General features: G+C 50.2%; 195 protein-coding genes and 1 tRNA gene (2 of these 196 cut by a window edge). 122 read left to right on the forward strand and 74 right to left on the reverse strand.

Annotated elements, in window-relative coordinates; genetic code table 11:
* The 9 genes from pilB to N3Z11_RS02450 form a co-directional block, all read right to left on the reverse strand.
* Positions 1-1,634, reverse strand: the 5' portion of a protein-coding gene (pilB, locus tag N3Z11_RS02405; protein ID WP_260655544.1) for a type IV-A pilus assembly ATPase PilB. The gene continues 55 nt to the left of window position 1, outside the view; the window shows 1,634 of its 1,689 coding nt (coding positions 1-1,634); its start codon is at positions 1,632-1,634; its stop codon lies beyond the left edge, outside the window.
* A gap of 134 nt (positions 1,635-1,768) precedes the next feature.
* Complete coding sequence (locus N3Z11_RS02410; RefSeq protein ID WP_260655545.1) at positions 1,769-2,449, reverse strand: hypothetical protein; 681 nt, start codon at positions 2,447-2,449, stop codon at positions 1,769-1,771.
* A gap of 124 nt (positions 2,450-2,573) precedes the next feature.
* Entirely contained in the window at positions 2,574-3,596 is a 1,023-nt protein-coding gene (locus N3Z11_RS02415) for a DUF354 domain-containing protein (RefSeq protein WP_260655546.1), read from the reverse strand.
* A complete protein-coding gene (locus tag N3Z11_RS02420; protein ID WP_260655547.1) occupies positions 3,593-4,159 on the reverse strand; it encodes a methyltransferase domain-containing protein in 567 nt (188 codons plus the stop codon). The genes N3Z11_RS02415 and N3Z11_RS02420 overlap by 4 nt, the downstream gene beginning before the upstream one ends.
* Positions 4,160-5,041 (reverse strand): glycosyltransferase family 2 protein, encoded by an 882-nt coding sequence (locus N3Z11_RS02425; RefSeq protein ID WP_260655548.1) that lies wholly within the window; start codon positions 5,039-5,041, stop codon positions 4,160-4,162.
* Complete coding sequence (locus N3Z11_RS02430; protein WP_260655549.1) at positions 5,038-6,948, reverse strand: hypothetical protein; 1,911 nt, start codon at positions 6,946-6,948, stop codon at positions 5,038-5,040. Before N3Z11_RS02430 ends, N3Z11_RS02425 begins: the two co-directional genes overlap by 4 nt.
* Positions 6,949-7,047: 99 nt before the next feature.
* Positions 7,048-7,446 carry a pilin gene (locus tag N3Z11_RS02435; protein WP_313771325.1) on the reverse strand — a complete coding sequence of 133 codons (399 nt, stop codon included), beginning with the start codon at positions 7,444-7,446 and terminating at the stop codon, positions 7,048-7,050.
* A gap of 476 nt (positions 7,447-7,922) precedes the next feature.
* Positions 7,923-8,810: a carboxylating nicotinate-nucleotide diphosphorylase gene (gene nadC / locus N3Z11_RS02445; RefSeq protein WP_260655550.1), complete on the reverse strand. Its 888-nt coding sequence runs from the start codon at positions 8,808-8,810 to the stop codon at positions 7,923-7,925.
* 3 nt (positions 8,811-8,813) lie between these two features.
* Entirely contained in the window at positions 8,814-9,347 is a 534-nt protein-coding gene (locus N3Z11_RS02450; protein ID WP_260655551.1) for a TIGR02281 family clan AA aspartic protease, read from the reverse strand.
* Between the two features lie 54 nt (positions 9,348-9,401).
* Here N3Z11_RS02450 and ampD point away from each other — a divergent pair, with 54 nt between their 5' ends.
* The 12 genes from ampD to N3Z11_RS02510 all read left to right on the forward strand — a co-directional run bounded on the left by ampD (position 9,402) and on the right by N3Z11_RS02510 (position 27,872).
* Positions 9,402-10,022 carry a 1,6-anhydro-N-acetylmuramyl-L-alanine amidase AmpD gene (gene ampD, locus N3Z11_RS02455; protein WP_313771326.1) on the forward strand — a complete coding sequence of 207 codons (621 nt, stop codon included), beginning with the start codon at positions 9,402-9,404 and terminating at the stop codon, positions 10,020-10,022.
* Positions 10,019-11,089 carry a regulatory signaling modulator protein AmpE gene (ampE, locus tag N3Z11_RS02460; RefSeq protein WP_260655552.1) on the forward strand — a complete coding sequence of 357 codons (1,071 nt, stop codon included), beginning with the start codon at positions 10,019-10,021 and terminating at the stop codon, positions 11,087-11,089. Before ampD ends, ampE begins: the two co-directional genes overlap by 4 nt.
* Before the next feature lie 354 nt (positions 11,090-11,443).
* The gene (gene pdhR / locus N3Z11_RS02465; RefSeq protein WP_260655553.1) at positions 11,444-12,202 is read left to right on the forward strand and encodes a pyruvate dehydrogenase complex transcriptional repressor PdhR; all 759 of its coding nucleotides are present in this window, start codon (positions 11,444-11,446) and stop codon (positions 12,200-12,202) included.
* 68 nt (positions 12,203-12,270) lie between these two features.
* Positions 12,271-14,937: a pyruvate dehydrogenase (acetyl-transferring), homodimeric type gene (aceE, locus tag N3Z11_RS02470; protein WP_260655554.1), complete on the forward strand. Its 2,667-nt coding sequence runs from the start codon at positions 12,271-12,273 to the stop codon at positions 14,935-14,937.
* An 11-nt stretch (positions 14,938-14,948) separates the two neighbouring features.
* A complete protein-coding gene (aceF, locus tag N3Z11_RS02475; protein ID WP_260655555.1) occupies positions 14,949-16,568 on the forward strand; it encodes a pyruvate dehydrogenase complex dihydrolipoyllysine-residue acetyltransferase in 1,620 nt (539 codons plus the stop codon).
* Positions 16,569-16,722: 154 nt separating this feature from the next.
* Positions 16,723-18,135 carry a dihydrolipoyl dehydrogenase gene (lpdA, locus tag N3Z11_RS02480; RefSeq protein ID WP_260655556.1) on the forward strand — a complete coding sequence of 471 codons (1,413 nt, stop codon included), beginning with the start codon at positions 16,723-16,725 and terminating at the stop codon, positions 18,133-18,135.
* A 220-nt stretch (positions 18,136-18,355) separates the two neighbouring features.
* Entirely contained in the window at positions 18,356-20,437 is a 2,082-nt protein-coding gene (locus N3Z11_RS02485; RefSeq protein WP_260655557.1) for a M13 family metallopeptidase, read from the forward strand.
* A 280-nt stretch (positions 20,438-20,717) separates the two neighbouring features.
* A complete protein-coding gene (acnB, locus tag N3Z11_RS02490; protein WP_260655835.1) occupies positions 20,718-23,315 on the forward strand; it encodes a bifunctional aconitate hydratase 2/2-methylisocitrate dehydratase in 2,598 nt (865 codons plus the stop codon).
* An 82-nt stretch (positions 23,316-23,397) separates the two neighbouring features.
* The gene (locus tag N3Z11_RS02495; protein ID WP_260655558.1) at positions 23,398-23,769 is read left to right on the forward strand and encodes a YacL family protein; all 372 of its coding nucleotides are present in this window, start codon (positions 23,398-23,400) and stop codon (positions 23,767-23,769) included.
* 205 nt (positions 23,770-23,974) lie between these two features.
* Entirely contained in the window at positions 23,975-24,313 is a 339-nt protein-coding gene (locus N3Z11_RS02500; RefSeq protein WP_260655559.1) for a P-II family nitrogen regulator, read from the forward strand.
* 9 nt (positions 24,314-24,322) lie between these two features.
* A complete protein-coding gene (locus N3Z11_RS02505) occupies positions 24,323-25,594 on the forward strand; it encodes an ammonium transporter (protein WP_260655560.1) in 1,272 nt (423 codons plus the stop codon).
* Positions 25,595-26,945: 1,351 nt separating this feature from the next.
* Positions 26,946-27,872, forward strand: coding sequence for a Dyp-type peroxidase (locus N3Z11_RS02510; protein ID WP_260655561.1), 927 nt, complete (start codon positions 26,946-26,948; stop codon positions 27,870-27,872).
* 33 nt (positions 27,873-27,905) lie between these two features.
* Here the strand turns inward: N3Z11_RS02510 and argR are convergent, their stop codons facing one another.
* A complete protein-coding gene (gene argR / locus N3Z11_RS02515) occupies positions 27,906-28,364 on the reverse strand; it encodes a transcriptional regulator ArgR (protein ID WP_260655562.1) in 459 nt (152 codons plus the stop codon).
* A gap of 248 nt (positions 28,365-28,612) precedes the next feature.
* Here argR and mdh point away from each other — a divergent pair, with 248 nt between their 5' ends.
* On the forward strand, positions 28,613-29,551 hold the full coding sequence (gene mdh, locus N3Z11_RS02520; RefSeq protein ID WP_260655563.1) for a malate dehydrogenase: 939 nt from the start codon (positions 28,613-28,615) through the stop codon (positions 29,549-29,551).
* Between the two features lie 99 nt (positions 29,552-29,650).
* On the opposite strand, the gene ispB is transcribed toward mdh, so the two are convergent.
* Entirely contained in the window at positions 29,651-30,622 is a 972-nt protein-coding gene (gene ispB / locus N3Z11_RS02525; RefSeq protein WP_260655564.1) for an octaprenyl diphosphate synthase, read from the reverse strand.
* 205 nt (positions 30,623-30,827) lie between these two features.
* Between ispB and rplU the strand changes: the two genes are divergently transcribed.
* The 5 genes from rplU to N3Z11_RS02550 all read left to right on the forward strand — a co-directional run bounded on the left by rplU (position 30,828) and on the right by N3Z11_RS02550 (position 33,783).
* A complete protein-coding gene (gene rplU / locus N3Z11_RS02530; protein WP_260655565.1) occupies positions 30,828-31,136 on the forward strand; it encodes a 50S ribosomal protein L21 in 309 nt (102 codons plus the stop codon).
* Positions 31,137-31,154: 18 nt separating this feature from the next.
* Positions 31,155-31,412, forward strand: a complete 258-nt coding sequence (gene rpmA / locus N3Z11_RS02535; protein ID WP_008609266.1) for a 50S ribosomal protein L27 — start codon at positions 31,155-31,157, stop codon at positions 31,410-31,412.
* A 256-nt stretch (positions 31,413-31,668) separates the two neighbouring features.
* The gene (gene cgtA / locus N3Z11_RS02540) at positions 31,669-32,826 is read left to right on the forward strand and encodes an Obg family GTPase CgtA (RefSeq protein WP_260655566.1); all 1,158 of its coding nucleotides are present in this window, start codon (positions 31,669-31,671) and stop codon (positions 32,824-32,826) included.
* Positions 32,827-32,835: 9 nt separating this feature from the next.
* Positions 32,836-33,327: a type 3 dihydrofolate reductase gene (folA, locus tag N3Z11_RS02545; RefSeq protein ID WP_260655567.1), complete on the forward strand. Its 492-nt coding sequence runs from the start codon at positions 32,836-32,838 to the stop codon at positions 33,325-33,327.
* 78 nt (positions 33,328-33,405) lie between these two features.
* On the forward strand, positions 33,406-33,783 hold the full coding sequence (locus N3Z11_RS02550) for a DUF3718 domain-containing protein (RefSeq protein WP_260655568.1): 378 nt from the start codon (positions 33,406-33,408) through the stop codon (positions 33,781-33,783).
* A gap of 238 nt (positions 33,784-34,021) precedes the next feature.
* Here N3Z11_RS02550 and N3Z11_RS02555 read toward each other — a convergent pair whose 3' ends face one another.
* The 7 genes from N3Z11_RS02555 to lptD form a co-directional block, all read right to left on the reverse strand.
* Entirely contained in the window at positions 34,022-36,034 is a 2,013-nt protein-coding gene (locus N3Z11_RS02555) for a methyl-accepting chemotaxis protein (protein WP_260655569.1), read from the reverse strand.
* Between the two features lie 88 nt (positions 36,035-36,122).
* Positions 36,123-36,935 carry a symmetrical bis(5'-nucleosyl)-tetraphosphatase gene (locus tag N3Z11_RS02560; RefSeq protein WP_260655570.1) on the reverse strand — a complete coding sequence of 271 codons (813 nt, stop codon included), beginning with the start codon at positions 36,933-36,935 and terminating at the stop codon, positions 36,123-36,125.
* 2 nt (positions 36,936-36,937) lie between these two features.
* A complete protein-coding gene (apaG, locus tag N3Z11_RS02565) occupies positions 36,938-37,315 on the reverse strand; it encodes a Co2+/Mg2+ efflux protein ApaG (protein ID WP_260655571.1) in 378 nt (125 codons plus the stop codon).
* Complete coding sequence (gene rsmA / locus N3Z11_RS02570; protein WP_260655572.1) at positions 37,308-38,126, reverse strand: 16S rRNA (adenine(1518)-N(6)/adenine(1519)-N(6))-dimethyltransferase RsmA; 819 nt, start codon at positions 38,124-38,126, stop codon at positions 37,308-37,310. The genes apaG and rsmA overlap by 8 nt, the downstream gene beginning before the upstream one ends.
* Positions 38,119-39,114 (reverse strand): 4-hydroxythreonine-4-phosphate dehydrogenase PdxA, encoded by a 996-nt coding sequence (gene pdxA, locus N3Z11_RS02575; protein ID WP_260655573.1) that lies wholly within the window; start codon positions 39,112-39,114, stop codon positions 38,119-38,121. Before pdxA ends, rsmA begins: the two co-directional genes overlap by 8 nt.
* The gene (surA, locus tag N3Z11_RS02580; RefSeq protein ID WP_260655574.1) at positions 39,111-40,403 is read right to left on the reverse strand and encodes a peptidylprolyl isomerase SurA; all 1,293 of its coding nucleotides are present in this window, start codon (positions 40,401-40,403) and stop codon (positions 39,111-39,113) included. The genes pdxA and surA overlap by 4 nt, the downstream gene beginning before the upstream one ends.
* 11 nt (positions 40,404-40,414) lie before the next feature.
* The gene (gene lptD, locus N3Z11_RS02585; protein WP_260655575.1) at positions 40,415-42,706 is read right to left on the reverse strand and encodes an LPS assembly protein LptD; all 2,292 of its coding nucleotides are present in this window, start codon (positions 42,704-42,706) and stop codon (positions 40,415-40,417) included.
* A 131-nt stretch (positions 42,707-42,837) separates the two neighbouring features.
* Here lptD and N3Z11_RS02590 point away from each other — a divergent pair, with 131 nt between their 5' ends.
* Genes N3Z11_RS02590 through djlA form a run of 3 tightly spaced genes read left to right on the forward strand, consistent with a single transcriptional unit; the run spans position 42,838 to position 45,325 of the window.
* Positions 42,838-43,851 carry an aminoglycoside phosphotransferase family protein gene (locus N3Z11_RS02590; RefSeq protein WP_260655576.1) on the forward strand — a complete coding sequence of 338 codons (1,014 nt, stop codon included), beginning with the start codon at positions 42,838-42,840 and terminating at the stop codon, positions 43,849-43,851.
* A complete protein-coding gene (murU, locus tag N3Z11_RS02595) occupies positions 43,839-44,528 on the forward strand; it encodes an N-acetylmuramate alpha-1-phosphate uridylyltransferase MurU (protein ID WP_260655577.1) in 690 nt (229 codons plus the stop codon). Before N3Z11_RS02590 ends, murU begins: the two co-directional genes overlap by 13 nt.
* Positions 44,528-45,325 carry a co-chaperone DjlA gene (djlA, locus tag N3Z11_RS02600; protein ID WP_260655578.1) on the forward strand — a complete coding sequence of 266 codons (798 nt, stop codon included), beginning with the start codon at positions 44,528-44,530 and terminating at the stop codon, positions 45,323-45,325. The genes murU and djlA overlap by 1 nt, the downstream gene beginning before the upstream one ends.
* A gap of 94 nt (positions 45,326-45,419) precedes the next feature.
* Here the strand turns inward: djlA and N3Z11_RS02605 are convergent, their stop codons facing one another.
* Positions 45,420-45,776: a DMT family protein gene (locus N3Z11_RS02605; RefSeq protein ID WP_260655579.1), complete on the reverse strand. Its 357-nt coding sequence runs from the start codon at positions 45,774-45,776 to the stop codon at positions 45,420-45,422.
* A gap of 233 nt (positions 45,777-46,009) precedes the next feature.
* Here N3Z11_RS02605 and N3Z11_RS02610 point away from each other — a divergent pair, with 233 nt between their 5' ends.
* Complete coding sequence (locus tag N3Z11_RS02610; protein ID WP_260655580.1) at positions 46,010-47,569, forward strand: methyl-accepting chemotaxis protein; 1,560 nt, start codon at positions 46,010-46,012, stop codon at positions 47,567-47,569.
* A gap of 65 nt (positions 47,570-47,634) precedes the next feature.
* Here the strand turns inward: N3Z11_RS02610 and N3Z11_RS02615 are convergent, their stop codons facing one another.
* The 4 genes from N3Z11_RS02615 to rapA form a co-directional block, all read right to left on the reverse strand.
* The gene (locus tag N3Z11_RS02615; protein WP_260655581.1) at positions 47,635-48,414 is read right to left on the reverse strand and encodes an alpha/beta hydrolase family protein; all 780 of its coding nucleotides are present in this window, start codon (positions 48,412-48,414) and stop codon (positions 47,635-47,637) included.
* A 217-nt stretch (positions 48,415-48,631) separates the two neighbouring features.
* Positions 48,632-49,693: an OmpA family protein gene (locus tag N3Z11_RS02620; protein WP_260655582.1), complete on the reverse strand. Its 1,062-nt coding sequence runs from the start codon at positions 49,691-49,693 to the stop codon at positions 48,632-48,634.
* 174 nt (positions 49,694-49,867) lie between these two features.
* Positions 49,868-50,521 (reverse strand): pseudouridine synthase, encoded by a 654-nt coding sequence (locus N3Z11_RS02625; protein WP_260655583.1) that lies wholly within the window; start codon positions 50,519-50,521, stop codon positions 49,868-49,870.
* 31 nt (positions 50,522-50,552) lie between these two features.
* Positions 50,553-53,465 carry an RNA polymerase-associated protein RapA gene (gene rapA / locus N3Z11_RS02630; protein ID WP_409566847.1) on the reverse strand — a complete coding sequence of 971 codons (2,913 nt, stop codon included), beginning with the start codon at positions 53,463-53,465 and terminating at the stop codon, positions 50,553-50,555.
* A gap of 188 nt (positions 53,466-53,653) precedes the next feature.
* On the opposite strand from rapA, the gene N3Z11_RS02635 reads away from it, so the two are divergent.
* The 3 genes from N3Z11_RS02635 to N3Z11_RS02645 all read left to right on the forward strand — a co-directional run bounded on the left by N3Z11_RS02635 (position 53,654) and on the right by N3Z11_RS02645 (position 58,711).
* Entirely contained in the window at positions 53,654-55,045 is a 1,392-nt protein-coding gene (locus N3Z11_RS02635; RefSeq protein ID WP_260655584.1) for a PhoH family protein, read from the forward strand.
* A gap of 68 nt (positions 55,046-55,113) precedes the next feature.
* Positions 55,114-57,657 (forward strand): hypothetical protein, encoded by a 2,544-nt coding sequence (locus tag N3Z11_RS02640; protein ID WP_260655585.1) that lies wholly within the window; start codon positions 55,114-55,116, stop codon positions 57,655-57,657.
* Positions 57,641-58,711, forward strand: a complete 1,071-nt coding sequence (locus N3Z11_RS02645) for a hypothetical protein (protein WP_260655586.1) — start codon at positions 57,641-57,643, stop codon at positions 58,709-58,711. The genes N3Z11_RS02640 and N3Z11_RS02645 overlap by 17 nt, the downstream gene beginning before the upstream one ends.
* On the opposite strand, the gene N3Z11_RS02650 is transcribed toward N3Z11_RS02645, so the two are convergent.
* Positions 58,696-59,619 (reverse strand): hypothetical protein, encoded by a 924-nt coding sequence (locus N3Z11_RS02650; protein ID WP_260655587.1) that lies wholly within the window; start codon positions 59,617-59,619, stop codon positions 58,696-58,698. The genes N3Z11_RS02645 and N3Z11_RS02650 overlap by 16 nt on opposite strands.
* On the reverse strand, positions 59,516-60,304 hold the full coding sequence (locus N3Z11_RS02655) for a choice-of-anchor H family protein (protein WP_260655588.1): 789 nt from the start codon (positions 60,302-60,304) through the stop codon (positions 59,516-59,518). Before N3Z11_RS02655 ends, N3Z11_RS02650 begins: the two co-directional genes overlap by 104 nt.
* 116 nt (positions 60,305-60,420) lie before the next feature.
* Between N3Z11_RS02655 and N3Z11_RS02660 the strand changes: the two genes are divergently transcribed.
* Positions 60,421-61,254 (forward strand): RluA family pseudouridine synthase, encoded by an 834-nt coding sequence (locus N3Z11_RS02660; RefSeq protein WP_260655589.1) that lies wholly within the window; start codon positions 60,421-60,423, stop codon positions 61,252-61,254.
* A gap of 28 nt (positions 61,255-61,282) precedes the next feature.
* Here N3Z11_RS02660 and N3Z11_RS02665 read toward each other — a convergent pair whose 3' ends face one another.
* Both N3Z11_RS02665 and N3Z11_RS02670 read right to left on the reverse strand, forming a co-directional pair.
* On the reverse strand, positions 61,283-63,289 hold the full coding sequence (locus N3Z11_RS02665) for a tetratricopeptide repeat protein (protein WP_260655590.1): 2,007 nt from the start codon (positions 63,287-63,289) through the stop codon (positions 61,283-61,285).
* A 153-nt stretch (positions 63,290-63,442) separates the two neighbouring features.
* A complete protein-coding gene (locus N3Z11_RS02670) occupies positions 63,443-64,417 on the reverse strand; it encodes a D-2-hydroxyacid dehydrogenase (RefSeq protein WP_260655591.1) in 975 nt (324 codons plus the stop codon).
* A gap of 112 nt (positions 64,418-64,529) precedes the next feature.
* On the opposite strand from N3Z11_RS02670, the gene N3Z11_RS02675 reads away from it, so the two are divergent.
* On the forward strand, positions 64,530-65,279 hold the full coding sequence (locus N3Z11_RS02675) for a transporter substrate-binding domain-containing protein (RefSeq protein ID WP_260655592.1): 750 nt from the start codon (positions 64,530-64,532) through the stop codon (positions 65,277-65,279).
* Here N3Z11_RS02675 and N3Z11_RS02680 read toward each other — a convergent pair.
* The 5 genes from N3Z11_RS02680 to N3Z11_RS02700 form a co-directional block, all read right to left on the reverse strand.
* Complete coding sequence (locus N3Z11_RS02680) at positions 65,276-65,713, reverse strand: group I truncated hemoglobin (protein ID WP_260655593.1); 438 nt, start codon at positions 65,711-65,713, stop codon at positions 65,276-65,278. The two genes, N3Z11_RS02675 and N3Z11_RS02680, sit on opposite strands and share 4 nt — an antisense overlap.
* A 25-nt stretch (positions 65,714-65,738) precedes the next feature.
* Positions 65,739-66,563, reverse strand: a complete 825-nt coding sequence (locus N3Z11_RS02685) for a DUF3034 family protein (RefSeq protein WP_260655594.1) — start codon at positions 66,561-66,563, stop codon at positions 65,739-65,741.
* Positions 66,560-68,881, reverse strand: coding sequence for a putative bifunctional diguanylate cyclase/phosphodiesterase (locus tag N3Z11_RS02690; protein WP_260655595.1), 2,322 nt, complete (start codon positions 68,879-68,881; stop codon positions 66,560-66,562). The genes N3Z11_RS02685 and N3Z11_RS02690 overlap by 4 nt, the downstream gene beginning before the upstream one ends.
* Positions 68,882-69,211: 330 nt before the next feature.
* Entirely contained in the window at positions 69,212-69,799 is a 588-nt protein-coding gene (locus N3Z11_RS02695) for a cohesin domain-containing protein (RefSeq protein WP_260655596.1), read from the reverse strand.
* Between the two features lie 31 nt (positions 69,800-69,830).
* Positions 69,831-72,356, reverse strand: a complete 2,526-nt coding sequence (locus N3Z11_RS02700; RefSeq protein ID WP_260655597.1) for an ExeM/NucH family extracellular endonuclease — start codon at positions 72,354-72,356, stop codon at positions 69,831-69,833.
* Between the two features lie 350 nt (positions 72,357-72,706).
* Between N3Z11_RS02700 and N3Z11_RS02705 the strand changes: the two genes are divergently transcribed.
* Genes N3Z11_RS02705 through N3Z11_RS02715 form a run of 3 tightly spaced genes read left to right on the forward strand, consistent with a single transcriptional unit; the run spans position 72,707 to position 77,271 of the window.
* A complete protein-coding gene (locus N3Z11_RS02705; protein ID WP_260655598.1) occupies positions 72,707-74,974 on the forward strand; it encodes a patatin-like phospholipase family protein in 2,268 nt (755 codons plus the stop codon).
* A gap of 18 nt (positions 74,975-74,992) precedes the next feature.
* Complete coding sequence (gene glpK / locus N3Z11_RS02710; protein ID WP_260655599.1) at positions 74,993-76,474, forward strand: glycerol kinase GlpK; 1,482 nt, start codon at positions 74,993-74,995, stop codon at positions 76,472-76,474.
* On the forward strand, positions 76,468-77,271 hold the full coding sequence (locus N3Z11_RS02715) for a hypothetical protein (RefSeq protein WP_260655600.1): 804 nt from the start codon (positions 76,468-76,470) through the stop codon (positions 77,269-77,271). Before glpK ends, N3Z11_RS02715 begins: the two co-directional genes overlap by 7 nt.
* Before the next feature lie 110 nt (positions 77,272-77,381).
* On the opposite strand, the gene N3Z11_RS02720 is transcribed toward N3Z11_RS02715, so the two are convergent.
* The 5 genes from N3Z11_RS02720 to N3Z11_RS02740 form a co-directional block, all read right to left on the reverse strand.
* The gene (locus N3Z11_RS02720) at positions 77,382-78,170 is read right to left on the reverse strand and encodes a tellurite resistance TerB family protein (protein ID WP_260655601.1); all 789 of its coding nucleotides are present in this window, start codon (positions 78,168-78,170) and stop codon (positions 77,382-77,384) included.
* 217 nt (positions 78,171-78,387) lie between these two features.
* On the reverse strand, positions 78,388-79,005 hold the full coding sequence (locus tag N3Z11_RS02725; RefSeq protein WP_260655602.1) for a 2OG-Fe(II) oxygenase: 618 nt from the start codon (positions 79,003-79,005) through the stop codon (positions 78,388-78,390).
* Positions 79,006-79,174: 169 nt separating this feature from the next.
* Positions 79,175-79,786 carry a TetR/AcrR family transcriptional regulator gene (locus tag N3Z11_RS02730; protein ID WP_260655603.1) on the reverse strand — a complete coding sequence of 204 codons (612 nt, stop codon included), beginning with the start codon at positions 79,784-79,786 and terminating at the stop codon, positions 79,175-79,177.
* Between the two features lie 54 nt (positions 79,787-79,840).
* Entirely contained in the window at positions 79,841-83,002 is a 3,162-nt protein-coding gene (locus N3Z11_RS02735) for an efflux RND transporter permease subunit (RefSeq protein ID WP_260655604.1), read from the reverse strand.
* Positions 82,999-84,204: an efflux RND transporter periplasmic adaptor subunit gene (locus N3Z11_RS02740; protein ID WP_260655605.1), complete on the reverse strand. Its 1,206-nt coding sequence runs from the start codon at positions 84,202-84,204 to the stop codon at positions 82,999-83,001. Before N3Z11_RS02740 ends, N3Z11_RS02735 begins: the two co-directional genes overlap by 4 nt.
* 303 nt (positions 84,205-84,507) lie before the next feature.
* Between N3Z11_RS02740 and N3Z11_RS02745 the strand changes: the two genes are divergently transcribed.
* Positions 84,508-85,497 (forward strand): hypothetical protein, encoded by a 990-nt coding sequence (locus N3Z11_RS02745; protein ID WP_260655606.1) that lies wholly within the window; start codon positions 84,508-84,510, stop codon positions 85,495-85,497.
* A 284-nt stretch (positions 85,498-85,781) separates the two neighbouring features.
* Here the strand turns inward: N3Z11_RS02745 and N3Z11_RS02750 are convergent.
* From N3Z11_RS02750 to rpsU, 5 genes are all read right to left on the reverse strand, one after another.
* A tRNA-Ile gene (locus N3Z11_RS02750) sits at positions 85,782-85,858 on the reverse strand.
* A 296-nt stretch (positions 85,859-86,154) separates the two neighbouring features.
* On the reverse strand, positions 86,155-88,002 hold the full coding sequence (rpoD, locus tag N3Z11_RS02755; RefSeq protein WP_260655607.1) for an RNA polymerase sigma factor RpoD: 1,848 nt from the start codon (positions 88,000-88,002) through the stop codon (positions 86,155-86,157).
* A gap of 103 nt (positions 88,003-88,105) precedes the next feature.
* Complete coding sequence (gene dnaG, locus N3Z11_RS02760) at positions 88,106-89,833, reverse strand: DNA primase (RefSeq protein ID WP_260655608.1); 1,728 nt, start codon at positions 89,831-89,833, stop codon at positions 88,106-88,108.
* 98 nt (positions 89,834-89,931) lie between these two features.
* A complete protein-coding gene (locus N3Z11_RS02765; protein ID WP_260655609.1) occupies positions 89,932-90,375 on the reverse strand; it encodes a GatB/YqeY domain-containing protein in 444 nt (147 codons plus the stop codon).
* 15 nt (positions 90,376-90,390) lie between these two features.
* The gene (rpsU, locus tag N3Z11_RS02770; RefSeq protein WP_031567241.1) at positions 90,391-90,606 is read right to left on the reverse strand and encodes a 30S ribosomal protein S21; all 216 of its coding nucleotides are present in this window, start codon (positions 90,604-90,606) and stop codon (positions 90,391-90,393) included.
* A 184-nt stretch (positions 90,607-90,790) separates the two neighbouring features.
* Between rpsU and tsaD the strand changes: the two genes are divergently transcribed.
* The 9 genes from tsaD to speD all read left to right on the forward strand — a co-directional run bounded on the left by tsaD (position 90,791) and on the right by speD (position 99,789).
* Positions 90,791-91,804 (forward strand): tRNA (adenosine(37)-N6)-threonylcarbamoyltransferase complex transferase subunit TsaD, encoded by a 1,014-nt coding sequence (tsaD, locus tag N3Z11_RS02775; RefSeq protein ID WP_260655610.1) that lies wholly within the window; start codon positions 90,791-90,793, stop codon positions 91,802-91,804.
* Positions 91,805-91,831: 27 nt separating this feature from the next.
* Entirely contained in the window at positions 91,832-92,419 is a 588-nt protein-coding gene (locus N3Z11_RS02780) for an anthranilate synthase component II (RefSeq protein WP_260655611.1), read from the forward strand.
* Between the two features lie 74 nt (positions 92,420-92,493).
* On the forward strand, positions 92,494-93,612 hold the full coding sequence (locus tag N3Z11_RS02785) for an HDOD domain-containing protein (protein WP_260655612.1): 1,119 nt from the start codon (positions 92,494-92,496) through the stop codon (positions 93,610-93,612).
* 310 nt (positions 93,613-93,922) lie between these two features.
* Positions 93,923-95,140, forward strand: a complete 1,218-nt coding sequence (locus tag N3Z11_RS02790) for an aspartate aminotransferase family protein (protein WP_260655613.1) — start codon at positions 93,923-93,925, stop codon at positions 95,138-95,140.
* Positions 95,141-95,335: 195 nt separating this feature from the next.
* Positions 95,336-96,352: an arginine N-succinyltransferase gene (astA, locus tag N3Z11_RS02795; RefSeq protein ID WP_260655614.1), complete on the forward strand. Its 1,017-nt coding sequence runs from the start codon at positions 95,336-95,338 to the stop codon at positions 96,350-96,352.
* Positions 96,353-96,379: 27 nt separating this feature from the next.
* The gene (gene astD, locus N3Z11_RS02800) at positions 96,380-97,843 is read left to right on the forward strand and encodes a succinylglutamate-semialdehyde dehydrogenase (RefSeq protein WP_260655615.1); all 1,464 of its coding nucleotides are present in this window, start codon (positions 96,380-96,382) and stop codon (positions 97,841-97,843) included.
* A gap of 191 nt (positions 97,844-98,034) precedes the next feature.
* A complete protein-coding gene (locus N3Z11_RS02805; RefSeq protein WP_260655616.1) occupies positions 98,035-98,385 on the forward strand; it encodes a DUF3802 family protein in 351 nt (116 codons plus the stop codon).
* A gap of 82 nt (positions 98,386-98,467) precedes the next feature.
* A complete protein-coding gene (locus N3Z11_RS02810) occupies positions 98,468-98,911 on the forward strand; it encodes an OsmC family protein (protein ID WP_260655617.1) in 444 nt (147 codons plus the stop codon).
* Positions 98,912-98,970: 59 nt separating this feature from the next.
* Positions 98,971-99,789, forward strand: a complete 819-nt coding sequence (gene speD, locus N3Z11_RS02815) for an adenosylmethionine decarboxylase (RefSeq protein WP_260655618.1) — start codon at positions 98,971-98,973, stop codon at positions 99,787-99,789.
* Between the two features lie 74 nt (positions 99,790-99,863).
* Here the strand turns inward: speD and N3Z11_RS02820 are convergent, their stop codons facing one another.
* Positions 99,864-100,757, reverse strand: a complete 894-nt coding sequence (locus N3Z11_RS02820; protein WP_260655619.1) for a phosphoribulokinase — start codon at positions 100,755-100,757, stop codon at positions 99,864-99,866.
* 115 nt (positions 100,758-100,872) lie between these two features.
* Here N3Z11_RS02820 and N3Z11_RS02825 point away from each other — a divergent pair, with 115 nt between their 5' ends.
* Together N3Z11_RS02825 and N3Z11_RS02830 are read left to right on the forward strand one after the other, a co-directional pair.
* Entirely contained in the window at positions 100,873-101,769 is an 897-nt protein-coding gene (locus tag N3Z11_RS02825) for a TolB family protein (RefSeq protein WP_260655620.1), read from the forward strand.
* Positions 101,766-102,161, forward strand: a complete 396-nt coding sequence (locus N3Z11_RS02830) for an MAPEG family protein (protein WP_260655621.1) — start codon at positions 101,766-101,768, stop codon at positions 102,159-102,161. The genes N3Z11_RS02825 and N3Z11_RS02830 overlap by 4 nt, the downstream gene beginning before the upstream one ends.
* Before the next feature lie 81 nt (positions 102,162-102,242).
* Here the strand turns inward: N3Z11_RS02830 and N3Z11_RS02835 are convergent, their stop codons facing one another.
* The 3 genes from N3Z11_RS02835 to N3Z11_RS02845 form a co-directional block, all read right to left on the reverse strand.
* Positions 102,243-104,018 (reverse strand): ExeM/NucH family extracellular endonuclease, encoded by a 1,776-nt coding sequence (locus N3Z11_RS02835; protein ID WP_260655622.1) that lies wholly within the window; start codon positions 104,016-104,018, stop codon positions 102,243-102,245.
* Positions 104,019-104,176: 158 nt separating this feature from the next.
* Positions 104,177-105,466 carry a phosphoribosylamine--glycine ligase gene (gene purD / locus N3Z11_RS02840; protein WP_260655623.1) on the reverse strand — a complete coding sequence of 430 codons (1,290 nt, stop codon included), beginning with the start codon at positions 105,464-105,466 and terminating at the stop codon, positions 104,177-104,179.
* A 35-nt stretch (positions 105,467-105,501) separates the two neighbouring features.
* A complete protein-coding gene (locus tag N3Z11_RS02845) occupies positions 105,502-106,332 on the reverse strand; it encodes a class I SAM-dependent methyltransferase (RefSeq protein WP_260655624.1) in 831 nt (276 codons plus the stop codon).
* A gap of 216 nt (positions 106,333-106,548) precedes the next feature.
* Between N3Z11_RS02845 and trmJ the strand changes: the two genes are divergently transcribed.
* From trmJ to N3Z11_RS02955, 22 genes are all read left to right on the forward strand, one after another.
* Positions 106,549-107,286, forward strand: a complete 738-nt coding sequence (gene trmJ, locus N3Z11_RS02850; RefSeq protein WP_260655625.1) for a tRNA (cytosine(32)/uridine(32)-2'-O)-methyltransferase TrmJ — start codon at positions 106,549-106,551, stop codon at positions 107,284-107,286.
* Between the two features lie 23 nt (positions 107,287-107,309).
* The gene (cysE, locus tag N3Z11_RS02855) at positions 107,310-108,119 is read left to right on the forward strand and encodes a serine O-acetyltransferase (RefSeq protein WP_260655626.1); all 810 of its coding nucleotides are present in this window, start codon (positions 107,310-107,312) and stop codon (positions 108,117-108,119) included.
* Between the two features lie 130 nt (positions 108,120-108,249).
* Positions 108,250-108,732 (forward strand): Fe-S cluster assembly transcriptional regulator IscR, encoded by a 483-nt coding sequence (gene iscR / locus N3Z11_RS02860; RefSeq protein WP_260655627.1) that lies wholly within the window; start codon positions 108,250-108,252, stop codon positions 108,730-108,732.
* 18 nt (positions 108,733-108,750) lie between these two features.
* Positions 108,751-109,965 (forward strand): IscS subfamily cysteine desulfurase, encoded by a 1,215-nt coding sequence (locus N3Z11_RS02865; RefSeq protein WP_260655628.1) that lies wholly within the window; start codon positions 108,751-108,753, stop codon positions 109,963-109,965.
* Between the two features lie 70 nt (positions 109,966-110,035).
* On the forward strand, positions 110,036-110,419 hold the full coding sequence (iscU, locus tag N3Z11_RS02870; RefSeq protein ID WP_260655629.1) for a Fe-S cluster assembly scaffold IscU: 384 nt from the start codon (positions 110,036-110,038) through the stop codon (positions 110,417-110,419).
* Positions 110,420-110,425: 6 nt separating this feature from the next.
* Entirely contained in the window at positions 110,426-110,749 is a 324-nt protein-coding gene (gene iscA / locus N3Z11_RS02875; protein ID WP_260655630.1) for an iron-sulfur cluster assembly protein IscA, read from the forward strand.
* Between the two features lie 12 nt (positions 110,750-110,761).
* Positions 110,762-111,286, forward strand: coding sequence for a co-chaperone HscB (gene hscB / locus N3Z11_RS02880; protein WP_260655631.1), 525 nt, complete (start codon positions 110,762-110,764; stop codon positions 111,284-111,286).
* Between the two features lie 8 nt (positions 111,287-111,294).
* Positions 111,295-113,151 (forward strand): Fe-S protein assembly chaperone HscA, encoded by a 1,857-nt coding sequence (gene hscA / locus N3Z11_RS02885; RefSeq protein ID WP_260655632.1) that lies wholly within the window; start codon positions 111,295-111,297, stop codon positions 113,149-113,151.
* A gap of 1 nt (position 113,152) precedes the next feature.
* Positions 113,153-113,491: an ISC system 2Fe-2S type ferredoxin gene (fdx, locus tag N3Z11_RS02890; protein WP_260655633.1), complete on the forward strand. Its 339-nt coding sequence runs from the start codon at positions 113,153-113,155 to the stop codon at positions 113,489-113,491.
* 245 nt (positions 113,492-113,736) lie between these two features.
* Positions 113,737-114,858 (forward strand): porin, encoded by a 1,122-nt coding sequence (locus tag N3Z11_RS02895; protein WP_260655634.1) that lies wholly within the window; start codon positions 113,737-113,739, stop codon positions 114,856-114,858.
* Between the two features lie 46 nt (positions 114,859-114,904).
* Complete coding sequence (locus N3Z11_RS02900; RefSeq protein ID WP_260655635.1) at positions 114,905-115,975, forward strand: OprO/OprP family phosphate-selective porin; 1,071 nt, start codon at positions 114,905-114,907, stop codon at positions 115,973-115,975.
* A 15-nt stretch (positions 115,976-115,990) separates the two neighbouring features.
* Positions 115,991-116,404 carry a phosphate ABC transporter substrate-binding protein gene (locus tag N3Z11_RS02905; protein ID WP_260655636.1) on the forward strand — a complete coding sequence of 138 codons (414 nt, stop codon included), beginning with the start codon at positions 115,991-115,993 and terminating at the stop codon, positions 116,402-116,404.
* Positions 116,405-116,576: 172 nt separating this feature from the next.
* Positions 116,577-117,008 carry a nucleoside-diphosphate kinase gene (gene ndk / locus N3Z11_RS02910; RefSeq protein WP_260655637.1) on the forward strand — a complete coding sequence of 144 codons (432 nt, stop codon included), beginning with the start codon at positions 116,577-116,579 and terminating at the stop codon, positions 117,006-117,008.
* Between the two features lie 184 nt (positions 117,009-117,192).
* Positions 117,193-118,317: a bifunctional tRNA (adenosine(37)-C2)-methyltransferase TrmG/ribosomal RNA large subunit methyltransferase RlmN gene (locus N3Z11_RS02915; RefSeq protein WP_260655638.1), complete on the forward strand. Its 1,125-nt coding sequence runs from the start codon at positions 117,193-117,195 to the stop codon at positions 118,315-118,317.
* A 25-nt stretch (positions 118,318-118,342) separates the two neighbouring features.
* Positions 118,343-120,127 (forward strand): type IV pilus biogenesis/stability protein PilW, encoded by a 1,785-nt coding sequence (gene pilW / locus N3Z11_RS02920; protein WP_260655639.1) that lies wholly within the window; start codon positions 118,343-118,345, stop codon positions 120,125-120,127.
* The gene (locus N3Z11_RS02925; protein ID WP_260655640.1) at positions 120,124-121,248 is read left to right on the forward strand and encodes a RodZ domain-containing protein; all 1,125 of its coding nucleotides are present in this window, start codon (positions 120,124-120,126) and stop codon (positions 121,246-121,248) included. Before pilW ends, N3Z11_RS02925 begins: the two co-directional genes overlap by 4 nt.
* 1 nt (position 121,249) lies before the next feature.
* Positions 121,250-122,362 (forward strand): flavodoxin-dependent (E)-4-hydroxy-3-methylbut-2-enyl-diphosphate synthase, encoded by a 1,113-nt coding sequence (ispG, locus tag N3Z11_RS02930; RefSeq protein ID WP_260655641.1) that lies wholly within the window; start codon positions 121,250-121,252, stop codon positions 122,360-122,362.
* A gap of 68 nt (positions 122,363-122,430) precedes the next feature.
* The gene (gene hisS, locus N3Z11_RS02935) at positions 122,431-123,711 is read left to right on the forward strand and encodes a histidine--tRNA ligase (RefSeq protein ID WP_260655642.1); all 1,281 of its coding nucleotides are present in this window, start codon (positions 122,431-122,433) and stop codon (positions 123,709-123,711) included.
* 3 nt (positions 123,712-123,714) lie between these two features.
* Positions 123,715-124,353, forward strand: a complete 639-nt coding sequence (locus N3Z11_RS02940) for a YfgM family protein (protein ID WP_260655643.1) — start codon at positions 123,715-123,717, stop codon at positions 124,351-124,353.
* Between the two features lie 9 nt (positions 124,354-124,362).
* Complete coding sequence (gene bamB / locus N3Z11_RS02945) at positions 124,363-125,559, forward strand: outer membrane protein assembly factor BamB (RefSeq protein WP_260655644.1); 1,197 nt, start codon at positions 124,363-124,365, stop codon at positions 125,557-125,559.
* A 183-nt stretch (positions 125,560-125,742) separates the two neighbouring features.
* Entirely contained in the window at positions 125,743-127,221 is a 1,479-nt protein-coding gene (der, locus tag N3Z11_RS02950; protein WP_260655645.1) for a ribosome biogenesis GTPase Der, read from the forward strand.
* 135 nt (positions 127,222-127,356) lie between these two features.
* Complete coding sequence (locus tag N3Z11_RS02955; RefSeq protein WP_260655646.1) at positions 127,357-127,866, forward strand: hypothetical protein; 510 nt, start codon at positions 127,357-127,359, stop codon at positions 127,864-127,866.
* A 55-nt stretch (positions 127,867-127,921) separates the two neighbouring features.
* Here the strand turns inward: N3Z11_RS02955 and xseA are convergent, their stop codons facing one another.
* Entirely contained in the window at positions 127,922-129,268 is a 1,347-nt protein-coding gene (gene xseA, locus N3Z11_RS02960; RefSeq protein ID WP_260655647.1) for an exodeoxyribonuclease VII large subunit, read from the reverse strand.
* Positions 129,269-129,413: 145 nt separating this feature from the next.
* Here xseA and guaB point away from each other — a divergent pair, with 145 nt between their 5' ends.
* Together guaB and guaA are read left to right on the forward strand one after the other, a co-directional pair.
* Positions 129,414-130,883: an IMP dehydrogenase gene (gene guaB, locus N3Z11_RS02965; RefSeq protein ID WP_260655648.1), complete on the forward strand. Its 1,470-nt coding sequence runs from the start codon at positions 129,414-129,416 to the stop codon at positions 130,881-130,883.
* Between the two features lie 211 nt (positions 130,884-131,094).
* On the forward strand, positions 131,095-132,672 hold the full coding sequence (gene guaA / locus N3Z11_RS02970) for a glutamine-hydrolyzing GMP synthase (protein ID WP_260655649.1): 1,578 nt from the start codon (positions 131,095-131,097) through the stop codon (positions 132,670-132,672).
* A 105-nt stretch (positions 132,673-132,777) separates the two neighbouring features.
* Here the strand turns inward: guaA and N3Z11_RS02975 are convergent, their stop codons facing one another.
* On the reverse strand, positions 132,778-132,996 hold the full coding sequence (locus N3Z11_RS02975; protein ID WP_260655650.1) for a hypothetical protein: 219 nt from the start codon (positions 132,994-132,996) through the stop codon (positions 132,778-132,780).
* A 185-nt stretch (positions 132,997-133,181) separates the two neighbouring features.
* On the opposite strand from N3Z11_RS02975, the gene tadA reads away from it, so the two are divergent.
* Positions 133,182-133,742 carry a tRNA adenosine(34) deaminase TadA gene (gene tadA / locus N3Z11_RS02980; RefSeq protein WP_260655651.1) on the forward strand — a complete coding sequence of 187 codons (561 nt, stop codon included), beginning with the start codon at positions 133,182-133,184 and terminating at the stop codon, positions 133,740-133,742.
* Here tadA and N3Z11_RS02985 read toward each other — a convergent pair.
* Together N3Z11_RS02985 and mltF are read right to left on the reverse strand one after the other, a co-directional pair.
* The gene (locus N3Z11_RS02985; protein WP_260655652.1) at positions 133,735-133,902 is read right to left on the reverse strand and encodes a hypothetical protein; all 168 of its coding nucleotides are present in this window, start codon (positions 133,900-133,902) and stop codon (positions 133,735-133,737) included. The genes tadA and N3Z11_RS02985 overlap by 8 nt on opposite strands.
* 104 nt (positions 133,903-134,006) lie before the next feature.
* Positions 134,007-135,497, reverse strand: coding sequence for a membrane-bound lytic murein transglycosylase MltF (mltF, locus tag N3Z11_RS02990; RefSeq protein ID WP_260655653.1), 1,491 nt, complete (start codon positions 135,495-135,497; stop codon positions 134,007-134,009).
* 152 nt (positions 135,498-135,649) lie between these two features.
* Between mltF and purL the strand changes: the two genes are divergently transcribed.
* Entirely contained in the window at positions 135,650-139,552 is a 3,903-nt protein-coding gene (purL, locus tag N3Z11_RS02995; protein WP_260655654.1) for a phosphoribosylformylglycinamidine synthase, read from the forward strand.
* Positions 139,553-139,710: 158 nt separating this feature from the next.
* On the opposite strand, the gene N3Z11_RS03000 is transcribed toward purL, so the two are convergent.
* Entirely contained in the window at positions 139,711-140,412 is a 702-nt protein-coding gene (locus N3Z11_RS03000; protein WP_260655655.1) for an OmpW family protein, read from the reverse strand.
* 345 nt (positions 140,413-140,757) lie between these two features.
* On the opposite strand from N3Z11_RS03000, the gene N3Z11_RS03005 reads away from it, so the two are divergent.
* Positions 140,758-142,017 carry a sugar MFS transporter gene (locus tag N3Z11_RS03005; RefSeq protein ID WP_260655656.1) on the forward strand — a complete coding sequence of 420 codons (1,260 nt, stop codon included), beginning with the start codon at positions 140,758-140,760 and terminating at the stop codon, positions 142,015-142,017.
* A gap of 83 nt (positions 142,018-142,100) precedes the next feature.
* Here the strand turns inward: N3Z11_RS03005 and N3Z11_RS03010 are convergent, their stop codons facing one another.
* On the reverse strand, positions 142,101-143,846 hold the full coding sequence (locus N3Z11_RS03010; protein WP_260655657.1) for a lysophospholipid acyltransferase family protein: 1,746 nt from the start codon (positions 143,844-143,846) through the stop codon (positions 142,101-142,103).
* Positions 143,847-144,045: 199 nt separating this feature from the next.
* On the opposite strand from N3Z11_RS03010, the gene N3Z11_RS03015 reads away from it, so the two are divergent.
* From N3Z11_RS03015 to N3Z11_RS03025, 3 genes are read left to right on the forward strand one after another with little or no spacing between them, the layout of a single operon-like run.
* The gene (locus N3Z11_RS03015; protein ID WP_260655658.1) at positions 144,046-144,966 is read left to right on the forward strand and encodes a 2-hydroxyacid dehydrogenase; all 921 of its coding nucleotides are present in this window, start codon (positions 144,046-144,048) and stop codon (positions 144,964-144,966) included.
* Positions 144,966-145,730: an enoyl-CoA hydratase-related protein gene (locus tag N3Z11_RS03020; protein ID WP_260655659.1), complete on the forward strand. Its 765-nt coding sequence runs from the start codon at positions 144,966-144,968 to the stop codon at positions 145,728-145,730. The genes N3Z11_RS03015 and N3Z11_RS03020 overlap by 1 nt, the downstream gene beginning before the upstream one ends.
* A gap of 5 nt (positions 145,731-145,735) precedes the next feature.
* On the forward strand, positions 145,736-146,311 hold the full coding sequence (locus N3Z11_RS03025) for a GNAT family N-acetyltransferase (RefSeq protein ID WP_260655660.1): 576 nt from the start codon (positions 145,736-145,738) through the stop codon (positions 146,309-146,311).
* Between the two features lie 346 nt (positions 146,312-146,657).
* On the opposite strand, the gene smrA is transcribed toward N3Z11_RS03025, so the two are convergent.
* On the reverse strand, positions 146,658-147,236 hold the full coding sequence (smrA, locus tag N3Z11_RS03030; RefSeq protein WP_260655661.1) for a DNA endonuclease SmrA: 579 nt from the start codon (positions 147,234-147,236) through the stop codon (positions 146,658-146,660).
* A 190-nt stretch (positions 147,237-147,426) separates the two neighbouring features.
* Between smrA and N3Z11_RS03035 the strand changes: the two genes are divergently transcribed.
* The gene (locus tag N3Z11_RS03035; protein ID WP_260655662.1) at positions 147,427-147,816 is read left to right on the forward strand and encodes a hypothetical protein; all 390 of its coding nucleotides are present in this window, start codon (positions 147,427-147,429) and stop codon (positions 147,814-147,816) included.
* Between the two features lie 55 nt (positions 147,817-147,871).
* Here N3Z11_RS03035 and N3Z11_RS03040 read toward each other — a convergent pair whose 3' ends face one another.
* Complete coding sequence (locus N3Z11_RS03040) at positions 147,872-149,203, reverse strand: M20/M25/M40 family metallo-hydrolase (protein WP_260655663.1); 1,332 nt, start codon at positions 149,201-149,203, stop codon at positions 147,872-147,874.
* Between the two features lie 408 nt (positions 149,204-149,611).
* On the opposite strand from N3Z11_RS03040, the gene N3Z11_RS03045 reads away from it, so the two are divergent.
* Positions 149,612-149,917 carry a metalloregulator ArsR/SmtB family transcription factor gene (locus N3Z11_RS03045; RefSeq protein WP_260655664.1) on the forward strand — a complete coding sequence of 102 codons (306 nt, stop codon included), beginning with the start codon at positions 149,612-149,614 and terminating at the stop codon, positions 149,915-149,917.
* A 177-nt stretch (positions 149,918-150,094) separates the two neighbouring features.
* Here the strand turns inward: N3Z11_RS03045 and rpsT are convergent, their stop codons facing one another.
* Entirely contained in the window at positions 150,095-150,367 is a 273-nt protein-coding gene (gene rpsT, locus N3Z11_RS03050) for a 30S ribosomal protein S20 (RefSeq protein WP_068067404.1), read from the reverse strand.
* Between the two features lie 173 nt (positions 150,368-150,540).
* Here rpsT and murJ point away from each other — a divergent pair, with 173 nt between their 5' ends.
* The 19 genes from murJ to N3Z11_RS03145 all read left to right on the forward strand — a co-directional run bounded on the left by murJ (position 150,541) and on the right by N3Z11_RS03145 (position 169,998).
* Positions 150,541-152,118, forward strand: coding sequence for a murein biosynthesis integral membrane protein MurJ (gene murJ / locus N3Z11_RS03055; RefSeq protein ID WP_260655665.1), 1,578 nt, complete (start codon positions 150,541-150,543; stop codon positions 152,116-152,118).
* Between the two features lie 50 nt (positions 152,119-152,168).
* Positions 152,169-153,098: a bifunctional riboflavin kinase/FAD synthetase gene (ribF, locus tag N3Z11_RS03060; protein WP_260655666.1), complete on the forward strand. Its 930-nt coding sequence runs from the start codon at positions 152,169-152,171 to the stop codon at positions 153,096-153,098.
* Between the two features lie 54 nt (positions 153,099-153,152).
* Entirely contained in the window at positions 153,153-155,981 is a 2,829-nt protein-coding gene (ileS, locus tag N3Z11_RS03065) for an isoleucine--tRNA ligase (RefSeq protein ID WP_260655667.1), read from the forward strand.
* Positions 155,981-156,475 carry a signal peptidase II gene (gene lspA / locus N3Z11_RS03070; protein WP_260655668.1) on the forward strand — a complete coding sequence of 165 codons (495 nt, stop codon included), beginning with the start codon at positions 155,981-155,983 and terminating at the stop codon, positions 156,473-156,475. Before ileS ends, lspA begins: the two co-directional genes overlap by 1 nt.
* Positions 156,476-156,488: 13 nt before the next feature.
* Positions 156,489-156,920, forward strand: coding sequence for an FKBP-type peptidyl-prolyl cis-trans isomerase (gene fkpB / locus N3Z11_RS03075; protein ID WP_260655669.1), 432 nt, complete (start codon positions 156,489-156,491; stop codon positions 156,918-156,920).
* 2 nt (positions 156,921-156,922) lie between these two features.
* The gene (gene ispH, locus N3Z11_RS03080) at positions 156,923-157,852 is read left to right on the forward strand and encodes a 4-hydroxy-3-methylbut-2-enyl diphosphate reductase (protein WP_260655670.1); all 930 of its coding nucleotides are present in this window, start codon (positions 156,923-156,925) and stop codon (positions 157,850-157,852) included.
* 10 nt (positions 157,853-157,862) lie between these two features.
* Complete coding sequence (locus N3Z11_RS03085) at positions 157,863-158,930, forward strand: sensor histidine kinase (protein ID WP_260655671.1); 1,068 nt, start codon at positions 157,863-157,865, stop codon at positions 158,928-158,930.
* Positions 158,927-159,637: a LytR/AlgR family response regulator transcription factor gene (locus N3Z11_RS03090; protein ID WP_260655672.1), complete on the forward strand. Its 711-nt coding sequence runs from the start codon at positions 158,927-158,929 to the stop codon at positions 159,635-159,637. The genes N3Z11_RS03085 and N3Z11_RS03090 overlap by 4 nt, the downstream gene beginning before the upstream one ends.
* A 204-nt stretch (positions 159,638-159,841) precedes the next feature.
* The gene (locus tag N3Z11_RS03095) at positions 159,842-160,414 is read left to right on the forward strand and encodes a GspH/FimT family pseudopilin (protein WP_260655673.1); all 573 of its coding nucleotides are present in this window, start codon (positions 159,842-159,844) and stop codon (positions 160,412-160,414) included.
* Between the two features lie 29 nt (positions 160,415-160,443).
* Complete coding sequence (pilV, locus tag N3Z11_RS03100; protein WP_260655674.1) at positions 160,444-160,926, forward strand: type IV pilus modification protein PilV; 483 nt, start codon at positions 160,444-160,446, stop codon at positions 160,924-160,926.
* 2 nt (positions 160,927-160,928) lie between these two features.
* The gene (locus tag N3Z11_RS03105) at positions 160,929-161,894 is read left to right on the forward strand and encodes a PilW family protein (RefSeq protein ID WP_260655675.1); all 966 of its coding nucleotides are present in this window, start codon (positions 160,929-160,931) and stop codon (positions 161,892-161,894) included.
* Position 161,895: 1 nt separating this feature from the next.
* Positions 161,896-162,396, forward strand: coding sequence for a PilX N-terminal domain-containing pilus assembly protein (locus N3Z11_RS03110; protein WP_260655676.1), 501 nt, complete (start codon positions 161,896-161,898; stop codon positions 162,394-162,396).
* 25 nt (positions 162,397-162,421) lie between these two features.
* Positions 162,422-165,700, forward strand: a complete 3,279-nt coding sequence (locus N3Z11_RS03115; RefSeq protein WP_260655677.1) for a pilus assembly protein — start codon at positions 162,422-162,424, stop codon at positions 165,698-165,700.
* Positions 165,701-165,714: 14 nt separating this feature from the next.
* Positions 165,715-166,137 (forward strand): type IV pilin protein, encoded by a 423-nt coding sequence (locus tag N3Z11_RS03120; protein WP_260655678.1) that lies wholly within the window; start codon positions 165,715-165,717, stop codon positions 166,135-166,137.
* Between the two features lie 77 nt (positions 166,138-166,214).
* Positions 166,215-166,694 carry a prepilin-type N-terminal cleavage/methylation domain-containing protein gene (locus tag N3Z11_RS03125; protein WP_260655679.1) on the forward strand — a complete coding sequence of 160 codons (480 nt, stop codon included), beginning with the start codon at positions 166,215-166,217 and terminating at the stop codon, positions 166,692-166,694.
* Between the two features lies 1 nt (position 166,695).
* Positions 166,696-167,634: a PilW family protein gene (locus tag N3Z11_RS03130; protein WP_260655680.1), complete on the forward strand. Its 939-nt coding sequence runs from the start codon at positions 166,696-166,698 to the stop codon at positions 167,632-167,634.
* A 17-nt stretch (positions 167,635-167,651) separates the two neighbouring features.
* Complete coding sequence (locus N3Z11_RS03135) at positions 167,652-168,023, forward strand: hypothetical protein (protein ID WP_260655681.1); 372 nt, start codon at positions 167,652-167,654, stop codon at positions 168,021-168,023.
* Between the two features lie 125 nt (positions 168,024-168,148).
* Positions 168,149-169,585, forward strand: a complete 1,437-nt coding sequence (locus tag N3Z11_RS03140; protein WP_260655682.1) for a hypothetical protein — start codon at positions 168,149-168,151, stop codon at positions 169,583-169,585.
* Complete coding sequence (locus tag N3Z11_RS03145) at positions 169,585-169,998, forward strand: type IV pilin protein (RefSeq protein ID WP_260655683.1); 414 nt, start codon at positions 169,585-169,587, stop codon at positions 169,996-169,998. The genes N3Z11_RS03140 and N3Z11_RS03145 overlap by 1 nt, the downstream gene beginning before the upstream one ends.
* A gap of 102 nt (positions 169,999-170,100) precedes the next feature.
* Here N3Z11_RS03145 and N3Z11_RS03150 read toward each other — a convergent pair whose 3' ends face one another.
* A complete protein-coding gene (locus N3Z11_RS03150; protein ID WP_260655684.1) occupies positions 170,101-170,646 on the reverse strand; it encodes a GspH/FimT family protein in 546 nt (181 codons plus the stop codon).
* A gap of 179 nt (positions 170,647-170,825) precedes the next feature.
* On the opposite strand from N3Z11_RS03150, the gene N3Z11_RS03155 reads away from it, so the two are divergent.
* Genes N3Z11_RS03155 through N3Z11_RS03175 form a run of 5 tightly spaced genes read left to right on the forward strand, consistent with a single transcriptional unit; the run spans position 170,826 to position 176,565 of the window.
* Positions 170,826-172,454, forward strand: a complete 1,629-nt coding sequence (locus N3Z11_RS03155; RefSeq protein ID WP_260655685.1) for an NAD+ synthase — start codon at positions 170,826-170,828, stop codon at positions 172,452-172,454.
* Between the two features lie 9 nt (positions 172,455-172,463).
* Complete coding sequence (gene glnB, locus N3Z11_RS03160) at positions 172,464-172,802, forward strand: nitrogen regulatory protein P-II (RefSeq protein ID WP_031567605.1); 339 nt, start codon at positions 172,464-172,466, stop codon at positions 172,800-172,802.
* A 4-nt stretch (positions 172,803-172,806) separates the two neighbouring features.
* Positions 172,807-174,105 (forward strand): PqiA/YebS family transporter subunit, encoded by a 1,299-nt coding sequence (locus N3Z11_RS03165; RefSeq protein ID WP_260655686.1) that lies wholly within the window; start codon positions 172,807-172,809, stop codon positions 174,103-174,105.
* Positions 174,098-175,951 carry an intermembrane transport protein PqiB gene (gene pqiB / locus N3Z11_RS03170; protein ID WP_260655687.1) on the forward strand — a complete coding sequence of 618 codons (1,854 nt, stop codon included), beginning with the start codon at positions 174,098-174,100 and terminating at the stop codon, positions 175,949-175,951. Before N3Z11_RS03165 ends, pqiB begins: the two co-directional genes overlap by 8 nt.
* On the forward strand, positions 175,948-176,565 hold the full coding sequence (locus tag N3Z11_RS03175; RefSeq protein ID WP_260655688.1) for a membrane integrity-associated transporter subunit PqiC: 618 nt from the start codon (positions 175,948-175,950) through the stop codon (positions 176,563-176,565). Before pqiB ends, N3Z11_RS03175 begins: the two co-directional genes overlap by 4 nt.
* Before the next feature lie 97 nt (positions 176,566-176,662).
* On the opposite strand, the gene N3Z11_RS03180 is transcribed toward N3Z11_RS03175, so the two are convergent.
* Together N3Z11_RS03180 and N3Z11_RS03185 are read right to left on the reverse strand one after the other, a co-directional pair.
* Entirely contained in the window at positions 176,663-177,766 is a 1,104-nt protein-coding gene (locus N3Z11_RS03180) for an anhydro-N-acetylmuramic acid kinase (RefSeq protein ID WP_260655689.1), read from the reverse strand.
* Between the two features lie 15 nt (positions 177,767-177,781).
* Positions 177,782-179,029, reverse strand: coding sequence for a peptidoglycan DD-metalloendopeptidase family protein (locus N3Z11_RS03185; RefSeq protein ID WP_260655690.1), 1,248 nt, complete (start codon positions 179,027-179,029; stop codon positions 177,782-177,784).
* 218 nt (positions 179,030-179,247) lie between these two features.
* On the opposite strand from N3Z11_RS03185, the gene tyrS reads away from it, so the two are divergent.
* The 3 genes from tyrS to N3Z11_RS03200 all read left to right on the forward strand — a co-directional run bounded on the left by tyrS (position 179,248) and on the right by N3Z11_RS03200 (position 181,759).
* Entirely contained in the window at positions 179,248-180,450 is a 1,203-nt protein-coding gene (gene tyrS, locus N3Z11_RS03190) for a tyrosine--tRNA ligase (protein WP_260655691.1), read from the forward strand.
* A 179-nt stretch (positions 180,451-180,629) separates the two neighbouring features.
* Entirely contained in the window at positions 180,630-181,484 is an 855-nt protein-coding gene (locus N3Z11_RS03195) for an SPFH domain-containing protein (RefSeq protein ID WP_260655692.1), read from the forward strand.
* A 62-nt stretch (positions 181,485-181,546) separates the two neighbouring features.
* On the forward strand, positions 181,547-181,759 hold the full coding sequence (locus tag N3Z11_RS03200) for an Arc family DNA-binding protein (RefSeq protein ID WP_260655693.1): 213 nt from the start codon (positions 181,547-181,549) through the stop codon (positions 181,757-181,759).
* A 90-nt stretch (positions 181,760-181,849) separates the two neighbouring features.
* Here N3Z11_RS03200 and N3Z11_RS03205 read toward each other — a convergent pair whose 3' ends face one another.
* The 3 genes from N3Z11_RS03205 to pepA form a co-directional block, all read right to left on the reverse strand.
* On the reverse strand, positions 181,850-184,729 hold the full coding sequence (locus N3Z11_RS03205; protein WP_260655694.1) for a valine--tRNA ligase: 2,880 nt from the start codon (positions 184,727-184,729) through the stop codon (positions 181,850-181,852).
* A 13-nt stretch (positions 184,730-184,742) separates the two neighbouring features.
* Positions 184,743-185,222 (reverse strand): DNA polymerase III subunit chi, encoded by a 480-nt coding sequence (locus tag N3Z11_RS03210; protein ID WP_260655695.1) that lies wholly within the window; start codon positions 185,220-185,222, stop codon positions 184,743-184,745.
* Positions 185,223-185,332: 110 nt separating this feature from the next.
* Complete coding sequence (gene pepA / locus N3Z11_RS03215; protein WP_260655696.1) at positions 185,333-186,841, reverse strand: leucyl aminopeptidase; 1,509 nt, start codon at positions 186,839-186,841, stop codon at positions 185,333-185,335.
* A 186-nt stretch (positions 186,842-187,027) separates the two neighbouring features.
* Between pepA and lptF the strand changes: the two genes are divergently transcribed.
* Both lptF and lptG read left to right on the forward strand, forming a co-directional pair.
* Positions 187,028-188,140 (forward strand): LPS export ABC transporter permease LptF, encoded by a 1,113-nt coding sequence (gene lptF / locus N3Z11_RS03220; protein WP_260655697.1) that lies wholly within the window; start codon positions 187,028-187,030, stop codon positions 188,138-188,140.
* Positions 188,133-189,194, forward strand: a complete 1,062-nt coding sequence (lptG, locus tag N3Z11_RS03225; RefSeq protein ID WP_260655698.1) for an LPS export ABC transporter permease LptG — start codon at positions 188,133-188,135, stop codon at positions 189,192-189,194. The genes lptF and lptG overlap by 8 nt, the downstream gene beginning before the upstream one ends.
* A gap of 38 nt (positions 189,195-189,232) precedes the next feature.
* On the opposite strand, the gene N3Z11_RS03230 is transcribed toward lptG, so the two are convergent.
* Positions 189,233-190,006 (reverse strand): substrate-binding periplasmic protein, encoded by a 774-nt coding sequence (locus N3Z11_RS03230; protein WP_260655699.1) that lies wholly within the window; start codon positions 190,004-190,006, stop codon positions 189,233-189,235.
* 261 nt (positions 190,007-190,267) lie between these two features.
* Between N3Z11_RS03230 and N3Z11_RS03235 the strand changes: the two genes are divergently transcribed.
* Complete coding sequence (locus N3Z11_RS03235; RefSeq protein WP_260655700.1) at positions 190,268-190,597, forward strand: DUF4870 domain-containing protein; 330 nt, start codon at positions 190,268-190,270, stop codon at positions 190,595-190,597.
* Positions 190,598-190,741: 144 nt separating this feature from the next.
* On the opposite strand, the gene N3Z11_RS03240 is transcribed toward N3Z11_RS03235, so the two are convergent.
* Positions 190,742-192,217, reverse strand: coding sequence for a SulP family inorganic anion transporter (locus N3Z11_RS03240; protein ID WP_260655701.1), 1,476 nt, complete (start codon positions 192,215-192,217; stop codon positions 190,742-190,744).
* 234 nt (positions 192,218-192,451) lie between these two features.
* Here N3Z11_RS03240 and N3Z11_RS03245 point away from each other — a divergent pair, with 234 nt between their 5' ends.
* From N3Z11_RS03245 to N3Z11_RS03260, 4 genes are all read left to right on the forward strand, one after another.
* A complete protein-coding gene (locus N3Z11_RS03245) occupies positions 192,452-193,933 on the forward strand; it encodes a TrkH family potassium uptake protein (RefSeq protein WP_260655702.1) in 1,482 nt (493 codons plus the stop codon).
* 1 nt (position 193,934) lies between these two features.
* Positions 193,935-195,254, forward strand: a complete 1,320-nt coding sequence (locus N3Z11_RS03250) for a DUF4118 domain-containing protein (RefSeq protein WP_260655703.1) — start codon at positions 193,935-193,937, stop codon at positions 195,252-195,254.
* The gene (locus N3Z11_RS03255; protein WP_260655704.1) at positions 195,251-195,928 is read left to right on the forward strand and encodes a response regulator; all 678 of its coding nucleotides are present in this window, start codon (positions 195,251-195,253) and stop codon (positions 195,926-195,928) included. Before N3Z11_RS03250 ends, N3Z11_RS03255 begins: the two co-directional genes overlap by 4 nt.
* Before the next feature lie 198 nt (positions 195,929-196,126).
* Entirely contained in the window at positions 196,127-197,476 is a 1,350-nt protein-coding gene (locus tag N3Z11_RS03260; RefSeq protein WP_260655705.1) for a DUF2252 domain-containing protein, read from the forward strand.
* A gap of 25 nt (positions 197,477-197,501) precedes the next feature.
* Here the strand turns inward: N3Z11_RS03260 and N3Z11_RS03265 are convergent, their stop codons facing one another.
* Positions 197,502-198,323: a substrate-binding periplasmic protein gene (locus tag N3Z11_RS03265; RefSeq protein ID WP_260655706.1), complete on the reverse strand. Its 822-nt coding sequence runs from the start codon at positions 198,321-198,323 to the stop codon at positions 197,502-197,504.
* A gap of 153 nt (positions 198,324-198,476) precedes the next feature.
* Complete coding sequence (locus tag N3Z11_RS03270; RefSeq protein WP_260655707.1) at positions 198,477-198,896, reverse strand: hypothetical protein; 420 nt, start codon at positions 198,894-198,896, stop codon at positions 198,477-198,479.
* A 322-nt stretch (positions 198,897-199,218) separates the two neighbouring features.
* On the opposite strand from N3Z11_RS03270, the gene N3Z11_RS03275 reads away from it, so the two are divergent.
* The 3 genes from N3Z11_RS03275 to N3Z11_RS03285 all read left to right on the forward strand — a co-directional run bounded on the left by N3Z11_RS03275 (position 199,219) and on the right by N3Z11_RS03285 (position 204,402).
* The gene (locus N3Z11_RS03275) at positions 199,219-200,313 is read left to right on the forward strand and encodes an HlyD family secretion protein (protein ID WP_260655708.1); all 1,095 of its coding nucleotides are present in this window, start codon (positions 199,219-199,221) and stop codon (positions 200,311-200,313) included.
* An 89-nt stretch (positions 200,314-200,402) separates the two neighbouring features.
* Positions 200,403-203,186 carry a ribosome-associated ATPase/putative transporter RbbA gene (gene rbbA, locus N3Z11_RS03280; protein ID WP_260655837.1) on the forward strand — a complete coding sequence of 928 codons (2,784 nt, stop codon included), beginning with the start codon at positions 200,403-200,405 and terminating at the stop codon, positions 203,184-203,186.
* A gap of 1 nt (position 203,187) precedes the next feature.
* On the forward strand, positions 203,188-204,402 hold the full coding sequence (locus N3Z11_RS03285; protein WP_260655709.1) for an ABC transporter permease: 1,215 nt from the start codon (positions 203,188-203,190) through the stop codon (positions 204,400-204,402).
* Positions 204,403-204,427: 25 nt separating this feature from the next.
* On the opposite strand, the gene N3Z11_RS03290 is transcribed toward N3Z11_RS03285, so the two are convergent.
* A complete protein-coding gene (locus N3Z11_RS03290; RefSeq protein WP_260655710.1) occupies positions 204,428-206,350 on the reverse strand; it encodes a diguanylate cyclase in 1,923 nt (640 codons plus the stop codon).
* A gap of 79 nt (positions 206,351-206,429) precedes the next feature.
* Positions 206,430-207,371, reverse strand: coding sequence for a LysR family transcriptional regulator (locus N3Z11_RS03295; protein WP_260655711.1), 942 nt, complete (start codon positions 207,369-207,371; stop codon positions 206,430-206,432).
* A gap of 157 nt (positions 207,372-207,528) precedes the next feature.
* Here N3Z11_RS03295 and N3Z11_RS03300 point away from each other — a divergent pair, with 157 nt between their 5' ends.
* From N3Z11_RS03300 to N3Z11_RS03325, 6 genes are all read left to right on the forward strand, one after another.
* The gene (locus N3Z11_RS03300; RefSeq protein WP_260655712.1) at positions 207,529-208,284 is read left to right on the forward strand and encodes a type 1 glutamine amidotransferase domain-containing protein; all 756 of its coding nucleotides are present in this window, start codon (positions 207,529-207,531) and stop codon (positions 208,282-208,284) included.
* Positions 208,285-208,355: 71 nt separating this feature from the next.
* Positions 208,356-209,216, forward strand: a complete 861-nt coding sequence (gene yghU, locus N3Z11_RS03305; protein WP_260655713.1) for a glutathione-dependent disulfide-bond oxidoreductase — start codon at positions 208,356-208,358, stop codon at positions 209,214-209,216.
* Between the two features lie 292 nt (positions 209,217-209,508).
* Positions 209,509-210,186 (forward strand): phosphoribosylanthranilate isomerase, encoded by a 678-nt coding sequence (locus N3Z11_RS03310; protein WP_260655714.1) that lies wholly within the window; start codon positions 209,509-209,511, stop codon positions 210,184-210,186.
* 53 nt (positions 210,187-210,239) lie between these two features.
* The gene (upp, locus tag N3Z11_RS03315) at positions 210,240-210,938 is read left to right on the forward strand and encodes a uracil phosphoribosyltransferase (protein WP_260655715.1); all 699 of its coding nucleotides are present in this window, start codon (positions 210,240-210,242) and stop codon (positions 210,936-210,938) included.
* Positions 210,935-211,849, forward strand: a complete 915-nt coding sequence (locus tag N3Z11_RS03320) for an EamA family transporter (protein WP_260655716.1) — start codon at positions 210,935-210,937, stop codon at positions 211,847-211,849. Before upp ends, N3Z11_RS03320 begins: the two co-directional genes overlap by 4 nt.
* The gene (locus N3Z11_RS03325; protein WP_260655717.1) at positions 211,849-212,952 is read left to right on the forward strand and encodes an alkene reductase; all 1,104 of its coding nucleotides are present in this window, start codon (positions 211,849-211,851) and stop codon (positions 212,950-212,952) included. Before N3Z11_RS03320 ends, N3Z11_RS03325 begins: the two co-directional genes overlap by 1 nt.
* A gap of 59 nt (positions 212,953-213,011) precedes the next feature.
* Here N3Z11_RS03325 and N3Z11_RS03330 read toward each other — a convergent pair whose 3' ends face one another.
* A complete protein-coding gene (locus N3Z11_RS03330; RefSeq protein ID WP_260655718.1) occupies positions 213,012-213,503 on the reverse strand; it encodes a MarR family winged helix-turn-helix transcriptional regulator in 492 nt (163 codons plus the stop codon).
* Positions 213,504-213,811: 308 nt separating this feature from the next.
* On the opposite strand from N3Z11_RS03330, the gene N3Z11_RS03335 reads away from it, so the two are divergent.
* The 4 genes from N3Z11_RS03335 to N3Z11_RS03350 all read left to right on the forward strand — a co-directional run bounded on the left by N3Z11_RS03335 (position 213,812) and on the right by N3Z11_RS03350 (position 223,061).
* Positions 213,812-217,696 (forward strand): amino acid adenylation domain-containing protein, encoded by a 3,885-nt coding sequence (locus tag N3Z11_RS03335; protein WP_260655719.1) that lies wholly within the window; start codon positions 213,812-213,814, stop codon positions 217,694-217,696.
* Positions 217,697-217,793: 97 nt separating this feature from the next.
* Entirely contained in the window at positions 217,794-218,777 is a 984-nt protein-coding gene (locus N3Z11_RS03340) for a pseudouridine-5'-phosphate glycosidase (RefSeq protein ID WP_260655720.1), read from the forward strand.
* Positions 218,778-218,868: 91 nt separating this feature from the next.
* Positions 218,869-219,963, forward strand: coding sequence for an efflux RND transporter periplasmic adaptor subunit (locus N3Z11_RS03345; RefSeq protein ID WP_260655721.1), 1,095 nt, complete (start codon positions 218,869-218,871; stop codon positions 219,961-219,963).
* Positions 219,964-219,965: 2 nt separating this feature from the next.
* Positions 219,966-223,061, forward strand: a complete 3,096-nt coding sequence (locus N3Z11_RS03350) for an efflux RND transporter permease subunit (protein ID WP_260655722.1) — start codon at positions 219,966-219,968, stop codon at positions 223,059-223,061.
* Between the two features lie 51 nt (positions 223,062-223,112).
* On the opposite strand, the gene N3Z11_RS03355 is transcribed toward N3Z11_RS03350, so the two are convergent.
* The 6 genes from N3Z11_RS03355 to N3Z11_RS03380 form a co-directional block, all read right to left on the reverse strand.
* Positions 223,113-224,675 (reverse strand): sodium:solute symporter family transporter, encoded by a 1,563-nt coding sequence (locus N3Z11_RS03355; protein WP_260655723.1) that lies wholly within the window; start codon positions 224,673-224,675, stop codon positions 223,113-223,115.
* Positions 224,672-225,730, reverse strand: coding sequence for an aldose epimerase family protein (locus N3Z11_RS03360; RefSeq protein ID WP_260655724.1), 1,059 nt, complete (start codon positions 225,728-225,730; stop codon positions 224,672-224,674). The genes N3Z11_RS03355 and N3Z11_RS03360 overlap by 4 nt, the downstream gene beginning before the upstream one ends.
* On the reverse strand, positions 225,727-226,884 hold the full coding sequence (gene galK / locus N3Z11_RS03365; protein WP_260655725.1) for a galactokinase: 1,158 nt from the start codon (positions 226,882-226,884) through the stop codon (positions 225,727-225,729). Before galK ends, N3Z11_RS03360 begins: the two co-directional genes overlap by 4 nt.
* Positions 226,877-228,106, reverse strand: coding sequence for a UDP-glucose--hexose-1-phosphate uridylyltransferase (locus tag N3Z11_RS03370; protein WP_260655726.1), 1,230 nt, complete (start codon positions 228,104-228,106; stop codon positions 226,877-226,879). Before N3Z11_RS03370 ends, galK begins: the two co-directional genes overlap by 8 nt.
* Positions 228,099-229,154, reverse strand: a complete 1,056-nt coding sequence (galE, locus tag N3Z11_RS03375; protein ID WP_260655727.1) for a UDP-glucose 4-epimerase GalE — start codon at positions 229,152-229,154, stop codon at positions 228,099-228,101. Before galE ends, N3Z11_RS03370 begins: the two co-directional genes overlap by 8 nt.
* A 146-nt stretch (positions 229,155-229,300) precedes the next feature.
* Positions 229,301-229,564 carry a hypothetical protein gene (locus tag N3Z11_RS03380; RefSeq protein WP_260655728.1) on the reverse strand — a complete coding sequence of 88 codons (264 nt, stop codon included), beginning with the start codon at positions 229,562-229,564 and terminating at the stop codon, positions 229,301-229,303.
* Here N3Z11_RS03380 and N3Z11_RS03385 point away from each other — a divergent pair.
* Positions 229,563-230,686, forward strand: the start of a protein-coding gene (locus N3Z11_RS03385) for a TonB-dependent receptor (protein WP_260655729.1). It continues 1,708 nt past the right edge of the window; only the first 1,124 of its 2,832 coding nucleotides appear in the window; it begins with the start codon at positions 229,563-229,565; the stop codon falls past the right edge of the window. The two genes, N3Z11_RS03380 and N3Z11_RS03385, sit on opposite strands and share 2 nt — an antisense overlap.

The raw sequence follows: 230,686 nt of genomic DNA on the forward strand, positions 1-230,686 counted from the left end.
TTGAGTAAACCGGATTGGCGTAAATTATTAATGCCTTCGAGCTGGGCTTGTTTGGCAATTTCCAGTGAATTACCACCATGCATAATTTTTTCAGCAATCGCAGGCGAAATCGGCATTACTTCATAAATACCGACCCGGCCTTTATAACCGCCGGTGCAATATTCACAGCCGACAGGTTTGCATAATTTAATACCCGGTAATTGCTCTTTGGTAAAACCCTGACGCAATAACTCTTCTTCTGGCAAGACTTCCGGGGCCTTACAGTGGCTGCATAACCGCCGCGCCAGACGCTGTGCAATAATCAGGCTGACGGAACTCGCCACGTTATAAGCCGGAACGCCCATATTCAATAAACGGGTTAAGGTTTCAGGGGCTGAGTTGGTGTGCAAAGTGCTCATTACCAAGTGGCCGGTTTGGGCCGCTTTAATGGCAATTTCGGCGGTTTCCAGATCCCGGATTTCACCCACCATGATCACATCAGGGTCTTGCCGTAAAAAAGATTTCAGCGCCATCGGGAAGGTTAACCCTGCTTTGGGGTTTACCTGCACCTGGTTAATGCCGGGTAAGTTAATTTCCACCGGATCTTCAGCAGTGGAAATATTGGTTTCTTCGGTATTGAGAATATTCAGGCCGGTATAAAGCGATACCGTTTTACCGCTTCCTGTCGGGCCTGTGACCAGAATCATGCCCTGCGGTTGTTCAAGAGCGTTCAGATAGAGTTTTTTCTGGTTTTCTTCGTAACCCAGAATATCAATACCCAGCATGGCGCTGTCTGAATCCAGAATCCGCATAACGATTTTTTCGCCCCACAGCGTGGGCAGGCTGCTGACCCGAAAATCGATCGACTTTTTCTGCGACAGTTTCAGTTTAATCCGACCGTCCTGCGGTACCCGTTTTTCTGCAATATCCAGACGCGACATAACTTTTAACCGGGCAGATAAGCGGCTGGACAGCGCCACCGGCGGTGAGGCGACTTCATGCAAAATGCCGTCTATGCGAAAACGGATGCGATAACTTTTTTCATAAGGTTCAAAGTGCAAATCTGACGCCCCTTTGCGAATGGCGTCATGCAGCATCTTGTTAATAAAGGTAATAATCGGCCCGTCTTCAGCTTCATTGGTGCTGTCGTCTTCATCAGCATCGGCCAGGCCAAGTTCGCTTAAGTCCCAATCCGTATTGGAAAAACTGTCACTGGCTTTTTGGTCAAATACCCGGTCAATCAGTTTGTGCAGCTTGTCAAACTCAACCACCACCACTTCAACACGAAGGCCGGTACTGAATTCAAAATCCTCTACCGGTTGCATATCGGTTGGGTCGACTACAGCCAGAAATAAACTGCGGCCCCGTTTAAAAATGGGCAGCACATGGTGTTTGCGGATCAGTTTTTCATTACGTTCCTGCTCGGGCACATAGTCCAGATCGTAATAATCCAAATCCAGCACACTGTGCATGGTAAAACCACCGGCTGCTGTGGCCAGCGCTGCCGGGCTAATCAGTTTTTCACCAATCAGAAAGTCGGCTGCGGTTTGATACTGATGGTTTTTTTCGGCAGCAAGTTTGGTGCAATGGCCCGCATCAATCAGGCCTGATTGGCCCAAACGGCGAAGAAGAATTGATTGCAGGTTAAAAGCCATAACGACAATACATCCATCTGTCAGATAATAATGAGAAAATTAGCATTTTGATTATGACAGCGGGGAGGAAGAATTCAACAGTTATGATCGAACAAGCTGTGTTTAACAAATGATTTGAGATTGTCGCCGCAAGGTTATTGATCTTTCACCTGGGCGGGCTTATTCAGCAATACTGAACCAATGCCAAAAGTTGTGGCATGCAATAAAGACAATAAGCGGAAGAAAGCGACAAACTGCAAAAAGCCGCTGTCCTGATACCAAATACTGGCGATAGCAGCCATACCTTCCAGTACGCCAATATTGCCAGGTGTAATTTTAATTAACGATGACGAAATAATCAGCGCTGCAAATACCAGACTTTGTTCCGTACTCACTTCAAACAAAGACATAGGTAAAATGCATGTCACACTCAGATACAACAGACTTAATATCAGATCGTATATCACAACACCTAAGCGGACATGATGACCAATACTGCGTCTGGTGATGAAAATAACGGCATTGATCAGCAGTATCAGCAGCAATGCAGTCCATAACATCGATTGAAAGTTCATGGAAGCATAATGGTTGACGACAAGCAGCAGTAACAGGCTGATGGCAAGTGATGCATTCTGAAATGCCATACCCAGACTTTTGATAAAGCCAAGACCGTATCGTGTTTTCAGATACCAGATAAGCCATATTCCGCCACCTTTAAAAGGCAACACATAACTAAACAGATTCATTCTTGCCGGAATGCTGATAATTTCCGCCAGAGACAAGTGAATATTTTCTGTGAGTTTGAGTAATGAATAAAACCGCAGTCCGGTGATCACAGACAGCAGGCAATACAGGCCAAATCCGGGTAATAAGTCTGTCCATGAAAAGGCATTGCTATCATGGAATTTAGCAACAAATATAATCCCCACTATGGCAAAAAGGATGTTAACTCCATATTTTTTAAGGAAGTTTAACAATGTTGTTGTCTCTTAATAAGCTGAAAAATTCTTCAGTAAAATCGGGGAAAATAGTGTTGATCTGTTGTCGTTTTTCTGCACGACACTGCTCAGTTTCAGAAGTAGCCAGTGATTCGAAAAGCGCCTGTGCAAATTCATCCAGCTGTGTCGGTTTGAATGCCTGTATGAATCCCAGTTGTCTTAAGTGTCTGATATAGGACAGTTTGTTCTCAAAACTGCTGACCTGGATAACAGGCGTGGCAAGGCAGGCGGCTTCTGCTGCCATCGTCTGCGAATCTGTAATAAGTAAGCTGGCAAAAGCCAATAAATGGTGCATATCTGCCACTGCAATTTTTTGTGTGCCCACTTCATTGGAGTGCAAAATGGTCAGATTGCTGGCATGTGCATCAAGCAGGTTTAAATGTTCTGTTGTCAGACCGGACTGACCCAGGTCGTGGTGCGCGTCAAGTTTTACTTTCCGCACAATCAGATATTGATAAGGTTTCAGCTGATACTTGTGAAGTATCTCCTTGTCTGGCGTGAACACTGCTGTCGATAAATAGGCCATTTCATGCAGCGAATTATGGAGTAGTCGTTTTTTCGCAAAATATTTAAACTGAAGCAGTTTGGGATTCACAATAAAACTGGATAACGGATAGGCGAGTAGCACATGAAGTGGGATGACCGCGTCGTCATCCTCCTGCACGTTAATAGACACCACATGACCAAATAAAGACAAATACGAAATTGACACCGAAGTGCCTATTGCCACATCAAACTGCTTTTTTTGGTGCAGACGAAGTATTTTCCAGGTTCGTAACAACCACTCCATGAATAAAGCAATCAGTCCTTTTTGTGGTTTGGAAAGGCATTGATGGCGGATGCCATAACTGTCCAGCAATGCCAGCACATGAGGTTTATCCCTGGATACCACAGTGACCTGGTGACCGTTTTGTTGTAGTACGCTGATCATCCGGCGAAATAAATGCACATGCGCTGCATGGCCGAGATCAAAAAGAATATTCATAATGGCTTTTCCGCCACTGCAATAGTTTGATAACACCAGGGTCTGGGAAACGGAATGAGCCCAAATACCGGGCACGGGAAACCGCCGCTATGCAGTTTACAATTCACAAAACCGCTGATTTCCAGCATGCGAATTAACCAACGTTGCGGGAACAGCATAACGTGGTCGGACGTATAAAAGAATCTCCGGCTCAAAGTGAGCGTCAGCAAACGTTCAATAGGCGAATTTGGATTTGGGGTCGACAGTACTAACATTCCGCCGGGACGTAACACATCAAAACACTCTTGCAAAAACATCATGGGGTTTAATAAATGCTCCAGCAACTCACCCGCGACAACTGAATCGAATTGTATGGCCGGGTTTTCCTGACAAAATTCTGCCAGAGTTCCGGTAAATAATTGTTGATAATTCGACGGATGCGATGCAGGCGCCGGATCTATACCAATCAAAGATTCAGCATGCAGATAGGGGTTTGGGCTCTGGGCAAAACCAATATCAGCTATCAGGGGGCCTCTGCTCAGCTGAGCCATTTTTTTTAGACGGTAATCTTCCTTTGCCTGCATTTAGTTGTGCTCTTTTTCAGTCTCAACATAGAGCAGCTGGGTAATTTGCTCTGACACCAGTCCAACCATAAACACAATCAGTGCAGTGGTAAACATCAGGGCACTCATATTGGTAAAGCGTCCCACCGTCAGATAAGTGTACGCGTAATAACTCAAACCAACAGCAAAGACCGAAGCTGAAATCGGCAAAAACAATTTCAGCGGCGAATAGAGGGTGCCGATTTTAAAAATAATTAATAAAAATCTGATGCCGTCCTGCAATGGTCTGATATGACTTTTTCCTTGTCTTGTTGCTGCGTTAATCGGAACGTAAGCCACCGAATAACCTGCCCGGAAAAATGCCATGGTTGATGTGGTCGGGTAAGAAAAACCATTGGGTAACAGGCTTAAAATTTTCAGGAATAATGAGCGTCTGACTAACCTGAAACCAGACGTCAAATCTTCGACTTTTTGCCCGGTCACGTAACTGGCAAGTTTGTTATAAAACTTATTTGCCATACCTCTGCCTACACTTGCCTGTGAACCTTTTTGTCTGGCGCCAACAACCATGTCATAACCTTCTGCCATCTTGTCCAGCAGCAGTTGGATATCTTTTGACTTGTGCTGACCGTCGCCATCCATAAAAACAATAAAATCGCCACTGGCATGGCGGGCACCGGTTTTTATCGCAGCGCCGTTGCCCTTGCTGTAAGGGTGGTTAATCACAGTGGCTCCGGCTTCAGCAGCAATGGTTGCAGTCTGATCGGTAGAACCATCATCGACCACAATGATTTGTGCTTGCGCAAAACTGCTCCGCAAATCATGGACCAGCTGCCCTATCGCAAGTTGTTCGTTTTTAGCCGGAATGACAATAGACAAATTTTCTGCTTGGTATGACGTCATGGTTGGCCCAGTTTTTTTTGTTCCAGACGCAGTGTCAGGTCTTCGCATTTTTGCTGTTTCTGTATTCTGAGAAACACATTAAAAGTTTTGTTCAAACACAGCTGTTGCAAAAATGCTTCTGCCTTGCTGCTGTCGTGCTCGTCCAATAAATTATTAAAAATGACTTCCCCCAACTGCAGGCTGGGCCTGGTAGCAAAAGCTTGCTGCAGGTACTGTAAACTGGCGGCTTTATCATTCAGGCTGTCATAAAGATCGTGCAGGTTCAGCAGCAGGGCAAAATGTTTGCCCGGGTTAATATCAAGGGTCTGATGCTGCAATAACAGCTTGTTCAGTGCAACAAGCTCAGGAAGACCAAGCAATGAGCAATTTTTGTTTTGAATTTGTGTTTTAAAACTGGCCAAAACAGCAGGAGCACTGCCAATAATATGCTGACGCTCTGCCAGTTGTTGAACTCTGCTGATATTCTCACGCATTGAACCTTCATCAGCGACAGCACAGGCGACAAGGGCATATTGCAGCCGTGAGCCAATACATTGATCACAAGCTTTAACCTGAGCCTGTAATGCAAAATAAGCCTGCATGGTGTTGCCTTGCTCCAGATTCAGCAATGCGTAATGCTCTGTCACCCGCTCGGAACCAAATTGCTTTTCAAACCATAATTCAGCGGCATGCAAAGGTTTTCCCCACAACTGAACTACAAATGCCGTAATGCCAACCAGCAGCAGTAAATAAGCAGCTGAACCCAGCATCACCAGTTGATGATACTGCTGGCTAAGCAATCTTAAGTACCAACCAATGGCAAAGCACGGGCCTAAAATGGCAACGTAATTGCGGTGTTCAAAATACAGCTCAAGGCCAATCACTGTTGATTCAAGCAAGTGGGCGGCAAAAAACCACAATATTGCAAAACTCAGCACCGGCTGTCGACGACGCCATTTTATGGCAACAGCCAATAAAGCCAGCACGCCAAAAATTGCGAAGCTGGCAAACCAGCTTAAGTTGTCAGGTTGAAACACCTGCATATTGTCGTGAAAGGGGTTGTAAGAAAACAGGTCAGGAAAAAATGTCAGCTTCAGGTAGCTGAGCAGTATGTAAGGTTGGGTGAGCAACCTTTCCAGCATCGTAAAATCGCGATACGGATAAACGCCACCGGTAGACATCACCACATAAAGCAGATAACCAGCAACAGCAGTAACACAACTCCATAAATACCACTGTCTGATTTTTTTATCCGGGTCCGTGGTATCGCTGAACAGGGTGCGTTCCAGTACTAATGCCAGTACCGGCAACAGGATGCCATTTTCTTTGCTAAATACGGCCAGCACAGTCATCAGCATTAAACCTGTGACTTGTTGCCACCTTGCCTTGGCTAAATTTTGTGTTGTATTGCGTAAACCCTTCACATACAACAATATTCCGGCGAGCAGGAAAAAGGCAGAAAGGCCGGTCATTCGCTGTATCACAATGAATGAAGACGAAATCTGAATGGGCGAAAATAACCACAGTGCTGTGATAAACAAAGCTGTCCACTGCCACTGTGATATTGATGATTCTGTGCTGTTTTGTTGGTTGTGCAGATGGGACAACAGTGCAACCACAAGCGCATAAACCAGGATGCCGTTTATGGCATGCAAAACAATATTAAACCAGAGGAAATGCCCGGGCGCTAAAGGCCAGGACTGATGCTGTAAAGCAAAAGTCAGCATACTGAGCGGGCGCCCTAAGGGGCCTGAAGTCTCAGACGTAATATAGACAGCGGCGCTGAGCCAATCCTGAATGGCCTGTAATTGTGACAGGGGGCGGTAATCGTCGTAGTACAAAGTACCTGATGTGCCAGCAGAATAAACTACGATGACAAAGGTCAGCAGCAGTAAAAGCAAGCCATATTGTTTTAGTTTTTCAATCAAGTGAACGACCAGAATAAGTTGTAATAAAAACAGTGAAACGTTTGTGGGAATTTAAAAATAAAAAAGGCTGCATTGCAGCCTTTTTTTATCGAACAACTATTACACGCCAGGGCATGTTTTTGGTGCGTATTTCGCATCCGCAGTAGTTGCGCAAGTCCAGGCACCAGAAGTTGGGTTACGTGTCCAGGTAATTGTTTTGCCATTTACCTGAGTTGGAGCGTTCTGCAGTGTACACACGATAGTAGAAGCAGTGGTAGAGATAGTGCAGTTACCAGTAGTTGCAGATAAACCGATATCACCAGGAGCTGCAACAGCGCCGCCGTTGTTGATTAAATTTTCAAAAGCTGTTTTACCTGCAGAAATTTCTGACAGGCCGGCTGTTACTTTTGAGCTTGCCTGGTAGCTTGAGTAAGCAGGCAGTGCTACTGCAGCGAGGATACCGATGATCGCTACTACGATCATTAATTCAATTAAGGTAAAACCTTGGTTACGTTTCATAGTACTTCTCCATTAGTAATTGATTAACCCAGGGGGTTGATTTCTATTCTGGACATTTTTGTGCGTTACGCAAGAAAAAAATGCATATTTGTAAATATTTATTTTTTTCGAACTCAACTCAATGAATTATAACGTTATTTTGTTCTTATTTTTGGAGTGAGCACTGGGGCGGCAAGCAAATTGGTTTGATCTTTGCCTATAAAGCAATATTTGTGCCGCACGATTCTAACTTCATGTTATTTAATGCTATTTATTAAATTTACCCGATTTGGTTACATTGTGCGGGAGCTTAATATCGGGCGCAGTTGGTTACAAATAAAGCAAATAAGTTGTTAACAAGAGTTGAACGCTGAATTTAAACAGCTTTTTTAGGTTTGGGCCGCTGATTTCAGCCTTTGTGTGGATGGGGATGAAAAATTGTGTTGGTGAATAAGCAGGTTGCCGGCCCACACTGCGGCCGGCATCAGAGTAACAGGTTACAGGCTGCGTAATCTCATTGATAAATCAATAGATTGTACGTTTTTGGTCAGGGCGCCGCTGGAAATATAATCAACCCCTGTTGCACCCAGCGCTTTTAACGCTTCGCTGGTAATATTGCCGGACACTTCCAGTTTGGCTTTGCCCTGATTGATGGCCACGGCTTGCTGAATATCGGCGATGTGAAAGTTGTCGAGCATAATAATGTCGGCACCGGCCGCTAACGCTTGTTCCAGCTCGGTTAAATCTTCCACTTCCACTTCTACTGCTTTGCCCGGGAAGTTCTGCCTGGCTGTCTGCACTGCATTGGCAATAGAACCCGCAGCAGCGATATGGTTTTCTTTAATTAAAAACGCATCGTATAAACCAATACGGTGGTTTTTACCGCCACCACAGGTGACAGCATATTTTTGTGCCAGCCGCAGGCCCGGCAAGGTTTTACGGGTGTCGAGTAACCTTGTTTTGCTGTTGTCTAATAACGCCACATATTGAGCTGTGGTGGTCGCGGTGCCACTTAAGGTTTGCAGGAAATTCAGCGCAGTGCGCTCGCCTGTTAATAAAATTCGCGCCGGGCCACTAATTTCACAGAGCAGTGTATTGGCGGTTACCTTGTCACCATCTTTGACAAACCACTGGATCACCACCTGGTCGGACAATTGTTGAAACACTTCTTCTACCCAGTCCACGCCACAGATCACACAATCTTCGCGGGTAATAATAGTGGCAGTGGCCTGTTGTTCTGCCGGAATAAGCGAAGCGGTAATATCCCCTTGTGCCAGCGGTAAATACCCTAAATCCTCGGCCAGCGCATGACTGACACCACGGCGAATTTCCTGCACCAGCCGCTCGTGGTGGCTGATGTCTGCTGTTGCTTGAGTTGATTGCATAAGTCAGTTTCTTTGTTTCAGTTGCAGTTGATTGGCCTGTTGCGCGAATTCTAAATGTTTTAACGCACTCATTCCTAGCAAAATCTCTGTGCCCCCTTTGCTGCTGGTGAGGTTGGGCACTATGCTGGCCGGCAAATCGCGCAGCACAATATCACCCAGTTTCAGGCTATTGATTTGGCTTTGATAAGCTGTGGTGATGCCATTGGCCGTGTTCACCTGATAAGGCTGGCCCTGCGGCATGCCGGTGCGTTTTGCGACTTCGGGGGACACCGCGACCACAGTGGCGCCGGTGTCGAGCAAAAACACCACATCCACACCGTTGAGTTGCAAGGTGCCGACATAATGACCGCTGGCATTGCGGCTTAGGGTCACTTCGGCCTCGCCCGCAGCATTAACCACAGATTGCACTTGCTGATTGGGGTTCAGCTTTTGTGCAATAGCGTCATCAAATAACAGGTAAATAACGGCCAGTAATAACAACCAGGCCATCAGGGCAAAACCTTTGCCGAGTTTGGCTGTGGGATCAGATGCTTGCATTGTATTCTTTTCGCGCTGACAATAGTTCAACAGCATAAACAGCGTGATCAACAATTGCAAAAGCCTTTATCAGCGCATGCCGCAACGCCGGTACACAGCTCAGCCAACCCTGAACCACCGCTGCTGGAGCAGCGCCCCTGCAGCCATTTTGATGACAGACCTGATGAAAATGACATCAGTTTATTGGTGATCCACAATATCAGCCTGCCACCCCGCCAGTTTAATACACCTTATATTGACGACTTTTTTGGCGGCCGGCTGGACTGCTCGGTTCATCCTTATTTTGCTCAGCTTCAAGGTGTGCGGGTGTCGGCTCATTGTGTGATTTATCGGGATGGCCGCATCTGGCAATATGTGCCTTTTGCCAAAAGAGCCTGGCATGCCGGTGTCAGTCAGTTTATGGGGCGGGAAAAATGTAATGATTTTTCTATTGGTATTGAGCTGGAAGGCTGCGACGATGAAGCCTACACCACAGCGCAGTATCAGGCGCTGACCGAACTTTGCTGGTATTTGTTACAACAATACCCCAAGCTGCGACCAAGCCGTATTGTTGGTCACAGTGATATTGCGCCTGGTCGCAAAACCGACCCCGGCCAGGCATTTGACTGGCAAGGTTTTTTTCTGGCACTGGATAAGATGCAGCAACAAAGCTGTGAAAAGGAGAACCTGAAGTGACTTTGCTTAGTATGTTAATAGCGCTGATTGTCGAGCGACTGGCCGTGCGCAGCCCGCAGTGGCAGCTGGTTAGTTATTTACGGCCTTATCTCAGTTATGCCGATAAAGCCCCCTTTTCAGTATTCACTCAACCACAGGCCGGTTTATGGCTATGGTGTTTGTTGCCCGCTGTTCTGGTGACGCTGCTGTTACAACTGGTGGATTTCTGGTTATTCAGTTTGTTGGTGAATACGCTGGTGCTGCTGCTGTGTATGGGCTGCTGGCATTACCGGCAGTTGTACAAAAAATATCTGAATGCTGCAGCAAGAGACGATCAGCAGGCAGCTTTTTTAACTATGCAGCAGCTTGAAACAGAAGCTGGTATCAGTCAGCTGCAGCTGAGTTATGGCCAGCGTCTGGTCTGGCTAAACTTTAAATATTATGCCGCAGTGTTGTTCTGGTTTGCCGTGCTGGGCGCTTTTGGCGCTTTAACTTACGCTATTTTGCGTTTATTAACTGAACCTGCCACTTTTATAAAAGCAGCGGGCCGCGACAAAGCTGCTGAGGATATGACCCAGCCAGAGCAACAAGCAACTGAGCAAGTCGCTGATGCTGATTTTGCCCCCACTGGCAGCATTGAAAGTAAAGCGGCTGAGCAGTATGAAGCTGCAGATACAGCAGCCAATACCGCAGCTGAAACACAAAGCGGTGCAGAGCAGGATCTGCAGCAACTTAAAGCCCGCGCTGAGCAGCTCAGTCAGAGTATTGCCCTGCAACAAAGGTTAACTGCAGTGGCGAGCGATCTGAGTCACTGGGCGGACTGGTTACCTGCCCGGTTGTTTGGTCTGGGTTTTGCACTGGTCGGCCACTTTTCCCGTGCTTCCGCTATTTTGCTGAGCTACCTCGGCGACAGCAACACTCCGGCTGGCCAAGTGCTGACCGACATTGCCAAAGCGGCTGAACCTTTGCCGGAAGAGCTGCTCAATTGCAGCACTGAAAGTTGCTCCTTAGTGCAGCTTGCTAAACGTAATATTCTGTTTTTCCTCGCTTTAGTGGCAATTCTTACCCTAAGCGGTGCCTTATCTTAACGCGTTCAGCCTGCAGCTGTTGCTGTAGGCTGCTCTCTTCACAGCTCGTAACACTCTAGCCAGCCCACAGCAATCAACTCCGTTTTTAAATGGTCTGACCAATTCTGTTTTGCGGTTAACTTTTCGCTTCTTTAGAGTTTTGACTCTAGTTATTTAGCGACGAAACCTTGCATAACTAGTAGGTTGAATTTACTTCAACTACGCTTTCTGTTACCTTATGGCCTGCATATGTAAATTGGTCTTACCAATTTACAATAAACAACAAAAAAGACCACGATAAGCACAGGCAATTCACAAAAAACGCGGCTGATAGTCCGTTTTTGCTTTAAAGCCGCTTTATCGTCAGGGAAATGGATGAACACACTGAAAATCAAACCTGCCAAATTGTCAGACCGTATTGTTGAGCAGCTGGAACATATGCTGCTCGAAGGTACTTTTACGCCCGGGCAAAAGTTGCCGACTGAGCGTGAACTGGCGGAGCAGTTTGATGTGTCGCGTCCAAGCTTGCGTGAAGCTTTGCAAAAAATGGAAGCCAAAGGTCTGGTCAGCCGTAAGCAGGGCGGTGGCACTTATGTCTGTGACAATCTGGTAGGCGGCCTCACCGATCCGTTATTTGAACTGATTGGCCGCCATCCCGAGTCACAGTTTGATTTACTGGAATTTCGCCATGCTTTAGAAGGCATTTGTGCTTATTACGCAGCGCTGCGGGGCACCAGTGCTGATTTTGCCCAAATTAAACAAAGATATGACGAAATTTGTGCCGCACAGCAACAGCAGGATTTAGACGCTGAAGCCAGGGCTGTCGGCAGTTTGTATTTAGCAGTAGCTGCAGCATCGCATAATGTGGTGTTGCTGCATCTGGTACGCGGCTTAACGCCGCTGGTGGAGCAGAATATCAAGCTGAACCTTGAAATTCTGCGGCAAAAAGACGGCATAGTGAGCCAGCTGAATTCACATCGGCAACGGTTAATGGAAGCGGTGATCAATGGTGAGCCGGAGCAAGCCCGGCAAGCCAGCAACAGCCATCTGGCCTTTATTGAAGAGGCTTTGCTGGAAGCCGACCGGGAACGCTCACGCCTTGCACGCTCGTTGCGCCGTTCACAAACGAACTAAACGCAGCGGTTTAACTTTTAATAAAACAGGAGTGGCCGAGGCAACTCCGGAATATAGGAAACATTGATATGTCTGAAGTCAGTAAGGTGGACATCGACGCGCTGGAAACCCAGGAATGGCTGGAAGCGCTTGAATCTGTCGTTCGCACTGAAGGTGTGGAGCGTGCACAGTTTCTGTTAGAACAGGTGCTGGAGCAAGCGCGCCTGGAAGGTGTGGACATGCCAACCGGCATTACCACCAACTATATCAATACGATTCCGCCGCAGCAGGAACCGGCTTATCCGGGTGATGTGAATCTGGAAAAACGCATCCGCTCAGTGATCCGCTGGAACGCTATTATGATAGTGCTGCGCGCCTCGAAAAAAGAGCTGGAACTGGGCGGCCATATGGCGTCTTACCAGTCTTCTGCTGCTTTTTATGAAACCTGTTTTAATCACTTTTTCCGCGCGCCGAATGAAAAAGACGGTGGCGATTTAGTCTATTACCAGGGCCATATTTCTCCTGGTATTTACGCCCGTGCTTTTGTCGAAGGCCGTTTAACTGCCGACCAGCTCGACAACTTCCGTCAGGAAGTGGGCGGTGAAGGTTTATCTTCTTATCCGCATCCAAAGCTGATGCCTGAATTCTGGCAGTTCCCGACTGTTTCTATGGGTTTAGGCCCAATCACCTCTATTTATCAGGCGCGTTTTTTAAAATATTTAAACGGCCGTGGCTTAAAAGACACTTCGCAACAACGGGTGTATGCCTTTTTAGGTGACGGTGAGATGGACGAGCCGGAAAGCCGTGGTTCGCTGTCGTTTGCAGCCCGGGAAAAACTGGACAACCTGTGTTTCCTGGTGAACTGTAATCTGCAGCGCCTTGACGGCCCTGTGATGGGCAACGGCAAGATTATTCAGGAATTAGAAGGTTTGTTCCGTGGTGCCGGCTGGAACGTGATTAAAGTGGTGTGGGGTAGTGGTTGGGACAAACTGCTGGCCAAAGACACCACTGGCAAGCTGTTACAGCTGATGAACGAAACTGTCGACGGCGACTACCAGACTTACAAAGCCAAAGATGGCGCTTATGTACGTCAGCACTTCTTCGGCCGTTACCCGGAAACAGCAGCTTTGGTTGCTGATATGACCGACGAAGAGATTTTTGCATTAAAACGTGGTGGTCATGAACCTTCAAAACTCTATGCAGCTTTTAAAGCAGCGCAGGAAACCAAAGGTCGCCCAACAGTGATCCTGGCCAAAACCATCAAAGGTTATGGTATGGGTGAAGCCGCTGAAGGCAAAAACATTGCTCACCAGGTGAAAAAAATGGATATGACCCATGTGCTGCAAATCCGCAAGCGCCTGAGTCTGGAAGACTACATCAGTGAAGAAGATGTACAGTCGCTGCCTTATATCCAGCTGCCGGAAGGCTCGCCAGAGCACAAATACCTGCACGATCGCCGTGCTGCGTTAAACGGCTACACGCCGGTGCGTTTGCCAAACTTCACTAAACCACTGACATTGCCTGAGTTACCGGCTTTTGAAGGTTTGCTGGAAGAGCAAAAACGCGAAATTTCGACCACTATGGCCTTTGTGCGTGGCTTAAATATTCTGCTGAAAGACGCCCATATCGGTCAGCAAATTGTGCCAATTATTGCCGACGAAGCCCGTACCTTTGGTATGGAAGGTTTGTTCCGTCAGATTGGTATTTATAACCCGCATGGCCAGACCTACACACCGGAAGACCGCGCTATTGTTTCTTATTACAAAGAAGAAACTTCAGGTCAGGTATTGCAGGAAGGTATTAACGAGCTGGGTGCTATGGCGTCCTGGGTTGCTGCTGCTACTTCTTACAGCACCAACGATCTGCCGATGATCCCGTTCTACATCTACTACTCGATGTTTGGTTTCCAGCGGGTGGGTGATATGGCCTGGCTGGCCGGTGACCAGCAAGCCCGTGGTTTCTTGCTCGGCGCAACCGCCGGCCGTACTACCTTAAACGGCGAAGGTTTACAGCACGAAGATGGTCACAGCCATATTCTGGCTGGCACAGTGCCAAACTGTATTTCATACGACCCAACCTATGCCTATGAATTAGCGGTAATTATTCAGGATGGTATCCGTCGTATGTATGGTGTAGATCAGGAAAATATCTACTACTACATCACAGTGATGAACGAAAACTATCATCACCCTGCCATGCCGGTGGGTGCGGAAGAAGGGATTCGCCGTGGTATTTATAAACTGGAAACACTCTCTGGCAATAAGGCCAAAGTTCAGTTGTTAGGCTCTGGCACTATTCTGAACGAAGTGCGCCGTGCTGCCGAAATCCTCAGTGAAGAATATGGCATTGCTTCTGATGTGTTCTCTGTGACTTCCTTTAACGAGTTGGCGCGGGATGGTCAGAACTGTGAACGTCACAACATGCTGCACCCGAATGAAGCGGAAAAAGTGCCGTTTATTGCCCAGGTACTGGGTAAAGCGCCGGTGATTGCTGCAACAGACTACATCAAAAACTACGCCGAACAGGTACGTGCTTTTGTGTCGGCTGTTTCTTACAAAGTGCTGGGTACCGATGGTTTTGGCCGTTCTGACAGCCGCGAAAATCTGCGTCGTCACTTCGAAGTGAATGCCGGTTATATCGTGCTGGCGTCACTGCGTGAACTGGCGAAACAAGGTGAAATTGATAAGCAGCTGGTCAGCGACGCGATTGTGCGTTTTGGCATCGACACCAATAAGCCGAACCCGCTGTTCGCCTAAGAGGATTTGTAATGAGCATTGAAATTTTTGTACCAGATATTGGTGCCGATGAAGTTGAAGTGACCGAAGTGCTGGTGAAAGCCGGCGACACTGTGGCTGTTGACCAATCATTATTAAGTGTTGAAGGCGACAAAGCGGCGATGGAAGTTCCAGCGCCTCAGGCCGGTGTGGTAAAAGAAGTGCGGGTAAAAGCCGGTGATAAAGTAAAAACCGGTTCGCTGATTATGGTTTTTGAAGGTGCTGCCGCGCCAGCGCCTGCACCTGTAGCGCCAGCTCCGGTTGCAGCAGCTGCACCAGCAGCGCCTGTTGCCACAGCGGCACCTGCTGCCACTTTACAGGAAGTAAAAGTACCGGATATCGGCGGCGACGCTGTTGAAGTCACTGAGATTATGGTGAAAGTGGGTGATGTGGTCAAAGCCGATCAGTCGCTGCTGAACGTCGAAGGTGACAAAGCAGCGATGGAAGTGCCAGCCCCATTTGCCGGTACTGTAGCCGAAATTAAAGTGAAAGTGGGTGACAAAGTCTCCACCGGCTCTTTAGTGTTTGTGTTCTCTACTGGCGCTGCTGCGCCGGTAGCTACACCAGCACCAGCGCAAGCTGCTCCTGCCGCTGCGCCGGCTCCGGCACCAGCTGTAGCAGCACCAGCACCATCTGCAGCACCAGCCCCGGCTGCCAGCACAGGTTTTGTTGAAAACCAGGCTTATGCCCACGCATCGCCAGTTGTGCGCCGCTTAGCACGTGAGTTTGGCGTTGATTTATCCAAAGTGACAGGCACGGCGCGTAAAGGCCGGGTGCAGCGTGAAGACGTGCAAAACTATGTGAAAAACATTATTGCGCAAGTGGCTTCAGGCAAAGGCCAGGTGACCGGCAGCGGCAACAGTGTTGGTTTTGATTTAATCCCATGGCCAAAAGTAGATTTCAGTAAATTTGGCGCTGTGGAAGAAAAACCGCTGTCGCGTATTCAGAAGTTATCAGGCAGCAACCTGCATCGTAACTGGGTACGTATTCCGCATGTCACGCAGTTTGACGAAGCTGATATCACCAGTCTGGAAGAATTCCGCAAAGAGCAAAACGCGCTTGCGGAGAAGAAAAAGCTTGGCGTCAAATACACACCGCTGGTGTTTATTATGAAAGCGGCAGCCAAAGCGCTGGAAGAATTCCCAACCTTTAACAGTTCACTCTCTGAAGATGGCGCCAGCTTAATTCTGAAGAAATACGTGCACTTAGGCATTGCGGTTGACACACCAAACGGCCTGGTTGTGCCGGTGGTGCGCGACGTCAACAAAAAAGGCATTATTGAATTGTCGCGTGAGTTGCAGGACATTTCGGCCAAAGCCCGCGAAGGCAAACTGACCGCTGCGGATATGCAGGGTGGTTGTTTTACCATCTCCAGCTTAGGTGGCATAGGCGGTACAGCTTTTACCCCTATCGTTAACGCGCCGGAAGTGGCTATTCTGGGGGTGTCAAAATCTGACATCAAACCAAAATGGAACGGTAAAGAGTTTGAACCAAGGCTGATGGTGCCGTTGTCGGTGTCTTATGATCACCGGGTCATTGACGGTGCGCTGGCGGCGCGTTTTACCGCAACGCTGGCTTCTTATCTGGCCGATATCCGCCAGATCATTATGTAAATACGTGGGTTAGGGCAGATAAAAGAGCCCTAACCTGCAAATCTTGGTTACAGAGCGGCGGCACTGATGTTAAAATTCCGCCACTTTTTTCGCCTGACAGCCGTACCCTACATCTGGCTGTTGGAAAATCGCCCCGATAATCAAAGGTAATACGATGAGCAACGAAATCAAAACACAAGTAGTGGTACTGGGCGCTGGCCCTGGTGGTTATTCTGCAGCCTTCCGCGCCGCTGACTTAGGTCTGGAAGTGACTTTAGTTGAAGCACGCAGCACACTTGGTGGTGTTTGTTTAAACGTCGGTTGTATCCCTTCAAAAGCTTTATTACACGTGGCCAAAGTGATTGACGATGCCCGTGAAATGGCTTCACACGGTGTTACTTTTGGTGCACCACAAATTGATTTAGATAAAATCCGTGCCTGGAAAGACAAAGTGGTTGGTCAGCTGACCAACGGCTTAGCCGGCATGTCAAAAATGCGCAAAGTCAAAGTCGTGACTGGCTACGGCAAGTTCACAGGCCCAAATACCCTGGTTGCCGGTGACACTACTATCACTTTTGAACACGCTATTATCGCTGCTGGTTCTGAGCCTGTTGCACTGCCATTTATTCCAAAAGATGACCCACGGGTGATCGATTCTACCGGCGCGCTGGAGCTGAAAGACATTCCAGGCGAAATGCTGGTATTAGGTGGTGGCATTATCGGTCTGGAAATGGGTACTGTGTACCGTGCGCTGGGCTCAAAAGTATCTGTTGTTGAGTTTGCTGATCAGCTGGTTCCGGCCGCTGATGCTGATCTGGTGAAGGTTTACACCAAATACAACAAAGACAACTTCAACATTATGCTGTCAACCAAAGTGACTGCAGTTGAAGCCAAAGCTGACGGTTTATACGTTACTTTTGAAGGCAAAAACGCACCGGCATCTCCGGTTCGTTACGACAAAATTTTAGTGGCGGTAGGTCGTCGTCCAAACGGCGCGCTGTTAGATGCTGCTAAAGCCGGTGTAAACGTGGATGAGCGTGGTTTTATCAATGTAGATAAACAACTGCGTACCAACGTTGGCCATATTTATGCCATCGGTGACGTCATTGGTCAGCCAATGCTGGCACACAAAGCGGTACATGAAGGTCATGTGGCTGCTGAAGTTATTTCTGGTTTAAAACACTTCTTCGACCCACGTTGCATTCCGTCAGTGGCTTACACAGATCCGGAAATGGCCTGGGTTGGTATCACTGAAAAAGAAGCCAAAGAGAAAGGTATTGCAGTTGATACTGCAACTTTCCCATGGGCTGCTTCTGGCCGTGCTATCGCTTCAGCCCGGACTGAAGGTTTCACTAAACTGATTTTCGACAAAGAAACGCACCGTATTCTGGGTGGCGCTATTGTGGGTATCAACGCCGGTGAAATGCTGGGTGAAATTTGCTTAGCGGTAGAAATGGGTGCTGATGCTGAAGATATCGCTCTGACTATCCACGCTCACCCAACCTTAAATGAATCTATCGGTTTAGCCGCTGAGATTTACGAAGGTTCAATCACTGATCTGCCAAACCCAAAAGCAAAAAAGAAATAATCTTCTGATTTAGCTTTAAAAAACAAAGGCCGCATTGCGGCCTTTGTTGTTTTTGCTGACATCTGAGTGGTGTTGCCGCGCCATGACACTTTTACTGTATGCAGCAAAGTTGTCGCATTCTGTTACAACTTGTGTAAAGACTTCATTGTGTAGTTGCTAATGAAGCTTTAGTATATTTCGCGAGATTGTATTCCCGTCCCTCCAATCAGGAAAAACACCAATGAAAAAAATTACCCTGCTGGCGGCCAGTGTCGCGCTGGCACTTGGTTTAGTGGCTTGTGACAAAGCCCCACAAGCACCTGCAACAACAGCTGCCCCAGAAGTGAAAGCCGCTGAACCGGCAAAAACTTTAGTCTCTGGCGTTGAAACTGAAAACTTTGACCCGGCCGTTAAACACACTGAAAACTTCTTTTACAGCGTAAACGGTACCTGGCTTGCCAAAACTGAAATTCCGGCTGACAAGTCTAACTATGGTGCTTTTACCAAGTTATATGATGATTCTCAGCTGGCGATGCGCACTATTATTGAAGCTGCTGCAGCCAAAACGGATAAAGTACCAGGCTCTGACGAGCAAAAACTGGGCGACTTCTACAACAGCTACATGAACGAAGCGGCCATTGAAGCTTTGGGTGCTAAACCTATCGAAGCCGATTTAGCCAAAATTGCTGCGGTAAAAGACTTAACTGAACTTGCAACCTTAATGGGTGAACTGCAGTTGCTCGGTACTTCGTTGCCATTTGGTTGGTATGTCAACAACGACGCCAAAAACTCAACTCAGTATGCCGTGTATTTAGGACAGTCAGGTCTGGGTTTACCGGATCGTGACTACTACTTCAAAGACGAAGAAAAATTCAAAACCATTCGTGCAGCTTATGTAAGCTATATCAAAGATATGCTGACGCTGGCTGGCGTGGCAGATGCGGAAAAAGCAGCTGAACGTGTGATGGCGCTGGAAACCAAAATTGCGGACAAACACTGGAGCCGCGTGGAAAACCGTGATGCTGACAAAACTTATAACAAGTTTGCCAAAGCAGATTTAGTGAAAACTTTAGGTGACTTCCCATGGGATGCTTACGCTAAAGCGGTGAAACTGGACGGTGCCAGCGAACTGATTGTGTCGCAGCCAAGCTACTTTGAAGCCTTTGGCAAAATTTATAAAGAAACCGACCTGCAAAGCTGGAAAGATTATTTATCTATTCGCTTAGTGTCTGAATATTCGGGCAAATTAAGCAAAAACTTTGTTGACCGTCAGTTCGATTTTTATGGCAAAACTTTATCTGGTACTACAGAACAACAACCGCGCTGGAAAAAAGCCGTCAACGCTTCTGATGAAGTGTTAGGTGAAGTGGTGGGTAAATTGTATGTGGCAGAACACTTTAAACCAGAAGCCAAAGCGCGGATGGAAGTGCTGGTACAGAACCTGATTAAAGCTTACCACCAGAGCATTGATACGCTGGAATGGATGACGCCGGAAACGAAAAAAGCGGCGCATGAAAAGCTGAATAAATTTACGCCAAAAATCGGTTACCCGGATAAATGGAAAGATTATTCCAACCTGAGCATCAAAGCTGACGATTTAGTGGGCAACTACAAAGCAGCGGCACAGTTTGCGTATCAGGAAATGCTGAACAAACTGGGCAAGCCAATTGACCGTTCAGAATGGTTTATGACACCACAAACGGTAAATGCGTATTACAACCCGGTAAACAATGAAATTGTGTTCCCGGCAGCCATTCTGCAACCACCGTTCTTTAATCTGGAAGCCGATGATGCAGTCAACTACGGTGGTATCGGTGCTGTAATCGGTCACGAATTAGGCCATGGTTTTGACGACCAGGGTGCGAAATTTGACGGTGACGGTAACCTGCGCAATTGGTGGACAGACGCTGACAAAACTGAGTTTGAAAAACGTGGTAAACAGTTGGTTGAGCAGTACAATCAATATTCACCACTGGAAGGCATGCATGTAAACGGCGAGCTGACCTTAGGTGAAAACATTGGTGACTTAGGCGGTTTAACAGTGGCGTTAAAAGCTTATAAACTGTCGCTGGAAGGCAAAGATGCCCCTGTCATCGACGGTTTTACCGGCGAACAGCGTTTCTTTATCAGCTGGTCTCAGGTATGGCGTCGTAAAGGCCGTGAAGAATATCTGCGTAACATGCTGCTGACCGATCCACATTCGCCAAGCGAATACCGTGTCATTGGTATCGTTTCCAATATTCCTGAGTTTTATACTGCTTTTGACGTCAAAGAAGGCGACAAAATGTATATCGCACCGGAAAAACGCGTAAAAATCTGGTAATCCGGTTTAGCTGCAGTTTTGTGCTGCAGCAACAATCTGACAAAAGGCCGCATTGCGGCCTTTTTGTTATGGCTAAAAAGCCTGGGGCTGCAGGCTGATTTGTATTTTCAAACACTGTTTAAAACGCTATCATCATTCACCAGACTTATACCCACTATAAGCCCAGCTGCTTATACTTGCATGTCAATTCAGGCGTTTTTTTCTTATAATCCAGCCTGTTTAGATTCGACTGAAAACCGCTGTAATACAGGTTGCAGTGGACCAACCAGAGGACATTACTGTGCTTCAACAATACCGTGAACATGTGGCCGAACGCGCCGCTCAGGGCATTCCTCCACTGCCATTAAATGCAGAGCAAGTGGCATCATTAACCGAATTATTAAAAAATCCACCAAAAGGCGAAGAAGCATTTCTGGTTGATTTATTAGAAAACCGCATTCCACCGGGGGTTGACGAAGCTGCTTATGTGAAAGCCGGCTTTTTAACTGCTATCGCCAAAGGCGAAGCGGTAAGCCCTCTGGTGACGCCTGAGCGTGCCACTGAGCTGTTAGGCACTATGTTTGGCGGTTACAACATTCAGCCAATGATCGATCTGCTGGACAGCCCTAAATTAGGTGCTTTAGCAGCCAAAGGTTTATCGCATACTCTGCTGATGTTTGATTCTTTCCATGACGTCAAAGAAAAAGCTGATGCTGGTAATGCGCACGCCAAAGCTGTAATGCAAAGCTGGGCTGATGCTGAGTGGTTCACCAGCAAGCCTGCTATTCCTGAAAAAATTACTGTGACTGTATTTAAAGTGACAGGCGAGACCAACACCGACGATTTATCACCGGCACCTGATGCCTGGTCACGCCCTGACATTCCTCTGCATGCTTTAGCTATGCTGAAAAACGTACGTGATGGTATTGAGCCTGATGTGCCAGGTTCAAAAGGCCCGGTCAAACAAATCGAAGCTTTAATTGCCAAAGGTTTCCCACTGGCTTATGTCGGTGACGTGGTCGGTACTGGTTCAAGCCGTAAATCAGCAACTAACTCAGTGTTGTGGTTTATGGGTGAAGATATGCCATTTGTGCCAAACAAACGCACCGGTGGTGTCTGTTTAGGCGGTAAAATTGCGCCAATTTTCTTCAACACCATGGAAGACTCAGGTTCACTCCCTATCGAATTAGATGTGTCTAAGATGAACATGGGTGATGTGATTGATATTTTCCCACACCAGGGTGTGGTAAAACGCCATGGCACTGAGGAAGTTATTTCTACTTTTGAACTGCGCTCTAACGTACTGCTGGATGAAGTGCGTGCCGGTGGCCGTATTCCACTGATCATCGGTCGTGGCTTAACAGACAAAGCGCGTGAAGCTATGGGTCTGCCACACTCAACCGTATTCCAACGCCCTGCAGTGACTGAAGTCAGTAATAAAGGCTTCACCTTAGCGCAGAAGCTGGTCGGTAAAGCTTGTGGCGTGAAAGGTATTCGCCCTGGCCAATACTGTGAACCAAAAATGACTACAGTCGGTTCACAAGACACCACAGGTCCTATGACGCGCGATGAGTTAAAAGACTTAGCCTGTTTAGGTTTTTCTGCTGATTTAGTGATGCAGTCGTTCTGTCATACTGCGGCTTATCCAAAACCGGTTGACGTGAACACCCACCACACACTGCCAGACTTTATTATGAACCGCGGTGGGATTTCGCTGCGTCCTGGTGATGGTGTTATTCACAGCTGGTTAAACCGGATGTTGTTACCAGACACCGTAGGTACTGGTGGTGACTCACATACCCGTTTCCCATTGGGTATTTCTTTCCCGGCTGGTTCTGGTTTAGTGGCTTTTGCTGCTGCTACAGGTGTTATGCCACTGGATATGCCAGAGTCTGTGCTGGTGCGCTTTAAAGGTGAAATGCAGCCTGGCATCACGCTGCGTGACTTAGTGCATGCCATTCCTTATTACGCCATCAAGCAAGGCCTGCTGACAGTTGAGAAAAAAGGCAAGGTCAACATTTTCTCTGGCCGCGTGCTGGAAATCGAAGGTTTGGAGCAATTAACTGCTGAGCAAGCCTTTGAATTATCAGACGCTTCTGCTGAGCGTTCAGCTGCTGGTTGTACCATCACTTTATCTGAAGCTTCAGTGCGCGAGTATCTGGAATCGAACATTGTGATGCTCAAGTGGATGATCGCTGAAGGTTACGGTGATGTACGCACCATTGAGCGTCGTATCAATGCCATGGAAGCCTGGCTGGCCAATCCAAAACTGGAACGTGCTGATGCCGATGCTGAATACGCAGCAGTGATCGAAATTGACCTGGCTGACATTAAAGAACCAATTCTGTGTGCGCCAAACGATCCGGATGACGCGCGGTTATTGTCTCAGGTACAGGGCGACAAGATTGATGAAGTGTTCATCGGTTCTTGTATGACCAACATCGGTCACTTCCGCGCCGCCGGTAAACTGTTAGATAAGTTCAAAGGTCAGATCCCAACCCGTCTGTGGATTGCTCCGCCAACCAAGATGGATAAAGACCAGCTGACTGAAGAAGGTTATTACGGTATTTACGGTCGTGTGGGTGCACGTATTGAGATCCCTGGCTGTTCACTATGTATGGGTAACCAGGCCCGTGTTGGCGACAACACCACTGTGGTTTCTACCTCTACCCGTAACTTCCCGAACCGTTTAGGTCAGGGCGCGAACGTGTATTTGGCTTCTGCTGAATTAGCTGCTGTTGCATCTATTATTGGCCGTCTGCCAACAGTGCCTGAGTATCTGGAATATGCCAAACAGATTGAAACGACGGCAGCGGATACTTACCGTTATCTGAACTTCCATCAGATGCCACAATATACCAAAGTGGCTTCAAACGTGATTGTGCAGCAAGCTGTATAAAAGCAGTCAGTTGCATGAAAGAGGCCCGCTTGCGGGCCTCTTTGTTTTTGGCGTTATCAGTGCACAGCATCGGGGTTTTACTGTGGAATTTGACTTTATTTATCTGCCCGACAGCAGGCGCTATCAGCTCAAGCTGCCAATGGAGCAACATGCGCTGCAACGCTTTTTACTGGATGAATTTGAGCGCAATGCAGAGGCGTATCAGCCATTGCTGGAACAATTAAAAAATGTCGCTCCTTACACTGAATATCAGTTTGAAGGCCGCGAATACATTCTCAAAGTAGAGCAGCAGGAAGTGTTGGTGTACCACCATAGTGTGGGGCAGTTTGACGAGCGTGATGCTGAACTGGAAGCCGGGCTCAGCACAGACGATGCCAGCTTAATGGCTGAATGTGGTCTGGAAGATCTCATTCATTTACTTTGTGAATGGCAAAAATTTTTACCGAAAAAGTAGCAAAAAACTTGAGAACAGACTGCACTCCGGCAGGGAAATAACGCACCGACTTGGTGCGTTTTTTTTGTGCACGCATTTGCAATTTAAAATAACTATATGAATTAAAACAAATAAAAAACATGGCACAAGGTTTTCTTATCCTTCTGGCAACTGCAACAAAAGCTGGTCTGGTTTGCGCCCGGCCCAACCAACAAGGATAACTGTTATGAAACTGGTATGTGCCATTATCAAGCCATTTAAGCTTGATGATGTCCGCGAAGCCATCGCGGACATCGGAATTGAAGGCCTGACGGTCACTGAAGTCAAAGGCTTTGGCCGGCAAAAGGGCCACACCGAACTGTATCGCGGCGCTGAGTATCAGGTGGATTTCCTGCCCAAAGTGAAGCTCGAAATTGCCACGCTGGACGAGAATGTGGACCGCTTATTACAAGCCATTCAAACTGCTGCGCATACTGGCCGCATCGGAGATGGCAAAATTTTTGTTTACGATCTGGAGCAAGTGATCCGGATCCGCACTGGTGAAATGGACTCAGAAGCCATCTAGGAGTAACTCATGCAAGAACAAATTTATCATTTACAGTTTGCGATCGACACTTTTTACTTTTTAGTCTGCGGCGCTTTGGTGATGTGGATGGCCGCCGGTTTTGCCATGTTGGAATCAGGTTTGGTGCGGGCAAAAAATACCACTGAAATTCTGACCAAAAACTTCGCGCTTTATGCTATTGCCTGTCTGATGTATCTGGTCTGTGGTTATCAGTTTATGTACGGCGGCGGTTTTTTCTTAACCGGCATTGAAGCCATGGATGTTGACGCTACTTTGGCCGGATTTGCTGAACGCGAAAATGGTTTTACCGGTAAAGCCATTTATTCCAAAGCGTCAGATTTTTTCTTTCAGGTGGTCTTTGTTGCGACAGCTATGTCCATTGTGTCTGGTGCTGTGGCTGAACGGATGAAACTCTGGGCCTTTTTTGCTTTTGCAGTAGTGATGACCGGAGTCATTTACCCGATGGAAGGTTCATGGACTTGGGGCGGCCAGGCTGTGTTTGGTTTATACACTTTAGCCGATTATGGTTTTTCTGATTTTGCCGGTTCAGGCATTGTGCACTTAGCCGGTGCTGCTGCTGCTCTTGCCGGTGTGTTGCTGCTGGGCCCGCGCAAAGGCAAATATGGTAAAGACGGTAAAGCACATGCTTTCCCAGGCTGCAATATGCCGATGGCCACTTTAGGCACCCTTATTCTGTGGATGGGATGGTTCGGTTTTAACGGTGGTTCTATGTTAAAGCTGGCTGATATTGGCAATGCTCATGGTGTTGCCATGGTATTTGTGAATACCAATGCAGCTGCTGTAGGCGGTGCCTTGGCATCGCTACTGATGGCGATATTGTTGTTTCGTAAAGCCGATTTAACCATGGTGTTGAACGGTGCTTTGGCAGGCCTGGTCGCTATCACGGCAGAACCTTCAACACCAACACCACTGCAGGCTACCATTTTTGGCGCTGTGGCTGGGGTGATAGTCGTAGCTGCTATTCTTGGTCTGGATAAACTGAAAATTGACGACCCTGTGGGGGCCATTTCTGTCCACGGTGTGGTTGGTTTATTTGGTTTGTTAATCGTGCCTTTGACCAAAGACTCCGCGTCATTCACTGGCCAGTTGATTGGCGCCGCCACTATCTTTGTTTGGGTCTTTGTCAGCAGTCTGGTGGTTTGGTATGTACTGAAGCTGGTGATGGGTATTCGGGTCAGCGAGCAGGAAGAATATGATGGTGTAGACCGTTCAGAGTGTGGCATCGAAGCTTACCCTGAATTTGTTTCATCATCCAAGTAAGCAGTCTGACAGGTTCGGTGGGGGCCTGTCGGAAGCGGTTTGCAAAGTGAGCAGCTAGCCCTAGATACTCACTTTGCAAACGAACCAGACCCACTAAGTCGTCTATCCTTGTCCTTTGTCTTTATCAGACAGCCCCATAGGTGTTTGCTTATGGGGTTTTTTCATGCACTGGCTTTTGAGCCGTTGTTATTTTGTGCACCATTAATGTAGCAGTACATTTCTTCGCCGCAAAGTGGAAAAACAACAGCTGAAAATATTTCACCCGTCTGCCGTCAACTGTGCTAGATCCTGTCAGAGCACGATGTTAACCAGAAACCAGAAACCAGAAACCACGACACGTGCAGGTAATAGTACTGCACAGTGGTAAATATTCTTTTGAACAGTGCGGTACTAAAATTACAGCCGCCCTAAAAAAGGAAAGCCGCACTATAAAAGTGCGGCTACCATAAGACTTTTACAAATTCCGTTTTGTAACCTTTTCAGGTTCTTCATCCCTGACTCCTTGCGGAGTTCAAACGCGCTGTGAAGGTTTTAACATCCATGCTACGTAAAACACTGCCATCGCAGCGTATTACCTCAGCTCATCCTGAGCGTCCACTATCCTTATTAAAATCATCCTTGATTTTAAAGCCCATCCTGAGCGTCCACTGTCCTTATTAAAATCATCCTGATTTTAAAGCTCGTCCTGAGCGTCCACTGTCCGTATTAAAATCATCCTGATTTTAAAGCTCGTCCTGAGCGTCCACTGTCCCTATTAAAATCATCCTTGATTTTAAAGCTCGTCCTGAGCGTCCATTGTCCTTGATAAAATCATCCTTGATTTTAAAGCTCGTCCTGAGCGTCCATTGTCCTTGTTAAAATCATCCTGATTTTAAAGCTCGTCCTGAGCGTCCATTGTCCTTGTTAAAATCATCCTTGATTTTAAAGCTCGTCCTGAGCTGTCCTACTCCCTGCTGCGGCTATCCTCGTCGCAGAGCTCTTCCTGAACTTCCTGAATCCTTTTACTTCCCTAACCCGGCGCTTGTCCTTGCACAGGCTGATATCCGTCAAATCCAGTGATCACAGTATGATAGAAAACGGCGTTGAGATGAGGCTTGTAGGAAAACAGCACGGGCTGAAATAAGATTGCAACATCAACAATTCTTGATAAAGTGCTTTATTATCAATTGGTTATTTTAGCGTGTTATTTATTTGTTGCAGATTAAATCTGTGATTACTTACTTATATGTGAGATATATCTCACAACAACAGGGTGTAATTGTCAGTGAAATGCCAAAGGATGGTAATTTTTAAGGCGAGCTATTATCCTGTCCGCTTTTCTACAGATAGTTTTTTCGGAGCCACCCCTGACATGGCGCGCGAGCAGTTTGGTATTTGTGCTGAAGCAAACTTACATGGATTTGTGTTTCTTATCAACGCATTGGATGGTCATCACGCGCAGCTTCGGCTGCAACTGGCCAGGTTGCCGGCTTTGGTACAACATTTGTCAGATCAGTTTTCAGAGTCAAATTTATCGGCAGTCATTGCAGTTGGCGCCGGATATTGGGATTCGCTTTATCCTGCCGCAAGACCGCAGAATTTTAACTCTTTCCCGCCGTTGGTCGTTGATGATTTAGAGATGCCAGCCTCACCTTTTGATCTGTTATTACAAATCCGTTCTGATCGTTATGATGTTTTGCATCTGGCCGCGCAACAATGTTTTCAGCTACTGCAACCCTATGTCGAAATTCAGGAACAAATTCATGCCTTCAGATATATGGATGGTCGTGATTTAACCGGATTTATTGACGAACCCAGAGCACCAAAAGGACGCAGAAAACGTGAATTGGCATTAGTTGCTGAAGACACAGATCCAGTTTTTACCGGTGGCAGCTATTTACATTTCCAGCGTTATCGCCTTGATCTCAACCGCTGGCAACAACTGACCCAAAGTCAGCAGGAAATGATTATGGGTTATAAAAAAATGGATGGTAGTTTGCTGCCAAGTGCACAGTTAAGTGCTCAGAGTCATGCGGTCAGCGCTTCATTGCAGCCTGAAACAAATCATCAGCTGCCGCTGTTGTTTCAGAATATGCCTTATGGCCAGTTAAAGGTACAGGGCATGCTTACACTGGGGTTTTCTGCGAATGGCAGCTGCTACCTGCAATGGCTGAAACAACGGATGGGGCAAAGCGGTTTGCAGAATTATGATCTGCTATTGGATTATATCCAGGCTGACTGTGGTGCCGCCTTTTTTGCGCCTTCCGTTAGTTTTATGGAGCAACAAGCCGGTTTATAAACCGGCAGCCAAGTGTTAATAGAGCCAAACCGCTTAAAATAAGGCGGTGACATTAGCCAGCGTCTGATTGATATTTTTTACACAGGTTGGCGCGATAAATATAGTGTCATCCCCGGCAATAGTGCCGAGGACGCCCTCAGCTTTGCCAACTGAATCCAGCAACCTGGCGATCAGTTGTGCAGCGCCAGGGCTGGTGCGGATAATAATCATCACATCGTTATGTTCTATATCAAGCACCAGCTGGCGTAACGGGCTTTTGGTTGTGGGGACACCAAGCTCTGGTGGTAAACAGTACACCATTTCCTGCCTGGCATTGCGGGTTCGCACTGCACCATATCTGCTCAGCATTCTCGACACCTTAGACTGGCTGACATTATCAAAGCCCTCGGCTTTTAGTGCTTCAACAATGTCACTTTGCGAGCCAAAACGCTCTTCTTTTAACAGAGATTTAAAGGCAGAAATCAGTGCTTCTTGTTTAGATTGTTTGGTCATGATGATTCTTTCTTAGCAAATTTACCGGCCAGTTTCAGCAAAGTTACCACAGCTGAACAACGAAGGCAGTAAAATCGATGCAATTGCGCTAAAATGGCTAGACTTTTGGAGAATATCTAACCACAGAAAACCGTGTTCTAATGCATGTTTTAGTTGCACGTTATGCACAGAAGTCATTTGTAATTTGCCCATGATTTCAGTATTGTTGGGCGCGTTTTTTTAACAGAACCGTAAATTGGGAGAATAGCATGAAAGTTGCCGTATTAGGTGCTGCTGGTGGTATCGGTCAGGCCTTATCTTTATTACTGAAGTTAAACCTGCCAGCCGGTACGGATTTAGCGTTATATGACCTGGCTCCGGTCACTCCTGGCGTCGCGGTAGATTTAAGCCATATCCCTACAGCTGTAAAAGTGACAGGCCATGGTAAAGAAGATTTAAACGCTGCATTAGCTGGTGCTGATATCGTGATGATCCCGGCCGGTATGCCACGCAAACCAGGCATGGACCGTTCTGATTTATTCAACATCAACGCAGGTGTGGTAAAAACTCTGGCTGAAGCTATTGTGCAGCAATGTCCAAAAGCGCTGGTTGGTATTATCACCAACCCAGTGAATACCACAGTTGCAATCGCCGCTGAAGTTTTCAAAAAAGCCGGTACTTATGATGCAAAACGTCTGTTTGGTGTAACCACGCTGGACGTGATTCGTGCTGAAACTTTTGTTGGTGAGTTAAAAGGTAAAAACCCGGCAAATGTAATTGTTCCGGTGATTGGTGGTCACAGCGGCACTACTATTCTGCCTCTGCTGTCTCAGGTTGAAGGTGTGAGCTTTACTGATGAAGAGATTTCTTCATTAACTTACCGCATCCAGAACGCAGGTACTGAAGTTGTGGAAGCAAAAGCCGGTGGCGGTTCAGCTACTTTATCAATGGGTCAGGCTGCTGCCCGTTTCTGTGTGTCTTTAGTCAAAGGCCTGCAAGGTGAAGCTGTGACTGAATACGCTTATGTTGAAGGCAACGGCGAGCATGCCCGTTTCTTTGCTCAGCCTATTACTTTAGGTAAAAACGGCGTTGAAGCTTTATTGCCAATTGGTGCTTTAAGCGCGTACGAGCAAAAAGCCATGAACGATATGCTGCCTACATTAAAGGCAGATATCACTTTAGGCGAAGAGTTTGTTAACAAAGCTTAATGCTCTATAGGTATAAAAAAGCCAGCTGACGCTGGCTTTTTTTATGTTTTTGTTTGCAGTTTCTGAAACACTCTGTGTGCTGATAAGCGCGGACAGTTGCTAGTGATTCCGATCTACTGCCATATCAGCCAATGCCAATAACGCGTTTTTATAAGGTGACTCGGCAAGGAAAGCGATCGCATCACGGGCTTTTTGCGCTTCCTGCTCTGCAATATTACGTGTGTATTCAAAAGCTTGGGTTTGTTCCAACGCCGCCATAATTTCATCGAGGCGACTCAGGCCATTGGCTTCAACAATAGCTTCCCGGATTAACGCCTGTTGCTGCGCATTGCCGTATTTTAGTGCGTGGATAAGCGGTAAGGTCGGTTTGCCTTCGGCCAGGTCATCGCCAACGTTTTTACCCAACTCATCGACATTGGCCTGATAATCCAGCACATCGTCAATCAACTGGAAAGCAGTACCCAGATGCATGCCGTAAGCCTGCATTGCTGAGATCACTGTTTCATCCTGCTCAGACAGCACTGCAGCCAGCTGAGTTGCAGCCTCAAACAGCTTGGCAGTTTTGCAGTAGATCACCTGCATATAACTTTCTTCGGTGGTCTCCGGGTCGTTGACATTCATCAACTGTAGGACTTCACCTTCAGCAATAATGTTGGTGGCATCAGCAAGGATTTCCATCACCCGCATTCTGCCAAGCGACACCATCAGCTGGAATGAACGGGTATAAAGGAAGTCGCCGACCAGTACACTGGCTTGGTTGCCAAAAACTGCATTGGCTGTTTCTTTACCACGGCGCAGCATAGACTCATCAACAACATCGTCGTGCAGCAAAGTTGCGGTATGAATAAACTCTATAATAGTGGCCAGGGTGACATGTTGTTGTCCCTGATAGCCCAGAGCGCGGGCAGCCAGCACGGCCAGCAGCGGACGTAACCTTTTGCCGCCACTATTAACGATATAAATGCCGAGTTGATTAATTAAAGCGACATCTGAACTGAGCTGAGAGAAGATGTGCTGGTTGACTGCTGTCATGTCGGCTTGACTTAACAGCTTGATTTCATCGAGCGTCATTCTGAATAACTGCACCAACGGTTAAAGTGCCACGATTCTACACCAAGACCTATATTGGCAAAACTAAAAGTCTCACATTTTGTGAACTGCTGATCTTTTTCAGAATTCCTCTTGCGACGGTAGGGGAAATTGCGTACAATTCGCGCCCTGTGAATATAATTAACACGCCCCTTATCTGGCTGGCGTGATCTGTACGGAGTTAACTATGTACGCGGTTTTCCAAAGTGGTGGCAAACAGCACCGTGTGACTGAAGGCCAAACCCTTCGTCTAGAAAAACTGGACTTAGCAAAGGGTGCAACCGTTGAATTCGCTGCGCTGATGATCGTAAACGGCGAAGACGTCAAAATCGGTACTCCTTTAGTTGAAGGCAGTAAAGTAATTGCGGAAGTGGTCGAACATGACCGTGGCGATAAAGTAAAAATCGTTAAATTCCGTCGTCGTAAGCACTACCGTAAGCAAGCTGGCCACCGTCAGTGGTTTACTGAAGTGAAAATTACTGGCATCAGCGCTTAATTTCAGGAGTAACGACTCATGGCAAGTAAAAAAGGTGTAGGTAGTACACGTAACGGTCGTGATTCAGAAGCGAAACGCTTAGGTGTTAAGCGTTTTGGCGGTGAGTCAGTATTAGCCGGTAACATCATCGTGCGTCAACGTGGTACTAAGTTCCACGCTGGTTCAAACGTTGGTATCGGTAAAGACCACACTTTATTCGCTTTAACTGACGGTAAAGTTAAGTTTGAAGTGAAAGGTGAACACAATCGTAAGTTCGTGAGCATTGTCAGCGAATAATCCGAAAGTTTCCGGAAAAAGCCCCGCCCAGTGCGGGGTTTTTTTTACGTGAAAGCCGACGGGCTGACGTAGCAACAAAATAAGTTATGTGCTTGCTTTGGCAAGTTTTAAAGAAGTTAATTGGCGTTATTTCTGAATGAATAACACCATGGTGTTCCAGTGATGCACTGGTCTGGCGCAGTAATCCAGCTCATTTAGCCGATTCTGCGCATTCGGTTTATACTAAACCGCCAGCAACAACAGCAGGATATTGCAGATGAAATTCGTAGATGAAGCGGTGATCCGCGTCGAAGCCGGTGATGGTGGTAACGGTATTATCAGTTTCCGCCGGGAAAAGTTTATTTCAAAAGGCGGCCCAAACGGCGGTGACGGCGGCGATGGCGGCGACGTTTATTTATTGGCTGACAGTAATCTCAATACCCTGGTTGATTATCAATTTGAGAAAATCCATATTGCGGCCCGTGGCCAAAATGGCATGAGCACCAACTGCACAGGTAAAAGAGGTGAAGATTTGGTGTTACGCGTGCCGGTCGGTACCCGCGCTGTTGATATTGATACCAACGAATCGCTGGGAGACCTGACGCAAAACGGTCAGAAACTGATGGTTGCCAAAGGTGGCTGGCATGGTTTGGGTAACGCCCGTTTTGCCAGCAGCACCAACCGTACACCACGCAAAAAAACCAATGGTACACCGGGTGAAGTACGTAACCTGCGTTTAGAACTGCTGCTCTTAGCTGATGTTGGTATGCTGGGTTTACCGAATGCCGGTAAGTCGACTTTTATCCGAGCTGTTTCATCGGCGAAACCAAAAGTGGCTGATTATCCATTTACCACTCTGGTACCTAACCTTGGTGTTGTGCGCACAGAAAGCAGCAAGTCTTTTGTAATTGCCGATATTCCAGGCTTGATTGAAGGCGCGTCTGAAGGTGCAGGCCTTGGTATTCAGTTCCTGAAGCACCTTGAGCGTTGTGGTTTGTTATTGCATATGGTGGATGTGTTACCGGCCGACGGTTCAGATCCGGCAGAAAATGCTCAGGTGATTATTCAGGAACTGGCAAAATATAGCGACAAACTGGCGCATAAACCTCGTTGGTTGGTGTTTAACAAGATTGATCTGGTGCTGGAAGACGAGTTAGAAGAAATCAAACAACGGGTGATTGACACAATTCAGTGGGATGGCCCTGTGTATACAGTGTCAGCCGCTTCGCGCACCAATACAGACAAAATGTGTCAGGACATTCAGGCTTATCTGGATGCGCTGCCAAAAGAGCAGCCAACAGAGCAGTTGTTGGATCCGGTGCAGTTTAAGTGGGATGACTATCACGAGCAGGTGATGGATTTATCTGACGATCTGGATGACGACGATGATTTTGATGAAGACGATTATGATGTTGAAGTTATTTATCGCCGTTAAGGAAATTGTATGAAAATAGCTCTGGTTGCGGCAATGGCCAATGGCAATGTCATTGGTCTGAACAATCAGATGCCCTGGCATATGCCGGCAGACTTAGCGCACTTTAAAAAAGTGACGCTGGGGAAGCCGGTGATTATGGGACGCAAAACTTATGATTCTATTGGCAGACTGCTGCCAGGCCGGCGCAATATAATTATCAGCAGACAACCAGCCCCTGCAGGATTGAGTGCCGACTGGGTGGATTCTGTTGATGCTGCGTTGGCGCTGGTTGCCGATCAGGCTGAAGTGATGATTATCGGCGGCGCTCAGTTGTATCAGCAAATGTTAGCCAGAGCTGACCGGCTTTATCTGACCCATATTGCGCTCAATACAGCAGGGGATGCCTTTTTCCCTGACTACCAGCAACAACAAAGATGGCAGCAGATCTGGGCGGAAGAACACCCGGCCGATGAACAGAACCCGCATCCGTATCGCTTTGTGTTACTTGAAAAAATTTCCTGAGTGGCGGTGCATTGCACAGCGAATCACATGTTGCTACTATTAGTCGGTTCCTGATCCCAACAGTCTGAGAGGTCGTCTATGAAAGTATTACCAGCGATGTTATGTGGTTCGCTGTTAACGGGTCTGTTCGTGGTTACTCCTGCAGCTTACGCCGATCAACAGCTGGCGGCATCCATGTGTGATTATATTAAAGCAGACGATAAAAACCGCTTTCGTAAATTACTAAGCGATAACCGTTTGCGCTTACGCAACATTTACGATGGGGTGATGTGTGATGGTAACTCAATGATCCGCCACGCAGTCATCAATAAGGCCGCAGGGGCAGGTGAGTTTATTATCAAGCAGCTACCAGCCGCACAAATTAATGCCTCAGGTGATATTGCCTGGGCTGAAGCAAACCATGCAGGGTCCCCTTTAATTGCGGTGTTAAAAGACCGCGCCGGTAGTGGTGAATAAGCCTAATCCGATAAAAAACCGCTGATCCAGCGGTTTTTTTGTGCCGTTTATTCAGCGCTATTTATGTTAATGCTAAGTGTTGTTTAAGACTGAGTACAACCCGGCATTGCCGGATTGAGCTGAGACACTGTAAGGTCCCGATACGGTAAAACCTCAGCAAACTTATACAGAGCCCATATATGTCGGTCACTCAAATAAAAAAGGAGCTCAATGAGCTCCTTTTTTACATTGGGTTAAATCAGACTTTAAACTGGTCTACCGATTGACGCAGCTCTTCCGCCAGTCGTGCCACTTCATGGCTTGAATCTGACGTTTGTTCAGCACCAGACGCGGTCTCTTCTGCGATATTTACAATAGATTCCAGCAGCTTACTGATTTCATGTGAAACCTGGTTCTGTTCACGGGCAGCATGAGAGATTTGCTCACTCATATCATGCGCCATATGCACCGCATGGGTGATTGAATCGAGCGCTTCGGCAGCCACTTCGGTTTGCGCCACGCAGTTTTCAGCCTGACGACGGCCTTTATTCATCGCTTCTACCGCAGCATGCGCACCAGATTGCAGCACCTGAATCATCGCCTGAATTTCCTGAGTCGAGGACTGGGTTTTACTAGCCAAAGAACGCACTTCATCAGCTACCACCGCAAAACCACGACCTTGCTCACCGGCTCGGGCCGCTTCAATAGCCGCGTTTAACGCCAGCAGGTTGGTTTGTTCAGCGATACCACGAATTACATCAAGGATGCTGCCGATAGAGGCGCTGTCCTGGTGCAACTTGTTGATGACTTTAGAAGCCTGTTCAACTTCCTGAGACAGCTGCAAAATGGTTTGTTTATTGGTATTGGAAATACCTTTGACACGTTCGGCTTCGCTGTCAGCATGTTTAATTTCAGCCAGAGCGTCGCTTGAGCTTTGCATTACACCTTGCGAAGTACTGCTCATTTCGGTGGTCGCTGTTGCGGCCTGAGTGACCTGAGACTTCTGCTCACGAATGGCCTGAGTCGACTGCACTGTAATGGCTGAAGTTTGTTCAGAGGCTGCAGCTAACTGAGTAGAGCGGGAAATAATGCCCTGAATTAACTGACGCAGATTGCTGATCACCTGATTACAGTTACGGGCCAGTTCACCAAATTCGTCTGAGGCTGAGTCATCCAGTTTTTTCGTCAGGTCACCTGAAGCCACTACACCTAAAATTTCGTTCACTTTAGCCAGTGGTGTAGTGATGCTGCGTACAGTAACCAGTGCTATACCCACAGCCAGCACAATAGATACCAGCACAACGATAAAAATCAGCACTACAGCGTTGCTGACACCAGATTCAGCAGCCTGCTGGATTTCTCCGGCAGCGCTTCTGGCTTTACTTAATAACTGGTTCAACGCTGAAACTGCATCTGCAGTTTGTTGCTCAGCAGTCGTCAGCATTTTTTGCGCTGAAGCAGTGGCAGCCAGGCGTTGTTGTTTCAGCGCCAGAATACCGTCGGCAGCATTTAACAGGTCATTAATGGCAGTGATTTTCTCAGACAGATCAGCCACCATTTCCACAGATTCACCAGCCTCTTCCTGGATCACTGTCATTTTGGCGGAAATATCGCCGATGCGGTTTTTAATCTCGTTACTTAAGGTTTCACTGGTCGTTGGCGTATTGGTGCGAATTAAATCGACCACAGTAGACACCAGTGAGTTTAAGCTGGTTTCCATCTCAGAGGCTGCAGCATAGGATTTTGGAAAACGGCTGCTGGCATTACGCACATCGGTAAAATCCAGAATCAACGAGGCGGCGTCATCTGAATTGCCTTCCAAATCAGACAGTTTATTGTCCATCTGATCTCTTAACGTCAGGCTTTTGCTCAGAGCGGCAAACAGCTCGCTGCTGGTTGGAATAAATTGCTCGTAAGCGGAATTCACTTGTTTAAAACTGGCGGCCAGTTCCGGCTCTGCTGCAACCACAGATTGCAGTGACTTAGCCGCAGCGTCGTACAGCGCTTTTTCGGCCTGGAATTGGCCTTCCATTGTGGCGACATTTTTTACTTCATCAGCATAATAAGCCTGCAGGCTTACTTTGCTCATTTTCACAAATTCACTCTGTAAAGTTGCGCTGTTTTCGAGGGCTGGAATAGAGATGGTGTTTACCTGGCTGGTCGAATCACTAATATTACTCAGACTGATATAAGACGTGATACCGATGAACAACAACAGCAGTGAAATAACACCAAAGCCACCCACAATACGCAGTGCTACAGTTAACTTCATATGGAACTCCCAACGGGTTTTAAATTAGTCGCGCAAATTTGCGGCGGCCCGGCCTGACGACCAATTTGTCTTTCGGAAAACGACTGTATTATAGTTGTTTTTTATATCCAACTACACTATAACGCCGTTGCGATTCAATACAATAGGCCGTCAAAGAATTACCCCAGACACAACCTGTGTCAAGCGCATGGATCTGCTCCACATCGCATCTTCCCTGCAGTGCAGCCCAGTGACCAAAAAAAATGGTTGGGTGCGGTGTATTGCGCCAAAACTCGAACCAGGGGATTAAATCCGGGTTTGCTGACACTTCACCTTTTTCTTTTAATTCAAGCCTGCCATCAGACAAGCAATAACGCATCCGGGTGCAAGCATTGATGGTAAAACGATGGCGGGCAGCCTCATCGGCGGCATCTTGCCATAAATCGGGCTGGTTGCCATACATCTGACTGAATAACATAGCTGGATTCTGTGTAAGGCTTTGGCTGACTTCTGCTGCTGCACTGAGGGCTGTTGGCAAACTCCAGCCCGGAGCTAAACCAGCATGCACCAGCAGCAGTTGCTCCTGACTATTAAAGTGCATCAGCGGTTGTTGTTGCAGCCAGTCGGCCAGCTGATGTAGATCGGGCGCCTGTTGCAGTTGCTGTAACTGATCAGCGGGACTTATCCTGCCATAACCATGCAACGAGGCTAAAAAATTTAAGTCGTGATTGCCAAGCACTGTGATGGCGTTGTCGGCCAGATCTCTGACAAAACGTAAGGTTTGCAGTGACTGTGGGCCGCGGGCGATTAAATCGCCGCAGAACCATAGCTGATCACGGTCAGAGTTAAAATTGATCGCTAGCAACAGTTGCTGCAATTGTTCAAAGCAGCCCTGCACATCTCCAATCACATATCTTGGCATTGTCAGTTCAGAATATTAGGCACAGCCAGACGGAACACCGGAATAGGGGCGTTAAACATCTCACCGGATTCGGTTTTCATTTCATAGTGGCCCTGCATAGTGCCAACCGGAGTTTCCAGTACGGCACCGCTGGTGTAGCTGTAGCTGCTGCCGGGCGCCAGTATGGGTTGTTCACCCACTACACCGTCGCCGTAAACTTCAGAGTTTTTGCCATTAGCGTCGTTGATAGACCAATAACGGCGTAACAGTTGCACCTGCTCCGGGCTGTTATTGCGGATGGTAATGGTATAAGCAAACACAAAGCGATTTGCCGCTTCATCCGACTGATTTTCAATGTAAAAAGTGTCTACCTGAATAGGAATGGAATAACGCTCAGTCATGTTTTACATCCGGTTGTTGCGATAACCACTTGGCAATACGGATAAACTCACTGACCGGCAATTGTTCCGGTCTTAACGATGGATCTATACCCAAAGCTTCAATCTGCTCTGCACTGGCAAAGTTGCTGAAACAGTTGCGCAATGTTTTACGGCGCTGGTTAAAGGCTTCCAGACAGACGCGGTTCAGCACAGCCACTGGCACACCGTCACGCTCGCTGTCGTTTTTCGGAATAAGCCGCACCACAGCGGAATCTACTTTTGGTGCAGGTTTAAAAGCACCAGGGCCCACTTCAACCACCGGCATGGCGTGGCAGAAAAACTGTGTCATCACACTTAAGCGGCCATAAGTTTTCGAACCATGGCCTGCGGTCATACGCTCTACCACTTCCTTTTGCAGCATAAAGTGCATGTTTTCAATGTGATTGGTAAATTCAAACAAATGAAACAGCAGTGGGGTAGAGATGTTGTAGGGCAAGTTACCAAAAATTTTCAGTTTGCCGCCAGCTGGCACCAGGGTGCTGAAATCAAATTTCATCGCATCACCCTGATGTATGGTCAGTTTGTCGGCAAGCACAGGGTGTTCACGCAGGCGCTGCGCCAAATCACGGTCCAGTTCTACCACTGTTAAATGGCCGGCTTTCTCAGCCACTGGTTCGGTCAGAGCGCCAAGGCCAGGGCCGATTTCAACCAGATGATCACCGGGTTTTGGCGCTATGGCTTTGACAATACGTTCAATGACCACAGGGTCGTGCAGGAAGTTTTGGCCAAATCTTTTACGGGCCGTATGGCCTAAATGTACTTTATCATTCATGAGATAATTTCGATTGAGTCGCTAAAAATATTGCCTGATCAAGGGCATGCAGCATACTGCCAGCATCGGCTTTGCCGCTGCCGGCTAAGTCCAATGCAGTGCCGTGATCGACGGAAGTGCGGATAAGGGGCAAACCCAGGCTGATATTCACCGAGCGGCCAAAACCTTTGTATTTCAGCACAGGTAAGCCCTGGTCGTGATACATGGCCAGCACAGCGTCAGCATTGTCAAGATATTTGGGCTGAAACAGGGTGTCGGCAGGCAAAGGCCCAATGAGATCCATACCTTCGGCGCGAAGCTCGTTTAAGGCCGGGATCATCACATCAATTTCTTCGCGGCCGAGGTGACCATCTTCACCGGCATGCGGATTCAGACCACAGACATAGATCCGGGGTTTGGCAATAGCAAATTTTTGCTGCAGATCCTGCTGCAAAATACGCAGCACCTGTTGGAGCCGCTCGCGGGTAATGGCCTTGGCCACATAAGCCAACGGAATATGGGTGGTGGCCAGCGCCACACGAAGCCCTTCGGTCGCCAGCATCATCACCACATAAGGTGTGTTTGACTGCTGGGCAAAAAATTCGGTATGGCCGCTAAAAGGAATACCGGCTTTATTGATAATGCCTTTGTGTACCGGGCCAGTCACAATAGCGGCAAATTCACCGCTTATTGATTTTTCCCCGACAAACCGCAGTGTATCCACCACATAATGACCGTTATTTTCATTCAGCACGCCGGGAACCACGGGTTGGGGGGCTTGAAAAGCGGCGATGGTGAGAGTACCGGCTTGCTGCGGTTTGGCAGCTTGTTCGCTCTGATAGGGTAACAAGGTGAGCGGCAGCCCAAGCTGGGCTGCCCTTTGGCTTAACACTGCAGGATCGGCGCAGACCACCAGCTCAACCGGCCAGCTCTGTTGCGCCAGTTGAACCACCAGATCCGGCCCTATACCGGCGGGTTCGCCAGGTGTAATGCCGATACGTAATGTCATTCAGCTTCCGCCACAATTTCAATAAAGGCCTGATCACGAAGTTCACGCAGGAAGTTACTGGATTCTTCGTTATAACGGCGGTTAAAGATTAACCGGGTCGCCTGCTCACGTTTTTTCTCTGCTGTTGCGTCCACAGTGCGACGGTCGTGCAACTGGATCACGTGCCAGCCAAATTCAGAGGCAAAAGGTTCACTGATCTCACCTTTTTTCAAGGTAGCCAGTGTGTTACGGAATGAGGTTACATATTTGGCCGGATCAGCCCAGCCCAGTTCGCCACCTTTGAGTTTGGAGCCCGGATCCTCAGAATAGGTTTTGGCAAATTCAGCAAAATCGGCTTTACCGGCTTTAAAATCTTTCACAAAAGTGGTCAGCATATTTTTGGCTTTTTCGTCGCTGAGAATAATCGACGGCTTGATCAGCACATGGCGGGCGTTGACTTCTTCAAACTCCACGACGTTAGTGCCTTTGATATCAAAAATGGTCAGAATATGAAAACCAGCACCTGAGCGCAGCGGTCCAATCAGATCTTTTTTCTTTTTACCGCGCACCTGATCGGCAAATAAGGTTGGCATTTCGTTGATATTCAACCAGCCCATATCACCGCCTTCCAGCGCTGTTTCTGCAGAAGAAGATGCAATGGCCAGTTTTTTGAAGTCGCTGCCGGAGCGCAATAATTCCATCACCTTTTTCGCTTTGTCTTCAGCTTCTTTCATTTGCTCTGCGCTCGGTTCACTTGGCAGTGCAATCAGGATATGGCCGATATTATATTGTTCGTTACTGGCGCCTTGTTGTTCCATCAGTTTCAGCACAGTGTCAACTTCCTGCGGGCTGACATAAATACGGCGTTGTACGTTGGCACGCAGTACTTCACCTGTGGTGATCTCTTCGCGCAGCCGCTCGCGGAACAATTCATAACTGCCTTCTTCCTGCACCACCTGCGCGCGCAGCTGGGTGACCGTCATTTTTTGTTCTCTGGCGATATTTTCAATAGTTTCATCCAGTTGCGGATCTGTGATTTGTAACCCCATCCGCTTGGCCATTTGCATTTGCAGATTGTTCAGAATCAGTCGCTCCAGCGCCTGAGTGCGCAAAGCACGGTCAGAAGGCAGTGTCTGGTTTTGGGCGGCGGCATTCTTTTTCACCCGCGCCACCATATCCTCTACTTCACTTTCCAGCACCACACCGTTGTTGACAATAGCGGCAACTGCATCAACTTTTGTTTCGGCAGCCTGGCTGCTCAGCATGAAGCAGGTTGTTACGGCAACAGCAATCAACTTTTGTAACTTCATAAATTTCCACATTAATTATTAAGTAAATAAGGGCGGCGATATCCGAAGATGCCGCTGGATAACATATCTGACACATCAAATCCGGCTGAATCACCGAATCCTTTTAACACAAAACGTAACGCAATGCCGCTGTCCAGTTTCACCGGATTGTTTGGATTATTCACCAACAACTCCAGATTGGTTTCAATCTGACGGCGGGCAACCAGCCGGATAGCCCAGCAACAGGATTCGTATTGCAGACCAATATTGGCTTCAATCATCCGGTCATTATTGATATCACGGTAATAACTGGCAACTGCCTGCCACTGGTCGGCAATCGGCATAGTGCCGAGTGCACCAAGCTGGGCAATTTCGGTGTTTGAGACATAACGGCTGTATCTATGGTTCAACTGAAAAAGTTTTTTATCATCACTGCGATAATCCAGCGTGACATTACTTTTCACCATCCGTTTATTTTCCGCATCATATTGCACACCACCATTGAGGAACCAGTTCTGTTGCCAGTGCACTAAAGTCTCGGCGGCAAAAATGGATTCAGTGGCTGAAATAGCCTGCGGATCTGTATTGCTGTCAGAGGGATCCAGCAAAGCCGGGGTTTTTGGGTCGGCCAAAAACAAAATCTGACCCATGCTGAACCTGAAGCGTTCGGTTTCGTTGGCGTCGTACACTCTGGTGGTCCAGCCCAGTGTCAGCTGATTGGCGTCGTTGATCCTATCCAGACCTGAATAACGGTTCTGGCGGAATAAACCCGAATAGTCGTCCTGTAATCTGGCAGTGTCGTACAGTTCAATATTGCGTTGATCGCGAAACGGGATATACAAATATTGCAGCTGGGGTTCCAGCGTTTGCACTGAATCCTGACCAAACCAGTTGGTGTCACGCTCAAAATTCAGTTTACCGTTCAGGCTGAGTTTCGGCAGGCTGCGTGCGACCGATTCATCCAGAACTACACCAGGCTCAGTGGTTTTTTGCTGATAATAGGTATGCAGCAAACTGCCTTCAAAGGTCAGTTCCAGTGCTGGTGTGCTGTACGGCAGCCGCACTGTGGGTTCCAGGTGCACCCGATCTGCGCTGCGTTTGTAAAGGTCGTCATTCTCAAAATGGGCATATTGACCGGCCCACAGCAGCTGAACATTCTCAGTAAGCTGCAGCGGCTTGGCTGAACTAAAATCCCACTGGGGTAAAGCACTAAAGGCTTTGTTGTAGTTCCCCAGAATTTCAAAACCCTGCAGCTGGATATCAGAATGCACATAGTCGCCGTAATAACTCAGATTGGCCTGGCGATACAGCTGAGTATCACTCTGGTTATTGATGGCGGAACCCAGCTCTGTCAGGTACGCATCGTCACTGACGTCGGTAAAATCGACACTGGCGCGCCAGCGATCGCTAAAATCAGCCAGATGGCTGACATGAGATAAATAACGGGCACCAAAGTCTGCCGCTTTTTCCTGGTCTTTATCCAGATATTCCAGATACAAAGAACCACGGTGCGCTTCGGTCAGATAACGGAATTCAGAGTTCAGCTGTGTGCCACGCTGGCTCATATAACGGGGCGTGAGCGTGGCGTCGTAGTTGTCGGCCAGGTTCAGATAATAAGGCAGGGCGACATCGAGCCCGAGTTTTTGTGAACTGCCGATATTGGGAAATAACACGCCGGTTTTGCGTTTATTGCTGACCGGATAAGTCATATAAGGCAGATACAATACCGGCACCCCTTTGATTTTCACAAAGGAATTCCAGGCTTCGCCCCAGCCATCATCGGCATTAATTTGAATTTTTTCAGCTTCTAAAGCCCAGCCGTTATCACCATCCGGACAAGTGGTAAAACTGGCCTGATTCAGCTCAACACTTTGATCTGAAGCTGACATTTGCGCCGCATAACCGCGGCCGGCCTGGCCTAAAAAGCGGTATTCAGCATCCTGCAGCGTGACTTTGTTTTCGGCGAGCAAGGCGCTGAACGAGCTGCTGCTCACTTTGAGCATAGAGCTGTAATAACTGATGCCACCGTCGGCGGACATGCTCTGCTCTGGTTTACTAAAACGGGCGCTGGGTGCAGTTAATAAAGTATCGCGGTAAGTGAGCTGTACTGTGTCACTAAATTCCGCTATCTGGTTGCCAATCAGTTCAGCCCGGCCTGAGTCAATGCGCAGCTGATTGTCGTTTTTATTGAGGCTGGCCAGTATGGGCGGCAAGTCGGGTTTGGGGTAGCACTGCAGTACTGGTGTGGTGGCATGCGAAAACCATGGCGCAGCAGCACCACCGATCGCCAGCAGTATCCATTGATTTAATAAAGTTCGTTTCATCCCGCAGTCTCAGAGTAGAAGCCTTGCTGCAGTTGCATTGTTGCAAAAACAGCAGGTTGGCCATGATAAAGCAATTTTATGGTTGTTGCTAATCAGATATAGTGCGCACTTTGACCTGATGGGAGTAAAAAGTGCCGGATCGTATGACTTTTATTTGCAGTTTTTTAGACAGCGTCTGGCCAGATCAGGATTACCAGCTAAGCCCACTGAGTGGTGATGCCAGTTTCCGCCGTTATTTTCGGGTGTTTCATCAGCAGCGGCCTTATGTACTGATGGACGCCCCGCCCACATTGGAAGATGGTGCCCGTTTTGTTGCTGTGCAACAGGCGCTGGCTGCAGCAGGGCTTAGAGTGCCGGCCATTGTGGCAAATGATTTGGCCAACGGTTTGATCTTACTTGAAGATTTAGGCGATCGTTTATTGCTGTCGGCACTTGATGACAACACTTTGTTGCACTGGTATCAACAGGCACTGGCGTTGCTCAGGCCAATCCGGCAGGTCAGAGCCACAGCTCAGGGCGCTTTGCCGCTATTTGACCGTGCTTTTTTACTGCGTGAAATGCAGTTATTTATCGACTGGTTTTGTCTGGTGCATCTGCAGCTCGAACTCAGCTCTGACGAGTTGAAAGTGCTGGAGCGCTGTTTTGCGCTGCTCGCTGATGAAGCCCTGACACAGCCTCAGGCCGGCATGCACCGGGATTTTCATGCCCGCAATCTGATGGTGTTGCCGGATAACCAGCTTGCCGTCATTGATTTTCAGGATATGGTGCAAGGGCCTGTCAGTTATGACGCTGTGTCATTATTAAAAGACTGTTATCTGCGTTGGCCGGACGCCGTGGTTGCCACCCTGCGTGATGAGTTTTTTGCCACTTTACAGGCCAGTGGTGAATTGGGGCCGGACTGGGACAAACAGCGTTTTGCCAGAAGTTTTGACTGGATGGGGCTACAGCGTCATATCAAGGTCTGTGGCATTTTTGCCAGGCTTTATCACAGAGATAATAAGGCTGGTTATCTGCCCGATTTGCCAAGGGTACTGGCTTATGTGACGGATACTGCCGCCTTGTATCCTGAATTTGCAGAGTTTTCTTTGTTGTTACAACAAAAAATTCAACCACGTTTTGATGAGGTGAACAGATGCGTGCCATGATCCTGGCTGCCGGCCGTGGCGAACGGATGCGGCCTCTGACCGATCATTTACCCAAACCTTTGTTGCCGGTTGCGGGTAAACCCCTGATTGTTCACCATATTGAAGCCTTAGCCCAAGCCGGTATCCGCCAGATCGTGATTAATCATGCCTGGTTGGGGGTGCTGATTGAACAGCAGCTTGGTGATGGCAGCCAGTTTGGTGTGCAGCTGCAGTATTCAGCAGAAGGTGAAACAGGCCTCGAAACTGCTGGTGGTATTAAAAAAGCCCTGCCTTTATTGGGTACTGAGCCTTTTTTGGTGGTGAATGGTGATGTGCTGACTGATTTTCCTTTTAGCAGGCTCAACAGGCAGTTGCCGGTGCAGCAAACAGCCCATCTGGTGCTGGTGCCAAACCCGCCGCAGCATCCGCTGGGTGATTTTGCTTTTGATCACAGCACTGCATTGGTGTTGCCACAAGGTGAGTCCCAATGGACATTCAGTGGTATTGGCCTGTACCGGCCGGAGTTTTTTACCCAGGTGCCGGCTGGCAAACAAAAACTGGCGCCGTTTTTACGTCAGGCCATGACACAGGGGCAGGTCGGTGGTGAACTTTATAATGGCTTCTGGGCCGACATAGGCACACCAGAGCGGCTGGCTCAGGCAGAGCAACAGCTGGCTTTGCTGCAGGAGGCGCGCTGATGTGGGGAAAACTGCTGGGTGCCATGTTTGGCATGGCCTTGTTTAAATGGCCGGGTTTGCTGCTTGGGCTATTGATAGGGCATTGGTTTGATCGCAGTCTTCGTTCCTCTTTTGAGGACTCGGGTGGTTTTGCTGCGTTGAAAAAAGATAACAGTGAAGCGCAAGGCGTGTTTATGTACAGCACCTTCGCCGTGATGGGGCATCTGGCCAAAGCTGATGGTGTGGTGACCAGCGCTCATATTGATAAAGCCACCGAGTTTATGCAGCAACTTGGGCTGAACAGCAAACAGCAGCAGGAAGCCCAAAGAGCTTTTCGTGAAGGCAAGGCAGCGGATTTCCCGCTGTTGGCACAGCTGGCCTTGCTCAAACAAAGTTATCGCTGGCGGCCGGATTTATTGCAGCTGTTTTTAGAAATTCAGATCAGCATTGCTTATGTCGACGCGCATTTAAGTGCGGTTGAAGAACGGTTATTGCAACAACTGGCCGATGCTTTGTCGATTTCGGCCAGCAGACTGCAATACTTGCTTGGGCGTTATCAGGCAGAAGCGCGTTTTGCCAAAAGGCCGCGCCAGGCTGCAGCCAAATCCGATACCTTGCAGGACGCTTATCAATTGTTAGGGGTTAAACCCGATTGCAGCGAGAGCGAACTGAAAAAAGCCTATAAAAAACAAATGGCGCAGCATCATCCGGATAAACTGATGTCGCAGGGCCTGCCGGCAGAAATGCTGGAACTGGCTAAACGTAAAACGCAGGATATTCAGGCCGCTTACGAGATGATTAAACAAAACCGCAGTTAATAAAAAATTCAGATTGCAGAGGGGGTCAGCCGCTGTGCTCCCCTGCAATATTGGGTTCGGATCTCAGCTTTGCCCTCTTGTGTTAATGCTGACGTCAACTCTTGTGATAAAACATAAAATACACCGCCCCTAATAAACACAAACCAGCATACACATAATTCCATTTAAACGGCTCTTTCATATACAAAAGCGCAAACGGAATAAAAACCGACAGCGTAATGACTTCCTGCAATATTTTCAGCTGCGCCAGCGACAGCACCTGCGAGCCAATGCGGTTGGCCGGCACCATCAGCATATATTCAAAAAACGCGATACCCCAGGACACCAGCACCGCAATATAAATGGCCGAACCCTTGAGGTGTTTCAGATGGCCGTACCAGGCAAAAGTCATAAAAATATTGCTCAGTAACAGCAAAATAACGGTACTGAACACCGGACTGGACGCAAACATAATCACCTCAAAAAGATAGCGGGATAAGGCGCAGATCCTAACATGGTAACCGGTAAAACGGCAGCTTGGGCGCTGCGGTCAGATGGATGATAACAGTATAAATAATAATCATTTTTCTCCTTGCAATGACAAAACGCTGATCTAGATTTATCGGTACAGAGTACCGTAGTGCTAAAATCGGTACTTTTTTATTGGCTTCACAAATTTATTGGCTTTACAAAGGATTGCCTACCATGCGCCAGAATTTACCTGTCACCTCCAGAGAACGTACCTTTCCAGCCGAACAAAGGTTGATTTCGTCAACCGATGTGCGCGGCATTATTCAGTATTGTAACGATGCTTTTGTTGATATCAGTGGTTTTACCCGCGAAGAGTTGATAGGTGAGCCCCATAATCTGGTGCGCCATCCCGATATGCCGGAAACAGTGTTTTCCGGGATGTGGGACTATTTAAACGCTGGCAAATGCTGGATGGGCGTGGTGAAAAATCGCTGTAAAAATGGTGATTATTATTGGGTGAATGCTTATGTAACCCCTATTTTGCAGCAGGGCAAAGTAGTGGGTTATGAGTCGGTGCGGGTAAAGCCGACAGCGGAACAGGTAAAAAGAGCCGAAGAAGTTTACCGGCAGGTGCAGCAAGGGAAAAAACCGGTGGAGTCCTGGTTGCCTGAGGTCGCCAAAATCCCCGTGGCCGCCGCCGCAGTGCTGCTGGTGACTGTCGCTGCGGCCAGTTGGTTAGGGCAACTTGGTGCAGGCGTGGCAGCGGCAGCCAGCAGTATGGCCTTGTTATGGATGGAAAAGTCAGGCACCAAACGAGCCCGGGACCAGCTAAAAGCGCAACTCAGTAATCCGTTTTTGTGCCCGGTCGCCAGTAAAGTGTATACCGGCAAATCAGACAGCTGGGGCCAGCTGGAACTGGCACTGGTGACTGAAGCGGCGCATCTTCGCACCGTATTAACCCGGCTGGAAGATGCTGCGTTATTAGCGTCAAAAGAGTCGGCGCAAGCCCATGAGTTATCTGAAGCCACTTTGGGCTCAATCAGCTCGCAGCAGCAGGAAACAGATCAGACGGCCACAGCAATGAACCAGATGACCCATACCATTGCTGAAGTGGCGCAAAACGTTCAGCTCACCTCCAATCAGGCGGCCAATGCCAATGAGCTGACTTGTCAGGGCCGGATGGTGGCACAACAAACCAAAGAGGCGATTAATGCCCTGGCGCGTACAGTGCAGGCGATTTCAAATGCAGTAACAGACTTAGCGACTCAAACCTCCAGCATTACTCAGGCTGCTGAAATTATTCAGCAAATTGCCGAACAAACTAATTTATTGGCGCTCAATGCGGCGATAGAAGCAGCCCGGGCCGGCGATCAGGGCCGTGGTTTTGCCGTGGTGGCCGATGAAGTGCGGCATCTGGCACAACGCACTCAGGAATCAACCAAACAAATTCAGGTGATTATTAATAATTTGCAAACTGGCGCTTCGGCGGCAGTTTCGGCCGCCAATGATGGTATTCATGCCACAGAGTTAGGGGTGGCTAAGGTGCAGGAAACCGAGCAGATGTTAAGCGGCATTATGGATGCGGTAAATATTATTGCCAAAATGGGGCATCAGATTGCCGTGGCGGTGGAAGAACAGGCCCATGTGTCTGAAGATATTAACCGTCAGGTCAGTCGTATTGCCGACTTAGCCGGTGACAGCTACCACAACAGTGAGCAGGCAGCAGCGGTCAGCAGCGATCTGGAGCGCAATGCCGAATCTTTGTATCAATTGGTGGAGCGTTTTAAAAAATAATCAATGCCAGCACAGGGGCTACCGGCTCCTGTGCTGGTCGCCTGCCTAACCAATTCTCTGAATAACTAATAACCTAAATAGCTAAGCCAGCCGTTAATTTCATTAAACACCCACTGCTGATTGAGCGCATCGTCCATGGAGCCTGGCAACAGCCGCTGCCGGTACAGCTCTTTAATATGTTTACGCACCAGTTGCTGGCGCAGTTTGCTGCTGGCTAGTACAAAAGCATTGTCCTGTTGCTGCTGAATATCGAGAGTCGGGATTTTATGTTTGGCCAGTGCCAGCGACACAGCATCATTCAGTGCCGGCTCGGCGAGATAAGCGCTCAGCAGCACCAGTGCATCAGGTTTTGGCAGCTCACTGCTCTGATACAGCTGATTCAGTACTGCACCGCTGCTGCCCTGAGCCACAACCACCACACTGCCGGTTTTGTTCTGCACTTTGCTCATCACTGCCTGTAAGCGTAATAACAGTTCATTCTGATAAGTTAATAAATTCTCGGCATCAGTGACTGGCAGCGGGTCGGGCACCATCACACTTAACGTATTCCAGCCGTAATCAACCAGTTGTTGCCGGAGCAGATTGATCATGCGCGGACTGGCGGCATGTTGCGACCAGTCCGGCAGCAACACCACAGTGCCTTTGTTAAAAGCGGTCATGGCCGGTTTATACAAAGTCATAAATTGTTGTTCACCCGCCTGCAGTGGTGAAAATTCAGCGCTGGCCAGTTGACGTTGTAAATCCTGGGTGTGCAGGCTTTCGCTGCTGGCGGCAAGTTCAGCGGCGATAACAGGGGGGCTGCAATAGAAAAGCAAACTCAGCATTGCTGTGATTGGTTTTAGCATCAGGCAAGTCCGGCTTTAGGTGATTGCAGTTAGTATCGGCCAAAGCAGAATAAACTTAAATCAGATTAGGCTTTTGCGGTGATTTGTTGTGGCGGGCTTCAGTGGCAAAATGCTGATATGACAGTGTTCGGCTGTACCAAAGGACAACAGATAACAAAATTTTATCGCAGACAAAAAAAAGCCGCCCAGAGGCGGCTTTTTAAGATTCAAAGAACTATTAACGCTGAACAGCTTCTTTGACTGAAGCAGTTACAGTGGCTTCGATACGACGGTTCACCGCGTGAGCAGCAGCAGTGTTACCGGCAGCACGTGGTTTAGTTACACCGTAACCTACAGCTTTTACGCGTGAAGATTCGATGCCAAACTGGTTAACCAGTACCGCAGCGATAGCGTCAGCACGACGCTGTGACAGCGCCATGTTGTAAGCTGGTTTACCTACGTTAGAAGCGTGACCACCAATTTCAACATCAGTATTTGGGAAACGTTTTAAGAAGTTTGCCAGTTTTTCGATGTCAGCATGGTATTCAGGTTTAACAACAGCAGAGTCGTTATCAAACTGAGCGTTCAGTGCGATGCTGACTGACTGTTCAGTGAAAATTGAACAGCCTACAGTGTCAACTTTGTCAGTGATTGGCGTGTTAGCACACTGATCTTTATCATCAGTTACACCGTCCTGATCCGCATCACCAATGACCGGAGCCGGTGCCGGAGCTGGTTCAGGTGCAGGCGTTGGTTCAGCAGCAGGTGCCGCGCCGAAGTGGTAAGTCGCACCCAGTTTTACACCAGCGTCAGCAAATGACTTGCTGATGCCCTGGTAACGGTTGGCTTCAACAAACAGAGCCAGATCGTCAGTAGCAAACAGGTTAGCACCGATACCGATGTTGGCTGCAGAAGCACTGCGGCCTGTGGTGAAGTTCTTCACACCACCCACAACATAGACTGGCAGGCTGTCAACGTGATACATCAGGTCCACACCAACGCGGTTACCTTCGACATCGTTGTTGCTGAACGCAGAGTCCAGATCCTGACGCACGTATTCAGCACGGATTGCCCATGCTTTGTTGATACGGTAACCCAGGTTCAGGCCGATACCGTTACCATTGTCTACACCTTGCCATTCAGCAGAACGGGTTTTGTCGCTGTCTGGTGCATAATATTCATAAAATAAAGAACCAAAAGCCCGATCTTGTAACTGTTCTGCAGTTGGAGCCGCAGATGCTACAAACGACATCAGGGGAAGAGCTGCCAAAACGGCAATTGCGCTAGTTTTAAGTTTCATCCGTATCTCCTTAAGGGGTGTTTTTTCCAACCGGCTAATTTTATTTGATTTGTCCTGATTAAACAAATTTCGCTCTAGTTTATTTCAGTTGTATGGCAATAGGTTGCGAAAGCGGCGGCAGCATAACAGCTGAAAATGAATCTGAGGTTAATTCTCTGTATGACCTCTGCTGACTTAAAAAGGGCAAGGGCAGTGAAATTCCAGCCAGCGGCCATCCAGCGGATGAAACAACGCCAGATAAGCTGCGTGCAGCTGCAGTCTCGGCGCTGCGGCCAAACCTTGGGGCGACGCATAAAACTTATCGCCAAGAATGGGATGCCCCAGCCACTGCATATGCACTCTGAGCTGATGTGAACGTCCGGTCACCGGGATCAGTTTGACGGTGCTGCTGTGTTCGTCCTGCGCCAGTACGGAAAAATGGGTCAGGGCTTTTTTGCCCCGCGCAAAACACACCATTTGTTTGGGTCTGTTCGGCCAGTCGCAAATCAGCGGTAGTTCTACCGAGCCGCAAGCCACCGGCACTTTGCCTTCCAGACGGGCAATATAGTGTTTTTCGGTTTGCCGCTTCTCAAACTGCAGGTTTAAATGGCGCTGACTGTCGGCGCCAAGCGCCATCACCACAATGCCGGACGTGGCCATATCAAGGCGGTGCACTATGCGCGCTTCTGGAAATACCCTTTGTACCCTAAGCTCCAGACTGTCCTGATGTTCCGGCAAACGCCCCGGTACCGTCAGTAATCCACTGGGTTTATTCAGGATAAGCAGCTGCTCATCCTGATACAAAATATCCAGATAGGGCGACATGGGCGGTTCATAGACCAACAGCATTAACAGGGTTCCCGAAGCAGCGTGAATTGGCTCACTCGTGACTGGCCACTATCACCCGGATAGCGTCAAACTTCAGCCGCGCTTTGCCGATGTAGTCAGCAAGCTCAGTTTGCATCTGCTGCAGATGGGCAATTTCTTCCGGCCGTACCGCCGGATTAATGGCCCGAAGCGCGGTTAAACGGCTGATTTGCGCCTGCAAAGCTTCGGTCATTTTATGCTGGGCATCCTGCTGAATTTGCGCCAGCTGCGCCGTGGCATAAGCTTCGGCTTTGGCAATAAGCGGATGAATAGTGCTTTGTAACGCGCCTACAAGCTTAGCGGCTGTTTGACGGCCAACCGGTTTGAGCTGACGGTTAAAGTTATCAAAAGGCACATTCGGCGCTAAGTTTTTGCCGGTTTTTTCCAGTAACAACCGAATAGGGGTGGGCGGTAAATAACGGCCTAACTGCAGTTCTGCCGGCGCACTGGCTTCAGCCACATAAATAAATTCGACAAAAAAGCTGCCGACCGGCAGTTGTTTGTTAAATAAAATGGCGGCTGAGCTATTGCCCATAGAGTCGTTGGTGACTATGTCCAGCGTGCCTTGCACCATCGGATGATCCCAGCTTAAAAACTGGATATCTTCCTGAGCCAAGGCTGTTTTGCGATCGAAGGTGACAGAAACTCCGTCATCTTCCAGGCCAGGATAATGACCCTGGGTTTGTTCTGATGGCGTTAATACGATGCTGGTGTCACTGCGATCGTCCTGATTAATGCCCAGAATATCCCAGGCTTTAATCATATAAAGTGGCAAGGTGGTTTCATCATCCTGAGCTGCGATAGCGGCGGCAATTTGTTCAGCACGGCCGGCACCTGCCGAGTTAATTTCCAGCAGCTTGTCACGGCCTTGCTCTAATTTTTGTTTCAGTGCCTGGTTTAATTGATGGGTTTTACTGATTAAGGCTGCAACAGCTGTCTGATCTGCTTCTTTTGCCGCCAGTTGGGCTAACAACTCATCTTTCACTTCTTCATACACAGCACGGCCGGTTTGGCTGGTTTGCTCCAGCGCCTGTAAACCCTGATGGTACCAGTCGAGCAAAATCTGCTGCGGGTGATTGGTAAAATACGGCAGATGAATCTGAATGTCATGTTGCTGGCCAATCCGATCCAGACGGCCAATCCGTTGTTCCAGTAAATCCGGGTTCAAAGGTAAATCAAACAACACCAGATGATGGGCAAACTGGAAGTTACGGCCTTCACTGCCAATTTCCGAACAAATTAACGCCTGGGCGCTGTTGTCGTCCTGGGCAAAATAAGCGGCGGCTTTATCGCGTTCAACAATACTCATCCCTTCGTGGAATACCGCAGCGCGAATGCCTTCTTTCACCCGTACCGCCTCTTCCAGCGCAATGGCGGTGTCGGCGTGGGCACAAATCACTAAAAACTTTTTGTATTTATTGGTTTTAATGCGTTCGATTAACAGCTCAACCCTCGGGTCAAACTGCCACCAGCTGGATTTACTGCCTTCAAATTCCTGGAAAATCCGCTCCGGAAACAGCTGAGCGCTGGCTTTTTGCAAATCGCTTTGACTGCCGTTAAATGCCTGCTGCACCTTAATGGCGTTCTGATATTGCTCTGGCAAAGTTAAAGGCAACAAATGCGCCTGACGTTTTGGGAAGCCTTTGATAGCGCTGCGGCTATTACGGAATAAAATACGGCCTGTGCCATGACGGTCCAGCAACTGGCGGATCACCGACTGCTGTGCTGCGGTTTTTTCTTCACTGTTGCCTGCTTGTTGTAATAGCGCCAGCTCTTTGGATATATCAGTTTCGGCAATACGCTGTTGCAGCGCTTTAGCCACGTCAGCTGTTAAGGCGTCATCGGCCAGCACCTGTTTGGCTAAATCAGCAATTTCTTTATATTGCAGCTCTTCTTGGAGGAAGGCCTGATAATCGTAAAAACGATTCGGGTCGAGTAACCGCAAGCGGGCAAAATGGCTTTCATGGCCCAGCTGATCCGGCGTTGCTGTTAATAAAATCACACCTGGCGTGTCTTGCGCCAAAGCTTCAATGCGCTGGTATTCAGTACTTGGATTCTCTTCGCTCCACTGCAAATGGTGCGCTTCGTCCACCACCAATAAATCCCAGTGCGCCTCTGTGGCTGCTTCGTGCCAGCTTTTTTTCCGGCTGAAAAATTCCAGTGAAGTCAGCACCAGCTGCTCAGATTCAAACGGATTGCCGCCGTCGGCTTTGGCTTCGGTGCAGCGTTCTTCATCAAAAATGGCAAATTTCAGGTTAAAACGGCGCAGCATTTCTACCAGCCACTGGTGCATTAAGGACTCAGGCACCACCACCAGCACACGCTGGGCTAAACCGGCAATCAGCTGCTGATGAATAATCAGGCCGGCTTCAATGGTTTTACCCAAACCCACCTCGTCCGATAACAACACGCGTGGCGCGTGGCGTTTGGCTACTTCGTCGGCAATATATAACTGGTGTGGAATAAGGCTGACCCGGCCGCCGCTTAAGCCCCGGAACGGGTTTTGTTGCTGACGGTGAATATGCTGCCAGCTGTGATAACGCAGGGTAAACCATTCAAAGCGGTCAATCTGGCCGGCAAAAAGGCGGTCCTGCGGCTGGTTAAAGCTAATAAAATGATCAAGGAAAGTTTCGCGCAGACTGACGGCTTCACCATTGTCGGTTCTGTGGCCGTGATAAATCAGGGTGTCGTTTTTTTCTTCAATAGTATCAACAACAAGGCTAAAACCTTCGGCACTTTTAATGGTATCACCCGGGTTAAACTGCACTCGGGTCAGGGGCGCTTCAGCTGTTGCATACAACCTGGTTTCGCCGCTGGCCGGGAACAACAAGGTCAGCATCCGGCCTTCAATACCAACTATGGTGCCTAAGCCTAAATCTGATTCTGAATCGCTGATCCAACGTTGCCCAAGTGCAAATTTCATCATGTTTGATACCACTCTAAAAAAGGGGCTGCATGGTACTAAGAAAAGACCCAAACTTCATCTGTCACAACGGATTTTTTTCGTATAGCTGAAAATCTGTCATGCAATTGTCATCCTTGCTCCGGATTCTTGCTCTAAAGTTAAAACAACAGCGAAGTTTTTGTACGCTGGTCCACGCTAAGGAGCTGCATATGGCGCGAAGAAAAAGCAAAGAAAAAAAAATCTACGTTCTTGATACCAATATCCTGCTGCACGAACCCTTTGCCTTCCTGAACTTTGAAGAACACGACGTTGTGATCCCCATGACAGTGTTAGAAGAATTAGACCATATCAAAGACAAACACAAAGACGTCAGCCGTGAAGCGAGGGTGGCCATTCGTGCCTTAGAGGATGTGCTTAAAGATGCCAGCCCCGAACAAATGATGCAGGGCGTGGCTTTGCCGGCACCGCTGGAAAACAAAGAGCACGGCCATTTGTTTATCGTGAACGACCATCATTTGTCTGATCAAATCCCGGGTTTACCAGGTGGAGAAAACGATCATCTGATTATTAATACTGCGTTGTTTTTACAGCGGGAAAAAGCACCGGTTAAAGTGATACTGGTGACCAAAGACATTAATATGCGCCTGAAAGCCAAAGGTGCTGGCCTGAAACTGGTGGAAGATTACCGCACCGACCAGCTGATTGATGACGTGCGGTTTTTATATAAAGGTTATTTTAAGGTACCGGGCGATTTCTGGAGCCAAATCAAAGACTGCCGCAGCGCTAATGAAGGCCGGGAAACCTATCATTATTTACCCAAAGCTGTGTTACCCAGCCCCTACATCAATGAATATCTGGTGGATGAACACGAAACTTTTGCCGGCAGGGTGGTCGGTATTTCCGACACCGAGATTAAAGTGCTGGATTTAGGTTTTGAGCGGCTGATGCATAAAAAAGCCTGGGGTGTACATCCCAAAAATGTCTATCAGGCGATGGCGCTCAATGCCTTACTCGACCCGGAAATGGATTTAGTGATTCTGACCGGACCTGCCGGTTGTGGCAAAACCTTGCTGGCTTTGGCTGCCGCGCTGGAAATGGTGATAGAGCGGGGGTTGTACGACAAAGTTATCGTGACGCGAAATACACCGGAAATTGCTGAATCTATTGGTTTTTTACCTGGGACAGAAGAAGAGAAAATGGCGCCCTGGCTGGCGGCTATTACTGATTCGCTGGAAGTGTTACATAAAACCGATGAACATCCCCATGCCAGCGTGCAATACATTATGGATAAAGCCAATATCCAGTTTAAGTCGGTGAACTTTATGCGTGGACGCAGTATTCAGAACGCCATAGTGCTTTTGGATGAATGTCAGAATCTCACTGCAGCTCAGCTGAAAACCATTATTACCCGTTGTGGTGAGGGCACCAAGCTGATTTGCTCGGGTAATTTGTCGCAAATTGACAGCAACTATCTGACTGCCGTGACCTCAGGCTTAACTTATATTGTGGAGCGCTTTAAAAACTTTGAAGGCAGTACCACCATCAACTTAAACGGTGTGGTGCGCAGCAGGCTGGCTTCTTTTGCTGAGGCCAATTTGTAAACAGGTTGACTTGAGTGACTGATCCGCTAGGCTAGTCACTCTGTTCACATAAAGGAAGTGGAAGCCTGGTGAAATTGTTTTCGTGGTCTGGTTTAGTCCTTGTATTGTCGCTGGTTTTTATCTGGAGCTGCGGTTACTGGTTGTGGCTGCAAAACGGTAACTGGCATCTGCAACAAAAAAAAACTGAGCTGATTGCCCAACTCGATAAAGCCGATGCCCTGCTGCAAGACTGGCAGCAGGGTTATCAGTTGCACCTGTCTTATCTGCAAACAACCTTACTTCCTCCAGCCGAAAACACCCCGATACTGGACCCGCTGCAAGAGCTGGACGACAGGATTCGGCGGATTTTATGGCCCGACCCTTTGTTGGCTTATGTGGTGCTGGACAACGACGGCAAAGTGTTAAGATTCAGCTCCAGTCAGGCCAGGCAGTTATTCAGCCAGACCCGTTTTAGCAGTAAAGAGCAAAGCAGTTTTTTACCACCGCTGGTCTTGCCGAAACTCTGGGTGTTACCGCTTGAGGTACAGCAAAATAATCAGCAGCTGGTATTGTGGTTTGATGCCAGTATTTTACAAGGCCAGTTTCAGCAGCTGATGGCATCAGGTGGTTCGGCCGGTGAGTTACTGCTGCTGGATAATGAGGCACAGCTATATAGCCGCAGCCGTTATCAGAAGTCGTTGTTGCCAAGGCTTGGATTGGACGCACAGGCAGAGCATCAGCAGTTACAGCTGTTTGCCCGCAGGCCGCCGGAGAACCTGTTATTTAGCCGGCAACTTTATCTGGACGCGGGGGCCTGGCCACAAAGTGCTGTGGTGACAGCGCTGAAACAGCGACGCGAAGGTGTGTTACTCAAACCCTATCAGAATTATCTGGGCCGCAAAACGCTGGCGGCCTGGCGCTGGCTCCCCGGCTGGCAGCTCTATCTGGTGTCAGAGCAGGATGCCAATCTGATGCTGCAACCGCTGAAACTGCTAAAACAACAGCTGTTGGCAGCACTGAGTGCGCTGACGGTGTTGTTGTTGCTGATGTTCTGGTATTTAAACCGTTCTCTGAATCAGCGCCAGCAGGCACTGATGGCAAGTCAGGCGGCACAGGATCAATGGCTGTTACATGATTTTGATCCACCAGTGACAGGTGATTTAACCACAGTACAGCTTGACGACGAGCCGACCCCGGACAGAGTCACCACGGCAGAAGCGCAGCTTTGTGAGCAAGTTGCAGCTGATGTTAGCGCAGACGCAGCTGTGCCTTCGCAGCACCAGAGTGCTTCCACGCCAGATCCTCGATTACCGGCCGCCAATGCCCTGTTAAAAGCCTGGTTGCAGCAGCCGGATAATAAAAGACTGGCTGAGCTGAGCCGCAGTTATCTGCAAAACCAGCCGCAGGATGACGCCGGGCTTGATGCTGTGTATGCCTGCGAACTCAGCACTGAACTGCCGCAGTTGCTCAGGCAACTGATGCAACAGGACGAACAACTGGATTGTCTGCTGGAAGTGAACAGTGAAGTGCCTGCTGTAGTGCTGCTGGCCAAACAGGCGCTATTTCGTGCCATTGAACTCTGGTTATTACTGACCCGGCAGCGGCTTGGGTCGCAGCCGTGCCAGCTCAGATTGCTGGTAGCAGCCAATCATCAGCTCAGGCTGGAATTATTGGATCAGGGCGATGCACTGACCGACAGCCAGTGGCTGCAATTACTGGAGCCTGCGGCAACAGGGCAGGGCGTTGCCACCGATTACCAACAGTTGCAACAGCTGCTGCTCTGGTGTCAGGCCCATATTTCAGGGCACTCAGATCCTGCGCATGGCAATAAACAGGTATTGGAATTTCACTACGAATTGCCGGAACCGGTTGCTGCCCCTCAAATCATGCCACAATTATCCGGGCGGGTGATGTTGTTGTGTCCGCCTGGACCGTCACGACAGTTATATAACCGGATGCTGCGTCAGCTCGGTTATGACTTATTGCCGATGGATGACGCCAGTCAATTGGTGGCCTGGTGCCATGACGGGACACAGCAGCTGGATCAGCTGGTGATTGATGAAAGTTTTGCCGGTGCCGATCACAGCTTGTTGCCGAAGATAGCGACAGTGGTGCGCCGTTATTTTCCGCAGGTGCGGGTGTTGTTTTGTGTGCGCAAGCCATCAGAGTGGCAACCGTCATTGCCTGCTGTGCAGTTGCTGGCAAAACCTGTGGTGTTGCCGCAACTGGCGGTGGCGCTTGGTACAAAAGACGAAGGAGAGATCAGTCAGCCTCTGCCCACCCTCTGGTTGTATCAGCCAGATCCGTTATTGTTGTGGTATCTGGAGCAGCAGCTGCTCAACCTGCCTTATCAGTCCAGAGTGATCAGGCATTGGCCAGAGCCGGAGGGGGATTTGCATCAGGATCTTTATTTGCTGCCTGCCACTTTGTACCAGCAGCTGAAAAGTAGCCCTAAACCTGCTTTGCTGCTGTGGTACGGTGAACAGGGCAGAGATGAAATTGCACTGCCAAATGCTTGTTGTTACTGGCAAATTTCAACAGGTGCTGCAACACTAAGCCGGCAACTATACCAACTCAGAGCGCAGCAACCTCAGGCTGCAACAGGAAAAATAACGGATGAATCCACTTTATAACGAATATAAAAAAGCGCGGTTATATACGCTGTTGCTGGTGGTTGGTCTGGCTATTGCTGCGGCGACCATCGATTATTTTATGGCACTCAACCAGCGCATTGTTCAGCGCCAGCATTTGCTGTTGTCGGCTGCTGAAGATCTGGAGCATCAGCTGGCGCCTGTTGTGCATCTGCTTAAGGTACTCAAGCAGGATGCAGAGGCCAGCTTATTGCTGCAAAACGAAGCACCAGCTGTATTGCCAGGCCAACAATGGTCGCTGCGCCCTTCGGACAGCAGTCTGCAGCTGTCTGATGCAGAAAAATCGATGTTAAACAGCCTGTTACCTCAGTTAAAGCTGACACAGCGCACCTCTGCCAGTATCAAACAGTTTAGTTATTTGTCTCAGTCCGGCGTCTGGTATGTGCCGGTTGAGCAACGTTCGGCCGCCCTTGAACTGGAAGCGCAGCTGTTCTGGCAACAAAAAGAGCAAGTGTCAAAGTTAACTGAGCAGCAGCTAAGACTGCACCGGCTCAAAGCCGCCGAAACAGTGTTTATGTTGTCAGTACCGCTGAGTCAGAATGGGCAGCCGCTGGGCGAGCTGGTCGTTAATTTTGATCTGGCCGCCATGTTACAGCGGGTGGCCAAAGGCCAGCAGGACAGCACCATTCAGTTGCTCAATGACATTGGTGAGCCTTTGTTGGCTGTGGCGCAAGGCCAGGTGATGACAGAGGCCGACACTGAACTGTTGCATCACAGCGACAGGCTCAGAACCCTGAATATTTTGCCTTTGACTTTGCATCTGGAACCGGCAGATGCACGTTCTGCGCTGGCGGAGCTGGGTGACTTATTTGGCCATTTTATGTTGTATCTGGTCAGCTTATTGTTGCTTTGGTGGTATTGCCGGCGCCGTTTCCGCACCAAGGTACTGGCTCCTTTCCAGCGTTTTCTGGTGCATGTGGAAAGGCTCGGCCGTGGCGACCCGCAGGGGGTACGGCATATTCCGGCGGATTGGCTGGAGGTGTTTCATCAGGTAGAACAGCTGCGTGATAAAGCGCCGGATCAAAACAGCCGGTAACTGAACTGACGACTTTTCAGCTGGACATCATAAGGTGGATTCAGCTTGCCTGGTGGCAGTTGCGCCGGCCCTGTCGGGTCCAGCACCAGATAACTGGCGCCCTTTAAATCCACCGTTAATTCATTATCAATAGCCGGAATTTGAGCGGCAATCACGGCATGGTCGTTAAAATAAATAATGGCGATGCCAAGTTTCGGGAAAATATTGCGCAGCACTGTGGCAAACACCACCGCCTTACTATCACAGTCTCCCTGATTGGCCTGCAGCATCTGCACCGGTGTTAAAAAACCGGCACCTGCAGACTCGCGCCTGTCTGACAAATTCTGATAAGGGATTTGTTGCAGCCAATAGGCCAGCTGCATGGCAATTTTGCGGATATTGTTGCGGCCATACAGGCTGACAAAACTGGCCGCCACCGGCTGCAGTACCGGCAAATTTTCGCGCATGATACGCACATGGTCCGGGATCACATAACTTTCACCCAAGGGAGTTGTTAACAAATACAGGTAATCCCGCTGCAGATAGCCCTGATACGCCTGCTGCTGCGTGGCCGCCAGCTGGTTGCGGATGTTGGCGACCTGCGTCAGATCGGCACCTGACACTGTGACACTGAGCGGCAGATTGCTTGGGGATAAGCGGATTTTTACCCCACGTTGTTGCAGCTTCACTGACTGCAGCAACAACTGATGCCGGACATGCAGCTCGGCCAGCTCAGCAGAATATTTTTTCCTGATACTGTGCTGGCTCTGCATTTTTGCGTTTTCTAACGAAAAACTAAGGGGAGGCTGGGGCGGACGCAGATAACTAAATTCTGTGCTGGTTTCCCCTTGTTTCAGCTGAAATTCCGTTGCTGCCAGAAGCGGTATGCTGAGCAGCAAGGTACTGAGTAACATTACTATTCTGAACAACTTGTTGTTTCCTTCGCCACAGATAAACACAGCTTAAGCCGAGCAGCGCCAAAATACCAAAACTACCGCCGCTTTCTTCATGCACCACCACCACTGGTCTGTAGTTGTCGCTGCTTTGATCTTCCAGTGCCAGTCTGTCCAGCGTCGCATTGTCATAACCGGACATTTCGGCCAGCACATAACCACTTTGAGCATCAACCAGCTGAATTTTCAGTTTGTAATAGTCACGCGGCAAGCTGACCAGATTGGTTTCTACTGCAAACCAGTCCTGTGAACTCTGGCCATAAAGCGTAAAGATGGAGCTGGTATGAATACGTCGTACCGCACCATTGCTGCTGATCAGGTCGTAAATGGCATAAACCGGCTGACTGCTGTAAGTGGTGTGAGCATCAAAACGCGCATAAAGCAGGGAGTAAAAACCGTTGTTATTCAAATCTCTTTTTAAGGTGAGATCAATCGTCTGAAACCAGGCACTGCTTTGATAAGCCTGAGTGGTCGCCATACTGCGGCTGTCGGTAGCAGGCGCCGGAGCATTTTTGGCAGCAGCAGCAACTTCACTGGCGGCCAGATGTTGCTCTGTGGTTTGCTGCGGGCTTTGCAACTCTTCAGCCGCATAAAGCTGCTGAATACTCAGGCTGGCCACAAATAAAGGTACCAATAACAAGGTTGAACTCAGGGTTTTCATAGGCATATCTCCGGCGGCTTTGATATGATCCTGAGCTGAGATGGCTGAATAGCCCCTGAATTATTCTGGTGCAGGCTGAGCTTTGAGGTCAGCAGGCGCTGCTGTGTGGAAATCGGATGAAAATTAGCAAAGAAATTAAGGTGGAAACCGCCGGCCTAGCCGCAGATCTGCTGGCGGCTGCAGTGCCGGAATTGTCCAAGGGGCGGCTTAAAGACGCGATGAATAAAGGCGCTGTGATCTGGCGGCGTGGTAAACAGCAAAAACGCCTGCGCCGGGCGCAGAGTCCGGTCGCAGCCGGCGATTTATTACAGCTCAATTATGATGATGATTTGTTGTCGCGCCAGTGTGAGCCGGCGGTGTTATTGGCCGACGAACGTCATTTCAGCCTGTGGTACAAACCACCTGGTATGTTGTCTCAGGGCAACGAATGGGGTGATCATCTGAGTTTGCTACGTTTTGCCGAACAACAACTTGGCAACAGAGCGGTATTTTTAATTCACCGGCTGGACAGAGAAGCCAGTGGCTTAATGTTGCTGGCACATAGTGCCAAAATGGCCACAACGCTCAGTCAGCTGATGCAACAGCAGCTGATGGATAAACGTTATCAGGTACTGGTGCGTGGCAAACTAAGCCAGGCGCTTCTGGAAGAAGGGGTGATCCGGCAAAAGCTGGATGGCAAAGCCTGTGAAACCCGCTTTAAGCTTTGTGCACAGCAAAACGATGCCAACCACAGTCTGCTGGATATTCAGCTAATTAGTGGCCGTAAACATCAGATTCGCCGTCATTTTGCCGCTATTGGTCATGCCGTGATGGGAGACCCCAGATATGGTGAGCAAAATCAGGACCCGGCAGGTCTTGGTTTACAAGCAGTAGCGCTGAGTTTTCAGCTGCCGGGCCAGCAAAAAGTCTATCAGTATCAGTTGCCGGCCACGCTTCGTCGTTTTGGCTGAGCCAATGGGATGCGCCCGCTGCGTTGGCTCAGAGCTGGGGTTTTTCCAGCAGGATTCCATTACAGTAGAGCTGCAGCAAATCCAGCCGCAGCGCATTAATTAAATCGGCCCGCACATCTTCAGTTTGCCAGCTGCAGGGATTGGCCTGCAGGCATTCAACAGTCACCTTGTACTGTGCCTGTTGTTGTTGGCTGGCGGCTAGATCCCAGCTCAACCACACCAGTTCACGCACCCCGGCCAGCTCCTGCGCCGGCCATTGTTTGCCCAATAACGGGGTCAGCGGCGTTAAAAAACTATAGATAGTGGGTTGGTTCGGTAACTGCCGGCGGATCAAGGTAACAGCTGCCTGCAGCTGTTGCTGCAAAGCGGCCAGCTGCGCGGGCGGACAGCGCCAGGCCAGCCATAACGCATCGGTATGCACTGTATAAGCAGCCATGGCCGACAGCGGCAGTTCGTCCACCAGCTGCAACATCGCATGGCGTAAAATCTGCTCGCCAAACTGAAATTTAAACTGCTGTGGATTGGCCAGTTGCAGCGCCTGTAACTGCAGCTGGTCGGTTTTTTGTGCTTCTTTTTGTACCTTGCGTGCAAACTCAGTCCAGCTGCTAGCCTGTGGTAAACCGGGTGGCTCGGTGTTTAAGTCCTGGCTGCGGCGAAAATAATGACGCCAGGCCAAAGCAAAAGCTAACAACAGCACCAGACTGCCAAGGCCAAAGATCAGCAGATCCTTCTGTTGCAGCTGAGCCAGACTTTGCTGTACCTGCTGTTTCAGTTGTTGCTGGTTTAAATCATCGGTCAGTAAATCCAGCGTATATTTTTGCTGCATGGCGGCCTGATCAAAGCGCAGTGCCAGCAGTTGCTGGCTGGCGTCAAAAGCGGATTGCCATTGTTGCTGGCCGGCGTAAAGCCTGGCTTTGAGTTCCCAATAACGTATTTTCAGAAAATCAGCAGACTTTTCCAGTTCAGCAGCAGCGGGCAGTGCCGACACTGCCGCTTCCCATTCCTGCTGGGCTATGGCAATTTCAGCCAGCGCCAGCAGCAACTCCTGATACAAAGTGTCGTGGCCCAGTTGTGAAAACAGCTGCATAGCTTTGGTCAGCCGTTGTTTGGCCAGTGCATAGTCGTTTTGTTTCATCGCCAGCTGCGCCTGGCCATAATGCACCAGTGCAATCAAATGACTGTCATCCAGTTGTTCTGCATCCTGCATGGCAAGGCGCAGAGTTTGGGCACTTTTATCAATTTCGCCCAGTTGCAGATAAGTTTCCGCCAGATTAATGCGGGCATTGACCAGCAAATTCTGGTGCACGGACTGCTGATATAAGGTTTCGGCAGACTGCAGATGTTGCAAAGACAAAGGCAGCTGCGCCAGCTTACGGTATGCCATGCCAAGGCGCAGATGAATAGAAGCCAGTGAAGTTTGTTCGTCCAGTTGTTGCGCCAGGATCAAAGCGCGGCTGAGCTGGCGTTGGGTCAGGGCGAAATTATTCTGTTGCAGCGCCAGCCGGCCTGCAATCAGCCGTGCTTTTAGTTCGGCATAAGGCAGCTGATGGCGCACGGCAATCTCAACACTGAGTTCAGCATAACGGTTGGCCTGTTCGAGCTTGCCAAACTGGTTATAAGCCTGGGCGAAATTTTCATACAGGCTGGCCTGCAGCGCCGGTTTTTCAGCGGCAGGAATGGCCGGCAATAATAATTCCGCCTGTTGCAGCGACTGCAGCGCATTGCTGTTGTCGCGGAACAACATGCCATAGACCAGGGCTTTTTGTTGCCAGGCCTGTAATTTCAGTGCCGGGCTTAAGTCGCCTTTCAGTGCCTGGTCCAAAGCGTTTAATGCGGCGTCTTTCTTTTTCAGTTGCAGGTGGGCCACGCCAAGTTTCAGCCATTGGCTGGCGTCGCGCTCTGTTTCGTTGGTTTGGCTTAGTTCAGTGGCGTAGCGGGTCGGGTCTTGCTGGATTTTTTTCAGTTCAGCGGAAAAATCTGTGGCGAGCGCCGGCAGGGCAACAAAGCACAACATTAAAAACCAGCTTTTTTTCACAATAGCCTCCCTGCAGCAGCGAACTGTTGCCCGGCAGTGTACCTGTTAGCACGAACAGCGCCAACCGCTTTCCTTTGTCGTTGTGGCAAATTCATACAGCAAATTCTTACTGAAAATTCATATTGTTACTCAGTTACTCAGTTACTCAGTTACTCAGGCCGGAGTTGTCGCCGGCATATTGCAACAGCGCAGCAGTTGCCCTTGTTGCCAGGCACGGATATTTTCTGCAGTCTGGTTAATCAGCGCCTGCATCGCCTGACCGCTGGCCCAGGCCACATGGGGCGACAACAACAAATTGGGCACTGTGGGGTCGAGCAGCGGATGATCGGCTGGGGGCGGTTCCTGCTCCAGTACATCCAGCGCAGCGCCACCCAGCTGCTGATTTTTAAGTGCTTTGGCCAGTGCCGCTGAATCAATCAGGCTACCACGGGCGGTGTTCAGCAGCAGAGCCTTGGGTTTCAACCAGCCGAGGGTGGTGGTGTTGAGCAAATGATGGTTGTCGGCCGTGGCAGGGCAATGCAGCGACAATACATCGGCTTGCTCCAGCGCCTGACGAAAAGACACCCGGCCTGGCCTGATGTTGCTGGCATCAGGGCGCTCTGCAATCAGCACCTGCATGCCAAAAGCGCGGGCCAGTTCCGCTGTGGCCTGACCCAAACCGCCATAACCAATCACCGCAAAATTTAACCCCCGCAGCTGCCGGATAGGGTAGTCAAGCAGGCAAAACTGCGGGCTTTTGCTCCAGTCGCCGCGTTCAATCGCCTGATGATAAGGCAGTAATTGATTGGTCAGCGCCAGTAATAACGCCATGCAATGTTGTGGCACTGCATCCAGGGCATAATCCCGCGCGTTACAGACGCTGATGCCGGCCCGGCAGGCGGCGGCAAGGTCAATATTGTTAATACCTGTGGCTGTGACACAAATCAGTTTTAAATCCGGCAAGGCAGCCAGCATTGGCGCATCCAGCACCACCTTGTTGACAATAGCCACTGTGGCGCCGGCCAGTCGCCCGGCGAGCTCAGAGCTGTTGCTGTGCGGATAAGATTGCAACTCAAAGCCAGGCTGTTGCAGTGGCGTCAAATCCACGCCCGGCAGGCTGGCCGCATCGAGGAATACCATTTTGTGCATTTTTGTGTCCGGTAGCAGGAAAATCTTGCTTTTACCAGATGAAACGCCTATCAATAAAGGAATTTTTCCATTTTTATCCTTTTGCTGAGTTTCAGCCGGTGTGCTGGTGGTTATGAATTCTCTGCCTGGTGGTATCCTTGTGCTGCTGCGCGCTGCAGTGTTGTTGAGTCTGCTGCTTAGTGGTGTCAGTCAGGCCAAATCTATTGTGGTGGCAGCCGGTGAATGGCAGGGTTATACCCATGCGAATGGCTCTGGTTTGTATTTTGATATTTTGCGTGAAGCGTTAAACCAACCTGATTTAAAAATGCATATCAGAGTCAGCAACTGGAAAAGAGCCAAACACAGTTTTCTGGCCGGGCGCGCCGATATCCTCATTTGTGATTATAAAACAGGGCAAAGTGGCTGGTTTTATCCGCGCTGGCATCTGGACTATGATCCCAGCGTCAAAGTTTTCAGCATGGTGCAGCTAAAAGAGTTGACCGAACTCACCGAACAGCCGGTCGGTTGGTTGCTGGGTTATGATTTTGATCAATACCTGCCGGTGCCGGTGAAAGCTTATGAAGTGGCCAGTCATGCCGAAGGTTTTCAATTGTTGTCACATGGCAGGTTAAAGGCATTTATCAGTTATCAGACGCATGTGCCTGCGGTCTTGCAGTCGCAGTTATCCGCCATCGAGTTGCAGCAGGCCAGAGCCATGTATCCGGTGTTCCGCGATGATTTACAGGGCCGGTTGCTGGCCAAAGCTTATGATGAGGGCATGCTAAGGTTGTATCAGTCGGGCCGGCTGAAAACCTTGTTTAATAACGCGGCTTTGTATCAGCAGGCCCGCTATAGTGAAGCAGCAGAACAAGCGCCGGACTAACGGTAAACCACGTCTTTATACATAGGCGCCAGTAACGCCAGCAGCTGATTTTGCGCTTTAATATCAATATTTTGCCGCTGCATCACTGTCATCAGATGGGTCACCAGATTATCAAAGTCGGCCTGACTTATCTGAAAACCGGTATGACTTTCCTGCATAGTTGCGCCCGTGTAAGTGCAGGGCCCACCGCTGAGCTCACACAACTGCTCGATCAACAAACGGCGAAACCTCGGGATATCAGTATCCTGAAAATGATGCACTATCTGCTGGTCCTGTTCAATTTCCAGTAGCAGGCCGTCCACCAGTTGTTCGAGACCGGCCTGTGCGCCGAGCGCCTGATAAAGTTGATCAGTTTTTTGGGGTTGTTGGCTGCAGGCACCCAGGCTCAGACATAAAGCCAGCATAACCAGCAGCGTTGTTCGTTTTATTGTCATGGGGTTGTTCCTGTGTGGCTGCGGTTTACCATGTGGCTTCCAGTGCCAGATAATAACCCTGTTGCGCTGAAAAACCGGCAATGCGGCCAAGGTCAACATAACCGCCTACCAGACTAAAGTTTTTATTGATAAACCAGGCGGCAAAAATATCACGCCAGTGCTGCTCGTCGGCAAAATCAAGCTGATTGGGTTTTTGCCTGAATTCAACCCCGACCGCCAGTTGAGGGGTCAGTAGCACAGCGGCCGAGCTTTCAAATAACCACTGATAACTGTTGTCGTTCTGGCTACCAAAACCTAATAAGCCAATCTGATTGGCACGGCTGGCACGCAAGGTTGCGTTCAGCAGCAGATTACGTCCGGCCACAGCAGCAAAATACACTTTGCTGGCGGCCAGATAATAATCAATGTCACTGTCATCCCGGGCGCCAACAGCAGAGGGCAGGGCAAAGTTACGGTGTTTTTTATACTGAATGCCGGCGCTGAGCTGTGGCATCTTGCTATAAAGCAGCTCACCGGCAATATGGTATTTCAGGCCTATCACGTCTTGCTGTAAATCACCGCCTAAAGTGTCGAGATCAAACTGCTGTCTGGTATAAGACAGCTCCCACTCATTGTTGTAGCTGGCGGCTACACCATAAGTGTGCAGGCTGAAATCATCGACACCAACATTATTGTTAAAAGCCAGCACCGACCACTGCTCAGTGCTGGCATAACCATTGATCACGGCCCAGGGCACAATGCCACCGCCGGCTGCACCTTCAATACTGGTGGCGCCACCTGTGGCGATAATTTTGCTGCCGGCCTGAACCGGCAACGCCAGTGCCAGCAGCCATAATGCGGCATATTTCATCCGGCATTCTCCTTAAAATAATCCTGGTGCTGTGCAGGGAATTGCAGTAACCATTGATGGAAAGCCTCTGCCGTTAAAGGTTTGGAAAAATAATAACCCTGTACTTTATCGACACCGTGTTGCCGCAATTTGGCAAGGCCCGCCTGGTTTTCCAGACCCTCAGCTGTCACCAGCAGGCCAAGGCCATGCGCCAGCTGAGTGGTGGCTGCCACTATCAGCTCATCATTCTGGTTAAATTCGATATCTTTGACAAAAGCCCGGTCAATTTTTACTTCGTGTACCGGCAGCTGTTTGATATAAGCCAGCGACGACTGGCCGGTGCCAAAGTCATCAATCGCCAGTTGAATGCCCATACTACGTAACTGACTTAAAATATCGATCACCTTTTGCGGTTCCTGCATCACAGCCCCTTCGGTCACTTCCAGTGCCAGCGACCGGGCATTCAGGCCAAATTGTTGCAGTTTAGCCGCCAGCATAGCCGGCAGTTCAGGATTGGTTAAATCGTTGGCTGACAGGTTAATGGCCACCTGCACCAGCATCTGCTGTTGTTGCCATTGGGCCAGTTGCGCCATTACCTGATCGATCATCCAGTGCGTCACCAACGCTATCAGGCCTGAGTGTTCAGCCAGACGGATAAATTCATCCGGTGGAATAAAACCGAGTTGCGGGTGTTGCCAGCGGATCAGCGCTTCGGCGCTGTGGCAGCGTTGTTGTTGCACTTCCACCTTCGGCTGATAGACAACAAACATCTGGCCACTTTGTAACGACAGGGGCAGATCACGCAAGATGGTGAGTTCGCGCTGATGGCTTTCATCCTGACCACTCTGATACCAGGCCAGATGGCCGGCCTGACGTTTGGCATGCATCATGGCAATATCCACCCGGCGCAGCGCATCGCCGGCAGTCACAGTTTGTGTGCTGTCGGGCTGATACAGCGCCAGTGCCAGGGTCAGATTCAGGCTGGAATCCTGCAGTTTATAGTCCAGCGACAGCTGCTGTGTCAGCTGTTGCAACAACGGTGGAGTGAGTTGACGCTGATGTAATAATAAAAATTCGTCACCACCGAGCCTGGCAATTAACAAAGGTTTTAATAATGACGTTTCCAGCCGTCTGGCCAGCTGCTGTAATAACAAGTCGCCATTGTGATAACCAAAGGTATCGTTGATATGTTTAAAGTCTTTGATATTCACCAGCAGCAACTGCGCTTGTGGCAGTTTTAACAGTTCAGGCAGCTGCAGCTCGGCCAAACTGCGGTTCGCAAGGCCGGTGAGGCCGTCGTGTTGTGACTGATATAAAATCTGCTGTTCCCTTTTGCTGATATCCAGCTGCATTTTGCCAAGCGTCTGACTGAGCACACCGACTTCACCTTTATGCAGCGCCGGGGCACGGGCTGGTAAACCCTGACCTATATTGCGGGCAAATTCGGTCAGCTGTTTCAGCGGATGGGTGATGCTGCGGGCTACCACATAAGCCAGCAGCAGGGCCAGCGACAAACCCAGGCCAAAAATAATCAACAGCTGAGCGCGAGCCTGCTGATAGTTTTCACGCCAGCGGCTGGTGGCTAAATGCAGATAAGCAAAAAGTTGCTGGGGTTGATCAAGCGCCACCGCCTGATTTAAATACTCCGGAAAACTATCGGCAAAAAAACCGCTTTGCATCTGATGGTTGCTGGCAGCAAGCTCGGCCGCCAGTTGCAGTGGCACTGTGGCTGCCAGTGGCTGCATGTTATCGCCATCGCGGCGTTGAAAACTGATATCAAGTTCAGTGACGCCTTTGATTTGAGAGGCCAGTTGCTGGTCGAGGGAAAACCCCATGCCCACCCAGGCAATCAGCTGTGGCGCCAGCACAGGCACCATCACCAGCTGATAAGCATCATCACCGAGCAACACTATGTCGGTATAACCCTGGCGCCCTGTTTGTTTAATTTGCTGAACCAGCGCCTGGATTTGGGACTGGCTGATTTGATTCTGTGTGCTGGCCAGCAGTTCACCCTGGGGTGACAGCAGCATGCCGACATTGGCATGAATACGATCACCATGGTTTTCCAGCACCGAGCTGATGGTGTCCTGCTCTGAGGTGGCAACAGCGCGGCGAAAGCCAAAGTCACTGGCGACAATACGCACTGAGGTATTGAGCTGCTCTGAGCGGTTGCTCAATAGTTGCTGAAACACTTTGGTGGCCACCGACAAACTTTGTTGTGCTTCGCTGTAGTTATCCCTTTTCATCGCGCTTAAAGTGGCGATGGCAATAGCGACTGTCATCAGACTGAGCAGCCCGGTGAGCAGAATAATCAGGCGAACACGTAAAGAGTCAAACATGAGACCTCGTCAGACCGGCTTTTTTGCTGAGGGCGAAGCATAACATAATGGGTACTACATCGAACATCTGAGCTGTATCAGTAGCTTAGTGTTAAGTTGTATAACCATAGGCGGTCAGGGCATGGCTTTCAACGCAGGCAGCGGTAAAGCGGCTAAAAAGAACGGGAAATGAAGGTAAAAAGCGCTCTGCCGCCCCGGCTTTTCCCGATGCTGGTGAAATTTGTGCTGCAATTGCCGGTGGGCAAAGTCTGTGAAGAAAATTCAGTGGTAACAATGCAAGGATAAAAAAACCGCCCTGAGGCGGTTTTTTATATTGGGGAGAGCTTGCGCTTAACGGCGGCGTAAACGCAGCATCAGCAGCAGGGCTGGCAGCATCAGCCAGGCAGTCGCTGGTGCTGAAACAGCAGTAGTCTGATCACCAATCTGCGCCTGAGCCAGCTCAGAGCGTACTTCCATATCAATATATGGCGAGCTGGCTTCATACACCACAGAAGCAGAACCCAGTTGCAGCTTTGCTAAACCATTTTTCAGCGCAGTAAAGCTGATGCTGGCCAGGCGGAAGTTACTACCAGGCTGCACTGCTGCTAAGTCGGTCAGATCTTCAGTAGAAAAACCAAAAAACAGTTCCCACAGCGTCAGTTCGCCGTTATCAGCAAAAAAGTCGCGATCACTGCCAACAGCAGGGATGCTGAGGAAGTCGCCAAAGCTGACGTTTTGCAGCTGTAACAGGTTGCTGTTAAACAGCAGGCTGGCGTCAAAACCTGTCACCAGATCCTGAATGTCGCTCAGCCACAGCTCGGCTTTGACAGTGTCACCCACTTCATATTGGTTTTTATCCAGCTGAATGTTGATCACTGTCGCCTGGCTTTGTGCCGCAAAAAACAGTGCTGCGGCGGCAAATAAAGTTTTAAACATCATTTTTTATGGTTCCTGTGAGTAAATCGCACTGTTAATAAATGGCGCAACGGGCGTAGGTGCACAGCGCAGTCATGGCGCGGGCATCCAGCAAGTTCACTTTGCCATCTTTGTTAAAGTCATAAATCAGCGGTAACACAGCGCCGCTACGCAGCAGGTTGTTAAACAGGCTGATATCTTTGTTGTCGACATCACCGTCTTTATCTAAGTCGGCCGGATTGTCGGTTTTCAGTGCCAGTTCAATTACCACAGGGTCGTGGTCAGAAGAACGGAACTGGGTTGGCTGGTACAAATCGTTTTGTTGTTGCAGCGTTTTGTTTTCAACGTTGTAGTCGAACAGGATAGGTTCGTCAGCGTTGATGTGCCATTCAGTGGCATAAGTCACTTGTGATGACAGGTTGCTGCTGGCCAGCGCATGGTCTAAATAACCGCTTTCGCCGCTAAACACATAACCATAACCATGGCTGCCCTGATATTTACCCACTAAGTCGATAAAACCATTGCTGACAAAAGCGTGGATTGGATCTTCTTTGGCGTAAGAGTTTAAGTCACCAATCACCAGCACATCTTTATCAGCAGAGCCTGTTGGGTTGGTGGCAAGCCAGGCCATCAGCTCGGTTGCAGCCTGCACCCGGGTGGCGTTCCAGCAGCTCTGACCGTCTTTCAGGTCGCGGTCCGGATTAGTGCTACCACTTGGACAACCGCCTTTGGATTTAAAGTGGTTGACTGCCAGGGTAAAGACTTCGTTGTTGCTCAGTTGTTTAAAGCTTTGTACCAGCGGTTGACGGTTGCCATGCGCAAAAACACCACTGCTGGTGGTCACAGCTGCACCCAAAGGTGCTACTTTTGCTGGTTTGTAAATCAGGCCAACGGCAATTTCGTCTGTGCCTAACTGAGTTAAACCAGGGACCTGCACAAACTGATACACAGTGCCGCCCATCCGCTGATTCAGTTTGCTGACTAAATCGACAATAGCGCTGCTGCTGCCATAACCGTCGTTTTCAATTTCCATTAAACCAACCACGTCGGCATCCAGAGCGGCCAGAGCGGCAATCACCTTGTCAGATTGACGTTCAAATTCGGCGAAAGAACTGGCACCACGCGAGGTTGGGAAACCAGCACCTGCGCCGTCACCGTTAAAATAATTCAGCACGTTAAAACTGGCGACTTTTAAGGTGCCGGTATTCTTCAGTGGTGCTTGTTCGGTGCGTGGGTTGGTGTTTACCAGTTGTGGCGCGCTCACCGGCAATAAACGCCAGGCGCTGAAGCTGTAATCCAGGGTGCCACGCAGATTGCTAAAGCTGTCGCCGGTACGTACCGGGTTTTGCATGGTCAGGCCAGGCGCCGGGTAAATAATGTTGGCCGGGTTTTTACCGTTTTGCAGGTCGTCCAGTACAATTTTATTCCGGCGGTTTTGATCTGCCAGTGCTATTGCTTCAGCGCTGCCCGGGCGATACAGATTGGTTGGGGTAAATAACCGCTCTGATGCAAGCGTCAGCTCGCCGTAAGTGCCCAGGTTATAAGTATCAACCACGGTCAGGGTCTGACTGAACTCCACCTGCATACTTTCCAGGCTTTCCCACTGGGTCAGGTTGCTGACTGGTAAAGTGACGTTTAGTGCAACAACGGTTTCACCAACACCACAATCGAGCAGCGCAGTGCTGCGTTTGAGTTGGGTTTTAGTGAAAAACTCTTCGACTACACCCTGCACTCTTACTTTCTGGCCAGGTTGCGGGTAGTCAGTGACACCGCTGTTGTAGATAAAAATAGCTTCTGAGGTGTTGGCGTCAGCGTCCTGATCGGCCGCTTCTTCCTGCACAAAAAAGCCGTTGGCTGTTGGCAGTACCTGAGTGACTACAGCTTCCACCACATGGGTTTTGCCCACTTCCGGCGAAACAGCGGTTGCGCCCTGGATCAGGCTGATTTTAGTGGCTGCATCACCGCAGTTGCCAAGGCTTGGCGTTGGAACCGGCTCTTCCGGCTCTGGTTCAGTACCACCGCCGCTGCCACCGGCATGGCTACCCAGGTTGCTGTAGGTATTGGCGGCAAAACCGTCCCACTCCAGCGCCGGGTCAAAAGCGTCATCAGCAACATTGTCGCCTTTGCCGATGCTGCTTTTACGCACCAGGGTGGTGTCCAGAGTTTTTACTGCGCTGCCCCAGGTGGTGCCAGGGTCAACACCAATCTGGCCAATCACATCCAGTAAGGTGGTGCCTTTGTATAAAGCAACGGCATCATCACCGTTAAAGTTGCCTGAGCCTAAAGTCAGGCTGGCTGACGTTTGTTTGTCTTTCAGTGCCTGCTCTGCACTGGTATCTACCAGCACCAGCACAGACTTAGCGCCTACCTGGCCAGACAAATTAATGGTTTTGCCGGCAGTAACAGCACCATTGGAAAACACTTTGATGGAATAACCGGATAAATCCAGTGGGGTGTCGGCCGGGTTATAAATTTCCAGCGCTTTATTGTTTGAGGTGCCTTCGACATATTCCGAAAAAAACGGTTCTGCCTGAAGTGCCGGTGCCAATAACGCCGGCAGCAGGAGCATTTTAATGTTCATAGGGTTTCCATGACTGAATTGTTGGAGTTGGCTGTTGTTAATATTTTTCGTTTTTTGTCAGCAAAATTGCGCAAAAAAACGTTACTTTTTATTTAGCCGCTGCACGTTAGAGAATATTTGTGACAATTTCAATAAAGCCTAATGAATCTTTTTAAAACCTTTACATGATTTTGTAAAATAACCTGACAGCGATGAAGGTAAATTGTTGATTTACTGGACGGATCAGTTGCTGAAAAAATATTAAATTTTTTTTGTTGCTCCCCCGAGCAGATCAAGCTTTGTGTGTTGTTGCAATTGGCAGAACAGCCCGGCTCCGCTAAGCTGGAGCAACCAGACATAAGGGATTGATGATGAAGCTAATTTGTGCCGTTTTAGCGCTGAGTTTGCTGGCGATGCCGCTGCGGTCTTATGCCAGTGCTGAGCTCAAAAACGGTCCTTGTGCCCGGGTGAAAGGCCGGCCTTGTATTGCGCTGGTGCTGGGAGGCGGCGGCGCCCGCGGTGGTGCTCATGTCGGGGTGCTGAAACAGCTGGAAAAACAGCAAGTGCCGGTTGACTTGATTGTCGGCACCAGTATCGGTGCTTATGTCGGTGGATTATATGCACTGGGCCACAGCCCAAATACTATTGAACAAATGCTGCTTGATACCGACTGGAGTCAGGGGTTTCGCGATAGGGTAGAGCGGGATGAAATGCCGATGCGGCGCAAGCAGCAGCGGGATGATTTTCCGATTAATCTGGATTTAGGCCTGGATGGGGCCGGTCTGAAGTTGCCAAAAGGCGTGTTGCATGGTCAGGCGATGGCGGAACTGATTCGCCATGCTTATGGCGTCCAGCCTGAACTCTCCAGCTTTGATGAGCTTGCCATTCCATTTCGGGCTGTGGCCACCAATCTGGCGAACCGGGATGAAGTTGTGCTTGGCAGCGGCAGTCTGTTACAGGCGGTGCAGGCGTCTATGTCTATTCCGGGTGTGGTACGGCCGCTGGAACTGGGTGGCATCTCTCTGGTGGACGGTGGTGTAGCCAACAACCTACCGGTCAGCGTAGCCAAAGCACTTGGCGCCGACAAAATTATTGCAGTGGCGATAGATGCACCTTTGCTGGAGCAACATCAGCTCAATAGCGCCGTGGCTATTACCGAACAACTTACCAGTTTTTTAGTGCGTGAAGCAGTAGAGCGGCAGCTGGCTTTATTGGCGCCTGGCGATATTTTGCTCAAACCCAAGGTAGAGCAAATCGGCACCCTGGAGTTTGACCGGATGGATGAAGCCATTCTGGCCGGCGATCGGGTCGCGACAGCTTCTGAACCTGCTTTTGCTGCACTGAGTCAGCCGCAGCTATATGCCAGCTGGCAACAGCAACACAGAGCACGGCGCCACACCGAGTTGCACTTAGGCAAAGTGCAGCTGGATAACCAAACCAGCCTGGCCGATGAGGTGTTATTAAAACGGCTGAATTTAATACCAGGCCAGCAGCTCAGCACAGATGAGCTGAAGCAGGCACTGCGTCGTGTTTATGGTCTGGATACGCTGGAGCGGGTCAGTTCCAGTCTGAGCAGCAGCGAAGAGGCAGGGCAACTGTTAAAAGTGCAGGCGCTGGAAAAAAGCTGGGGGCCGGCTTATCTGAATTTCCGGCTGCAGTTAGCAGATGATTTTCGCAATACCCACAATTATCAGCTGGCGGCCTCTTACTTGTGGACCGGTTTATCGCCCTATGGCGCCGAATGGCAGACCGATATTGCCCTTGGTACCGACAAAAACCTGCAAACTGAATTGTATTGGCCCTGGGGTGCTTCCGGTTTTTACAGCACAGCCCGATTATCGCAGCAGCGCACTGTATTGGGGCTGGAAAGTGAGCAGGGTTTGTCTGATGGTGAGCTGACCAACTCAGAACTGTTGCTGGCCACTGAGCTCGGTTATGAGCTGTCCGATCACAGCAGGTTGAGCCTGGGATTACAGCAGGAGGATGGCCAGTATCTGTTACCGGCCGGTACTGCGGCAGAGCTCGGTTTTGGTGCTTTTTCCTATTTACGCCGGGGTGTAGCCGGAAGTTATGCCTGGGATAATCTTGACAGCCTTAGTTTTCCAAACCGGGGCGTACGGTTTGAGGCCACAGTGCAACGCAGTCAGGACAATGTGTTAGACAGCCGCAGCCACAGTGTCAGCTCTATGCTGCATCTGCAGGGGGCAAAGCGTTTTGGCGCCCATGTGCTTCGCAGCAGGCTGCGCTGGGACACTTTTAACGGTGATGCCGGCGTGCTGGCGCTGGAGCAATATTCGCTGGGAGGCTTGTTTAACTTATCCGGTTATCCCAAAGCCTATTTATTTGGCTCTGAGGTGCGTTTTGGTAGTCTGATGTATCTGTATCAGCTCAGTGACAGCAAATTCAGCTTTTTTAATGCCCCTTTTTATCTTGGCGCTTCGCTGGAACGTGGCGCTGTGTATCAGCCGCGTTTTAACCGGGCTGCGGCGGCCAATTCCGGTGGCTGGATTTGGGCCGGTAGTGTGTTTGCCGGTTGGGACAGTCCTTTTGGGCCTTTGTACCTGGGTTATGGCTTGGCCGAAGCCAGCACAGAGCAGCAGCCCTATCGTTTTTATTTATCGCTTGGCCAGAGTTTTTAACAGGCCAAAGGAGCCGTTATGCAACAGGTGATGCTGGCGCTGGATCAGGGCACATCGTCCAGCCGCGCTTTGTTATTTAATCAGCAAGGCCAGGTGCTGGCCCAAGCGCAGCAGGAGCTGAACTGCCAATATCCGCAACAAGGCTGGGTGGAGCAGGATGCCGAACATATCTGGTTGTCGGTACTGAAAGTATGCCGTGATGTGCTCAAACAAGCGCAGCAACAACAATTGCAGGTGGTAGGTATTGGCATCAGCAATCAGCGTGAAACTACAGTGGCCTGGCATAAAACTACCGGCGAAGTATTAGCGCCGGCTATTGTCTGGCAAGACAGGCGTACTGGTGCTTATTGTGCTGATCTTAAAGCGCAGGGGCACGCAGCCATGGTGCGGCAAAAAACCGGTTTAGAGCTGGACCCTTATTTTTCGGCCAGCAAAATCAACTGGTTACTGCAAAACCAGCAGGCGGTGGCAGAGGCTGCTGCAGCCAGCGAGCTTTGTGTGGGCACTATCGACGCCTTTTTAGTCTGGCGTTTGACCGGTGGTGCTGTGTTTGCCACCGACACAAGCAATGCCAGCCGCACCATGTTGTTTAATATCCAAAGTTTGCAGTGGGATCAGGAGTTGCTGAACCTGTTTCAGGTGCCAGCCGATTGTTTGCCGGTGGTTAAACAAAGTGCCGATTTTTATGGGGATTGTTTAGATACCGTATTTGGTAAAACCTTGCCTGTGTTGGCGCTGGCCGGCGATCAGCAGGCTGCGGCTATCGGCCAGGGTTGTGTCAGCGCGGGTTCGTTAAAAAGCACTTATGGCACCGGCTGTTTTGCCTTGCTGAACACCGGTGAACAACCGTTGTACTCATCCAATAACCTTTTGACCACAGTGGCCTGCACAGTGCAGGGCCAAACTTTGTATGCGCTCGAAGGTGCTATTTTTGTCGCCGGCGCAGCGGTGAAATGGCTGCGGGATCAGCTCGGGGTCATCCAGTGCGCCAGTGAAACTGAAGCGCTGGCCGCAGGACTTTTGGATAACGGTGGTGTGTATTTAGTGCCGGCTTTTACCGGTTTGGCCGCGCCGCACTGGCGCTCCGATGTACGGGCTGCTGTGCTTGGCATGACCTTTGGCACCGGCAAAGCTCAGCTGGCGCGTGCAGCGCTGGAGGCTGTGGTCTATCAGACGGCCGATTTATTGGCGGCGATGCAGGCGGATGGTGCCCGTATTAGTGCGCTGAAAGTAGACGGTGGCATGGTGGTCAACAATTGGTTTTGTCAGTATCTGGCCGATTTATTAAATCTGCCGGTGCTGCGCCCGGCCACGACCGAATCTTCGGCTTATGGCGTTGCGCTGCTGGCGGGTATCAGTTTTGGCTGGTACCCGGATTTAGCGGCAACAGCGCAGCGCTCAGATCCAGAGCAGCGCTTTGAACCCCGGATGGGTGAAGCGCAGCGTGCTGCGCTGCTGAAAGGTTGGCATCAGGCCGTGGCGCAGGTGCTGGCATGTTAAAAAAATACCTGCAGCACATTAAAGAAGGCAAAGCTGTGCATTACAGCAAGTTGCTGCAGTTATTGCCGCCCGGCTTTTATCAAAGGCGCAGCGAGCTGTTTAAAGTCAAAGTGACAGGGGCTGGCAAATGGCAGGTGACAGTGCTGGACCAGGCCTTGTTTGAGCAGTTATGGCAAAGTGCAGTGGCGCCACAGGACAGGCAAACCGCCAGTTTGCAGGGCAATTCACATCAGGCGGTCACTTCTTATTGTTATCTGCTGCTCTACCACAAGGCACTGCCTGATGTCAGGCCGGATCTGGTGCTTGCCAGCACAGAACCGGATGGCTCAGTACGCATTACCCAGGCTTATCAGCCAAAAACAAAACTGTTACTGATTGAAAATGAAGAAAATTTCTTCTGTTACCCCAAGGTGCTGCAGCTCGCAACCCAGATGCTGGCACAGCCTTTTAATCTGGATAACTGTGATGTGGCGCTGGCGGCGGGCTCGCGGATTGGCTCGGCGCTGTTAACCAACTGGCTGATGCAATACCACGAGATTTATTGTGCTTTTGATTTTGATGCCGCTGGCCTTGAGGTGTTTGACAGTCTGCAGAAAAAATACGGCGACAAAGTGCAGTTTGTAGTGGCGCCGGATTTAACCCCATGGCTTGGTGGTTTTAAATGTCTGCCAAAACAACAAAGCCATCTGGACAAAGCGATACAGCTTGCAGCCAAACATCGTTTATTTGGCCTGGAAGCGGCTTTTAGCCAGACGAAACATTTTCTGGAGCAGGAAGTGTTATTGGCCTGCGTCTGATGCTGCGGTTTGGCAACCGGCAACCATCACCGCAATAACAAGGGCAGCCCGTTGCTGCCCTTGTTATTTAGATACTGCGAGCCTGTTAAAGCCGGAGTTTATTGCAGATTTTACGGAACTGTTTGCCGCACTTCGGCCACCTGGGCTCTTAAACTTTGTTGCAGCTCAGGCGGTAATTGCAGTTGGCGCGCCAGCTCCTGCAGATAAGATTTTTCCATAAAGTTTTCTTCATCCACCACCAGCACACTGGCTAAAAACATTTCACTGGCCATGCTTGTATCTGTGGCGTGGCGGGCAATATCAGCCGGATCCAGCGGTTTTTTTAATTCGCTGTCAAACCACTGCTGCAGGCTGTTGTCGTGGGTGATTTTGGCAATTTCGCCATCAATCAGCTGGCGCTCGCGATCATCGATATGGCCATCGGCTTTGGCGGCAGCAATCAGCGCCACCAGAATGGCTTTGCTATGCGCTTCCTGCGCTGGTGCCGGCAGTTGCTCCAGCGGCTGCGCCGGGTATGCAGCCTGAGCGGAGTTTAGCGGCTGCGCCGGGTTTGCCGATTGTGCTGTTGTGCCCTGTTGCTGCTGGTAATTCTGATACGCCTTAAAGGCCAGTGCGCCTAAAGCAGCCAGTCCGCCATACGTCAGTACCTTGCCACCCATTTTGCGGCCACTTTTACTGCCAAGCAGTAAACCTAAAGCACCACCGGCCAGCGCTGCGCCCCCTTTGCCGGACAATAAAGACGAGAGCTGTGAGCTGATATCGCTGCCTGAACTTTGTTTTGAGCCGTAAGATGAACTCTGTTGTGATGAATGGCCATACCCCTGCGGCTGATTGCTTTTGCCCTGTAGTAGGTCGCTGCCGGAACCTAATAATTGATTTAACAGGCTTTTCATATTCATAGAAGCTCCTTGCTTATGTGCCACAGCGCGCCAAAAAGGGCAAAAGCTGCGGGTTAATCTGCAGCCAGCTTAACGGTCAATTGTTGAACAGGGCAAGCTTTTACCACAATTGGGCTGTATCAGAATGTAACAAGAATTTGTGCTGTTATGGCTAAGGCGAACTCAGGCTGGCTCTGAGGCTGCAATACAGCCCAGATCCGGTAGCGCTTTTAGTGTGTTAGTCCTTACGAAACCAGCCGGCGATGCTGTAACGCAGTGCTTTGGCCGCTAATACCTGATGCGGGAATCTTTCGCTTTCAAACATCACCAATAAACCGGCCTGTGGCAACACCCGTTGTAGCTCGGTGTTGTTTTCATCATAAATCACCAGCTCGCCGCCTTCGGCCACTGAGTTTAAATAGAGCACAGTGGTTAACACTCTGTTGGAGCGGCCGCGAAAAGCGTCCAGGTGGGTTTGGTAAAAGTCGCCAATCTGATAACGGGCAAAATGGCATTCGTGATGGGTAAGGCCCAAAAAACACTGCCGGTTCATTTGGGTTTGCAGCGCCTGCATCAGCGCCAGATATTGTTGTTGTGCTGCTGTGCTGCCATCAAGCCAGGCGGTTTGGTCACGGCGTATTTCAGTGTTTTGTTGCAAAGCACCGGCTCTGCCAACCCCTGCTGCTGTTAAATCCTGCTTTTGCGACACTTCTTCAAGCAGTGCCTGGCATAAGGGGGCCGGAATAGCCTGCGGCAATATCGCCAACCCATGCTGGTAAAAATCCGGCATGATGTCGCTTATCCAATCCTCGCGGGTTGGCCAGTTAAATTCAGCTTTGCTCATTACTGACTCCATAAAACAGGCTCCATACAGACAAACTGCAAACAAGGAACAAATAAAAGCGGCGTTTTACAAAGTTGCCCTGATGCTGTCAAGCAATGATCGGAGGTAACTACTTTGGCGCCACTGCTGGTCAGCTGTTTCAGGCTGTGCATTTCAGGCCGACAATTTCAGGCTGACCATTTCAGACCGATAATAAGTGCCGCAGCCAGGGTTTGAGCGCCAGCAACAGCTGGTGGCGTGACAACTGAGGGTTGAGCACTGCCCGCACCAATAAACCGTTAAACACCGAGGATAACAGCTCCAGCCGGGCTTCTACTTCAGTATCGGGCAGGCTGCGTAAAGTGCCGTCCGGTCCGGTCAGCAGCGTTTTAATTTGCGCCCGTGCGCTTTGGTCGGCATGGCGCAGCAAAGCGGCCACTTTATCGTTGCGTGCAGCTTCCGATAACATTTCCAGCTGCAAGGCGGCATAAGCAGGGTTGAGGTTTTTTTCCACACCCTGATCGGCGCCGTCCACCAAAGCGTCCAGCAAATCACCGTCCATATTGGCAAAAGCGCTTAACATTGAAAACATCTCAGCCATGTTCTGCGCCACTATGGCTTCGATAATGGCTTCTTTATTCACAAAATAATTGTAAATATGGCCCGGGCTCATGCCCGCGGTTTTGGAAATTTCCGCCATACCGGCGCCATGGTAACCACGGCGGCGGAAACAATCGGCGGCTGCAGTTAAAACTTGTTGCCTCCTGGCTTCAGCCTGGGCCGGATCCTGATGTTTTTTTGTTTTTGTGTTCATAAGCACTCCAAAACAAACGGCAGCTGGGGCTGCCGTTGGAATTAAACAAGTTTATCAGGCTTTGACGGCAGTTTCTGCAGCTGTCGTTGCCTGTAGCTGCTGTTGAGCCGGTGCAGCAATTTGCGGGAACACTCTGCCAATTAACACATAAAACAGCGGCACAAACAGCACAGCCAGAATGGCGGAGGCCAACATACCGCCAATGACGCTGCTGCCGAGCGCATTTTGGGCACCTGAGCCTGCGCTGGACGCTGTTGCCAGCGGCAGTACGCCAAAAATAAAAGCAAAAGACGTCATCAGAATGGGCCGCAGCCGCAAGCGCACAGCAGCAATAGCGGCGTCACTTAAAGACATGCCTTGCTGCAAAGCACCTTTGGCGAACTCAACTATTAAAATGGCGTTTTTAGCGGCCAAACCCATAGTGGTTAATAAACCCACCTGGAAATAAATGTCGTTGGACAGCTTCAGCAGCGTTGAAGCCAGTAGGGCACCAAAAATACCCAGCGGAACCACCGCCATCACTGCGGCCGGAATAGACCAGCTTTCATACAGCGCAGCCAGACACAAAAACACCACCAGTAAACTCAGGGCATAAAGCATAGGCGCCTGATCGCCGGTCATCCGCTCCTGATAAGACATGCCGGTCCATTCAAAACCAATACCGGGCGGCAGTTTGGCCACTAACTCTTCCATCGCCAGCATGGCTTCGCCGGTACTGAAACCCGGGCCAGCCATGCCCTGAATTTCCATCGAAGGCATACCGTTATAACGCTCAAGGCGTGGCGAGCCATAACTCCAGTAGGCACTGGCAAAAGAGGTAAAAGGCACCATCTCGTTGTTGTGATTACGTACATACCATTTGGCTAAATCTTCCGGCACCATGCGGGCTTTGGCATCTCCTTGTACAAACACCTTTTTCACCCGGCCTTTGTCAATAAAATCATTGACATAACTGGCGCCCCAGCCGGTTTGAATGGTTTGGTTAATATCGGCCTGACTCACACCCAAAGCGCCGGCTTTGGCGAGGTTAATATCCAGTTTCAGCTCTGGTGTGTCTTCCTGACCATTAGGCCGCACGGCCATCAGGCGTTTATCCTGTGCCGCCATGCCAAGCAGTTGATTACGGGCAGCCAATAAACCTTCGTGGCCTAAGTTGGCTCTGTCTTGCAAATGCAGGTTAAAACCATTGGCGGTGCCAAGCTCCACTACGGCTGGCGGGGCAAAAGCAAACACCATGGCGTCTTTGATCTGGCTAAAAGCGCCCATGGCTTTGCCGCTAACGGCTTTCACCGAGAGGTCAGGGCGCTGACGCTCGTCCCAGTGTTTTAAATTGACAAAACCAATGGCGGCGTTTTGGCCACGACCGGCAAAACTAAAACCACTGACCGAAAACACTGACTTTACGGCTTCTTTTTGCTCAACCAAAAAGTGTTGTTCTACCTGCTTCACCACTTCCAGTGTGCGCTCACTGGTGGCACCGGCCGGCAGTACAATCTGGTTAAACAAAATGCCCTGGTCTTCATCCGGTAAAAAGGCCGAAGGTAAGCGCAGCATCAACAGCGCCATGCCGCCGACAATCAGGCCATACAGCAATAAATAGCGTTTTGGCTGGTTGATCATGCGCCGGGCTATGGATTGGGTGCCGTTATTGGTGGCATCAAAACCGCGGTTAAAACCAGAGAAGAACTTACCCAGCCAGCCGCCGCCACTGTGGCCGGACGGCTTGAGCATAGTGGCGCAAAGGGCCGGTGTTAACACCAAAGCCACCAATACCGACAGCGCCATGGCCGAGACCAGCGTGATGGAGAACTGGCGGTAAATCACGCCGGTCGAACCACCAAAAAAGGCCATAGGCACAAAAACTGCCGACAGCACCAGCGCAATACCCACCAGGGCGCCGGTAATTTCATCCATTGATTTGCGGGTGGCTTCGCGCGGTGACAAACCTTGTTCTGTCATCACCCGTTCGACGTTTTCCACCACCACTATGGCGTCATCGACCAGTAAACCTATCGCCAGCACCATGGCAAACATCGTCAGGGTGTTAATGGAATAACCAAAAGCCGACAACACGGCAAAGGTGCCGAGCAATACCACAGGTACAGCAATAGTAGGAATTAACGTAGCGCGAAAGTTTTGTAAAAACAGGTACATCACTAAAAACACCAGCACGACGGCTTCAATTAAGGTGTGCACTACTTTTTCAATGGAGATTTTGACAAAAGGTGTGGTGTCAAAAGGCACCACCGCCTGTAATCCGGCCGGAAAATACGGCTGCATATTGGCAATAGCCGCTTTAACGCCGTCGGCGGTATCCAGTGCGTTAGCGCCGCTGGCCAGTTTAACGCCTAAACCAATGGCCGGTTTACCGTTATAACGGGCTGACACTTCATAAGTCTCACCACCCAGTTCAATCCGGGCCACATCTGACAGTTTCACCGCTGAGCCGTCGGCATTAATGCGCAGCAAAATATTGCCAAATTGTTCAGTGCTTTGCAGCCGGCTTTGTGCAGTGACCGAAGCATTCAACTGCTGGCCTGCTACCGCAGGTAAACCACCAAGCTGGCCGGCTGAGACCTGGGCATTTTGTGCCAGAATAGCAGCGTTGATATCCGCCGGATTCAGTTTGTAGTTGGTGAGTTTGGCCGGGTCTAACCAAATGCGCATGGCATATTGGGTGCCGAACATCTGCACTTCGCCCACACCTTCCACCCTGGCGATAATGTCCTGCACATTGGCCGACACATAGTCGCCAATGTCGATATTGTTCATGCTGCCATCTTCTGACACAAAACCCATCACCAGCAGGAAGTTACGGGCAGATTTTGCCACCTGCACGCCCTGACGCTGCACTTCCTGTGGCAATAATGGCGTAGCCAACGCCAGTTTGTTCTGCACCTGCACCTGCGCAATATCCGGGTTGGTATCGGCGCTGAAAGTCAGGGTTAAAGTAGCGGTACCGTTGGATTCACTGGTGGATGACATATACAACAAGCCATCCAGACCTTTCATTTTTTGCTCAATCACCTGAGTCACACTGTCTTCCAGTGTTTTAGCCGAAGCGCCGGGGTAACTGGCACTGATGCTGATGGCTGGCGGTGCAATTGAAGGGTATTGCGCTATCGGCAGCGCTTTAATGGCGAGCACACCGGCCAGCATAATGACAATGGCAATGACCCAGGCAAAAATGGGCCTGTCGATAAAAAAACGACTCATAAGCTGGCTCCGTTGTTGCTGTCCGCTGCTTTTACCGAAGGCTCTGTGGCAGCAGGCGCGGCATTAAAAGGCACGGCTTTTACCGGTGCACCTGGCCGTACTTTTTGCAGCCCTTCAACGATCAACTGGTCGCCAGCGGCTAAACCCTCTTCAATCAGCCATTTATCGCCGATGGTGCGGCTGGTTGTTAATACTCTGAGTTCAGCTTTGCTTTCGTTATTCACCACCAGCGCTGTGGCCTCACCTTTGGCATTGCGGCTGACGGCCCGTTGTGGTGCCAGAATAGCTGCTGTTTTAATGCCGCTATTAAGCGTTGCCCGCACATACATGCCGGGTAATAACAGCTGGTCCGGGTTGGCAAATTGGGCGCGCAGCACCACTGAGCCTGTGCTTTCATCCACGCTGACTTCGGAGAACTGCAGCTGGCCTTGCTGCGGATACAGGCTGCCGTCTTCCAGTTTTAAACTCACCTGGGTGCCGGCGGCATTAAGCTGACCGGCGGCCAGCGCTTGTTTGAGTTGCAGCAGCTCTTTACTCGATTGGGTAATTTCAACATAAACAGGATCAAGCGCCGTGATAGTCGCCAGTGCATCAGCCTGACCTGCGCTCACCAGCGCACCGGCGGTGACGGCAGATTTGCCAATACGGCCGCTGATAGGGGCCAGCACTTTGCTGTAGGTCAGCTGCAAACCGGCTTGTTCAACACTGGCTTTGGCGGCCAGTACATCGGCGGTAGCTTGCTGTTCAAGTGCAATCACTTCATCTGTGTCTTGTTGGCTGACCAGATTGTTTTTGCGCAAACTTTTAAAACGGCTGGCTTTGGCACTGGCCTGTAGCAGGTTGGCTTCAGCCTTGGCCAGCTGCGCTTTGGCACTATTGAGGCTGCTTTGATAAAGCGCCGGGTCAATCTGATACAAAGTGTCACCGGCTTTGACTTCAGCACCTTCGGTAAAGTTACGCGACAAGATAATACCGCTGACCTGAGGGCGGATTTGCGCTTGTGAAAATGCATGCACCCGTCCCGGTAATTCGGTATTTAAGCTGACAGCCTCTGGCTGCAGTGTGAGTACCGCCACTTCAACGGCGGCCTGAGGGTTTGGTGCGGCATGTTGTGGTGCCGGCTGACAGGCGCTCAGCAGCAGGGCGGCAGACAATAAAACCGGGGCAGGCAGGCCGCTGGCAAAGGCTAACAGGCGTTTCATGCAGAATCTCCAAAACTAGAATGAACGATCATTCTACACTTTAAAGCTGTGAAGCCGCAAGCCGGCAGCTGGCAATTGACCGGTTTCAGCTTGCTGTTGGTCGTGTCAAAAAAGCGCGTTTTTATCAGCACTGCCTGAGAAAGCTTGGTTTTTGCGTAAACGCAATAACAACATAGCTATATTCCGTCAGTGTGAAATGGGCTGTAACTCAATGCTGCAAAATGGAAATTTTTGGGCGCGGGCAGCGACTTTGTTATAGTGGTTTATCAGCAGTGGCTTTTGCCTTGGGAACAATCAATACGGATGAATATTCTGGGCATTTTTTCTGGTTTGTTGTTGATGAGCAGTGCCCTGGCTGGTGCGGCGCAGCAACACAACTCAGTTGTCGAAGCTTCGGCAAAGGACAAAGTCCGAACTGTGATTTATGGCAGCCCTTTACTGAGCGTTGAACAAACAGCCCAAATGTATCCTTTTAAATTGCTGCAGGCTGCACTTAAAGCCAGTGGCGGCAATTATCAGCTTAAACCGGCCAACCTCGATATGGTGCAGGGCAGGGTGCTCAAAGAAATTGAGCTTGGCAATGTTGATGTGTACTGGAGTATGACGTCGTTGGAGCGGGAGCAGCGGCTGTTACCGGTGCGCATTCCGCTGGATAAAGGCTTAAATGGCTGGCGTTTATTGTTATTGGCCGCTGATCAGGCTGATATTGCTGCTGGGGTTCACAGCTTAAAAGGGCTGAAGCGGTTGAGCTTTTTGCAGGGGCATGATTGGCCCGATACCGAAATTTTGCGTTTTAATCAGTTAAAGGTGCTGACAGCACCGCACCCGCAGCAGCTGTTTGATATGCTGGCGCGCCACAGAGCCAGTGCCTTTCCGCGCTCTGTCATTGAAATTGAACAGGAGCAACGGCACAACAGGCAAGGTTTTGTGGTCGAGCCAGATCTGGTGATCCATTACCCTTCCGCTGTGTATTTTTTTCTGAATAAAACCGAACTGCAACTGGCGGCTGATCTGGAGCGAGGTCTGCATATTTTGCGTAAAAACGGCCAGTTTGATTTGTTGTTTCAGCAGCGTTATGGCGCTGCTATCAAAAAAGCCAGGCTGGATCGGCGCCGCATTATCGAGCTGAAAAATCCGTTATTACCGCCCGACACGCCACTGGCAGATGGCAGTTTATGGTATCAGGTACCGCAGTCGCAGCCTGCTGCAGTACAGGCTCAGAGGGGCGATCCTGAGATGAACAAGCCCGGTGTGACGGAACCTGCAGCCATTTTGCCGGCAAAGCGCGAATAGCGGCTTATGGCTCAGCGCACAGTTCTTAATTTTGTCATCAAAACGCCATAAAAATGTCAGCATCAGGGGGCAGAATAAGCGCCAGTGCAGCGCGCTGTGCCGCTTCTGTATGTCCTGGATGATGTGTTCCTTTTTTAAGCTCCTGCAAAGGGGCTTTTTTTTTGCCTGCGAAATAGGCGTGAATTGCCGGCAGCTGTTTTTGTGGGGGTAGGGGCGCTGGCATGAGAAGATCATGTCAGTTTGCGCAGGAGCTATATCAGCGATAAAACCAGAAGGGCGTAAAATGGTGGCCCCACCTGGACTTGAACCAGGGACCTGCCGATTATGAGTCGGATGCTCTAACCAACTGAGCTATAGGGCCTTGTCTGAATGCAGCTACGAATGCGCCTGCAATAAAACGCAGGCAGTATAAGAAGATTTATGGTTGTTGTCACTTGCTGATCTGGGCTTTTGTATTTCAATTGCTTGTTTTTTAAACGTCTTCGCTTTCGGGTTATCAAAACAGCTACGGGCTGGCTGTCCTTTGAACGCTGACTTGTGTGGTCTTGGCGCGATGTTGCTTTAAGGTGCTAAGCCTCAAATAAAAAAGCGCCTTGCGGCGCTTTTTTATAATGTTTGTTGTGATAACTCACAACTAAAGCCTGTTAAGCCTTAGCTCTATTCGTCCAGGAAGCTTTTTAATACTTCTGAACGGGAAGGGTGGCGCAGTTTACGCAGCGCTTTGGCTTCGATCTGACGGATACGCTCACGCGTTACATCAAATTGCTTGCCCACTTCTTCCAGCGTATGGTCGGTATTCATATCAATACCAAAACGCATGCGCAGTACTTTGGCTTCGCGGGCGGTGAGGCCTGCCAGCACTTCGTTGGTGGCGGCTTTTAAGCTTTCCATCGTTGCTGAATCCAGTGGTGATTCTGAACCGCTGTCTTCGATAAAATCGCCCAGATGCGAATCTTCGTCGTCACCAATTGGAGTTTCCATCGAAATTGGCTCTTTGGCGATTTTCAGCACTTTACGGATCTTATCTTCCGGCATGCCCATACGCTCAGATAATTCTTCCGGCGACGGTTCACGACCCATCTCCTGCAGCATCTGCCGTGAAATACGGTTCAGCTTGTTGATGGTTTCAATCATATGCACCGGAATACGGATGGTGCGTGCCTGGTCGGCGATTGAACGGGTGATGGCCTGACGGATCCACCAGGTGGCGTAAGTGGAGAACTTATAACCACGACGGTATTCAAATTTATCTACAGCTTTCATCAAGCCGATGTTGCCTTCCTGAATTAAATCAAGGAATTGCAAACCACGGTTGGTGTACTTTTTCGCAATAGAAATAACCAGACGTAAGTTGGCTTCCACCATCTCTTTTTTCGCACGGCGGGCTTTGGCTTCGCCAATCGACATGCGACGGTTAATATCTTTGATTTTGAAAATGGACAGGCCAGTTTCTTCTTCAATTTTGCGTAACTTATCGGTTGAACGCACCAGCTCTTCGCGCATATCAGCCAGTTTGGCCGAATAAGGTTTGTTGCCGGCAATTTCAGCATCAATCCAGGCGCTGCTGTTTTCATTGCCGGTAAATGCCTTTAAGAAGTTTTTCTTTGGCATTTTGGCGTATTCAACACAGTGCTTCATCACAATACGTTCCTGGACGCGCACGCGGTCCATCATTTCACGCATGTTTTTGACCAGACGGTCAAATTGTTTTGGCACTAAACGGAAACAACGGAAAACTTCTGACAGTTTTTCAATTTCCGCTTTGGTGGTTGCGTGTTCACGGCCATTTTGTGTGATTGAATTGCGCGTGACTTCGTATTGGGTACGCAGTTCAGCAAACTTAATTTTGGCCAGTTCCGGATCCGGACCTGTGTCTGCTTCATCGTCACCGTCTTCTTCTTCGTCGTCACCGGACAAGTCAGCGTCTTCGTCCGCCAGCTCTTCTTCCGGCACGTCAGAACCGATATGAGTAGCAGTTGGTGCCATGTCGTCTACTTCGTTTGGATCAACAAAAGCAGAAACGATGTCACTTAAACGAATTTCTTCGGCTTCGAATTTATCCCACTGTTCCAGCAGGTAGGTGATGGCTTCCGGGTATTCAGCAACAGAAGTCTGAACCTGGTTAATGCCTTCTTCGATACGCTTGGCGATGTCAATTTCGCCTTCACGGGTCAGCAGTTCTACTGTACCCATTTCGCGCATATACATCCGGACCGGATCTGTAGTGCGGCCCAGTTCTTTGTCGACGCTAACCAACGCTTGTGCAGCTTCTTCCGCGGCGTCTTCATCCGGCGCAGCATCAGACATAATTAAATCGTCGGCATCTGGTGCTGTTTCAAACACCTGAATGCCCATGTCGTTAATCATGCGGATGATATCTTCGATCTGATCTGAGTCGATGATATCTTGTGGAAGGTGATCGTTTACTTCGGCAAAAGTTAAATAACCTTGCTCTTTACCTTTTAAGATAAGGAGTTTTAATTGCGACTGAGGATTATGCTCCATAGAGGCTGTTCTTCCACCCAAATATAGTTAAATTTCAAAAATGCGAATAAACGATTATAACAAAGCGCAGCTTTTCTAGCCAGCGAAGCGCGCTTATCCGCAGTTATTTGCTCTTAAATGCTTTTAACAGCATGACGTATTCGTGCTTCTCGGCCACCGTTAATTTGCTTAATTGGTCCTTGCGTTGTAAGGATTCAAGGCGCTGTTGCAAATATTGATCTTCGATTGAACGAAACGTATCTAAAAACTCCTGGGTTAGCTGTTCTTCGGCAACCTGATGGTCCCAAAGTGCCAGTTTGCTCAGAATGTTGTACTCAGGTAACTCACGCCAGTATTCCAGCAGCTGGGCTGTGGTTAACTGGGGTTTTTCCAATAAATGTTGTTGGATTGCCATTAATAATGGCATTCCCGGCATATTCGCCTGCGCCAGTTCAGGCGCCACCGGCATCACTTGTGCAAGCGACGGATACTGCAATAACAAAGCAATGGCACGGCGCATCGGCGTGATTTTGGTTTTTTGTACCACCACTGCTGCTTTACGGTTTTTGCCGCCAGTTATTGGTTGCTCCGTGCGTTTGCGCCCCACCAGATTTGCTAAGCGTTCCAGCAGGCTGTCACGGTAAAACTCGCTGGGGATCAGCGCTATCATGTCATTGGCTTTGGCCCAGAGTGCCGATTTACCTGCATCACTGTTAACATCCAGTTCCTGTAATAAATGCTCAAACAGGTAGTTACTGAGTGGCATTGCGTCGTTAAGCCTGGCCAAAAAGGCATCTTTGCCTTCTTTTTGTACCAGACTGTCCGGGTCTTCGCCGTCGGGCAAAAATACAAAATTCAGCTCAACACCGTCTTTTAAATTCGGCAGTGCACTTTGTAACGCACGCCAGGCGGCATCACGGCCCGCTCTGTCGCCGTCATAACAACAAATTACTTTGCTGCAGAATCTGAACATGGTTTGCATATGCTCAGAGGTGGTCGCAGTGCCAAGGCAAGCCACCGCAAAGTGGATGCCTTGTTCAGACAGCGCCACCACATCCATATAACCTTCCACCACCAGTAACTGCTCAAGCCGGTCCTGGTTTTGTCTGGCTTCATATAAACCGTAAAGTTCACGCCCTTTGTGAAACAGGCGGGTTTCCGGTGAGTTCAGATATTTTGGGGTGCCGTCACCTAATACCCGACCGCCAAATCCGATGACCCTGCCGCGTTTATCGCGGATCGGGAACATAATACGGTCGCGGAAAAAATCGTACTCGCGACCATTTTCGTTACGGTTGGTCAGCTTTAATTCAAACAACTGGTCGCGGTAATTTTTGCCTTGCCCCAGCTGTTTTAATAATAAGTCCCAGCTGTCCGGCGCATAACCAATACCATATTTATGGATAGTGGCTGCCGATAAACCCCGTTTAGCAATATAAGCTGCGGCCTGTGGGTGTAAATTCAGTTGCTGCTGATAAATATGTGCTGCTTTTTGCATCTGGCTGTAATCGTCGGCGCTGCCCTGAACATAGGTTTTGCCTTTAGAGCCTGCTTCACGCGGCACTTCCAGATGATGTATTTTGGCAAGCTCTTCAATAGCTTCAACAAATTCGAGCTGTTCAAAGGCCATCATAAAGCTGATGGCATTGCCGTGGGCACCACAACCAAAACAGTGATAAAACTGTTTTTCGGCACTCACAGTAAAAGAAGGTGATTTTTCGTTATGGAAAGGGCAACAAGCGGTATGGTTTTTACCGGCTTTTTTTAACGGCACCCGTAAATCTATTAATTCAACGATGTCGGTTCTTGCCAGCAAATCGTCGATAAAGGGCCTTGGGATTTGTCCTGCCACCTTTTTCCTTTTGCTAGAAAATGCTCATTTCAGAAAAAGACAAACCGTGCGCAAGGCACGGTGTGCAGTTTAACAGCGGTTACCGTTGTATCAGGCGGTTAGCTTAGCTTGCTTTTTACCAGACCGCTCAAAGCGCCCATATCGGTGCGACCCTGAACCTGTGGTTTCAGCCATGCCATCACTTTGGCCATGTCTTGCATTGAGCTGGCTCCTGTCGCGGCCACTGCCTGCGTCAGTAAATCATTCAGCTCAGCCTGAGTTAAGGCTTGCGGTAAAAACTGCTCAATAATCGCAATTTCAGCCAGCTCTGTTTCAGCGAGGTCTGCTCTGCCACCGGCAGTATATTGACTTGCTGACTCCTTGCGTTGTTTTGACATTTTAGTCAGAACAGCAAGAACGTTGGCATCATCAGGTACCATTTGCAGGTCAATCTGGCGTTGTTTCACTTCAGCCAGTGCCATACGGATGGTATTCAGACGCAATTTGTCTTTGGCACGCATTGCGTCTTTTTGTGCTTCCTGAAGTTGCTCTAACAGAGCCATCTGAGGAATCCGATCTTAGTAAAGCTTGATGCGACGTGCGTTTTCGCGAGAAAGCTTTTTCATGTGGCGCTTAACAGCAGCAGCTTTCTTACGCTTACGAACCCACGTTGGCTTCTCGAAAAATTCTTTGGCGCGTACGTCAGCTAATACACCAGCTTTTTCGCAAGAACGTTTGAAACGACGTAAAGCAACGTCAAATGGTTCGTTTTCTTTTACTTTCACTACAGGCATTAAAATCTCACCTCGGTTAATCTGGATACCGCGTTCTGGTCAGCGGCTAACCAATACGTTTAAATTTGGTGCGGCATTTTACTCAAAAGCCTGACCCAAAGTAAAGCAAATATATGCTTTGCTGGCTCTGATGACCAGATCCCGTTACAATCCGCGGCTTCGAGGTCAGTAATGGGGCAAAAAAATGCGGGTTCTTGGGATTGAAACTTCCTGTGACGAGACGGCTATTGCGGTTTATGACGGCAAGCAGGGCTTATTAAGTCATGTTTTGTACAGTCAGATTGCATTACATGCTCAATATGGTGGTGTGGTGCCTGAGCTGGCTTCCCGTGACCATATCCGCAAAACCTTACCGCTGATCCAGCAGGCGCTCAAAGAAGCAAACTGCACAGCCGACAGCATAGATGCCGTTGCTTACACCGCAGGCCCTGGCCTTGCCGGTGCTTTATTGGTGGGGGCCGCTATTGGACGCAGTCTGGCTTTTGCCTGGGGTAAACCTGCGCTGGCTGTGCATCATATGGAAGGGCATTTGTTAGCCCCTATGCTGGAAGCCAATGCGCCGGCCTTTCCTTTTATTGCGCTGTTAGTGTCCGGTGGTCATACCCAGTTAGTGAAAGTGGATGGCATTGGATTATACGAGTTACTGGGCGAGTCAGTGGATGATGCCGCCGGCGAAGCTTTTGATAAAACCGCCAAATTGATGGGGCTGGATTATCCGGGCGGACCTTTACTGGCCAAACTTGCAACACAAGGCGATGCCAAAAAATACAAGTTCCCACGCCCCATGACTGACAGACCAGGTTTGGATTTTAGCTTCAGTGGTTTAAAAACAGCTGCCGCCAATGTGATTGCCAGCGAAGGCAATAGTCCGCAGGTGCAGGCAGATATTGCCGCTTCATTTCAGCAGGCTGTGGTGGATACCCTGGTATTTAAATGCCGGCGGGCTTTACAGGAAACCGGCCTGAAGCGGCTGGTGGTGGCAGGCGGCGTCAGTGCCAATCAGTCGCTGCGTGAACAGCTGGAGCAGTTATTAAAAAGCCTCAAAGGTGAAGTTTATTATCCGCGCAAAGAATTTTGCACCGACAATGGTGCCATGATTGCCTATGCCGGTTATCAGCGTCTGAAGGCTGGACAGCAGCAGGATTTAACCATAGGCGTCACGCCGCGCTGGCCTATGACGCAACTGCCACCGCTTTAATACAGCAGGGCACAGAAGGGTTATCTGATGTTATTGATGATCGACAATTACGACTCTTTTACCTACAACCTGGTGCAGTATTTTGCAGAGCTTGGTCAGGACGTTGTAGTGCGGCGTAATGACGAGATTTCGCTGGCAGATATTGCGGCATTGGCCCCTGATTATCTGGTGATTTCACCTGGTCCCTGCACCCCGAATGAAGCCGGTATTTCGCTGGAAGCCATCCGGCGTTTTGCCGGTGAAATTCCAATCTTAGGGGTTTGTTTAGGTCATCAGGCGATAGCCCAGGCTTTTGGCGCTCAAGTAGTGCGGGCCCGTCAGGTGATGCATGGGAAAAACTCTTTGATTAAACACAATAACTTGTCGGTGTTTCAGGGATTAAACAACCCCTTGAGTGTCACCCGTTATCACTCTTTGGTGGTTGCTGCCGACACTTTATCTGATGAGTTTGTGCTGACGGCCTGGACTGAACTGGCTGATGGTGGCGTGGATGAAGTGATGGGCATGATGCACCGTACTTTGCCGCTCCATTCGGTGCAGTTTCACCCTGAGGCGATTTTAACTGAGCAGGGGCATCAGCTTTTGGCGAGTTTTCTGGCGATAACACGTCGTTAAACGACTCTTTGTTGACAGTATTTCCGGGGAATTGCACACTAATCCGCTATTAAATGAGAGAAAGCTAAAACAGCATGTCGATTGCAGTAGTGTTACAACAGCGTTTTTTTGATTGCATCCTTGAAGTGAGTCCGGATCAAGCCCGTATCGGTGTAAAACGTTCTTCGCAGCCAGCCGGTGCAGCCTCAGATAAAAGAACCTTATTGGCTGTTGAGCAACAAGCCATGCAAAGCCGTCAGGCCGGAGTGGTGGCCAAACAACAGTTTCTGGAATTTACCCAGGCGCATTTGCATGATCAGGTGGCGGAAGAGCTGTTTTTAAAACTCAGTAAGTTTGAAACAGTGTCCAATACAGTGTTTAACCTGGCCGATGGTTTTCCTGCTGTGCTGGATGCGCTGAGCGCCAAAGCGATAACACTGAGTCAGCTTGAAGCTTTAATCAATCCGGTGGATTGGCTGAAAGAAGATTTACTGAAACTGGCCAATCAGCCGCAATACCGCAAAAAAGTCGCCACTTCTTTTGTAAAAGAATTAAAAGTGGCCCTCGGTATGTTTGGTATTGAAAGCCTGAAACAAATTATTCCGCTGTTTGCTTTTAAACGTTGCCTGCCACACTCCACCGACCCTTTTACCCGTTTTAAAAGCAATATCTGGGAATACAGCATGGCGGTGGCGATGGCGGCAAAACGCCTGGCCGAAGAAAGTGGCGACAATGCTTTTGTCGCTTTTTGCACCGGTTTATTCCAGAGCCTGGGTTATCTGGTGGTCACCCGCACTTATCTGCGCACTTATGCCCAGGTAAAGCAGGATGCATTACTGAAAGCCAGAGATGCCCGCGACACTGAGCTGACCAACGCATTGGACAGCCTCAATGCCGATGCCAGTTTCCTGACCAGTTGTTTTGCTGAGTTTGCTGCTTTTATCAGTGCCGATTTAGTGTCGAAATGGCAGTTAAAACGGATGCCGCTGGGCCAGACTTTAGATCAGCTGGCAGAAGGTATTGGTTTTCAGGGCGCCGGGCCTTTGGCCAAACTGGTACAGCAGGCTGATTATTTTGCCCAGGCGCAGTGGCTGAAACGCAACCGCCAGTTGTCAGAAGCTGAGGATTTATTGTGGCGTCAACAAGTGCAACTGAGGCCTGAATATCTGGAAATTCTGCAAAATACCAGGCTGGATAAAATCAGCCTCGAATAAAAAACGAATTTTTTTTGCCATATTCATGCAACAGCATGAGCTTCGGGATCACCCCAGCTTGGCTGTTGCATGCTAACAAGGCTGCTGCAGCCAGCCGAGTTACTACTGCTGCTTAGTTATTCATCCGAACTGCAAATCTATCTGCAGCCCTTGATTTTCTTGGGTTTTGCGCTTTTTCATTCAAGACTTTCAAATTTTATTCTGTAATAATAATTGTCAATCTGAACAAAAAAACAGCGGCTGATGCAGCCTTTGCTGTGACTGTGCCGCGGCTTGCAGGCCCGGTTCAACCTTATCCCAGGAGAAGATGATGTCTGAAACATTTGCAGTGACCCGTGCTTTATTTGACGAAGTCATGGTACCCAATTATGCACCAGCCAATTTAATTCCGGTGCGTGGTCAGGGTTCAAGGGTCTGGGATCAACAGGACAAAGAGTATGTTGATTTTGCCGGTGGCATAGCGGTGAACTGTTTAGGCCATTGTCATCCGGCTTTAGTGAATGCACTGACCACTCAGGCCAATAAACTCTGGCATTTAAGTAATGTGATGACCAACGAGCCGGCGCTGCGTCTGGCGAAAAAACTGGTCGACAGCACCTTTGCTGAAAAAGTGTATTTTGCCAACTCAGGCGCAGAAGCCAACGAAGGTGCATTAAAACTGGCGCGCCGCTGGGCTTTGGATAACTTTGGCGAGCAAAAACAAGACATTATTTCTTTTGGTAAAAGTTTCCACGGCCGTACTTTTTTTACTGTGACAGTGGGTGGCCAGGCTGCTTATTCTGACGGTTTTGGCCCTAAGCCAGGCGCCGTTTATCATGCCGAATACAATAATCTGGACAGTTTAAAAGCACTGATTTCAGACAATACCTGCGCTGTGATCCTGGAACCTATTCAGGGTGAAGGCGGCATTATTCCGGCTACAGAGGAATTTATTAAAGGTGTGCGTGAGCTTTGCGACCAACACAAAGCGCTGCTGATTTTTGATGAAGTGCAAACCGGCGTGGGCCGTACCGGCCATTTATACGCTTATATGCAATATGGTGTCACGCCTGACATTCTGACCAGCGCCAAGTCATTGGGCGGCGGTTTCCCTATTGGCGCTATGCTGACCACCACAGCTATTGCCGCTCATTTAAAAGTAGGCACCCACGGCTCTACCTATGGTGGTAACCCGCTGGCTTGTGCCGTGGCCGAAGCTGCACTGGATACCATCAATACCCCCAAAGTGCTGGCAGATGTGCTGGCCAAAGAAAAGCTGTTCCGCCAGGAGCTTTCGCGTATTAATGCCAAATATGATGTGTTTACTGAAGTGCGGGGTCAGGGCATGTTGTTAGGTGCGGCGCTGAATGAAAAATTTAAAGGCCGCTCGCGCGACTTTTTACTGGCCAGCGCCGATCAGGGTTTATTTGTGCTGATGGCAGGTTATGACGTGGTGCGTTTTGCGCCAAGTCTGGTGATCCCGGATGCGGACATTATCGAAGGTATGGCGCGGTTTGAACGTGCTGTGGCCAAAGTAGTACAGGGTTAACCACAAAGGCGCTGCTGCGGCAGCGCCGGTCGGATTGTCAGCGCTACATTGCGCCGACGGTCTGAGCGAACCCGGCCAGTTGAACCGGGTCCAATGAGCAGCTGTGACAATAAGCCAATACAGGCGGCACAGTATGAATAAAGCAAAAAAAATGGCAGGACTGAAGCACCTGCCACCCAATTGGAGTAAGCGACGATGATGATTATTCGCCCAATCCGCGCTGCTGATTATCCTGCACTCTATGAGATGGCAGTCGAGTCCGGCCACGGTTTTACCTCTTTGCCGGTCAACGACGAATTGTTGCAGCGCAAAATTAACCGCTCTGAAGCCTCTTTTGCCAAAGAGATCCAAAAACCCGGTGACGAAGGTTATTTGTTTGTACTCGAAGACACCGATACCGGCCATATTTGTGGCACCAGCGCTATTGAAGCCGCGGTGGGTCTGGATGATGCGTTTTATCATTATCATCTGGGCAAAGTGGTGCATACCTCAAGGGCGCTGGGGGTTTACAACACTGTTGATATTCTGACTTTGTGTAACGACTACACAGGCGCTACCGAACTTTGCACCTTGTTCCTTAGGGAAAACCGCAGGTTAAAACACAATGGTAAGTTGTTGTCGCGGTTTCGCTTTTTATTTATGGCGGAATTTCGTGAACGTTTTGCCGACCGCGTTATTGCTGAAATGCGCGGCGTTTCTGATGAAAAAGGCAACTCACCGTTCTGGCAATGGCTGGAGGAGCACTTTTTTTCGGTGGATTTTCCAACGGCAGATTATCTGACCGGCATAGGGCAAAAAGTGTTTATTGCTGAACTGATGCCCAAGTATCCGATTTACGTCAGTTTGCTCAGTAAAGAAGCGCAGGCGGTGATTGGTCAGGTGCATGAAAAAACCAAACCGGCGTTAGCCTTGCTGCACTCTGAAGGGTTTTCCACCACAGGTTATGTCGATATTTTTGATGCCGGCCCTACAGTGGAAGCCAAGCTGGAGCATATCCGCACAGCGCGCAATAGCCGCAGGTTACAGGTGCGGGTCAAAGACGTCAGCGGTGGTCAGCCTTATCTGATTTGTAATACCGACCGGATGAATTTTCGTGCCGGTTGGGCGCATTTGCATGTCAGTGAAAGCAGTGACGAAGTGAATCTGCCGCTGGATATTGCCGCGGGTTTACAGGTGCAGGATGGCGACTGGGTGCGGTTAGCACGGTTATAAGCGCAAGCAACAATTGGAATTTTCAGCATGACAACACATTTTATTCATGGCCAGTGGCAACAGGGTCAGGGCCAGCTTTTTGTATCAATAGACCCGGCGAAAAACCGTGAAATCTGGCAAGGCCAGGCTGCAACCGAAGCTCAGGTCGACAGTGCTTTTCAGGCGGCTCGTGCTGCTTTTGAAGCCTGGGCCGATTTATCTTTTTCTGCGCGCTCTGATGTAGTGAAAAACTTTGCCGCTAAACTCACTGAGCATAAAGAAGCGCTGGCTTTAACTATTGCTGAAGAAACCGGCAAACCTCTGTGGGAAACCCGCACTGAAGTGGCCGCCATGATTGGCAAAATTGATATTTCCATTCGTGCTTATCAGGAGCGCACCGGCGAAAAAGAAAACCCAATGCCACAGGGCCGCGCTTTTATCCGGCATAAACCACATGGGGTGGTGGCGGTGTTTGGTCCTTATAACTTCCCTGGCCATTTACCCAATGGCCATATAGTGCCGGCTTTGTTGGCCGGTAACACTGTGGTGTTTAAGCCAAGTGAAATGACACCAAAAGTAGCAGAAGCCACAGTGAAGTTATGGCAGGAAGCGGGTTTACCTGCGGGTGTGCTGAATTTAGTGCAGGGCGAAGTGGCCACTGGTAAAGCCGTGGCGGCGCACTCTGAGCTGGATGGTTTGTTTTTTACCGGCAGCTCCCGCACCGGTCACTATTTACATCAGCAGTTTTCAGGGCGGCCGGATAAAATTCTGGCGCTGGAAATGGGCGGTAATAACCCACTGATAGTGCAGGACGTTGCCAATATTGATGCTGCAGTGCACGACATTATTCAGTCGGCTTTTATTTCGGCCGGTCAGCGTTGTACCTGTGCCCGCCGTTTGTATTTACCAATTGGCGCACAAGGCGATGCTATTCTGGCGCGTTTGCTGGAAGTGACCGGCAATCTGAAAGTTGGTTTGTATGATGCTGAAGAACAGCCTTTTATCGGCGCTATGATCTCCAACAAAGTGGCGCTTGGCATGCTGGCGGTGGAAAAACAGCTGGCAGAGCTTGGTGGCAAGGTGCTGTTGCCGATGCGGTTATTGGCAGAAGGTACCGGCTTGTTAACACCTGGCATTATTGAATGTACAAATGCAGCTGCTTTGCCGGATGAAGAGCATTTTGGTCCATTACTGAAGGTGTTCAGATTCAGTGATTTTGATGACGCCATTCGTCAGGCCAACAATACCAGTTTTGGCTTGTCGGCCGGTTTATTGTCGGATGATGAAGCCTTGTATCAGCGTTTTTTCCGCCGGATCAGAGCCGGTATTGTCAACTGGAACCGGCCTATTACCGGCGCCAGCTCGGCCGCGCCTTTTGGTGGTATAGGCGGCAGTGGTAACCACAGAGCCAGTGCTTATTATGCCGCTGATTATTGTGCTTATCCTGTGGCTTCGGTTGAGCTGAACCATCTGGAAATGCCGGCGCAGTTATCACCTGGTTTGCAGTTTTAACCAGGGCACTTTGTAGGTTCAAAGCAGGGGCACTTTAATGCCCCTGTTTTTTTATCTGGCGCTGCAGTGCTTTGCCGGCAAAGTGCAGCGGTGCTTAAGATAAAAATATTTTTGTTCAGTGCTTTACGCTGCTTCGCGTTCTGTGGCAGATTTGACTACTCTTTCACTACTTCGCTTTTTTGGTTAATAGCATGGTCACAGATAAACCCGGTTATGAACATCTGATCCAGTTTTTAACTGAACATTTAGCCTTGTTTGAAAAAGCCGGCACAGCGACCTCTGATGGTAAAACCCTGGGGGTCATTATTGAAGAGCGCATTGCCGAGCAAATTATTCAGCTTTGTACCCAGCACACTGAACTGGAAACTATCCACCGCAGTCAGATCATCCGTGAAGTCGATGGCATTATGTATGACTTCCAGGAAGTGCTGGCGTCGGTGTTAAACCGTCCTGCCACTGAAGAGCAGATTGAATTAATTAACGAAGTTGCGCTGCTGATTAAAAACCTGTTTGACAACGCTATTGCCCACCTGATGGATTAATCCGGCAAATCAGCCTGCATTGGCTGGCTTGCGCCGCCCACATTTTGTAGAATAACCGCCTGATTTTTGATGGAGCAACAAAATGGCAGGCGATAATCAATTACATGCAACGGTAAGCTGGGCTGGCGACAGTAATTTTATTGGCCGCTCCGGCACTGGCCATGCAGTGGTGTTTGATTCCAATAAAGATTCCGGCGTAGCGCCAACCCCAATGGAAATGTTGTTAATGTCGGCCGGCGCCTGTTCATCGGTGGATGTCGTCAGCATTTTGCAAAAAGCCAAACAGCAGGTGACGAACTGCCGTGTGGTACTGACCGGCGAGCGGGTTGATACTATTCCACGTGTGTTCAGCAAAATTCACCTGCATTTTGAAGTGACAGGTTTTGATGTCAGTGAAAAACACGTAGAGCGGGCTGTGAACCTGTCGGCAGAAAAATATTGTTCTGTGTCTATTATGCTGCAACAGGCGATGGAAGTGACCCATTCGTTCAGCGTCCACCCTTCTGAAGTTCAGCCGCAAAGCTGAGATAAGTTTGAATACACTATACTGCTGGTGCCTGACACCGGCAGTGGAGATTGAATACCGTGGTAAAACCTTTTGAAAAATTGAAGCTGCACGGCTTTAACAATTTAACCAAAAGCTTAAGTTTCAGCATTTATGATATTTGTTATGCCCCGACCGAACAGGACAGGCAGGAATATATTTCTTATATCGACGAGCAATATAACGCCGACCGTCTGACCGATATTTTGAGTGAAGTGGTGGACATTATTGGTGCCAATATTCTGAATGTAGCCCGTCAGGATTATGATCCACAGGGCGCCAGTGTGACCATTCTGGTGTGTGAAGAGCCGATTGATAAACCGGAAAACGCCAAAAACGACAACTCAGAGCAGCCGGGTCCATTACCGGAAGCTGTGGTGGCGCATCTGGATAAAAGCCATATTTGTGTGCACACCTATCCGGAGCATCACCCGCATGGCGGTATCTGTACTTTCCGCGCTGATATTGAAGTGTCGACCTGTGGGGTTATTTCCCCGCTCAAAGCGCTGAATTACCTGATTCACAGTTTTGAGTCGGACATTGTCACCATCGACTACCGGGTGCGTGGTTTTACCCGTGATGTGAATGGCGTGAAACACTATATTGACCATCCTATTCATTCGATTCAGAACTTTATGGATGCCAATACCAAAAATGCCTTCCAGATGGTGGATGTGAATGTGTATCAGGAAAACCTGTTCCACACCAAGATGATGCTCAAAGAGTTTGATTTAAATAATTATTTGTTTGGTGCCGGCATTGATTCGCTGAGCAGTGAAGAGCAAAAAGACATCAGTAAAAAAGTAAAACGCGAAATGCGGGAAATTTTTTATGGCCGTAACCTGCCCGATATGAACTGATTTGCTGAACATCTGTGACCAATAAAAAAACCGCTTGATGCGGTTTTTTTTTTTATACTTGTTTGGCTCAGAAGTTACTCCAGCCAGTTCACCTGGCCTCTGGCCTGACGGCGTTTAAGCATCAGTTCTTCAATCAGCGGCGTTAAAATCAGCTCCATCGCCAGACCCATTTTGCCACCCGGCACCACCAGTGTGTTGACCCGCGACATAAAAGAGCCGTTGATCATTTGCAGGTAATAAGGGAAATCCACATGTTTTATGCCACGAAAACGGATCACGACAAAACTTTCATCTAAAGACGGAATATCTTTGGCGCTGAACGGGTTAGAGGTGTCGACTGTCGGCACCCGCTGAAAGTTAATATGGGTGCGGGAAAACTGCGGTGTGATGTGGTTAATATAATCGTCCATGCTACGCACTATGCTGGCCATCACGGCCTCGCGTGAGTGACCGCGCTCTGAGGTGTCGCGGATAATTTTCTGGATCCACTCCAGGTTGACGATAGGCACCATGCCAATTAATAAATCCACATGCTGCGCCACATTGTGCTGTTCAGTGACCACACCACCATGTAAACCTTCATAAAACAATAAGTCGGTGTCCGGGCGTAAATCCTGCCAGGGCGTAAAAGTTCCGGGCAGCTGGTTGTAGGGCACGGCTTCATCAAAGGTGTGCAGATAACGCCGTACTTTGGCCATGCCATGTTCGGCATAACTGGCAAAACAGTTTTCCAGCGCTGCAAAGTCATTGGCTTCTGCGCCAAAATAGCTGATGTATTTGCCTTGCTCTCTGGCTTTGCGGATGGCAACGTCCATTTCCGGGCGGCTGAATTTATGAAAACAATCGCCTTCCACCATGGCAGCATCAATGCCTAAGCTTCTGAATATATGTGAAAAAGAATTAGTAGTGGTGCTGGTGCCTGCGCCACTGGAACCTGTGACGGCAATAATAGGATTGCGTTCTGACATAACTTCTCTGCCTCATTTGCCTTGGCCTTACCATAAAGGATAAAGTGAAAACTTCGCAACCGCTTTTGTCTTGCCAGGGCAAAGCTGCCGTATCACTTATAAAGGAAGGACCTTGATGGCTGTTCTTAAAAAGCTTTTGTTTATCAGTACGTTTTCTGCTGCCAGTCTGGTTCAGGCACAAACAACCAGCGCAGATTTCAGGCTTTATCTGGCGGAATTAAAGCCGCAGAGCATCAGCAATATCAAAGCAGTTCCTACAGCGGGTGGCTATCAGAATCAGCCGGCTTTTAGCGCCGATGGCCGCTTTTTATACTGGACCTCAGAGCAAAAAAACGCCGATACCAGTCAGATGGATATTGCCAGTCTGGAGCTTAGTAGCGGCAAAACCGGCCTGTACCGTGCCACAGCGCTCAGTGAGTTTTCACCAACAGCGCTGCCGGACGGCGCGTTGTCGGCTGTAGTGGTCGAAGCCGATGGCACACAGCGGTTATGGCGTATTCCGGCTCAGGGTGAAGCCAAAGCTTTGTTTTTGGAGCCAAGCGGGGTGGGTTACCACGCCTGGGGGCCGGCTGGTGATTTATTGTTATTTATTCTGGGCAAAGATGAAGCCGACCATCAGATTGCTTATCGCAGTAGCCAGGGTGAATTAACAACGCTGGCCAAAAATATTGGCCGGGCGCTGGCGTGGCGTCCTGGCAGCAAGGAAGGTTATTTTACTGAAAAACAGGGCGACCAATTAGCACTCAGCTGGTTTGACGCAGGCAGTAAAACCCTCAAATCCAAACAGTTATTGTTGCCTGAAACAGGGCAGGACCTGCGCTGGTTCAACACAAACACCTTGTTAGTGTCGGCAGGCAGCAACATTTATAGCTGGCAACCGGGCGCAAACAGCTGGCAAGTCTGGCTGGATTTAAGCAAAAGCTGCAACGGTAGTGTCAGCCGTTTTAGCATCAGCCCTAATCAGCAACAACTGGCCTTTGTCTGCCAGCCAAAAGTGGAGAGCGCAACATGAGCCTGTTGATTTGGGTGGCTTTTGCCTTGGTGCTGCTGACTTACCTGGCGCGTATTCCGGTTATTCAGGCACAAAAAAAATTAGGTGGTTATGACTATCATAATCCGCGCGCGCAGCAGGCCAAACTAGAAGGTTTGGGCCAGCGTGCCAATGCGGCGCATCACAATAGTTTTGAGGCGCTGCAGCTGTATCTGGCGGCTTTTATTGCTTGTGTCGCCAGTGGCAATAGTGATGTTTTAATGCAGCAGCTGGCGGTGTTTTATCTGATTTGCCGGGTGGCATTTGTGCTGTTGTATTGGCTGGATAAAGCGTATTTGCGTTCCGCTGTTTGGGTGCTTGGCTGTGTGGCCGTGTTAACCATGCTGGTGCGCGCCGCTTTAGCTGCGGCCTGAACGCGGCAACAAGCGCGGCAACACAATAACACTGGGAAAAACAAAGGGGCCGCTGGCCCCTTTGTTGTTTTTTGTCAGTAATCAGAATTTAAAATCCATCAGCAAAGGGTCGTGATCAGAAGAGCGGAATGGCGTGGGCGCGTACAGGCTCTGCTGCTGATTTTTTGATTTAAATTCAGTGTTGTAATCAAGCACGGCCGGCTCGTCGGCATTGATGTTCCAGTGCTGGAACTGTGTCAGTTGTTTGGCAAGGCTTGGGCTGGCCAGGGCGTGATCGAGACTGCCGGAGCGGCCGCGATAAACAAAAGACCAGTGCAGGCCTTCTCCTGCCAGATGCACAAAGCCGGCTTGTTCTAAGGTTTTCACCGGATCTTCCATCCGATAGGCATTTAAATCACCAATCACCAGCTGATGGGGTGTTTGAATGCCTGTTGGGTGAGTGGCCAGCCAGCTTGCCAGTGCTTTGGCAGCTTTTACCCGGCTTGGGTTCCAGCAGGCCTGACCATCATTCTGATCGCTGTCCGGCATCTGTTGTTTTGGGCAGCTGCCTTTGGATTTAAAGTGGTTAATACTAACGGTAAATTCAGTGCCGGATGCCGGATGGCGGAAACTTTGCGCCAGAGGCGGACGGCTACCGCGATCAAAAGGCGCATCCAGTTTCACTGCGGCTTCACCAATGGGGCTCACCACAGCCTTGCGGTAAATCATCGCCACTTTAATATCGTCGCCACCGGGTTTTACTTTAGTGCTGACAAAAGCATATTGTTCACTGCCAAGTTGCTGGTTCAGGCTCTGGACTATGGTAGCAATGGCGCTGCCTGCGGCTTCGCCATTGTTTTCGACTTCCAGTAAGCCTATCACATCCGCATTTAATGCCGTTAAAGTGGCCAGCATTTTGGCTTGTTGCCGCTTTAACTCAGCCTCGTTGCTGGCGCCCCTTTTGGTGGGGAACTGTGGATTATTGCCGGTGCCGGTAAAAAAGTTCAGCACGTTAAAACTGGCCAGGCGCACAGTGTCCGGCGTTTTTGCTTTGGGCGCTGTTTGTCTTGCATTGGCGCTCTGAAACTTCGGTGCCTGGCTTATCAGTAAACGGTAACCGGCTTTGGTCTGCACCAGGTAACCTTCAACACCCTGTACTTTGTCGCCCACCCGCACTGTGTTGGTTGCGGTTAAACCGCCGGTGGGGAAGGCTATAGGTTCGGCGTTTTGTTTGTTGTTGTGATCATCAATGACAATTTCGTGCAGCTGTTGTTGCTGCTCAAAAGCGGCAGCGGTTTTGCCCGGTTGGGTTACTTCTGTTGCGACAAACAATCTTTTATCGGCCAATAACAATTCACCGTAACGCGCCAGGCCATAACTGTCGTTCACCACCAGAGGTTGTGCCAGGCTCAGCCAGTGACCTTCCAGGCTTTCCCAGTCGGATAACTGCTTAACCGGCAAGGTCAGGCTGGTTTTACGCACCGGCTGTTGTTCAGCGCAGACAATGCTGTGGCTGATATTGGTTAAGGCTGTCATTTGCTGCAATTCACGAACTGTGCCGGTCAGCTCGAGGACTTGTCCTTGCTGATAAAGAGCGGCCAGTTCTTTGTCGGCGATTAAAATCGCTTCAGCTGTCTGTGTTTTGTCATCGGGCTGCACACTTTGCAGCAGCAACATCGGTTGTTTGCTGTCTTGATACAAAGTACCCAGCACCACCCCCCGGGTGGTCAGGGTTTTGCCAACTAAAGGGCTTTGTGCGCCAGAGCCCTGAATGTCAGCAATGGCGGTAAATTCTTTACTGCACTTGGCAGCAAGTGGCAGCGACAATAAAGAACAACTCAGGGGCAACAGCACCCAAGCAGCAGTAGAAAAATTCATTGGAATGTCCTGACAGAAAAACGCGTTGTGCGCCGTTAGCGGCCTAGCTTAATCAAGTTAGTCTGACAAACAAAGGGGCTTGCTTATAAAGCGCCGGATTTTAGCGATAAAAAAGGCAGCCATCGGCTGCCTTTTGCTTATCACAAACAATAATGTGATTATTTTTGCTGTTCGCGTGCTATGGCTCTGTAACCAATATCACGGCGGCTAAATACACCGTCCCACTGAATCTGATCAACCAGCTGGTAGGCAGCTTTTTGCGCCGCAGTCACAGTTTCACCTAAAGCAGTGGCGCATAATACCCGGCCGCCGGCGGTCAGTACCTTGCCATCCTGCAGTTTGGTACCAGCGTGAAACACTTTGGCTTCACGGCTGTCGGCTTGCGGTAAACCACTGATGACATCACCTTTACGGTAATCATCAGGGTAACCACCGGCTGCCAGCACCACACCAACTGCAGCGCGGCTGTCAAAGGCAATCTCAGTTTGGTCGAGCTTGCCTTCAACAGCGTTTTGGCACAGCTGCACTAAATCTGATTGCAGGCGCATCATAATTGGTTGAGTTTCAGGATCACCAAAACGGCAGTTAAATTCGAGCACTTTACAGGTGCCATTGGGAGCCACCATCAGGCCGGCGTATAAAAAGCCTGTATATACAGTGCCTTCAGCTGCCATGCCGTTTACTGTTGGGTAAATGACGTTTTGCATCACCCAGTCGTGCACGGCCGGCGTCACCACAGGTGCCGGAGAATAAGCACCCATACCACCGGTATTCGGGCCTTTATCAGCGTCGTCGCGGGCTTTGTGATCCTGGCTGGACGCAAAAGCCAGGGCATTTTTACCGTCCACCATCACGATAAAAGACGCTTCTTCACCGACCAGAAACTCTTCAATCACCACGCGGCTGCCAGCATCACCAAATTTGTTGCCGGACAGCATATCTTCAATAGCGGCAAAAGCTTCAGCTTCAGTCTGGGCAATAATTACCCCTTTGCCGGCCGCTAAACCATCGGCCTTAATGACAATTGGAGTGCCTTGCTCAGTCACATAAGCTTTGGCATCGGAGATATCGCTGAAAGTGCCATAACCGGCGGTTGGAATTTGATGGCGGGCTAAAAAGTCTTTGGCAAATGCTTTGGAACTTTCCAGCTGTGCCGCAGCTTTGGTCGGGCCAAAAATAGCCAGACCAGCAGCGCGGAAGCTGTCCACCACTCCACGGGCCAGCGGGGCTTCAGGGCCAACAATGGTCAGATCAATCTGTTCAGTCTGGGCGAAAGCCAATAAAGCCGGCACATCGTCCGCGGCAATAGCCACATTCTGCAGATTGTTTTCCAGCGCAGTACCGGCATTACCTGGCGCCACAAATACCTGGCTGACTTTTGGCGACTGGGCTGCTTTCCACGCCAGAGCGTGTTCGCGGCCACCGCCGCCTATCACTAAAACTTTCATCGATACATCCACTTAATTGGCTTAAGGTTGAAAAACTATTCTGCTTTTTTACGGAATTTCAGCGTCATCCGGTCGCTTTCGCCGATGGCGATATATTTGGCTTTATCCTGCTCTTTCAGCGCCAGCACAGGTGGTAAAGTCCAGACACCTTTAGGATGATCCGCAGTGTCTTTTGGATTGGCGTTCACTTCACTGGTGCCATCGAGCACAAAACCGGCTTGCTCAGCCACGCGGATCACCATGCTTTGTGGCATATAACCAGACTCAGTCCAGTCAGTGTTTAATTTGCTTTCAGGTAAACGGTGTTCAACCACACCTAACACACCACCTGGTTTTAATGCAGCATGGAAAGTTTTAAAAGCGGTGAGCAGGCTGGCTTCACCTTTATCTTTTTCATACCAGTTGTGCAGGTTACGGAAGGTCAGCACCACATCGGCAGAGCCTGCTGGCGCCACCTGATACATTTTATCCGGCGCAAAACCTGTGACTGTTACGGCGCTATATACCGGGTCTGATGCCAGTTTTTCCAGATAAGCAGCGCGTGTTCTTTTGGCATAATCGGAGGTGGCATCGGCTGGTTGATGCGCGGCGTAATATTTGCCTTTTTCTTTTAATAAGGGCGCCAGAATTTCGGTATACCAGCCACCGCCAGGGGAAATTTCCACCACAGTGCTGTCGGCTTTCACATCAAAAAAGCTCAGGGTTTCGTATGGGTGACGGTGTACGTCGCGCGCTTTGTTCACCGCACTGCGGTTTGGGTGATTAATGGCTTCTCTTAAGGCATTGGTTGCGGCGTAACTAGGTAAGGTATTGATAGTGCAGGCGAATAATCCTGCAAGTACAACGAACTTGGTCAAAGCTTTCATGCGATCGATCCTTGTTATGTTGAGGAGGCGCTAGTTTAGCAAAGCTGACTCAGCTTTGCAGTGGCAAATGGACAAATTCACCTTTTGCCCCGACCAGTGAAATTTGTTTAATTTTGGATGTCTACACATCCGAATTTTGCGCGCAGTCGTAAAATCCTTATGCTAAAATGCCGCTCTTTTTTCAGACGCTATGCTTTTTCCGGGAATTTTCATTTTATGCTCGATCAAATCCGCATTGTTCTGGTTGGAACCTCACACACCGGCAATATCGGCTCTGTCGCCCGGGCGATGAAAACCATGGGGTTAAGTCAGTTATGGCTGGTATCGCCAAAAGAATTGCCCGATGGTCAGGCTTATGCCTTGTCGGCCGGCGCCAGCGAAGTGCTGGCCAACGCCAGGGTGGTGGACACTCTGGAAGAGGCCATCAGCGATTGTGGCCTGATTGTGGGTGCCAGCGCCCGTTCCCGTACTTTATCCTGGCCTATGCTGGAGCCACGCGAATGTGGCGAAAAAGCAGTGCAGGAAGCAACACAAAAGCCGGTGGCACTGGTGTTTGGCCGTGAAAACAATGGCCTGACCAACGAAGAGTTACAGCTGTGCAATTTCCATGTTTGTATTCCGGCCAACCCTGAATACAGTTCGCTGAATTTGGCGATGGCCGTGCAAATTGTCGCTTATGAAGTGCGGGTTGCTGCACTGGCCGCCAAACCTGTGGCTTTAGAAGCCGATGAAACCCAGTATCCGACCTCAGAGCAGATGGAAAGGTTTTTTGTCCATCTGGAAGATACGCTGAACGACACCGGTTTTATTATCAAACAACACCCGGGTGTGGTGATGACCAAACTGAAACGTTTGTTTACCCGGGCCAGGCCGGAAGAAGCAGAGCTGAATATTCTGCGTGGCATTTTAACTTCGGTGCAGCGTAAGCAAAAACAACAGAGCCAGGACGAATAAGCCAGAGCGGCAAAGGATAATCCATGTTTGCAGGTATCAAAGAAGATATTAAAAGTGTGTTTGACCGCGACCCGGCGGCGCGCAGTTTTTTTGAAGTGCTGACCAATTATCCGGGGCTGCACGCCATCTGGTGGCACCGGATGAACCACAAACTGTGGCAAGCCGGCTGGAAATGGCTGGCCCGGTTTTTAAGCACCATAGCCCGTTGGCTCACCGGGGTTGAGATTCACCCGGGCGCGAAAATTGGCCGGCGTTTTTTTATCGACCATGGCATGGGCGTGGTGATAGGTGAAACCGCCGAAATTGGTGATGACGTGACTTTGTACCATGGAGTGACTTTGGGCGGCACCAGTTGGAATCCGGGTAAACGTCACCCCACTTTAGGTAACAATGTGGTGATAGGCGCCGGCGCAAAGGTGTTAGGTCCCTTGTATGTCGGTGAAAACGCCCGTATTGGTTCCAACGCTGTGGTGGTGAAAGACGTACCACCGGGCGCCACAGTGGTGGGCATTCCTGGCCGTATTGTAGCCAAACAGGATTCAGCGGTATCTGAGCAGAGGCAGAATCTGGCGAAAAAGTTTGGTTTTGATGCTTATGCAGTGGCCAGCGATAACCCGGATCCTGTTGCTAATGCCATAGGCCGCATGCTGGACCATATTCATTGCCTCGACAACAAAGTGGCCGAACTTTGTAAGAGTGTCAATGACTTAGGTGGCAATGTTTGTGACGCCGTACCCAGCATGGATATTGGCGATGAAGCCTTTTTAGCCGCCGAACGTGAAGCGGCCGAGCAACGCAAAAAGGCGCATGAAGAGTTTGATCCGACGATTTAGCATCAGCTGAGATTTATATCCGGCGCCATGACCATAATAGTTGACTGTTTTAGTAGGTTTTATACTTGACTAAATCAGTCAGGAATGTACAATTTGCGCCATTCTCAGGTCAAAGCAAAATGGGGTCAGGATGAGGTTAACATCGAAAGGGCGTTATGCCGTGACTGCAATGCTGGATGTGGCTTTACATACCAGTTCAGGTCCGGTGCCGCTGGCAGATATTTCTGCCCGGCAGGAAATTTCGTTGTCTTATCTTGAACAATTATTTGCCCGTTTGCGTAAACAAGGTTTAGTCAGCAGTGTGCGTGGCCCTGGTGGCGGTTATCAGCTGGGTAAACCGGCCGCTGAAATTTCAGTGTCTGAAGTGATCAGCGCCGTAGATGAGTCGGTCGACGCCACCCGTTGTCAGGGCAAATCTGATTGTCAGGGCGGCGCCAAGTGCCTGACCCATACCTTGTGGAGTGACTTAAGTCACCGGATTGAAGATTTTCTGACCCAAATTACTTTGGGTGAATTGGTCAGCCAGAATGAAATTCAGAGCGTGGCCAAGCGGCAGGACAGCCGCCTGTTAAAGAACCCTGAAACTGAAATTGAAGTCAGCTGCCAGTTGTAACAGCAGACGGAGCCCAAGATGAAGTTACCTATTTATTTAGATTACGCCGCAACAACCCCGGTTGACCCTCGTGTTGCAGAAAAAATGATGCAGTACCTGACGATGGACGGCGACTTTGGTAATCCGGCCTCACGTTCACACCGTTTTGGCTGGCAGGCGGAAGAGGCAGTTGAAATTGCCCGCAGCCATATTGCAGAGCTGGTGAACGCCGACCCGCGGGAAATTGTGTTCACCTCAGGCGCAACTGAATCGAACAACCTGGCCATTAAAGGTGCAGCGCAGTTTTACCATAAAAAAGGTAAACATCTGATCACCTGCAAAACCGAACATAAAGCCGTGCTGGACACCATGCGCGCTTTAGAGCGTGAAGGTTATGAAGTAACTTATTTAGATGTGGAAAGTAACGGTCTGGTCGACCTTGCCAAGTTGGAAGCCGCGATGCGCCCTGACACCACAGTGGTCAGCATTATGATGGTCAATAACGAAACCGGCGTAGTGCAGGATGTGGCTGCCATCGGTGAGTTGTGCCGTGCCAAAGGCATTATTTTCCATGTGGACGCAGCTCAGGCTGCAGGTAAAGTTGAGATTGACCTGCAAACATTAAAAATTGATTTAATGTCGTTTTCTGCCCACAAAATTTATGGCCCTAAAGGTATTGGTGCTTTATATGTGCGCCGTAAACCGCGTATTCGTTTAGAAGCCCAAACGCACGGTGGTGGCCATGAACGTGGTATGCGTTCAGGCACTTTACCAACCCACCAGATCGTCGGTATGGGTGAAGCTTTCCGTATTGCCAAACTGGAAATGGCTGCGGAAAACGAGCGTTTTGCCAAGCTGCGTCAGCGGCTGTGGGACGGTATTCAGGACATTGAACAAGTGTTTTTAAATGGTGATGCCACGCACCGTGTACCTGGCATTACCAATATCAGCTTTAACTATGTGGAAGGTGAATCGCTGATTATGGCGCTGAAAGACATTGCGGTGTCGTCAGGTTCAGCCTGTACTTCAGCCAGTCTGGAGCCTTCTTATGTGCTGCGCGCTTTAGGTTTAAGCGACGAGCTGGCACACAGCTCAATCCGTTTTAGCATTGGCCGTTTTACCACTGAAGAACAGATTGATCACACCATTAAAATTGTGCACGAAGCCATTGAAAAACTCCGTGCCATGTCGCCGCTGTGGGATATGTACAAAGACGGCATTGATTTAAACACAGTGGCCTGGGTGGCACACTGATCCGCAGCTATAGCAGCTGCGTTCACCGGCAAGCAATTGCAGGTTATCCGGATTAATGAGGTAAAGTACCATGGCATACAGCGAAAAAGTCATAGATCACTACGAAAACCCACGTAACGTTGGCGCCTTTGCCAAAGACGACCCGACAGTGGCCACCGGTATGGTTGGCGCTCCTGCTTGTGGTGACGTGATGAAACTGCAAATCAAAGTGAACGAGCAGGGCATTATTGAAGATGCCAAGTTCAAAACTTATGGTTGTGGCAGCGCCATCGCATCCAGCTCGCTGGTGACCGAGTGGGTCAAAGGCAAAAGCCTGGACGAAGCGGCACAAATCAAAAACACCGACATAGCGCAGGAACTGGCGTTACCGCCGGTTAAAATTCACTGCTCTATTCTGGCTGAAGATGCCATTAAAGCAGCCATTGCTGATTATAAAACCCGGCACGGGAGCTAAGTTGTTATGGCAATTTCAATGACGGCAGCAGCAGCAGAACGTGTTCGCAGTTTTTTAGCGAACCGCGGCAAAGGTCTGGGTTTGCGGGTAGGTGTAAAAACCACCGGCTGCTCTGGTCTGGCTTATGTGCTGGAATTTGTTGACGAGCTGAATGACGACGATCAGGTGTTTGAACAGGACGATCTGAAACTGATCGTTGATGGCAAAAGCCTGGTCTATATCGATGGCACCCAGCTTGATTTTGTCAAAGAAGGCCTGAACGAAGGGTTTCAGTTTAATAACCCAAACGTCAACGGCGAATGTGGTTGTGGCGAAAGTTTCACAGTATAAGCTGGCGGTCTGATGAATTATTTCCAGCTGTTTCAGGTGCCTGCTCAGTTTGATCTTGATTTAACTGAGCTGGGCACCCGCTATTTAGAACTGCAACGGAATTTTCATCCGGATAATTTTGCCGCTGCCTCTGAACGCGACAGGTTATTAGCGGTGCAACAAGCCGCCAATATCAATGATGCTTATCACAGCCTGAAACAACCGCTGCTCAGAGCCGAACATTTGCTGGCGCTGCGTGGGGTGAAAATCAGCCATGAACAACGCAGTTTTACCGACACGGCGTTTTTAATGCAGCAGATGGAGCTGCGTGAGCTGCTGGCTGACATTCTGCATTCCACAGACCCCTACGCGCTGATAGATGAGGCTGAACAACAAATTCAGCAGCAGAAAAAGTTATTACTCAAGCAGTTAGCCAGTGCACTTGATGCCAATCAGCCCGAGCAGGATCTGCTGGCGGCTGATATAATCCGCAAACTCAAATTTTTCTTTAAACTGCAGCATGAGCTGGAGTTAATCGAACAGCAACTACAAGACTAAATCCTATTATGGCTTTATTACAAATCGCTGAACCTGGCCAAAGTGCCGCTCCCCACCAACATAAACTGGCTGCAGGTATTGACCTTGGCACCACCAATTCACTGGTGGCCACAGTGCGCAGCGGTGAAGCCAAAACGCTGAAAAACAGTGCCGGCGACGATATGGTGCCTTCGGTGGTGCGTTATACCGCTGATGCAGTGCAGGTGGGCAAAGTGGCACAGCAGGCAGCAGTCAGCGACCCGTACAATACCATCAGCTCGGTGAAACGTCTGATGGGGCGTGGTTTTGCTGAAATCATGGCGCAGGACCATAAGCTGCCGTATCAGCTGGTTGATCAGCAGGGATTAGTTGCAATAGAAACAGCTCAGGGCATTAAAAACCCGGTGGAAGTGTCGGCAGAAATTCTGGCGACGCTGGCTGATACCGCCAGTCAAACCTTAGGTGGTGAGCTGACGGGCGTGGTTATTACAGTACCGGCTTATTTTGATGACGCCCAGCGTCAGGCCACTAAAGATGCCGCCAAACTCGCCGGTTTAACAGTGCTGCGTTTATTAAACGAACCTACGGCAGCGGCGTTGGCTTATGGTCTGGATTCAGGCCAGGAAGGTGTTATTGCCGTTTACGATTTAGGCGGCGGTACCTTTGATATCTCCATTTTGCGCTTAAAGCGTGGTGTGTTTGAAGTACTGGCAACAGGTGGTGATTCTGCCCTGGGTGGTGATGATTTTGACCATGTGATTGTTGATTGGCTGCAACAACAAAGTGGTGAAACTGAGTTGTCGCACCAAAGTCTGCGTCAATACCTGCAGCTGGCCCGTCAAATTAAAGAGCAGTTAAGTTCGCTGGATAGTTTTCATTTTGTGTTGCCAACAGCCAAAGGTGAGCTGAGTTTGAGCTTGAACCGTGAAGAGCTCGACAGCCTGATTTTACCTCTGGTGCGCCGCACTATCCGCGCCTGTAAACAAACCCTGCGCGATGCCGGTGTGGACACCGACGAAGTAGCCCAGGTGGTGATGGTGGGCGGTTCGACCCGGGTGCCGCTGGTGCGAAGCCTCGTGGCTGAGTTTTTCCAGGCTGAACCTTTAACCTCGATTGACCCGGATAAAGTGGTGGCAATAGGCGCTGCAATTCAGGCCAATGTGTTGGTTGGCAATAAATCAGATGCCGATACTTTATTACTGGATGTGATTCCGCTGTCGCTTGGTTTAGAAACCATGGGCGGTTTAGTGGAAAAAATTATTCCGCGTAACACTATTATTCCGGTGGCACGGGCTCAGGAATTTACCACTTTTAAAGATGGTCAGACCGCGATGTCGCTGCATGTACTGCAGGGCGAGCGTGAACTGGTGGCCGACTGCCGCTCTTTGGCCAAGTTTAACCTGACCAATATACCGCCGATGGCAGCGGGTGGTGCTCATATCCGTGTCACTTTCCAGGTGGACGCCGATGGCTTATTGAGTGTTACAGCCCAGGAAAAATCCAGTGGCGTCAGCGCCAGTATTCAGGTGAAACCTTCATACGGTTTAACCGACGATCAGGTGGCCACCATGATCCAAAGTTCGATGCAATATGCCAAACATGATATGCAACTACGGCTGTTACGCGAGCAGCAGGTAGAAGCCAGCAGAGTGTGGGAAGCGGTCAGCGCTGCTTTGGCTGCTGATGCACATTTGCTTGGCGCAGCCGAACTGTTAGAAATTGAACAGGCGCTGTCTGAGTTAAAACAACTGAGCCAAAGCGACGATACCGCAGCCATTAAAGCTGCTATCGATAAAACCAATCATATTACCGATGATTTTGCCGCCCGTCGGATGGACAATTCAATCCGGCTGGCCCTGCAGGGTCACAAAGTAGACGAGGTGTAACGTGCCACAGATTATCTTTTTACCCCATGCCGAACTCTGCCCTGAAGGCGCCGCATTAACAGCGGAAAAAGGCGAGACAGTGCTGGATGTGGCTTTGCGTAACGGTATTGCCATTGAACATGCCTGTGAAAAATCCTGCGCCTGTACCACTTGTCATGTAATAGTTCGCGAGGGTTTTTACAGCCTGAACGAAAGTGATGAGCTCGAAGAAGACATGCTGGATAAAGCCTGGGGTTTAGAGCCTGAGTCGCGTCTGGGTTGTCAGGCCCGTATTGCCGATGAAGACTTAGTGGTGGAAATTCCAAAATACACCATCAATATGGTCAGCGAAGGCCATTAATGCCAATGTGGCACTGAATTATATACCTCTGTTTTTATTCATATTTTTAAGCCAGCTTTGATGCTGGCTTTTTTCTGGTCAAAATCCGGCGTTTTCTTGTAAATGCTTGAAAATTAATATAAATTCACGCCGATTTTATTTTTATCCGTCGGGAACTAAAATTTATAGTTCTGAATTTTCTGGTTTTTTTAGCTTCGTTGTCTAGGCTAGACATAGTTGTAAGCATTCTGCTCGGAGATCTGTACATGAAAAAAACTTGGTTAGCGGCATGTGTCGCAATGGCTTGTTGTACGACAACAGCCACAGCGGAAGTGAATATCAATGGATTTGCTTCAATTAAGGCAGGCAAAGCGTCAAGTGGTGACACTTTATACGGCTATACCGACGAAATCGACTTTAAAAATGAAAGTCTGTTTGCGCTGCAGGTGCAGTCTGACCTGGGCGAGAAGTTGTCGGTCACAGCTCAGATTATGGCGCGTGGCCGCAATGACTTTGATGCGGAATTTGAATGGGCTTTTTTAACTTATCAGCTGACGGACGAATGGCGGTTAAATGCCGGTCGTCTGCGTACCCCTTTTTATAAATATTCTGATTTCCGTGATGTAGGCTACGCCTACGACTGGCTGCGTACACCACAAAGTGTGTATGACCTGGGGTTTGACACCATTGAAGGGGTGTCTTTGTATCACAGCACCAGTTTAAGTGACATGCAATCCAATCTGCAGCTGGTGTTTGGTGCTTATGATGGTGAAGTGGCGGTGGTAGGTACTGAAGCGCCGGCACAAATTAATAATATTGTTGGTGCGACCTGGGAGCTGAGTCAGGATTGGTTATCGCTGCGCATGGCTTATCTGATGGGGGATGTCAGTATTGAAGCCAGTTCACTGAACCCCTTATTGCTGGCGCTGACCAATGTTGGTTTAAGGTCAGTAGCACAAGAGATTGATTTTAATGAAGATGAAGGCAGCTTTTTTGGCGTTGGCCTGAACTATGACCGCAACGACTGGCTGATGGTCGCGGAATATACCCATGTGAAAGTTGAAGACAGCTTTTACGCCAATCAGGATTCTTATTATTTGTCGTTAGGGCGCAGATTTGGTGCTTTCACCCCTTATGTTTCTTATGAAAAAGATGAGGATGATGCCAAGCCGGAGATTTATGCCGCTTTGCCGGCGAATTTCCCGTTACAGCCAACCATCGCCACTATTGTCAACAGCCAGTGGTTTGACAATACCACCTGGAATCTGGGGCTGAGGTACGATTTTCACCCGGCAGCCGCTTTTAAAGTGCAATTCAGCTCGGCCAAAGACAAGCTGACAGACAGCAAAGACAGTCTGATGGCACTCGGGGTTGATCTGGTCTTTTAATGCTGCCTGATTGAACTTGCAGCACATCAATAATGAAGGAGTAGGCATGAAAAAGCTCTTACTTGCAACTGCGGTGGCGGCTATCTGCAGTTATCCGGTTCAGGCAGAAGTTGATATTTCTGGTTTTGCTTCTGTGATGGGAGGCAAGTTAACCAGCGGTAGTGGTGTGGCGCTGTTTGGCCTTGAACCAACATTTTTGGCCAATTATCCGACAGTCGGGGTTTACGAAGAAGACTGGACCTTTAAACCGGATTCTAAATTTGGTTTGCAGATGACAGCGGAATTAACCGAAGGATTAACAGCAACTGCACAATTAGTCGGGCGGGGCGCAGACGATTTTGACGCCGGTTTTGAATGGGCTTATTTGTCTTATGTGCTGAATGAGCACTGGACATTGCAGGCCGGTAAAAAACGTTTGCCGCTCTATTATTATTCCGACTTTTTTGACGTCAGTTACGCCTACCTTTGGATCCGGCCACCGGCAGACAACTACACCTGGCAGATTTTTAACTATACCGGTGTGAATGCCCAGTTTAACTATCAGCTCAGTGACTGGTCGGTATCCGGTAATATCTACACCGGGCGTGAGGATGATGCCGAAAACAAACTGTTATCGGAATTTTTTGGCACTGAACCGGTGCGGGAGATCTGGAAAGATATTGTCGGTGGTGTGCTCAGTTTAAACCGAGATTGGCTGGACTTACGTCTGACCTATATGACCTATCAGAACGAAAGATACAGCGGCGGACAACGGGTATTCTGGGATGGTGAAGACAGCCGCAGAGGGAATTTCGCCGGTCTGTCTGTCAATATCGACTACAACAACTGGCTGTTATTGTCAGAAGTGAACCGTCTGGCGCTGGATGGCGATGACTTTGACACTTATCTGCTGTCAGCCGGTTATCGGATACAACAATTTACCCCTTATGTTTCTTATGCGGATTTTGATTCTGACGGCGAAAAACACAACACCACCAGTCTGGGCGTGCGCTGGGATTTTCATAATTCCGCCGCCTTTAAATTTCAGTTTGATGACGTGAATGATAAAGGCATAGGAAGCAATCAGGTGGCCGGTGACAGCAAAGCTATCACCATGGGCGTTGATTTAGTTTTTTAAGTATTGGAGAAAACCATGAACTGGTTCAAAGTGATAACGCTGACTGCGGCACTGACTGCCAACACAGCATTTGCCGAAGTAGCGGTGATTGTACATCCATCAAATGCCGCAACCCTTGATCAGGCTGAAATTACCCGCCTGTTTACTGGCCGTGGCGCTACTTTTAATAACGGCAATAAAGCCACTCCGCTTAATTTATCGGAGTCTGCAGCTGCGCGTGCCGATTTTGACAGCAAGGTGCTGGGCAAATCTTCCAGCCAGATGAAAGCTTATTGGTCAAAACTGGTATTCACCGGTAAAGGCACGCCACCAAAAGAGTTAAATTCTGACGCTGAGATGAAAGCGGCTGTGGCCGCAGATGCCAACGCCATTGGTTATATTGACGCCGCCGCAGTGGATGCAACAGTCAAAGTGGTGGCGAAGTTTTAACGCCATCCAGCGACTTAATAAAAAAACCGGCAAAAGCCGGTTTTTTTTATGGTGTTTTTGCCGGGAGCGGCATTTTTTTAATGCACAAATAGGCATTTGATAAGCAATAGCGTATAATTCGCGGCCGCTAATTTTTAACCAGTTATTTAATCAGATATTCAGGGAGTCTTCGATGGCCTTAGAACGTACTTTTTCAATCGTAAAACCAGATGCAGTTGCTAAAAACCACATCGGTGCAATCTACCACCGTTTTGAAACTGCCGGTTTACGTATTGTTGCCGCTAAAATGTTACACCTGAGCCGCGAACAGGCTGAAGGTTTCTACGCTGAGCACAAAGAGCGTCCATTTTTCAACGCTTTAGTATCTTTCATGACTTCTGGCCCTGTGATGGTTCAGGTGTTAGAAGGTGAAGACGCAGTGCGTAAAAACCGCGAAATCATGGGTGCAACTAACCCGAAAGACGCTGCTGCCGGTACTCTGCGTGCTGACTACGCTGCCAGCATCGACGAAAACGCTGTTCACGGTTCTGACGCTGTTGCTTCAGCTGCCCGTGAAATCGCGTTTTTCTTCACTGACGCTGAGCTGTGTGCCCGCACTCGCTAAGTTAAAGTGAATTCAGCCCGGGATTGGGTTGAATAACAGAAAGGGGGCATGGCCCCCTTTCTGTCTATCTGTTGTACAGTTTTTAAAGAAGTGAACCCGGTTGTATTTTATCTGTCTCAACTCGTTGATGGCACAGACAAAATCCAACCGCCAGACCCCTAAGTCAGACCAGGAGTAACCCCACATGAGCGCAGTTGAAAACAAAGTCAATCTGTTAGATTTAACCCGCGAGCAGATGAAAGAGTTTCTGGTGTCTCTGGGCGAAAAACCATTCCGCGCCGATCAGCTGATGAAATGGATTTACCATTTCTGTATTGATGATTTTGACAAAATGACCAACATCAACAAAGACTTGCGTGAGAAACTCAAACGCAGTTGTGTCATTGAAGCGCCAGTGGTCGTGACACGTCAGGACAGCGCTGATGGCACTATCAAGTTTGTGATGGGACTGAAAGGCGGCCAGGAAGTGGAAACTGTCTGGATCCCGGAAAAAGACCGCCGTACTTTGTGTGTTTCATCTCAGGTAGGCTGTGCGCTGGACTGCTCGTTCTGCTCTACAGCTCAACAGGGGTTTAACCGTAATTTAAGCGTGTCGGAAATTATCGGTCAGGTGTGGCGCGTCAGCCAAATTATCGGCTCTTACGGTGATACCGACGTGAAACCTGTCACCAACGTGGTGATGATGGGCATGGGCGAACCTTTGCTGAACCTCAATAACGTGGTGCCGGCGATGGAGCTGATGCTGGAAGATTATGGTTTTGGCTTGTCCAAACGCCGGGTGACCTTAAGTACTTCTGGTGTAGTACCGGCTTTAGACTTATTAAAAGATAAAATTGATGTGGCTTTGGCCATTTCGTTGCATGCGCCGAATAACGAGCTGCGTGATCAGCTGGTGCCTGTGAATAAAAAGTACCCGATGGAAGAATTTCTGGCATCGGCAAAACGATATGTGCAAGATTCGAGAGCCAATGATAAAGTGACAGTCGAATATGTGATGCTTGAGGGCATCAACGACAGTATGGAACAGGCGCACGAGCTGGCAAAAGCGTTAAAAGATACGCCGTCAAAAATTAACCTGATTCCATTTAACCCTTATCCGGGGTCGCCTTATAAAAGATCAAGCAATTCACGCATTGACCGTTTTAACAAAGTGCTGCAGGAACACGGTTTTACCGTGATGGTCCGTAAAACAAGAGGTGATGACATCGATGCCGCTTGTGGTCAGCTGGTGGGTGATGTGATTGATCGCACTAAACGTCTGGCAAAAAAACAGATGAAAGGTGAGGCGATTTCCGTAAAAATAGTGTGATAACTACAAGGATTAGTGCACCAAGATGCGAAAAATTTCGGTTGCTGGTTGTGTTTTCCTGCTGCTGTTAAGCGGCTGTGTGTCTGAATCTACCATTGTTGGCAATGACAGGCCGGGGCAACCCCGCACGGACATGAAAGAAGCCGCCCGCACCCGGATGTCGCTTGGTTTGAACTATTTGCAGCGTGGTGACAACACCCAGGCTAAATACAATCTGGAAAAAGCCAAACAGCTGGCACCGGATCTGGCCGAAATTGACAATGCGCTGGCCTACTATTACCAACAGGTTGGCGAACTGAAACAAGCCGAAGATGCCTACCGCAGTGCCTTACGTAAAGACAGCAACAACGCCGACACCTATAACAACTTTGGTGCTTTTTTATGTCAGCACCAAAAATACCAGCAAGCGGAAGAATTATTGCTGGCCGCTATTAAAAGACCGGGTTATATCCGGGTTGCCGACAGTTATGAAAACCTGGCTTTATGTGAGCTTGAGCAAAAAAACTATATCCAGTATCACCAGTATCTGAAGCAGTCGTTACAGCACAACAGCAACCGCAGCTCTGCTTTGTACAATATGGCGGTGATGGAATATGCCATGGGCAATCTGGCGGAAGCAAAAAAATGGCAAAGCCGTTTGCATCAGTTAGGGCAGGTTTCTCCTGAAGCCACTTTATTACGTTACATAGTTGCTTATTACAGCGGTGATGTTGCCGAACAACAAATTGCGGAAAAATTCCTGTTGTCTGTGTATCCCGGCAGCACCGAAGCCGCCATGTTACTGGCAAGCGATTTTAGCCAGAGCAAACCGGAACAAATGCGTAAGGCGTATAAAAGCTCGTTAATGCAGGATGACGCTGCTGCGGCAACAGTGACCAGCAACGACAAACCCAAAATGAAAATTGTCAAACGTAAATCTGCAGCTGCGGCCAAAACCGCTTCGGTACCTGCAGTAGCAGCTGCTTTACCTGACGCTCAGCTGCCTGCTGAAACACCGGACACCGAAGCATTCACCAGCACGGACAGTGCAATTGCAGCACAGAACTCTGAAGCTGTGTCCGCTGAACCCGCTGCAGAAACAATAGCGCAAGCGCCTGAGCAAAACATCAATCCAACAGTGACAGAAACAGTTGCAGGCACAGAGCAGGTCGAGGCGGATAGCAGCCTCAGCAGCAACCCAGCTCAGAGTACCAGCACAGAAGCTGAAGAGCTGGCCGCGCTGGCTGCGCCTGAGCCAATGCCAGCGGAAACCCTGACTACACAGCAGCCGGCAGTGGTATCCGCTGAAGCAAATACCATTACAAGTGCTGAACCCGATGCGGCCATCATGGCGCAGGAACAGCAGCCAGAGCAGCAGGCTGCGCAGCCGGTCGCTGAAGTTGAAGTGGCGCAGTCAGAACCGCAGCAGCAGACCACCTCAGACAATGCAGCAGAAATGGCGGCCCAGACCCATAAAGTCGCAGCCGGTGAAACGCTGTACAGTATCGCCAGCAGATATCGTTTATCGGTATCTGAGCTACAGGCGATGAATAACCTGAGTAATGCAGCGCTGATTAAAACAGGCCAGGTATTAAAATTAACCGCAACTGCGGTTGCTCCTTCGGCAGCGCCAAAACCTGCGATGGAACAAGTGAGCGGGGAAATCCCGGCCACCTATCAGGTAAAAGATGGTGAGTCGATGTTCAGCATCTCTTATAAATACAACATCAAACTTGATACCTTATTAAAATGGAACAATATGACGGTGGATCAGCCACTGTCGATCGGTCAAACGATTTATCTTCGGGATCCTGCCACTTCGTCATTATGAGTACTCAAGCGCAATCACAACAGGGCGGCGTTGGCGCCCTACTGAAACAAAGCCGCGAACAACGCGGCCTGACCACAGCTGAAGTTGCCAGTCAATTGCGGCTGAAAGTCAGTCAGATTGAACAGATTGAAGCAGAACAGTGGGATCCTTCAGTCTCAGCTACTTTTATCCGTGGTTATCTGCGGGCTTATGCCAAATTAATGAAATTGCCGGAAAAAGAAATTCTGGCCAACTTTGAATTGCAGGCGGCTTATTTACGCAATCAGGCCAGGCCGATGCACAGCTTTTCCAACAAAGCGAGCCTGGACGCTGTGGATAACAGATTTATGCTGGCTAGTTATTTGCTGGTGGTGTTATTGATAGGGTTGTTTTTGGTCTGGTTCTGGCAAACCCATTTGCTTGATTCTAAGCCGGTGACTGCATTACCGGAACTGACCTCGGCTGAACTGACACCTGCTGAATTAGCAGGCTCTGTGGCTGCAAAACCTGTTGAAACTAACACAGGCGCCGAGCAGACGGACTTAAACCCAACACAAGATACTGCTGCAACTGCAGCCCAAAACGCCGCCTTAGCCGCAGATGCCGTTAATGCAGCTGCTGACAGTGAAAGCCAGCCGCAACAAGCCGCTGATGCAGACACTGGCACTGAAGCAACAGTTGCTGGCCAGAGTCAGGCAGTACAACAAAAACCTGTAGCTGATGTTTCCATGGAAACTAACCCGGCAGCGGCCAATTCATCAGCGCAGCTCAGCGATACTCCAATACAAACGCAGCAGGATCTTGCCGCCGGCTCGCCAGCACAACCTTTACAAAACGAGGTTGCTGCCACTGCAACTACAGCGGCCACTGCAGCAGAGCACAACAGCGCTGCAGGCACGGCCCGTTTAAAGTTGCAGTTTAGCGCCGAATGCTGGCTGGAAGTGACAGATGCTACCGGCAAAAGACTGGCTTATGGCATCCGTCAGGCCGGTCAAAATGACGTTTTAACCGGCACTGCGCCTTTTAAAGTGCTGCTTGGCAATGCCGCAGCGGCCACAGTGCAATTGAATGATGTTGCTGTTGATTTGTCTGGTTATGCTGCCGGACGGGTCGCACGTTTAACCTTAGGTGGACAGCCTTAATATGTTTGCAGAAAGTCCTATTATCCGCCGCAAATCAAAACAAATCCGTGTTGGCAATGTGCTGATTGGCGGTGATGCACCTATTGCAGTGCAGTCGATGACCAACACCAGAACCACAGATGTAGACGCCACAGTGGCGCAAATTCAGGCCATCGCCAAGGCAGGTGCTGATTTAGTGCGGGTCTCAGTGCCCACCATGGAAGCGGCTGAAGCTTTTAAACTGATTAAACAGCAGTCGCCCATTCCGCTGGTGGCAGATATTCACTTTGATTACCGTATTGCGCTTAAAGTGGCGGAATATGGTGTGGACTGTTTGCGCATTAACCCTGGCAATATTGGCCGGGAAGACCGTATCCGTGCTGTGGTGGAATCGGCTCGGGATCACAACATCCCCATCCGTATTGGTGTGAATGGTGGTTCGCTGGAAGCCGACATTCAGGAAAAATACCGTGAGCCAACACCAGAAGCCTTGGTGGAATCGGCCATGCGCCATGTCGAGATTTTAGACCGGCTGAACTTTGATAATTTTAAAGTCAGTGTCAAAGCGTCCGACGTGTTTTTGGCTGTTGGTGCTTACCGATTACTGGCAAAACAAATTGAACAACCGCTGCATCTGGGCATTACCGAAGCTGGTGGCGCCCGTGCCGGCGCTGTGAAATCGGCTATCGGCCTCGGCATGTTACTGGCCGAAGGCATTGGCGACACTTTACGTATTTCGCTGGCAGCAGACCCTGTTGAAGAAGTGAAAGTGGCTTTTGATATTTTAAAGTCCCTGCGTATCCGCTCGCGTGGCATTAACTTTATCGCCTGCCCAAGTTGTTCACGGCAGGAATTTGACGTGATCAAAACCATGAACGAGCTGGAGCAGCGGCTGGAAGATGTCATCGACCCTTTAACTGTCTCTGTGATAGGGTGCGTGGTGAATGGCCCTGGCGAAGCGCTTATTTCCGATTTGGGCGTGGCCGGAGCCAACCGCAAAAGTGGTTTTTACCTCAAAGGTGAAAGGCAAAAGTTACGCATCGATAACGACAGCGTAGCTGAGCAGCTGGAACAACAGATCCGCGCTTATCTGGCGCAGCAAAAACAGCTGATTGATATCAAAGCTGTAGATTAACCAATTTCCGAATTTGAATTGAAGGCAGCCTGCATCTGCGGGCATGCCGTTTATAGTCAGGGTTAAAAGTGTCTAAAGATATCCAAGCAATTCGCGGCATGAATGATTGCCTGCCGCAGGATACGCCGGTGTGGCAGTATCTGGAACAAATGATCAGAAGCACCGTCAGCAGCTACGGTTACGATGAAATCCGTTTTCCTATTGTGGAAATGACCGAGCTTTTTAAACGTTCTATCGGTGAAGTCACTGATATCGTTGAAAAAGAAATGTATACCTTCGAAGATCGCAATGGCGACAGCCTGACGCTGCGCCCTGAAGGTACCGCCTGTTGTGTGCGTGCCGGTAATCAGCATGGCCTGCTCTATAACCAGGAACAACGGTTGTGGTATATGGGCCCGATGTTCCGCCATGAAAGGCCACAAAAAGGCCGTTATCGCCAGTTCCACCAGTTTGGTCTGGAAGCATTTGGTATGCAGGGCCCGGATATTGATGCTGAAGTCATTATTCTGACCGCCCGTTTATGGCAGCAGCTGGGCCTTGCGCCTTATGTCAAGCTGGAGCTGAACTCCCTGGGTTCGAATGCCGCTCGTGCAGCTTATCGCGACAAGCTGGTGGCGTACCTTGAGCAGCACCAGGAACTGCTGGACGAAGACAGCCAACGCCGTTTGCACAGCAACCCACTGCGGGTTCTGGACAGCAAAAACCCGGCCATGGCTGAGATGTTGTCTAAAGCACCCCAATTACTTGATCATCTGGATGAAGAATCTGCTGCTCACCTCGAAGGTTTAAAACAACGTTTAACAGCAGCTGGCATTAGTTTTGAGATCAACCCGCGCCTGGTTCGTGGCCTGGATTATTACAACCGTACCGTATTTGAGTGGGTCACCACCAATTTAGGTTCACAAGGCACTGTCTGTGCCGGTGGCCGTTATGATGGTCTGGTAGAGCAACTGGGTGGCAAAGCCACACCGGCTGTTGGTTTTGCCATGGGTATGGAGCGGCTGGTGTTGTTGCTGCAAAGTCTGGACTTAGTGCCGGCGGTCAGTAACAATGCAGACCTTTATTTAATGCCACTGGGTGAAGCGGCGGAACTTGCCGCAGTTTCGGTTGCCGAACAGCTTCGCAACGCCTTACCGGGCAAGCGTATTGTGATGCACTGCGGTGGTGGAAACCTGAAAAAACAATTAAAACGGGCTGATAAGTCAGGTGCAGCTGTGGGTTTATTATTGGGTGACGACGAACTGGCTTCAGGTCAGGTTACCTTAAAATGGCTCAGAGCCGAGAAACCACAACAAACAGTCGCAATAACTGAGCTGGCCACAGTGCTCAATGCAGTCGTAACGGAGTGATGGATGGAAATTTACAACACCGAAGAACAACAGGTTGAAGCGATCAAGCGTTTCTGGAAAAACAACGGCACTTCAATTCTGGCCGGTATCGCTATTGGTTTAGCCGGTCTTTATGGTTTTCGTTATTACCAGGCGCAACAACTGGGCGCCATTGAGGCTCAGTCTGGTCAATATGCTGCGTTAATTGAGCAGGTGAGTGCTGAAGGTACTGATAAAGCCAGCTGGCTGATTGAAACCCAAAAGTTTATTGATGCCAACAAAGGCAGTAGTTACAGCGTACTGGCCGCTTTACTGGCCGCCAAAGAAGCCGCTTTTCTGAAAGATTATGCCGCAGCTGAAAAACAACTGGCTTTTGTCATTGCCACCAGCAAAGCACCTGAAGTGATTGCACTGGCTACCTTGCGTCAGGCTCGTCTGCAGCTGGAACAGGCCAATTATGAAGCTGCGTTAAAAACACTGGACACCACAATGCCACAGAGTTTTGTTGCTCAGCAGCAAGAACTCAAAGGTGATGTGTTATTAAGATCCGGTGACGAAAGCAAGGCCAAAGCTGCGTATCAGGCTGCTTTAACAGCGTCTGAAGCGGGAAAAAATCCGCTGTTACAAGTTAAATTAAATGAGCTGGCCCACGTCGCCGGTTAAGAGGTCGCAGTGAAGTTATCGGTAAAAACCTGGGCGCCGTTGGTGCTGGTGCTGGCGTTAACCGCTTGTTCATCCAATGATGAAGAAGAGCTGGTACTGCCTGAGATCAGCAACAAGGTAGAGCCAAATGAAGTGTGGAGCAGTTCGGTAGGTAATGGCATTGAGCATTACGACTCCAGACTTAAACCCGCCATTTTTGACAACAAAGTGTATGCTGCCAGCCGTGATGGTAAGGTCTCAGCTTTTGACCTGGCATCAGGCGACAGTCTCTGGTCTGTTGATTTACGCGACGGCGACGATGCACCTTTGTTTGGTGGCATCAGCCACTGGTGGAATGAACGTTCTGTAAAAGTCGGTGGTGGTGTTTCCGTTGGTTTTGACAAAGTTTTTGTTGGCACCGAAGACGGCCTGGTGATTGCACTGAACCCACAAACCGGTGAGAAACTCTGGTCGGTCAATGTCAAAGGTGAAGTGTTAGCAGCACCTGTTGCCGCTGAAGGTTTAGTGCTGGTTAGCACCGGTGGTGGCCGTATTTTTGCGTTGCAACCAGACACAGGTGAACAGCGCTGGATGCACGAAACTGAAAACGCCATTTTAACTTTACGTGGCATCAGCCAGGTATCGGCACAAAGTGGTGGTGTAATTTATGGCACCGGCAATGGCAAAGTTGGCGCTTTAATCGCTGCCAAAGGAGTTCCTGCCTGGGAAGAAGCCATTACTGTTGCCAAAGGTGCCACTGATTTAGCCAGGATCATCGACGTAGACGCGACACCTATAGTGGACAATGGTACAATTTACGCCATTGCCTACAACGGTCAGCTGGTGGCGATGGAATTACGCAGTGGCCGTGTGTTGTGGAAGCGTGAATATGCCAGTTTCCGCGACATGGTGTTAGAGAACAATGTTCTTTATCTGGTTGATTCTGTTGGTAAGTTGTACGCCGTTGATGCCCGCACCGGTCTGGAAACCTGGGCTCAGCTGACCTTACATAAGCACTTTGTCACAGCCCCTGCTGTGTATAAAAATTATGTGGTAGTTGGTGACAACGAAGGCAATCTGCACTGGTTTGATAAAAGCAGTGGTGAATACCTGGCACGGCACGAGTTTGACAGTTCAGGCTTTTACGCTGAAGCTGTTACCACCAGCGAGTATTTATTATTGCAAAGCCGTAACGGTGAAATCACCTTACTGAACGTGCCTGAATAAACGCAAAAACAGATTTGCAGAAACAGGCCTGCTTGCAGGCCTGTTTTTTTGTTGTTAAAGACCCAGATTTTACTGATGAAAGCGCCAGACGCCTGACATCAGGCAGCATGCTGCTGCACTTTACCCAAGCGGGTAAAAATCCAGCTACCTGAAACAGGTAGCCCTGAGTATTGAGGAATTTACATGTTACCGGTAGTCGCCCTGGTTGGCCGTCCTAATGTCGGCAAATCTACATTATTTAACCGTCTCACCCGCACCCGCGATGCTTTAGTGGCGGATTTTCCGGGGTTGACGCGGGATCGTAAGTACGGCTCAGTTGATTACGAAGGCCTGGAGTTTATTGTGGTGGATACCGGTGGTATCGACGGCAGTGAAGAAGGCATTGAACTGGAGATGGCCGAGCAGTCACTGCGTGCCATCGATGAAGCCGATATTGTGTTGTTTATGGTAGACGCCCGTACCGGCGTCAATGGTGCTGACAGCGCTATTGCCAATCACATTCGCAAAATCAATAAAACCGTGTTTTTGGTGGCCAATAAAACCGATGGTTTAGACGCCGACACTGCTATTGCTGATTTTTATAGCCTGGGCATTGGTGAAGTCTACCCAATTGCCGCAGCACATGGCCGTGGTGTTACCAACTTACTGCAACGGGCTTTGGTGCCTTTGCTGACAGAACAACAAGCTGCCCGTCTGGCTGCTTTTGAAGCAGGTGAAGAGCTGGAGCCTGTTGATGAAGAAGCCGAAAAACTGGCGCGGGATCAACATATTAAACTGGCTATTGTGGGCCGGCCTAATGTGGGTAAATCCACTTTAACCAACCGTATTCTCGGTGAAGATCGGGTCATTGTTTATGATATGCCCGGCACCACCCGCGATTCGATTTATATTCCGATGGAAAGAGGCGATCGCAAATACACCCTGATTGATACTGCCGGTGTGCGTCGTCGTGGCAAAATTGATGATGTTGTTGAGAAGTTCTCAGTGGTTAAAACGTTGCAGGCCATTGAAGATGCCAACGTGGTGATCCTGGTGCTGGATGCACAACAGGGTATTTCTGATCAGGATTTAAGCATTTTAGGTTTTGTGCTGAATGCCGGCCGTTCTCTGGTGATTGCCGTGAATAAATGGGACGGTTTAAATGATGGCATCAAAGATGAAGTGAAACGCGAACTGGACCGTCGTTTAGGTTTTATCGATTTTGCCCGTTTGCACTTTATCTCGGCGCTGCACGGTTCTGGTGTGGGTAATTTATTTGAATCAGTGGAAGAAGCTTTTGACTCAGCCACCCGCCGGGTCAGCACAGCGCTTCTTACCAAAATTATGATGATGGCGCAGGAAGATCACCAACCGCCATTGGTGAAAGGCCGCCGGGTTAAGCTGAAATACGCCCACGCCGGTGGTTACAACCCACCGCTGATTGTTATTCACGGTAACCAGGTGGAAGATTTACCGGATTCGTACAAACGTTATCTGATGAACTATTTCCGCAAGTCGCTGCAAATGATGGGTACACCGGTGCGGGTAGAGTTCCGCGGTGGTGACAACCCATTTGCGGAGCGTCGCAACACCTTAACGCCAAACCAGCAGTACAAACGCGAGCGTATTTTAAAAGCGCGGGCGAATCTGGCGAATAAGAAAAAACCTGGCCAGCCAGGCTAATCTTCGTTGCTGTTGCTGATAAAAAGACCGCCTGCTGGCGGTTTTTTGTTGCCAATTGATGTCCGGCTTTTATGCTGACAAGTCAGCGACAGAGCAACCCAGCCTGATAAAATGTCTTTTGCCGGAGCCATCTTCATGAGCAGAACACCTTTTACCCTGACGGTGCAAACTGACCCGGCAACTTTGCAGTTGTTGCAGCAAAGTGCCCCTTTTCAGTTGGCACAGCAATTACAACCGAGTCTTAATGGCATCACTTTTGCTATTGGCGGCAGTTTATTATTGCTGGAGTTAGGCTTACTCAACAAAGCGCGTGATCTTGATTTGGTCTGCAGTCTGGCTGACTTTCCGCAGCTGAAAGCGGCCCTTGCCGCGAGCCTGAGTCCGGTGGCGGTGCCACCACATCCACAGTATCAGACGGAAGCTTTTGCCCGTTTTGTAAGTAAAGAAGGGGTTGAAGTGGATGTTATGGCCGGAATTAGAGTGCAACAATCTCAGCAACTGCGCTGCTGGCAATTTAGGCCAGAGCGCCTTGAGTGGCGCCATCAGTTGCCCTGGATGCTGGCGGAGGATTGGCTTGAACTTTATCAATTGTTTCAGCGCCCTAAGCGGGTGCAGTTGTTACAGCGTTTTTTAGCGCAGCGTTAAAGCATAGCTGCAGCCATTGCTGCTGCTGCAGTGAGAGCTGCCGCGATTGGGTTGATTACTGAGATGGCGCTATGCTGACCGCTGTCACTTCGGCGGCAATATCACCGTCGGCCAATTTCAGCCGGACTTTATCACCAGACTGCAGTTGTGATGCCGATTTCACCACAGTGCTATTGGCATCAAACACTATGCTGTAACCACGCTGTAGAGTCGCCAGCGGGCTCACAGTGTGCAATTCACGGCTGAGCGCCTGCCATTGTTGCTGTTTTTTCTGCAGCTGCTGCTTCAGGCTTCGTTCCAGCCTTTGTTGCAGCTGTTGCAGTTTTAAGTGCTGGCGTTTCAGTTGCTGCTCTGGCGATAACAACCACAGCGCTTTTTGTTGCAGCAGTAACTGTTGCCGCTGCCGTTGCAGCTTGTGCTGTATCGCCTGCTGCAGGCGGATCTGTAATTCATCCAGCCGCTGTTGCTGTTGTTGTAGTCTTCTGGCCGGGTGCAACAGTTGCAACTTAGCGTGCTGATGTAAAAACAGCTGCGCTTTTTGCCCCAGTTGCTGGCGTATGCTTTGCATCAGGCGCTGTTTTAATTGCAGCAAAGTCCTCAACTGATGCTGTTGATCCGGCGACACCAGCTCGGCTGCAGCTGAAGGTGTGGCGGCACGCACATCAGCAACAAAATCACTGATGGAAAAATCAATTTCATGGCCAACAGCACTGACAATAGCAATAGGGCAGTTGGCTATAGTGCGGGCCAGGGTTTCGTCGTTAAAACACCACATATCTTCTAATGAACCGCCACCGCGGCCGATGATTAATACATCACATTCGTTGCGGCGAATGGCATGCTGTAGTGCTGCTGTTAAATCGCTGGCGGCTTGTGCGCCTTGCACTAATGATGGGTAAATAATCACTTCAAGCGCCGGAGCGCGGCGTTGTAACACAGTTAAAATGTCGCGGATAGCAGCGCCTGTTGGTGACGTGATCACGCCAATTTTCTGGGCATTTTGTGGCAGGGCTTTTTTCCGCTCCGGGGCAAACAGGCCTTCAGCGGCCAGTTTGGCTTTAAGCTGCTCGTATTGTTGTCGTAATAAACCATCACCGGCCGGTTCGATAAAATCGGCCAGCAGCTGATATTCACCGCGCGGTTCATACACACTGATACGGGCGCGCACCATCACCTGCTGACCATTACGCGGCGTAAAAACGGCATTGCGGTTGCTGGTTTTAAACATCGCCACTTTGACCTGAGCCGCTTGATCTTTCAGCGAAAAATACCAATGCCCTGAACTTGCCGCGACAAAATTTGACACTTCACCCACCAGCCATAACTGACGGAATTGCAGCTCTAAGGTGAGGCGAACTTCGGAGTTTAACCGGGAAACTGTGTAGATATCGGCTTGTTGCATAACTTGGGTTCTGGCAAAGCGCTGTAGCGGAAACTTGGCTTAATCTACCACAAAAGTAAAAAATGCGTTGTGACTGTGCGCGAAAGCGACTAAAATAGCGCCGCAACATTCCCCGATATTTAACTCACACAGCGAGATTGTTGCAATGCTCAGGATCGTGAAAGAAGCCCTCACATTTGACGACGTGTTACTTGTGCCGGCGCACTCCACAGTGTTACCCCATACCGCAGATCTGCGAACTCAACTGACCAGCAAAATCACTCTGAATATCCCGATGGTGTCTGCCTCGATGGATACAGTGACCGAAGCACGCCTCGCTATTGCGTTAGCGCAGGAAGGTGGTCTTGGTTTTATCCATAAAAACATGACGATTGAAGAGCAGGCCGCCAACGTTCGTAAAGTGAAAAAATACGAAAGTGGTGTGGTGTCCGACCCTGTCACTGTTCGTCCTGAGCAAACAGTGCGCGACGTACAGCAGCTGTCACAACAACACGGTTTTTCCGGTTTCCCGGTGGTGGATGCCGAGCATAATCTGGTGGGTATTGTCACCGGCCGTGATTTAAATGTGGAATCAAACCCGCAGGCACCCATTGCTTCTGTGATGACACCGCGCGAGCGTCTGGTGACAGTGCATGAAGATTCACCACGCGAAAACGCCCTGACCTTAATGCATAAACACCGCATCGAAAAAGTGCTGGTTGTTGATAACGCCTTCAAACTCAAAGGTTTAATTACAGTACGCGATTATTACAAAGCGGCAAGCAAACCAAACGCCTGTAAAGACGAATTTGGTCGTTTACGCGTTGGTGCAGCTGTAGGTGTAGGCCCAGGCACAGACGAGCGTATTGCAGCGCTGGTGGAAGCTGGTGTTGATATTCTGCTGATTGACACTTCACACGGTCATTCGCAAGGTGTGATTGACCGGGTAAAACAAACCCGCGCTTTATACCCTGATTTACAAATTGTGGCTGGTAACGTAGCCACAGCTGAAGGCGCCAAAGCGCTGGCCGACGCCGGTGCTAACGCGGTGAAAGTTGGTATTGGCCCTGGTTCTATCTGTACCACCCGTATTGTGACTGGTTGTGGTGTACCACAAATCACCGCTATTGCCGATGCAGTGGAAGGGGTCAAAGGTACTGATGTTTGTATTATTGCCGACGGTGGTATCCGTTTCTCCGGTGATATTTCCAAAGCTTTAGTGGCTGGTGCCCATTGTGTGATGGTCGGTTCTATGTTTGCCGGTACTGAAGAAGCGCCGGGCGAAGTAGAGTTGTATCAGGGCCGTTATTACAAATCTTACCGTGGTATGGGTTCGTTAGGTGCCATGGCTCAGCGTAACGGTTCTTCAGACCGTTATTTCCAGGGCAGCAACAATGCGGAAAAACTGGTTCCTGAAGGTATTGAAGGCCGTGTTGCGTACAAAGGTCCAATCGAAAACATCATTCACCAGCAGATGGGTGGTTTACGCTCATCTATGGGTCTGACCGGTTGTGAAACCATTGCTGTACTGCGCACTAAGCCGGTGTTTGTTAAAGTGACCTCGGCCGGTATGGGCGAGTCGCACGTGCATGATGTGCAGATCACCAAAGAAGCGCCAAATTACCGTATTGGCTAATGATATCCCCAAAATCATTGATGATGCGGGTAGGTGGCAATTGAACGAGTCCCTCTGAGCATAGTGAACTATGTGAAGAGGGTGAGTGAAAGCGGCCAACAACCCCGCGGCTTCAAGGATGACGGGGGCTGGTGTGGTTTTTATCGCTGGTGCTTGCCGGCGTAGTTTTTCCGGCTGGTGCAAACCAGCCCGCTACCAACACAAGGTTGATATGAGCAAAAATATCCATTTCCACCGTATTCTGATCCTCGACTTTGGTTCGCAATATACCCAGCTGATCGCGCGTCGTGTCCGCGAAATTGGTGTGTACTGTGAGCTGTGGGCCTGGGATGTTACTGCTGAACAAATCGCTGAATTTAACCCAACAGGTATTATTTTATCCGGTGGCCCTGAAAGTGTGACTGAAGCAGGTTCACCACGGGCGCCACAATATGTGTTTGAAGCCAATGTGCCGGTATTAGGTGTGTGTTATGGCATGCAAACCATGGCAGAGCAGTTAGGCGGTAAAGTGGCCAGTTCAGACAAACGTGAATTTGGTTATGCTCAGGTGGAAGTCATTGCTTCGAACCCGATGTTTGCCGGTATTGAAGATCACGTCAATGACAAAGGCCACGGTTTATTAGACGTGTGGATGAGTCATGGCGATAAAGTTGTGGAAATTCCAGCAGGTTTTGTTACCACTGCGCAAACGCCAACCTGTCCGCATGCCGCTATGGCCAACGAAGCCAAACAGTTTTACGGTGTGCAGTTCCACCCTGAAGTGACGCATACCCGTCAGGGCCTGCGCATGCTGGAACAGTTTATTGTTGATATCTGCGGTTGTGAAAAACTCTGGACGCCGGCCACTATCATTGATGACGCTATTGTGAACATCAAACAACAAGTGGGCGATGATCAGGTGATTTTAGGTTTATCCGGCGGCGTGGACTCTTCAGTAGTGGCTATGTTGCTGCACCGTGCCATTGGCAAAAACCTGACCTGTGTGTTTGTCGATAACGGCCTGTTACGCCTGAACGAAGGCCAGCAGGTGATGGATATGTTCGGTGACCATTTTGGTCTGAACATTATCCATGTAAAAGCGGAAGATCGTTTCCTCGACGCGCTCAAAGGTGTGGACGAGCCAGAAGCCAAACGCAAAATTATTGGTCGTGTGTTTGTGGAAGTTTTTGACGAAGAAGCAAAAAAATTAACCAACGCCAAATGGTTAGCACAGGGCACTATTTACCCTGATGTGATTGAATCTGCTGCTTCTAAAACCGGCAAAGCCCACGTAATTAAGTCGCACCATAACGTCGGTGGTTTGCCGGCCGAAATGAAAATGGGTCTGGTTGAGCCTCTGCGTGAACTCTTTAAAGACGAAGTGCGCAAAGTGGGTCTGGCTTTAGGGCTGCCTTACGACATGCTGTACCGTCATCCGTTCCCTGGCCCAGGTTTAGGGGTGCGGGTACTGGGTGAAGTGAAAAAAGAATATTGTGATTTACTGCGTAAAGCCGATGCAATTTTTATTGAAGAGCTGCATAAATCCGGTTGGTACGAGCAGGTCAGTCAGGCCTTTACTGTATTCCTGCCGGTAAAATCAGTAGGTGTGATGGGCGATGGCCGTAAATACGACTGGGTTGTTTCACTGCGTGCGGTACAAACCGTTGATTTTATGACAGCACACTGGGCGCATCTGCCGTACGAGCTGTTGGGTCATGTGTCGAACCGCATTATTAATGAAGTGAACGGCATTTCCCGCGTGGTATACGACGTATCTGGTAAACCACCAGCCACTATTGAGTGGGAATAAGCCGCGCAGGCCGGTAGTTAACAGCTACGCAAAAACAAAAGGAGCCGTGAGGCTCCTTTTGTTTTATCCGCGGTACAACCCTTTCTGCTTTGTTTCAGCTTCGTTTTACAGCTGATTAATTTGTTGTTTCAGGGTGTAAGACTTGTCAGTCACTATGGCTTCCAGCGTCGCCACTCGTTGTTTTAAATCTGCAATTTCTTGCTGTAAGGCTTCACTGCCGGCACCGGCATTTTGTAACTTTACTTTTGTTTTATTGCGCTGTTCGTAAAAAGCGTAAGCAAAAGCCAAAACCACAGCGACAAAACCAATATCAAATATACCCATGATGTTTCCCTTATTGTTGAAATGATAGGAGGAAAGGCAATTGTTATACCAAAGTTATAACTTAATAAAAACAACAAGTTGTAAATACAGTTTTTGCGGGCTTTAGCAACTTCACCAGAAAATAGTCAAATTTGTCAGTGGCAGGTGGTAAAATTTTTCATCCCCTGGTTTTAATAAGTAGTGTGATGTCTGAAATACCACAAGCTGTTACTGAGCAAGAGCAGCAAAATGATGAACGCTGGATGCACTATGCGCTGGCGCTTGCCGACAAAGCCGAACAAGCCGGTGAAATTCCGGTGGGCGCTGTGCTGGTGAAAGATAATCAGGTAATTGGCGAAGGCTGGAATATGTCGATTTGCCGGCATGACCCGTCGGCCCATGCCGAAATGCTGGCCATTCGGGAGGCCGCAGTGCATGTGCAGAATTACCGGTTATTAGACACCACTTTATATGTAACACTGGAACCTTGTGCCATGTGCGCCGGTTTGTTGGTGCACAGCAGGGTCAAAAGGCTGGTGTTTGGCGCTTTTGACGCTAAAACCGGCGCCGCCGGTTCAGTGACAGATTTAGTGCGCCATCCGGTGCTGAATCATCAGCTGGAAGTCACTTCCGGCGTGCTGGCCAACTTATGTGCCGACAAACTCTCCAGTTTTTTCCGGCGTCGCCGGCAGGAACATAAAGCAGCAAAAGCCGCTAAGCAGGCACAGGAACCGGAAAAATCAGGGGGAGCGGTGAAGGTTAACTGACAGCTTCGTTTTGTTGTTCAGATTGCAGTATGGTCTGGAAATTACGTTGCCGGCGATGCAGTTTCAGCACAGCCACATTACGTTTAATACGACGACGCACAGCTCCGACATCCATGATGCGGCGCTTTTTTAACATTTTAGGTCTTTTACGTTTAAGCATGCAGCACTCCAGCTGAGGGTAAAACAGAGCGCCACTATAAACAGCGTGAGGGTTGATCTCAAGCTAAGCAGAGGGCGCACTGAGGACGACTGATGCAAAGCGGCTTAGCTTTTGCGATCTGTACCGGTTTTATTGTTGGCTTTTTTAGTCTCTTTGGCCGCAGGTTTATTGGCTGCCGCTTCCAGTTGTTCGCTGTATTCTTCAGCCAGCTTTTGTTTTTGTTGCTGAATTTTTAATTCGGCCTGTTTTTTCTCATCAACCCAGAGCAGGGTATCAAAATAACGGCGGATATTTTCCACGTAATACACCGCATGGTCGCCACGGGCGTAACCGGTGCGGGTCTGGCTGTAATATTTCCGCTGGCGCAATAATGATAAACGTTGTTTAACTTCGGCCCATTTATCCGGATCAGCACCGTCTTTTTCGGTCAGCATCCGGGCACTTTCCACATGGTTATAACCAATGTTGTAGCCGGCCAGGGCAAACCAGAGCCGGTCCGGCATTTTTACCCGCTCCGGCATCCGATCGAGCAGTTTTTGCAGATATTTACTGCCACCTCTGATGCTTTGTGCTGCATCCACCCGGCTGGTGACTTTCATCGAGTTGGCGGTATTGACGGTCAGCATCATCATACCCACTACGCCTTGCGGACTCCGGGCTTTAGGGTCCCAGCGCGATTCCTGATAGGCAATAGCAGCCAGCAAACGCCAGTCTAAATTGCCGGAATGCTGCTCGAACAGCGCGCGGTAACGCGGCAACACTTTATCTATGGCTTCAATATAATCCAGCGTATCGGCGTAATTAAAACGCCGGACATGGCCAAAATATTTATCTTCCAGACTTAATAATTCAGCACCTTCGTAACTGCGGCCAAAAAATTCGACCAGCACACTCATCAGCGAGTCGTCATTATTTTTTGCCAATAACCAGGCCACCGGTTGCTGGCTTTTCAGCACCATGGCAACACCAAGATTTGGATAAAAACGTTGATTAATCGCCAGTAAATGCGAATCGGCCACCGTATATTTTATTTTGCCCTCGGCCACTTGTTGCAATAATTCAGTGGCGTCATCAGTTTCGTTCAGACTGAGTGAGAGCTCCGGCAATTCTGCCTGCTTTTGCAGCATAGTTTCTGCCTGACTGGAGCCTTTTAACACCACAACAGGGGCGCTTAGTTCAGCCAGTGATTTGGGCTTTTTTTCAGTTTGACGAAATACCAGTACTTCGTCGCTCCACTGATAAGCCGGCGCTAAACGGTACTGCGCGCGCAGGCTTTCAGACACTGTCGAGCCGGATGCAATCACATCGACCTGGCCGGTGCGCAGTTTTTCCAGCAATTCTTCTAAGTGGAAACTTGGCACCAGATCTAATTTCACACCCAGTTTGTCAGCCAGCGCCACCGCCAGTTCATATTCGTAACCTGTGGCGCCATCGGCGGTAACATAATAACTGGTGGGGCCGTTTAAAATACCTACTCTGATGCTATCGCGTTGATAAATCTGATGTAAATGCATAGGCTCAGGCGCTGGCGTACAAGCAGCCAGGCTCAGCATCAGCACTACCATCAGTACTTGCAACAGCACTTTCAAATGCATTCTTTCAGGCCTTTTAAAAAATTGAGCCGCCAGTTATATCAAAATTCCGCCTTGTCGTCAGTTTTTACTCATACCCTTTGTGCTGGTTCTTCTATATAATGCAGCGCCTGATTTGAGGTTCCATCGACGTTCAACCCACGGGAAAAAAGCCTATGTTGATCCTGCGTGGTGCACCAGCACTGTCCGAGTTCAGAATTCAAAAGTTCATCGATCAATGCGCCAAAGCGGCGTTACCTGTCACCGAAATTTATGCCGAATTTGTCCATTTTGCTGATGTGTCCGGCGATTTAACCGCCGAACAGCAGCATGTGTTGGACAAATTATTGACCTACGGACCAACCATCACCAGCCATCAACCAACAGGACTTTTACTGTTGGTGACACCAAGACCCGGCACTATTTCGCCCTGGTCGTCTAAAGCCACCGACATTGCGCACAACTGTGGTTTAAATCAAATCAAACGTTTAGAACGTGGTCTGGCTTATTATGTTGCTACCAGCCGCACTTTAACGGCCGATGAGCACAAACAACTGGCCGCTTTATTACATGACCGCATGATGGAGTCGGTGTTTACTGAACTCAATCAGGCACAGGCGCTGTTCCGCAAAGCTGAACCAGCTCCTTTAGCTTCAGTCGATATTTTAGCCGGTGGCCGTGACGCCCTGGTTGAAGCCAATATCCGCATGGGTTTAGCGCTCGCTGAAGATGAAATTGATTATCTGGTCAGCAACTTTAACGCGCTGGGCCGCAATCCAAATGACATCGAACTTTATATGTTCGCGCAGGCTAACTCTGAGCATTGCCGTCACAAAATTTTTAACGCCGACTGGACCATAGACGGCGAAAAACAGCCAAAGTCGCTGTTTAAAATGATTAAAAACACTTTTGAAAAAACACCGGATTATGTGTTGTCAGCTTATAAAGACAACGCCGCCGTCATGGTTGGTTCTAAAGCCGGTCGTTTTTTCCCAACGCCTGATTCACAAGAGTATCAGTATCACCATGAAGACATTCATGTGCTGATGAAAGTGGAAACTCACAACCACCCAACGGCTATTTCGCCATTCCCTGGTGCTGCCACTGGTTCTGGTGGTGAAATCCGCGACGAAGGCGCAACGGGTGTTGGCTCTAAACCAAAAGCCGGTCTGGTTGGTTTTTCAGTGTCCAACTTACGGATCCCGGGTTTTGAACAACCGTGGGAAAGCGACTTTGGCAAACCAGACCGTATTGTCAACGCGCTGGATATTATGATTGAAGGCCCGCTGGGTGGCGCTGCATTTAACAACGAATTTGGCCGGCCGAATATTTTAGGTTATTTCCGTACTTACGAAGAAAAAGTGCCAAGCCACAACGGTGAAGAAGTACGTGGTTACCACAAGCCAATTATGCTGGCCGGTGGTTTAGGCAATATACGCGCTGAACACGTACAAAAAGGTGATTTACCTGTAGGCGCCAAACTGGTGGTGCTGGGTGGCCCGGCGATGAATATCGGCTTGGGCGGTGGAGCTGCTTCGTCGATGGCTTCAGGCCAGTCGGCGGAAGATTTAGATTTTGCTTCAGTACAGCGGGAAAACCCGGAAATTGAACGCCGTTGTCAGGAAGTAATTGACCGTTGCTGGCAGCTGGGCGCCGATAACCCAATCGTCTTTATCCACGACGTGGGCGCCGGTGGTTTATCCAACGCTTTCCCTGAATTGGTGAACGACGGTGGTGTGGGCGGTAAATTTGAACTGCGCAACGTGCCCAACGATGAACCAGGTATGTCGCCGCTGGAGATCTGGTGTAACGAATCACAAGAACGTTACGTGATGGCCATCCCGGCCGACAAAATGCCGGTGTTTGAGCAAATCTGTAAACGTGAACGTGCACCTTATGCCGTAGTGGGTGAAGCTACGGCCGAGCAGCATTTAACGCTGTCAGACAAACATTTTGGCAATACGCCAATTGATCTGCCGTTGTCAGTATTGCTGGGCAAAGCACCAAAAATGCACCGTGACGTGACCAGTGCCAAAGGTGCCGGTAAAAAGCTGGATTTCGCCGGTGTTAGCATCAAAGATGCCACTGAGCGGTTATTGCGTTTACCGACCATTGCCGAAAAAACCTTTTTAATCAGCATTGGTGACCGTTCAGTGACGGGTATGGTTGCGCGCGACCAAATGGTCGGCCCATGGCAGGTGCCTGTTGCCAACTGCGCTGTAACCACAGCGGCACTCGACACCTATCATGGTGAAGCCATGTCGATGGGTGAACGGACACCTGTGGCACTGTTAGATTTTGCCGCTTCTGCCCGTCTGGCAGTAGCTGAAGCCATTACCAACATTGCAGCCACTGATATTGGTGAGCTCAAACGCATTAAACTGTCTGCCAACTGGATGTCCGCTGCAGGTCACCCTGGTGAGGACGCCGGTTTATATGCTGCGGTGAAAGCCATCGGCGAAGAGTTATGCCCGGCGTTGGAAGTCACTATTCCTGTTGGTAAAGACTCGATGTCGATGAAAACCAAGTGGCAACAAAACGGTGAAGACAAAGCGGTCACTTCGCCATTGTCTTTGGTGATCACCGCTTTTGCCCGGGTTGAAGATGTGCGTAAAACAGTGACACCACAACTGCGCACTGACAAAGGCGCATCGTCGTTATTGCTGATTGACTTAGGCCTGGGTGAAAACCGCTTAGGTGCTTCTTGTTTAGCGCAGGTGTACAAACAGCTGGGCGAAACCACACCGGATTTAGCCACACCAGATTTGTTAATCAACTTCTTTAATGCCATTCAAAAGCTGACGACTGAGCAAAAACTGCTGGCTTACCATGACCGTTCAGACGGCGGTGTGTTGTTAACGCTGGCTGAAATGGCTTTTGCCGGTAAAGCCGGTTGGACAGTGGATGTCGCGGCTTTAGGCCAAAACAGTCAAAGCGACTTAGCGCTGTTGTTTAGCGAAGAGTTAGGTGCTGTGATTCAGGTGGCTGACACTGACCTTGCTTATGTACAACAAGTGCTGGCGGGCTTTAACCTGCAGGCCAACAGCCACTTATTAGGCGCGGTAAACAGCAGCGACGAGCTGGTGGTCAAACGTGCCGGCAACGTCATTTTCAGCGATTCACGTACTCGTTTACGTTCTATCTGGGCTGAAACCACCTATCAGATGCAGGCGCTGCGCGATAACCCGGATTGTGCCAAACAAGAGTTTGTCGCTAAGTCAGATAAAAACGACCCAGGCCTCAACGTAAAATTAAGCTTTGATTTAAATGAAGATGTGGCTGCGCCTTATATTCTTAAAGGTGCCAAACCACGTATTGCCGTATTGCGCGAGCAAGGCGTGAACTCGCACGTTGAAATGGCAGCTGCTTTTAACCGCGCTGGTTTTACTGCGGTTGACGTGCATATGTCGGATATTCTGTCAGGTCGCAGAGGCCTCGGGGAATTTAACGGTTTAGTGGCTTGTGGTGGTTTCTCTTACGGTGACGTATTAGGTGCCGGTGAAGGCTGGGCCAAGTCCATTCTGTTTAACGACAAAGCGCGCAGCGAGTTTGCCCGTTTCTTTGAACGTGACAGCACCTTTACCTTAGGTGTCTGTAACGGTTGTCAGATGGTGTCAAACCTGAAGTCGCTTATTCCGGGTGCTGAGTTGTGGCCACGTTTTGTGCGCAATAAGTCAGACCGTTTTGAAGCGCGTTTCAGCTTAGTCCAGGTGCAGCAAAGCCCGTCTGTGTTAATGGCGGGTATGGCTGGCTCACAGATGCCAATTGCGGTGTCACATGGTGAAGGTCATGCTGAATTTGCCAATAGCGCCGCTTTAGCAGCCGCTGAGCAGCAAGGCATAGTGGCGCTGCGTTTTGTCGACAACTATGGTCAGGTCACTCAACAATACCCGAACAACCCGAATGGTTCGCCAAACGGTATTACGGCGCTCACCACCACAGATGGCCGTGCAACTATTATGATGCCACACCCTGAGCGGGTATTCCGCGCCGTCAGCAACAGCTGGCATCCGGATGAATGGCAGGAAGACAGCCCGTGGATGCGGATGTTCCGTAACGCGCGGGTTTGGCTGGGTTAATATCAGCCAGGTGTAATTTGCTGCGGCAATAACGCCTGTTATTTTTAAAAAACCAGCTGCGGCTGGTTTTTTTATTGGGTTTGGTTTGGGTTGTTGTCACAGATAAAAAAACAGCGGCATCAGCCGCTGTTTTTCTTTGTGTGGTTGTTGAATGCGCTTTACATTGTCCAGCGTACGCCAACCATCACCACCAGCGGGTCAATTTGTACGTCAACGCTTTGAATAGTGTTGCCGTTCACTTTCACTTCACCTGTGGTGTCGATGTCCATTTTGCTGACCATCAGGTGAGCACCCCAGTTGCTATTGATCTGATAATTCACACCGGCTTGCAAAGCTAAACCAAAACTGTCATCCAGCTTCAGATCAACTTCATCAGCGGCTGTTGTAACTTTCAGCGCCTGCAGTGTGCTTTTTAAGGTACCAGATGCCGATGAATCAAAAAATTTGGTGTAGTTCAGGCCAACACCAACAAAAGGGTCAAACTTGCTGTCGCCCAAGTCAAAATGATATTGCGCCAGCAGAGTTGGAGGCAGATGTTTGGTATTACCGATATCTAAACCGTCGATGGCCGAACCTTTTACTTCCACATCATGGCTGAACGGCGTGGCGGCAATCAGCTCCACAGTCCAGTTTTTGTTGATGGCATAATCCAGTGTTAAACCCAGCTGAGTGTTGTTATTGACGGAGACCGCAGTAGAGCCTGCCGGTAAACCAGCCACTTGCTCCACCACATTCAGCGAGCTGCTGCTGTCGTTTGGGGCCACCGTAATAGCGCCAACATTCACTGACAAACCGGCCAAAGCCGGGGCTGCAGACAGAGTTCCAATAGCCAGAACCAGAGCGCTGATAGCTGTTTTCATCTTTGTTTTCCTTAGGATTTTGTGCGTTTTTGCAACTGCAGGCATTGTGCGCTTTGCCGGATGAAAAACTTTGGGCTGGATCAAAGAACAATAGAGGTAACTCCAATTTTCCGGCCAGAATTTGATGTAAAACAAAGTTTGGTGTTGTGTCGATCAGACTCACTTTGTTGAAAAATTACATACGTATGCAAGGGTGGGTGCTTTGCATTCCGGTTGCCTGCGCGTATAGTACAAACAGTCTGATATGCGTGCAGGCCTTGGCAGTCAAGCCTGGCGGGGGAGAGAACTGCAAAAGCGCACATCGGGTACATCACAGGATAGACAGACCATAACAAGAGAAATTGTATGTCAGTAACCACACCGACCAGCGCAAGCGCAGCGCAGGGCGAAGCCGGGCAAAATTATCATTTTGCTCTGACCAGCCTGACTTTTTTGTTTTTTATCTGGGGTTTTATTACCTGTTTAAACGATATTTTAATCCCGCATCTGAAAAACGTGTTTGACCTGAACTACACCCAGGCCATGTTGATCCAGTTCTGTTTTTTTGGTGCTTATTTTCTGGTCTCCATTCCGGCCGGTTTCCTGGTGAAAAAAGCCGGATACCAGCGCGGTATTGTGATAGGGCTGATTATTGCCGCTATCGGCTGTTTATTGTTTTATCCGGCCGCTTCGTTGCAGCAATATCCGTTATTTCTGGGCGCACTTTTTGTGCTGGCATCCGGTATCACTATTTTACAGGTCGCCGCCAACCCTTATGTCACTGCCCTTGGCAAAGCAGAAACGGCTTCCAGCCGCTTAACCATGACGCAGGCTTTTAACTCTTTAGGCACCACTATTGCCCCCTGGTTTGGTGGTTTACTGATCCTGGCTGCAGCCACTGCAGAAGTAGGCACAGCTGAATTTAAAGCGCAGGAAGCCGCCGCAGTGCAGGTACCTTACCTGATGCTTGCAACAGCTTTATTGGTGCTGGCGGTTATTTTTGCCGTACTTAAACTGCCAAAAGTCACAGAACATCACCAAACTGAAGTGGCCGATGCCAATCCGGGTTCTGCCTGGCAATACAGCCACCTGATGCTCGGTGCTCTGGGTATTTTTGTCTATGTTGGCGGTGAGGTGGCCATCGGTAGTTTTTTGGTAAATTTCCTCGGTGAGCCTGATATTGCCGGTTTAGCTGAAGCGGATGCCGCCAAATACATCAGCTATTACTGGGGCGGAGCTTTAGTTGGCCGTGTGATTGGGGCTTTAGTGATGCAAAAAATTGCAGCAGGTAAAGTGCTGGCCTTTAATGCGGTTGCTGCTGCGGTGTTGGTATTGCTGGCTATCACAGGCTCCGGCGCATTGGCCATGTGGGCTATTCTGGCGGTAGGTTTATTTAACTCTATTATGTTCCCGACCATTTTTAGTCTGGCGGTGACAGGTTTAGGTAAATACACCAGTCAGGGCAGCGGTGTGCTGTGTCTGGCTATTGTCGGTGGTGCTATAGTGCCGCTGCTGCAAGGTGTGCTGGCCGATAACATTGGTTTACAGTTGTCCTTTATTCTGCCGGTGCTGTGTTATGCCTATATCTGTTTTTATGGTTTAAAAGGGTCAGTGCCAAAACAATAAGGCTTGACCTGATAATAAAAAAACCGCCTGCTGGCGGTTTTTTTATTATCTGCATTGCCGCAAGCGACAATGTGTTTTCGCTATCAGACATCAGCAGCTGTTGGCTCTGTCTCTTGTGCTGTTTCGCCAAGATAACGTTGTTTTTTGGCACTTTTCAGCATAGTTAAATCCACCAGCACCAAACCGTCTACACAATCGGCAAAGTCCGGATCCACACCAAAAGCCAGAAACTTCACGCCGCCGGGTTCAGCAATTTCACTGTATTGTTTATATAAAGTGGGCACACTGAGGCCCATATGCGCCAGCAGGTGTTTGAGCTGGGTAAAATCAGCCTGATAGTTATTGCCGCTAAAATGCTGTTGCAACTGCTCCAGAGTGGCAAAAGGCAACTGATAGGGTAGATTCGGCACTGCACTGTCGTTTTCTTCCGAAAAATATAAAGTGTAAAAATACACCAGCAAATCGCGGGCGGCTTTGGGGTAAGCATTGGACAAGCTGACTCCGCCAAACAAATACCTCAGCTGGGGCTGACGTGTTAAATAAGCACCAATGCCGTACCACAGATAGTCCAGGCTGCGTTTGCCCCAGTATTTGGGCTGGACAAAACTGCGGCCAAGTTCCAGCCCCTGCGCCAGATAAGGCGTCATCTGTTCACTAAAACGGAATAAAGAAGCGGTGTACAATCCGTCGATGCCATGCTCTGCAATCACTTTGGCGGTATTGGCAAAACGATAAGCACCAACAATCTCCAGCTCGTCGTTGTCCCATAAAATCAGCTGCTCGTAATAACTGTCAAAACGGTCAATGTCGCGGCGCATGCCACTGCCTTCGCCTACAGCACGGAAGGATATTTCCCTGAGCCGGCCAATTTCGCGCAATATCGGCGAGCTTAAAGCCGACTGATACAGATAAATTTGTTTGCCATCCGAGGTTTCGCCTAACAGCTCACAGGCTGCTATGGCTTTTTTCAGCTCTTGCCGGTCTTCAGGGTGGGCAATGGCGGTTTGGGTTTTAAACAGCGGTGCTTTGTTTTTGCCAAGCCGGTATAAGTGTTTTTTAAACAGTTTGACACAAGCCTTGGTTTCCAGCGGCAGCTGCGCAAAGCTGTCGTAAGGAATAAGCTCTCCGATCCGAATGCCAATGCTTTTATGTTTTTGTTTAAACATTTCCTGCACCAGCAACATGGTGGCCAGAGGTTTGTACAGCATGGATGCACCGTAAAACAGCGCCGAGTTACGGGCGTCGATATAGACCGGCAGCACCGGCGCTTTAGCTGCTTTGGCAAAACGTAAAAAACCTGCATGCCATTTGCCATCGCGAATGCCGTTCGGTTTCAGGCGTGACACTTCACCGGCCGGAAAGACAATCACCGCACCTTCAGCGGCCAGATGCTGACTGATGCGATCCAGACAACGCCTCTCGGTGCCGCCCTGCATATTATTCACCGGCAACAACAGTTGATGCAGTGGCGTGACCGCGCTTAGCAGCTGATTGGCCACCACTTTTACATCAGGGCGCACTTCGTGCACTAATTTGACCAGCGCCAGCCCATCGAGTGAACCAATAGGGTGGTTGGCAATAATCACCAGCCGCCCCTGCGTCGGAATACGCTCCAGCTCATTGTCACGCACGGCATAACTAAAGTGAAAATACTGCAGCACCTGCTCAATAAATTCGATGCCCTGTAGATGTGGGTAACGCGCGGCAAAGGTGCTGAATTCCTGCTCATGTAGCAGATGTTTGAGCGCGCCTTTTACCGGTTTTTCCAGCCAGGGTTTTTGCTGCAACTGTGGCAGATGTTGTGCCACCACCTGATCAACATTAATCATTGTCCAGACTCCGCTTTGCCTGTATTTGCTTCAGGCTAAGCATCTGGTATGACATTCAGGTCACAGATTTATGGCAATTTGCTGAATATTGAATGCTGCGTTCGCTTTAGCCCTGCGTTTGCTTTAGATGGGCGGGTGATAACAGGCTGGACGCACAGGCTTGCTTTGTTAGAATGCGGTATTGGCCGAAGGAGTATCTATGTCTATTGCCCTGGTGATCCCGGATCGCAAGCTCGATCAGTTACAACAAAAATTACAACAACAATTACCCGGCGTCAGCATTGAAATCTGGCCTGAGATCAATAAGCCCGAGGCCGTTGATTTTGCGGTGGTATGGCGTCAGCCTGCCAATAGCCTGACGGCTTTTCCCAACTTAAAAGCTTTGCAGTCCTTTGGTGCCGGCGTCGACAGTATTCTAGTCGACCCTGCGCTGCCTGATGTGCCGCTCGCCCGTATTGTCGACCCGGATTTGACCCGCTCTATGCTGAATTATCTGCATGGTGTGTTGCTGCATTATCAGCTGCGTTTTGATCAGTTTGCCGCGCAGCAGCAAAAGCAGCAGTGGAAAGCCCGTAGCCCGAGGAAAATTCAGCAGCTGTGTGTGCTGGGGTTGGGCGAGCTTGGCAAAGCGGCTGTTTTGTATTTTCAGGCTTTGGGTTATCAGCTCAGTGGCTGGTCAGCCAGCGCTAAGCAAATTGCCGGTGTTGCCTGTTATGCCGGTCTGAACGAATTTGCCAAGGCTGTGGCAGAGGCTGATTTAGTGATTTGTTTATTGCCACTCACAGCCCAAACAGAAAATCTGCTGAATGATCAAAGGTTATCGCAGTTTAAACCCGGCGCTATTCTGGTGAATGTGGCCAGAGGCGCTATAGTAGATGACCTGGCATTATTACAACATCTTGACAGTGGTCAGCTTGGCGCTGCTTGTCTGGATGTGTTTCGCACTGAACCTTTACCGGCAGAACATCCGTTCTGGCAGCACAGTGCTGTGCTGCTGACTCCCCATATTTCAGCGGTCACCAATGCCGATACTGCAGTGTTACAAATTGCAGAAAATTACCGCAGAGTGCAGGCTGCTTTGCCCATGTTCAATCTGGTCGACAAACAACGAGGTTATTAATGGCGGCGTTTCAACTGGAAAAATACGATCATCTGGCGGTGTTAACGTTAAATAGCGCGGAAAAACGCAATTTACTGACGCCACAAAGTGCGCTGGCTATTGCAGAGGCGGTCAATGCATTACCGGATGATCCAGCCATTAAAGCGCTGGCTGTGACAGGCCGCGATGACTCTTTTTGTTCAGGCGCCGACTTAGCCGCTTTACAACAAGCTGCCTTTGGGGATGGCGAAGAGCTGCAACAGATTTATGCTGCTTTCACTTCTGTGGCACATAGCCCTTTACTCACTATTGCTTTATTAAATGGTCCGGCCCTTGGCGCCGGTATGAATCTGGCGATGGCCTGTGATATTCGCCTTGCCAGCGAACAAGCCTGGTTTGAAAGCCGGTTTTTTCAGCTTGCTATTCATCCGGGCGGTGGTCACACCTGGTTATTGCCACAACTGGTCGGCTGGCAGCAGGCGGCTGCTATGGTGTTTTGTGCTGAACGTTTATCGGCGCAGCAAGCGCTGGAAACCGGTTTTGTCAAAGAGTTATGGCCGGAAGAGCAACTATTAACCCGTGCGAAACAACTGACTGCCGGGCTAAAATCTCTGCCCACCGAATTAGTGCGCCAAACCAAAAATACCATGCTGGCGATGCGCCACTGCAGCCGGCAGGATGACGCTGTGGCTTTTGAATTCCGGCAGCAATTTCACAGTTTACAGCAGCCGGAAGCACAGCAGCATATTGCTGCTCTGATTGAAAAAATCAAAAGGAAGTTCTGAGTTTTATGGCAAGTGTTGAAGTGACGACCTGGTATCTGGATTACCAGGGGCCGCAGCTGCAATTACCGCAGTGGCCACAACAGGTTGAGCTGATTGAGGCTTGCCTGCCAAGCCCTGAGTTCAGTCAGTTTTTATTTTGTGCTGTTGGCCACCACTGGCGCTGGTTCAGCCGGCTGAGCTGGGACTATCAGCAGTGGCTGGATTATTTATCGTCAGACAAAGTGCGAACCTTTGTGTTGTATAAAAAGGGCACGCCGGCTGGTTTTGTCGAATTGCGTCAGCATGACGATTTGACTGTGGAGCTGAAGTTTTTTGGTTTATTGCCTGCTTTTATCGGCCAGGGCCTTGGCAAAATGCTGGCACAGGCTGCTATAGCGCTGGCGCAGCAGTGGCACGCCAGCCGGGTCTGGTTGCATACCTGCTCTGAAGATCATCCATCGGCTCTAAAAACCTATCAACAAGCTGGCTTTAGTGTGGTGAATACTGAAGTGCAGCAGGAACAGATGCCGGATGATTATGCTGAAGCTGCCTTAGCAAGACCTTATGTCTGGTCGCGGCTAAATTATTTTCAGTCTCAATAAGCAACGTCTAAAAAACTTAGCAGATGAAGCACTTAGTCGTGTTTCTTAGTTGTATACACCGAAAAAACTGTCTACACTGCTTGACGTTAGTGCTGACTTGGTTTAGCCGCCACATACAAAGAACATAAAAAAATAAAAATGCAGAGGTTTATTTTATGAGTAAAGCGTCCAGTCGGGGTTTTGGCTTTACCGCAATCGCTATCCTGGTGATTTTGATGGCGTTATCGGCAGTATTGACCACAGCCGAGGCTTGCAGCCTATTCTGAAGCGGTACATTTTGTACTTCGCGGATAAAAAAATACCCTCAACTGAGGGTATTTTTTATGGTGCAGGTCACCTGTGATGATCAGCGTTTTTGATGACGTTCACGGTTTTCCCGTTTTTGTTCGGCATTTTTTTGCAACAGCACATAGGTTGCAGCGCTGCTGCCATGAATCTTTTGTGCACTGTGGCAGGCCAACACTTCCGGAATTTGCTGTAACCACTTAAAACAATAACTTTTCAGGATGGCTGGGTGAGGTTTGCTATCTCTGCCCATGCCGTGATGGATCAACAGGGTGCGGATACCACGCTGATGGCAGTCGGCGACAAACTCAAATAAAGAGCGTCGTGCGTCGGTCAGATTTTTGCCAAGCAGCATCAGGGTGGCATCAACCTGATATTTACCCAGCCGCAAATTTTTATATACCCCTTCCTGCACGCCGTCTTTTTTATACGCCAGTACTTCATCCGGCGCGACTAAATCCACATATTCCATGCTGAGATAGTTGGCGTCATATTCAGGTTCAAGCTCTGCCGCTTTGCGTCTTGCCAGCTGGGCCATGGTCGGTGCATGTTCACCATTAACATCACTCAGTACATCGGCTTTGAGCGGTTTTACGTCGGCCATTTCCTGTAAAAACAACTCAAGATCTTCATTGGCCATACATTGTTATTCCAAATCTTTGTCGGGTTTAAATTATAACTTCAGCCGTTCGACAAACATAGCCGTTGGCTTCGGGCTTTGCAGCCAGAAATGCCAAAGCACAGTTTGGACTTAAATCAATGTTGTACTGGCATTGGTTGTTTTTTGCTCTACACTGAAATTTGTACGACTGCTGAATCAGGAGTTTTCGATGTTACCAAATTATTTGTATGAAACCCTGCCATATGGCTATATGACAGCAGGCGCAGCCGCTGTAGTCTTCACTCCAGGTTATATTGCAGCTTTGTCGGGAGCTTTATTGATCCTGGCTGGCGCTTTAGTCTGGATACTTCGTTCTGAACACCGTCGTGGTGACAGGCATAAACTTCAGCAGAAAGCGGGTGTATTACCGTTCTGGGTTTATGAGATACAGCCTTTTGCTTATGTGATTGCCGGCTTATTATGCTGGCAGCTTAGTCACAACCAGTTTGTATATCCGTTTGCACTGATCTTTATCGTAGTAGGCGCTCAGGTTTTTGTGATGCGATCCAGCCAACGCAAGCATCAGTTGCCCCAGGCTCAGCGTATGTCGCATATGTAGTTTCAGTGCTCAAATAAACAAAAGGCCCGGTTTGTTCGGGCCTTTTGTTTTTTAGCTATTTGCGAAAATCAGTTGCCGAATCCGCCACAGCTCTGGTCATCAACAGCCAGGCTTGCAGATTTTGCTCCAAATCCGCCGGATTAATTTTGTCCAGGGTATCGTTTGGCGTATGGTGGTAATCAAAATAATCGGTGCCATCCTGTTCCAGCGAAACCACCGGTACGCCTAAAGCGGCCAATACTGACACATCAGGACCGCCGTAAGCTTTATTACCGCCCAAGGCGATACCCAAAGGTGCCAGCTGCTGCTGGATTTGTGTAGCTGTTGCTAAAGATTCAGCACCAAACTTAGTCTCAAACTGCCAGATTTTGCCGGCGCCAAAATCAGATTCGCTCGCTAGCACATGGTTTTTCAGCTCTGCAGCATGCTTTGCTGCATAAGCCCGTGCCCCAACCAAGCCACCTTCTTCATTGCCAAAAAGCACAACCCGAACCGTACGTTTTGGCCGGCCTTGTTGTTTCAGCAAAGCACCGGTTGCCATCACTATACCTACACCAGCACCGTCATCCAGAGCACCTGTGCCCTGATCCCAGGAATCTAAGTGGGCGCTTATCAGTACAATTTCTTCAGGCCGCTCTGAACCGGTAATCTCAGCAATCACGTTATGACTGATGGCGTCCTGACTTTCTGTTTGCATAGTGAGTCTGAGTCTGGCTTCAGGAGCGCGGCTTAAAATCTTGCTGAGCTGAATCGCATCCGGCACTGAAATAGCCGCGGCAGGAATTTTAGCAACACCTTCTTCGTAACTCATTTTACCGGTGTGAGCAAATCTGTTGCTGCTGGTGCCGACAGAGCGGATCAGCAAAGCTTTGGCGCCAAGCCGCGCCGCTTCAACGGCTCCCTTAGAGCGGGCACCGACCACAGTGCCATACTGTGAACCCAGTTTGTCTTTTTGCATTGCTTTGTTAATAAAGACGATTTTGCCCCGAACCTGCTCGGGTTTGGCCATCATCAGTTCATCAAGACTGTTAAACATCACAACACCGGCATCAATACCATTGGCATCAGTGCCGACAGAGCCACCAAGTGCTGTTAATACCAGCGACTGTGGAAAAGGCGAGGTGACTTCCAACCGTGCCATGCCTCTTTGCCAAAAAGGTGTTTTGAACTCCTCTGCCCATACTTTGTCGTAACCCAGTAATTTAAACTTGTTGCTGGCCCATGCCACTGCTTTGGCATCTGCCGGACTGCCAGCCAGCCGGGGGCCAATCTCCACGGTAAGCTCTTCAACCAGTTGATACGCGAGCTGATTGTCTGTAGCTGCTATGGTAGGTAACGCAGTGAGCCAGAGTGCGGCTGCGGTTATTAATAATTTTTGCTGCTTCATTCCAGTAACCTGTTGTTCTTATGCTCAGTGATGACTGACTTTATCACGATGACCGGATTTGCCGACAGTAAAGCTGTCGGTGTATTTGTGCTTCTGAACTCATTTGCGCCAGGGCATTGGATAGAAGTTGGGACTGTCTGAAGAGAACAGAAACAAAAGTTAACAAAACGTAGGTGTGTTTTTGCTGTATTAGCGGAGTATAATGGGCACATCTTCAGGCTGTCCGCAGACAGCATCTGGCTGAAGGCTATGGAAAGCCGGCAAGAACGCACTTAAAGCAGACTTAAATAAAAGTATCAGTAGTTTAGACTTTGTTGTTAATTTGTTATTTTATTTGGGTTAATGTGTTGTGTTTTTAATTGCTGCTAGTAGATAATGAGACGTCTAGACATGCACGGTGTAACTGAAATGAACTTACAAGATATGTTGAATAATTCAGCTAAAGCAGTAAAGCTGCTGAAAGCTGTTTCTAACGAACGTCGACTGCTGATCCTATGTCATTTGTTGGCAGGTGAGTTATCTGTTGGGGAGATGAATGATAAGCTCGGACTGAGTCAGTCGGCTTTATCACAGCATTTAGCGTTGTTACGTCGTAATAAGCTGGTAAAAACCCGTAAAGAAGCACAAACGGTGTTTTACAGTATGAACAGCAAAGAAGCAGAAGCGGTGATCGGTTTAATGCACCATCTTTATTGTGCAAAAATGCCGGTGTAGTTGGAGCCGGTATCTTAACCAGGTAAAAAAACATCGATAAAAAAAGCCAGCAACAGCTGGCTTTTTGTATTTAGCGGCGACCAAACGGATATCAATAGCAGGGCTTATCGGTCTGAGTGGCTGCCATAAACTGCAGATACAAAAAAACGCCTTTCGGCGTTTTTTTGTTGGTGTCAATTAAGCAGCTGTTACCAATGCCTTAACGTGGGCATTTAAACGTGACTTATGACGTGCAGCTTTGTTCTTATGGATCAGACCTTTGTCTGCCATACGGTCAATCACTGGAACCATTTTCTTGAACGCTTCTTGCGCAGCTACTGCATCAGAAGTTAACACTGCTGCGTAGGTTTTCTTGATGAAAGTACGCATCATTGAGCGCTGACTTGCGTTTTGCTGACGACGCTTTTCTGATTGAATAGCGCGTTTCTTAGCAGACTTAATGTTAGCCAAGGTAACACTCCTAAAAACTAAACCGGGACTCTTTAAAGGCCGCATAATATGCCTATTTTGTAGGCCCTTGTCAAATGATTTTACCAGCCTAAAGCAGAATTAAATCCTTGTTGCACTGGTATTCACAGAAGGCTCAGGCGACAATAGCGCGCAATGGGAAAAAGGAGAGTTTTGTGTCAGCTAAGTTATTAAAATCAGGCATGATTGTCAGTGTGATGACGCTCATTTCTCGGGTGCTTGGCCTGGTGCGTGATGTGGTCACAGCCAATGTGTTGGGTGCCGGCGCTATGGCTGATGTGTTTCTGATGGTGAATCGGATCCCTAACTTTTTGCGTCGTTTATTTGCCGAAGGTGCATTTTCCCAGGCATTTGTGCCTGTGTTGTCTGAAGTAAAAGCCAAACACGGTGATGACGCTGTGCGGGAGCTGATGGCTAAGGCCGCCGGTACCCTGGGTTTGATTGTGACTGGGGTGACTTTACTGGGCATGATCGGTTCACCTGTGCTGATGGCGTTATTTGGTATGGGCTGGTTCCAGGACTATCTGCAGGGCAATGCCGGAGGCGAAAAATATAGCCACGCCAGTTTTTTGTTAAAAATCACTTTTCCCTATTTATGGTTTATTACTTTTGTCGCCTTATCGGGCGCTATTCTGAACACTTATAACAAGTTTGCCGTTGCCGCATTTAGCCCGGTGTTTCTGAATATTGCCATGATAGCGGCGGCTTTGTTATTAACTCCTTATCTGGACGACGCTTCCACAGCACTGGCCTGGGGTGTGTTTTTAGGCGGTCTGCTGCAGTTTGTGTTTCAGCTACCTTTTCTGGCAAAAGCCGGTTTGTTGGTCAGGCCACGTTGGGCCTGGAAAGACGAACACGTCACCCGCATTCGTACTCTGATGATCCCGGCTTTGTTTGGTGTGTCGGTCAGTCAGATTAATTTGTTGCTGGATGCTGTCATCGCCTCTTTTTTAATGACAGGCTCTGTTGCCTGGTTGTATTACTCAGACCGTCTGCTGGAGTTTCCGCTTGGCATCTTTGGTATCGCCATCGCCACTGTGATTTTGCCTAATTTGTCGCGGCAGTTTGCCACCGATGACCAGCATGAATTTAAGCGCACTCTGGACTGGTCATTCAGCCTGATTTGTTTGCTTGGATTGCCTTCGATGGCTGGTTTAATAGTGCTGGCTGAACCCATTTTACTGACGGTATTTGCGCACGGTAAATTTTCCGCTTTTGATGCCAGCCAGGCCAGTTTAAGCCTGATTGCTTATGCCTCAGGCCTGGTGCCCTTAATGCTGATTAAGGTACTGGCACCGGCTTTTTATGCCCGGCAGGACATTAAAACCCCGGTGCGTATTGGTATTATTGCGATGGTGGCCAATATGGCGTTTAACCTGATGTTGGCACCTTTTATCAGCTATGTTGGGTTGGCGCTGGCAACAGCCTTGTCGGGCTCGCTGAATGCCTGGTTGTTGTACCATGGCTTGGTCAAGCGGGATATTTACCGTCTGAACAGTAACACTTTGTGGCTGCTTGGCAAAGCCGTGCTGGCGGCGGCTTTGATGGCTGCGCTGATGTTCTGGTGTTCGCCCAATGTTGCAGGTTGGCTCAGTATGGCTTTTGCTGTTAAAGCCTGGACCTTGTTGTGGCTGGTTGCCATGGCCGTGCCGGTCTATTTTGGCCTGCTTTGGCTCTTTGGCGTGCGTATCAGTCAGCTGAAAAGACAGACAATTGCTGAAACTAAAAGCTGATGCAGTTATAATCGGCCGTTTAGACAGCAACTCAGAGTAGTTTATCCGGCATGGAGCTTATTCGCGGCCTGCATAATATCAAACCTGGTCACCGTGATTGTGTGCTGACCATAGGTAATTTTGACGGTGTGCATCTGGGGCATCAGGCGGTGCTTGCGCAGGTGAAACAGATTGCCGCTGCGCTGGATTTACCTGCTGTGGTGATGGTGTTTGAGCCGCAGCCGCTAGAATTATTTAAACCCGAAGCTGCACCGGCGCGGTTAACCCGGTTTCGGGAAAAATATCACTGGCTGGCCAGATTAGGTTTAGACCGGCTGCTTTGTGTGAATTTTAACGCTGACTTTGCCGGTCAGGAGCCACAGGCTTTTATTGAGCAGTTATTGCTGGGCAAGCTCGGTGTGCGGCATCTGATTGTTGGTGATGATTTTTGTTTTGGTAAAAACCGTGCCGGTAACTTTGCTCTGTTGCAACAAGCCGCGGCAAAGTACGGTTTTGGCCTGACCAGCACCGCCAGCTTAAAACAGGATGACCAGCGGGTATCCAGTACTTTGATCAGGCAAGCGCTGGAGCAGAATGACCTTACTCAGGCAGAGCAAATGTTAGGCCGGCCCTTTTCGCTGATGGGGCGGGTGCGCCATGGTGAAAAAGTCGGGCGTCAGCTTGGGTTCCCTACTGCCAACGTCTGGTTATACCGCAATAAATTGCCGGTACGGGGTGTGTACGCTATTGAAGCTTTTACCGCCCATGGCCATTTTCATGGTGTAGCCAATATTGGCGCCAGGCCAACTTTGCAGGGCAAACAAGAGCAACTGGAAGCGCATTTTTTTGATTTCCAGGGTGATTTATACGGCCAGCAGATTGAAGTGCTGTTGCGCCATAAGCTCAGAGCTGAGCGCAAATTTGCCTCGCTTGCTGAGTTACAACAACAAATTCAGCTGGATGCTGCCGCGGCGCGGCAGTTTTTCGGCAATATCAATTAAAATTTGCAGGCACGCCAAAGCGGGTCAACACAGAACTAACACGGAAATAATCGGATGACAGACTATAAAGCAACGCTGAATTTGCCGGATACGGCTTTTGCCATGCGCGCCAACCTGGCGCAACGTGAACCGCAAATGCTGGCAAACTGGACCAAGGCTGACTTATACGGCCAGATCCGTGCTGCTAAAAAAGGCAAAAAAACCTTTATTCTGCATGATGGTCCTCCGTATGCAAACGGCAGTATTCACATTGGTCACGCCGTAAACAAAATTCTGAAAGACATTATTGTTAAAGCCAAAACGCTGGACGATTTTGACGCACCTTATGTGCCGGGCTGGGACTGTCACGGCTTGCCTATTGAGCTGGTGGTCGAGAAAAAATACGGCAAACCAGGTGTGAAGTTATCTGCGGCCGAATTTCGGGAAAAATGCCGTGAATATGCTTTAACGCAAATTGAAGCGCAAAAAACCGATTTTATCCGCTTAGGCGTTTTGGGGGACTGGAATAACCCATACCGTACTATGGATTTTGCGTTTGAAGCCAATATTATCCGCTCTTTATCACGTATTATCGAAAATGGTCATTTACAACAAGGCTTTAAACCGGTGCATTGGTGTACCGACTGTGGTTCGGCTTTAGCGGAAGCTGAAGTGGAATATCAGGACAAAGTCTCTCCTGCCATTGACGTGCGTTTTGCTTTTGTTGATGAAGCCGTTGCCGACAAATTTGACCATCCACAAGGTCATAATGGTCATGGCCCGGTGTCCGTGGTGATTTGGACCACCACCCCCTGGACTATTCCGGCCAACCGCGCAGTTGCAGTGAATGCCGAGTTAAATTACAGCCTGGTGCAGGTCGAAGAAGGCCCTAACGGCGCTGAGCGTCTGGTGCTGGCGACAGATTTAGTCAAAGACGTGATGGCGCGTGCCGGTATCGAAAAATACCATGCTTTGGGTTTTTGCAAAGGCGCCGCACTTGAGCTTTCACAGTTAAAACACCCGCTCTATGACTTTAACGTACCTGTAGTGCTGGGCACTCATGTCACTACCGACTCTGGTACTGGCGCTGTGCACACTGCACCTGGCCATGGTCAGGAAGACTTTGTGGTAGGTCAGCAATATGGCCTGGAAGTGGCGAACCCTGTCGGCGCCAATGGGGTATATTTACCGGACACGCCGCTTTTTGCCGGTCAGCATGTATTTAAAGCCAACGACTCAGTGGTTGAAGCGTTAAAGGCGGCCGGTGCGCTGTTGGTGCATAAAGCTTATAACCACAGTTACCCGCATTGCTGGCGCCATAAAACGCCGATTATTTTCCGTGCCACACCTCAGTGGTTTGTCAGCATGGAGCAGGCTGGTTTACGTGCCAAGTCATTAAGTGAAATTGACAATACCCGCTGGATCCCGGACTGGGGTCAGCAGCGTATTGAAAAAATGGTGGCAGGTCGTCCGGACTGGTGTATTTCCCGTCAGCGCACCTGGGGCGTGCCTATTGCACTTTTTGTCGACAAAGACACAGGTGCTTTACATCCAAACAGCAAAGATCTGATGGAGCAAGTGGCAAAACTGGTTGAGCAGCAGGGCATTCAGGCCTGGTTTGATTTAGATGCCGCTACTTTGTTAGGCGCCGAAGCTGCGCAGTACGTGAAAGTGACCGACACCCTGGATGTGTGGTTTGACTCTGGGGTAACCCATGCTTGTGTCATTGACCCGCGCCCTGAATTTGGCGGCGCTACTCAGGCCGACTTGTATTTAGAAGGTTCGGATCAGCACCGCGGCTGGTTTATGTCCTCGTTAATGACCGGCGTTTCTATTAAGAACCACGCACCGTACAAACAAGTGTTAACCCACGGTTTTACTGTTGACGGTGAAGGCCGCAAGATGTCGAAGTCTTTGGGCAACGTGGTGTCGCCGCAGGATGTGATGAACAAACTGGGTGCCGATATTCTGCGGTTATGGGTGGCCACCACTGACTACACCTCAGAAATGACAGTGTCGGATGAAATTTTAAACCGCGCTGCCGATAAATACCGCCGTATCCGCAATACCGCCCGCTTTATTCTGGCCAACCTCAATGGTTTTAACCCGGCGACCGATTTAGTGCCGCTCAATGAGCTGGTGGAGCTGGATTTATGGATGGTGCAACGTGCTGCGGCGCTGCAGCAGGAAATTATTGCTGATTATGACGATTACCAGTTCCATCAGGTCAGTCAGAAGCTGATGAATTTCTGTACTGTTGAGCTGGGTAGTTTTTATCTGGATGTGATTAAAGATCGGCAGTACACGGCAAAAACCGATGGCCATGCCCGTCGTTCTTGCCAGACGGCGCTTTATCATATTATTGAGGCCATGGTGCGCTGGATGGCACCAGTGATGAGCTTTACCGCCCAGGAAATCTGGGAGAGCCTGCCACAGCGCAGCGAGCCATTTGTGTTTACCGGCGTCTGGTATCAGGGTTTTGCCAAGGTGCCAGAGGGCAAAGTTGACAATACCTTCTGGCAGCAGCTGCTTGAGGTACGCGACGAAGTGAACCGCGTGATTGAAACTGTGCGTAAGGAAGGCCGCATCGGCGCTTCATTACAGGCCGAAGTGACCTTATATGCGGATGCAACTCTGGCACAGGCGCTGCGTCAGCTGGGTGATGAGCTGCGTTTTGTCCTAATCACCTCAACAGCCACAGTGGCTGAAGGTGCAGCACCAGCTGATGCGATTGCCACTGCTATCGCCGGTTTACAGGTGCAGGTGCACACCTCAACTGCAGCCAAGTGTGATCGCTGCTGGCACCACCGTCACGATGTCGGCGCCAACGCTGCTCATCCGCTGATTTGTCTGCGTTGTGTTGACAACGTCGAAGGTGCCGGTGAAACAAGGATTTTTGCATAATGACGTTGTTTAAAGAGTCGGGCTGGCGCTTCTGGTGGCTGGCCCTGTTAGTGTTAGTGGTCGACCAGCTGACCAAAATCTGGGTATTACAGCGTTTTGAACTGGGTGAATCTATTCAGTTGTTGCCGGTATTTAACTTTACCTATGCCCGTAACTATGGCGCTGCCTTTTCGTTTTTAGGTGACGCCGGTGGTTGGCAGCGCTGGTTGTTTACGCTGATCGCCGTGGTGGTGTCTGTCGTACTCAGTGTCTGGTTATCGCGGTTACAACGCGCTGAATGGAAATTGTCGCTGGCGCTGGTGCTGATTGTATCAGGTGCCATCGGCAATTTGATTGACCGTAGTTTGTACGGTTATGTTGTTGATTTTTTACACGTTTATTATCAGGAATGGCATTACCCTGTGTTTAATATTGCCGACTGCGCCATCACTATTGGTGCAGCCTTGTTAATTTGGGACAGCTTTTCACCCGATGTGGTGGAGAAAACGAAATAAGAGTGGTTGAGTTATGTTGATTGGAGCTGGCAGTACTGTCATTTTTCACTTTGATATTAAACTGGCGGATGGCAGTGCCGCAGAAAGTACAAGGGTGCATAACAAACCGGCGCGGCTGCAAATGGGTGATGGTTCTTTGTCACCGGCTTTTGAAGCCCAGTTAACCGGCATGCAGGCCGGTGATAAAAAGACTTTTACGCTGGCGCCGGAAGATGCTTATGGCATGCCAAACCCAGACAACATTTATTATGTTGACCGCAGTAAGTTTTCGCTGGAAGCGCCGGCACAGGTGGGCATGATTGTTGGTTTTGCCATGCCGGATGGTTCTGAATTACCGGGCCTGATCCGCGAAGTGGTGGGCGATTCAGTGACTGTCGATTTTAACCATCCACTGGCCGGTCAGACGCTGACCTTTAATGTAGAAATTGTGCAGGTAACCAACTAAAGATGGATATTTTTCTCGCCAACCCCCGTGGTTTTTGTGCCGGTGTTGACCGTGCCATCAGTATTGTGTCCCGTGCTTTAGAGCTGTACGAGCCGCCGATTTATGTGCGCCACGAAGTGGTACATAACAAATTTGTGGTGGACGGCCTGCGCCGCAGTGGTGCAGTCTTTGTGGATGAGCTGGACGAAGTGCCGGATGGCAATATTGTGATTTTTTCAGCGCATGGTGTATCACAGGCGGTGCGGGAAAATGCCAGACAACGGGGTTTAAAAGTCTTTGACGCCACCTGTCCGCTGGTCACCAAAGTGCATATGGAAGTGACCCGCGCCAGCCGCAAAGGCGTGGAGTGTATTCTGATTGGTCATGCCGGTCACCCTGAAGTGGAAGGCACTATGGGCCAGTACGACAATGAAGCCGGTGGCATTTATCTGGTGGAATCGGTGGAAGATGTCGAGCGGCTGGTGGTGAAAAACCCAGCTGAGCTGTGTTTCTCCAGCCAAACCACTTTATCGGTGGACGACACCGCTGATGTGATTGATGCGCTGCGCAAAAAATTCCCGGACATTGAAGGCCCGCGTAAAGACGATATTTGTTATGCCACGCAAAACCGCCAGGATGCGGTGCGCGAGCTGGCGGCTAAAGTGCAGTTGTTATTGGTGGTTGGCGCCAAAAACAGTAGTAACTCCAATCGCTTACGTGAACTGGCCGAAAAAATGGGCTGCACAGCTTATTTAATTGATACCGCTGCTGATATTCAGCAAAGCTGGTTAGCCAATGTGACTGCGGTGGGCGTTACTGCAGGGGCTTCAGCACCTGAGGTGTTAGTGCAGCAAGTGGTGCAACAGTTAAGCGTCTGGGGTGGCAAACAAGTGATTGAACACCCGGGCCGTGAAGAAAACGTGGTATTTGCCGTACCGGCAGAACTGCGTTAAGGCCACAACCATGGCAGCTCAGCCGGCATCCAGTTTGCAGTTTGAGCAGTTATTGCCGGCCTTTTGTCAGGGCCGTATTGTCATCCGCGTGTTGGTGCTGGCTCAGGCATTAGCAATTTTGCTGGCACTGGCGCCTACATTGGATCACGACTTCTGGGCCCGGCTGGGCCTGATGTCGCTGTTTGTGCACTGGGTTGCGTTGTTAACAGTGGCGCTGTTGTGTCAGTTTAAAAAACCTTTATTGCATCTGAAACCGCGTCAGCTCAGCAGTGTGGCGCTGCTGCTGCTGCTGTTGATCACCTGGCTGGTCAGTACTGCCGCTTTTGGCTTACTGAGTCATCATGGCTGGCAAAGCCGCGCCGACTATTTTGCCTTTTTATTACAAACCATGCTGATCGCGCTATTGGTCGGTGGCATGGGTATTCAGTTATTTGCCCTTTATATTGAACACAGTTGGCGGTTGCAGGCACAGTCGCGCTCTGAGCTGGATGCACTGCAGGCCAGAATTCAACCACATTTTTTATTTAACAGCTTAAATACAGTGGCCGAGCTGACACAGCAGGATCCAGCTGCGGCTGAAACCGCTTTGCTGGATTTAGCCAGTTTATTCCGGGCAGCTCTGAATGCCGGCGCTGTGGCCGAACTTACCGAAGAGCTGACGCTTGCTAAAAGATATCTGGCGCTGGAGCAGTGGCGCCTGGGGGACAGGCTCAAGTTACAATGGCAAGTGCCGGACGAGTTACCCAAAGCACAACTTCCTTGTCTGACATTACAACCTTTGCTGGAAAACGCCGTGCATCATGGCGTGGAGCCTTGCCCGCAAGGGGGGCTCATCCGTGTTGAGCTGCAGCTTTCTGCCACTTCTATCACCATCATGATCAGCAATCCTATTCCCAATGCTCCTGCGCAGGGCGGCAATGGCATGGCGCTTGAAAATATCAGGCGACGGCTGGAGCTGCAGTTTGGTGATGCCGCCAGACTCAGCACCCACAGCCGTGCGCAAAGCGGCGATGAACCGGCTGAGTTCAGGGTCAAGCTGGTGATCCCGCTGGCTGGGCGTAGCGGGAGCCTGCGATGAACATTTTGCTGGTGGATGATGAACCTCTGGCCCGCGCCAGATTAAAACGTTTGCTGCAGGCATTTGCCGGACATCAGGTGGTGGGCGAGGCCAGTGACGGTGACACTGCACTGGCGCTGGCCGGCAGTTTGCAACCTGATCTGGTGTTTCTGGATATTCAAATGCCGGGCCGTGATGGTTTAAGTGTGGCGGGCGAATTGTTACATCTGCCACTGCCGCCTGCAGTGGTGTTTTTAACCGCCCACCCGCAACATGCGCTGGAAGCCTATCAGGTGGCGCCGGCCGGTTATCTGCTTAAACCCGTCAGTCCTGAACAACTGGCGGCTACATTGCAACGGATAGGCCTGACCACCAAAGCTCATCTGCAAAAACAGCAGGCGCAGCAATGGCTCAGTTATAAAAGTGGCAACAGCTTGCAGCGGGTTGAACTGCAACAGATGTTTTATCTGCAGGCCGAAGACAAGTATGTGCGTTTTGTGTTTGCCGGCGGTGAGGCCTTGAGCGATCTCAGCCTGAAACAACTGGAAGAACAGTTTCCGCAGGATTTAATCCGTATTCACCGCAATACCCTGGTGCTCAAACGCCGCATCAAGGCACTGCATCTGCAGGAAGGTAGACATTTGCTGGAACTCTGGCAGTGTGCTCAGCGCCTTGAAGTGAGCCGGCGCGAGCTGCCGAAAATCCGCCAGTTGCTCGGTGCTGGCTAAGCCCTGGTTTTACCGCCGCTGTTACAACTTCAGTGTTCATCGATTCAGTCGCCACAGCAGTGGCATGAAAGCTGATTGACCGTTTATCGGCTGTTCTGACCTTTGGTCAGAAAAGGCTGTTATTTCACCAATGTTTGCCATTAGATTACGATTCGGCAACAACTTAGTTGCCTGTCGTTATCTTGTGGTAGGTGGGAGGCAACAATGCCGGTACAAAAATATCATTCTCAGTTTGGTGTCACCCTGATTGAATTACTGGTGGCAATGACCATTCTGGCCATCAGTCTCAGCATTATGCTGCCATCATTTGGCTCTTTAATCGGGAACAATAAACTCCTGGGTCAGGCTGACGAAATCCGTACTGCGCTGGTATATGCCCGTAGTGAAGCTATCCGGCTGAATGAAGCTGTGGTGTTTTGCCACTCCAATAACAATATGACCTGCACAGTGCCAGGAGCCAATGGCTGGGAAGGCTGGATAGTGCAAACCGCAGCTGTTGCGCTGGCTGCTCCGGCTGTACCTGCCTTGCGCGCCGGCTTTTTCCCATCAGCACCGATGAAAGTGACGTCAGATGCCAATCTGACCGCTGCCGGTCATATTGTCCGTTTTACCCCTCAGGGTCTGGCCAGAATGCCGGCCAATAACACGCCGTTATCGGCGCAAATCCGTTTTTGTATTGCACAGGCTCAAACCAAGCCAAATATCCGTGACCTGCAGTTCGATTCCGGTGGTCGCATTGTGCTTCGTTCATCCGATGCTTCGGGTGTATGCGCTTAAGCGCAACATGAATAATGGAGGAACAGTTGATGAAATTCGCTTCCCGCCGGCCGAAAATGGGCCATCAACCCGGGCTGAAACAGCAACGAGGTGTGTCCTTGCTGGAAGTGCTGATTGCGGTACTGGTGCTGTCGCTTGGTTTATTGGGTGTGGCCGGTTTACAAACCGCCAATATCCGGAACACCCAAAGTGCTCATCAGCGCACTATGGCTGTGCTGCTGGCCAGCAGTATGGCTGAACGTATCCGCGCGAACGCCGCAGCTGCAGTTAATGGCAGTTTTGTGTTGCCGCTGCGTTGCAGCGCTATGTCGCCCGGTGCGTCTATACAGAGTGTGGAGCAAGCCAGTTGGCTGACAGAAATCATGACCGCATTTGGCAACTCAGGCACCAGCTGTGGCGGCGTGACTTATAACGCCGCCACCCGAACTTATATTGTGACTGTGCAGTGGGACGACTCCAGAGCCTTGGGCGGCAGTACCACTATGACTATTACTCACGTGGCAAGGATTTAATGATGAGGTTGTGCAGTAAAAAAGCAGCGCGGGGGTTTTCACTGACCGAACTGATGGTGGCCTTGCTACTGGGCTCTTTTTTAGTGGCTGGTGTCATTGGTGTGTATCTGTCGAATGTTAGTACCAACAGGGTGAATCAGCAGATCAGTGAGTTACAGCAAGCCAGTCAGGTAAGTTTTCAGCTGCTGAGTCAGGATGTACAGCATGCCGGTTACGCCGGTTGTGGCAATGTGATGGCGGCTCATGTGTTTAATGCGCTGAATCCGCCGTTGGCCTGGTGGAATAGCTGGACCGGCGGTATACAGGGTTTTGACTCTGGTGGTTTTCCGGATTTCAGTAATGGTGCTGTGGTGCCGCTGCCCAATACGGACGCACTGCAGGTGATGTATGGCCGTGGTGTCAGTGCTTCAGTCGTTGCGCATAATGCTGCCGGCAACCCGGCTATGGTCATTAATCAGAATCTGGCTGGCATAGTGGCCAACGATATTGTGATGTCTTGTGATTCGAAATGGGGACTGATTTTTCAGGTGACCGCGGTCAACGGCACAGACCTGACCCACGCTGTTGGCGCAGGTGCGCCCGGTAACCGAACCCTGCAATTTGGTGTAGCCCCCAATGGAGTAGCTTATCAGCGCAATATCAGTAGTGACGCCGGCTTTGTCATGCCAATGGAGTCATCTGCCTGGTTTGTGGGGACCCGCAACAACCTCAACTCGTTATACCGGGTGGTGGTGGTGGCAGGCCAGGTCAGGGTGGAAGAAATTGTACCCAATGTTACCAATCTGCAGTTGCAGTATTTGCAAAGAGGCACTGCCAACTATGTGGATGCCCCTGCGGTGGCGGACTGGGAAACAGTGGTGTCAGTGCGTGCTGTGTTAACGCTGGCTGATAACCCAAGTGCTCCTGTGGCCCTTGCGCTAAGGGAAATCAGTCAGGTGGTAAATTTACGCAACAGAAGGGAGCTGTAAGATGAAATATCCGATATCTCAGAACCGTGGTATGGCGCTGGTGGTGAGCCTGTTATTGCTGGTGGCTATGACCTTGCTGGCGGTGAGCGCCATGCGAAGCACTACCTTACAGGAAAAAATGGCCGCTAATTTTAATGACAGGGAAATTGCCAAACAGGTGGCTGAGGCCACAGTGCGGCAGGTTGGGACTAATTTATTGCCGCCGGCACCCGGCGCTGGCTGGTACAGAGCTGCGCTGCCAGCACCTGTCGCGGGAGCGCCGGATTTATGGCAAGACCCTTTGGCCTGGGCCAACCGGGGTCAGGTTGCTGTGGCGGTGAATGGCACCAATTACACCGGCGAATTTATGGTGGAGAACCTCGGCATGTGGCCGGATCCACAAAATCCAACCTGTAAAGTGACCGATCCTCTGTGTGAAAAACAAACCTACAGAGTGACGGCAAGAACGGCGCCTCAGGCAGGGCGGGCCAGTGTAACCATTCAGGCTATCTGGCGGATTTAAGCAGTATGATGGCGGGAGAACCATGATGTCATTTGCAACAAAACCTTTTGCTATTCACGGTAGCTGGCTGCTGGTTAGTGCTCTGTTTGCGGCCAGCACAGTACAAGCGGCCATCAATATTGCACAGGCGCCGCTGGAAACCGGCACGGCTGTTGACCCGAATATTTTATTTGTGCTGGATGATTCAGGTTCAATGCGCTGGGGTTTTATGCCGGACGAATTATCCGACAACTTTAACCTTGGCAGCGGTTGTGATGATGAGGTGACTTTTGCCGGCGTGAAGGTCAAACGTTGTAATGCTGAAGGTCGTAAGTATCTGGCTTCCAGCCATTTGAATACTGTTTATTTTGACCCGACCGAAAACTATCCGGTACCGCTGAAACCGGATGGCGTGAGTTATTACCCAACCCCTTCTTTTACCAATGCACCCCATAATGGCTATGATTCGTCGTCATCCAAAGTGGATTTAAGCAGCCAATACCGGGCTTTAATTGCTGATTATTACTGGCCCGGATTTTCTATCACGTCCAGCACCAGTAGTTATAGTGCCGGGCCGGCGTTTTATTTTAAATACCGCACGGGATGTACTTCCAATCCACGCAGTGACGCTTGTTATGACCTGGTCAAAGTAACGGATTTGTCAGCAGCAGAAAAACAAAAGTTTGCTAATTGGTTTTCGTTTTACCGTACCAGGCTGATGCTTGCCAAAGCTGGTGTTTCTGCAGCTTTTCATAGTCAGTTGCAGTCGATGCGGGTGGGTTATGGGGCTATTAACAGTGGGGTGATCAGGGCGGACGTAGCCCCCTTTGGTGGCGGCAACCGTACCGGCTTTTTCAGTTGGTTACATGATAAAGAAGCTACGGGTGGGACACCTTTGCTGACGGCTTTGGACACTGCAGGTAAGTATTATCAAAGTGATAAACCCTGGCTGACGGTGCCCTCTGATCCGGATTCCGCCATGCTGGAATGCCGGCAGAGCTTTACCATTCTGATGACAGACGGTTATTACGATGGTTCGGTCAGTGCAGGCGGTAACCAGGATGGTAGCGACGGCAGCACTATCACAGGGCCAAATAACCCGGATTACACCTATAAAGCCAGCGATCCGTTTCGTGACGGTGAGAGCAATACCCTGGCTGATGTGGCGATGAAATACTGGAAAACCGATTTACGCCCGGATCTTGCCAATACAGTGCCTGTGCCTTTGCCCAATTTAAACCCGGCGTTCTGGCAGCATATGGTCACTTTTGGTGTTGGCTTAGGGGTGACAGGTTCGGTCACAGCACAGCAGGGTTTTGATGCTGTAACCAGCAAAAGTGCCGTCAATTGGTGGGGCGGCTCTGAAAAGCAAAACAAAATTAACGATTTATTGCACGCCAGTGTCAATGGTCGTGGTGGTTTTTTCAGTGCCAACAAACCCAGTACTTTTGCTTCTGGCCTGGCCAATACCTTAGCCAATATTTCCGCCCGCGCTGGTTCAGCGTCGAATATTGCCGCCACCGCTATTAACTCATTACAAACTGAGTCCAATGTGTATCAGGCGCGTTTTATTGCCGGTGAATGGGCTGGCGATTTATGGTCATACAAAGTGGATGATGTCAGTACTCCGGTATGGAAAGCCAGTGAACAACTACCGGCACCTGCTGCACGCAATATCTGGTTTGGCAGCAGCGGCAGTACCGGCAATGCCAAGGCTTTTGTCTGGAGCGAAATGAACGCTGCCGAGCAAAAAGCTTTTAATAACGATGCGGCCGTGGTGGATTACATCCGTGGCGATCGCAGTAAAGAAAAGAAAAACGGTGGCCTGTATCGTGACAGAACCAGTCTGCTCGGTGATTTGGTGAACTCATCGCCGGAGCTGGTTTCTGCCCCTGTGGATATGAGTTATCACAGATATAGCTGGTCTGGTGCCAGCTCTTATCGCAGCTTTTTGGAAAGCAACGTCAAAAACCGCCCTGCGGTGATTTACGTCGGTGGCAACGACGGCATGCTGCACGGTTTTAATGCCGACACAGGCCGGGAGTTGCTGGCCTTTATTCCGGCTGCTGTGATGGCGCCAATTGGTGGTCAAACGGTAAATGTGCTGAAAAAATATTCAGAGCAAAATTATCAGCATATGTTTTCTGTAGATGGTTCGCCGACAGTGGTGGACGTGTTTGACGGCAATAACTGGAAAAGTGTGCTGCTTGGCAGTCAGGGCCGCGGTGGTAATGCTTTGTTTGCGCTGGATGTCACCAATCCTGAACGTTTTGGTGGCAATAACGTGCTGTGGGATAAAAGTTTTGCCGAGCTTGGGGTGTACCTGGGGGAACCTCAGGTGTTCCGCCTGAACAGTGGGCACTGGGCCTTAGTGGCTGGTTATGGTTACAACAACAGCAGTGATCAGTCTGGTATTTTGCTGATTGATGTGCTGACCGGCAACATCATTAAAAAATTGCCTACCGGCAAAGGCAGTGCCAGCGACTCGAACGGTATGTCTGAAATCAGTACTCTGGATATTAATAACGACGGCAATATCGACTGGGTGTATGGCGGCGACTTGCACGGCCATATCTGGAAGTTTGATTTGTCTGCAGCCAGTGAATCAGGCTGGGCTATTGCCAACAATGGTCAGCCTTTGTTTTCAGCAGTGAATGCACAAAATAAAAGGCAATCTGTGACCGGTGGTGTACTGGCGAATATTGACCCTAAAACCGGCAAAGCCTGGGTGTTTTTTGGTACCGGCCGTTATTTAAATCAGGACGACCCAGCCAATGCCGAACAACAAACCATGTACGGCATTATTGATGGTCCAACCGTCAGCTCCAGAGCTGAACTGGATGCGCGCACTATTACCACTGTGGGTGATAAGCGGGTTGTCAGTTATGCAGCTCAGCTGAGCGCAGGTAAAAAAGGCTGGTACATGGATTTAGTCGACACCCATGAGCGTATTGTGGATATGCCTTCCATGCTGGGCGGCGATCTGGTGCTGAACACCACCATTCCGGATACCAATGTCTGTAATCCAAGTGGTTCCGGTTACATTATGGCGGTATCGGCTTACAGCGGTAGCCGGCTGAAAAAGATCTTCTTTGACAGCTCAGGCGACAAAAACTTCGACAATAGCGACAAAGTACAGATTTCCGGCAAAGCCACCGATGTCAGTGGGATTCGGGTTGGTAGCTTGAACAGCGTGGTAACTTTTGCCAAAAATGGCAGCAATGTACTGGCGCTTGCCAACTGTGACGGCGTCAATATGTGTGGTACAGCTGTGAATGCTTCAGTGGCAAGACAGATGTTGTCCTGGCATGAAATCAGTAATTAGATCAAGGAGTAATAATGCATAAGCCGCGTGGGTTCAGTTTAATGGAAATGATGGTGGTGGTGGCAATTATTGGTATTGTCGCCGCTGTAGCAATGCCGGCCTACAGCAAATATGTGTTGGAAACCCGCAGGGCATCCGCGACGGCCTGCATGAATGAACTGGCACAGTTTATGGAGCGGGTTTATACCGGTTCGATGGACTACAGCCAGTCCAATGGGGTGGCGACAATCTTGCCAGAAACCAGTTGTCGTATTGATTTGGCAGACTTTTATACTTTCAGCCTCAATGCTGCGCCCCAGACTTTTCTGCTGACCGCAGCGCCAAAGGGGCCGCAGCTCAAAGATACCAGTTGCGCCACTTTAACTTTAAATCAGGCTGGCATTCGTACAGCTGCCGGTGCCAATACCGCAGCCATAGTACGCAAATGCTGGGGATAAAAATGCGCTGAAGTTTGATTTTTTGTTTTTAAGATGTAAATTTAAGGTAATCAAATCGGTGTAAGGATGCATCGCTTATGAAAGGATTCACCTTATTTGAGTTGTTGATCTGTTGTCTGCTATTCAGCCTTGGCATGCTTGGCGCTTTGAGTTGCCAGATTTATGCAAGACAGCAGGTGTTACAGGCGCAGCAGCGGCTTATGGCAGCTGCTGTGGCCGCCGATGTCATGTCCTCTTTGCAATCTGTGTCGGTCAGCGCACGGGGTTTTCAGGCCGATATACAGCAAAAACCGGCGACAGGTAGCTGCGATCAGCCCGGCCTTTGTAATGGCCAGCTGCTGTTGCAGGCGCAACTGGCCGCCAGTCTCAGTGGCGTGTTTCAGCCCTCAGCCATCTTACCTCAGGCACAACTTTGTATCCGTAGCAGTGCCGCAGGCCCGGCCATCAGCCTGAGCTGGCAACCGGTGCAAAAATCGTCTTTTCAAAGCAAGTCCAGCCTGTGCCCGCTCAAAACCGGTCATTTTCAGCTGGAACTGGTGCCAGGCAGGGGGCTTTGAGATGAATTTCTGTCACGAGCGTGGCTGGACTCTCGTTGAAATGCTGATTGCGATGGCGCTCAGTTTATTACTGACCCTGTTGCTGGTGAACAGCTGGCAAGTGAATCAGCAAGCCTTCAAACAAACCAGTCAGCTGGCGGAAATGCAGCAGTCGGGTCAGTTTGTGCTTGGTTTTTTTCAGCAGGAACTGTTAAACCAGAATTTTTGGGCCGGTGCTGATCCGGGGTTATTGCGCCCTGTTGCGGGTCTTAGTGTGCAGGGGGATTGCCGTAGTCTGTTCGATAGCGGCAGCTTTCCAAAAAACGCCACGGCCTTTGTGCCCATGCTGTCGGGGATTGTTGGCGCAGTCTATACCCCGGATTGCTTGAGCTCCGCCCACAAAGGCTCGGCTTTTTTACAGCTTAAACGGCTGGCAGGAGCACCCTTGACTGCCGCCACCGCTAAAAACAACAGAGTTTATCTGCAGCAACAAGGGCGCTCATATCGTTTTGTCAGTCAAGCTTCAGGTGCTGCAACTGCTACTTATTGGCCTTATTTACATCAGGTTTTTTATGTGGCACTGCAAACCCAGGGTCGGCAGCAGGTGCCGGTACTGATGCGCAAACGTCTGGTGCGTCAGGCCAGCGGCCAGCTGACGATGGATACAGACTCTGTGTTGGATGGCGTGGAGATGATGCATTTTGACGCTGGCATCGACAGTAATTTTGATGGTCAGGTTGATTATCTGCAAGACGTGGCGCAAGTCTCGGCCGATGTCTGGCAACAACGCAGCGGTCAGGTATTACAACTGCGTTTTTATGTGCTGGTTCGCAGTGTGATGCCAGACAACACCTATACCAATGTGCAGCAGTACACCTTGGGACAACGGCTGTTCCAGGCACCCGGCGACCATTACCGCCGTTTGTTGGTGTCCAGCGCAGTCACCTTTCATAACCATTAACTGAAGGAGCAATCAAGATGCAGGCCAAAGGATTTGTGCTTGTTGTCTGTTTGTGTTTTATCGTGATGGTCAGTGCCATGGCGTTCAGCGCTCTGACCATCAGCCAACTCAGCCAACGGATAGGTATGGCAGGGCAGCTGCAAACGCAGCGTTACCTGAGCATGAAATTAAAACATCTGCAGCAGTTGCAACAACTGTCAACTAAACCTCAAGCCGGTGCTGATAGCATCAGCTGCCCGGCACAACTGGCGGTTTGGAGTGAGCCTCAGCTACAGTGCCAACTGTTACAGTTACAAAGTGTGGCCAGTGATCCCGATGACGCCGAGCCCTGGGGCACTTTGTTATGGCGCCCGGATTTCACTGCTGTTGTGGCTGGAGGTGTGTCATGAAGAGCCTGTTTTTGCTGATAAAGTTCAGTCTCTCTGTTTTGGTGCTGGGTGTTCCACTGCAGCTGATGGCGGCTAAAACGGCGACCGGGAATGCTACAGCTGCGACTGGATCCGGAGTGCCTGCTGTGACAACAACAGAGCGCTATTATCAGTTGCAACCTGATTTAACGTACCGGCCGCTGAGCCAACCCTTTGCAACCAACCAGAGTTTTTGTCCCAAGCCGCGCCCTGACACAGTACCACTGCGTTATCACGACAGCAGCGGTAAACCGCTTTGGTTGCAACTAAGCAATGAAAGTGGTCAGTTACGCTGGTTTGGTGACACAGATAGTGGTGTTTTAGTCTCTAATGCACCCCCGGCAGCTTTGCCTGAACCGGCCGTCGCTTCGCCTTTGCTGCTGACGGCAGCTGTTCCGGCTGGGGTCAACACAGGTGTTGCTGCTTCGCCTGAAGTTATTTGGCATGATTTGGCTGCTAATCAATATCAGCGGGCAGATTTAACCGATCTGCAGGCACCACGCTTAAGATGGCGCTGGTCAGTGCCTTTGGCACAGCAAATCCCCTGGTTACAAACGCCGGTGCTGCAGCGCTGGCAAAACCAGCAAGAAGTATTGCTGATCAATTCGGCCACAGCTGCCACACCACGACTTTGGTTGTTGCAGGCTGACAGCGGCAAAATGTTGGCGGAATTTGACCTGCAGCATTACGCCAGTGGGCAGCAACCTGTAGCTACGCTTGGGGCATTAAAAGCAGCACCAGCAGCGCTGGATTTGGACGGGGATGGTGCTTTCGACCGTGTTTATCAGATTGATGAACAAGGACAATTGTTGCGGCTTGATGTCAGCCCTGATTTGAGTTACCAGAGCGCGCTGGTCGCTGACTTGTCGGGGAAGAATGCTGTTTATGTCAGTCCCTTGTTGGCGGTAAGGGCTATATTGCCGGGTAACCTGGCCACAGTGGCCAGCCGTCAGGCGGTTGATGTGTTGGTACTGCTGGCTAAAAGTCAGAGTCAATATCAGCTGCTAGTGTTATTTTTAGCGGATGACATCAGTTCCCCTTTATTAGTCAGTGATTTACAGCAAGCAGGATTTGCAGCACAGACACAAACACAGATACAGGTACAAGCAGCGCCTGCGGCTTCGCCAAGCCAGTTCATGCAACTGAAGCGGAGCGCGGGCTGGTTGTTGCCGTTATCTGGTCAGCCGGTTTGGCAACCCCAGCTGATAGCGGGTGTGTTGTACCTGCCGCTGCAAAGTGCCGCACAAAACAGCTTGTTATGTGCAGATGCGAGGCAGGCTGACTCGTTACTGGCGCTTCATTTGTATCAGGCCACAGCTGTTTACAGTGAGGCAGAGCTTGATATCAATATGCAATTGCCACTTCGGCTGACTGCTGCTGCGGATGGTAGTCTGCAGTTACAGCAAAGTAAGGATGGGGTTTTAATACTGGAGGGGTTGCATGGAGTCAGCGAGAGCTGTGCTGGCTGCACTGAAAAGCTGAATGTGGCGCAGTTATCACAATGGCGGCAGCTGGCGATTTACCGTCAGGAAGAGGTGTACTAATGGCCGCTGTGAAACCCGTTAGCCAGGGTTTTGTGCTAATTGAAATCATGGTGGTGGTGGCGCTGATTGGCATTATTTTATCAGTGGCTTTGCCCGGTTATCAGCAGCATGTACTTGGCAGTTACCGGCGTGAAGCCTGTGCTGAGCTGCTCAAAGTGGCCAATATGCAGCAATTATTATTGGCTGAGCAATACAGGTACAGCGCCGATCTCACCGAGTTTGGTTTTGCCCACAGCAGTTATCTGACCGAATCAGGGCGTTTTCGCATCTCGGCAGTGTTAACCAGTCAGGGTTATCAGCTCAATGCCATGGCTACCGGGGCTCAGCAAAAAGACAGCGATTGCCAGTTATTCCAGCTGGATCAGTATGGGGTGAAAAGTAGTCAGCCCGCTAGCGACTGCTGGTTGCCATAACGCTATCAGTTTTTGAATTGCCCTTTGCTGCATTAAAAAATCCTCTGCGCTTAGGCGAAGCACGGAGGATTTTTGTTATTTGCACGGGCAACAATGCGGAGGTTATTGCGGGCAGGGCGTGTCAACATAGTGCAGCTGGCTGCGACCAGCCTGGCTGATGCTTAGCTTGTAATGCCAGTGATATTGTTTAGCACAATAAATAAAGGTGCCGTTTTGCAGCACATTTAAACTGCCATCCCGGCGAAACTGCAGTTGCTCCCTGTTGTAATACAACCAATGTGAATTGATAGGTTTGTCCAGTTGTTGCAACATGGCCAGGGCACCTGAGCCCGGTGTCTGGCGCAGGATCTGAATAGGCACCTGCCACCACTGATTGACACATTGATTGCCCTTAAGCGGGCAGAAAGTCACAGTACTGCCCGAACTAATGGCCTCGACTCTGGCATATTGCAGTTGTTGTTTTAATTGCCGTACATAACTTTCGGCCTGTTGCCTGGCCACCAGCTCCTGTAGCGATGGTAATCCCAGCATCAATAACAACAGCATCAGATTCAGTACTATCATCAGTTCGAGCAGACTAAAACCTTGTTGTTGCAGTTGTTGGCACTGGCCTGAGGTGCGCTTTTTTATGGCAATAAAGGCGGGCATCACAAAATCCTTTTTGTGTAGCGGGTTCTGATAACCATAGCGCAGTTTTTTGCGGCGGCAAATTTACCGGATGCCTTGCTTCACAAGGAGCTGCGGCGCAGAAGGCGCGATATCGGGTTTGAGAATCCCCTGAAAAATCGCTACCATAGCGCGGAATTTTTCTGAACAGGTCAGGCCTTATGTCGCAGTCTCTTTCAATCAGTCTGGTGCAGCAGCAGTTTCCGATAGGTGCAGTAAGGCAAAACGTGTTGCAGGTGATTGAACTGGCCAACACCGCAGGCACAGATCTGGTGGTATTTCCTGAACTGACACTCACCGGTTATCCACCGGAAGACTTGTTATTCCGTGATGACTTATTCACTCTGGTGGAAACAGGGTTACAGGACATTCAGGCGGCAGCATACCCAGGTGTATTGGTGGTGGGGCATCCATGGCGTCAGGATGGCCTGTTATACAATGCTGCTTCTGTCATTCAAAACGGCAAGCTGATTGGCCGCTATTTTAAGCAGGAACTGCCAAACTACGGTGTGTTTGACGAAAAACGTTATTTTACACCAGGCAATGCCGAAGATATCTGCACTTTTACCATTAAAAATCAAACCTTTGCTGTGCTGATTTGTGAAGACGTCTGGCATGGCCATCCGGCAGCCGCCGCTAAAGCCGCAGGCGCGGACTGGGCTTTGGTGCTCAATGCGTCCCCTTATGAAACCGGCAAAATCGCCCAGCGCCAGCATCTGCTCTCCACACTGGCAGAACGTTTACATCTGGGTTTTGTTTATGTCAATCAGGCACAAGGCCAGGATGAGCTGGTGTTTGACGGCAGCTCAATGCTGGTCAACCCGGATGGCAAACTGGCACTGCAGGCGCCGGCCTTTGAACGCGATATTTACCGGGCAGAACTGCACAAAAATTCTGCCCATGTTTTTGCCAGTCACCAGCTGGTGCAGCCGTCACCTTTGTCCTTTGAAGCTGAGGTGTATCAGGCCTTAGTGATGGCCACCCGCGATTATATTCAGCAAAACGGTTTTCCGGGCGCTGTACTTGGCCTGTCCGGCGGTATTGATTCGGCCTTAACCCTGGCTATTGCTGTGGATGCCATCGGCGCCGACAAAGTGCAGGCACTGATGTTGCCGTTCCGCTATACCTCGTCGATGAGTGTGGAAGACGCCACAGCCCAGGCCAACACCATGGGCGTAAAGTTTGACATAGTGTCGATTGAGCCTATGTACGACAGTTATATGCAGCAACTCACCCCACTTTTTGCCGGTAAAGGCGTGGATACCACAGAAGAAAACCTGCAAGCGCGTTTGCGCGGTGTGCTGCTGATGGCAATGTCGAATAAAACCGGCAAAATGCTGTTAACCACGGGCAATAAAAGCGAAGTGGCTGTGGGTTATTGCACCTTGTACGGTGATATGTGTGGTGGTTTTGCCGTCATTAAAGACGTGCCAAAAACCCTGGTGTTCCGTTTGGCGGCATATCGCAACAGCATATCGCCAGTGATCCCACAGCGGGTGATCGACAGACCCCCTTCAGCTGAGCTGGCACCTGGCCAGACCGATCAGGACAATCTGCCGCCTTATGATGAGCTGGACGCTATTATTGAGGCCTATCTGGAGCAGGATAAATCGCTGTTGGAGATAACGGCGATGGGCTATGCTGAAGCAACAGTCAAACGTGTACTGAACCTGATTGATTTAAATGAATATAAAAGACGTCAGTCGGCGGTGGGGCCAAAAATCACCAGCCGGAACTTTGGTAAAGACAGACGCTATCCGATCACTTCGGCCATGCGCAAACAGCGGTAGAATCAGTATATGAAAAAGATTGAAGCTATTATCAAACCCTTTAAGCTCGATGATGTACGTGAAGCGCTGGCCGACATTAATGTCACCGGTATGACAGTGACTGAAGTCAAAGGTTTTGGCCGGCAAAAAGGCCATACTGAGCTGTACCGTGGCGCCGAATATATGGTGGATTTTCTGCCAAAAGTGAAGCTGGATATTGTGGTGGCGGACGATCAGGTCGACCGTTGTGTTGAAGCTATTATGAAAACAGCCCAGACCGGCCGTATTGGCGATGGCAAAATTTTTGTGTTTGACGTAGAGCGGGTCATCCGTATCCGTACCGGCGAAGAAGACGAAGAAGCGATTTAATCTGGTGTCAGAGATAGTCTCTGCCTCGCAGGCTTTAGTGCCTGAACCCCACAAAGCACCGGACTCTGAGCTGGTGCTTTGTCGTTATTGTGATTTATTACAACAACTTCCGCCGTTACAGGACGGTGAAGAAGCCTCCTGCCAGCGCTGTGGTCATGAACTGGACGCCAGACAACGCGAGTCGGCGCTGCGCCCCATTTTGTATGCGCTGAGCGCGCTCTTTATGTTGCTGCTGACCAATCTGTTTCCTTTTGTCGGTATGGATGCGGCCGGCAGCCACAGGGATATGAACTTTCTTGATACCTCGGCCGTGTTGCTGGATGAAGACCATCCCTGGCTGGCGGTGCTGGTGTGGTTATTTATCCAGGCCATTCCCTGTTTTTGTATGCTGGCCATTATCTACCTGAAACTGGGGATGTATATCCGCTTGCCAGCACTGGTCCAAATGGCGCGGCTTTTATACATGCTTAAACCCTGGAGCATGGTGGATATTTTCCTGATGGGGCTGATAGTCAGCTTTGTGAAGTTACTGAGCCACTTTGATATTTCATTGGGCATGAGTTTCTGGGCTTTTTGTTTATTTTGTTTATTACATTTACGCACCTTCCAGGTGGTAGACCGGCACGAGCTGTGGTCGCGTATTGCACCGGCACCGCAGCCTGTTGCCGGCAAAGTAGCGGGGCAAACCGGTTTAAGCCAGCAGCTGAAAGTCTGCAGTTGTTGTACTGCCTTAGTGCCGTTTGACGAACCACGCTGCTCACGTTGCGGCACCAAAGTACGTCAGCGTATTCCCGACAGCATTCAGCGCACGCTGGCGCTTTTGGTCACCGCAACCATTTTGTATATACCAGCCAACTTTTTGCCGATGATGGAAACTGTGTCGTTAGGGGAAAGTATTCACTCCACTATTATCAGCGGCATCATTCTGATGTGGCAGGACGAGGCTTATCCTGTGGCTATTGTGGTGCTGTTGGCCAGTGTGGTGATCCCTATTTTAAAAATCGCCGTGATGTTCTGGTTGTGTTACCTCACCACTTTGCCACTGAGTGAACGCAGTCAGCATGGTACCTGGATTTATCCGGTGGTGGACTGGATTGGCCGCTGGTCGATGGTAGACGTGCTGGTGGTGGCCATTTTGGCTGCTTTGGTGCGGTTTGATGCTTTGGTTGGGGTGTACCCCGGCATGGGCACTTTTGTATTTGCCTGTGTGGTGATTATTACCATGCTGGCAGCAATGAGTTTTGATCCAAGATTATTATGGGACCCAAGTCCGTCCGAACAAATGGAGACAGAGCGTGACTGAACAGCAAGGGCATTCTTCGAAAGACAGAGGCCATGGAGCAAAAGATCACCCACAGACCGCCGGCAAAAGCGCCCCGGCTCATGCGTCAGTGCAGGCCAGAGTGCGTAAAATCACCCAGTGGTCGCCGATCTGGATAGTGCCGGTGGTGGCAGTGCTGATTGGCGGCTGGATGCTGTATCACACTTACAAAAATCAGGGCGCCACTTTAACTTTGCTGTCCAGTACAGCTGAAGGGTTAGTGCCGGGTAAAACCGCCATTAAAAGCCGCAGTGTGGATGTGGGCAAAGTGGTGTCGGTCGAGCTGTCGCAGGACTTAAAACAAGTGGTAATTAAAGCACGGATGAATCCCGGCACTGATGTGCTGCTCAACGACGAATCTCAGCTCTGGGTGGTGAAACCCAGTGTTGGCCGTGGTGGTATTACCGGTTTAAACACTTTGTTATCAGGTGCTTATATTGAGCTTCAGCCAGGTAAAGGCGCCAGCAACAAGTTTAACTTTGAACTGCTGGAAAGCCCGCCAATAGCGCCGCCTGATGCACCAGGGGTGCGGGTGTTTTTAACCAGTGGTGATGCCACTTCGTTGTCGGTGGGGGACCCTGTGCTGTACCGCGGTTATGATGTGGGCACAGTGGAGCTGGGTGAATTTGACGCCAAAGCCCGCTCTATGCGCTATCAGCTGTTTATCCGTGCGCCTTATGATGCGCTGGTGACTGAAAACGTGCGCTTCTGGCAGGCCAGTGGCATGGCGCTGGATATGTCGGCTGAAGGGGTTCGGATAGAAATGGGGTCTGTCGCTACTTTGTTAAGTGGTGGTGTGACTTTTGATGTGCTGGATGGCTGGCCCAAAGGTGAACAAGCAGAGAACAACAGTGAGTTTCAGCTGTTTCAGAACAAAAAAAGCATTCAGGACGGTTTATATAACGAATATCTGGAATATCTGCTGTTTTTTGACGAATCGGTGCGGGGTTTAACGTCCGGCGCGCCGGTAGAATACCGCGGTGTACGTATTGGGACTGTAATGACAGTGCCGTACTTTTTTAATATGAAAAAGCCGCTGCAAATCGCCTTTAACAGAGGTATTCCGGTGTTGATTCGGGTGGAATCAGGGCGCTTGTATGACAATTTAACCCTGCCGGAATTGCAACGTGAACTCGACACTGCAATGCAAAAGGGCCTGAGAGCTGTGTTAAAAACCGGCAACCTGTTAACCGGTGGTTTGTATGTGGATTTAAATATTGTGGAGGGTGCTGCTGACAACACAGCCGCAACCCAAGGCAGTGCTTCGTTGCAGAACACAGCAACCGGCAAAGTACATGAACTGGCAGGCGCCGATGCTGATGCCGGAGCCAACACCCACAGTGGTGTTGTGGCAGCAGCCTTGCCTGCGCCCGTACTGGATGAATTTGCTGGTTACCGTCTAATGCCAACAGCACGCAGTGGCCTTGGCCATATTGAACAAAAAGTGTTGCAGGCGCTGGATAAAATCAACAACTTACCTGTAGAGCAAGTGCTGGCCGACAGCTCAGCCACCCTCAATGAAACCAGGGCGTTGATGCAGCAAAGCCAGCAACTGGTGCAAAGCCTGGACACACTGCTTGGCAAAGACAGCACACAACAACTGCCGGCTGAGCTTAAAAATACCCTTGAGCAATTACAACAAACGTTGCAGGGTGTAAGCCCTGGCTCACCTGTGTATGAGCGGCTGAACAGTAATTTGCAGGCAATGGATAAAGTGCTGCGTGATTTACAGCCTGTGGTACAAACGATGAATCAACAAAGTAATGCACTGGTGATCAGCGCAGATCCGGCGTCGGATCCGGAGCCGGAGCAGGGAGTTCAGCCATGATCAAATTTCAGTCTCAAAGGGCCGCTGCTGTGATGCTGCTTGGTTTATTAGCAGGGTGCAGCTCAGCTGTCACTATTAACTATTTTCAGTTGCCACAACCTGCCATCAGCACCAGCAGCCCTGCTGTCGATGCGCCCGTGCTGGTGGTGGAGCCTGTGATGGTGGCGAATTATCTCAATAGTAATGCGCTGATTTTACAAACCTCAGAAGTGCAGCTGGTGAAAACCCAACAGCAACAATGGGCGGAAGCTTTAGATCAGCAGCTGAACCGTATTCTGCTGCGTACTTTAGCAGCTGAATTGCCGGGTTATCGGGTAACAGAGCGGCCTGTGGCTGGCGCACAACGATTATTGGTGCAGGTGGAGCAGTTTCATGGCTCTGAACAAGGCACTGTGTTGCTCAGTGGTCGATTTAGCCTGATGCCGGCACAGGGGAAAACCTTGCCAGGCGGCCAAAGCGGTATTGTGCAGCAACAATTCCAGCTGCAAATGCCACAAGCCGATGATGGTTATCCGGCCTTAGTCGCAGCTTTGGGTGAGTTGTGGCAACGTCAGGGCAAAGATATAGCGCAGCTGCTAAAACCAGATACCGCCAAAATTCAAGCGGCTGAATAAATGCAAATAACGCCAAAGACCGCCAATAAACCAGGCATAAAAACAACAAAGCCAGTGTGAACAACACTGGCTTTTTTACGTTAAATATCAACGACACCTAATAAGGCAAAAATTCCTGCCCTAGTACCAAAGCCTGACGCGCACCTGTTACCGCCGGCACATTACCCGGAATACGCAAATCATAAGCCAGCGCCAGCCAGGCAAAGGCCATAGCTTCGACATAATCGGCGTCAACACCCAGCTCTGCTGTGGTGCTGATACGGCACTGTGGCAATAACAGCTGTAAATCGGCAAGCAGTTGGTTATTTTTGGCGCCACCACCACAGACAAATACTTCAGACACTGCATATTTGCTGATGGCAAGTGCCATGGTGCCGGCGCTGAATTGACACAGGGTGCGTTGTACGTCGGCCGGATGATAGTTGCGGCCCGCCAGATGTGTTTGCAGCCAGCCGAGCTGAAAATATTCCCGCCCTGTGCTTTTAGGGCCGGTCTGCGCAAAATAAGGATCGGAAAACAACAACGCCAGCAGTTCAGGCTGTAACTGACCGCTGGCGGCATAAGCGCCATCAGCGTCATAAGCTTTGCCCTGCTGCAGCTCAATCCAGTTGTCCAGCAAACAGTTACCAGGGCCGGTGTCAAAACCCAGCAGCTGTTGATGCGGCAGCAGCAGCGTGATATTGGCAATACCACCAATATTTAAGATACAACGGCCTTTGCTGCTATCGGCAAAAATAGCCTGATGAAAAGCCGGCACCAAAGGTGCGCCCTGACCACCAAAAGCAATATCTTTACGCCGGAAATCGCCAATCACCCGGATGCCGGTCAGCATGGCCAGCCGGTGCATATCACCAATCTGATAACTAAAAGGCTGACGGCCACTGGGCCTGTGTCTGATGGTCTGGCCATGACAGCCAATGGCCTGAATTTGCTCTGGCTGATGGCCGCTTTTTTTTAATAAAGTTGCTACTGCGCTGGCATAAACATCAGCAAGATCGGCCTCTAATAAACCGAGGCGTTCTATTTCGTTGTCACCTGGCTGACTAATGGCAGCAAGTTCGGCGCGAAGCGCAGCGGGGTAGGGCAGTAGTGCAGTGGCCAGCAGTTTTGGGCAGTCGCCGGCAAAATCAACCAGCACTACATCAACACCATCCAGGCTGGTGCCTGACATGATGCCGATATAAAGCTGGTCGCTGTTCATTCGGATGGGAAAAAATTAGTTATTGGCAGCCAGAACCACACGTTCATGCGATTTTAACTGAGCAATCAATTGTTTAGCGTTGTTGGCAAACTTCACGCGGGCCACACCCTGCAAAGGTTCGGCTTGCGGCAGCTTCACAGTACGAGGGTTACGGTGCACACCACCGACCACAAATTCATAATGTAAATGTGCGCCTGTGACACGACCGGTAGCCCCTAAACGACCGATGACGTCACCTTGTTTGACTTTTTCGCCACGTTTCACATCACGTTTGGATAAATGCAGGTATTTGGTCTGAATATTGTTGGCGTGTTGAATAACCACATAGTTACCGTTTGCGCCTTTCATGCCGGATTCAATCACTTTACCGTCACCGGCTGCCATAATGGGTGTACCCATTGGAGCTACATAGTCAACACCATTGTGCGCTTTGATTTTACCTAACACTGGATGTAAACGGCGGGGATTAAAGTTAGAGCTGACATAACGGAAGTTCACAGGGGCGCGTAAAAACGCCTGTCGCATGCCGCCGCCGTCTGCTTTGTAGTAGTTACCGTCGGTGTGGCGAACCGCCTGATAGACCTGGCCCTGGTTCGTGAATTGAGCCGCCAGAATAGCGCCATTACCAATATATTGGCCTTCAGCATAGTTGCGTTCAAACATCACGCTGAAAGTGTCACCTGAATGAATATCTAAGGCGAAGTCGATGTCGTAACCAAAAACGTTTGCTAAATCAAGGATTTGCGCTTCAGTTAAACCAGCTTTCATCGCCGAACCCCAGAAGCTGCCGCTGATCACACCGGCTACAACTTCGGTGCGCACTTCAATTTCTTTTTGCAGTTGTTTGGCGGTAAAAGCACCTTGCGCAGTACGCTGCACTACTAAAGTTTTTAAATTACTGATGGTATAACGTAATTCTTGCAGGCTGCCATCGCTTGCTAAGCCAAATTCCAGTTGTTCACCAGGGAATAGACGGGTCAGGGTTTTGGCATCTTTGCCACTATCAAGAATGGCCTGCATGGTGGCTGCGTCAATGTTCGCTTTGCGGAACACTGCACCTAATACATCACCCTTTTTTACTTCAACAGAAACCCACTCTAACGAGTTGTCTTCCTGCGGCAGGGTAGTGGCCTGAGTTTGTGGTAAGGAATCTGTCACAACTGGCACGGCCAAACTATAACGTTTGCCAATCTCCAGACTGCTCTTTTCTGAGTCTTTTGACGCTTCGGCAGGATCTGAAGGGATCAGCAGCAGTACAGACAAAAAGGTCGCTAAACCAGCGATTATAAACCGATGTTTTGTGGGCAAAGATGAAAACATGAAAGGCGCATCTCTTATTATTATGACAAGAACCACGTAAAAAATGAGCATATAACGATTTTTTGCAAGATCCAAGACTTTTGTGCGTTTAATCGCAGGGAATGTTGCAGTAGAATGCGGTTCTATAAATTCAGGCGAAAAATTATCCGAAGGAGTACCGCATGACGCAGTGGCAACAAGCCCTCGCCGAGATCACGCGTGGTTGTGAAGAGGTGTTATTAGAAGAAGAACTGATTGCTAAATTAAAGGAAGGTAAACCGTTAAAAGTTAAGGCTGGTTTTGATCCAACAGCACCGGATTTGCACCTTGGGCACACAGTTTTAATCAACAAATTACGCACTTTCCAGCAGCTGGGCCATGAGGTAATTTTCCTGATTGGTGATTTTACCGGCATGATTGGTGACCCAACGGGTAAAAACGTGACCCGTAAACCGCTGACGCGCGAAGACGTATTGGCCAATGCCAAGACGTACCAGGATCAGGTATTTAAAATTCTGGATCCGGCCAAAACCCGCATTGCCTTTAACTCCGAATGGATGGAAAAACTGGGCGCCGCCGGCATGATTAAACTGGCTGCCCGGCAAACCGTTGCGCGGATGCTGGAACGCGACGACTTTAAAAAGCGTTATGCCAATAACCAGTCTATTGCCATTCATGAATTTTTATACCCGCTGGTGCAGGGCTGGGACTCAGTAGCGCTTGAAGCCGACATCGAGATGGGCGGTACTGATCAGCGTTTTAACCTGCTGATGGGCCGTGAGCTGCAAAAAGACGAAGGTCAGCGGCCACAAACCGTCATTATGGTGCCTTTGCTGGAAGGTCTGGACGGCGTGCAGAAAATGTCCAAATCACTGGGCAACTATATCGGCATTACCGACAGCCCAACGGAAATGTTTGGCAAAATGATGTCGATTACCGATGACCTGATGTGGCGTTATTACGATCTGCTGAGTTTCCGTCCGCTGGAAGACATAGCTGCGCTGAAACAACAGGCTGCTGAAGGTCGCAACCCACGGGATATTAAAATTGAGCTGGCCAAAGAAATTATTGCCCGTTTTCACGACGAAGCAGCGGCCGAAGCGGCGCACGCCGACTTTACCCAGCGTTTTTCCAAAAACGCCTTGCCGGATGATATCCCTGAACTGACCTTAACTATTGAAGCTGCTGCCATTGCGATCCCGCAGTTATTAAAAGAAGCAGGTTTAGTGGAAAGCACCTCAGAAGCGATGCGGATGATTAAACAAGGTGCAGTCAAACTGAACGGTGACACTAAAGTGGAAGATGCCAAACTGGAATTTGCCAAAGGCTCCAGCACCATTTTCCAGGTGGGTAAACGTAAGTTTGCCAAAGTGACACTGGCCTAAAGTGAAACTTGTTTAAATTCACGCAGGCATCATCCGGGTCCGGATCCTTTGTTCCTGCTGTAAAAAACCGCCTTTTGGCGGTTTTTTGTCTTTTACGCGGAAAAAACCAACAATAGGCTTGCGTTTTAACCAGGCTCGATCTAATGTGATATCAATTTAATATCACATTGAGGTGAGTTATGCATAAAGAAATGCCTGCCCGTAGTTCGTCGGGTTTTACCATGTTAGCGCTGTTATTGTTGTCACAAATTGCGTCGGTTGCTGCTTTGGTCGTGTTGCCAGGTGCACTGAAAGTACCTGCGTTGTTGTGGGTGCTGGCAAGCGCCATTTGCTGGTTTGGTTTTTATATGGTGCAGCCGAATCAGTCGGCGGTGCTGCAGCTGTTTGGCCGTTATGTCGGCACCGACTTTACCAATGGTTTGCGCTGGGCCAACCCGTTTTTCAGCAAACAAAAAGTCAGTTTGCGGGTGCGTAACTTTGAAAGCAGCAAACTGAAAGTCAACGATCACGCCGGTAACCCGGTTGATATTGCCGCTGTGGTGGTATGGAAAGTGGTGGACAGTGCAGAAGCTGTGTTTGAAGTGGAAGATTACGAAAACTTTGTCACTATTCAAAGTGAAGCGGCCATTCGTTATCTGGCGTCCAGTTATCCTTATGAAGCCGAGCAGAGCAGCGATATCAGCCTGCGCAGCAGTGGTGATGAAATTACCGACTTATTACGCACTGAAATTCAGAACAGGCTGCAAAAAGCCGGTGTCACTGTGATTGAAGCCCGCATCAGCCATCTGGCTTATGCCCAGGAAATTGCCAGTGCCATGCTGCAGCGTCAGCAAGCCCGCGCTGTAGTGATGGCGCGCCAGCAAATTGTTGAAGGTGCTGTAGGTATGGTGGAAATGGCTTTAAACCGGCTGGCGGAAAAAGATGTGGTGTCTTTGGATGAAGAGCGCAAAGCGGCGATGGTCAGTAACTTGCTGGTGGTGCTTTGTGGTGACCACAGCGTGACGCCTGTAGTCAACACCGGAACTTTATATTAAAAACAACAACATCAAGCGCGTTGCCGCACTCTGGCGCGCGCTTTGTGTCATGAGGTTGACTGATGGCAAAAAAAGCCTTTGCGCTTCGCATTGACGAGCAGGTACTGGCGCAGCTGCAAAGCTGGGCTGACGCCGAGTTTCGCAGTGTCAACGGTCAGATTGAATATTTGCTGCATCAGGCTTTGTTGCACTCAGGCCGGTTAAAAGCCACTGCATCACCTCAGGGTGAACAAAGCGATTTGCCAGGTGCGACAGAGCCAAAGTCTGATACCTGAGCTGCCGGCCAAGGCTGATGTGGCATTTAGCTTTAAAAAACAAAGGCGACCCTAAGGTCGCCTTTTGTATGATTGGCTTTTCAGGCTAAATTACAGCGCAGCAATTTCTGCTTGTTGTGCCTGTAATTTCACAATAGCGGCTTCTGCTTCTGCCAGTTTTTCACGCTCTTTGGCAAGTACTGCTTCCGGTGCTTTGGCAACAAAACCTTCGTTGGCCAGTTTAGCGGCTACCCGAGCTGCTTCTTGCTGCATTTTTTCCAGCTGTTTAGCAATACGGGCCAGTTCTGCTTCTTTATCAATCAGGCCTGCCATAGGGATCAGAATATCCATGGCGCCCAGCAGCTGCGCAGCAGATGCTGGGGCAGTGTCGGCGGCAGTCAGCACTGTGATGCTGTCGAGCTTGGCCAGATTTAACAGCAGCGCCTGGTTTTGCTCTAAACGACGGCTGTCGTCAACAGATAAGTTGCGCAGCAGCACCGGCAGTGGTTTGGTTGGTGGAATATCCATCTCACCGCGGATATTACGGATGGCCACAATAAAGTTTTTCACCCATTCAATATCGGCTGCTGCGTTGTCATTAACAAGCGTCTGATCCACTTCCGGGTAAGCCTGCAGCATAATGCTGTCGCCTGGCTTGAGGTCGCTGCGGATCATTGGTGCTACCCGCTGCCAAATCTCTTCAGTGATAAATGGCATAATGGGATGCATTAAACGTAATAAAGATTCCAGCACTGTCAGCAGGGTATGGCGGGTGCCACGTTGCTGCGCTTCGTCGCCTTTAAAGAGGACAGGTTTGGTCAGTTCTAAATACCAGTCACAGAACTGGTTCCAGGTAAATTCATACAGTGTATTGGCGGCCATATCAAAACGATAGCTGTCCAGATACTGGCGGAACTGCGCCACTGTTTGCTGGTACTGGCTTAAAATCCACTGGTCGGCTAATGACAGTTTCATCTCGCCTGCAGTTTCACCGGCAGCGGCAAGACCTACGTCTTTGCCTTCCGTCATCATGGTGACATAACGGCTGGCGTTCCACAGCTTGTTACAGAAGTTGCGGTAACCATCCAGTCGTTTCATATCCCAGTTGATATCACGGCCGGTGGAGGCCAGCGCCGCTAAGGTAAAACGCAAAGCGTCTGTACCACAGGCATCAATACCTTCCGGGAATTGTTTTTTCGTCTGGTTGGCAATTTTTTCCGCCAGTTGTGGCTGCATCATATTGCTGGTGCGTTTGGCCAATAAGTCGTCCAGGCTAATGCCGTCAATCATATCCAGTGGGTCGATGACGTTGCCTTTGGACTTGGACATTTTGTCGCCGTTTTCATCACGAATAAGGCCCGTCACATACACAGTCTTAAAGGGCACCTGCGGTTTGCCGTTTTCATCTTTAACAAAATGCATTGTCATCATAATCATCCGGGCAACCCAGAAGAAAATAATGTCAAAACCCGTCACCAGTACATCAGTCGGGTGGAAGGTTTTTAAATCTTCAGTTTGTTCCGGCCAGCCCAGGGTCGAGAAAGTCCAGAGTGCTGAGCTAAACCAGGTGTCGAGCACGTCGTTGTCCTGACGCAGCGCCACCTCAGGCGTTAAGCCGTGTTTAGCACGCACTTCGGCTTCATCCCGGCCCACATACACTTTGCCGTCATTGTCGTACCAGGCCGGAATGCGGTGGCCCCACCATAATTGGCGTGAAATACACCAGTCCTGAATGTCGCGCATCCAGCTGTAGTACATGTTTTCGTACTGTTTTGGCACAAACTGAATATCGCCGTTTTCCACAGCTTCAATCGCCGTTTTGGCAAGTGGCGCCACCCGCACATACCACTGGTCGGTCAGCATAGGCTCAATTACCACACCAGAGCGGTCGCCGTACGGCAGGGTGTTGGTTAAGTCTTCAATTTTATCGAGCAAACCTGCCGCATCAAAAGCCGCCACTATGGCTTTACGGGCAGCATAACGGTCAAGGCCAGCGAGCTCTGCCGGAATAGGCGCTGCCATATTCGGGTTTTCTTCACCATTGCTGAAAAAACATTCGCCTGCAGCGCGGATAGTGGCGTCTTTGGTCATCACGTTGATCATTGGCAACTGATGACGTTTACCCACTTCGTAGTCGTTAAAGTCATGCGCCGGGGTGATTTTGACGCAGCCTGAGCCTTTTTCTTTATCGGCATGCTCGTCAGCAATAATTGGCATACGGCGATTGACCAACGGCAGCAGAATTTCTTTGCCAATCAGCGACTGGTAACGCTCGTCTTCAGGGTTTACCGCTACTGCGGTATCACCCAGCATGGTTTCAGGGCGGGTGGTGGCAACCACTAAGTAGTTTTTGCCATCAGCAGTTAATACACCATCAGCCAGCGGGTAGCGTAAATGCCAGAAATGGCCTTTTTGTTCTTTGTTTTCTACTTCTAAATCAGAAATAGCGGTGTGCAGTTTTGGATCCCAGTTCACCAGGCGTTTGCCACGGTAAATTAAATCGTCCTGATACAAACGCACAAAAACTTCCTGCACTGCGTTTGACAGGCCATCGTCCATGGTAAAACGTTCTTTGTCCCAGTCGACCGAGTTGCCTAAACGGCGCATTTGTTCAGTGATGGTGCCACCGGATTCGGCTTTCCATTCCCAGACTTTTTCAATAAAAGCATCACGGCCCATGGCGTGGCGGTCCGGTTTGCCTTCGGCGGCCAGTTTACGCTCTACCACCATCTGAGTGGCGATACCGGCGTGGTCTGTACCCACCTGCCATAAAGTGTTTTTGCCTTGCATCCGCTGATAACGGGTGAGCGCATCCATAATGGTTTGCTGGAAAGCGTGACCCATGTGCAGGCTACCCGTGACATTTGGCGGCGGGATCATAATGCAATAAGCGCCGCTTGAGTTGTCACCTGAAGGTTTAAAGTAGCCTTTGTTTTCCCAGGCTTTGTACATCGCCTGTTCGATTTGACTTGGGTTAAATTTTGTTTCCATTTTTCTACCTGTTTCAGCTGGCCTGCACGGTTTGGGGTGTCACACCAAGCTGGCGATAATGTTTATACTTTTGCCGGGCTATGTCTTTGTCAGACTCAGCCGCTGGCACAAATTCGATGATCTGACTAAACCTGTTGGCAAATACCGGTACAGCAGACGTTAAATTAATTAATACCTGACGGTTATTTTTGGGGGGCAGCCAGCTGATCTCAACCGGCGCGCCGCGGGCAGGGCCTTCACCCACCAGGTTATGCGGTACAAAACTGTGTGCATCAAACTGCCATAATACCTCATCGACCTGTTCAGCGTCTTGCTGATTTGCGCAGTACACAAAGACTTTCAGATTTTGCCGGTACAAAGCAGCACAAAGCTGACAGGCCAGCAGCAGCTGGTTATTCCCCTTTATTTCACCGCTATCAGCCGGCGCTTTGCTGCTATCCCCCGACGCTTCGCTGGGGTCAGCAGCTTTGGGCAAATAAAACTGAACTTGCATCAGTGGCCTTCTGTTGTGCTGTTGCAGCGCACAGGCTGCAAGGGCTAAAAACAAAACTGGCCAGGGTTCCCGGGCCAGTTGCTGCGCAAAATAACTGCAGAGGCGTTTGTTTAACTTTCCGGATGATGGCCGGCACGGTTAATTAAAAATTGCATCAGCATGGCTACAGGGCGACCTGTGGCACCTTTGTCTTTACCGCCGCTACGCCAGGCTGTGCCGGCAATGTCCAAATGCGCCCAGTTATATTTGCGGGTGAATTTTGACAAAAAGCAGGCTGCGGTAATAGTACCGGCGGCGCGGCCACCTAAGTTACTAAAGTCGGCAAAGGGGCTTTCTAACTGGTCGTGGTAATCATCCCACAAAGGTAAACGCCAGGCGCGATCCCCACTTTGTTCTGATGCATTCAGAATTTCATGCGCCAGCGGGTTGTGGTTACTCAACAGGCCAGTGGCATGTTTACCCAGCGCAATGACACAGGCACCGGTTAAAGTGGCGACGTCTATCACCACATCCGGGTCAAACCGCTCCACATAAGTTAAAGCATCACACAGCACTAAACGGCCTTCAGCGTCAGTGTTTAACACTTCAACCGTTTGGCCCGACATCGTCGTCAGTACGTCACCAGGGCGGTAAGCTTTACCGTCCGGCATGTTTTCGGCAGCTGCTAATACTCCAATCACATTGACCGGTAAACCGAGTGATGCCACAGCGTTCATGGTACCCAGCACAGAAGCAGCGCCACACATGTCGTATTTCATCTCGTCCATGGCGTCACTTGGTTTAATGCTGATACCGCCGGTATCAAAAGTTAAACCTTTGCCGACCAGCACCACGGGCGCGCTGTTGTCCATGGCGCCCTGGTATTTAATCACCGCCATTTTGGCTTCGTTGTCCGAACCACGGGCCACAGCTAAATAAGAATGCATGCCCAGCGCGGTCATTTCCGGCACACCCAGCACTTCAATACTGAGTTTGTCGCTGATAGTGGCAAGCCCCTGCGCCTGCTCGGCCAGCCAGGCCGGGGTGCAGATATTCGGTGGCATATTGCCAACGTCTTTACATTGTTTAATACCGGCGGCAATAGCCAGGCCATGCTCAACGGCTTTTTCGCCTATGGTGAGGTCACGGCGGGTGGGCACATTAAACACAATTTTGCGCAGCGGACGGCGGGTTTCATCTTTTTTGCTTTTCAGCTTATCAAAGGTGTACAGGCAATCCTGAGTGGTTTCTACCGCATGACGTACTTTCCAGTAGGTATCGCGGCCTTTGACATGCAGCTCAGATAAAAAGCACACAGCTTCCATTGAACCGGTTTCATTCAGGGTGCTGATGGTTTTGGCAATGATCTGACGATACTGGCGTTCGTCCAGCTCACGTTCTTTGCCACAACCGACCAATAACACTCGTTCGCTCAGTACGTTAGGTACATGGTGCAACAGCAGCATCTGACCTGGTTTGCCTTCCAGATCACCACGGCGCAGCAGGTTACTGATATAACCTTCGCTGATTTTATCTAATTGTTCGGCCACCGCAGATAACCGGCGTGGTTCATACACGCCGACAACAATACAAGCACTGCGTTGTTTCTCCGGACTTCCGCTTTTAACGCTGAACTCCATGTCAACTCCTGATTCTGATGGACTATGCTGGGGTAACGCCGCGCTTTAGGCCAGTAAAAGAGGTGCTGGCGCTGATAAAAAAGCTCGGATTTCACCGGACTTTAGTCGATAATAATTGCTATAAATATCCAGTTTACTTAAAAATTGCCAGGGTGCCAGCAAAAAGACTGGTTTTTGGGGGGCATTTTGATTGTTTTTCGTTATTTGATTGGCGAAGTATTTAAATCTCAGCTGGCTGTGTTTCTGATTTTAATCACTATTATCTTAAGCCAGCGCTTTGTCAAAACCTTAGCAGACGCCTCAGAAGGCGAGCTGCCTGCTTCATTGGTGCTCACTTTGGTGGCATTAAAACTGCCGCAGATGGCCATTCTTATTTTACCTTTGGCGGCATTTTTGGGTGTTTTAATCGCCTACGGCCGGATTTATGCAGAAAGTGAAATGACAGTGTTGCATGCCACAGGTGTCAGTGAATGGCTGGTGGGGCGTATGACGCTGGTGTTGTCGTTGTTTATCGCCTTGCTGGCCGGTGGTTTAACTTTGTATTTAAGCCCCTGGGCCGCTGAGCGTGAATATCAGCTGCTGGAAAAAGTGTCGTCCGACCCTGGTTTATCCACACTTATTCCCGGGCGTTTCCAGCAAACTTCCAATGAAAAAGCCGTGGTGTTTGTGCAGGACATCAGCCGTGACGGCCACAGTCTGTCCAAAGTGTTTTTGGCGCAACAGGCCACTGAAGATGGCGGTCAGCATTCGGTGGTGTATGCCCAAACCGGTACTGTGCAGGAAGACAATACCGGTGCACAACGACTGGTGCTGAGCAATGGCCGCAGGTATGCAGGGGCTGTGGATGCACCTGAATATGATGTGCTGGAGTTTGGCCGTTATGATTTGCAAATCCGCGAGCAGCAGGTAGAGCAGCGCCGGCGCAAATTAAAAAGTTTGCCCACGCTGGATTTATATCAGCAGCGTGATAACCCCGAAGCTGTGGCTGAGCTGCATTGGCGGCTGGCCATTCCGCTGTCGATTCCCATTCTGATGTTGCTGGCAGTGCCGCTCAGTAAAGTGAACCCGCGCCAGGGCAAATTTGGCCGTTTATTGCCGGCTTTGTCGTTGTTTTTGCTGTATTACATGCTGCTGATTGTCAGCACCAATTTGCTGCAAAAAGAAAAAATCCCTCAGGCGGTCGGGCTTTGGTGGATCCATGGCCTGATGCTGACGCTGGTGGTGGTGTTGTTGCTGCAAAGCCGCGCCGGTGCGCAGCGGCTGAAAGCCAGAATTTTTGGCCGGGGTGAACATGCTTAAGATTGTCGATATTTACATTGGCCGCAGTATTCTGACCACCTCGGCTTTGTCATTGTCTGTGCTGCTGATTTTATCCGGCATGTTCCGTTTTATTGATCAGCTGAAAGTCGACCGCGGTGACTACACAGCGCTGACGGCGGCTATGTTCAGCTTGTTCAGTGTGCCGGGCGATATGGTGTTGTTTTTCCCGATGGCAGCGTTAATAGGTGCGCTGATTGGCCTTGGTATGCTGGCCAGCAATAGCGAGCTGGTGGTGATGCAGGCCTCCGGTATGTCCAGGCTGAATATTATCGGCTCTGTGATGAAAACCGCGTTATTGATGATGGTGTTGGTGATGGCGGTGGGCGAGTGGCTGGCGCCGGCTTCGGAAAAGTTTGCCAGAGAACTCAAAACCAAAGCCATTTCCGGCGGTAATTTATTTGCTGCGCAGCAGGGCGTCTGGGCTAAAGATGGTGACGATTTTGTCAATATCCGTCAGGTGTCAGACGATGGCAGTCTGAAAAATGTCACTATTTATCAGTTTTCGCCTGAGCTGGCGCTGCAGGGCATTATTAACGCCAAGTCGGCGATATTTGTCGCCGGTGTCTGGCAATTAGAGCAGGTCAGCCGCCTGAATTTCCGGGATGACAAAGTTGAACAGCATCAATGGGCGCAGCAACGCTGGCGCTCAGGTTTAACGCCCGACAAGCTGGGCGTGGTCAGTGTCAAACCTGAACTTCTGAGTTTACAGGGTTTAAGCAGTTATCTGGATTATCTGGATGCCAATCAGCAGGACAGCAGCCGTTATCAGCTGGCGTACTGGCGCAAAGCCACTCAGCCGTTAACCATAGTGGCAATGATGCTGATGGCGTTGTCGTTTATTTTTGGCCCGCTGCGCAGCGTGACTATGGCAGCAAGGGTGTTGATGGGCATTCTGACCGGTTTTGCTTTTCATATGGCCAATGAAGTGTTTGGCCCTATTGCGCTGGTCTACCAGTTACCGCCCGTGCTTGGCGCTGTGTTGCCCAGCGGCATTTTTATTGCGGTTTCTGTGTATCTGATGCAGAAAAAATAACAAGCACAGCCTGAGGCTGGTATTTTGCAGTGATGGATTTAGTGCTGAAACTGGCCCGGATTTTGATGGTACTGACGGATAATCGCATCAAAACGGCCATTGTGTTTCAGCTCATTCAGCGCCTGTTGCAGGCGGTGGGCAAGTTCGGGTGATACTGCTTTATTCAGCGCCAGAAAGTTATTGCCTATGGCCGAAATATCCAGCACCGGTTCCACCAGGCGCATATCTTTGCCATGTTTGGCCAGCCAATCGGGCAACACCAGCTCAGAGCCGATAATCAGGTCTACTTTTCCCTGTAAAAACAGCGGAATAGGTTCTGATTTGGTGGCAAAATCCAAAAGGTTCACACCCCGTTTAAACCCTTGCTCAGTCAGATATTCTTCATATACATCGCCCCTGGCGACGGCAATGCCAAAGTTTTTTGCATCGGCGAGATTTTTGGGCGCAATTTGCGGCCGGCTTTTTAGCCGGTATAAATACGCTTTGGCAGAGGCAATAGGGCCAACCCACTGAAACAGCTCACTGCGTTTGGGCGTTCTGACCGTTGGAAACAAACCACTTTGCGGGTCTTGCTGCGCGTTTTCAAAGGCGCGCAGCCAGGGCAGGCTCACCATGTCACATTTTAACTGTGCCAAAGTGCAGGCTTCCAGAATGATGTCGGCGTTAATGCCGCGAATTTTGCCCTGATGTAAAAAACTATAAGGCGGGAATTCTTCGGTATACAAGGTCAGATTCAGTTGTTGCGGCGCAGCCACCAGATTTTGCACACTGCATAAACAACAGAACAACAAGCTGAATACAGGCAACCGCATCTGACAAACTCCGGATGATTTGTGCGCAATATGCCAGAGTCTGTGCCGATAGGGTAGTTTTTGTTTAAGTACCAGTTTGCAGCACCTTGTTGGCCTGATGTTGCATTCTTGTTGCTGTTTAAATGGTGCTTGCTAAAGCTGCTTGATTTGACTTATTTTTTAACTGGCAGCCTTTGGAACGGCGCGGTTCTTATCGCAACTTACTTTCGTAAAAGGCATTTATTTCAAGCGTTCAGGCTTGGCAGAATACAAGGAATATTTATGTCAACTTATGTGCAGGAACCAGGACAAGACAGTAAAAACCTGGCAGCTATTACTCATGTGGCTTCGATCTTTTTTGCTTTTCTGGCGCCTTTACTGGTGTACCTGATTAAATCCGATGATGAATTTGTGAAAAGCACCGCTAAAGAAGGGCTGAATTTTGCCATCACAGTACTGCTGGTGTATGTGCTGCTGGGAATTTCGGTGATAGGTGTTGCGCTGATGCCGGTGTTATGGCTCGCGACTTTAGTGCTCTATATTATTGCCGCCAAAACGGCCAGCGAAGGCCAGGTGTATCGTTTTCCACTGACCTGGCGTCTGCTGAAATAACCTGGTGAAATAACAATGGCTTGTGGTAAAAGGCCGTTAGATTTTTCCTTGTTGGCATCGACAGAAAAAAGCCTGTTGTTTAAAACAACAGGCTTTTTTAATGCCGTATTTTACCGCTAGCTTTGCTGCGCAGCATGCAGTTATTTAATGTAATAAAGGTGCGATTGCTTCAGGTTTGTTGTGGATGGCAAATTTATCCACCAAAGTCGCGCTGGCCTGATTTAACCCTGTGACCTCTGCTTCGATATTGTTTCTGCGAAACTTCAGTACCACTTTGTCCAGTGAGCTGACCGCCGTGATATCCCAGAAATGGGCATGGGTCAGGTCAATCTGCACTTTGCTGAGCTGTTCTTTGTAATCAAAACTGGCAACAAATTGCTCTGCCGAGGTAAAAAACAGCTGGCCCGTGACCTGATATATCCTGCTGTTGCCATCTGCAGAAAGGGTGGACTGCACGGCCAGTAACTGGCCTATTTTATTGGCAAAAAACAAGGTGCTGAGCAGCACCCCCACCAGCACACCATAAGCCAGGTTGTGGCTGTATACCACCACAGCCACAGTGGCCAGCATCACCACACCTGAGCTGGTTGGGTTATGGCGTAAATCGCGCAGTGACTGCCAGTTAAAGGTGCCAATAGATACCATAATCATCACAGCCACTAACGCAGCCATCGGAATAAGGCCAACCCAGGGGCCTAAATACACCGCAAAAATCAGAATAAGAATACCGGCAACTAGAGTGGATAAGCGGGTGCGGCCACCGGATTTTACGTTGATCACCGACTGGCCAATCATGGCGCAACCGGCCATCCCACCAATCAGGCCAGAGCCAATATTGGCAATGCCCTGGCCCACACATTCACGGTTTTTATTACTGTCGCTTTCGGTCATGTCATCGACAATAGTGGCGGTCATCAGCGACTCGAGTAAACCTACGACGGCAAGGCCCAGTGAATAAGGGAAGATAATTTCCAAAGTCTGCCAGTTGAGCGGTGCCTCAGGCCACAACAATACCGGCAGGCTGTCCGGCAAGGCGCCCATATTGGCCACATTGCGTACATCAATCTGGAAATACAAAGTGATGGCGGTTAATACCAGAATGGCCACCAGAGGAGACGGAATAGTTTTATTCAGATAAGGAAACAAATAAATAATGGCAAGGCCGGCTGCTGTCATGGCATATACCTGCCAGCCGTGCCCTATTAATTCAGGCAGCTGCGCCATAAAAATCAAAATCGCCAGCGCATTAACAAAACCTGTGACAACAGAGCGCGACACAAAACGCATCAGCTCACCGAGTTTACATAAACCAAAAATGATCTGAATAACACCACACAGCAGGGTTGCGGCCAATAAATATTGCAGGCCATGTTCTTTGACCAGGGTGACCATCAACAGCGCCATTGCGCCCGTTGCAGCCGAAATCATCGCCGGCCGGCCGCCGGCAAAAGCGCAAATGACTGCGATGGCAAAAGAAGCGTATAAACCGACTTTGGGGTCGACACCGGCAATAATCGAAAAGGCGATCGCTTCCGGGATCAGCGCCAGCGCCACCAGAATGCCGCATAAAATATCAGCGCGGGTATTGCTGAACCACTGTTGCTTCAGTTGCTGAAACATTTATTTTTCCTTTTAAAACAAAATAATTGCTGGCTTTTTGAGCCTATCGCAGCTTTCATCTGCAGCCAGTTCAAAGCCAAGCCGGGCGAAAAAAAGCCGCAATTCTAACAGACTGTGCCGGAGCTGGCGAATAAGGGGGCACTCGACCAACTCCCGAATCTTTATACAATCTTTATAATGCTGCTTTACCACAGCTTATAAGATCGCAGTTATCCGTTGTTCTGGTGTGTTGTGATGACGACTGCTGTGATGTCCCGTGTGGTGCTGGTGCCTGGCCGGTATTTAATGTACCGGGTGCTGGGTTATTTATTGTTGTTGCTGTCACTGGTGCAGCTGCTTGGCATGCTGGTGGCGATTTATTACCACGAAAGTATCTTCTGGGTGTTTTTAACCTGTGCAGTGCTTGGCGCTGTGGTGGGTTATACGCTGATATATTGGGGGCGGCACGCCCGCGATTTAAAAAGCCGGCAACTGTTTTTACTGACCACCTTAAGCTGGCTGATGTTATGTTTTTTTGCCGCTTTACCTATCTGGTGGATAGTGCCGGATTGCAGTTTTACCGACGCCTGGTTTGAAGCTGTTTCTGCGGTGACGACCACGGGTTCCACTGTGTTATCCGGTTTGGATCATATGCCCAAAGGCTTGTTGTTCTGGCGCGCCGTGCTGAACTGGATAGGTGGCATTGGGATTATTGTGATGGCTATTGCCATTTTACCGGCGCTAAAAATCGGCGGTATGCGGTTATTTAAAACCGAAAATTCCGACACCTCCGAAAAAATTCTGCCGCGCAGCTCCTCAATGTCTGCCGCGATAGGCGTGGTCTATCTGGTGCTGACTTTGCTGACCATGCTCAGTTATTATCTGGCTGGTATGACGGGTTTTGATGCCATCAGCCATGCCATGACCACAGTGGCCACCGGTGGTTTTGCCAATTACGACGCTTCTTTTGGCCAGTTTAAAGACACACCGTTGATTTTCTGGCTTAGCAGCTTCTTTATGATGGCTGCGGCTATGCCTTTTGTGCTTTTTGTCAGTATGGTTAAAGGCAACCGGCTGGCGTTGTGGCGTGACCCGCAGGTGCGGGCTTTTATTGCCATAGTACTGGTGGCGGCACTGACGCTGACTTTTTATCAGGTGCAACAACAAAACCGCCCCTGGTTTGACGCGCTGACCCATAGTTTGTTTAATGTGGTGTCAGTGATCACCACTTGTGGTTATGCTTCAGAAGACTATACGCTGTGGGGCAATCTGGCCGTGATGGTGTTTTTTTATCTTACCTTTTCCGGCGCTTGTTCCGGTTCTACCTCAGGTGGCTTAAAAATCTTCCGGATACAGCTGGCGGCTATGCTGCTGGTGAAACAAATGAAGTTATTGATCCATCCAAGAGCGGTCTGGGATCAGCGTTATGGCGGCAAAAAGGTTGACGACCAGCTGCTTGGCACTGTGCTGGCCTTTTGTTTTATTTATTTTGCCACTATTGCTTTTATTGCCATGGCCTTGTCTTTTTATCAGCTGGATTTAGTCACAGCGGTAACGGGCGCTGCCACAGCAGTTGCCAATGTTGGTCCTGGTCTTGGCAGCATCATTGGTCCAGCCGGCAATTTTTCTACTTTGCCGGATGGTGCCAAATGGTGGTTGAGTTTGGGTATGTTGATGGGGCGGCTGGAGATTCTCACTGTGCTGATATTACTCACCCCTGCTTATTGGCGTTATTAAGATGCGGCTGTACCAGACGCGGCCTGACAAAAAACTATGGGGCTGGTTTCATGCCATCGCCTGGCCTGTGTTCTTTACTGCGCTGTTGATCCCACTGCGTCAGCATATCAGCCCAACCGATGTGGCCATGCTGCAGCTGGTCTGGATCAGCTGGATGGCGCAGCGTTACGGCAAAACTCTGGCCATCACCAGCACTTTAGTGTCGGTGCTGGCGCTGAACTGGTGTTTTGTGCCGCCTTATTACACTTTGCATGTACACGACACCCGAAATCTGATTAGTTTTGTGGTGATGGCAAGTCTGGGGATTTTTATCAGTTATTTGTCTGATCGTATTAACCGGCAACTGCAAAAGACCCGCAATCTGATGTCGCAGCTCAGGGGCATGTATATGCTGGCCAAAGGTTTGGCAAGCCGCAGCGACTGGCAGGGCCAATGTGCATTTGCCCAGAAGTTATTGTCACGCCGTTTGCGTGCACCGGTCAGGCTCTACGCCAGCGCTGTTGCTCCTGCAGCTGAAGCCGGCCTTTGCCAGCTGCCACTGGGCAAACCTCAGCCGGCTGGCTGGTTGGTATTGCCACAAGCCTTATTGTTGCCCAACCATAATCTGCTGCATGCGGCTCAGTCATTGTTAAGTCAGAGTCATGCTGCACTGGAGCTGAAGCATGAAGCGAATAAAAACCTGCTCAGGGTGGAGTCGGAGCAACAACGCGCCATGTTGTTAAGGTCGTTATCGCATGATTTACGCACGCCGCTGGCCACCATTATGGGTGCTTCAAGTATGTTGGCCGACACAGAGCTGACCTTGTCGGACGAACAGCGACAGCAACAGGCATTGAATATTTACCGCCACAGCAAACTGTTACAACAACATTTTGAAAAGGTGCTGGAGTTATCCAAAGCGCAGCTGGCCGATGTGCAGCTGACATACAGCCAGTTTAGTTCAGACGATTTAATCGCCGGAGCTTTGGCCAGGCGCAGTGAATTGGCCACCGATATTGCACAGCGGCTGGCTTGCCCGCCGCCGCAGGCACTGAGTGGCGATGCCGGTTTACTGGAAATTGCGTTGGCCAATTTACTAGAAAATGCGCAAAAATACGGCGCCGGCAGGATTGAACTTGGTTGTGAAAGGGTTAAGCAGTGGCAGCGGCTGGTATTGCGCAATCACTTGCCGTCAGCTGGCACTGCCAGCGGCAATGCTGCCGATGCCGGTCATGGCCTTGGCATTCGCATCTGCGAAACAGTGGCGGCTTTGCATCAGGGGCGGTTTAGTTTTGTGCTTGATAAGACCCAGGCTGTTGCCGTACTGGAGTGGCCGCTATGAGTCAGAAACCCCGCGTTTTGCTGCTGGAAGATGATGCCGGCATGCAGAGTTTTCTCGCCACTTTATTGACCAGTCAGGGTTATTTGCCAGACATCTGTGCTTCAGGCCAACAAGGACTGCAACTGCTGGCCGGCCAGGAGTATGCCTTGCTGCTGCTGGACCTTGGGTTGCCCGATCTGGATGGCCTGCAGTTATTAACCCAGTTGCGGTTATGGTCTGCTATTCCGGTCATTATTATTTCGGCCCGTGGCAAAGAGCAGGACAAAGTGCAGGCGCTGGATTTGGGTGCCAACGATTATGTCACTAAACCTTTTAGCGCCGGTGAGTTACTGGCGCGGATGCGCAGTGCACTCAGGCCGCGTCAGGGCACAGTGCGGCAATGGCAATTTGGCACTGTCACTCTTGATCCGGTGCAGCATGTTGTGACTAAAGCCGGCGAGCGGGTGCATCTGACCAAAACCGAATATGAATTGTTGTTATGCCTGCTGCGCCATGCCGGTGTGGTGCAAACCCATAATCAGATTTTGCAGCAGGTGTGGGGAGAGGCTTATCAGGGGCGACCTGAATATGTGCGGGTGCATATGGCGCAGCTGAGGCAAAAGCTGGAGGATAATCCGGCAGCGCCCCGTTATTTAACCACCGAAGCCGGAGTGGGATACAGGTTGTGCCTGTAAGCTACCGGTTGTTTTATGATATAGCACAACTGCTTACATTATTTTTGTCCAAATAAAATCAGGGCTGCTGAGTTTTTTCTGCTGTTGCGCTAGCATCCGGTTAGCAGCTTTGTGTATCTATAACAATTATTTTGTTGGCGGTAGCAACAGGCTACGCCGCCAGAGTACCGGCCTCAGACTCAGTGAAGGACAACCCAGATGAGCAATTTTGTCGAAGCAAGTCTTCGCCTCTCCCAGTTACAACAGGAATTTATCCGCACCGACGGCACAGATCCGGCCACAGCCCCTTTAGTGAAACATCGTAAAATGACCCAAAGCCCGTTCCGGTTTTTACGCGGCAGTTCAGGCTTGTTTTATGCCGATATCCATCGCCGGTTGTTACCTTTGCCTGAAGCGCTCTGTGCAGTGCCGCTGGTGAGGGTGATGGGCGATTGTCATCTGGCGAACTTTGGTTTTTTTACTGAAGAAGGCAGCAGTGGTGACAGAGTGATTTTTGGCCCCAACGACTTTGATGATGCCTGTGTCGGTCATGCCGTCTGGGACTTAAGCCGTTTTGCCATCAGTTTATTATTGGCGGCCGACTATTGCCGTGGTCTGGCCGGGGGACGTTATCAGAGCGACGACAGTGTTGATTTTAGTGCTGTCAAAGTTGCAACTGAGCAGGATGGCGAAAAAGCCATGCTGGCGTTTTTCCGTGAGTACCAGCAGGAGCTGCTGCGTATCAGCGACGACCCTGAGCGCAGATTTTATGCGCAGGACGATTTTCCAAAAGAACATTTATTAAAACCTTATCTGAAAAAAGCCATTAAGAGGTCGGCTGCCGGCGAGCACTTCTTAACCAAAAGCACCCTGGCTAAGACAGTCGACTTCACGCAAAAACCTCTGCGGTTTAAAGCCGATGCCGGCAAATTTACCAGATTAAGCGAGCAGGACTATCAGCGGGTGCTGACCAGCTTCCGGCCTTATGTCGACGATGATATTGTCGATTTGGTGGCGCGTCAGGGCGCCGGCACCGGTTCGCTGAATCTCGGTCGTTATTATTTGCTGGTTGGGCCTAAAAAGTGGCAAACCAACGAAGATCTGGCGCTTTATCATGTGGTTGAAGCCAAACAACAACGCCGCTCGGCACCACTGGCATTTTTTGCTGACTTAAACCCGGTGAATCAATTAAATGATGCTCACCTGACGGTGGATTGTCAGCGCCAGATGCAGCGCCGGCCAGATTTAGTGCTGGATGAGCTGCAGTTTGAAGGTGCACATTATCTGATGCGTTCGCTACACCATGCCAATGTGGATTTGGATCCGGAAGATATTTGTGTTCATCCAACCAGCCCGGGCCTGGCCATGCGTCAGTATGCTCAGGCTTGTGCTGTGGCGTTGGCGCTGGCACATAGCCGCAGTGACAGACGCAGTTGTCGTTTTGAGCAACAAATGGCAGCAGCGCTCAACCAGCATCAGGCGGAACTAGCCGATGTCTGCCGGCAGTATGCCAAGCAGCAGGTGCAGGATTGCCAGTTATTACAACAGATGTTGCCTAAGGCGGAATAACTCAGCTGCTGCCTCTGACATCTGGCTAGCGACAGCAGTTGGCGTTTGGCTGTTGCTCCTTCAGTTGTGCCGGCGGGTTGGTGAATGGCGCTGTTGGTAGGGCTTGTTCTTTGGCAATAGTGCTGCGGGCATTGGGAATTTGTAACCAGACCTTCTGCACCAGCTCAGGCTGCTGTTTGGCAAACTGCAGGCTAAACACCAGAAACAGCGGCTGCTGATAAAAAGCTGGCTGCAGTTTTTTAATCAAAGCGGCTTTGGGGTGTTGTTTCAGCTGAGCGTCTGCGACAAATTCGGCCAGTACATAACCGTCCAGCCGGCGGTTGAGCACCAGCTCCAGCCCGGCATTGAGGCCAGACGGCAGGGTGCTCAGGGCATTCAGTTGTTTCAGCTTTTGCTCCACGACAAACCCCTGCGGCGCCGATAAACCAAATTTAACGCCGGATAATCTGTTGCCATCCCAGGACAAAGGCTGCTGCTGATGGGTGTAAATATGATAATCGACCTGCATCAGGCTCAGGCTGGCATCAGCTTGCTGCTGTGCAGTAAGCGGAAAGGCAAGTTGTTGCTGGCGCTCGGCAGTCCAGCCAATGCCAATCACCCCATCCATTTTGCCAATCGAAGCTTCATGCAAACAGCGTTTCCAGGGGATACGGTGCAGTTCAACTTCAACACCGGCCAGAGCAAACGCCAAAGTGGCAGTTTGGCTGTGGGTGCCATAAGCAGCAACTCCCTGCACCATTTGTTTGGGCAAAGCGGGTGAATGTTCGTTGTCTTCGTAACAAATCTGCAGTGGTGCGGCCAAAAGCGGCATGCTGAACAACAACAAGGCTGCAAGAGTCGATTTCATCAGCATTCTCCGACTGGGGATATGCTGAGTATAAGAGTTTTCTAAACTGAAGAGTGGGCTTTTAACGTTACGGGTGCTGTTGGCTGCTGCAAATGCGCTCGGAGCGTTTATCGCAACAGCAGCACGGCCAGCGGCTGGCCGTGCTGCTGTTGATTAGAACTTATAACCAATATTCAGTACAGCAATAGTTTTGCTGTCGCCATCACGGCCTCTGTCGGTGCGATCGGCCTGGCCTAAACCAGCGCCCAGTACCCAGCCGCGGCCACTAAAACTGGTTAAGTGATAGTCGTAAGTGACTAACACCAGCTCTTCAGCGTTAAAGATGTCAGATTCGGTGCCATACATCAGGCCAAAAGCATGAGGGCTGCCTGGCGCTGGTGCCATTTGTGCCCCCAGTGCCGCACCATGAATACCGACACCGGCAAAAAACGCCAGATTGTTTTCGCGGTAACTGATTTTGGCGCCTAAGTCGCCATATTGCGGGCCAAAACCGGCTGCCGGAATAAATTCACCGGCAAATGCAGGAGTGCTCAGCAGCAATGCAGTTATCAGAGCAAGGTTATGTTTTTTCATATCAGGTTCCTTCATAAAGCGGGCGGCTGCTGCACAACAACAACCGTTGGGGCGGTAGCCAACAGCCTGAGGCTGTTGGCTTACAGCGAAAAAGTGCAGGCGAGTGTAAAAGGACAAAACTGAATTTGAACTGACTACAGTGCCAGCATTGCCGCACAAATTCAGGGCTGTTGACACGTTTTTATTGTTTTATCTCAAGCAGAGCAGACTTTTTGCACAAATCGCTTTTGATATGCCATAAAGTGAAACAACAAAAGCCTAAACAAAAAATGTCGGCGGGCGTCAGGCTGTTACAGTGCTCCGCCGTCCCAGGGAAGCTCAGATGCAACAAGCAAATTCGGGGTATTTACAGCAAGGGCGCAGCAATTTGTTGCTGTTGGGGGTCGTGGGGGCGCTGCTTATCGCGGCAGCCGGTTTTTGGTATCAGCATTATGTCAGGCAAAATGGCAAAGATAACCTGCTGCGCGCCAATGGCCGTATTGAAGCCACAGAAATTGCCATTGCCAGCAAAAGCCCGGGCCGGATTAAAACAATTCTGGTGGATGAAGGAGATTTTGTCAGTGCAGGCCAGTTGCTGGCGGAAGTCGAGTCCGACGCTTTGCAGGCGCAGTTAGCCCAGGCGCAGGCGCAGCTAAAACAAAGCGAAAGTATGTTGTTAACGGCACAAAGCCAGTTACAACAAAGAGAAAGTGAAAAAAATGCCTTAAAGGCCGTGTTGAAACAACGGGAAGCTGAGCTGCAAGCTGCCCTTGCCAGAGCGAGCCGCACCGACGCTTTGGCACAAAGTGGTTCAGTATCCAGGCAGCAGGCCGATGACAACGACACTCAGGTGGCCAGTGCCAGAGCTGCACTCAGTGCTGGCTTGGCGCAAATTACTGCAGCAGAAGCAGCGATGACCTCAGCCAAAGCGCAGATTTTATCGGCGCAGTCGGCGGTGGAGGCGGCAAAGGCCACAGTACACAGAGTGGAAGTGGAGCTGAATGACAATCAGCTGAAAGCGCCGCGCGCTGGCCGCATTCAATACCGTATTGCACAAAGTGGTGAAGTGGTGGCCGCTGGCGGCAAGGTATTGAGTCTGATTGATTTAACTGATGTGTATATGACGTTTTTTCTGCCTTCGGCCAGTGCCGGCCAGATTGCGCTTGGCAGCGAAGTACGGCTGGTGCTGGATGCTGTGCCACAAAGGTCGATTCCGGCCAAAGTGTCTTATGTGGCCGATGTGGCGCAGTTCACCCCCAAAACAGTGGAAACGGCCAGCGAACGGGAAAAACTGATGTTCAGGGTCAAAGCCAAAATCAGCCCGGCCCTGCTGCAAAAACATATTCAGAAAGTAAAAACAGGTTTGCCCGGTGTGGCTTATCTGCGGCTCGATGACAGCCAGCCCTGGCCTGACAGCTTGCCGGAGCTGGCGCAGTGACAAAAACGCAGTCTGAAGCCGGACCTGATCTGGCGGCATTAAGCAAAGTTGCGCCCCCTGCAGCCGAGCCTGGAGCTGCTCCTATCGCAATGCCTGTAGCAACAGTGCAGTCGGTGTCGTTAAGTTATGGCAATACTGTGGCGCTGCATGATCTGACGCTCGATATTCCCGCTGGCAAAATGGTGGGTTTATTGGGGCCTGATGGCGTCGGTAAATCCAGTCTGCTGGCGCTGTTGGCAGGGGCGCGGCAAATCCAACAAGGCCGTATTGAAGTGTTGGGCGGCGATATCAGTAAACGCAGTCACCGCCAGCGGGTTTGCCCGGCAATAGCCTATATGCCGCAAGGGCTTGGCAAAAATCTGTATCTGAGTTTGTCGGTGGAAGAAAATCTGCAGTTTTTTGCCCGCTTGTTTGGCCATAATGCCTTTGAGCGCCGCCGCCGTATTGATGAACTGACCCGCGCTACCGGTCTTCATGAGTTTTTAAACCGGCCGGCCGGCAAGTTGTCGGGCGGGATGAAACAAAAACTCGGTTTGTGTTGTGCCCTTATTCATGACCCGGAGTTATTGATCCTCGATGAACCCACCACGGGGGTCGACCCTTTATCCCGCAGTCAGTTCTGGCAGTTGATTGGCCATATCAGAGCACAAAAACCAGGTCTTAGTGTGCTGGTGGCCACAGCTTATATGGACGAAGCCAGCCATTTTGACCATTTGCTGGTGATGAATGCCGGCACTTTGCTGTCACAAGGCAGCCCGGCACAGCTGTATCAACAAACCGGCTGTAACACGCTGGAAGCGGCTTTTATCCAGTTGTTGCCGCCTGAACTTCGTGCTTTACATCAGCCGGTGCTGGTGACCCCACTCGAGACGCAGACCGACCCTGTCATAGCCATAGCGGCCGAGCAGCTCACCATGAAGTTTGATGACTTTGTTGCTGTTGATGCGGTGAGTTTTCAAATCCGGCAAGGCGAAATTTTTGGTTTTTTAGGCTCCAACGGCTGTGGCAAAACCACGACGATGAAAATGCTGACCGGTTTATTACCGGCCAGTAGCGGCAAGGCCTGGCTCTTTGGTCAGGAGCTGAGCAGCAATGATTTATCCATCCGCCACAGGGTGGGTTATATGTCGCAGTCGTTTTCTTTGTATAACCAGCTGACGGTCAGGCAAAACCTGCAACTGCATGCCAGGTTGTTTCACCTGCCGGAAGCGCAAATTGCCGGACGTATTGAGCTGATGCTCAGTCGTTTTTCGCTCAAAGCGCAGCAGCACAGCCTGCCTGATCAGTTGCCGCTTGGGCTGCGTCAGCGCTTGTCGCTGGCAGTGGCCATGGTGCATCAGCCTGAGCTGCTGATCCTGGACGAGCCTACTTCGGGCGTGGACCCGATAGCACGGGATCAGTTCTGGCAGCTGATGCTGGATTTAGCCCGCAACGACAAAGTCACTATTTTTATCTCCACCCATTTTATGAATGAAGCAGAGCGCTGCGACCGCATATCCCTGATGCACGCCGGTAAGGTACTGGTTAGCGACACACCGGCCAATTTAGCCGCTGATCATCAGGATTCGCTGGAGCAGGCTTTTATATGGTATTTGCAGCAGGCAGGCGCAGGCGGCGCGGGGGCGGCAGCGGCACCATCAGCATCACCGAAAAAACAGGCGGCTGTGGTCAGCCAGCCTGACGCAACAACAGCTAAGTCGCAGACAGCTCCGGTTTTGCCGGTAAAAGCTGTCAGTTCAAACCGGCTTTTTAGCTGGCGCCGGTTATTTAGTTATTCCCGCCGCGAAACGCTGGAGCTTAAACGTGACCCTATCCGCGGTGCGCTGGCGCTCTTTGGTAGCTTAGTGTTGCTGCTGTTTTTCGGTTATGGCATCACCATGGATGTTGATGATTTGACTTTTGCCGTGCTGGATCAGGACCAGTCGTTACTCAGTCAAAACTATGTGCAGAACCTGGCCGGCTCACGTTATTTTATTCAAAAAGCAGATATCACCAGCGAGGCGCAGCTCGATGCCCGAATGCGCAGTGGCGAGCTGGCGCTGGCGCTGGAAATTCCGCCTGGTTTTGGCCGGCGCTTAAGCCGCGGTGAGCCGGTTGAAATTGGCGCCTGGATAGACGGCGCCATGCCGACCCGGGCTGAAACCACCCGAGGTTATGTGCTGGGCATGCATCTGTATTGGCTGTCGCAGCAGGCCAGGTTGCATGGCAGCAACAGCACACTAAGCCAGCAAGCGGTGGTGCAAACCCGGTTTAGGTATAACCCCGATATCCGCAGTTTAGTGGCCATGGTACCGGCGCTGATCCCGATGTTATTGCTGATGATCCCGGCGCTGCTGACGGCGCTGTCGGTAGTGCGGGAAAAAGAGCTGGGCTCCATTATTAATTTGTATGTTACACCGGTAAGCCGGCTGGAGTTTTTATTGGGCAAGCAGCTGCCTTATGTGCTGCTGGCGCTGCTCAATTATGCATTGATGCTGTTGATGGCCGTGACCCTATTTGCCGTGCCGTTAACCGGCTCGCAGCTGGCATTGTCGCTCAGCGTGTTGATGTTTGTTATTTTTGCCACTGCTTTTGGCCTGTTGGCTTCTACTTTTACCCGCAGTCAGATAGCCGCCATTTTGTTAACTGTGCTTGGCACTATTATTCCGGCGGTGCAGTTTGCCGGCATGATCAACCCGGTGTCAGCGCTGGAAGGCGGCGGCCGGCTGATTGGTGAGCTGCATCCGGCCAGCCATATGCTAACCATCAGTCGTGGTGTTTTTAGCAAAGCGCTGCAACTGGCTGATATTTACCCTTCGTTGCTCGCTATTACAGCTGCTGTGCCTGTGGTGCTGCTATCAGCGTTGTTGTTGTTAAAAAAGCAGGAGCGCTAAGATGAAGCCGCAGCAGAGCAACAACCAACATCACATCAGTACACAGCACTCTATCAGAGCCAGGCACCCTGTAAGTGCAGGGCAGCGCTGGCGGCAAAAGCTATTAAATATCTGGTTTTTATTGCAAAAAGAGTTATGGAGCCTGTGGCGTGAGCCTGTGATGTTATTGCTGATTGGCGTGAGTTTTTCGCTCAGCATTTACCTGGCCGGTTCGTCTTTGCCTGAAACCTTACATAAAGCCGCTATTGCCATTGTGGATGAAGATCAGTCGCCTTTGTCACTGCGGATTCAAAGTGCGTTTTACCCGCCTTATTTTGTCAAACCTGCGTTGCTGGCTCTGGATGAAGCAGACGCCGCACTGGATGCCGGTCGGTATAGTTTTGTGCTGAATATTCCGCCTGAATTTCAGCAGGATGTGCTGGCCGGGCGTTCGCCTGCACTGCAGCTCAGTGTCGATGCCACCCGCATCAGTCAGGCTTTTAGCGGTGCCGGTTATATTGAGCAGATAGTCACAGCACAAGTCAGTGAATATCAGCAAAAACACCGCAGCAACACAACGCTGCCGGTGGAGCTGGTGCTCAGAGCCAGATTTAATCCAAACCTGAAAAGTGCCTGGTTTGGCTCCGTGATGGAGCTGATTAATATGGTGACGATGATTTCAATAGTGCTGACGGGCGCTGCGCTTATTCGTGAGCGCGAGCATGGCACCATTGAACATTTATTGGTGATGCCGGTGACACCGGCGGAAATTATGCTGGCAAAAATTTTGTCGATGGGCGCAGTGGTGCTGATTGCCACTGCGTTGTCGCTGCATTTTGTCATTCAGGGTGTGCTGCAGGTGCCGATTGAAGGCTCAGTGTTGTTGTTTTTATGTTGTGCCGCTTTGCAGCTGGCTGCCACCACTTCGATGGGCATTTTTATGGCGACCATTGCCCGCTCTATGCCGCAGTTTGGTCTGATGATGATTCTGGTGTTATTGCCATTGCAGTTGTTGTCGGGCGGCATGACCCCCAGGGAAAGTATGCCGCAGCTGGTGCAATATCTGATGCTGGCCGCACCCAACACCCATTTTGTGCAGGCGTCGCAGGCCATTTTATACCGTGGTGCCGGTTTTGACGTGGTGTGGCCGCAGCTGCTGGCATTAACCCTGATAGCGGGCACGCTGTTCTGGTTATCTTTAAACAGATTTCGCGCCACGCTCAGTAAAATGGCTTAGGCAAAATCGGGCAGGCAAAACGGCTTTAACCGGCCAGCACTGCCTGATTACGCCCCTGTTGTTTGGCCTGATATAAAGCGGTATCGGCCTGATGCCATAACTGCAATAAATCGCCCTGAGTGCCAAGGCAGGCAATACCAATACTGACCGTCACCTGCAGCTGCTCGGCAATGTCGCTGACATTTAACTGCGCTACCTGCTGACAGAGTCGTTGTGCTATTTCCAGTGCCTGCTGCTCATTGGTATTGGGCAATAAACATAAAAACTCTTCGCCGCCGACCCGGCCCACTTTGTCTTGTGGCCTTAAGCCGGTTCTTAAACAGTGACCGACTTTTTTCAGCACCTGATCGCCGGCCTGATGACCAAAACTGTCGTTGATTTTTTTAAAAAAATCGATATCCAGCGCCAGTACCGCCAGTGGTTGTTGCTGCTGTTGATGTTGTTGCCACAACTGTTCGGCCATGGCCACAGTGTGACGCCGGTTCGGTAGCCGGGTCAGTTCATCCATCAAAGCTAAATCACGTAATTGCCGCGACAGCTTGTACTGGCGCTGCATCAGCAGCAGCAAACTCAGGATCAACAAAGCGGCAAATAACAAAGCGGTCAACTGCCAGCGTTTGATGCTGTTGGCATCAAGCAGTTGTTGCTGTTGCTGCTGATTTTTTTGCGCCAGCAGCTCTTTTTCACTTTTGAGTTGTTCGGTTTGTAACTGGGTTTTTAAAGCGCTGGTGCGCTTGTCCAGCAATTGTTGCTGCAAATAATGTTCACGTTCCAGTTGTTGTTGTTGCCGCACAAAAGCCTGTTGCCATTGCTGTTGCGCTGCGGCCACTGCGGCATATTCTTTATAAAGCCGGGCTTCAAAGCGCGGGTTGGGGTGTTGCTGAAAATAAGCGGCTGCCGCTGTTAAGTCTTGCTCTGCCGCTGGCCATTGCAAAAGCGCCATATAACTGATGGCGCGGCTAAGCTGCGTATAAGCCAGATATTCCTGATTGCCACTTTGCTGGTAATACAAAATGGTGTTGTTCAGCAGTTCAACTGCTTGTTGTGCCTTGCCGGCTTTGCTCAGCACCTTGGCTATAGCCCACTTGGTAAAAGCAATATCATCGGGCTGTGCCCTTTGTTCTTCTACCTTCAGCGCCTGTTGCAGGTAATCCAGTGCAGTGCCCAGCTCACCTTTACTTTCATAAGTGCTGCCAAGGTTATACAGGGCTGTGGCTTCATCCTGACGGTTTTGCTCTTTTCTGTGATAAGCCAGGGTTTGCTGGTACATGGCAATGGCTTCGTTGTAATCGGCCAGCGCCGGATCGGCATACAGATTTGCCAGCGCATTACTGACATAACTTAAGTTTTTGGCATTACCCAGCTGTTGCTCCAGCTGATAGGCCTGTTTTAAATCTTCCAGCGCCGCCGGATAAGAGCCCAAAGCGGCATATTGTTCACCTCTGAGTGTCAGGGCTCTGGCTTGTAAAGTCGGATCCTCGCCGGCCTTTGGGTGTAATAACAGCTCCTGATAGAGTTCAAGCGCTGCTTGGTTATTGCCAAGTTGCTCTGTTGCATAAGCGGCGCACAAGCTAAAACGCAGCTGCCAAAGTTCGGGCAGCTCAGCGCTCAGGTTGTTGCGCAGCGTCACAGCGGCCTCTGGCTCAGCAGGAGCCAGCAGCCAGCAAAATCTTTGTTGAATCACATTGTGCTGCTGCGGGTATTGGCTGAGCAGGCGGGCAAATTCCTGTTTGCTCTGTGCCGTGTTTGTTTGATACAGCTGCTCAGCTGCCGCGAGCGCCTGCTCCAGTTCGGCCGCTATACCGGTTACAATCGGCTGACCGGTCTGGTTGAGACTTTTTTGTGCTGACGTCTGGGCAGCAATCTGGTTGCTGAGCAGCAAGCTGCTGCACAACACCAGTTGCAGCATGGTTATCGTGCTGTGTTTGATTGACAGTTTTATTGTCATGTTGTTGATCCGCCTCCTTGCCCGTCCGGAACCACTATACCCCAGATCCAGGTTCAATAAAGTATCTGCTTGTTATAGTTCAACTTATTGCTGCAGTTGTGGCTCTGTTGTATCTGTTGGCGCATAAGGTGGCAATCTGCCTGCGCAACCACTGATGTAATAAATCGTCCTGACAGCGGGAGTGCCAAATCTGGCTGATTTGCACCGGTTTGAGCGTTAAAGGGCAGGGCAGCAGCTGTAAGCCGGCGTGCTGCGTCACTGCCGTTTCGGCCACAGAACGCAGGCAGGTTAATAACACATCGTTATGCAGCACCAGCGCAGGCGGCGCCATAAAACTGGAAATGCCGGCGCAGACATGGCGTTTGAGCCCAAGTTTGGCCAGCTCTTTGTCAACAATGCCGTCTAAATCGCCGGTCAGGGTGGTGACTATATGCTGCGCCTGACAATAAGACTGCAGTGTCAGCGGCGCACCGGCAAGCGGATGCTGGCGGCGCAGCAGCACCACAAAATCTTCCTGATATAGCTGCTGCTGATACAGGGTTTGTGGTAAATCGGTATAAAAACCGGCAATGGCCAAATCACATTCACCCCTTTCCAGCTCCTGCCTGGGCAATAAGCCCATGGTATTACGGGTGATCAGCTGCACAGCAGGGGCTTGTTCCAGCAACAGCTGTAACAAAGGCGGTAATAACAGGCTTTCAATATAGTCAGTGCTGTACAGATAAAAGCGGCGTTGCTGCTTTAAAAAGTCCAGGCTCTGGCTGTCCTGATAAAAAGCTTCCAGCTGACTGGCCAGGGCCAGTACATGCGGCGCCAGCCGGATAGCTTTGGGCGTGGCGGTCAGGCCGCGGTTTGAGCGGACAAACAAAGGATCGGCAAATTCGTGGCGCAGTTTATTCAGTTTGTGGCTGAGCGCAGGCTGGCTCAGCGCCATCCGTTCGGCTGCAACTGTCACATTTAACTCTTCAAATAACACCTTAAATAACAGCAGCAGGTTCAGATCTTTGTTTTGTATATTCATAATTTGAATTACACAGATTTAATCTATTCATTTCCCGTGATGTTAGCTGCTGGCTACACTTCGCACCAGTTGCAGTTGGGGCTGGCCCCGGCTCACTGCAGTAAAAAAGTAAAGAAACGCAACCACAAAGCCGGCAATGCCGGCGCCGGAGTGACCGATGAACAAGATTTCAATAGTAAAAAAATTAATGCTGGCGGCCGTGCTGAGCCTTGGCAGTCAGCTGGCGCTGGCGGCAGATAAAGTGCTGATTGTGGTTACCAGCCACCAGCAGCTTGGCAACAGTGGCGAAAAAACCGGTTATTGGCTGGGTGAAGTCACCCATCCATACCAAAAACTGCTGCAAGCCGGTTTTGAGGTAGAGATTGCCAGTATTCAGGGGGGCAAGGCACCGCTGGATGCGCGTAGTGTGGCGGAAAAAGATGGGGTGAATGACTGGTTTTTGGCGGATAAACAACATGCCGATAAACTGAACAACACCAAAAAACTCAGTGAGTTAACCCCATCTTCTTACAAAGCTGTGTTGTTTGCCGGAGGTCACGGCACTATGTGGGATTTCCCGTCTGACACGGCGTTGCAGCAATTGGCTGCTGCCATTTACCAGCAAAATGGTGTGGTGGCTGCTGTGTGTCATGGGCCAGCGGCTTTACTAAATATCCGGCTGAATAATGGCAAATATTTAATTGACGGCAAAAAGCTGACCGGTTTTAGTAACACCGAAGAAGCTGCGGTAAAACTGACCACAGTGGTGCCATTTTCGTTGGAAGATGAGCTACGACAAAGAGGCGGTATTTTCGAAAAAGCCGCTGACTGGCAGGTGAAAGTGGTGACAGATGAGCGGCTGGTGACAGGGCAAAATCCACAATCAGCCGCTGAAGTGGGTATGGCTGTGGTGAAGTTATTACAGGCAAAATAAGTTACTGTGAACAGCGGCCGCTGTTGGCATCGGCTCTGGTTTAAACTGGCCGGCAACAATGAGGATATAACATGCAGCAACAAGACGAATATACGCCCCCCAAAGTCTGGGTCTGGGATCAACAAAACGGCGGCGCTTTTGCAAGTATCAACAGGCCTGTTGCCGGCGCTACCCATGAAAAAACGTTGCCCAAAGGCCAGCACCCCTTGCAGCTTTATTCGCTGGCTACACCCAATGGCGTTAAAGTCACCATTATGCTCGAAGAGCTGCTGGAGGCCGGTTTTACCGGCGCTGACTATGACGCCTGGCTGGTGAGTATCCGCGAGGGCGACCAGTTTGGCTCAGGTTTTGTGGCCATAAACCCCAACAGCAAAATTCCAGCTTTACTGGATACCTCGGTACAGCCTGAGCTTCGGGTGTTTGAGTCCGGCAATATTTTGTTGTATCTGGCAGAAAAATTTGGGGCATTTTTGCCAAGCACTCTTTCAGAGCGCACCGAAGTGCTGAACTGGTTATTCTGGCAAATGGGCAGTGCACCTTTTTTAGGCGGTGGTTTTGGTCATTTTTACGCTTATGCCCCGCAAAAATTTGAATATGCCATTAACCGTTATACGATGGAAAGCAAAAGGCAGCTCGATGTATTAGAGCGCCAGCTGGCGCAGCAGCCTTATGTGGCCGGGCAAAACTACAGTATTGCCGATATCGCTATCTGGTCCTGGTATGGTGCTCTGGTGTTGGGCCGGTTATATAACGCCGCTGAATTTTTGGATGTACAAAGTTATCCCAACCTGCAGCGCTGGGCGAAACTCATAGACGCCCGCCCGGCGGTGCAGCGGGGCATCAAAGTGAACCGCAACTGGGGCGAGCCGCACGAGCAACTGCCGGAGCGTCACAGTGCGGCTGATTTTTTGCAGCTGCCCAAAGCTGAATAATACCAGCGGCAACGCGACCTGAGTGAGGTAAGCCGGGTCGCAGTTGCAGCTCATTTTGTTTGTTCCCTTCTGATGAGCTGCTGTGCTCATTCTTTTGTTATCTCCTGTGTTGTGATGGCTGTGACGGCAGTGCCTGTGCCTCGGTTGTTGGCTGCTGTTGTGGTTACAGGTCTTTTTTATTGTCATCAGATTATATCTTGACATAGAGATTCTTCACGTATTAAATGAATTTATCTTTAAGTAAAGATACATCATGTTGAGATACAGACCAATACACCGAAGGGAGAGCAAAATGAAACATCTGATCCAGGTAGCCGGCATTATCGACCGGCAGGAAGCACAACTGATTGTTAATGAAGGCGTGGAGTGGCTGGGTTTTCCGCTTCGGCTGCCGTCGGGTCGCGACGATATCAGCGAGCAGGCTGCCATCGATATTATTGCCGGCCTGGAACAACCCCATGCCGGTGTGCTGATCAGTTATCTGACCGATGCGCAAGAAGTAAGTACATTTTGTCAGCAGCTTGGTGTCACCGCAGTGCAGCTGCATGGTGATATCAGTGTGGCAGAGATGCAAAAACTGCGTCAGTTAAGACCTGACCTGTGCATTCTGAAAAGCCTGGTGGTGAAAGAGGATAACGCCAGCGAGCTGCTGCAGCTGGTGGATCAGTGTGCTGAATATGTCGACATGTTTATTACCGATACCTACAACCCGAAGACGGGCGCTAAAGGGGCAACAGGTTTAACCCATAACTGGGATGTCAGTGCTGAGCTGGTAAGACGCTCGCCAAAACCACTGATGTTGGCCGGTGGACTGACCCCGGACAACGTGGCTGCGGCTATCCGTCATGTCCGTCCTGCCGCCGTGGATGCGCATACGGGTCTGGAAGGGCCGGATGGGCGTAAGGATGCGGCAAGGATCCGCCGTTTTGTTGCACAAGCCCGCCAGGCTTTTGCCGAACTGGCCGCTTAAACCCTGTCAGCCCGCCTTTGAACGGCGGGCTGTTTTGTTGCAAGGAGCATCTTATGTCTGCACAAATTCTGCCGGTGTCCCCGCTGCATGACGGCGCGGCGCTGCCTGTGATCGAACTGGCGCAAACTGACCGCTTGCGCGCCCTGCATGCCCAGATGCGGGATAAAAGAGCCTGCCAGTCTACTTTTACCTTTTACGCTGATCAGGTGATCCGCTTGCTGCTGGAGCAAGCTTATGCCCTGTTACCCTTTACCGATTATCAGGTCACGACACCTTTGGGTGTGCCCTATCAGGGCAAACGCCTGGCGACCGGGCTTTGTGCTGTGTCTGTGATGCGGGCCGGTGAGAGTATGGAATTTGAATTGCAACGTATTAACCGCGACATTCCGATTGGCAAAATTCTGGTGCAGCGCCATCAACAAAGCAAACAACCTCATTTGTATTACAGCAAACTGCCGGGAAATATTGCCGACGGTTATGTGATGTTGTTTGAACCTATGCTGGCGACCGGTGGTTCGGCCTTGTGTGCGCTGGAGGTGTTGCTGGCCGAAGGCGTGAGAGCGGACCGTATTTTATTACTGAATTTATTGTCATCTCCTGCCGGCCTTGCCCGCCTTGCGCAGCAACAACCCCGGGTGCAGATCATCACCAGCAGCATCGAGCAGGGCCTGACCGGGCAAGCCTATATGTTGCCGGGCATAGGGGACTTTGGCGATCGGTATTTTGGCACCTGGCAGGCGGAGGCGGTATGAGCAGCAGGTCTTATACGCTGGCGCTGCTCTGTGGTGTGCTTGCTGCCATCATTTGGGGTAGCACCTATGTGGTGACCACAGAATTGCTGCCGCCAGACCGACCTTTGCTGGCCTCGCTTGCCCGCGCGCTGCCGGCCGGGCTGCTGTTATTGTTGTGGCAACGTCAGCTGCCACAAGGCCATTGGTGGTGGCGTTCAGCCTTGCTGGGCAGTCTGAATATAGGTGTGTTTTTTTATTGCCTTTTTGTCGCAGCTTATCATTTGCCGGGTGGAGTGGCGGCGCTGGTGATGTCTTGCCAGCCGGTGCTGGTGATGTTGTTCAGTGTGTTTTTATTGCATGAAAAACTCAGGTTGCGGCCTGTGCTTGCCGCCGGCATTGCCAGTGGTGGGGTGGCGCTGCTGGTGTCGGTGCAGGGGGCGGCGTTGTCGGTCACTGGTGTGGTGGCCGGTGTTCTTGGCGCGGCTTCAATGGCACTTGGCATAGTGCTTAGCAAAAAATGGCCCAAGCCGGCCGATATCAGCCTGGTGACTTTTACCGGCTGGCAACTGCTGGCCGGTGGTTTGTTGTTGTTGCCGCTGGCTTTGTATCAGGAAGGTTTACCCGATCGCATCAGCCTGCAAAATCTGGCCGGTTACAGTTATCTCTGTCTGATTGGTGCTGTGCTGGCGTATTTGTTGTGGTTCCGCGCTTTACAACGTTTACCGGCAGTAACCTTGTCTTTTTTAACCTTTACCAGCCCGGTTTCAGCATTGGTTTTTGGTTACCTTGTTTTAAATCAACAGCTTACTTTACAGCAATCGCTGGGGGCTGTGGCCATTTTGCTGGCGATAGTGCTGGCACAACGTCCGCCGGCGCCTGTGGTGCCCGCTGCTGACACTTCGTTGACTCCGTTACCTAAAGGAAAATTCTGATGGCATCTTTATATAGTCCACTGACGACAGGCGCTCTGGCGCTGCAAAACCGTTTTGTGATGGCTCCGATGAGCCGCAACCGCGCCACGGCCGATGGCCTCGCCACAGCGTTGATGGCGCAATATTATGCCCAGCGTGCCAGTGCCGGCCTTATCATCAGTGAAGGCATGCAGCCCAGTGTCACAGGCCAGGGTTTTGCCCAATCACCGGGTTTACACAACCAGCAACAGGCCGACAGCTGGCGGCCGGTCACTGCGGCTGTACACCGGCAGGGCGGCCGTATTGTGGCGCAGCTGATGCACGCCGGTCGCATCGGACATCCGTCTTTATATGCCAGTGCCCATCAGTCACTGGCACCTTCGGCTATTGCCGCCAGCGGTTTTGCTTATACCGCCGCTGGCCCACAGCCTTATCCGGTGCCACGCGCTATGACAGGTGCGGATATCCGGCAATGTATTGATGATTTTGCCACTGCCGCCCGTTTTGCCATAGAAGCAGGTTTTGACGGTGTGGAAATTCATGCCGGCAATGGATTTTTGCTGCATCAGTTTATGACACAACACTGTAACCAACGGACCGATCTGTATGGTGGCTCAGTGCAAAACCGGCTGCGGCTGACACTGGAGGTGGTGGCTGCAGTGGCAGATGCCATAGGGGCCCATCGCACCGGCGTGCGGTTGTCACCACAAAATCCATACAATGATATGCAGGAAGCAGATGCCATGATGTTGTATCCGGCCTTATGCCGTCAGCTGCCTGCGGATTTGGCTTATCTGCATCTGATGGAAGCAGCGAACCGCGATATGACCTTGCAGCTACGGCAGTTGTGGCAGGGTTGTCTGATCCTGAACCCGCATCAGAGTGCAGAGTCTGGTCCTGTGACCCCACAAATTGCTGCTGAAGTGCTGCAGCAGGATGTGGCAGACGCTGTTGCTTTTGGGGCTTTATTTCTGGCCAATCCGGATCTGGTGGCCAGAAGCCGGCGCGGCGGGCCTTATAACCAGCCGGATGCCAACTTTTTTTATGGTGGGGATGCCACGGGTTATACCGACTATCCGACTTTGCAGTTAACACCACAGCCCGAGCCGGAAAGTTTGAGCTGACAGCCAGCCACTCTGGCAGGTTTTGGTAAGGACAACAGGCAAAGGGAAGCGCCTGTTGGCTACATGCCGTGTGACTGCAGCAGTTTTTTCAGCAGCTGCGCCAGTTGTTCCCGCTCAGCCTGACTCAGTGCCGCCAGCAGCTGGTCGCCTTTTGCCAAATGTCTGACCAGCGCTTTATCTATAATCTCCAGCCCTTTTGTTGTCAGAGACACCAGCACACCCCGGCGGTCATGAGGGTCCGGGCTTCGCATGACCAGTTGTTTTTCTTCAAGTTTGTCAATTCTATTGGTCATAGAACCCGAAGTCAGCATCAGGGTTTGCAACAGTTGATTGGGCGTGAGGGTATAAGGTTTGCCCGAGCGGCGCAGGGTGGCAATCACATCAAACTCGCCGCCATTGAGGCCAAATTCACTAAAAACTGTACTCAGTTCGCGGTCAAATAATGCACAGCTTCGCACCAACCGGCCCATCACGGCCATAGGCGCCGGGTTTAGATCAGGACGCTCCTGTTGCCATTGCTGGATCACTGCATCCACTAAATCATCTTTCATTTTTATCTTCTCATGAAGTTTCTTTATAAAGAGGGATATTAGCTTGTGATTGATCGCTGAGCAATAGCGAACAACGGCGCATTAAAACTTAACAAAGACATTATAAATCAATGATAAACGCCGTGATTCTGTTTGATTATCCTCAGCTTTATGACAATGTCATTAAATTATTAATCTTCATATAAAGATACTTGTTGTGAAGATTTTTGCTGTTATCTTGACATGGCAGTTTTTAACAGCGGCGCTTTAGCAGTCGCCGGTAAGTTTTTAGCAAACGACTTTTATTCAATGACAAGGAGGCAAACAGAATGGAAAGAGTACAGTCAGAGGCCACTATTACAGTGTGCCCTATTCAGGCAGAGTTGCAGAGACAATCTGCACAGGGTTGCAGCGATTTGGCCACATTATTGTTATGGCAATGCCAGCGCCAGCCGGATGCAGTGGCGGTGCGCACACAGCAGGAGGAACTGAGTTTTGCCAGCCTGGTGCAGCAGGCGGGTGACATTGCCCAGGTATTGGTCAACCAGACACAACCACAGGACCAATGTATTGGTTTATTTATGGAGCCTGGTACTGACTTGATCCGTGGCGTGTGGGGCATTCTGTTTGCCGGAGGCTGTTATCTGCCATTGTCGCCTGAATATCCGGCTGAGCGTATTCAATACATGTTGCAGGATGCCGGTGTGTCCGTGGTGTTAACCCAGCGGCATTTGCGCTCACAACTGCAGCAGTTGGCACCTGACACTCTGACTATTTTGACAGTGGAAGATTTACCTGCCGGTATATCGCCATTTAAGCCCCGGCTGGATGAGCGGCAGCTGGCCTATATGATTTACACCTCGGGCAGTACCGGCAAACCCAAAGGGGTGATGATTGAACACCGCAGTATTACTGCGCAGCTGCAGTGGCTGGCAACGGAATACGGTTTTGACCACAACACGGCCATTTTGCAAAAAACACCTTTTAGTTTTGATGCGGCGCAGTGGGAAATTCTGGCGTCGGCTATGGGCGCGACTGTGGTGGTGGGGGCTGCGGGCATTTACCGCGACCCACCGGCTTTATTAGATACAGTGGCCGAGCTTGGGGTCACGGTATTACAAGGCGTGCCGACCTTATTACAAGCATTATTGGAAGTGCCGGGTTGCAGTATCGCCAGTGGTTTAAAGTTTATTTTCAGTGGTGGTGAGTTATTAACCCGGCAACTGGCGACAGATCTGCTGAACACTTTTAACAAGTGCCGGCTGGTGAATTTGTATGGCCCAACCGAGTGCACTATTAATTCTTCTGCTTTTGAAGTGACGGCCAATCAGCTGGCGCAAATCCCGCTGGCGGTGCCTATTGGTTACCCGGTGGCAAACAGCCGTTATTATGTGCTGGATGCGGCTTTACAACAGGTGGCGCCTGGTGAAACCGGCGAACTTTATATCAGTGGTATCCAGCTGGCACGCGGTTATTATCAGCGGCCAGATCTCACTGAAGAACGTTTTATCCCAAATCCGCACAGCAGTGAGCCTTTGCATCAAAGTCTGTACCGCACCGGCGATCTGGCGCGGATGGACGCAGATGGCAATACCCATTTTGTCGGCCGGGTGGATAATCAGGTGAAGCTGCGTGGTTATAGAGTGGAGCTGGATGAAATACGGTTGCAGATTGAAAAACACCGCTGGATCAAAAATGCCGCTGTGCTGGTGCAACCCGACAGCAGAACCGGCAGTGATCAGCTGATTGCCTGTATTGAATTGGACAAACAACAAGCCAGCCTGATGGATCAGGGCCGCCAGGGCGCGCACCATCAGTCAAAACAAAATAAATTACAGGTTAAAGCCCAGTTGTCTGATGCCGGACTACGCCAGGAGCATGAACTGTTGGGATACAGCCAGCTACCGCTGCCGGGCGCTGAAGCTTCGGCCGGACAAAAAGCGCTGGTATTTGCCCGTAAAACCTACCGCTTTTTTCAGGGGGGGGCTGTGAGTCAGCAAGAATTGACTGCGCTGTTACAAAGTACAGCACCAGTGCCTGCCGCAGTCAGATCGTTGCCGAGCCTGAGTTTTGCCGACTTTGGTTATCTGCTGCGTTATTTTGGCCAGTATCACAGCAGCGAGCGGCTGTTACCTAAATATGGCTTTGCCTCACCCGGTGCTTTATACGCGACGCAGCTTTATCTGGAAATTGACGGGCTGTTTGGCCTGGACAGTGGTTTTTATTATTACCAGCCAAAGCAGCACAGCCTGTATTTAGTGGCCGGCAAAACTGCAGCGGCAAAACCTGGCCTGAAGCTGCATTTTATTGGCCGGGTGAGCGCTATTGAACCTGTGTATCAGAACAATATTGCCGAAGTGCTGGAGATGGAAGCCGGCCATATGCTGGGGCTGTTTGATCAGGTGTTGCCTGAATTTGGTCTTGGCATCACAGAACACAGTTTTGCGCCAGAGCTCAAGCCGCTGTTGGCGGTGGATGTGCAGGATTTGTATCTGGGGTCTTTTGCCGTCGACAGTTGGCAGGCACCGGATTGCCCTGTGACACAGATTTTGCAGGTGCAGCCAGGTGCAGTGACGGGGTTGGCTGAGGGCCAGTACTTGTGGCAGGACGCTACTTTACAGTTTCTTGACCAGCAACGTATTGAAGAATCAGACGTTATTGCCATTAATCAGCAGGTGTATCAGCGTGCCAGTTTTGGTATTGGCCTGCTCAGCCAGAGTCAGGACCACTGGTATCAGTACATTGCACTGGGCCGGCGTTTACAGCAACTGCAACAAAATGGTTTGCAGCTGGGCCTGATGTCGTCGGGCTACAGTTCAAAATCCGGCCATCCGCTTCATGCAGCGCTTCGGATGGATGCACTTTGTGACGCCCGGCAGATGCCAAAAGCGGCATTTTATTTTGCCATTGGTGGCAAAGTCAGCCCGCAGCAGCAAGCCTGCACCGGCATGCAGGAAGACAGTATCCATATGCGCGGACCGGCCGAAATTTTGCGGGATGAACTGCAAAACAGCCTGCCGGCTTATATGGTTCCGAACAATATTGTGGTGTTTGACCGCTTCCCGCACACTGCCAACGGCAAAATTGACATGCAGGCGCTGCGTCAGTCTCCCCAGGTGCAAAGCAGCAACAATGCAGCTCCTATGCTGGCACCCCGTAACGACACTGAAACCATATTGCTGAGCCTGTGGCAACAAAGTCTGCGGCTGGCGCAGGTGTCGGTACTGGATGACTTTTTTGCCTGTGGTGGCAATTCGTTAAAAGCGGTGGCGCTGATGCATCAGATCAATCAGCAGTTCGGTTTGCAATTACCGATGCAGGCCATTTTTACCGCGCCCACTATCGCGGCTTTGGCGGAATTAGTGCAACAAGCCGCCACAGAGGACAAAGCGCAGAGCCGGTTATTGCTGCTGCATCAGGCGCACAGCGAAAAGAATATTTTCTGCTGGCCCGGCCTGGGTGGTTATCCGATGAATCTGCGGTTGTTGGCCGAAGCCACGGCCGGCGGGCAGAATTTTTATGGTGTGAAAGCCGAAGGTCTGGAGCCAGGTGAACAGATCCAGCCCGATATCAGCGCTATGGCGCAGGCGGATATTGCTTTGCTGAAACAGGTGCAGCCAGAAGGGCCTTACCGCATCTGGGGTTATTCTTTTGGCGCCAGGGTGGCCTTTGAAGTGGCTTATCAGCTGGAACAGCAGGGTGATGTGGTGAAACAGTTATTTTTACTGGCTCCTGGTTCGCCAAAACTCCAGTGTGAAAATCAAAGCGGTCTGGCTGATTTTGCCGAACCCGCTTTTGTCACAGTGTTGTATTCGGTTTTTGCACAGAAAATCAGCGGACCTTTGTTACAACAATGTCTGCAACAAGCCCGTTGTCAGGACTCCTTTGTCGATTTTATCTGTCAGCATTACCGCACATTGCCCAGAAAGCTGGTGGACCATATTGTCAGCCTGGTGCGTCAAACCTATCAGTACCGTTATACCTTTGCCGAACTCAGTCAGCGCCGGCTGAAAGTTGCGCCAGTGCTGTTTAAAGCCAGAGGCGATGATTACGCCTTTATTGAGGCGGTCGGCCGCGAGCTGGGCTTAGTAGAAGTGCAGCTGGAGGCTTGTCATTACAGCCTGTTGCAGGCCAGCGGCATGAAAGAGCTCAGTGGTTACATTCAGCGTTACCAGCAGCTGAGCCGGCAACTGGAAAAATTGCAGTCTGCCTGAGTCAGTATTGCTGCAGGCTCCGCGTGATAAAACGCGGGGTTTTTATCAACCCTGGGGCCGGTCTGCCCGGCCCGTTATTTATTGTCTGGAATACATGATGCAAAAATCCCTTTTTACCGGCAGGGCTACTCTGCCGCTGCCACTTTATTACAGCGCCGAAGTAAAGGCGGCACTGGCGCAACAACAAGCCGTGGTTGCGCTGGAGTCCAATGTGATTTGTCAGGGGCTGGATTACCCGCAGAATCTGCAAACGGCGCTGGCGCTGGAACAGATAGTGCGCGCCAAAGGTGCTGTGCCGGCAACACTGGCGGTATTGCATGGCGAAATCCGGGTTGGTCTGACTGAAGACGAACTGGAGTATCTGGCCACCCGGCCGCAAATCCCAAAGATCAGCAGCCGTGATTTAGCTTTTGTGCTGGCCAGTGGCAGCAGTGGTGCCACTACTGTGGCCTGTTCTTTACAAATTGCCGCCCATGCCGGCATCCGCTTTTTTGCTTCGGCCGGTTTGGGAGGGGTGCACCGTGGTGCCCAACAGAGTATGGATATTTCCGGAGATTTAATTGAACTGACCCGAAACGGGCTGGCGGTGGTTTGTGCCGGTGCTAAAAATATCCTGGATCTGGGACTGACGCTGGAATTTCTGGAAACCCATAATGTGCCTGTAGTTTCTTATCAGTTTGATGATTTTCCTGCGTTTTATTGTCGATCTTCCGGTTTAAAAGCCCCGAGACGGCTGGATGACCCATGGCAGCTGGCGGCCGCTCTTGAATGGCAAGCTGCAATAGCCCCCGGTATCAGCACGCTGATTTGTACACCCACAGCAGAAGCAGACGCTTTGGACGCCGCTTTAGTAGAGCAGGCCATTACTGAAGCGACTGCGGCAGCGGCACAAGCGGGCATCAGCGGTAATGGCCTGACCCGTTTTATTATGAAAGCCGTTGAAAAGGCCACGGCGGGTTTGTCGGCACAGGCCAATGCGGCTGTACTGCGCCATACCACTGCAGTTGCCGCCGAACTTGCCGTAGTGCATGCCCGTTATTGCCAGCAACTGCAGCAAGATGGCAGTCAGGCTTTTGGTTGACAAAAAAAATTTCGACATATATCTTCATGTAAAGATACTTTATGTAAACATTGCTGCTCTGTGTCAGAGTCAGCCTGTCAGGAGGACACCGATGAAACTGATGCCATGGTCTATTACCGTTATTTTGTTGGCGCTGCTTGCTGCCTTGGTCAGTTTGTTACGCCAGTGGCAGCAAAGTGGCCCGGTTGGCAACATGGAACAATCCGCCACCGTCACAGCACAAACTGTCGCCAGTCAGCTGTATCAACCCAGACGACAGGTCAGTGGTGTGCTCAAAGCGCCGCAATATTTGCAACTGACCAATGAATTGTCCGGCACTGTCAGCAGGTTAAATTTCAGTTCAGGTGCTGTGGTGGAAAAAAATCAGGTGTTGCTGGAAATTGATCATCAGGAAGAGCTGGCGCGGCTGGCCGCTACTGAAGTGCGGCTGGCACAACAGCAAAAAACAGTGCGGCGTTATCAGCAACTGTACCAAGGGCAAAAAGTCAGTACCGAAGCACTGGAACTGGCGCAGGCCCGTCTCAGTGAATTGCAGGCGGAACAACAGGTACTGCAGAGCGTGATTGGCAAAAAAGTGCTCAGAGCGCCGTTTCGTGCCAGGGCCGGCATTCATGATCTGCAACAAGGCCAGTTTTTAGAGCGGAATCTGGTGTTAACCACACTGGTTGGTTTGACCGACCACAGCTGGGTGGATTTTTCGGTGCCTCAGGGATTACCTGAGCTGGCAAAGGGCGACAAAGTGGATGTGTATCTGCCTGGCAAAACACAGGCGATGACGGCGCAGGTGGTTTCAGTGGAAGCTGAAGTCAGTAGCCGTTTGCGCCAGCTCAGATACCGGGCCAGTTTGCCGGCCAGTCAACAACAGTTACGTGCCAATCAGCTGGTGCAGGTGGATTTTGCCACTGGTGTATCGCAGCAGTTGCCGGTGATCCCGGCCACGGCAGTGGTGCGGGATCAACTGGGTGACTATGTGTATTTACTGGAAAAAGACCCCGCCGGCGTACTCAGAGCCAAAAGACAACAGGTGCAGCTGGGGGCCAGGTTGGGGGAGCAGGTGCTGGTGACTGCGGGCTTGCAACAGGCGCAGCTGATCGCCAATGAAGGTGCTTTTAAACTGCGGGATGGGTTAAGGGCACAAGTAACAGCCAAAGCAGCCGACAGCCTGACTGCTGCGGCGGAGTTCTGAACATGAGCAGTTCAGCTAAGCGCAGCACCGACATTTTTGTCAGTCGTCCTATTCTTGCCATTGTTTTTTCATTGTTGATTTGTTTTGGTGGGCTGTGGGCAGCAAAAGAAATTGCCGTCTTACAGTTTCCGCGTCTGGAAAGTACAGCGCTGGAAATCAGCACCCGCTATACCGGCGCGGCAGCGGCCACAGTTAAAGGTTTTATTACCGATCCGGTAGAGCGGGTGGCCGCCACTATTCCGGGGCTTGATTATGTGGACTCAGTCAGTAAAGCCGGTGAAAGCAAAGTCACCGTTTATCTGCGCCTGAATGAAGACAGTACCAGGGCGCTGGCCGAGCTGAACAGTAAACTCAGCCAGATCCGGTACCAGTTGCCCGCCGGGGCTGAAGATCCGCTGGTAAACGTAAAAAGGGCCGACCGGCCTCATGCGTTGTTTTATTTAAATGTCAGTGCAGCTGGTATTCCACTGAGTCAGTTAACCGACTATTTATCCAGACAGGTGACCCCTGTGCTTGGCAATATTCCCGGTGTACAAAAAGTGGATATTGAAGGGCGTCGTACCCCGGCGATGCGGGTGACGCTGGATGCAGACAGCCTCAGCGCCTTTAATTTAAGCCCCGATGATGTCTGGCAGGCGTTAGCGGCCAATAACAGTATTGCCACCTTAGGTTTTACCGAAACCAGCAAGCAACGTATTGATTTAGTTGCCAATACCCAACTGGCCACCGCTGAAGACTTTGCCAGTCTGATTGTGCGTCAGGCAGAAGGACAAACTGTGTACCTGCGCGATCTGGCCACAGTGGCGCTGGCGCATGAAGAGGCGGTGATGACAGCGCGGCTTGATCAGCAGGACACAGTGTACCTGTCGGTCTGGCCTTTGCCCGGCGCCAATGAAATAGCGGTGGGTGATGCGCTTTATGCGGCAACGGCGGCGCTGAACCCGACGCTGCCGGACGGGGTTGAGATCCAATACGCCTACGACGGCACCTTGTATATGCGGGATGCGCTGAAAGAAATTTTTATCACCCTGGCGGAAACCATTTTGCTGGTGGCACTGGTGGTGCTACTGATGATGGGCTCACTGCGCACTGCCGCAGTGCCTTTGGTCACTATTCCGGTGTCTATTCTCGGCGCCATTGCCGCTATCAGTCTGGCGGGTTTTTCACTGAATCTGTTAACGGTGCTGGCGATAGTGCTGTCGGTGGGGCTGGTGGTGGATGACGCCATTGTGGTGGTGGAAAACGTGGCAAGGCTGGTGCGTCAGGGGCATTCGCGTTATCAGGCGGCCTTACTCAGTGCGCGGCAATTGTTTACGCCGATAGTGGCCATGACACTGACGCTGGCAGCTGTGTATGCGCCTATTGGTTTGTTATCGGGTCTGAGCGGGGTGCTGTTCCGTGAGTTTGCTTTTACCCTGGCCATTGCGGTGATTATTTCCGGCGTGGTGGCTGTGACTTTATCGCCTGTGATGAGCAGTTGGGTGATTGCCGACGCCGGGCGGGAAAGCCGGTTCAGCCAAAGGGTGAACCACAGTTTTGGCCGTTTTAGTCATCTATACCGCCGTGCACTGCTGTGGGCCCAGCGGTTTCGGTTGCAGTTATTAAGCAGCGCTTTGTTACTCAGCCTGTTATTGCTGCCGTTTTATCAGGGCTCACAAAAAGAGCTGGCGCCGGTGGAAGATCAAAGCAGTATTTATGTGCTGGTGCAGTCGCCGCCGGAATCTTCGTTGTTATATAACGAACAACAAATGCGGCCTATGGTGGATGACCTGTTAAAACTGCCGGGTGCAACACAGATGTGGCAGAATATTTTTATCAATGGCGCTTTTGGCGGTATCGAATTCAGCCCCGCAAAAGAGCGGCAGCAAAGTACCCAGCAGTTGTTGGGGCAGGTATATGGTGTATTGTCGGCGCAGCCCGGTATTCAGCCTTTGCCCATTATGCCTGCGCCTTTGCCCACTGCCGGCCAGTTTGATGTAGAGCTGGTGGTCAAAGCCAATGCGCCTTATCAGGAGCTGAAAGAATACGCTGATAAGCTGGTGGGGGCGGCCTTTGCCAGTGGCCATTTTTTATATGCTGACACCGATTTAAAAATTGATTTGCCCCAGACTGAATTGCGGTTAGACCGCGATAAAATTGCCGATTTAGGCTTGCAAATCGCCGATGTCAGCCAGCAGTTGTCGGTGTTGCTGTCGGGAAATTATGTCAACAGGTTTGATGCTCAGGGCAAGGCGTATCAGGTGATCCCGCTTTTAAGCCAGAATTTGCGTGCTGATGTCAGCCGCTTGCTGGATTTACCGATCAAAACCGCGGACGGCAGTCTGTTGCCCTTGTCTGATATTGCCCGGCTGCACTGGCAAACAGTGCCCCGTCAGCTCAATAGTTTTTCCCAGCAAAATGCGGTGCGCATTTATGGCGGGGTAGCTCCTGGCAGTACCAAAGAAAGTGCATTGTTGGCACTGGAAGCTGCAGCGCATCAGTTGCTGCCAGCAAGTTACCTGCTGGATTATGCCGGGGAGTCCAGACAACTCCGCCAGCAGGGCACTTCTATGTTGCAGGTGATGATGTTGTCGTTACTGGTGGTGTACCTGCTGCTGGCGGTGCAATTTAACAGCTTCCGTGACCCGCTGGTGGTGCTCTTTGGCAGTGTACCGCTGGCTTTGTCGGCGGCAATGTTGTTGTCTTATCTGGACTTCACCACGCTGAACATTTATTCGCAGATTGGCCTGGTGACGCTGGTTGGGCTGGTGGCAAAAAACGGCATTCTGATTGTGGAATTTGCCAATCATCTGCAACTGACGGGTTTAAGCCGGGCTCAGGCCGCCATTGAAGCAGCAGTCAGCCGGTTCCGCCCTGTGATGATGACAACTGCGGCTACTGTGCTTGGCCATTTTCCACTGGTGCTGGTCAGTGGCGCCGGTGCGCAAGCCCGCAACAGCATTGGCATTATGTTAGTGGCGGGTATGTTATTAGGTACCTTGTTTACACTTTTTGTGCTGCCGCTCTGTTATCAGCTGTTTGCGACAACACGGCAGCAGACAGCTGCGCCAGCGAGTGAGGCCATAGCAGCTGACGCACTGCTTTTAAGCCAAAAATAATCGCAGCCCAGGCAAGGGCGAGTTGCCCTTGCCTGCTAAAAAACGGGCTTGTTACCACCAGGCGTAATAAAAGCTGGCGACGACCAGCGACACCGCCACTGCCGCCAGATTAAAAGCCGGTTTAGTGTCAAAGCGGATATCCGACAGCTGAACTGCGGTGGCCGGTACCGGCTTTTGTTCGGCCAGAGTGACCAGCACGGCCAGCAGCAGACAACTTAAAAACACCAGACCGACTCTGTCCATAAAAGGCAGCTCAGGCCAGAATTGTTTGGCCAACAGCGACAACAGGGCCGAACCAATAGCCGCAGCTAAAGCGGCGTTGGCCGTGGTGCGCGGCCAAAACATCCCCAGTAAAAACAGCGCCACTATGCCCGGGGTAAAAAAGCCGGTGAATTCCTGAATATACTGAAAGGCCTGATCAAAATCGCCAAGCAGTGGTTTTGCTGTGACTAAAGCCAGCAGCAAGGCACCAACCCCGGTCAACCGGGCCACCAGCACATAATGCTGTTGTGAGGCCGCAGGTTTTAGCTGACGGTAAATATCCATGGTAAAAATAGTGGCGACACTGTTGGTCATAGAGGCCAGACTCGACAAAATGGCTGCCACTAAAGCTGCAAAAATCAAACCTTTAATGCCGGACGGCATCAGGTTCATCAGCGCAGGGTAGGCCTGATCCGGCTTGGCTAAATCGGGCAGAATTAATACAGCGGCAATGCCGGGCAACACCACAATAAGCGGCATCAGAATTTTTAAAAAGGCCGCAAAAACAATACCTTTTTGCGCTTCGGCTAAGTCTTTGGCGGCCAGCGCCCGCTGAATAATATATTGGTTAAAACCCCAGTAGGATAAGTTCATCACCCAAAGACCGCCCAGCAGCACGGACAAACCGGGCAGGCTGGCGTAATGTGGATGGTCCGGGCTTAAAATCATGTCAAATTTATCGGGTGCCTGCAGCATCAGTTGGTCTAAACCGGCCAGCACACCGGCACCGGCGCCAATTTGCTGCAAAGTGACATAAGATAAAAACAAACCGCCGGCCACCAGCAACACCACCTGAATAATATCGGTAAAGGCCACCGCTTTCAGACCGCCATATAGCGAGTAGGTCAGCGATAACAGCGCCAGCAACAACATACTTTCAAATAGCGCCAGACCTGTAACGGCATTGACCGCCAGCGCGCCCAGCCATAACACGGCCGTCAGGTTCACCAGCACATAAACCGCCAGCCAGAACAGCGCCAAAGTGGTGCGCACCCTGTTATCAAAACGCTGCTGCAAAAACTGCGGCATGGTATAAATTTGCCGTTTCAAAAATACCGGCAGGAAATATTTACCCACAATAATCAGGCTGATGGCCGCCATCCATTCATAAGACGCAATGGCCAGACCAATGGCATAACCCGACCCCGACATCCCAATAATTTGTTCTGCCGAAATATTGGCGGCAATCAGCGACGCGCCTATCGCCCACCAGGGCAGGCTGTTGCCGGCCAGAAAATAGTCATTGGTGCCTTTGGCGTGGCCACTTTTTTCCCGCGATACCTGATAAGCCAGCAGCAACAGCCCCAGCAGATAACAAGCAACAATGATTAAATCTAAAGTACTGAGCGTCATAGTTTTGTTCCCGTAGTGGTCTGTTGACTACCGCTGTGTGCTGTGGGCCACAGCTCATCCGGCTTTTGTAAAAACTGATAACACAGCTGATGCTGATACCATTGGCCGGCTTTTAACAGCGCCGGTGGAAAGTGCGGCTGGTTCGGTGCATCCGGCCAGTGTTGGGGTTCCAGACACAAGCCCTGACGCGGCAAAAAAGGTGTGGCTAAATACTGGCCGGTATAAAGTTGCAAACCGGGTTTATTGCTGAAAAGCCGCAGCTGCACGCCACTTTGCGGTGACCATAAGCTGGCGCGCCATTGCAGTTCAGACGAATTGGCCGCCTTGGGCCAGACCAGGCAGTGATCAAAACCACTTTTGTTGTGAAGCGCCGGTTGCTGTAACCGCTGCGACAATGCTGTGGGTTGCTGAAAATCAAAAACTGTGCCCGCGACAGCGCAGATATCGCCTGTGGGCAAGGTATCAGCATCTGTCGGCAGATAATGGCTGGCATCCGATTGCAGCAGGTGATTGTCGATGCTGCCGCCGTCACTGTTTAAATTAAAATAACAATGGTTGGTTAAATTCAGCACTGTGTCCTGGTCACTCAGTGCTTTGTATTCACAATAAAGCTGGCTGTCCTTTAGCATAATTGTGCACCAGAGCTGCACTTCACCGGGAAAACCACAGCTGCCCTGTGGCGACAATAAATACAGCTGCAGTCCATCTGTGCTGTGCCACAGCAGCTGCCAGTGCTGCTGGTGTAAAGCGCCGCTCTGGCCAGCTCCACCATGTAAACAATGGCCATTGGCATTGGTATCCAGCTGATATAACTGCTGATCCAGATAAAACCGGCCCTGGCGGATACGATTGGCATAACGCCCCACTGTAGCGCCCAGATAATAAGGATCGTGCTGATAATAAGCTGGCGTTGGGTAACTTAACGTCAGCTGCTGGCCAAAACAGCGGATGGCGCTGATATAAGCGCCAAAAGGCAACACATCCACCTCCAGCCCGGCCTCAGTAGATAGGGTGATACAGCTTAATGCAGCATCCGCTGTTGCCGGCCTGGTCACAGTTGTGTTGCTCCCTGACTGGCTTCACAGACAAAAATATCGGCCTTTAAGCCGGTTTTTGCCGGATATTCTGTCGCCACCACAGCCTGCACCTGCGCTATTTTGTCGCTGGGTAACAGCGCCACCACACAACCACCAAAACCACCGCCAGTCATCCGCACACCGCCTTCATTCCCCACCACGGCACTGACCAGCTGCACCAAGAGGTCAATCGCCGGCACTGTGATCTCAAAGTCCTGCTGCATCGACTGATGCGACTGCGCCATCAGCGTGCTTAACAAGCGGATGTCCCCTTGTTGCAAAGCTCTGGCGGCAAGCCTGGTGCGCTGATTTTCACTGACCACATGGCGGGCGCGTTTGGCTTCAAGCGGACTGAGTTTATACAGCTGCTGATTCAGCTCCAGGTCGCTGATATCCCGCAGTGCCACCAGACCCAGTTTGCGGGCCGCGGCTTCACATTGTTGCCGTCTCTGGTTATAGGCACTGTCCACCAGACCCCGCTGCACATTAGAGTTGATAATCAGTACCGACAATGACTGTGGAATGCTGACTTCGGCGCAACCTAAACTGCGGGTATCGATCAGCAGGGCTTTGCCTTGTTGACCCAGCGCTGAAATCAGCTGATCCATAATGCCGCACTGGCAACCCACAAACTGATTTTCCGCCTGTTGGCCATTCAGTGCATTGTCGCGCCCGGACAATTCAAAACCACTGACAGTACTCAAACAAAGGCCAAGCGCCACCTCCAGCGAGGCCGACGAGCTTAAGCCGGCACCTTTGGGCACATTGCCGCTGATGGCAATATCACAACCCTGCAACTCATAACCTTGTTGCAGCAGGTTATTTGCCACACCGCGCACATAGTTGGCCCAGCTGTAACAGGGATGAGCCGCTATTGGCGCACTGAGGTCAAATTCATCCTGCTGCTGATAATCCAGTGCCAGCACACGAATTTTGTGGTCCGGTCGCCGGTTTGCCAGCACCCAGGTGTAAAAGTTAATGGCACAAGGCAACACAAAACCGTCGTTATAGTCGGTATGTTCACCAATCAGATTGACCCGGCCCGGCGCCTGAAACGCCAGCTGATGTGGCTGGTGATAATGGCTGGCAAAAGCCTGTTGTAATGCCACCAACTGTGCTGGCTGCTTATCCATGTTCCGTTCCTGCATGATCTTTCTCAACCATTTGTTTTTTATAATGAATGTCGCTTTGGTTGCGCAAACGTTCAGCGGCCTGCTCCGGTGTCATATCGCGCTGGGTTTCGGCCAGCATTTCATACCCTACCATAAACTTTTTGATGCTGGCGGAGCGCAGCAGCGGCGGATAAAAATGGGCGTGTAATTGCCAGTGCTGCGTTTCATCGGCGCAGCACTCTTGTTCATCTAGGCCGCGCTTTTGTTCATTCACGCTGCGCTGTTGTTGATCTATGCTGCGCTCTTGTTCAGCTGCTTTGAGCTCTTGTTCATCTATGCTGCGCCCCGGATAAGGCGCACCATGCCAGCCCATTGAATAAGGAAAAGCACACTGGAATAAGTTGTCATACCGGCTGGTCAGCCGTTGCAGAATATCGGCCAGCGCCAGTTGCTGGGCAGCGCTTAGCTGTTCCATCCGCGCCACCTGCGCTTTTGGTAATAACAAGGTTTCAAAAGGCCAGCTGGCCCAATAAGGCACCACCACCAGCCAGTGTTCGTTGTGCAGCACCAGCCGCTCCTGATGCTGCAGCTCGGCATGGGCGTAATGCAATAACAGGTTTTTGCCATGTTGCTGCAGATAACGGCGCTGCGCTTTGTCGGCTTTGGCCGGCAAAGTGGGAATAAAGTTACTGGCCCAGATCTGGCCGTGCGGGTGTGGGTTAGAGCAGCCGTTTATCGCACCTTTATTTTCAAACACCTGCACCCAGCGATACTGCGCCGACAATTGCCGGTATTGGTCTATCCAGCTTTGGATCAGCTGCACTATTTGCGCCTGGCTTAATTCCGGCAGGGTTTTGCTGTGATCCGGCGAATAACAAATCACTCTGCTGGTGCCCTGTACCGACTGCAGTCTGAACAAATCATCCTGATTATGCTGATAACCGGGGCCATCAGGTTTTAACGCGGCAAAATCGTTGGTAAACACAAAAGGGCTGCGGTAGTTGGGGTTGCGCTCACCGCTGATACGAAGATTACCGGCACATAAATAACATTCCGGGTCGTAGGAGGGCAGCATTTCAGGGTCTGTACTTTCCAGCTGCCCCTGCCATGGACGTTTGGCTCTGTGCGGAGACACCAGCACCCAATCGCCGGTCAGCGGATTGAACCTCCGGTGCGGATGTTCGTGTTGCATAAACACCGGTTGCAGCTGCTCTGGCGCTGTCTGCTGTTCAGGCTTATTCATCCACCCCTCCGGCTTTGTGCGGCTGATGGCTGTGGCGATCACGCTGTTGCCAGCGCCAGGCGTCATCGGTCATTTGTTGTAAGTCCCGCTCTGCGACAAAACCAAGTTGTGCTCTGGCTTTGGCAACACAGGCCACAGTGCTGGCCACATCGCCCTGGCGCCTTGCCACCACCCGATAGGGCAAGGAGCGGCCACAAGAGCGTTCAAAAGCGCGGATCACTTCCAGCACCGAATAACCCTGGCCACGGCCCAGGTTATACAGATGCAGGCCGGGGTCGGTCAGATGGTGCTGCAGCGCCAGCAAATGGCCTTTGGCCACATCTTCGACATGAATATAATCCCGTACCCCTGTGCCGTCGGCTGTGGGGTAGTCGTTCGCAAAAATCTGAATTTCACTGCGCTCGCCACTGGCCACCTGCGCCACAAAAGGCAGCAGATTATTGGGTGTGCCGGTGGGCGACTCGCCTAACAGGCCCGAATGATGCGCACCGGCCGGATTAAAATAACGCAATAAAATCACACTGACAGACGGATTTGCCTGGCAAAGATCAGCAAGTATGGATTCAACAAAATATTTGCTGCGACCATAAGGGCTGGCTGGCGCGCAGGGACTCTGTTCATCAAGCGCTTGCTCAGACGCTGCGTAAACAGTGGCCGAGGAGCTGAATAACAAACAAGGCACCCGGTGTTTTTGCATCAACGCGGCCAGTAACAGACTGCCGGCAACATTGTGCTGGTAATAATCCAGTGGCTGTTGCCAGGAATCACCCACAGCTTTTAAGCCGGCACAATGTAATACGGCCGAAAAATCGCCTTGCGCCAGTACCTCGTCCAGCAGTGCTTCATTGCGGATATCGCCCTCGATAAACTGCGGCAGTCTGGTATTGCTGCCGCTGCCGCCCTGCGCTAACTGAGCTATTCGCGCTACCACACTGAGATCACTGTTGGATAAGTTGTCCAGCAAAGTCACCTGATAACCCGCCTGCAGCAGTGCAACAGCACAATGTGAACCGACATAACCGGTGCCACCGGTTAATAAAATATTCATAAGTTCCTTGGGTGTTGGCCTGGAATGGCGCGACCTTAGCGCCGCCACTTTGGCCTCGTCAACGACAGAAGCCGCAAAGGTTACAAAGCAGGAATACTCCGGCAAAAATGCGCATTACTTCAGACCTGACAGCCTGCAAAGCGCAGTTATTCTGGCTTGTTTCTGATACAGGGGGGGGCGGCGCCTTTTTGCCGGCTGTTATTGTTGTGCTTATTTTTCAAGAAATAGCCGGAGGATTTAAGGAGGCATACGGGGTTAAAAAGGCGGATTAATAAAACCGTTCCAGCGTTGAACAGCAATCCAGGCGTTGCGCTTGATTGCCCCACAGCTTCTGGCCAGCGGTTTTTAGCTGCTCTGCAGTAAAGAATAAAAGCCAGGCCGGATTTTTTTACTACACGAGGCAACAACATGAAAAAAACCTATCTGGCACTTTTAATCGGCTCGGCGCTGGCATGGCCAGTGGCGGCCGCCACTGCGGCAGAGCCGGACGTCGCCCAAAACGAACAAAACAGCAGTACCGTCAGCAGCAAAACAGCAGCAAAAACCAGCAAAAAGAAAAAAGCGGCCAGCGACGATGACAAAGTGGAAGTGATTAAAGTTACCGGCATCCGCAGCAGCTTAAAAGAAAGCCAGGAAATCAAAAAACTGGCCGACAACGTCATCGACGCCATAGTGGCAGAAGATATCGGTAAGTTCCCGGATGAAAACGTGGCTGAAGCGCTGCAACGAATTCCCGGGGTCAGTGTCACCCGCTCCAACGGCGAAGGTCAGACTGTGACAGTGCGTGGTTTAACCGGCGATTACAACATCACCACCTTAAATGGTCGCAAACTGGCGTCCGACAACCCGTCACGGGATTTTAACTACGACGTCATTGCCTCCGAGCTGATTAGTGGTGTGCAGGTGCATAAAACGCCTCAAGGCCATTTACCTGAAGGTGGTATTGGTGCTGTTGTTAATGTACAAACTGCGCGGCCTTTGGATATTGGCAAATTTGTGATGTCGGGCTCATTAAACAGTACTTATAACGAAAGGGCAGAAAGCAACGACCCAAGAGCGTCGTTTTTTATCAGCGACACTTTTAATGACGACACCTTTGGTGCGCTGGCTTCTATTACCCATTCCAATTACACCAACCGTCACGACAGTTATCAGGCCTGGAGTTTTAGCGAAAGGGCAGTCGATATTGGCCGCGACGGTGTGGTGGAGCACAGCGCAGTACGCTTTCCGGGTTACGCCCAGCTGACTTCTTATGAAGATGAAAGAACCCGTACCGGCGGCACCATGGCGCTGCAATGGCGGCCGGCCAACAATATTGATGTCAATTTTGACGCTTTATACAGCGTGTACGACATTGACTCGCATGGTCGGCAGTTGTCGGTGGTGACTTATTCCGAGTCCTGGTTACCAGCCAAAAACGGTGTTTATACCGAAGTGGATGTGGCGCCCGATGGCTGGGCCAATAAGCTTGCCTGGCAAGGCCCGGCGCTGATGGATATTGTTGATACCCGAGCGCCCAGACGCAACACCAC

This window comes from Rheinheimera sp. 4Y26, assembly GCF_025245835.1.
Taxonomy (GTDB): Bacteria; Pseudomonadota; Gammaproteobacteria; order Enterobacterales; family Alteromonadaceae; genus Pararheinheimera.

Bases quoted from the DNA above. Each gene is read 5' to 3' on its own strand.
- N3Z11_RS02450 (WP_260655551.1), bottom strand. From the start codon at position 9,347: ATGCAAGCATCTGATCCCACAGCCAAACTCGGCAAAGGTTTTGCCCTG.
- galE (WP_260655727.1), bottom strand. From the start codon at position 229,154: ATGAATATTTTATTAACCGGTGGCACCGGTTATGTCGGTTCACATTGT.
- N3Z11_RS02865 (WP_260655628.1), top strand. From the start codon at position 108,751: ATGAAGTTACCTATTTATTTAGATTACGCCGCAACAACCCCGGTTGAC.
- N3Z11_RS03130 (WP_260655680.1), top strand. From the start codon at position 166,696: ATGAATTTCTGTCACGAGCGTGGCTGGACTCTCGTTGAAATGCTGATT.
- ribF (WP_260655666.1), top strand. From the start codon at position 152,169: ATGGAGCTTATTCGCGGCCTGCATAATATCAAACCTGGTCACCGTGAT.
- N3Z11_RS02820 (WP_260655619.1), bottom strand. From the start codon at position 100,757: ATGTCAGAACGCAATCCTATTATTGCCGTCACAGGTTCCAGTGGCGCA.
- N3Z11_RS02955 (WP_260655646.1), top strand. From the start codon at position 127,357: ATGAGCAGAACACCTTTTACCCTGACGGTGCAAACTGACCCGGCAACT.
- N3Z11_RS02560 (WP_260655570.1), bottom strand. From the start codon at position 36,935: ATGCCAAGATATGTGATTGGAGATGTGCAGGGCTGCTTTGAACAATTG.
- N3Z11_RS02675 (WP_260655592.1), top strand. From the start codon at position 64,530: ATGAATTCTCTGCCTGGTGGTATCCTTGTGCTGCTGCGCGCTGCAGTG.
- pdxA (WP_260655573.1), bottom strand. From the start codon at position 39,114: ATGACATTACGTATCGGCATTACACCTGGCGAACCCGCCGGTATAGGG.
- N3Z11_RS03015 (WP_260655658.1), top strand. From the start codon at position 144,046: ATGTCTATTGCCCTGGTGATCCCGGATCGCAAGCTCGATCAGTTACAA.
- N3Z11_RS02700 (WP_260655597.1), bottom strand. From the start codon at position 72,356: ATGAACATTAAAATGCTCCTGCTGCCGGCGTTATTGGCACCGGCACTT.
- astA (WP_260655614.1), top strand. From the start codon at position 95,336: ATGATGATTATTCGCCCAATCCGCGCTGCTGATTATCCTGCACTCTAT.
- N3Z11_RS02895 (WP_260655634.1), top strand. From the start codon at position 113,737: ATGAAAAAAACTTGGTTAGCGGCATGTGTCGCAATGGCTTGTTGTACG.
- N3Z11_RS02780 (WP_260655611.1), top strand. From the start codon at position 91,832: ATGTTATTGATGATCGACAATTACGACTCTTTTACCTACAACCTGGTG.
- N3Z11_RS02985 (WP_260655652.1), bottom strand. From the start codon at position 133,902: ATGCTTAAACGTAAAAGACCTAAAATGTTAAAAAAGCGCCGCATCATG.
- N3Z11_RS03300 (WP_260655712.1), top strand. From the start codon at position 207,529: ATGAACAAGATTTCAATAGTAAAAAAATTAATGCTGGCGGCCGTGCTG.
- N3Z11_RS02900 (WP_260655635.1), top strand. From the start codon at position 114,905: ATGAAAAAGCTCTTACTTGCAACTGCGGTGGCGGCTATCTGCAGTTAT.
- N3Z11_RS02845 (WP_260655624.1), bottom strand. From the start codon at position 106,332: ATGAAAGCTTTGACCAAGTTCGTTGTACTTGCAGGATTATTCGCCTGC.
- ispH (WP_260655670.1), top strand. From the start codon at position 156,923: ATGGATATTTTTCTCGCCAACCCCCGTGGTTTTTGTGCCGGTGTTGAC.
- N3Z11_RS02725 (WP_260655602.1), bottom strand. From the start codon at position 79,005: ATGGAGTCAGTAATGAGCAAAGCTGAATTTAACTGGCCAACCCGCGAG.
- fkpB (WP_260655669.1), top strand. From the start codon at position 156,489: ATGTTGATTGGAGCTGGCAGTACTGTCATTTTTCACTTTGATATTAAA.
- N3Z11_RS02975 (WP_260655650.1), bottom strand. From the start codon at position 132,996: ATGGGTATATTTGATATTGGTTTTGTCGCTGTGGTTTTGGCTTTTGCT.
- der (WP_260655645.1), top strand. From the start codon at position 125,743: ATGTTACCGGTAGTCGCCCTGGTTGGCCGTCCTAATGTCGGCAAATCT.
- N3Z11_RS03155 (WP_260655685.1), top strand. From the start codon at position 170,826: ATGTCGCAGTCTCTTTCAATCAGTCTGGTGCAGCAGCAGTTTCCGATA.
- mltF (WP_260655653.1), bottom strand. From the start codon at position 135,497: ATGCATTTGAAAGTGCTGTTGCAAGTACTGATGGTAGTGCTGATGCTG.
- N3Z11_RS02705 (WP_260655598.1), top strand. From the start codon at position 72,707: ATGAAGCTAATTTGTGCCGTTTTAGCGCTGAGTTTGCTGGCGATGCCG.
- N3Z11_RS03175 (WP_260655688.1), top strand. From the start codon at position 175,948: ATGATCAAATTTCAGTCTCAAAGGGCCGCTGCTGTGATGCTGCTTGGT.
- N3Z11_RS02555 (WP_260655569.1), bottom strand. From the start codon at position 36,034: ATGAAGTTAACTGTAGCACTGCGTATTGTGGGTGGCTTTGGTGTTATT.
- N3Z11_RS02645 (WP_260655586.1), top strand. From the start codon at position 57,641: ATGAATCCACTTTATAACGAATATAAAAAAGCGCGGTTATATACGCTG.
- N3Z11_RS03210 (WP_260655695.1), bottom strand. From the start codon at position 185,222: ATGCAAGTTCAGTTTTATTTGCCCAAAGCTGCTGACCCCAGCGAAGCG.
- N3Z11_RS02615 (WP_260655581.1), bottom strand. From the start codon at position 48,414: ATGCTAAAACCAATCACAGCAATGCTGAGTTTGCTTTTCTATTGCAGC.
- N3Z11_RS02505 (WP_260655560.1), top strand. From the start codon at position 24,323: ATGCAAGAACAAATTTATCATTTACAGTTTGCGATCGACACTTTTTAC.
- iscA (WP_260655630.1), top strand. From the start codon at position 110,426: ATGGCAATTTCAATGACGGCAGCAGCAGCAGAACGTGTTCGCAGTTTT.
- N3Z11_RS02790 (WP_260655613.1), top strand. From the start codon at position 93,923: ATGTCTGAAACATTTGCAGTGACCCGTGCTTTATTTGACGAAGTCATG.
- rpoD (WP_260655607.1), bottom strand. From the start codon at position 88,002: ATGGAGCATAATCCTCAGTCGCAATTAAAACTCCTTATCTTAAAAGGT.
- N3Z11_RS03110 (WP_260655676.1), top strand. From the start codon at position 161,896: ATGAAATATCCGATATCTCAGAACCGTGGTATGGCGCTGGTGGTGAGC.
- N3Z11_RS02670 (WP_260655591.1), bottom strand. From the start codon at position 64,417: ATGCACAAAATGGTATTCCTCGATGCGGCCAGCCTGCCGGGCGTGGAT.
- N3Z11_RS03035 (WP_260655662.1), top strand. From the start codon at position 147,427: ATGTTACCAAATTATTTGTATGAAACCCTGCCATATGGCTATATGACA.
- hscA (WP_260655632.1), top strand. From the start codon at position 111,295: ATGGCTTTATTACAAATCGCTGAACCTGGCCAAAGTGCCGCTCCCCAC.
- N3Z11_RS03120 (WP_260655678.1), top strand. From the start codon at position 165,715: ATGCATAAGCCGCGTGGGTTCAGTTTAATGGAAATGATGGTGGTGGTG.
- N3Z11_RS02625 (WP_260655583.1), bottom strand. From the start codon at position 50,521: ATGCTGTTGGTCTATGAACCGCCCATGTCGCCCTATCTGGATATTTTG.
- cgtA (WP_260655566.1), top strand. From the start codon at position 31,669: ATGAAATTCGTAGATGAAGCGGTGATCCGCGTCGAAGCCGGTGATGGT.
- N3Z11_RS03145 (WP_260655683.1), top strand. From the start codon at position 169,585: ATGGCCGCTGTGAAACCCGTTAGCCAGGGTTTTGTGCTAATTGAAATC.
- N3Z11_RS03325 (WP_260655717.1), top strand. From the start codon at position 211,849: ATGGCATCTTTATATAGTCCACTGACGACAGGCGCTCTGGCGCTGCAA.
- N3Z11_RS02550 (WP_260655568.1), top strand. From the start codon at position 33,406: ATGAAAGTATTACCAGCGATGTTATGTGGTTCGCTGTTAACGGGTCTG.
- pilV (WP_260655674.1), top strand. From the start codon at position 160,444: ATGAAATTCGCTTCCCGCCGGCCGAAAATGGGCCATCAACCCGGGCTG.
- mdh (WP_260655563.1), top strand. From the start codon at position 28,613: ATGAAAGTTGCCGTATTAGGTGCTGCTGGTGGTATCGGTCAGGCCTTA.
- N3Z11_RS02925 (WP_260655640.1), top strand. From the start codon at position 120,124: ATGAGTACTCAAGCGCAATCACAACAGGGCGGCGTTGGCGCCCTACTG.
- N3Z11_RS02420 (WP_260655547.1), bottom strand. From the start codon at position 4,159: ATGCAGGCAAAGGAAGATTACCGTCTAAAAAAAATGGCTCAGCTGAGC.
- N3Z11_RS02620 (WP_260655582.1), bottom strand. From the start codon at position 49,693: ATGAAACTTAAAACTAGCGCAATTGCCGTTTTGGCAGCTCTTCCCCTG.
- aceE (WP_260655554.1), top strand. From the start codon at position 12,271: ATGTCTGAAGTCAGTAAGGTGGACATCGACGCGCTGGAAACCCAGGAA.
- N3Z11_RS03245 (WP_260655702.1), top strand. From the start codon at position 192,452: ATGACGACTGCTGTGATGTCCCGTGTGGTGCTGGTGCCTGGCCGGTAT.
- N3Z11_RS02745 (WP_260655606.1), top strand. From the start codon at position 84,508: ATGAATATTCTGGGCATTTTTTCTGGTTTGTTGTTGATGAGCAGTGCC.
- trmJ (WP_260655625.1), top strand. From the start codon at position 106,549: ATGCTCGATCAAATCCGCATTGTTCTGGTTGGAACCTCACACACCGGC.
- N3Z11_RS02940 (WP_260655643.1), top strand. From the start codon at position 123,715: ATGGAAATTTACAACACCGAAGAACAACAGGTTGAAGCGATCAAGCGT.
- N3Z11_RS03350 (WP_260655722.1), top strand. From the start codon at position 219,966: ATGAGCAGTTCAGCTAAGCGCAGCACCGACATTTTTGTCAGTCGTCCT.
- murU (WP_260655577.1), top strand. From the start codon at position 43,839: ATGCGTGCCATGATCCTGGCTGCCGGCCGTGGCGAACGGATGCGGCCT.
- N3Z11_RS03330 (WP_260655718.1), bottom strand. From the start codon at position 213,503: ATGAAAGATGATTTAGTGGATGCAGTGATCCAGCAATGGCAACAGGAG.
- pdhR (WP_260655553.1), top strand. From the start codon at position 11,444: ATGAACACACTGAAAATCAAACCTGCCAAATTGTCAGACCGTATTGTT.
- N3Z11_RS03025 (WP_260655660.1), top strand. From the start codon at position 145,736: ATGGCAAGTGTTGAAGTGACGACCTGGTATCTGGATTACCAGGGGCCG.
- N3Z11_RS02765 (WP_260655609.1), bottom strand. From the start codon at position 90,375: ATGGCTCTGTTAGAGCAACTTCAGGAAGCACAAAAAGACGCAATGCGT.
- glnB (WP_031567605.1), top strand. From the start codon at position 172,464: ATGAAAAAGATTGAAGCTATTATCAAACCCTTTAAGCTCGATGATGTA.
- N3Z11_RS03020 (WP_260655659.1), top strand. From the start codon at position 144,966: ATGGCGGCGTTTCAACTGGAAAAATACGATCATCTGGCGGTGTTAACG.
- N3Z11_RS03380 (WP_260655728.1), bottom strand. From the start codon at position 229,564: ATGTTGTTGCCTCGTGTAGTAAAAAAATCCGGCCTGGCTTTTATTCTT.
- hscB (WP_260655631.1), top strand. From the start codon at position 110,762: ATGAATTATTTCCAGCTGTTTCAGGTGCCTGCTCAGTTTGATCTTGAT.
- N3Z11_RS03295 (WP_260655711.1), bottom strand. From the start codon at position 207,371: ATGAATATACAAAACAAAGATCTGAACCTGCTGCTGTTATTTAAGGTG.
- N3Z11_RS03150 (WP_260655684.1), bottom strand. From the start codon at position 170,646: ATGCCCGCCTTTATTGCCATAAAAAAGCGCACCTCAGGCCAGTGCCAA.
- N3Z11_RS03000 (WP_260655655.1), bottom strand. From the start codon at position 140,412: ATGAAAACAGCTATCAGCGCTCTGGTTCTGGCTATTGGAACTCTGTCT.
- xseA (WP_260655647.1), bottom strand. From the start codon at position 129,268: ATGCAACAAGCCGATATCTACACAGTTTCCCGGTTAAACTCCGAAGTT.
- N3Z11_RS03045 (WP_260655664.1), top strand. From the start codon at position 149,612: ATGAACTTACAAGATATGTTGAATAATTCAGCTAAAGCAGTAAAGCTG.
- tsaD (WP_260655610.1), top strand. From the start codon at position 90,791: ATGCGGGTTCTTGGGATTGAAACTTCCTGTGACGAGACGGCTATTGCG.
- lspA (WP_260655668.1), top strand. From the start codon at position 155,981: ATGACGTTGTTTAAAGAGTCGGGCTGGCGCTTCTGGTGGCTGGCCCTG.
- N3Z11_RS02805 (WP_260655616.1), top strand. From the start codon at position 98,035: ATGGTCACAGATAAACCCGGTTATGAACATCTGATCCAGTTTTTAACT.
- apaG (WP_260655571.1), bottom strand. From the start codon at position 37,315: ATGACTGAGCGTTATTCCATTCCTATTCAGGTAGACACTTTTTACATT.
- N3Z11_RS03090 (WP_260655672.1), top strand. From the start codon at position 158,927: ATGAACATTTTGCTGGTGGATGATGAACCTCTGGCCCGCGCCAGATTA.
- N3Z11_RS03200 (WP_260655693.1), top strand. From the start codon at position 181,547: ATGGCAAAAAAAGCCTTTGCGCTTCGCATTGACGAGCAGGTACTGGCG.
- N3Z11_RS02695 (WP_260655596.1), bottom strand. From the start codon at position 69,799: ATGATGTTTAAAACTTTATTTGCCGCCGCAGCACTGTTTTTTGCGGCA.
- N3Z11_RS02830 (WP_260655621.1), top strand. From the start codon at position 101,766: ATGAGCCTGTTGATTTGGGTGGCTTTTGCCTTGGTGCTGCTGACTTAC.
- N3Z11_RS02660 (WP_260655589.1), top strand. From the start codon at position 60,421: ATGAAAATTAGCAAAGAAATTAAGGTGGAAACCGCCGGCCTAGCCGCA.
- guaB (WP_260655648.1), top strand. From the start codon at position 129,414: ATGCTCAGGATCGTGAAAGAAGCCCTCACATTTGACGACGTGTTACTT.
- rpsU (WP_031567241.1), bottom strand. From the start codon at position 90,606: ATGCCTGTAGTGAAAGTAAAAGAAAACGAACCATTTGACGTTGCTTTA.
- purL (WP_260655654.1), top strand. From the start codon at position 135,650: ATGTTGATCCTGCGTGGTGCACCAGCACTGTCCGAGTTCAGAATTCAA.
- galK (WP_260655725.1), bottom strand. From the start codon at position 226,884: ATGGATAAGCAGCCAGCACAGTTGGTGGCATTACAACAGGCTTTTGCC.
- N3Z11_RS03230 (WP_260655699.1), bottom strand. From the start codon at position 190,006: ATGCGGTTGCCTGTATTCAGCTTGTTGTTCTGTTGTTTATGCAGTGTG.
- glpK (WP_260655599.1), top strand. From the start codon at position 74,993: ATGCAACAGGTGATGCTGGCGCTGGATCAGGGCACATCGTCCAGCCGC.
- N3Z11_RS02500 (WP_260655559.1), top strand. From the start codon at position 23,975: ATGAAACTGGTATGTGCCATTATCAAGCCATTTAAGCTTGATGATGTC.
- N3Z11_RS02690 (WP_260655595.1), bottom strand. From the start codon at position 68,881: ATGTTTGACTCTTTACGTGTTCGCCTGATTATTCTGCTCACCGGGCTG.
- tyrS (WP_260655691.1), top strand. From the start codon at position 179,248: ATGACGCAGTGGCAACAAGCCCTCGCCGAGATCACGCGTGGTTGTGAA.
- N3Z11_RS03195 (WP_260655692.1), top strand. From the start codon at position 180,630: ATGCATAAAGAAATGCCTGCCCGTAGTTCGTCGGGTTTTACCATGTTA.
- N3Z11_RS03010 (WP_260655657.1), bottom strand. From the start codon at position 143,846: ATGATTAATGTTGATCAGGTGGTGGCACAACATCTGCCACAGTTGCAG.
- upp (WP_260655715.1), top strand. From the start codon at position 210,240: ATGTCTGCACAAATTCTGCCGGTGTCCCCGCTGCATGACGGCGCGGCG.
- N3Z11_RS02655 (WP_260655588.1), bottom strand. From the start codon at position 60,304: ATGAAAACCCTGAGTTCAACCTTGTTATTGGTACCTTTATTTGTGGCC.
- N3Z11_RS03275 (WP_260655708.1), top strand. From the start codon at position 199,219: ATGCAACAAGCAAATTCGGGGTATTTACAGCAAGGGCGCAGCAATTTG.
- N3Z11_RS02685 (WP_260655594.1), bottom strand. From the start codon at position 66,563: ATGAAATATGCCGCATTATGGCTGCTGGCACTGGCGTTGCCGGTTCAG.
- N3Z11_RS03370 (WP_260655726.1), bottom strand. From the start codon at position 228,106: ATGAATAAGCCTGAACAGCAGACAGCGCCAGAGCAGCTGCAACCGGTG.
- N3Z11_RS03180 (WP_260655689.1), bottom strand. From the start codon at position 177,766: ATGAACAGCGACCAGCTTTATATCGGCATCATGTCAGGCACCAGCCTG.
- N3Z11_RS03115 (WP_260655677.1), top strand. From the start codon at position 162,422: ATGTCATTTGCAACAAAACCTTTTGCTATTCACGGTAGCTGGCTGCTG.
- N3Z11_RS03240 (WP_260655701.1), bottom strand. From the start codon at position 192,217: ATGTTTCAGCAACTGAAGCAACAGTGGTTCAGCAATACCCGCGCTGAT.
- N3Z11_RS03345 (WP_260655721.1), top strand. From the start codon at position 218,869: ATGAAACTGATGCCATGGTCTATTACCGTTATTTTGTTGGCGCTGCTT.
- djlA (WP_260655578.1), top strand. From the start codon at position 44,528: ATGTGGGGAAAACTGCTGGGTGCCATGTTTGGCATGGCCTTGTTTAAA.
- ispG (WP_260655641.1), top strand. From the start codon at position 121,250: ATGTTTGCAGAAAGTCCTATTATCCGCCGCAAATCAAAACAAATCCGT.
- N3Z11_RS03205 (WP_260655694.1), bottom strand. From the start codon at position 184,729: ATGGAAACAAAATTTAACCCAAGTCAAATCGAACAGGCGATGTACAAA.
- rpmA (WP_008609266.1), top strand. From the start codon at position 31,155: ATGGCAAGTAAAAAAGGTGTAGGTAGTACACGTAACGGTCGTGATTCA.
- N3Z11_RS03265 (WP_260655706.1), bottom strand. From the start codon at position 198,323: ATGAAATCGACTCTTGCAGCCTTGTTGTTGTTCAGCATGCCGCTTTTG.
- smrA (WP_260655661.1), bottom strand. From the start codon at position 147,236: ATGGCCAATGAAGATCTTGAGTTGTTTTTACAGGAAATGGCCGACGTA.
- tadA (WP_260655651.1), top strand. From the start codon at position 133,182: ATGTCTGAAATACCACAAGCTGTTACTGAGCAAGAGCAGCAAAATGAT.
- N3Z11_RS03335 (WP_260655719.1), top strand. From the start codon at position 213,812: ATGGAAAGAGTACAGTCAGAGGCCACTATTACAGTGTGCCCTATTCAG.
- yghU (WP_260655713.1), top strand. From the start codon at position 208,356: ATGCAGCAACAAGACGAATATACGCCCCCCAAAGTCTGGGTCTGGGAT.
- ileS (WP_260655667.1), top strand. From the start codon at position 153,153: ATGACAGACTATAAAGCAACGCTGAATTTGCCGGATACGGCTTTTGCC.
- N3Z11_RS03235 (WP_260655700.1), top strand. From the start codon at position 190,268: ATGTCAACTTATGTGCAGGAACCAGGACAAGACAGTAAAAACCTGGCA.
- N3Z11_RS02810 (WP_260655617.1), top strand. From the start codon at position 98,468: ATGGCAGGCGATAATCAATTACATGCAACGGTAAGCTGGGCTGGCGAC.
- N3Z11_RS03105 (WP_260655675.1), top strand. From the start codon at position 160,929: ATGAGGTTGTGCAGTAAAAAAGCAGCGCGGGGGTTTTCACTGACCGAA.
- N3Z11_RS02730 (WP_260655603.1), bottom strand. From the start codon at position 79,786: ATGAACACAAAAACAAAAAAACATCAGGATCCGGCCCAGGCTGAAGCC.
- iscU (WP_260655629.1), top strand. From the start codon at position 110,036: ATGGCATACAGCGAAAAAGTCATAGATCACTACGAAAACCCACGTAAC.
- cysE (WP_260655626.1), top strand. From the start codon at position 107,310: ATGTTTGCAGGTATCAAAGAAGATATTAAAAGTGTGTTTGACCGCGAC.
- N3Z11_RS02435 (WP_313771325.1), bottom strand. From the start codon at position 7,446: ATGAAACGTAACCAAGGTTTTACCTTAATTGAATTAATGATCGTAGTA.
- N3Z11_RS03355 (WP_260655723.1), bottom strand. From the start codon at position 224,675: ATGACGCTCAGTACTTTAGATTTAATCATTGTTGCTTGTTATCTGCTG.
- rplU (WP_260655565.1), top strand. From the start codon at position 30,828: ATGTACGCGGTTTTCCAAAGTGGTGGCAAACAGCACCGTGTGACTGAA.
- N3Z11_RS03310 (WP_260655714.1), top strand. From the start codon at position 209,509: ATGAAACATCTGATCCAGGTAGCCGGCATTATCGACCGGCAGGAAGCA.
- rbbA (WP_260655837.1), top strand. From the start codon at position 200,403: ATGCCTGTAGCAACAGTGCAGTCGGTGTCGTTAAGTTATGGCAATACT.
- N3Z11_RS02720 (WP_260655601.1), bottom strand. From the start codon at position 78,170: ATGAATATGAAAAGCCTGTTAAATCAATTATTAGGTTCCGGCAGCGAC.
- N3Z11_RS03270 (WP_260655707.1), bottom strand. From the start codon at position 198,896: ATGAAAAAACATAACCTTGCTCTGATAACTGCATTGCTGCTGAGCACT.
- N3Z11_RS02715 (WP_260655600.1), top strand. From the start codon at position 76,468: ATGTTAAAAAAATACCTGCAGCACATTAAAGAAGGCAAAGCTGTGCAT.
- lptG (WP_260655698.1), top strand. From the start codon at position 188,133: ATGCTTAAGATTGTCGATATTTACATTGGCCGCAGTATTCTGACCACC.
- N3Z11_RS03135 (WP_260655681.1), top strand. From the start codon at position 167,652: ATGCAGGCCAAAGGATTTGTGCTTGTTGTCTGTTTGTGTTTTATCGTG.
- pilW (WP_260655639.1), top strand. From the start codon at position 118,343: ATGCGAAAAATTTCGGTTGCTGGTTGTGTTTTCCTGCTGCTGTTAAGC.
- folA (WP_260655567.1), top strand. From the start codon at position 32,836: ATGAAAATAGCTCTGGTTGCGGCAATGGCCAATGGCAATGTCATTGGT.
- N3Z11_RS02915 (WP_260655638.1), top strand. From the start codon at position 117,193: ATGAGCGCAGTTGAAAACAAAGTCAATCTGTTAGATTTAACCCGCGAG.
- N3Z11_RS03250 (WP_260655703.1), top strand. From the start codon at position 193,935: ATGCGGCTGTACCAGACGCGGCCTGACAAAAAACTATGGGGCTGGTTT.
- N3Z11_RS02425 (WP_260655548.1), bottom strand. From the start codon at position 5,041: ATGACGTCATACCAAGCAGAAAATTTGTCTATTGTCATTCCGGCTAAA.
- N3Z11_RS03290 (WP_260655710.1), bottom strand. From the start codon at position 206,350: ATGACAATAAAACTGTCAATCAAACACAGCACGATAACCATGCTGCAA.
- nadC (WP_260655550.1), bottom strand. From the start codon at position 8,810: ATGCAATCAACTCAAGCAACAGCAGACATCAGCCACCACGAGCGGCTG.
- pepA (WP_260655696.1), bottom strand. From the start codon at position 186,841: ATGGAGTTCAGCGTTAAAAGCGGAAGTCCGGAGAAACAACGCAGTGCT.
- lpdA (WP_260655556.1), top strand. From the start codon at position 16,723: ATGAGCAACGAAATCAAAACACAAGTAGTGGTACTGGGCGCTGGCCCT.
- N3Z11_RS02905 (WP_260655636.1), top strand. From the start codon at position 115,991: ATGAACTGGTTCAAAGTGATAACGCTGACTGCGGCACTGACTGCCAAC.
- N3Z11_RS03085 (WP_260655671.1), top strand. From the start codon at position 157,863: ATGGCAGCTCAGCCGGCATCCAGTTTGCAGTTTGAGCAGTTATTGCCG.
- N3Z11_RS03340 (WP_260655720.1), top strand. From the start codon at position 217,794: ATGCAAAAATCCCTTTTTACCGGCAGGGCTACTCTGCCGCTGCCACTT.
- rsmA (WP_260655572.1), bottom strand. From the start codon at position 38,126: ATGAATGATAAAGTACATTTAGGCCATACGGCCCGTAAAAGATTTGGC.
- N3Z11_RS02485 (WP_260655557.1), top strand. From the start codon at position 18,356: ATGAAAAAAATTACCCTGCTGGCGGCCAGTGTCGCGCTGGCACTTGGT.
- N3Z11_RS02835 (WP_260655622.1), bottom strand. From the start codon at position 104,018: ATGAATTTTTCTACTGCTGCTTGGGTGCTGTTGCCCCTGAGTTGTTCT.
- N3Z11_RS03095 (WP_260655673.1), top strand. From the start codon at position 159,842: ATGCCGGTACAAAAATATCATTCTCAGTTTGGTGTCACCCTGATTGAA.
- purD (WP_260655623.1), bottom strand. From the start codon at position 105,466: ATGAAAGTTTTAGTGATAGGCGGCGGTGGCCGCGAACACGCTCTGGCG.
- N3Z11_RS03285 (WP_260655709.1), top strand. From the start codon at position 203,188: ATGAAGCCGCAGCAGAGCAACAACCAACATCACATCAGTACACAGCAC.
- lptD (WP_260655575.1), bottom strand. From the start codon at position 42,706: ATGAAACGAACTTTATTAAATCAATGGATACTGCTGGCGATCGGTGGT.
- N3Z11_RS02680 (WP_260655593.1), bottom strand. From the start codon at position 65,713: ATGACAATAAAACGAACAACGCTGCTGGTTATGCTGGCTTTATGTCTG.
- N3Z11_RS03255 (WP_260655704.1), top strand. From the start codon at position 195,251: ATGAGTCAGAAACCCCGCGTTTTGCTGCTGGAAGATGATGCCGGCATG.
- argR (WP_260655562.1), bottom strand. From the start codon at position 28,364: ATGACCAAACAATCTAAACAAGAAGCACTGATTTCTGCCTTTAAATCT.
- N3Z11_RS02735 (WP_260655604.1), bottom strand. From the start codon at position 83,002: ATGAGTCGTTTTTTTATCGACAGGCCCATTTTTGCCTGGGTCATTGCC.
- N3Z11_RS02610 (WP_260655580.1), top strand. From the start codon at position 46,010: ATGCGCCAGAATTTACCTGTCACCTCCAGAGAACGTACCTTTCCAGCC.
- N3Z11_RS02785 (WP_260655612.1), top strand. From the start codon at position 92,494: ATGTCGATTGCAGTAGTGTTACAACAGCGTTTTTTTGATTGCATCCTT.
- astD (WP_260655615.1), top strand. From the start codon at position 96,380: ATGACAACACATTTTATTCATGGCCAGTGGCAACAGGGTCAGGGCCAG.
- rapA (WP_409566847.1), bottom strand. From the start codon at position 53,465: ATGATGAAATTTGCACTTGGGCAACGTTGGATCAGCGATTCAGAATCA.
- ispB (WP_260655564.1), bottom strand. From the start codon at position 30,622: ATGACGCTCGATGAAATCAAGCTGTTAAGTCAAGCCGACATGACAGCA.
- N3Z11_RS03260 (WP_260655705.1), top strand. From the start codon at position 196,127: ATGAGCAATTTTGTCGAAGCAAGTCTTCGCCTCTCCCAGTTACAACAG.
- N3Z11_RS02825 (WP_260655620.1), top strand. From the start codon at position 100,873: ATGGCTGTTCTTAAAAAGCTTTTGTTTATCAGTACGTTTTCTGCTGCC.
- surA (WP_260655574.1), bottom strand. From the start codon at position 40,403: ATGAAGTTACAAAAGTTGATTGCTGTTGCCGTAACAACCTGCTTCATG.
- N3Z11_RS03005 (WP_260655656.1), top strand. From the start codon at position 140,758: ATGTCAGTAACCACACCGACCAGCGCAAGCGCAGCGCAGGGCGAAGCC.
- N3Z11_RS03320 (WP_260655716.1), top strand. From the start codon at position 210,935: ATGAGCAGCAGGTCTTATACGCTGGCGCTGCTCTGTGGTGTGCTTGCT.
- N3Z11_RS03040 (WP_260655663.1), bottom strand. From the start codon at position 149,203: ATGAAGCAGCAAAAATTATTAATAACCGCAGCCGCACTCTGGCTCACT.
- N3Z11_RS02740 (WP_260655605.1), bottom strand. From the start codon at position 84,204: ATGAAACGCCTGTTAGCCTTTGCCAGCGGCCTGCCTGCCCCGGTTTTA.
- iscR (WP_260655627.1), top strand. From the start codon at position 108,250: ATGAGGTTAACATCGAAAGGGCGTTATGCCGTGACTGCAATGCTGGAT.
- N3Z11_RS02605 (WP_260655579.1), bottom strand. From the start codon at position 45,776: ATGTTTGCGTCCAGTCCGGTGTTCAGTACCGTTATTTTGCTGTTACTG.
- N3Z11_RS02415 (WP_260655546.1), bottom strand. From the start codon at position 3,596: ATGAATATTCTTTTTGATCTCGGCCATGCAGCGCATGTGCATTTATTT.
- aceF (WP_260655555.1), top strand. From the start codon at position 14,949: ATGAGCATTGAAATTTTTGTACCAGATATTGGTGCCGATGAAGTTGAA.
- N3Z11_RS03125 (WP_260655679.1), top strand. From the start codon at position 166,215: ATGAAAGGATTCACCTTATTTGAGTTGTTGATCTGTTGTCTGCTATTC.
- N3Z11_RS02635 (WP_260655584.1), top strand. From the start codon at position 53,654: ATGGCGCGAAGAAAAAGCAAAGAAAAAAAAATCTACGTTCTTGATACC.
- ndk (WP_260655637.1), top strand. From the start codon at position 116,577: ATGGCCTTAGAACGTACTTTTTCAATCGTAAAACCAGATGCAGTTGCT.
- guaA (WP_260655649.1), top strand. From the start codon at position 131,095: ATGAGCAAAAATATCCATTTCCACCGTATTCTGATCCTCGACTTTGGT.
- N3Z11_RS02510 (WP_260655561.1), top strand. From the start codon at position 26,946: ATGGCGCGCGAGCAGTTTGGTATTTGTGCTGAAGCAAACTTACATGGA.